The following is a 216,671-nucleotide window of genomic DNA, read 5'->3' as shown; positions in this document are numbered from 1 at the left end:
CCTACCGAGGGCTCCGCGTCCCTTTCCAGCACTGCCCGATCTCACCGCCTTCGCCCGTGTCGCACCAATCAACACATACGCGTCGCTGAGATCAGCTCAATGGCCTTCACCCGCCTTCTCGACATAATCACAAGCGAGGACGAAGCTGCGGACAGCCAGCTAGCAGCCGCCGTAGCACAAATGGCGTCGGAGCTTGGCATAGGCGACCGCAATGCGTCAATTACGTTAATCGACAGCACGTCACTAATATCTGGCCAACCACGTCGAGCCAAGATAGACGCGGTAGTTCGAGAACGAATGCAGAGAATCAGTGAACGCCGCCCCGACATCCGTGACGAGACCCTCGTTGGAGTTCTATTCGAAGCGGACTTCGAGGGAAATACCGCGAAACTACGACTCGCCAGCGGAGGAGTAGTAACAGTTAGCTTCGAGACAGACCTAGCGGATGAGATTCAAGAGGCCCTTAGATCACAAACAGGAATTGAGGGCCTTGTTCACTACGACGGCCGGACTGCACAGGCCCGCACCGTAGAGCTGCGAGCAGTAGTCCGCAACGTCCAACTAGAATTGAATGCCGATGCGTTCTGGCAACCAATGAGCTTCGAAGCACTCAAGAGCGAACAGAGCACCACTGGCTTGGTCGATCCTGCCGAGCTTGCAATTGGCGACCTAACCGACGACGAGCGCGCCGCATTCCTAGCGGCATTCGCCGAATGAGGCCCGAAGACGTCCCCGCCGGGCCAGTTCTCGTCGACACGGATGTCATTAGCTACTGGATCGCCGAGCATCCCGACGGTAACGCATTTAAGGATTTAACTAGAGGCCACGAAATGGCTATTAGCTTCGCGACTTGGGGCGAGCTGCTAGCTAACGTTCACAGACTCCGTTGGGGACAAAAGCGCATAACACAGCTTCAGAATCAACTGAGAGCCTTCGTGGTCGTGCCCTACTCGATCCAAGTAGTTGAACTATGGGCACAAATGCATGCCAAACTTCAGGACATCTGCACAAAGGGGGAACCAACGACCTCTGGACGGCAGCTTGCGCACTCTCGATAGATCCCAAACTCCCAGTAGTGACCAACAATCTGGCGGACTTTCGCGCAATCGCCCGGCATTTTCCGGACCTCAAGATCATTCATCCGAGCACCTAAGCCCGCGAGCCCCAAATTTCGTGCCCGATGCGTGCCCGATCACGCGGACACCAACGGTCAACTAGAGGCTCGTCCGAAAGATCAGCCCTTCGGCATTGCAGCGCCTTCACCTGGACCTAGAGTCTTCCCAGCTAAAGATCAACGCGATTCCCAAGCTGACAGTGCGGGTTCGATTCCCGTCACCCGCTCAGGTGCAGGGGCTCTGTGTCCGCAAAAGGCGCGGACCGGGGCCCCTTCGCATTCCACCCTGGGGGGCGACCCCCCAGACCCCCACGGTGACTGTTGGTTGCGGTGGGTGCGTGGCTTGGCTAAGAGCTTGCGGGCAGGCCAGGACGGCGAGCCCACCATGGGTGGCCTCCCTTCCGCGGACCGGGGCCCCTTCGCATTCCACCCTGGGGGCGACCCCCCAGACCCCACAGTGACTGTTGGTTGCGGTGGGTGCGTGGCTTGGCTAAGGGCTTGCCTGTAAGCCATGGCGGCGAGCGCACCATGGGTGGCCTCCCTTCCATGGAGTGCAGTTCTCCTTGACTTTGACGGGCCGGTTTGCCGGGTCTTTGCCGGGTACCCGGCGCGTGATGTGGCGGGCGAGTTGGTGGAGCTGCTGGGCCGGCGCGGCGTGGACGGGGCGGCGCAGTTGGAGGGCGAAGCCGATCCGCTGGAAGTGCTGCGCTGGGCCGGATCGACCGGCGAGCAGGCGGTTGCGCGCCTGGTTGAAGATGCGCTCGGCGCGGCGGAGGGCCGCGCCGTGACGACGGCCGCGCCTACCCAGTACGGGCGGGAAGTCATCGTGGCTGCCCGACGAGCCGGGCTTCCGGTCGCGGTGGTCAGCAACAACTCGGCCGGCGCGGTGAACGCCTACCTCGGGGCGCACCGCCTGATCGGGCACGTGGCGCCGGTGATCGGACGCGCCTACGCCGAACCCGGACTCATGAAACCCCACCCCGCCCCGATCCTGCGGGCCGTCCAGGCGGTCGGCAGTTCGCCGGGTCGAACTGTCCTGGTGGGCGACTCGCTGTCGGACATCGCGGGTGCGAGGGCGGCCGGCGTCCGCATCTTCGCGGTACGCCAACCGGCCGCCCAAGGTCGATGCCTTCCGCGACGCCGGAGCCGACCTTGTCGTCACCAGCATGGGGCCGATCGCCGAAGTGCTGGTCGGGAGGTGCGAACAGCCAAAGGCCCAGACATGAGTGCGCGCGCTGACCTTCCACCGTCTTGCGGGCGGGGTGGCTGGGAGTGGTGGGGGTGCATATTCTCTGCGGCTGTCTGGTCTGGGATCGGTTGGTTAGGAGATGGCGTGCGGAGAGTTGTTCCGGCGTTGGTAGGGGCGGCCGTGTTGGTCGGCGGGGTTGCGGCGCCGGCCTCGGCTGCGGCGGCCGGCGGGCCGACGATCGCGTGGGCGCAGAGTGTCGATGGTGACCTGGGGCGGATCCAGGTCAGGGCTACGTCGGACGTTGGCGTGGCCGGGCTCGCCGCGCATGTCGTCGCCGCCGGTGGTGGGGGCGAGGTCGCGGTGGTGACGTCGTTCCGGCTGGTCAGCGGGACGAGCACGGACGGCGTCTGGCAGTCCGATGAGGTGCAGTTGGCGAAGCTCGGCTACTACTCGCTGAACGTCGAGGCGACCGACACCGACGGCGGGCGCAGCGAGGCCGACGGGGTCGGCAACCTCGTCTATGCCGTGCAGATGTACATCGCCGACCTGAAGACCACGCCGACCGTTACCTACAGCCGGCGGACCTATCAGGTCTCCGGCCAGCTCATGGGGCGGTGGCCGGGCACCCGCGCGACCGCGCCGGTGAGCGGCCAGTCGATCTACGCCTGGATTCCGGGTGGCGACTTCACCGACACCGTGGCGACCGGGGCGAGGGGGCAATTCCGCTTCTCCGGACAGGTCAGCTCGGCGGGCACCGGGTCGGGTTACGTCAGCACCGTTCAGGAGCAGCCCTACTACCTGCAGGGATACGCCGACCTTCCGGAAGCCACCGTGAAGGCGTCGCCGACCAAGGTCACCATCCAACTGGACCGTAACTCGATCATGAGCGGCGACCCGGTGACGGTCGCCGGCGACGCGTCGTGGAAGTCGCCGGACGGCTGGGCGCCGATGGCCAACGCGCGCATCTCGATCGGCCAGTGCCCGCGGGGCGAGGACACGCCGGACCGCTGCTTCGACGGCCCGACGACCACGACGGACGCGAACGGGCACTACAGCTACGTCGTCAACCCGTCCAACACCGACCGGATCATGGTCGCCGTCGGCTCGGACGACATGTACGTCCAATCGGTCGCGTACGCGTCGGCGAAGATCACCGTGCTGATGCCGTCGTCGATCAACGACTTCTTCGCCGTCCGTGACGCCGACACGGGCCTGGTCCGGGTCGGTTCGAGCGGGCTCTCGCTGTACTACGTAGGGGTCGACAACGCGGTGAACATCCAGTTCTCCTCGAACGGCGTCACCGGCTGGCGCACGGTCGGCACCGTCCACCTGAGTTCGAGCCTGGGATCCTTCGACCAGACATTCGATCACGCAGGCGCGGGTTACTGGCGCATGACGTACGCCGGCACGAAGGGTCTGCAAGCACCGGCCCAGACCCAGGCCGTCTACGTAGCCTGACGACGCGGCTCGGCCCCGGCTCGCGACGGCGGGCCGGGGCTGTGCGAACTCCTCACGGCCCGATGGTGAGGAAGACGTTGTCTATTTCGCCGGCATATTGGTCGTTGCCCTGGGCCGGCCCCTTGCCGCCGACCCGCAGCGGTTCCGCGTTGGCGATCGACAAGCGGGGCGGCACCGGGACCCACGCTCGCGCTACCCCGTCCGCCACCAGCGTCAGGCGGCCGTCCGCTCGGGTGCAGGTCAGGTCGTGCCAGTGGCCGTCGGCGACGTCCAGCCGGGGTTCGGCTCGGTAGATGACGCCGGTGCGGCCGGTGATGACGCAGCTGGGGTGGCCCAGGCGGTGGTCGACCTGCAGTTTGAACTGGCTGCCGCCGCCGACCGAGTAGCCCTTCTGGAGCACGTTGGCGCCGTCGGACAGGTCGTCGTGGGTCATGAGCACGGATGCCCCGTACGACAAAGGTCTGGTTCCTGGATTGAGGCTGTCGTCGCGCGTGCCTTCGAGGATCGCGCGGGGGCAGTCGCTCTGTTTGGGCAGCGTGCACCGGTCGGGGTAGGCAACGGCAAGACCAAGACCCGGACCTTGCGGTACGAGTCGGAGCAGCCCGCCGTTCTGCCCGAGCGGACGCAGTTCGTGGCCGCCGGTGAGGTCGGTGATCGGCTTGCTCACCCCGCCGTCGAAGGTGTAGCGCAGGGTCACGGGAGCGGTGGCGACGCCGACGCGCCGGGGTAGCAGAGGCGCCTCCGGGGCGGGAAGACTGGGCAGCACACCGGCCGACGGTGTCGGGGGCGGCAGCGCGTCCGCGGTCAGCGGGCGGTAGGCGACGGCGAGCCCGGCGGCGAGGAGGAGCACTCCCGTCAGGGCGAGACGACGAGACATGCGGCAATTGTCCAGATTTTGAGCCAAAACAGCAATAACTACCCCACAGGCGAACAAATGCATCGCCAACCCGCCATAAGTGGTAAAGAGCCGACCATCCGATAGCGACCAATATTGTCAATAATATTCAAGAGGCCCTGCGCGAGCAGCGAAAACCCCGAGAATCCTGTCGGCGCGATTGTTGACAATCTGTGGCCGCCACCTAGGCTCTAGCTGGTGACAACCCGCCGGGATTCGGGAGGCTTGGGCATGAGGACCGTCGTGGTAACCGATCCGCCCCGCGCGGACATCGACGACGCCGAGACCCTGGGCGGGTACGGCGTGGCCACCGTGCACGAGGCCCTCGGCCGGGTCGGCTATCTTGGCCCCGAGTTCCGCCCCGTGTGGCCGGGCGCGAAGACCGGCGGCACCGCGGTCACCGTCCTCTGCTGGCCCGGCGACAACCTGATGATCCACGTCGCGGTCGAGCAGTGCCGGCCCGGCGACGTGCTGGTCGTCGCGACCAACTCGCCCTCCACCGACGGGCTGTTCGGCGAGCTGTTCGCGGGCGTCCTGCGGCACCGCGGCGTGCGGGGCGCGGTGCTGGCCAGCGGCGTACGGGATGTTGCGGATCTTCGGGAGATGCGGTTCCCGGTGTGGTCCCGCGCGATCAGCGCGCAGGGGTCGGTGAAGGCGACCGCCGGCGCGGTGAACGTGCCGATCGTGCTCGGCGGCCAGACCATCCACCCGGGTGACGTGATCCTCGGCGACGACGACGGCGTCACCGTGGTGCCCCGGCTCGACGTGCCGCGCGCGCTGAGCTCCGCCAAGGCCCGTCTCGACAAGGAGGCCGCGACCCGGGCGGCGTTCGCCGAGGGCGAGCTCGGCCTGGACCGGTACGGCCTGCGCGACAAGCTGCCCAGCCTCGGCATCGAGTACGTCTCCTACGGGGAGTACGTCAAAGGTGACTGACTACGACGGCACCGGGGTCCGATGCATGATGCTGCGCGGCGGCACGTCCCGCGGCCTCTTCTTCGAGCCCGGTGACCTGCCCGCCGACCCGGCCGAGCGGGACGATCTGCTGCTGCGCCTGATGGGTACGCCCGACCCGCGGCAGATCGACGGCCTCGGTGGCTCCACCTCGCTGACCAGCAAGGTCGCCATCGTGAGCCGCTCCGCAACAGCCGTGGCCGACATCGACTACCTGTTCCTGCAGCTCGGCGTCGACCGGCCGACGGTCAGCACCCAGCAGAACTGCGGCAACATCCTGGCCGGCGTCGGGCCGTTCGCGGTGGAGCGCGGCCTCTTCCCGGCCGGCGCGGAGGAGACGAGCGTACGCATCCGGATGGTCAACTCGGACAGCGTCGCGGTCGCCACCTTCGCCACCCCCGACGGCCGGGTCGAGTACCGCGGCGACACCATGATCTCGGGCGTGCCCGGTGGCGCGGCGCCGGTGGTGCTCGCGTTCGCCGGCACCGAGGGTTCCGCCACCGGCAGCCTGCTGCCCACCGGCCGGGTCCGCGACCGGATCGACGGCGTCGAGGCGACCTGCGTCGACAACGGCATGCCGGTGGTGCTCGCGATGGCCGAGTCGTTCGGCCTGACCGGGCACGAGACGCACGAGCGCCTCGCCGCCGACCAGCCGCTGCTCGGCCAGATCGACGAGTTCCGGCGCTCGGCCGGCCGGCTGATGGGCCTGGGCGACCCGGCCGGGTCGGTACCGAAGACCGTGCTGCTCGCCCCGCCCCGGGACGGCGGCCGGGTCAGCACCCGCTCGTTCATCCCGGTGCAGCCGCACACCTCGATCGGCGTGCTGGCCGCGATCAGCACGGTCACCGGCATGCTGCTGCCCGGCGCGGTCGGCCACGAGCTGACCCGCGGCTGGCCGGCCGACCGGTCCCAGGTCGACGTCGAGCACCCGACGGGCCACCTGCTGGTCGACGTGATCGTCGACGGGGACGCCGACCCGCCGCGCGTCGTGCGCTCGGGCGTGGTGCGTACCGCTCGCAAGCTCTTCGACGGCATCGCGTTCCCGCGCGGATAAGGAGAAACCGTGCACCAGATCGCGCATCTCGCGCACATCGAGCTCCGCACGCCGGTCCTCGACGAGAGCGTCGCGTTCTTCACCGACTACCTCGGCCTGACCGTGAACGGCGACGCCGGCGACTCGGTCTTCCTGCGCGCGTGGGACGACTACGAGAACATCACGATCAAGCTCACCGGCCACGCGACCTCCGGCGTCGGCCGGACGTTCCTGCGCGCGTCCTCTTCCGAGGCGCTGGCGAGCCTGGTCAAGGAGATCGAGGCGACCGGCCGCGGCATCGGCTGGCAGGACGGCGACCCGGGTTACGGCCCGACCTACGTCTTCACCGATCCGGACGGGCACGAGCTCGGCCTCTACTACGAGAGCTCGTGGTTCCGGCCGAGCGACGAGCTGCGTCCGGCGCTGAAGAACCAGGCCCAGGCGTACCCGGCCCGCGGGGTCAGCGTTCGCCGGCTCGACCACATCAACTACCTGGGCGTCGACGTCGAGGCGAACCGGGACTACCTGCGCGACAACCTCGGCGCGCTGGTCACCGAGCAGATCGTGCTCGACGACGGCAGCATCGCCGGCAGCTGGACGACCTTCACGAACAAGGGCTACGACGCCGTCTACACGCGGGACCGCACCGGCACCAGCGGGCGCCTGCACCACATCGCGTTCGCCACGGACACTCGCGAGGACATCCTCAAGGCCGCCGACATCGCCCTCGAGCAGGGCGTCTTCATCGAGACCGGGCCGCACAAACACGCCATTCAACAGACCTTCTTCCTGTACGTCTACGAGCCCGGCGGCAACCGCATCGAGCTCTGCAACGCCGGCGCCCGCCTGGTGTTCGCGCCCGACTGGCAACCGGTCAACTGGACCGAGGCGGAGCGGGCCAAGGGCCAGGCGTGGGGCCTGAAGACGATCGACTCGTTCCACACCCACGGCACACCCCCGGTCTCGTCGAGGGAGGACGTCAAGTGATCATCGACTGCCACGGGCACTACACGACGGTGCCCGCCGCACATACGAACTGGCGCAAAGCGCAACTGGCCGACCCGATCCCCCCGAGATATCCGGATATATCCGACGACGAGATCCGCGACTCCATCGAGGGCAGCCAGCTGCGGCTGATGCGCGAGCGCGGCGTCGACCTGACGATCTTCTCGCCGCGCGCCTCGGCGATGGCCCACCACGAGGGCGACGAGACCGTGAGCCGGCCGTGGGCCGAGGCCTGCAACGACCTGATCTACCGGGTCACGCAGCTCTACCCGGACAACTTCGCCGGCGTGTGCCAGCTGCCCCAGTCGCCCGGCGTGCCGATCGCCAACTCGATCGCCGAGCTGCGCCGCTGCGTCGAGGAACTGGGCTTCGTCGGCTGCAACCTCAACCCCGACCCGAGCGGCGGCCACTGGACCTCGGCGCCGCTGACCGACCGCTCCTGGTACCCGTTCTACGAGGCGATGGTCGAGCTGGACGTGCCGGCCATGGTGCACGTCTCCGCGGTGACCAATCCGAACCTCCACGCCACCGGCTCCGCCTACCTGAACGCCGACACCACCGCGTTCATGCAGTTCCTGCAGGCCGACCTGTTCCGGGACCTCCCCGGGCTGCGCATCGTGATCCCGCACGGCGGCGGCGCGGTGCCGTACCACTGGGGCCGGTTCCGCGGCCTGGCCGACATGCTCGAGCGCCCGCCGCTGGCCGAGAGCGTCATGCGCAACGTCTTCTTCGACACCTGCGTGTACCACCAGCCCGGGATCAACCTGCTGTTCGAGGTGATCGACATCGACAACCTGCTGTTCGGCTCGGAGATGGTCGGCGCCGTGCGCGGCATCGACCCGCAGACGGGCCACTACTTCGACGACACCCGCCGGTACGTCGAGGCGTTGGATCTGGCGGCGGACGATCGGGAGAAGGTCTTCGAGCGCAACGCCCGGCGCGTCTACCCGCGACTGGAACAGCTGATCAAAGCCTGAGGAGAGCGGGATCTTGCCTGCCGACGACAAAGACGCCCGGGACGCGCTGCGCGACGCGATCCTGGCCGGCGAGTACCTGCCCGGCGAGCGGCTGGTCGAGGCGCAGCTGTGCGAGCGCTTCGGGATCAGCCGGTTCACCGTGCGGGCCGCCCTGCAGGACCTCGCCGCCGACGGCCTGGTCAAGGTCGAGCGGAACAAGGGCGCGCACGTCCGGAAGGTGACGCTGGACGAAGCCGTCGAGATCACCGAGGTACGCATGGTGCTCGAGGGACTGGTCGCCGCCCGCGCCGCGACGCAGGTCACCGACGCGCAGGCCAGCGAGCTCGACGAGATCGGCCTGCTGATGCGGCGCGCGATCAGCGCCGGCGAGTTCCGCCGCTACGGCGATCTCAACCAGCGGCTGCACGGACTGATCCGCGCCATCGCCGGCCACCGCACGGCCGACTCCATCATCGAGACGCTGCGCGGCCAACTCGTCCGGCACCAGTTCATGATCTCGCTGCATCCGGGCCGCCCGGCGATCTCGCTGCCCCAGCACGAGCGGATCATCGAGGCGATCCGGCAGCGCGATCCCAAGGCCGCGGAGTCCGCGATGCGCGAGCACATCGCGAGCGTGATCGAGGCGCTCCGCGACATCGACGCCGGGGAGTTGCGATGATCATCGCGGTGCTGGGCCTCGGCGAGGCGGGCGGGCTCATCTCGGCCGGCCTGGTGGCGGCGGGTGCGGAGGTGCGGGGGTACGACCCGAGAGTAGAACCGCCGCCCGGTGTCCGGCGATGCGGCGGCGATGCCGAGGCCTGCGCCGGCGCCGAACTCGTGCTCAGCGTCAACAGCGCCGCCGATGCCCCGGACGCCCTGGCCGAGGGGCTGCCCGGCTGCGCGCCCGGCACGCTGTGGGCCGATCTCAACACCGCCTCGCCGGGCGAGAAGGTGGCGCTGGAAAAGGCCGCCGCCGGTCGCGTACGGGTCGTCGACGTGGCCCTGATGTCCCCGGTCCCGGGCCACGGCCTGTCCACCCCGATGACCGTGAGCGGGCCGGCCTCGGGCGACTATGCCGAGGTGATGCGCCCGCTCGGCGCCCGGGTCGACGTGCTCGACGGGCCGGTCGGCTCGGCCGCCACGCACAAGCTTCTTCGCAGTGTGTTCTACAAGGGACTGGCGGCGGCGGTGCTCGAGGCGACCGCCGCGGCCCGGGCCGCGGGCCTGTCCGACTGGCTGCTCGGCAACATCACCGAGGAGCTGATCCGCGCCGACGGGGAGACGCTCCAGCGCCTGCTCACCGGCTCGAAGACGCACGCCGTACGGCGCATACACGAGATGGAGGCCGCCGGGCGCCTGCTCGACGACCTCGGGGTGCCGGCCCGGGTCACCCGCGCGAGCCGGGACTGGCTGACCGACCTGGCCGACGGAGCCGAGCCATAGAAGACCGATGTTGTCTTGATTGTTAACAATCTCCGCGAGGCCACACCGGCGTTTCGCCAGCTATTTTGCATCAGCTCGGCTACGGCATTGGCGAATCGTTGACAATCTTGTAACCCGACCTCTAGCGTTCTGGCCAGTGGCGTGGGACACACCGAATGGTATATCGACCATCCTCGACATATCCGGTCCGGCTTCGCAGACGTGAAGGTGCTGAGAACGATGCTGAGAACACGGCTCATCGCATTGCTGACGGTGACTGCCCTGGCGGCGACCACCGCCGCCTGCTCGGACGACTCCTCGAAGAACAACTCGTCGTCGGGTTCGCCCGACAAGGTCAAGGTCGGCGTCATCCCGATCGTCGACGTCGCCCCGATCTACCTCGGCAAGGCCAAGGGCTTCTTCCAGAAACAGAACATCGACCTCACCCTGGAGCAGGCGCAGGGTGGCGCGGCGATCGTGCCGGCCGTGATCAGCGGGCAGTACCAGTTCGGCTTCAGCAACGTGGTCTCGCTGCTGCTCGGCGCGTCCAAGAACGTGCCGATCAAGGTGGTCGCCAACGGCAACAACGCCACGGCCGACGCCACCAAGGACTTCAGCGGCCTGATCGTCAAGGACCCGGCCATCACCCGCCCGAAGGACCTCGAGGGCAAGACCGTCGCCGCGAACACGTTGAAGAACATCGTGGCCACCTCGGTGAACGAGCTGGTCCGCAAGGACGGCGGCGACCCGTCGAAGGTGAAGTACGTCGAGGTCGCCTTCCCCGACCAGGCGGCCGCGCTCGACGCCGGCCGGGTGCAGGGCGTCTTCCTGGTCGAGCCGTTCGTCTCCTCGGTGCGGTCGAAGGGCTGGAAGCAGATCGGCTCGTTCGCCGCGGTCAGCCCGAACATGATGGTCGCGGACTACTTCACCTCGACGCAGTTGCTGAGCGAGAAGCCCGACCTGGCCAAGCGCTTCACCGCGGCGCTGAAGGAGTCGCTGGCCTACGCCGACGCCCACCCCGACGAGGTGCGACAGGTCGTCACCACCTACACGACGATCAAGGCAGACGCGGCCGCCGCCATGACCCTGCCGCAGTACAAGGCGGACGTCGACAAGGCGTCGCTGGATCTCATGAACAGCCTGATGGTCAAGGACGGCCTGCTCACCGCCCCGGTCGACACGTCGAAGCTGCTGCAGTGACGACTTCGCAAGGCACCCGGCGCAGGGTCGGAGACTCTCCGGCCCTGCTCGGGCTGATCGGGCTCGTCTGCTTCGGCGGCCTCCTGGAGGTCCTCCCACGCGCGGGCGTGCTGCCGGCCGAGTACTTCCCGCCCACCAGCACGATCGTCCGCGCGCTGATCGACGAGCTCGACCGCGGCGGCTTCTGGCGCGCGGTCGCCGGCACGGTGACGACCTGGCTGATCGGGCTCGCGATCGCCGTAGTGGCGGGGATCGTACTGGGCATCGTGATCGGCTCGATTCCGGCGCTGCGGCTGGCCACCGCGTCCACCGTCGAGTTCCTCCGGCCGATCCCCTCGGTGGCCCTGCTGCCGTTGGCGATCGTGCTGTTCAGCGCCCCGGTCCGGTCGATCCTGCTGCTGGTCGTCTACGCGTCCTTCTGGCAGGTACTGATCCAGGTGCTGCACGGGGTCGCCGACGTCGACCCGGTCGCCCGGGAGACCGCGGCGTCCTACCGGCTCGGCCGCTGGCGCCAGGCGCGCTACCTGGTCTGGCCGACCACCCTCCCGTACGCGATGACCGGCATCCGCCTCGCCGCCGCGGTCGCCCTGGTCCTGACCATCACCGGCGAGCTGCTGATCGGCGGCACCAAAGGCATCGGTGAGGAGATCGCGGTCGCACAGAGCAGCATCGCGGTGCCCTCGATGTACGCGCTGATCATCGTCGCCGGTCTCATCGGCCTGATCGCCAACCTGGCGACCCGCCGCGCCGAGCGGCTCGTGCTGGCCTGGCACCCCTCGGTCCGAAGGGAGCTCCCGCTGTGACCCGCACCCTCGGCCGGATCGGCCTGGCCCTCGCGCTGCCGGTGATCCTGCTGGTCACCTGGTGGTTCGCGAGCGCCGACAGCACGAGTTTCTACCAGCCGCCGCTGGAGACGATCATCAAGGTCTTCCCGCACACCTGGACGGCGGCCACCTTCAAGAGCGACGTGCTGCCCAGCCTGATCCGGTTGTTCATCGGCTACGGCCTCGCGCTTCTGCTCGGGATCGGGCTCGGCGTCCTGATCGGCGCCAACCGCCGGCTGCGCGCCCTGCTCGAGCCGATCCTGGAGTTCCTCCGGGCGATCCCGCCGCCGGTGCTGGTACCGGTCCTGATTCTCATCGCCGGCCTCGGCGACCCCACCAAGGTGCTGGTCATCGTGGTCGGCGGCGTCTGGCCGATCCTGCTGAACACTGTGGAGGGTGTGCGCGGCGTCGACGAGGTGCTCGCCGACACCTGCCGCAGCTACCAGATCCGCGGCTGGCTGCGGATCCGCACGTTCATCCTGCGGGCGGCCAGCCCGCAGATCGTCGTCGGCGCCCGTCAGGCGCTGTCCATCTGCATCATCATGATGGTCATCGGCGAACTGCTCGGGGCCACCGACGGCCTGGGCTACACCGTCGTCGAGTTCCAGCGCGGCTTCCAGATCCCGGAGATGTGGAGCGGCGTGTTCGTGCTCGGTCTGCTCGGCGTGCTGCTCTCGCTGGCGTTCACGCTGGTCGAGCGGCGAGTCTTGAACTGGTACCACGGGGCGCGCGCCGCCGAGCGCAGCGGACATTAGTTCGTCGAAACGAGGAGCAAGGTCATGCTGGAGATCCGGTCGCTGCGCAAGACGTACGGCGGTCAGGGCCGCACCGTGGAGGCGTTGGGCGACATCACCCTGACCGTCGACGACGGACAGTTCGTCTGCGTCGTCGGCCCGTCCGGCTGCGGCAAGACCACCCTGCTGCGCTGCCTCGGCGGCCTGCTCGAGCCCACCGCGGGCGAGGTGCGGGTGAGCGGCCAGGTGGTGACCGGCCCGCCCGACGGCCTGGCGATCGTCTTCCAGGAGTACGGGCGCAGCCTGTTCCCTTGGCTGCGCGTCGCCGAGAACATCGAGCTGCCGCTGAAGTCCAAGGGCCTCGGCAAGGCGGAGCGGCGGACGCTGGTCGACGAGTCGCTCGGCGCGGTGGGTCTGGCCGACGCCGGCAAGGCGTACCCGTGGCAGCTCTCCGGCGGCATGCAGCAGCGGGTCGCGATCGCCCGGGCGATCGCCTTCCAGCCCAAGGTCATGCTGATGGACGAGCCGTTCGCGGCGGTCGACGCGCAGACCCGGGCGGACCTGGAAGACCTGGTCCGTACGGTGTGGAAGCGGTTCGGCATGACCATGCTGTTCGTCACGCACGACATCGACGAGGCGGTCTACCTGGGCGAGCGGGTCGTGATGCTCTCCTCCTCGCCGACCCACGTGCTGGAGAACCTCGACATCGACCTGCCGAGCGAGCGCGACCAGCTCAAGACCCGCTCGGACGCCCGGTTCGTCGAGCTCCGCTCGCATGTGTACGCGCGGATTCAGGAGGCGAAGGGCGCCGGCGTCCTCCGCGAAACCGCCCCCTAGGAGGCCGATCGGACCGGCGCCAGACCGTGCGCCGGCTCGCCGACCACGGCGTGGATCACGTCGTCCAGGGTGATCACGCCGAGCGGCCGCCGGCCGTCGCTGACCAGCACGATGTGCAGCCGGTCGCGGCGCATGGTGAGCAGCAGGTCGGCCAGGGTGCGCTCGGGCGGGACCACGGCGAGCGGGCGGATGATCTCGGCCGGGATCGGGAGGCGGCGCTGGCCCGCGGCGTACCCCAGGATGTCCTTGACGTGCACGAAGCCCAGCACCCGCCGGGTCTCCCGCTGCACCACGGGGAACCGCGAGCGGCCGGTCCGGGTGGAGATCGCCTCGATCGTCGCCGGCGACACGTCGTCGGCCACCGTGGTCACCCCCGACCAGGCGCGCAAGGTGTCGGCGGCGGTCCGGTCGTTGAGCCCGAGCGCCGCGTGGATCCGGGCGTACTGCTCCGAGCCGAGCAGGCCCTCGCTGCGCGCCTGGGTGACCATCCCGGCCAGTTCCTCGGCGGTGAAGACGGTCTTGACCGCGTCGGTCGCCTCGATCTTCCAGAGCTTCAGTACGGTGCGCGAGGCCCAGCGCATCGCGTTGAGGATCGGCTTGGTGGCGGTGCAGAAGGCCAGCATGAACGGGCCGAGGATCAGCGCGGTGCGCTCCGGGCCGGCCAGCGTGATGTTCTTGGGGACCATCTCGCCGATCACCGTGTGCATGAAGACCACGATGATCAGGGCCAGCACGAACGAGACCGGGTGCAGCATGTCGTCGGGCAGGCCGAGCGCCCCGAACGGGCCCTCCAGCACGTGCGCCAGGGCCGGCTCGGCCAGCGCGCCGAGACCGAGCGAGCAGATCGTGATGCCGAGCTGAGCGCCGGCGATCATCAGCGGGATCTGGTTCATCGCCGAGAGGGCCCAGCGGGCGGGCTTCGAGGTGGCGGCGAGCGGTTCCAATGCCGTACGCCGCGACGCGATCAGCGCGAACTCGCCGCCGACGAACACCCCGTTGCCGATCAGCAGCAGGATCGTGACCAGGACCTTAGTCATCGGCCGGCTCCTGCGGCGCGACCACCCGGACCTGCTCGATCCGGTGCCGGTCGACCTCCATCACGGTGAACTCCCAGCCGTTCTCCTCCAGCGACTCGCCCACCAGCGGGATGTGGCCGAGCCGGGCCAGCAGGAAACCGGCCAGGGTCTCGTACGGGCCCTCGGGCAGCTCGAACCCGGTCTGCTCCATCAGCTCGTCCTCGCGCAGCAGCCCGTCCACCAGGTACGTCTTGTCCCCGCCCGGCGCGGTCAGCTCCTGGGCGCCGGCCTCGTCCACATCGTCGTCGTACTCGTCGGTGATCTCGCCGACCAGCTCCTCGATCAGGTCCTCGATCGTCACCACGCCGTCGGTGCCGCCGTACTCGTCCACGACGATCGCCAGGTCGGCCTGCGCCGCCCGCAACGCCGCGAGCACCTTGTCGAGGCCGAGGCTCTCCGGCACGTACACCGGCTCCTTGGCGATCGTCGCGACGCGGGTCGCGGCCCGCCGGTCGAGCGGCACCCCGAGCGCGTCCGGCACCCCGGCCACCCCGGTGACCACGTCGATGGTGTTCTCGTAGACCGGGAAGCGGGTGTGCCCGGACTCGCGGGCAATGGCGAGCAGGTCGGCGACGCTGGCCGTGATGGCGAGCCCGACGACGTCGACCCGCGGGGTCATCGCCTTGGCCGCCCTCTTCTCCCCGAAGCGGATCGTCCGGCGCATCAGGGTCGCGGTCTCGGTGGGCAGCGCGCCGGCCCGGGCGCTGATCGCGGCGAGCAGGCCCAGCTCCTCCGGGGACCGGGCGCTCGCCAGCTCCTCCTGCGGCTCGATGCCGATCCGGCGGACCAGCCAGTTGGCCGAGCCGTTCAGCGCCGCGATCATCCACTTGAAGAGCCGGGAGAAGGTACGCAGCGGGCCCGCCGTCCGCAGCGCCACGCCCAGCGGCCGGGCCAGCGCCGCGTTCTTGGGCACCAGCTCGCCGAAGAGCATCGACAGCAGCGTGGCGACGATCAGCGCCAGCGCGTGCGTGATGCCGTCGGTCGCGTCCCCGGCGATCGGCTCGACCAGCGGGTCGAACAGCTTGGAGAGGGCCGGCTCGGCCAGGTAACCGGTCAGCACCGTGGCCAGGGTGATGCCGAGCTGGGTGCCGGAGAGCTGGAACGACAGGTTGTGCAGGACCCGCTGCACCGTCCGGGCCCGGCGGTCGCCCTCGTTCGCGCGCCGCCCGATCTCGGCCCGGTCGACCGTGACAAGCCCGAACTCGGCCGCCACAAAGAACGCGTTCGCCGCCGTGAGCAGCGCGAACGCCACCAACGGAAGCACCGCGGTCAGGAGCACGCCGTCCATGATCGGTTCCACCTCGGTCCCCATTGTGCCGGACCGGCCATTCGCGTGCGTGAACACGGGTGCGTGAAGTACGTGTGCCGTGCCACCCGCTACCGTCAAATCATGAGCATTGCCGAGGAGTTCCTGCTGCTCGCCTACGACGAGGACGGCACGCCGCTCACCGACGGCACCCGGCTGGACAACGGTCTGGGCGGGGCGATCCTGCTCGAGCTCGCGCTGGGTCGCCGGGTGGATATCGAGGACAAACGGGTCGTGGTGGTCGATCGCGCGCCGATCGGTGACGCCCTCGCCGACGAGGCTCTGGGCCGGATCGCCGACGACAAGCCGCGCAAACCGGGGCACTGGGTGACGAAGCTGTCCAAGCAGGCACGGCCGCGGATTCTCGAAAAGCTGGTGGCCGACGGCGTGCTCACCGTCGAGAAGGACAAGGTGCTCTGGGTTTTCCCCCGGACGAAGTACCCGTCGGCGAACGGCGAGCCGCCGGCCGTCGAGGCGGAGGCCCGGGAGCGGATCCGGGCGGCGGTGCTCGGCGACGGCCCGGTCGAGCTATGTCGCTACCCAAGCCTGGACTATCAGTCGGCGGAGCGGACGGCCGCCCTGTGCGCGCTGATCGCCGCCACCGAGCTGGACCGCAAGATCCTCGCCGACCTGGACCGGAAGGTGATCAAGACCCGGCTCAAGGAGATCAGCGAGGGCGCCTGGGCCGCCGAGGCGGTCCGCAAGACGATCGAGGAGATCCAGGCCGCCGTGATGGTCGCGATCATCGCGTCGACCACGGCGGCCACGGCCGGATCGAGCGCCTAGACCTCCTGCTTGAGCGAGCGCAGTAGGACGGTGGCGACGTCGACGACCTCGACGTTGTCCTGTTGGGCCTTCGCGGTGACGCCGTCGCCGATCATCGTGTAGCAGAACGGGCAGCCGACCGCGATCGTCTTGGCGCCGGTGGACAGGGCTTCCTCCGTACGCTCGATGTTGATCCGCTTGCCGATCTTCTCCTCCATCCACATGCGGGCGCCGCCGGCGCCGCAGCAGAAGGAGCGTTCCCGGTTGCGGGGCATCTCTTTGACGTCGCCCAGCAGCTCGCGCGGCGCGTCGAACACCCGGTTGTGCCGGCCGAGGTAGCAGGGGTCGTGGTAGGTGATGTCCCCGTCGATCTTTTCCACCGGCGTCAGCTTCCCGGTGGCGACCAGGTGGGCCAGCAGCTGGCTGTGGTGCACCACCTCGACCTCGAGGCCGAGCTGCTGGTACTCGTTGCCCAGGGTGTTGAAGCAGTGCGGGCAGGTCGCGACGATCTTCTTGACCTTGGCCTCTTGCAGGGTCTCGACGTTCTGCTGGGCGAGCATTTGGAAGACGAACTCGTTGCCGATCCGCCGGGCCGGGTCGCCGGTGCAGGTCTCGCCCTCGCCGAGGATCGCGTAGTCGACGCCGGCCTCGTGCAGCAGCTTCGCCACCGCCCGGGTGGTCTTCTTCGCCCGGTCCTCGAACGCGCCGGCGCAGCCCACCCAGAACAGGTACTCGAAGTCGTCCTTCTCGCCGACCCGGGGCACCTGGAAGTCCAAGCCCTTGGTCCAGTCCTCGCGGGTGTTCTGCGGGGCGCCCCACGGGTTGCCCTTGTTCTCCAGGTTACGCAGCATCACGCCGGCCTCGGACGGGAAGCTCGACTCGATCAAAACCTGGTAGCGGCGCATGTCGACGATGTGGTCGACGTGCTCGATGTCCACCGGGCACTGCTCGACACAGGCACCGCAGGTGGTGCACGACCACAGCACGTCCGGGTCGATCACCCCGTTCTCCTCGACGCCGCCGATCAGCGGCCGGTTCCCTTCGGCGAGCGCGAGCACGTCCAGGTGCGCCAGCTCGGCCTCGGTGGCTTTCTCGCCGCCGGCGAGAAGATAGGGCGCTTTCGCGTACGCGTGGTCCCGCAGCGACAGCACGAGCAGCTTCGGCGACAGCGGCTTGGCGGTGTTCCAGGCCGGGCACTGCGACTGGCAACGGCCGCACTCCGTACACGTGGAGAAATCCAGCAGGCCCTTCCACGAGAACTGCTCGACCTGGGCGACGCCGAACTGGTCCTTCTCCGGATCGGCCTCTTCGAAGTCGAGCGGTTTGCCCTCGCTCATCATGGGCCGCAGTGCGCCCAGGCCGGAACCGGCCGGCTTCTCCGGGCTGCGCTTGAAGAAGATGTTGAAGAACGCCAGGAACCGGTGCCAGGCCACGCCCATCGTCGGGTTGAGCGCGATGGTGATCAGCCAGCCCATCGAGATGAACAGCTTGACCAGCGCGACCCAGGTCGGCCCGTCCTTCGCGGCCGGCAGAACCGACCCGACCGCGTGCGACAGCGGGGTCGCCCACGCCGGGAACTCGAAGGTGCCGTTGGCGACCTTGAAACCCCGGATCAAGAACCCGCACACGAGTACGCCGAGGATCACGCCCTCGACGAAGTACGCCTGCCACATCGTCGAACCCAGGAACCGAGAGCGCTTTTTTCGCAGGTCGCTCTGCCGCCGGTAGATCAGGTAGAGAATCCCGGCCAGGCCGAGGATGCCGATCCACTCGGTGACCAGGCCGTAAGGCGTCCAGCCACCGATGATCGGCAGCCCACCCGCGGGGTCGACGACCTCGAAGTACGCCTCGACCACCAGCAGGAACAGGATCATGAAGGAGACCATCACGAACCAGTGCGCCGCGCCGACCGCCGACCACTTCAGCATCCGGGTGTGACCGAACACCTCGGTCAGCATCTTCTTCGTCCGGGCGCCCTTGTCGGCGAACCGCTCCGGGGCCGGCTGACCCTGACGGATCACCGCGGTGATGGTCAGGACGGCACGCACCGCCAGCACGACGGCCGTGATCGTGACGGCGCCGGCCAGGACGGTGGCGACTATCTGCGCGATCCCCATCTGCGCTCCTTCTCGATCGGCTGCCCTATGTTACCCATGAGTAATAGACGGCCGCACGCGGCCGGTGAAGCCGCGTCTTTCCTGGGCGTCACCGGGCGCGCGAAAGCGCACCCCGCTGCGACCGCGGGGTGCGCTTAAACAGACGAAGCTGATTTTACCCGCTAAAAGCGGGCATCGCGGGCTTAACGCCAGCGGGACAGGATGCCCAGCGAGGCGACCATGCAGCCGAAACCGACCGCAAGGTTCCAATACGACCACGACTCCACCGGCCAGCGCTGCGAGGACAGGTAGTAGACGACCAGCCAGGCGATGCCCACGACGATGAGCGTCACGGCAGTGATCGGCAACCAGGTCGGGCTCGGCTTCTTGGACGCCGCAGCCACCGCGGGACGGACATCCGTCGGCGGGGTGTAGACCTTCTTCTTACGAACCTGAGACTTCGGCACGGTGCTCTCCTGAAGGGCAACAAGTGGTGAACAACCCACCGCTGAGCGGCTCGGAAGGTGCCCAATGCTGCCCGTGGCGAATACTGTTCGACAGCTAGCGTAGTCAAGTCGGCGCGCAGACCGGCACCCGCCGGGCGAGGAAAATGTCCGGCGCGGCATTTCGGGAGGCTATTGCCTCCTTTTGGAGGGATGGGGACGTGGAGTACGCGACCGGCGCGCCGTCCTGGCGGCTCGTGCTGCGGCGTGCGCTCGGTGGGCTACGGCCGCGCCGGGGCGCCCGGCGCAACCGGTGGACGGTCGGCGTGCCGCTGATCGCTCTCGCCGCGGGTCTGCTCTTCACCACCTCCGCCCGCACCGCCGACGGCACCCAGCTGCGCGACGACCGGCGGCCGCAGCTCGCCCAGCTCATCGCGGACAAGCGGGTCCGGCTGGACGACCGGGAGAAGCAGGCCGCCAAGCTGCGCGCCGAGGTCGACCAGGACACCGCCCGGCTCGCCGAGGTCGACCAGCCGGTCAAGGAGGCCCGGCAGCGGGCGGATGCGATGCGGGCCGCGGCCGGCTTCACGGCGCTGAAGGGGCCAGGTCTCACCGTCACGCTCAACGACTCGTCGCGGCGCGGCGCCGACCTCGGCCCGAACGCGCCGGACAACGACGACCTGGTCGTCCATCAGGGTGATGTTCAGGCGGTCGTGAACGCTCTCTGGGCCGGTGGGGCCGAGGCAATGTCGATCATGGATGTCCGCGTGATCTCCACCAGCGCGGTACGCTGTGTCGGCAACACGCTGCTGCTGCATGGCCAGGTCTTCTCACCACCTTTCAAGATCACGGCGATTGGCGAACCCACACGGATGCATCAGGCGTTGGATTCCGCGGAGGGAGTCCAGCAATTCAAGGATGCGGTCGCTGACTTCGGCCTCGGCTACTCGGAGACTGTGGAGAGGAACGTGACGGTGCGGGCGTACGACGGGTCGAGCGACCTCCGATCCGCTCGGGTTGCCGAGTAATGGCAGATCCGGAAAACCCGGCGGCAGGCACGAACTCGGGACGGCACCGCGCCCCCGACGGCGAGGCCCAGACGGCGTACATCCCGCGGATCACCGACGCCTCCCCGGACGGCGTTCCCGGCGGCCCGCTCGCGCCCCCGATCGGCCTCGGCACCCCGGCAACGGCCCCACCAGCCCGCCCGGTCTCCCCGCCCCAGGCCACGCCAGCACCACCCCAGGCCACGCCGCCGCTGGGCGCGCCACCACCACCCCAGGCCACGCCGCCGCTGGGCGCGCCGCACCCGTCCCAGGTCGCGCCGTTGTCGCCGCAGGCCACGCCTTCGCCTGAGGCCACGCAGCGCTTGCCCCAGCCCGCGCCGCAGCCACCCCAGGCCCCTCTAATGCCGGCCCAGACCGCGCCCCCGCCCTCCGCAAGGCCGGCGCCCACGACCATGCCGCAATCCCCGGTCGCGCAGCCCGCCCAGCTCCCAGCCGCGCAGGCCGCTCAGTTCCCGGTCGCGCAGGCCGCCCAGTTCCCGGCCGCGCAGCCCGCCCAGCTCCCAGCCGCGCAGGCCGCTCAATTCCCGGTCGCGCAGGCCGCCCAGTTCCCGGCCGCGCAGCCCGCCCAGCTCCCAGCCGCGCAGGCCGCCCAGTTCCCGGCCGCGCAGCCCGCCCAGCTCCCAGCCGCGCCGCCCGCCCAGCCCTCGGCCGCCGAGACCGCCGTGATCGGCACCGACGCGGAGGCCGAGCGGCGCATCGCGGCCGCCCGTGACCGGCTCGCCCAGCCGCCGGCCGACGACGTCCATGCCGCCGCCGCGGCCGCCCGTCGCCGCAACGGTGTCGAGCAGCCCGAGATCCCGGCGGCCAACGGCTCCTTCAACTTCTTCGCCGCGGCCGCCACCCACGCCGAGCCGGCCGCCATCCCGCCCGCTGAGTCCCATCCGTTCCCGCCGCTCGAGCCCGCCCGCCGGGAGAGCACCGCCGCGCCGGTCCAGGCCACCCAACGCCTGCCGCAGGCACCGCCACCACCGCCCGCGCCCAGCTCACAGCCGCCGGCCGCCGTGACCGGTCCGGCCGGTCCGGCCGGTCCGGTCACCAACGGCTACCCAGCGTCCGGCTATCTCGCACCCGAGCCACCCACCAGCCCCGCCGGCCCGCCCGCAAACGGCTACCAGGCGCCCCAGCCGCCAGCCGGCCCGACCGCAAACGGCTACTCGCCGCCGCAGCCACCAGCCGGCCCGACCACAAACGGCTACTCGCCGCCGCAGCCACCAGCCGGCCCGACCACAATCGGCTACCAGGCGCTCCAGCCACCATCCGGCGCGGCCACCAATGGCTACCGTGCAGCACAGCCGCCGGTCAGCCCGGCCCCCGCGACCCTGCCGACCGGCCCCTACCAGTCGGTCAGCCCGGCCCCCGCAGCGGCGAGCCCAGCCTTCCCCGCCGCCCGGCAGGACCCGAACGAGACGGCCATCATCCGCACTCCGGACACCCCCACCGGCGTACTCCCGGCTCTGTCACCGCAAGCCACCACCCAGCCGCCGGCGGCCCTCAGAGCCCCCACCGCCCTGATGAGCGCCGTCCCCGGCCTGGCGGCGAAGGCCGCGAAGGCCGACGCCGACCCGGACGCCGCCCTCGGCGCGGCGGCCGCGCCCCCGGTCCGGCCGGGCGGCCCCGAGCACACCCCTCCCCCATCGGAGGAGGGCGACGACCTGCAACCGAAGCGCGGCGAACGGGTGGTCAAGCTCCGCCCCGAGCAGACCGACGAGGGCTACAAGAGCGTCTACTCCGAGCTCACCCGGCCGAGCGTGGGCTCGCGAATCCGGGCCGGCATCCGCGTCTCCGGCGAGCTGATGATCACCTTCGGGTTGATCGTGCTGCTGTTCGCGGCCTACGAGGTGTTCGGCAACGCGGCCGAGGTGCAGGACGAGCAGAACGCCCTGACCAACAAGCTCACCCAGGAGTGGAACGACCCGACCGTGGGTCCGTCGGCTCCCCAAGGCCCGGCGGCGCCCGGCGAGAGCCTGGTCGGCCGCCTCTACATCCCCAAGCTGAACAAGGAGTGGGTGGTCGTCAACGGCGTCCGCCCGCAGGACATCAAGTACGCGCCGGGCCACTACCCGGACACCGCGTTGCCGGGCCAGATCGGCAACTTCTCGGTCGCCGGCCACCGGATCCAGAAGATCTTCTGGCGGATCGACGAGCTGAAGCCGGGCGACGTGATCGGCGTGGAGACCCGCGACTACTGGTACGTCTACAAGGTCTACGGCGACGAGGTCGTGCTGCCGAACGCCGTGCAGGTGGTCGCCCCGGTGCCGGACAAGCCGGGCGTGCAGCCGACCAAGGCGCTGCTCACGCTGACCACCTGCAACCCGAAGTTCAACAACTACCAGCGGCTCATCGTGCACGCCGAACTGGCCTCGAAGGTGCCGCGCAACCAGTCCCTGCCCGACGCCGGCATGCCGGCCGAGATGAAGACGAAGGCGTAGGCGATGTACGCCTGGATCTGGCGCAAGCTCCCGTTCGGTTTCTGGGGCAAGCTGACCGGCTCGCTCGGCCTGGCCGCGGCCACCACCGCGCTGCTCTGGTACGTGGTCTTCCCGTGGGCCACCCCGCTGCTCCCGTTCGACGACGTGCAGGTCGGCGCGGACACCCAGCAGGGCCCGGCCCAGGAGGATCCGAACGCGGTCGACCCGTCCGCGCCCAACGGCCCGGATGCGATCCCGTACAGCACGGCGTCGAACGCTCCACACCCCTCGACCTCAGCGACGCCGAAGAAGTCCAAGTCCTCCTCCGTCGTGATCCCAGGTGACTGACGTGCGCATTCTCGTGATCGACAACTACGACTCGTTCGTCTTCAACCTGGTGCAGTACCTCGGCCAGCTCGGCGCCGAGTGCGAGGTGCGCCGGAACGACGAGATCAGCGTGGCCGAGGTGGGCACCTTCGGCGCCGCCGGTCTTCTGCTTTCGCCCGGGCCGGGTTCGCCCGACCGCGCGGGCATCATGATGGAGACCATTCGGGCGTACGCCGGAAAGCTCCCGATGTTTGGGGTTTGTCTCGGTCATCAGGCGATCGGGGCCGCCTTCGGGGCCACCGTGACGCGCGCGCCCGAGCTGCTCCACGGCAAGACGTCCGAGGTCCACCACACCGGTGCCGGAGTCCTCGCGGGCCTGCCCGACCCGTTCACCGCGACCCGCTACCACTCGCTGGCCGTGCTGCCCGAGACGCTGCCCGACGAGATCGAGGTGACCGGCCGCACGGAGTCGGGCGTGGTGATGGCGATGCGCCACCGCTCGCTGCCGATCGAGGGCGTCCAGTTCCACCCCGAGTCGGTGCTCACCGAGGGCGGCCACACCATGCTGGCGAACTGGCTGGCCTCCTGCGGCCTGCCCTCGGCCCTGGAAAAGGCGCCGCCGCTGGCCGCCGAGGTGGAAACCCGGCGGCGAGCGGCGTTCGCGACTGCCTGAGGGTTCTAGTCTTCCGACCGGATGATGGCGGTGGCCTGGTTGAGCGCCTGACCGGTGCCGCCACCGCCGCCGCCGTTGCCCGGCGTCGAGGTGTCGCTCGGCGACGGGTCGCCGCTCGGGTTGTTGGCGTCGACCGCGATCGTGATGCTGACGATGTCGCCCTTCTCGACCTTGGCACCCGGCTTCGGGTTCTGCGCGACGACCGTGCCCACCTGGGCCGGGTCGGTGGCCGGCGTGGTCTTCTGATCGACGTTGAACGGGCCGGAGTTGTTCAGCACGGCCAGGGCGGCGTCCAGCGACTCGCCGAGCACCCTCGGCATCTTGAGCTGATTGCCCTTGGAGATGTTCACGACGACATCGGAGCCGGGGTCGACCTTGTTGCCGGCATCCGGCACGCTGAGGACGATGTCCGCCGGCTGGTCGCTCGTCACTTCCTTGAACACCGGGTTCAGGCCCATGCCCCGCAACGTCGAATCGGCGTTCGCTTTCGTGCTGCCCTTCAGGTTGCTCGGCACCGTGACCTGATCCGGCGGCAGGCACAGCTTGTACGTCACGGCCTGGGTAGTCGGGATCTTGGTGTTCGGCTGCGGGTTCTGATCGACGACCGTGCTGTTGCAATTGTCGCCGTGCGTCGGCGCCTCGGCGGTGAAGTTCGTCAGCTTCTGCGCGTTGAGGGCCGCCTGCGCTTGCTGGTCGGTCTTGCCCTTGAGGTTGGGCATCGCGACCGTGGCGGTCTGCTGGTTGTTGTCGCCGGTGTTGTTGTGGTTGCGCGACATCGCCAGCGCGACCCCGAGCACCACCACGACCAGCACGCCGAGCCCGGCCAGCACGGCCATCACCCAGGAGGACGAGCGCCGCTCCGGCGGCCGGGGCGGCATCCCGCCGACGGCCGGGCGCTGCAAGGTGGTCGCGGCCTGCGGCTGCATGTACCGGGTGGCCTGCTGATTCTGCATGGCCATCGTCTCGGCCTGGCTCATCACCGGGGTGGCCAGCACCGGGCGGCCGGAGACGGCGCGCAGCGCGTCGGCGCGCATCTCCTGGGCGCTCTGGTAGCGGTTCATCGGGTTCTTGGCCAGGGCCTTGAGCACGATCGCGTCGACGTCCCGGGGAGTCTCGGGGGCGAGCTCGCTCGGCGCCCGCGGGTCCTCCCGTACGTGCTGGTACGCCACGCTCACCGGGCTGTCCCCGACGAACGGCGGGTGGCCCACGAGCAGCTCGAACAGCACACAGCCGGCCGCGTACACATCGGAGCGGGCGTCGACGGCCTCGCCGCGCGCCTGCTCGGGCGACAGGTACTGCGCGGTGCCGATCACGGCGCTGGTCTGCGTCATCGTGGTCGCGCCGCTGGCCAGGGCCCGGGCGATACCGAAGTCCATGACCTTGACCTGGCCGTTCTGCGTGATCATCACGTTGCCGGGCTTGATGTCCCGGTGGATGATCCCGTGCCGGTGGCTGAACTCGAGGGCCGCGCAGATGTCCGCGATGATCTCGAGCGCCCGGCGCGGCTGGAGCCGCTGCTCCTGGGCGAGCACCTCCTTGAGGGTCCGCCCGTTCACGAATTCCATCACGATGAACGGCAGCCGCTCACCGGTCGCGGACATCTCCTCGCCGGTGTCGTAGACCGCCACGATCGCCGGGTGGTTGAGGGCCGCCGAGTTCTGCGCCTCGCGGCGGAACCGCTCCTGGAAGGTCGCGTCCCGGGCCAGGTCGGTACGCAGCATCTTGATGGCCACGTCACGGCCCAGCCGGAGGTCACGTCCGCGGTGCACCTCGGCCATGCCGCCGTAGCCCAATAGCTCGCCGACCTGATACCTGCCACCGAGCAGGCGGGCCTGCGCCGTCATAGCGTCTGTCGTCCTTCGCATCGGTTCCAGCCGGGGATGACGCCCGCCTGTCTGGTTAGACGGTACGACGCCGCCAACGGTTCACCGTCGGCGGTGCCCATGTGAAGGACCGACGCGGGAACGAGTCGGCCGCTCGATGAGCTGCTGTTGCCGTTCTGCTTGCCCTGCTTCACCAGGAACGAGATGACGCCCGCACACAGCAGGACCAGCAGGGCGAGGACGACCGCCAGCACGATCAGCACCTGGCGGCCGGCCGAGCTTTCCGGCTTGGCCGTCGACGCCGGCTGCGCGGGCGGCGGGTAGGTCGGCCGGTATTGCTGGACCGGCGGGCTTCCGGGCGGACCGGACGGCACCGAGGCGGCTCCGCGGGCGCCCGAGACGGGCCGGGGGACTGGCGGGTACGGCGGGCGGGCGCTGCCGGTCACCGGCGAGCCGGGCACCGCCGCCGAGGCGGCCGTCGGCGGTCGGGCGGCCGGGCTGACCGGGCCGGCGGCGCGCGCGGCCTGGGCGGCCGGCTGGTGCTGTTGGGTCGTGGCCAGGGCGGACGCGGCCTGGCGGGCCACCGCGGCCATCGCCGAGGCGGACGGCCAGCGGTCGCCCGGGTTCTTCGCGAGGGCGCGGTCCACGATGGCGCGCACCGGCGGCGGGATGTCGGCGGGCAGCGGCCGCGGCGTCTCCCGGACGTGCTTCATGGCGATCTCGATCGGCGTGGCGCCGTCGAACGGGCGGTGGCCGGAGAGGCACTGATAGGCGACCACGCCCAGCGCATACACGTCGGACGCGGCCGTGGCCACCTCGCCCGAGGCCTGCTCGGGCGAGATGTAGGAGGCGGTGCCGAGCACCGAGCCGGCCACGGTGAGCTGGCCGACCAGCGCCGAGCGGGCGATCCCGAAGTCGGTCAGCACCAGCGTGCCGTTCGGGCGTACCAGAAGGTTTCCGGGCTTGACGTCCCGGTGCACGATCCCGTTCGCGTGGGCCGCCTGCAGCGCGTCGGCCGCCTGCGCGACCAGCGCCATGGTGCGCGCCGGGGTCAGCCGGCCGACCCGGCTCAGCGTGCGGGACAGGGCGTCGCCCTCGACGTACTCCATGACCAGGAACGCGAGCTGCTGGTCGCTGCCGTAGTCGTAGACGTCGACGACCCCGGGGTGGTTGATCGTGGCCATGGTGCGCGCCTCGCCGCGGAACCGCTCGGCGAAGCCGGGCTCGTCCAGCAGCGCCGGGAGCAGGATCTTGACAGCGACCGTCCGGCCCAGCACCTCGTCGGTGCCGCGCCACACGTCGCCCATCCCGCCGCCGGCGATCCGCTCGTCGAGCCGGTACCGGCCGCCGAGGGTCACCCCAGGGCTGATCATTCAGTCCCCTTCCCCGGCCGCTGCCTTCATGATGAGCCCGGCGATCCGGGCCGCCTCGGCGCTGGCGTGCCCGCCGGGGACGTTCTCCAGCATGACGCAGACCGCCGAGACGGCCTGACCCTTGCTGTCGTAGGCGAAGCCGATGAACCACCCGTGCGGGTCGGCGCCGGCCGCGTTCTGCGCGGTACCGGTCTTGCCGCCGACCGTGAAGCCCTTGATCCGGGCCTTCTTGCCGGTGCCGTTCTCCACCACGCTGACCATCATGTCGCTGAGGTCGCTCGCGACGCTCCCCGAGACCGGCGTACGCAGGACCTGCGGGTCGGCCGTGTAGATGGTCCGGCGGTCCGGGCCGAGCAGCTTCTGCACCAGGTACGGGCGCATCTGCTTGCCGCCGTTGGCGACCGTGGCGGCCATCAACGCGCCCTGCACCGGGGTCATCCGCACTTCCCGCTGGCCGATCGACGACTGAGCCAGCGCGGCCTTGTCGACGCTGCCGTCCGGGTTCGACATGTCACCCGTACGGCTGGCCGCGACCGGCAGGCCCTTGTTCTCCTTGAGGTTGCCGAGGGTCAGCTTGTCGTCCTCGAAGCCCCACGCCTTCGCCATGTTGACGATCGTGTCCCGGCCGAGCTTCACGCCCAGCCGCGCGAAGCCGGTGTTGCAGCTCTGGGTCAGCGCGTCCTTGATCGTGACCGTGTCGCCACCCGGGCAGGCCTCGTCCTCGGCGTTGTGGATGACCGCGCCGCTCTCCTTGTACGTGCTGCCGGCCGGGATCTGGCTGTCCGGCTTGTACCCGTTGGCGAGGGCCGCCGCGGAGTCGATCACCTTGAACGTCGAGCCGGGCGGCTCGGTCTCCTGCGTGGCCCGGTTGAGCAGCGGCTGGCTGTCGTCCTTGAGCAGCTTCTGGTACGCCGCCGCGGCCGCCTTGGTGTCGTGGCTGACCAGCGGGTTCGGGTTGTAGCTCGGCATCGAGACCAGGGCCTGGATCGCGCCGGTCCGCGGGTCGATCGCCACGGCCGCGCCCTTGGTCACGCCGCGCTCGTTGTTGGTGAGCTCCTTCCAGGCCGTCTCCTGGGCCTTGGTACTCAGCGACAGCACGACGTTCCCGCCGCCGGTGTTGTTGCCGGTGAACATGTCCTTCACCCGGTCGGCGAAGAGCGTGTCGCTCTCCCCGGAGAGGAAGTCGTTCTCCGCATTCTCGATGCCGACCGCGCCCAGGTTGACCGGGCGGTACCCGACCACCGGCGCGTAGATCTCGTTCTTCGGGTAGACCCGCAGGTACTTCAGCGTGTCGTCGGTGAGGGTGTTCTTGGCCAGGGCGATGCCGCCCGCCTCGATCCCGCCGCGCGGGCGGTCGTACTGGGCGACGATCACGCGGCCGTTGTAGCTGCTGTTCCGATATTTGTCGGCCTTGTACGCCTGGACCCAGTTCAGGTTCGCGAAGAGGAGGCCGAACAGGACGAGGATGACCACGCCGGCCCGCCGCAGGGGAGCGTTCACGGCTTGAACACCTCCGTCGGAGCGCCGTGCAGTTGGGTGGGTTGCTTCTTCGGCCCGCCACCCGGCCGATCCGAGGACCCGCCGCTGTTGGCCGGGCCGCGCGCCGCGTTGGAGATCCGCAACAGCATCGCGACCAGGAGCCAGTTGGCCATCAGCGACGAACCACCCGCCGAGAGGAACGGCGTGGTCTGGCCGGTGAGCGGAATGAGTCCGGTGATGCCACCCAGGATGACGAAGACCTGCAAACCCAGCGTGAACGCGAGGCCGCCGGCGACGAGCTTGCCGAACGAGTCGCGGACGTTCAGCGCCGCGCGCAGCCCGCGCTCGACGATCAGCAGGTAGCAGACCAGCAGCGCGGACAGGCCGAACAGGCCGATCTCCTCGCCCATGCCGGCGAAGATGAAGTCGGTACGCACTGCCGGCACCAGACCCGGCGAGCCGGCGCCCGGCCCGGAGCCGAACAGCCCGCCCGTGCCCAGCGCCAGCAGCCCCTGCACCAGCTGGTAGCTGCCGCCGATGGGCTTGTTGTAATTGGCCTGCGCGAACGGGTCCAGCCAGATCGAGGCACGGTCGTAGAAGTTCTGGAACGGGCCGCCGACCGCCGCACCCAGCAGGTAGGCGACGTAGACACCGCCGAAGAACAGCACCAGACCGATGATCAGCCAGCTGGCCCGCTCGGTCGCCACGTACAGCGTCACCACGAAGAGGCCGAAATACAGCAGCGCGGTGCCCAGGTCCTTCTCGAAGACCAGGACCAGGAGGCTGAGCAGCCAGACCGTGACGACCGGGCCGAGGTCGCGGCCGCGCGGGAAGTCGATGCCGAGGAAGCGGCGGCTGGCCAGCGAGAGCACCTCGCGCTTGCGCACCAGGTAGTAGGCGAAGAAGGAGACCAGCGCCAGCTTCGCGAACTCACCGGGCTGGATCGAGAACGCGCCCAGCTTGATCCACAGCTTCGCGCCGTTGACCTCGGAGAGGCTGCTCGGCAGCACGGCCGGCACCATCACCAGCACGATGCCGACCAGGCCGAGGGTGTACGCGTACCGGGAGACCACCTTGTGATCCCGGACGACCAGTAGCAGCACCGCGGCCAGGATCAGCGCGGCGAGCGTCCACTCCAACTGGTGGCCGCTGGTGCCCTCGAACCACCCCGGGGTCGGCTTCTTGTTCGCGATCGCACGGGCGATGTCCAACCGGCGCAGGAAGCTCACGCCCAGCCCGTTGATCAGGGCCACCGCCGGCAGGAGCACCGGGTCCGCGTACGGCGCGGTGAAGCGCACCACGAAGTGCAGCCCGATGAACAGCGTGAGCAGCAGCGCCGCGGGGATCCAGAAGGTGGGGTGGATCGTGTTGAACTGGTTCGCCTCGACCGTGGCGGCGTAGATCGCCACCAGGATCATGGCGAACGCGAGCAGACCCAGCTCGGCGTTGCGGTGGGTCTTCATTCCCGGGATACGCGACATCTCACCCGTGGAGGCGGGCGAAGGGGCCGGTACGGCGGGCGCGGTCAAGACATCCCCAGACGTTGTCGAGCGACGGTCAGTTGACGGTCCGGCACCCGTCCGCATCGTCCGCGGATGGGGCGCTCCCGGACGCCTGAACGGACGGCGTCCCGGCCAGTGTGGCGGGCGCCGACGAGGTGTGCACGGTGGGCGCGCTGCCGGCCGGCGCGGTCGGCGTCGCGGACGGTGCCGTGCACAGCGGCTTGAGGTTCGGGTTGGACGGGTTGTCGGCGGTCAGCTCGGAGAGCGTCTGCGCCGCCTCGGACCGGCTCTCCGCGTGGATGCCCTGCTTGACCCGCTCCTGCGCGACGGCGGTGAGGTCCTGCAGGCGCGCCGGACTGGTCTCGTTGACCTTGGACAGGTCGAGCCCGGCGATCTGCCCGGGCACGCCCCGGAAGATCGCGATCTGGCCGGCGTCGGTGGCACCCACGTAGTACTGGTCCTGCGTGTAGCGGTAGCCCAGCCACAGGCCGCCGCCGAGCACCGCCAGCAGCAACACCACGAGCAGGCTGGTCCGGACCGGGTGACCGGTCGGTTCCGGCTCCGGCTCGTAGCCGTCGTTCTCCGGCTGGGCCGGCTGCGCCGGGCGCGGGGCCTGCAGCGCCGCCGCGCGGGCGGCCGAGGTCGAGGAATCCGCCACCGTGGTGTTGCCCCGGTCGATGGCGGCCGCGCCACCCACGATCGGCGCCTGCTCCATGATGTCGGTGTCGATGGCGTCCGCGATCACCACCGTGATGTTGTCGGGGCCGCCACCGCGCAGCGCCAGCTGCACCAGCCGCTCGACGCACGCCTGCGGGTCGGCCAGCTCGCGCATGCTCTGCGCGATCGTGTCCGCGCTGACCACGCCGGAGAGGCCGTCGCTGCAGATCAGGTAGCGGTCGCCGGCGAGCACCTGGCGAACCGAGTACTCCGGGTCGATGTCGCGGCCGTCCAGCGCGCGGGTCAGCAGGGACCGCTGCGGATGGCTGCTCGCCTCCTCCGGGCTCACCCGGCCCTCGTCGACCAGCATCTGGACGTACGTGTCGTCCTTGGTGATCTGGGCGAACTCGTTCCGGCGCAGCAGGTACGCCCGGCTGTCGCCGATGTGCACCATGCCGAACTTGCTGCCCGAGAAGAGCACCGCGGTGAGCGTGGTGCCCATGCCTTCCAGCTGCGGGTTCGCGTCGACGGTGTCGCGCAGATGCTGGTTGGCCTGGCCGACGGCGTGGCGCAGCGCGTCGACCAGGGCGTCCCCCGGGACGTCCTCGTCGAGCGGCGCCATCGCGGCGATGACGATATTGGAAGCGACGTCGCCGGCTGCCATCCCGCCCATGCCGTCGGCGACAGCAAGAAGCCGCGGCCCGGCGTAGACGGAGTCCTGGTTCAGGTCCCGGATCAGACCGCGGTCGCTCTGAGCGGCATAGCGCAGGGTCAGGGTCATGGCCGTAACTCAAGAGATGTGCGCCCGATGCGGATCGGAACGCCAAGGGGGACGGGAGTCGGTCCGGAGACCTTACCGCGATCGAGGTAAGTGCCGTTCGTCGAGCCGAGATCCTCGACGAACCACTGACCGTCACGCGGCACGATCCGGGCATGCCGGGCCGAGGCGAAGTCGTCGGTGATGACGAGCGTGGAATCCTCCGCCCGGCCGATAGTGATCGGGAGATCACCCAGCGTGATGCGGGTGCCGGCCAACTGGCCGGCCGTCACCACGAGTTGTCGTGCGGCCTTACCGCGCTTCACCTTCGCCGGCCGGCCCTGAGTCACCGCGCCACCCACCCCCCGAGGGCTGGCGACGATGTTCTTGGACCGGACCCCCGCGAAGAGATCCCGTCGGATCACTCCCACCACCGTGAACACGAAGATCCACAGGAGGATGAGGAAGCCGAACCGGGCGACGGTGAGGACGAATTCGGGCAAGGTGCCTAGCCGTCCACTCGGAACGTCAGCGTCGTGGTGCCCAGCTGGATCATGTCGCCCGGGTTGAGCGCCACGGCGGAGACCCGCTGGCCGTTCACCATCGTGCCGTTCGTCGAGCCCAGATCGGTCAGCACCACCTGGTTGCCGTCGTAGTCCAGACGGGCGTGTCGCCGCGAGATGCCGACGTCGGGCAGGCGGAGATTCGCCTGATCGCCACGGCCGATCACGGTCGAGCCCATCTGCAACGGATACGTCCGGCCGTCCCCGGACACCAGGCCCACACTGCGGCCGTTCGGCCCGCCGTGCTGCTGGTAACCACCGTGATGCTGCTGGTCGTACGGCGGGTACTGCGGACCCGCGTCGTACGCCGGCTGCTGCACCGGGGCGACCTCGCCGCCGGTGTAGACCTCGGCGGTCACCCGGAACATGCCCGTATCCAGGCCCTCGCCCCGCTCGATCTCGACGATCACATCGCCGTAGACCGTCCACGCCTGCTCGCCGATGAACTCGGCCTGCGACTGGGCCAGCTCCTGGGCGAGCGCGGCCGCGTACGGCGCCAGCCGGCTGTGGTCATAGGGCGAGAGATCGATCACGTAGCGGTTGGGCACCAGCGTGCGGCCACCGGCGAGGATGGCCTTGTGTGCCTCGGCCTCCCGCTGCATGGCATTCAGAATCTCCACAGGGTGCACGACACCCTTGAACACCTTGGCGAAGGCCCCTTCGACCAGGCCTTCCAATCGCTTCTCAAAGCGCTGCAGCACGCTCACCGGCTCCTCCTCGGCTTCCGAGGACATGATGGTATCCGGCAGCCGCTCGCGCATCTGTAGCTCGCAGCCGCCGGCACTTCTCGACCCTCGTATGACCCCCGCTAACGCCGTGCTAGTCTTCCCTGGCGTCGCGGGCGTTAACAACTCGCTTGGTGACGTGCGACAGCGTAGTCTGTCGCAGCCAGTAACAAGAAGTTGGCCCAGCAGCCAACTTTGCCACGGGGATGTGGCGGAATGGCAGACGCGCACGGTTGGACCGGGGCCCTCGGTCATATCTGCTCAGGGGGCCGAGCCCCCTGAAACCCCCACGGTGCGTCACGTCACGCTGAGTGGGTGGACCGGGGGCCCTTGTCCGCAGTGCCGGGGGCCCTTGTCCGCAAAAAGCGCGGACCGGGGCCCTCGGTCATATCTGCTCAGGGGGCCGAGCCCCCTGAAACCCCCACGGTGCGTCACGTCACGCTGAGTGGGTGGCTGGGCGGGGTTGGGCTTCGCTTCGCTCGCCAAAGTGCCCGTGTGGCATTGCGTTGTGGTCACTCTTTCGTTGTTGGTCACGCTTGTCTAACAGTACGGGTGACCCCGGCCCGATGTGTACGCAAATCGGGCGACAGCGTGATGCAGCGGGCGTTGGGTGATTTTTGTTACTTAGGGGGTTTGGGGTTGTGTTTGGGGTGGGGGATCCGGGAGGCTGACGTGGCTCGGGGGTACCGGTGAAATTGCTGGTGGGTTGAGGTGGCGGGCTAGGCTCGCTGCTGGCTTCTGGTCTCGGATCCTTGGAGTGTTGTCGTTGTGACGGTCGCGCGTGCCGGTGTTGGGCAGGGAAAGCGCAGTGTTCTGGGTGTTCTGGTCGACGTCACCGACTATCGGGATGCGACCGAGCGGATCATGCAGGCTGCCCGGGAGCGGCGCGGGTTCGCGGTGACGGCTCTGGCGGTGCACGGAGTCATGACCGGCGTGCAGGACAGGGCGCATAACGGTCGGCTCAACTCCTTCGATCTGGTGACCCCGGATGGGCAGCCGGTGCGGTGGGCGCTCAACCTGGTGCACGGCGCGGGCCTGACCGATCGCGTCTACGGGCCCACGCTGACGCTGAAGGTGGTCGAGCGGGCTGCCGCCGAGGGCCTTCCGATTTATCTGTACGGGTCGACCGAGCCCACCCTGGAACGGCTCGTGCCGAACCTGGAGGGAATGTTCCCCGGTCTGAAGATCGCCGGCGTCGAGGCGTCCAAGTTCCGCGCCTCGAACAGCGGCGAGCCGATCGAGATCGCCGAGCGGATCAAGGCGTCCGGCGCCCGCATCGTCCTGGTCGGACTCGGCTGCCCGCGACAGGAAGTCTTCACGTACGCGATGCGCCCGCACCTCGACATGCCGTTGCTCGCGGTCGGCGCCGCCTTCGACTACCACGCCGGCCTGCTGAAGAACCCGCCGCCGTGGATGCAGAAGTACGCGCTCGAGTGGCTGTGGCGGCTCGGCCTCGAGCCCAAGCGCCTCTGGCGGCGCTACGTCCTGCTGAACCCGGCGTATCTGGCCCGGCTGGCCGCGCAGAAGAGCGGGCTGTGGAAGGCCACGCCCCCGCCGCCCGCCACCGAGCCGGTCGACAAGTTCGCCGTATGAACAGCCACCTAGGGGGACACCCCCGCATGCGGCTCCGGTGATAACCCGGTTTCGATAAACCGGCCATCGGAGAAGGCTGTCGATGTGGACATCGCAGCGGACCTCATCCTCGTCGCCGCGCTCGCCGTGGCCTGGCTCGCCGCCGGCCTGGTCGCCGACGCCCTGCCGCGCGCGCGGACGGCGCGCGAGCTGCGCCGCCGGGCCGGCACGCTGACCGCGCTGGTCGCGGCCGGCGCCGCCGTGTTCGTCGCGGTGCCGCTGGTCACCTGGATACTGCCCGGTTCCTCCGCGGCGCCGGCCGCCGCGCTGCTCCCGGCCGTGCCCGGCCTGATCGTGTTGACCCTCGGCGTACGCCGTCTCGGTCAGGTTCGTCGCGGCGCCGGAGCCTTCGCGACCGCGCCGCAGACGCCGGTGCCACCGGCCCTGCGCGCGGCGGCCGCGCACCCGCTCATTCTGGTGCCGATGCAGGTCACCGCCCTGGCGGCGCTGCTCGGGCTGCCGATCGCGGCGCGGCTGGTCGCGGTTCCGGCGACCGGCGTGGCCGGCATCGCGATCACCGTGGTGGGCGCGGCCGTGGTGGTGATCGGCGTGCGCGCCGCGGTGCGCCACAGCCGGCTGAGCCTGCTGGCGCTGGCCCCGATCGGCCGCAACCGCCCCCGGGTCCCCGTCTCCCGGTGAAGCGGTGACTCAGTTCTTCTTGGCTTCCTGCACGTAGAGCAGCTCGAGAATGGAGCGGGCCGCCTCGAACCACCGGTCCAGCCAGTCCGACGGCGGGAGCTGCCCGCGCGCCGGCAGCTCCATGAGCAGCCCGCGCAGCAGCGGGTGATCGGCCATCGACTGCGAGCCCGAGTCCGGCCAGCCGGAGGACGGGAAGACCGGCTCGGTCAGTCCGTGCAGGTCGAGGGAGGGCAGCTTGGCCGCCCGGTCGAGCGCGCTGGTCGGCTCGATGCTGTGCGACCGGCCGGGCGACCGGGTCGGCAGCCCGGAACTGCCGGCCCGCGACATCAGCTCGGTCTCGCCGGATTCGCTGGACAGCCCGGCCTCGCGCCGGTTCTGCCGGTACGCGCTCACCCCGCCGCTGAACCGGTCCTGCGCCGTCGCGGAGCCGTTGCTGAGGTTGTCGGAACCAATGGTCATATGTCTGCCTTGCCTCGCTCGGAGATGTCCCGGCCGTCGGCGCGGACCGGTCCGCGCTTGTGCCGTTCAACGACGCGAGAACAGAAATGACTACGGCCGGCCCGTCCGCGCCTCGCGGGCAGGCCGGCCGTCGTCCGGCGTCTGGCGAGGTCAGAGGTCGAACTCGCCGTCCTTGGCACCGCCCACGAACGCGTCCCACTCGTCGGCCGTGAAGATCAGTACAGGGCCGTCCTGGTCCTTGGAATCCCGGACCACGATCGCCTCGTCGACGAATGCCACCTCGACGCAGTTGTCGGAGTTGGGACCGCTACGTGTGCTCTTGAACCACTGTGCCTGGGTCAGGTCGACCCGGAAACCCTTCGCTTCGACTTCCACAATGGCTCCTCTACCAGAGTTTCAATCATCTCGATGGACTCCTCCGGGGGGAGGGCCGACGCTCGGACGATGTCGAAGATCGAGACGTATTTGCTGAGCTCCTCAGCCTTCTCCAGGAACAGGCCGCCGGTCGCGTTGTCGATGAACACCACATCCGCGTCTCCCTCCTCCTCGAACTCGAGAATCACGAACGAGCCATCCATGCCGGCATGGGCGCCGGCCGCAAACGGCAAGATCTGCAACGTGACGTTCGGCAGGCGAGCCACCTCGATCAATTTCTTCAATTGATCAAGCATGACCAACTCGCCGCCGACCGGCCGACTCAGCACCGCCTCATCGAGCACCACCCGAAGATCGATCGGATCGTCCTGAATCAATAACGCTTGTCTTTGCATCCGGACACGGACCCGTTGCTCGATTTCCCGCTCGTCATCCAGTTGGGCACCACGAATCAGGGCAATTGCATACTCTTCACTCTGCAGCAACCCCGGAACGACATGCTGCTCGTAAGCCCGGATCGACCGCGCCGCCGTCTCCAGACCGACATACGCGCTGGCCAGGACCGTGGAATACGGGTGCCACCAACCCTTTTGACGCGCCTCGCGAGCGATTTGAACGAGCTCCGCCTTAATCGACTCGTCTACGCCGTAAATGTCCAATATGTGCTGAACATCGCTGGGCGAAGCACTGGTATGTCCCGTCTCAATCCTGGACACTTTGGACGTCGAGCAGCCGAGCCGTTCCGCCACCACATCGATCGTCACGCCCGCCTCTTCGCGGTGCCGGCGCAACTCGACGCCAAGGCGCCGCCGACGAATGGTGGGACTCCGGTGCTGATTCACTTCTTCAGTCTCTCTGTCGATCATTTAATCGTTCAAGACAACGGGTCCGACAAGACCGACAATCACGGAAGACGTACATGCAACTTGCATCGACACGACTCGTGGTGCAATCTTTTCGGTATGGCCCGCGTCACTCCCCACCTTCGGGTGATGCGGCCGAGTCCGGCTCAGCGCGCCGTTACGGCGCCGTTCGCGGGGGTCCGGTCATCAGACCGTCCAGGGTGGACTGATCCACTTTACGACGTTCGGCAGATCGGCGGCGGTGACGTTCCGCAACGCTTTTGGCGATTGGCATTGCCATGGGCTTGCAATGGAGTCGCGACCGGGCACACTAAGTGCTTTCGTGTCAAGGGCAGGAGATGACGTGCTTCCTCGGTCCGGTGATGTCATACACGTGACGAAGGCAGCGAGCGTCCAATTCGCGGCGCCGATGCTCTTCCGGGTCATCCGGGTCCACGACTGGCCGACGTACGAGGGCTGGATCTGGCTTGACGGCTACGAGCTCAACACCGCCGGCGACGCGGTCGAGCGGCGCTCCATCTTCGTGCAGGTGAGCGGCCTGCGCGCGGTCGGCAAGGCGCCCGACCCGCGCGCCCGCAACGCCCGTCAGCCCGGCCTGGCCACCGGCACCGTCCCGGCCCGGGCCCGGACGAACCGCTAGCGGGTCGCCGTCGCGGTGGCCGTCCCGGTCGGCGTGGTGGTCGCGTTTCCCTGCTGCGCGACCACGATGGTGACTCTCGTGTCCGGTGGTACCTCCTGCCCCTCCGCCGGATCACTGTCGATCACCGTCCCGGGCGCCGCCGTGCTGTTCAGGTAGAGCACGCGGTACGGCAGCCCGGTCCGATTCAGCGCCGCCCGCGCCTCGGCCAGCGGCAAGCCGCGCAGCGCCGGCACCGTCACCGCGGCCGTCGGCTCCTGCGTGGTGGCCGTCGTGGTCGGAACCGTCGACGGCTCGGTCGAGGGCGGCGAGCTGGGCGCCGTGCTGGGCGCGGCCGTCGGCGTGTCGGTCGTCACCACGGCCGTCGGCTGCGTCGTCGGGACCGGCCCGGGCTGCTGGCCCGAGTTCTGCACGATCACGTAGATCGCCCAGGCCAGGACGCCGAGCAGCAGCAACACGACGATCCCGACGATGATCGGCATCCACCACCGGTCGCGCTGCCCCGGCGGGGGTGGCGTCGGCCCGTCCCAGTCGGTGTCGTAGATCGACCGCCCCGGTCGCGGGGGGCGCACCTCGGCCCGGCCGGCCCAGACCGACCAGTCGTCGCCCGCGGCGGCCGGCGCGACCTTGGTCGCGTCGGTCCCCCCCGGGGAAACGGGCTCGGCGATCGTGTCGTCCAGCCGCTTTCCGGGCAGAGTGGCGTCGTCCGCGGGCGGGACCCGCCGCGTCTCGTCGCTCTCCTCGGACATTTGCCGGTCTCCTCCGCGTCGTCACCCGCCCGGGTCAACGTATCCAATCTTGCGGGACGCGTGTTACCTACGCTCCCCGTTGTGACCACCGCCGATGAATAGCAGGGGAAGACAGTGACCGCTACAGTGCCCGGCATGGCCGACAAGGGCTGGACAGGACGGGTCGCGACCGCGGCCGGCGTCGCCGCGGGAACCGGCGCCGCTCAACTCGGCCTGGGCTACGGCCTGGGCGTCATCGTCTGGCCGGTCACCGTGGCCGAGGATCGCAGCGAGTGGCTGGGCAGCCTCGGCTGGGCGACCTGGATCACCGCGAGCGCGACCGTCTTCGGCGCGGTCATCGCGAGCCGGCTGGCCGGGGCGCGGGCCACGCGGCCGAGCTGGCCTTGGCGATTGGCTTTCGCGATCTCCGCGGGGGTCGGTGCGCTGGTGGGCGTCGCGCTGATCGCGCTTCCGGCCCGGGCGGCCGTACGCCTGGACACGCACTCGCCACAGATGGTCGCGGCGAGCTACGCGCTGCTCGGCGTCGCCCTGGGGGTGATAGTCGCGTTCTGGGCGGTCTGGTCGCGCCCGGTGGCCGCCAATCTGATCGCCACCGCGGCCTGGCTGTGGGCCCTGGCGATCACCGCGATCGTCGTCGAGCTGGTCCTCGGCCGAGCGACAGCCACGTACCTGACCAGCTGGCAGTTCGTCGAGACGTCGGCCACCCGCTACGGCGTCATCTACTGGCCGAGCGCCCTGTTGACCATCGCGGCCGCCTTCGGGCTCGGCATCATCGCGGTGGTCCCGGCGGTTCGCCGCGGCGACCTCGGCGTGGGCGCCGCCGCCTCGGGCGCGGTCGGCCCGCTGCTGGTGGCGGTCTCGTTCCTCGCCCTCTCGCCGCGCCTGACCGGCTCGCCCGGCCCGATCGAGTCGGCGTATCTGATCGCCCCGTACGCCGTGCTCTCCGGCCTGGCCGGCTCGGCGCTGGCGGTCGCCATCGCGAAGTCCCTCGCCACCCCGGCCGAGGCCCGAACCGTTCGGCAAGACGAACCGGCCACCGAGGAGCAAGACGAGGACGACGAGCCGACCGAGCGCCTCCCCGCCGCCGGGACCAGGAACGAACCGGCCCCGAAGCCCGTCGCCGCCGGCCGCGCGGCGCCCCAGTCGGCCCCGCGCCCGGAGCCGACGCCGTCGAGCACGCCGAAACCCAGCCCGGTCGGCACGCCCGCCACCCGCAGCCCCAACGCGCTCACCGAGCCGCCCAAAGCCCCCAAACCGGTCACCGAGCCGCCCAAGGCACCCCCGCCGATCTCGGGTCACCCGGGTGCGCGGCCCGCTCCGCCGTCCAACGGCAAGTCCGATCCGGAGATCGCCGCCGCCGCACGCCCCGGCCGCTTCCGTGGCCGGAAGGCGGCCCCCAAGCAGGCCGAACCCGAGTCACCGAAGTCGACGGTCACGCCCCCGCCCACGACCCCGACCATCGCGCAGATCAACCCCAAGCCCCCGGCCGACTGAGTCAGTCGACCGGCCAGGTGTGCACCGGCTCGTTGCTCTGCTGCAAAGCCCAGTACCGCATGAGCATGTCGTGCAGCGCCGCCGGCCGGGAGAGCCCCCGCCGCAGTTGGGCCGAGCACACCGCCTCGGTCTGCCAGCTCGCGCCGTTGCGCCCCACCCGGCACCGCTCGTCGATCACGCCCAGCAGCCGGTCCCGGTGCGCGGAATCGACGCCGAGGCGGTCCAGCCCCCGATGCGCCTTGGGCAGCAGGACCGTACGCACCAGCTCGGTGACCGGCACCTCGCCGAGCGACGGCCAGTTCAGCACCGCCGCGATCCCGTCCCGGGCGCCGCGGTGGAAGTTGTCCTCGGCGTTGGCGAAGCTCAGCCGCGACCAGATCGGCCGCTCCTCCTCGGCCAGCTGGCGCACCAGCCCGAAGTAGAACGCCGCGTTGGCCAGCAGGTCGATCACCGTCGGCCCGGACGGCAGCACCCGGTTCTCCACGCGCAGGTGCGGACGGCCGTTCATCACGTCGTACACCGGCCGGTTCCACCGGTAGACCGTCCCGTTGTGCAACCGCAGCTCACCGAGGTGCGGGATACCGCCGCCGGACAGCACCAGCTCCGGGTTCTCGTCCGTCATGATGGGCAGCAACGGGGGAAAATAGCGGACGTTCTCCTCGAAGAGGTCGAACACCGTGGTTATCCAGCGCTCGCCGAACCAGACCCGCGGGCGTACACCCTGAGCTTTCAGTTCGTCCGGACGCACGTCGGTGGCCTGTTCGAAGAGCGCTATCCGGGTCTCCGCCCACAGCCGCCGGCCGTGGAAGTACGGCGAGTTCGCCCCGATCGCGACCTGTACGCCGGCGACCGCCTGCGACGCGTTCCAGCACCGGGCGAACCGGTCCGGCGGCACCTGCAGATGGAACTGCACGCTGGTGCACGCGGCCTCGGGGGCGATCGAGTCGCTGGTGCTCTGCAGCCGCTCGACACCCCGGATGTCCAGCCGGAACTGCTCGCCCCGGGCGCCCGCCATCTCGTCGTTGAGCAGGCGATATCGGTGGTTCGCGGAGAGGTTGGCGAGCACCAGGTCGTCCGGCGTCAGGGTGGGCAGCATGCCGATCAGGACAATGCCGCTGTCCGCCTTCGCGGCGCGGTCGGCGGCCCGGCGCAGCGAGTCGAGGATCTCCCGCTCGTACGAGCCGAAGCCGTCCCCGGCGATGATCCGCGGTGGCGCGTTGAGCTCGAGGTTGAACTGCCCCAGCTCGGTCTGGAAGGTCGGGTCGGCGAGGTAGCCCAGCACCTCAGCGTTGCGCATCGCCGGGCGGCCGCCGTCGTCGACGAGGTTGAGCTCGATCTCCAGCCCGGTCCGGCCCTCGGTGGTCTCGAACGCGGCGGCGTCGAGCAGCTGCGCGAGCACGTCGAGACATCGGCGCACTTTGTGCCGGTAAGTCACCCGGTCCTCGGGTGCAAAGGCGATGGTTGAGAGATCCTTGCCCACGTACCCCTCCGGCACCGCCAGGAACAAAACGGACTTTCGATCACCACCCCGTGAGCGAACATGTGCGTTCGGTCCACCTTGCCATCCCGGAGGGCAGGTACGCCAGACGCCATCGAGCCGCCGTCCAGCATGCGGACGGCGGCTCGAATGTGGACGATCGGCCCGGGTCAGTCCTGGCGGATGGCCTCGCCCTCAATCTCGATCTTGACCTTCTTGCCCACCATGACGCCACCGGACTCGAGGGCCATGTTCCAGGTCAGGCCCCAGTCCTCGCGGTCGATCTCGGTGTGCGCACTGAAGCCGAAGACACCCTTGCCGTACGGGCTGACGGTGGCGCCCTCGAACTCGACGACCAGCTCGACCGGCTTGGTGACACCCTTGATGGTGAGCTCGCCGTCGAGGACGAACTCGGCGCCGGCGTGCGACTTGATGCCGGTGCTGCGGAACTCGAGCGTCGGGTACTTCTCCGCCTCGAAGAAGTCGCCGCTGCGCAGGTGGTTGTCCCGGTCGACCTGGCCGGTCTCGATGCTGGCCGCGACGATCGACGCGGTCACCGAGGAGGTCAGCGGGTCCTCACCGATCGTGATGGTGGCGGTCGCCTCGGCGAACTGGCCGCGGACCTTGCTGACCATCAGGTGTCGCGCCACGAAACCCACCCGCTTGTGCGCGGCATCAAGCACGTAGGTGCCAGCGGCGGGGATCTGCAGCCCCTCGAACGGACGGGTGCCGGCGACGGACTCGGTCATGACTAGTTCCTTCTTTCGAGCGCTGTGTGGTCGTGTTTGCCTGACGTAACAACTATAGTCTGAGCAACATTCCGCCTGTCAAGAGACTGAGCTAGCATCGAACCTGTGAGCAACCTGGATGACCCCCGCTTCACCGCGTTCGGTCTTTTCGCCGAGGCCTACGCGGGCCTGACCGCGCGGTTCGCCGCGCAGCTCGAAGAGCACCGCCTTTCCGCCGTCGAGTTCGAGGTGCTGCTGCGCCTCGCCCGCTCGCCCGGCCGCCGGCTGCGGATGACCGACCTGGCCGGCCAGACCTCCCTCTCCACCAGCGGCGTCACCCGCGTGGTCGACCGGATGGACCGCGACGGCCTGGTCCGGCGCGAGGCCTGCGCCAGCGACCGCCGCAGCTCGTACGCGGTGATCACCGACGACGGCACGGCGCGCCTCGAGGCGGCTGTTCCCGGTCATCTCGCCCTCGTCCAGGAGTGGTTCATCGGCCAGCTCACCCCCGAGCAGCTGACGGGGCTGCTGGAGTCGATGCGGAAGATCCGTGACGCGGTGAACCCGTGCGCCACCGCCGGCAGCAATGAGGCGTCCCGGGTCGAGGCGGCCTGATCTCCCGTACACCGAACCACATCCCCGTCCGGCGGACCGGCAAACCGGCAGAAGTACCGGCAGAACCGCCCCAGCCTGGCCGCTAAAGGGACATATCACCCGAACGCTGTGCGCGCCGCGGCTACTGTGATCAGCGCAAGGGGGATGCGGCGCGATCGAGGCGACGTACGGGGCTGACGGGGGAGCCTTGTTTTCGCCGCGTTACTGGTGGGGCGTTGCGACGGCCGGCGCGTGGGGGGCACGAACGCCGGCCGTCCGCGCCGCACCGCATCGGCCCCGCACCACATCAGCCCACGGTCGCCAGTCGCTCCCGTTCCCGGGGCAGCAGCGTGATCCCGCCCGCCTCGCAGAGCGCCGTGAGCCGCCGCCGCGCCGCCGCTCGTTCCTCCTGGTCCGGCGTGCTGACGATGAGCCCGACCAGCGCCTCGACCACGTCCCGCCGGTCGTGTGCCCCGTCGTACGCCTCGGCCGCCCGCGCGAAGCACTCGGCCGCGTGTTTCTGCTCGCCCTGACTCAGCGCGATCGCCCCCTCGACCACCGCGGCCGGCCCGTCTGGCGGCAAGTCCTCCGGCGGCCGCAGCCGCTCGAGGATGGCCAGCGCCTCGTCGGTCCGGCCCAGCTCGGCCAGGGCCAGCCCGATCGTCGCCCGCAGCCGGCGCCGCTGGTTCGGGTCGCCGACCCGTTCGAGCTCGGGCATCGCGCCGCGCCCGAGCCGCTCGGCCTCCTCCGGCTTGCCGTCCAGCCGGGCCACCTCGGCGAGGTTGGCCATCGCCAGTGCGCGCAGCCGCTCCTCGCCGCACTGGCTGGCCAGCTCGTCGACCGCGGCGAGCCGGCGCCGCGCCGCCGCCAGGTCACCCTCGCGGATCTCGTGCCAGGTCAGGTTGTTCTCGGCGACGGCGATGTCCCGGATCTTGTTGTTCCGGCGGGCCAGGGCCAACGCCGCCGTCCCGTGCCGGCGGGCGTCGTCGTACCCGCCGATGCTCATGAACAGGCCGGCCAGTTGGGTGTGCGCCGCGAGCTGGCCGACGACCGAGCCGAGCCGCTCGAACTCGGCCACCGCCGCGGTCGCCGCCCCGACCTCCTCGGCGCCGGCGCCGTGTTCGAGGGCCAACTGGGCCAGCCCGATCTTGGCCCAGGCCCGGGTGGCCGGGTCGGCGTCGGCGGTGCGCGGATCGTCGAGCAGGCGGCGCAGCCACTGCCGGCCGCTCACGTCCCGCCCGCGGAACCGCCACCAGCGCGGCAACGCGGCGGCGATGCGCAGCGCGGTGTGCGGGTCCTCCCCGGCCGCGAAGGCCAGTGCCGCGCCGAGGTCGCCGGAGACGTCGTCGAGCCGGCCGGCCGCCTCGGCCAGCCGGGTGCCGATCAGGTCCGGCGCGATCTGCTGGGCCAGGTCGGCCAGCACCCGCGCGTGCCGCCGGCGGGCCTCGGTCAGCTCGCCCTCAGCGGCCGCCCGCTCGAACGCGTAGTCGCGGACGAACTCGAGCAGCCGGAACCGGACGGTCCGGCTGCCGCGCACGCTGAGCAGTCCCAGCTCGAGCAGCCGGTCGAGCAGGTGGACGATGTCGGCGCCGTCGGTCTGCGCACCGTCGGTGAGCTGCTCGGCGAGCGTCAGCGACCAGCGGTAGCGGAACATCGCCAGCAACCGCAGGGCCCGTTGCTCGCCCGGGTTGAGCAGGCGGTAGCTGGCCGCGACGGCGTCCCGCAGCGAGACGGCCGCGGTGCCCGGCCGGTCGAGGTCGAGGACGCGGTCGCCGTACCGGTCGAGGATCTCCGGAATGGTCAGCACCCGGCCGCGCGCGGCGGCCAGCTCGATCGCGAGCGGGAGCCCACCCAGGCGCCGCACCAAACCGGCCAGGGGCGCGATCTCGTCGGGCTCGAGCGGGGTGCGGCGGACCCGGCTCAGCCGTTCCAGGAAAAGACCCACCGCCGGGTACGCCGAGACCGCCGCCAGCGTGTTCGGCGTCTCGAACGGCGGCGACACCAGCGGCGCAAGCGGCCAGACCCGCTCGGCCGGCAGGCCCACCGGGTGCCGCCCGGTGGCCAGGAACCGCAGCGACGGGATCCGTTCGAGCAGCCGGGCGAGCATCTCGGCGGTCGCGTCCGGCGAGCGCTCGACGGCGTCGACGAACAGCAGGCCGGCCCGCCCGGCGAACCGGCCGGCCAGGTCGTCGGGGTGCCCCACGCCGAACCCGGCGGCGATGCTGCCGAGGAGCTCGCCGATCGACGCGCCGTCGGTGATCACGATGCCGGCGACGCCGCCCGGGTACGCCTCGGCGACGCGATGCGACACCACGATGCCGAGGCTGGTCTTGCCCACCCCGGCCATGCCGACCAGGGTGACGCCGCGCGGCCCGTCCGCCGCGGTGAGCCGGGCGGACAACTCGGCGACGTCGTCGTCCCGGCCGATCAGCTCGGCGCTCGGCGGGATCTGCAGGAAGTAGGTGGGCGGCAGCGGCTCGTCGGCCGCCTGGCCGCGGGCGGCGGCGAGGAACGCGTCGCGGTCGGCGCCGGAGAGCCCCAGCGCAGCGGCGAGCAACTCGACGGTGGTGCGCTGGGGACGGGAGGCGCGGCCGCGCTCCAGGTCGCGGACCGTCCGGACGCCGATCGCCGCGCGGGCGGCCAGCTCCTCCTGGGTCAGCTTCGCTCGCAGCCGGTTCCGGCGCAGCACGGTATCGAAGCCTGAGCCGCCCGGGCCCGCTTCGTCTGCCGCCATGGTGCGAACCTATGCACGTATTTCCGTACCGGCGAGCCGACATCCAACCCTGTCGGAAAACGGACCAAAGGCTTGGCAGCAAATACGGAATATGTCCTGGTTAGAGGCCCAGGCCCCGGGCGATCAACATGCGCTGGACCTCGGAGGTTCCCTCGCCGACCTCGAGGATCTTGGCGTCCCGGTAGAAGCGGCCGACCGCCGACTCGTTCATGAAGCCGTAGCCGCCGTGCACCTGGGTGGCGTAGCGGCTGTTCTCCATCGCGGCGTTGCTGGCGTTCAGCTTGGCGATCGCCGCGTACCGCTTGAAGTCCTCGCCGGCGAGCATCCGGGACGCGGCGTCGTAGTAGCCGAGCCGGGCGGTGTGCGCCCGCAGCTCCATGTCGGCGATCATGAACTGGACCGCCTGGTAGTTGCCGATCGGGCGGCCGAAGGCCTGCCGCTCGTTGGCGTACCGGACCGACTCGTCGACGCAGCCCTGGGCGAGGCCGACGGCGAGCGCCGCGATCGCTATCCGGCCCTCGTCGAGGATCTGCAGGAACTGGGCGAAGCCGCGGCCGCGCGGGCCGAGCAGATTGCCGGCCGGGACGCGTACGTCGTCGAAGGACAGTTCGTGGGTGTCCGAGGCGCACCAGCCGACCTTGGAGTAGCCGGGCGCCACGGTGAAGCCGGGCGTGCCCGCCGGGACGATGATCGTGGAAAGCTCCTTGGAGCCGTCCGGGTTCGTCCCGGTCACCGCCATCACGGTGACCAGCAGGGTGATGTCGGTGCCCGAGTTGGTGATGAACGCCTTGCTGCCGTTGATCACCCACTCGCCGGTCGACTCGTCGAGCACCGCGCGGGTGGTGATCGCCGCGGCGTCGGTGCCCGAGCCCGGCTCGGTGAGGCCGAACGCGGCCAGCCCCTCGCCGGTGGCCAGCCGGGGCAGCCACTGCTCCCTCTGCTCGGCGGTGCCGAACCGGTAGATCGGGGTGGCGCCCAGCGAGACCCCCGCCTCCAGGGTGACCGCGAGCGAACTGTCCACTCTGGCCAGTTCCTCGAGGGCGATGCAGAGCGTGAAGTAGTCGCCGCCCATGCCGCCGTACTCCTCCGGGAACGGCAGGCCGAACAGCCCCATCTTGCCCATCTGGCGCACCAGGTCGTACGGGAAGGTCTTGTGCTCGTAGTGCTCGGCGATGACCGGCGCCACCTGCTCGCGGGCGAAGTCCCGGACGGTTTCGCGCAGCGCCTCCTGCTCCTCGTCGAGCCGGAAGTTCACCATGTTCGCACTCCTGTCAGACGGGGGTGACGCCGTGCCGGCGCCGGGAGAAGCCGCGGTCCTTGCCGCGCGCGGCGGCGAGGCGGCGGATGATTTCGGTACGCAGGTCGCCCGGCTCGACGACGGCGTCGACGACCAACTCGCTGGCCAGCCGCATGATGTCGATGTCGCGCTCGTACTCGGCGCGGCGCTCGGCGACGAACGCGGCGCGCTCATCAAGGTCTTCTATCGCCGCGATCTTGTTGGCGTAGACGGCGTTGACCGCGGCCTCGGCGCCCATCACCGCGATCTTGGCGGTGGGCAGGGCGATCGTGGCGTCCGGGTCGAAACCGGGGCCGGCCATCGCATACAGGCCGGCGCCGTACGCCTTGCGGACCACCACGCAGATCTTGGGGACCGTGGCCTCGGAGACCGCGGTGATCATCTTGGCGCCGTGCCGGATGATGCCCTGTTTCTCCACCGCCGAGCCGACCATGAAACCGGGCACGTCGGAGAGGAACAGCAGCGGCACGTTGAAGGCGTCGCAGAGCTGGATGAAGCGGGTCGCCTTGTCGGCCGAGTCGACGAACAGCACGCCGCCCTTGAACATCGAGTTGTTGCCGAGGACCCCGACGACCTCGCCGTTCAGCCGGGCGAACCCGACCGTGAGCTCGCGCGCCCAGAGGGCCTGGATCTCCACGAACGAACCGGCGTCGACCAGGCCCTTGACGTACCGCCGCATGTCGAAAGCCTGCCGCTCGCTCGCCGGAACCAAGGCAGCCAGATCGACCCCGGTCGGCTCCTTGGCTTCCGCCCTGGGCGGCTGCTCCTGCCAGTTGGACGGCAGGTAGGACAGGTAGGTGCGGACCGTGTCGAGCGCCTCCTGCTCGGTCTTGCAGAGGAAGTGGCCGACGCCGGACTCGGCGCAGTGCACCCGCGCGCCGCCCATCGCCTCGAGTGTCGTCTTCTCCCCGGTGACCATCTCGACCATGCGGTCGGAGCCCAGATACATGCTCGCGTTGCCCTCGACCATGGCGACCACGTCACAGAACGCCGGGATGTACGCGCCGCCGGCGGCGGACGGCCCGAACAGGGCGCACACCTGCGGGATCGAGCCGGAGGCCCGCACCTGGGTGTGGAAGATCTTGCCGGCACCGCGGCGGCCGGGGAACAGGTCGACCTGGTCGGTGATCCGCGCGCCGGCCGAATCGACCAGGTAGACCATCGGGACGCCTGTCGCGTACGCCCGCTCGATGATTCTGATGATCTTTTCAACCGTACGGGCGCCCCAGGAGCCGGCCTTGACCGTGGAATCGTTGGCCATCAGGCAGACGTCCCGCCCGTCGATCCGGGCAGCCCCGGTGATCACACCATCCGCGGGCAGGCCGTCGGCGAGACTGTTGGCATAGAGGCCGTCCTCGACGAAGGAGCCCTCGTCGACCAGCAGCGCTATCCGCTCGCGGGCGAACAGCTTGCCCTTCGCCGCGTTCGCCGCGTGGTAGCGCTCGGCGCCGCCGGCCAGCACGCGCTTGCGTACCTGGGCGAGCGCCTCCTCGTCGATGGTCAACGGATTTCTCCTTAACGACCGTTAGAACCTTAACGAGCGTTAGGGTAGCGCACCGGAACAAGGATCTACAACGCGGGACGGGAGCCTCCGCCGGCTGCGGAGACTCCCGTCCGTTTCCTTACGCCCGGTGCCGTGGAGGGGCACCGGTTCCTTGCTCGACGCCTCCTGGCGTCGTGCGGGTCGCGCCCGGGACGGCGCTACCCGGTTCTTCCGTGCTGTCGCCTCAGCGCAGCGAGTCCAGCAGGCTCAGGCCGCTGACGGAGTCGGTCAGGTTGCTGACCGGCAGGCTCTCCCGGCCACCCTTCGCGTCGCTGTCCGAACCGGTGGCCGGCTTGGTCGCGCCGCCGCCGTGGCTGTAGCCACCGTTGCCGCCGCCGTTGTCGTGGCCGTAGCCGCTGTTGCCGCCGCCGTTGTCGTGGCCGTAGCCGCTGTTGCCGCCGCCGTTGCCGTAGCCGCCGTTGCCCGGCTTGCTGCCGTTGTCGCCCAGGTAGCTGCCGTCGCCGTTGTCGCCGTTGTCACCAGCGTTCTGGCCGCCGCCGTTGCCGTGGCCGCCGTGGCCGTGACCGTGGCCACCGTGGCCGTGGCCGCCGCCCCAGCCCCACGCGTCGTCGCTGACGTCGTTGGCGCAGAGCGCGGCCGAGTTGGCCTCACCCAGGACGCCCAGCGAGTTGCCGCACACGTTGATCGGGATGTTGATCGGCACGCCGATCTGGGTGCCGTTCAGGATCCCGTTGTTGGCGCCGGTGGCCTGCACGAAGCCGGGGCCGCCCTGGGCGCCCTCGGTGGTGTGGCCGCTCTCCCGCATCCAGCCGTTGCCGCGGTGCCCGGCGAACACGTCATTGCCGCAGATCGCGCGGGAGTCGGCCGCGCCGAGCAGGGCCAGCGAGTTGCCGCACACGTTGATCGGGATGTTGATCGGCACGCCGATCTGGGTGCCGTTCAGGATCCCGTTGTTGGCCCCGGTCACCTGGGCGAAGCCCGGCCCGAAGCCCTCGGTGGTGTGCGCGCTCTCCGCCTTGCGGCCGCGGGCGCCGTTGACGCCGACGCCGGTCGAGTTGGCCGCGCCGAGCACCGCCGCCGAGTTGCCGACCGCGTTCACCGGCACGTTGATCGGCACCAGCACCTGGGTGCCGTTGAGGATGCCGTTGTTGACCCCGGTCGCCTGGACGTCCCGCGCACCCTCGGTGCGGTTGGCGCAGATCGCGGTCGCGTTGGCCTCGCCGAGGATGCCCAGCGAGTTGCCGCAGACGTTGATCGGCACGTTGATCGGCACGCCGATCTGAGTGCCGTTCAGGATCCCGTTGTTGGCGCCGGTGACCTGCGCGAACCCGCTCCCGCCCCCGTTACCGTGCCCACCGGCGTGGGCGGCGCCCGGGGCGAACAGCAGCGCGCCGGCGGCCAGGATACCGACGCTCAGCGTCTTGCGAACCCAAGTCTTCATGCGAAGAATTGCCTTTCAGAAATGTTTCGGCGAATGGTGTGTCGTATTCAGTTGAGCGATTGTTCCGGAACTGCATTCGGGCGCAGCGGTGCCCTGGCTTCTTTTTCTTCTGCCCTGACTCCGCTTGTCGACATGCGCCCCTGTGTGGCGCTTCGGTGCGGTGCGTGTGATTCAGGCGTCGCGATTCGCCGCTTGTTCGCAAGCGGGTGGGGAATCGACCCGGTACGCGGACACCGAAGCGGTGCCGGCCGGTCTGCCGACGGTCGGGCGGACCGCCGGACGCCTTCACTCAGTCAGGTGAGACGGTCGGTGCCTCGGCGTCGTGACGCCGGACCTGGTCGCCGGCAGCGATCGGCAGCAGGCGGCAGGCCACCGTGCTGTTCGCGATCGCATCCGGCAGGAAGGCCGCGGAGGCGCCCTCCGTCCGCGTCCCCGACCCGCTGGTCGGAGTGCCGCTGACGTCCCCGAGGTGCAGCTGCGGTGTGGTGGAACCGTCACCGCCGGGTGAGTTCCCGCCCGCCGTCGCCCGCTCGGCAGCCGCCGGACGGGCGGTCCGGTGCCGGTGGACGATCCGGTGCGGGACGGGCTTGGTCTGCCGGGCCACGGCGACGGCGCGAACCGCGCCGGCGGTCGGGACCGGCAAGGCCTTGCTGATCTTCACGGACGTCGCCCGCGCCGGTGCGATCACTTCCGGCGCGACCGCTGGGGCCGGGCTGACGACCTGGTCGGAGACCGGATCGGCGGCCACGGCGAGCATCCGTTGCGGGGCGGGCTCGGGTCCGCCGGTGAGGCGGAGTGGTTCGGCCACCCCGTGCAGGACCGTGTCGACCCCGCCCTTGGCGGTGTCCACTGTGGTCCCGGTGGGGTCGTGCGCGATCAGGCGCACGGTCTCCGCCGGGCGGGCGAGAACCCGCTGCGGAACCGCGAGAATGTCGGACACGATGTGGTGCTGCTGACGATGGGCCGGCTCGGCCTCCAGCGGCTGGGCGGCCGCTGCCAGGAGTCCGGATACCGGCGCGGTGGCGTCGCCGCCGACGACCGCGCTGAGCAACGAGCCGTCGGGCTCGCCGGTTCGGTCCGCGGCGTGCGCGGCGGCGCCGGTGAGCAGCCAGGCCGCACCGGCCAGGCCACCGACGACGAGCAGGCGCAGACCCCACCGGCTCCGGCGCCGCTCCGCCCCCTGGATGTGAGGCGGCAAGGGCGTGGAGACCTCGGCGGGGGAAGGCGACGACGGCGACGCGGCGCGCCACAAGCGTTCCACCGCCAGCCCCGTCATTGATCCGCCCCTCGTCGTCGACCGACATCGGCCACTCGTTATTGGTAACGAAGCGACCGAGCGGGGGTCACGCGAGCAAATGGGAAAAATGATCGCAGCGCGGCGCCGGGGAAATCACACCAATCTCGTCCGCGGGCCGGCCCGGAGAACGCCCGACGGAAGCGTACGGCCGAGCAGTTTCTCGGCCAGCTCGGCGGTTTCGATCAGCCGGTCCAGGTCGATTCCGGTGTCGATGCCCATGTCGTGCAGCATATGGACGACCTCTTCGGTCGCGACGTTGCCGGAGGCGCCCGGAGCGTACGGGCAACCGCCGATCCCGCCGACGCTGGCGTCGAACTCGGTCACCCCCAGATCGAGGGCGGTCAGGATGTTCGCCAGCCCGGTGCCCCTGGTGTTGTGGAAGTGCAGCAGGTCCGGGCGTACGGCGGAAAGCAGGTCACGCACCCGGCGGGGAGTCGCCATGCCGGTGGTGTCGCCGAACGCGATCCGGTCGGCGCCGTCGGCCCGGACCCGGGCCACGATGCCGGCCACCCGATCGGGGTCGATGTCACCCTCGAAGGGACAGCCGAAGCTGGTCGCCACGACCACTTCCAGGGTGGCGCCGGCCTCGTGCACGAGCGGGATCAGCCCGGCGATGTCGTCCAGCGACTCCTCGGTGAACCGGTTGAGATTGCGGCGGTTGTGCGTGTCGCTCGCCGAGACCACGACCTCGATCTCGCGAAAGCCGGCGGCCAGGGCCCGTTGCGCGCCCCGGGTGTTCGGAATGAGCGACGAATACCTGACGTCCGGATTTTTCGTGATTGATGACCAAACGGCGTCCGCGTCGGCCATCTGCGGAATCGCCTTCGGATGCACGAACGAGACCGCCTCGATTCGCCGGACGCCGGTCTGGCTCAGCGCGTCGATCAGCCGGACCTTGGAGTCGGTCGGGATCGGCTCCTCGTTCTGCAGGCCGTCCCGCGGCGCGACCTCACGAATGCTCACCGAAGTCATGGGCGGTTCACCTCATCCGGGAGACGATGCCGGTGTCGTAGTCACCGGCCAGGAACTCGTCGTTCGTCAGCAACTCGGCGAAGAACGGCAGGTTGTTCTTGGGGCCGACGATCTCGAAGCCGGCCACCGCGGCGCGGGCCTTGGCGATCGCGTCGTCCCGGTCGGCGCCGAAGACGATCAGCTTGGCCATCAGCGAGTCGTACGACGGGGTGACCATGGTGCCGGCGGTGTAACCGGAATCGACGCGGACGCCCTCGCCGGTCGGCTCGACCCAGGTCGTGACCTTGCCGGGGCCGGGCAGGAAGCGCTTCGGGTCCTCGGCGTTGATCCGCAGCTCGATCGCGTGGCCGCTCGTCGGTTTTATCTGGAAATTTGTGTCCAAACCGGACGCAATCCGCAGCTGCTCCTCGACCAGGTCGATGCCGTGGATCAGCTCCGTAATCGGATGCTCGACCTGCAGCCGGGTGTTCATCTCCAGGAAGAAGAACTCGCCGGTCGTGGGGTCGAGCAGGCACTCGACCGTGCCGGCGTTGCGATAGCCCACCGCCTCGCCGGCCTGGACCGCGGCAGTGAGGAGGCGTTCCCGCAGTTGGGGGCCGACCGCGGGGGACGGCGCCTCCTCGACCAGTTTCTGGTTGCGGCGCTGCACCGAGCACTCGCGCTCGCTCAGCGCGATCACCCGGCCGTCGGCGAGACCAAGGATCTGCACCTCGACGTGGCGCACCCGGGGGAAGTACCGCTCGATCAGCACCGAGCCGTCGCCGAACATCCGCTCGGCGAACGCGCGGACCTTGTCGTACTCGACGCGCAGCCCGGCCTCGTCGGCGGCGACCGCCATGCCCATGCCACCGCCGCCCGCCGCGGCCTTGACCATCACCGGGTAGCCGATGCTTGCGGCCGCCTCGATCGCCGCCTCGACGGTGGCGGCCGGGTCGTGCGTGCCCGGCGCGACCGGCACGCCGGCCTCGGCCATCAGGTTACGGGCGTTGATCTTGTCGCCCATCGCGGCGATCGCGTCGGCCGGCGGGCCGACCCAGATCAGGCCGTGCGCCTCGACCGCGCGGGCGAAGTCGGCGTTCTCGCTGAGGAAGCCGTAGCCGGGGTGGATGGCCCGGGCGCCGGTCGACTTGGCGGCGGCCAGGATCGCCTCGGCGTTGCGGTAGCTCTGCGCCGGGTTGGCCGGCCCGATCGCCACCGCGTCGTCGGCCTCGGCGACGAACGGCAGGTCGGCGTCGACATCCGAGTGGACGGCGATGGTCCGGATGCCCAGGCGCTTGGCGGTACGGATGATCCGGCGGGCGATCTCGCCACGGTTGGCGACCAGCAGCGACTCGATCATCGTCACTGGCCCAGCAGGGCGTGGCCGGTCGCGTCCCGCAGCAGGGCGGCCCGGCGGCGCCGGTCGACCTCGCCGCCCAGGAACGGCGTCGAGTTCATCAGGCCGAACGCCGAGTGGGCCAGCACCCGCGCCTCGGCCGGGTCGAGCTCGGGCCGCAGCTTGCCGAGCACGACCACCCACTCCTCGACGTAGAGGCGCTGCAGGCGGCGGATCTGCCGGCGCGGCTCGTCCGGCAGGCGGTCGAGCTCGTGCAGGTGCAGGGCGATGACCGCGGGGTTGGCCAGGGCGAACTCGACATGGAAGTCGATCAGGTCGGCCAGCGCGGCGCGGGGATCGTCGGGGTGCTCGGCGACCCGGGCCTGGCCGCCGTGCAGCAGGCCCTCACTCACCGGGATCAGCGCGGCCACCAACATCGCCTCCTTGCCGGCGAAGTGGTGGTAGAGCGCCGGGCCGGTCACGCCGGCGGCCGAGCCGATGTCGTCCATCGAGACGCCGTGATAGCCGCGGGCCGCGAACAGGCCCACGGCGATCTCGAGGATCTCGTCCCGCCGCGACCGCCGCCGGGGAGCGGGCGGCCCGGGGCGCTGCTGCTGATCAACCGTCGTCACAGGGTCACTCTAGCCTGATGTCAAGCGATCGCCTTAACGGGCGTTCAGGATGTGCCGAGCGCCGCACGGATCTCGGCGTACACCTTCTCCGCAGTCTCCCGCCCCGGTGCGTCCGGCGCCATACCGTCGAGTAACTTTCGCACGACCGGTTCGGCGTCGGCCGGCGAACCCGAGCGCAGCAGCGCCTCGCCGTACATCCGGGCCAGATGGTCGGCGTCGTCGGTCGCGCCGATCGCCCGCAGCGGGGCGTCGGCGCCGTGCAGGTGTGGCAGCGCGTCGGCGTACCGCCCGCGGGACATCAGCACCCGGCCCGCCTCCCACATCGTCATGCCGTGATGCCAGATCGCCTCCGGCTCGGCGGCCAGCTCGGCCGGCAGCTCGCTCCACCGCTCGTCGGCCAGCCGGATCGCCTCCTCGGCCGCCTCGACCTCGTCGGCGAAGTGCAGCGCGGCCACCCGCCGGCGCCGCAGCCGCAGCTCGGCGACCAGGTCACCGGCGTCGTGCAGGCAGGTGGCGGCGGCACCGAACGCCTCGGCCGCGTCGGCGTCCCGGTCGAGGTCGAACAGCAACGCGCCGGCCTCCTCGCCCATCTGGGCGCGGCCGTGCGGGTTGTCGGTGAGCCGCTCGATCAGTTCGCGGTACCGGGCCAGCGCGGCGTCGGCGTCGCCGAGCCGGCGATACTGCTGGGCCAGCAGGTAGCGGGTGTTGTCGGCGGCCCGGCGCTCGTCGGCGCGGTCGAAGAAGAGCAGCGCCTCCTCGGCCACCTCGACCGCCTCGACCGGGCGCTCGTCCTGCGCGTACGCCTCGGCCAGCTCGTACCGCGCGAACGCCCCGCCCGGCTCCAGCCGGTGCTCGGCGCAGAGCGCGACCGCCTCGGCCAGGTCGACCACCGCCTCCCCGGGGCGGCCCAGCCGCTTGAGCGCGTGGCCACGCCCGACCCGGGCGGGCAGCGCCTGGTCCGGATCCCCGGTGTCGATCACGACGCCGAACAGCTCGACCCGCTCGGCCGGGTCGTCCACCGCGTGCCCGAGGAGGTTCGCCGCCTCGGCCAGTCCGCGTGCCGGGCCGTGTGCACGGTAGAACTCGTAGCCCTGCCGAGCCGCGGCGACCGCCTCGTCGTCGCGGTCGGCCGCGGCGCGGTTGCGGGCTTGCAGCATCGCCTGCATCGCGACCAACCGCTGGTCACCGGCCTCCTCGGCGTAGGCGTAGGCGCGGTCGCCGGCCTCATTGGCCTCCGCCACCTCGCCGCGCAACAGGTGCAGAATCGACAGCCGCCCGTGCGCGATGGCCCGCTCCCGCGGGCCGCCGTGCTCCTCCTGGTAGGCCAGGTCGGCGTGGATCGGCGCTTCGTCGATCTCACCGAGGTGGGCGTTTTCCAGCGCGATGCGCGAACGCACCTGCGAGAGTTGCGCGGTGGCGCCGGCTTCGGCGAACCGCTCGGCCGCCCCGGCCCACAGCTCCATTGCGCGGCCGCGGTCGGCCGGCCGGGCCCGGAAGCCGGCCAGCTCGAGCCGCCGCGCCTCCTGCAGCGGATCGTCCAATGTGGCGGGTAGGGCGTCGAGCACCGCCGCGAGCGCCTCGGCCCGGTCGGCTCGGTTGTGCTGCCGGGCCAGGTCGAGCAGCTGCTCGACGGTCCATTCGGCTGGGATCTCCGGTGCCGGCTCCGGCTTGGGTGTCTGGCTCACCGCCGGGCGGGTCTGGCGGGCCGCCGGGTCGAGGATCAGATCGACCCCGTACGGCTCGGCCACCAACTGCTCGGCCACCCAACGGCCCTGCGTGCCGGTGCCGTTGCGGGCGTCGAAGCGCGCGGCTATCCCGGTCGCCGTCGCGGCCAGCTCCTCGGCCAGCTCGGCGGCCGTGCTGTCCGCCCGGCCCTTGCGGCGGACCGTCACGTCGCCGTGGCCGAGGGCGGTGACCCGGCGCAGCACGTACGACCCGTACGTCGCGAAGGTCATCGCGGTGAACGGCGACGGCGCCCGGTCGAGCCACTCCAGGTGGCGCTGCAGGATCTCCAGCCCGCGGTGCTCGTTCCCGGTACGCGCGCAGAACGCCATCTGCCATCCGACGTCGCCGAGGTCGGCCAGCCGCGACCGATGCACCCGGTAGGCCCGGCGGTGCGCATCGACCGCCTCGGCGAGCCGGCCGGTCATCAGGTACGGCTCCATCAGCTCGGTGAGGATGCTCTGCGGCTGCTCGTTGCAGGTCAGCTCGCCGGCCAGCACCGGCTCGGCCAGCGCGACCGCCTCCTCGTACCGGCCGCGGGTGCCGAGGTAGACCACCACCGACCGCGGGTCGCAGCCGGCGCAGTCGGAGAGGTCGTCACGCTCGGCGGCCTGCCACCGCTCGAACCACTCGTCCTCCTGCTCGGTCTCGCCGAGATGCCGCGCGACCAGCTGCCGCCGCTTGTACACCGCCTGCAGGCTGTGCCCGCCCTCGCGATACCGCCGCTCCATGTCGTCGAGCACGCCGTACGTCCGGTCCAGCGGGATCTCCGGGAACCGGGTCAGGCCGGAGACCATCGCCTTGAAATCCCAGAGCAGGGTGTGCGCCCAGCGCTGGTGATGCGGGCCCGGTTTGTTGTCGAAATCGGCCACGCACCAGGAGAAGGTCGGGAACGCCTTGATCGGCTCGCCGCCGTAGATGTACGCCGACGTCGCCAGCATCCGGGTGGTGAAGGCCAGATCCGGATCGCCGACCGCCTCGACGTGCCGCAGCACCTCCTCGATCAGCGCGATCTTCGCAGCGCCGTACGGCAGGCTGCCGGATTGCTGCAGTAGCTCCCACAGCTCGCCGGTCGTCTTCATACCTCACCTCCAGGCAGCGCGCGGTCCAGCAGGCCGAGCATCGACGTGGTCAGCAGCGCCGCGTCGGCCGGGCGGATCGGGTGGTGGCCGAGCATCAGCGCCTGGCCGTAGAGCGACTCGACGGCGAGACCGGCCAGCTCGGGATCGGCGATCGCGGTGACCCGGCGGACCAGCGGATTCCGCGCATTCAGCACGAGCTGCGGGCGGTCGGCCGGCGCGGTGGTGGCCAGCGCGTCGAGCACGCCGCCCCAGATGTCGTCGGCCCGGTCGCGGCTCGCGGTCAACTCGTCGTGGAACGCCGCCGCCCGGCTCACCAGATAGAGAGCCGGCAGCGTGACCGGGTCGTACGCGCGGATCACCACCTCGCAGCCGAGCCGGTCGAGCCGGCGCTGCGCGGCCGCGAGGAACGGGCGCAGCCGCAGCTCGGCCTCGGCATCCAGCCCGGTGAAGCGGGTGGCCAGGTCGGTCGGCTCGAGCCGCTCGGCGCGGACCTCGGGGTCCACTGTGGCCAGCCGCTCGATGATCTCGGTGTCGTAGACGTAGCCGCCGTTGACCAGGCCGACATCCTGCGCGGCGGCGACGGAGGCGAGCTGGCGGAACTCGTCGGCGGTCGCCGCGTACCGGATCAGGCCGTGCCGCTCGCGGAACTCGGCGAGCGTGACGTGGCCCATGTTGGTCTCCATCGGGTACCACTGCTCGACGATGCGCAGCATCTCGTCGTCGTGCAGGGCGAGCGCCTTGACCCCGAGATGATGGATGCCGAGGAACCGGGCCAGCCGCCGCGGTTCGGAGGTGGCCAGCCGCACCAGCCACCCGCGCAGCTGGTCGGCGATCGCCTCGCGGGCGGCGTTGAGCAGGCCGTCGTCGTACAGCGCCTCGCGGCTCGCGGTCGGGCGCAGCTCGGTGCTGTCGACCACGCATCGGGCGAAGAACGCCCACTCGGGCAGCAGCCCCTCCACGCTCTCGGCCAGCAGCATGCGCTTGAGATAGACCCGGTGACCGCCGCGGGTCGCCGGGTTGACCGGGGCGGGCAGCACGAACGCGGCCCCGGTCAGGCCCGCCTCGGGCACGTCCAGCTCGATCACGTCGAACGGAGCAAAACCGAAGATCTTTTCGCCGTACGCGTAGAGCTCCGCACGCCCGGCCTCCCACGGCACCACGCCCGCGGTCGTCGGCTGCCCGTCCACCTCGACGGCGACCGGCAACATCGACCCGTACATCTCGGCGAGCTCGCGGACGGTCGTACCGGAAAGAAGGTGCTCGGCGCCGCGGCGCGGCAGCAGGGTGACCGTGGTCCCCGGCTCGCGCTCCTCGCCCGGACCCACCTCGTAGCGGCCGTCGGAGTAACCCGTCCAGCGCACCGGCTCGGCGCCGGCCCGCCGGGTGTGCACCCGGATCTCGTCGGCCACCAGGAAGCAGGAGAGCAGGCCGATGCCGAACTGGCCGAGGAACTCGTGCCGGGCGAAGCCGAGCTCGTCGCGTTTCGAGCTGCGCCCGATCGTGGCCAGCAACTCGTGCACCTGGGCGTCGGTCAGCCCGATGCCGTTGTCGCTGATCCGCAGGCCGTCGGCGCCGGTGCTGATCCGGCCCGTGCTGATTTGAATGGCGCCGGCCGCCGGCGAGCCGGTCGCGACGATCGCATCCACCGCGTTCTGCAGCAGCTCGCGGACGTAGACGCGTGGGCTCGCGTAGAGGTGGTGACTCAGCAGATCGACGATGCCCCGTAGATCGACCTGGAACGTGTTGCTCACGGGCGAGAAAACTACCGGTTACCCCTGACAGTTTTCTCGCCCGCACCGCAAACTCAGTGCATGCCCCCGGGCTCGGGGCCCTTGGCGATCGGCGCGCGCACCAGGTTGCCCCACTCCGTCCAGGAGCCGTCGTAGTTGCGGACCTGCGGGTAGCCGAGCAGGTGGTGCAGCACGAACCAGGTGTGGCTCGACCGCTCCCCGATCCGGCAGTAGGCGATGATGTCGTCGCCCGATTCCAGCCCGAGCTCGTCGTGGTAGATCGTGGTGAGCTCGTCGGCCGGCTTGAACGTGCCGTCGTCGTTCGCCGCCGACTTCCACGGCTTGCTCAGCGCGCCCGGGATGTGCCCGCCGCGCAGCGCGCCCTCCTGCGGGTACGCCGCCATGTGCGTGAGCTCGCCGGTGTACTCCTGCGGCGAGCGCACGTCGACCAGCGGCCGGCCGCTCGCGATGTGCCCCATGACCTGGTCGCGGAAGGCGCGGATCTCGACGTCGCTGCGGACCGGCACCGGATACTCCGCCGCCGGGCGCTCGGTCTTCTCCCGGGTGACCGGGCGGCCTTCGGCCACCCACTTCTGCCGGCCGCCGTCCAGCAGCCGGACGTCACGGTGGCCGAAGAGACTGAAGACCCAGAGGGCGTACGCCGCCCACCAGTTGAAGTTGTCCCCGTAGAAGACGATCGTGTCGTCCCGGCCGATGCCCTTCGCCTCACACATGGCGGCGAACGCGGCGGGATCGAGGTAGTCGCGGGTGACCTGGTCGTTGAGCTCGAGGTGCCAGTCGACCTTGACCGCGCCCGGGATGTGCCCGGTGTCGTAGAGCAGCACGTCCTCGTCCGACTCCACGACCACGAGGCCGGGCGTGTCGAGGTTGGCGGCCAGCCACTCGGTGGTGACGAGCTTGTCGGGGTGCGCGTAGGCCTGCAGGGAAGGCGCCGGATCGTTCGCAACGGACATGCCTGTCACGCTAGCGCTTCGATAGCCGCTCTATGGGGGCCAACGCGGGACGCTTGGCTGTGACGCGATCGCCACTGGAGTGGCCGCGCACGTGCCGGGTCACCCACGGCACCAGGTGCTCGCGGGCCCAGCGCAGGTCGGCGCCGCGGGCCAGCAGCCACGGGGTCGGCTCGGGCATCGGCGGCACCAGCATCCACTCGTCCTCCGCGCCGACGCCGAGCGCGCTGAGCACGTGCGCGGCGACCCGGCGGTGACCGGCGGCGGACAGGTGCAGGCGGTCGGGCGCCCACATCTGCGGGTGGTGGAACTTGTCGTCGCCGAACAGATCGATCACGTACGCGCCGTACTTCTCGCCGAGCATGGCGGCGCCGTCGTTGAGGATCGCCGCGCGCGGGCTCATGATGCGCTGCCCCGGCAGGTGCGCGGTGACGTCGGCGAACCGGAACAGGATCACGTCGGTGCCCTGCTCGCGCAGCTGGGCCACCATCGGTTCCATCCGGGCGACCAGCCGGTGCGCGTCGACCCGGGGGCGCAGCACGTCGTTGCCGCCGCCGGCGAAGCTGACCAGGCCCGGGCTCATCGCCAGGGTCGGTTCCAGCTGCTCATCGATGATCTGGTCGAGCAGCTTGCCGCGAATCGCCAGGTTCGCGTAGCCGAAGTCGGGTCCGTACTCCACCGCCAGCCGCGCGGCGACCAGATCGGCCCAGCCGCGGTAGGTTCCGTCGGGATATGCGTCGCTGAGGCCCTCGGTGAAGCTGTCCCCCATGGCCACGAAGCTGCGCCAGATCATCCGCGCCCCCTTAACGTGCCTTCACCTGTATCTGGCAGTGAGTTTTCCACCGGTTGGACCAACATCGCAGCGTGACGATGGCGACACAAGCGATATCCGGTGGTTTCCCCGATGCGCCCTCAATACGCTGCTCGGCATGCTGTTACGAATGTCCACCTTGCTGCTCAAGACCCTGCGTGAGGAGCCGGCGGACGCGGAGGTGCCGAGCCATCGGCTGCTGCTGCGCGCCGGGTACATCCGTCGCGCCGCCCCGGGCGGGTATACCTGGCTCCCGCTCGGCAAGCTCGTCCTCGACCGGGTGACCGCCGTGGTGCGCGAGGAGATGACCGCCATCGGCGGCCAGGAGGTCTCCTTCCCGGCGCTGCTCCCGCGCGAGCCGTACGAGCTGAGCAACCGCTGGACGGAGTACGGCGACGACATCTTCCGGCTGCGCGACAGGCGCGGCGGCGAATACCTGCTGGCGCCCACCCACGAGGAGATGTTCACCCTGCTCGTGCAGGACATGACCAGCTCCTACCGGGACTTCCCCCGGCTGCTGTTCCAGGTGCAGACCAAGTATCGCGACGAGGCGCGCCCCCGGGCCGGGCTGCTGCGCGGCCGCGAGTTCCTGATGAAGGACGCGTACTCGTTCACGCTCACCGACCTCGAACTGGTCACCGTCTATGCCACGGTCCGCGCCTCCTACCAGCGGATCTTCGACCGGCTCGGCCTCGACCACACGATCGTCGCCGCGGTGTCCGGCGCCATGGGCGGCTCGGCCTCCGAGGAGTTCCTGGCCGCCTCCGAGGTGGGCGAGGACACGTTTGTCGGTTGCACGACGTGCTCGTACGCGGCGAACACCGAGGCGGTGATCACACCGGCGCCGGTGGTCGTCTCCGCCGCCGCGGCGCCGCTGGCCGTGCACGACACCCCGGCGACGCCGACGATCGCCGCGCTGGTCGACCTGGCGAACGAGCGCTCCCTGGACGGCCGCACCGACTGGACCGCCGCCGACACCCTGAAGAACGTGGTGGTCACCGTCCAGCAGCCCGGCGGCGAGGAAGAGCTGCTGGTCATCGGCGTACCGGGTGATCGTGAAGTTGATCTGAAGCGCCTCGACGCCGCGCTCGCTCCCGCCACCGCCACCCTCTTCGACGACTTCGCGTCCCGCCCCGACCTGGTCAAGGGCTACATCGGCCCGCAAGGACTCAAGGCGCGCTACCTGGCCGACCCGCGGGTCGCCCCCGGCACCGCCTGGCTGACCGGCGCGAACGAGGCCGGCAAGCACGCGACGAACGTGGTGGCCGGCCGCGACTTCACCCCGGACGGCACGATCGAGGCGGCCGAGGTGCGGGCCGGCGATCCCTGCCCGTCGTGTGGCGAGGGCACGCTCACCATCCGGCGGGGCATCGAGATCGCGCACGTCTTCCAGCTCGGTCGCAAGTACACCGACGCGTTCAAGGTCGATGTGCTCGGCGTCGACGGCAAGCCGGTGCGCCCGACCATGGGTTCGTACGGGATCGGCGTGTCCCGCGCGGTCGCGGCGATCGCCGAGCAGCACCACGACGAGCGCGGCCTGCTCTGGCCGGACGAGGTCGCGCCGGCCGATGTGCACGTGGTCGCCGCCGGCAAGGACGGCCAGGTCGAGGCGGCGCTGGAGCTCGCCCGGCAGCTGGTCGCGGCCGGCCTGCGGGTGCTGGTCGACGACCGGCCGCAGCTGTCCGCGGGTGTGAAGTTCACCGATGCCGAGCTGATCGGCGTCGCGCGCTCGGTGGTGGTAGGCCGGCGCCTCGCCGAGGGCCTGGTCGAATTCCGCGACCGGCGCACCGGCGAGCGATCCGAGCTGCCAATCACGGACGTACTACGTGTAATCACGGGTGCACTCGGGTAACCGGACATTTCAACGGGAGGTAACCACCATGGCCAAGGTGTCGGTCGGCGAGGTGATGACTCGGCGGGTCGTCTACCTGCCCGAGGCCACGATGCTCGACGAGGCCGCGCAGGCGATGCGGGACAAGGGCATCGGCGACGTGGTGGTCACCAGCGGCCCCACCATGGTGGGCCTGGTCACCGACCGGGACATCGTGATCCGCGCGATCGCCGAGAACCTGCCACCCAAGAAGACCACGCTCGGCTCGATCACCGCGCACGAGCTGATCATGGTTGAGCAGTCGGCGACCGTGGAGGAGGCGCTGCAGGCGATGCGCGAGCGCGGCGTCCGGCGGCTGCTGGTCTGTGACGCCGATCGCAAGGTCGTCGGCATCATCAGCCTGAGTGATCTGGCCCTCCTTCCGACGTCGGCATCCGCCTGAGGTTGCCGACGTAGGGTTCGGGGTGTGACCGACATGCCCCCGAAGCTGGCCGAGATCGTCGAGGAGTTCGCCTCGGCCCCGCGCGACGTCGTGCTCGAGATGCTGATCGAGTTCGCCGACGCGATGCCGCCGCTGCCGGCCGAATTGGCCGGGCACGACGGCATGGAGCAGGTGCCCGAGTGCCAGACGGCGTTCTTCCTCAAGGCCGTGGTCCAGCCGGACGACACCGTGCGGACGTGGTTCGACTGCCCGCCCGAGGCGCCGACGACCCGGGCGTTCGCGGGCGTGCTCGCCGAGGGGCTCGAGGGAGCGTCGACGGCCGAGATCCTCGCCGTACCGGATGATCTCTACGCTCGGATGGGGCTGGGGCAGGCGATCAGCCCGCTGCGCATCCGCGGCGGGTCGGCGATCCTCGCCCGGCTCAAGCGGCAGGTCGCCGCGCAACTCGCCCCCCGCTGACCCTCGCCCCCGATCGGAGTTCTCGTGGATATTCAGGTCTGGTCCGATGTCGTGTGCCCGTGGTGCTACATCGGCAAGAAGCGGCTCGAGAAGGCGATCGCCGAGTTCCCGGGGGACGTGACGGTGACGTTCCGGGCGTACCAGCTCGATCCCTCCCCGGTGCCCACTCCCGTGCGGACCAAGGACGCGATGGCCGCGAAGTTCGGCGGGCGGGAGCGGGCCGAGCAGATGTTCACGCACGTCGCCGGGATCGCCGCGGGCGACGGTCTGCACCTCGACTTCGCCCGGGCGATCGCGGCCAATACGTTCGAGGCGCACCGGCTGATCGCGTGGGCGGCCGGTCAGGGCCGGCAGGCCGAGATGCTGGACGCGCTGCAGCAGGCGCACTTCGTCAAGGGCATCGACATCGGCTCCCGGCCGGCGCTCGCCGAGGTGGCCGGCTCGATCGGGCTCGACCCGGCGGCGGCGCTGGCGTACCTGGAGTCGCCGGCCGGGACCGAGGCGGTCAACACCGACCTGCGCGAGGCGCAGGAGCTCGGCATCACCAGCGTCCCGACGTTCGTCATCGACGGGAAGTACGCGATCCAGGGCGCCCAGGAGTCGGCGACGATCCTGTCCGCCTTCGAGGAGATCGCCCGCCGGGAGTCGGTCGACATTGATCAATGACGTTTCACGTGGAACGACATTGATAGATCTAGACGTCTTTCGCCAGGCCCTCGATGACCTGGGCGCCGGGAAGCGAACCTAGCGCCGGGCCGGCGATCGCGATCTTGCTGTGCCGGACGCCGGAGCCGACGATCACCTGCGGGGTGGCGGCGACCCGGGCATCGACCAGGATCGGCCAGTCGGCGGGCAGGCCGATCGGGGTGATGCCGCCGTACTCCATCCCGGTCAGCGCGACCGCTTCGTCCATCGGGGCGAAGCTGCACTTACGCACGTCCAGGTGCCGGCGGATCACGCCGTTCACGTCGGCCCGGGTGGTGGCGAGGATGACGCAGGCGGCGTATTTGGTCACGCCGTCGCGCTTGCCGGCCACCACCACGCAGTTCGCCGAGACGTCCAGCCCCACGCCGTACGCGTCGCAGAACGCGGCGGTGTCGGCCAGGCCGGGATCGATCGGCGCGACCAGCACCTGATCGACGTCGACCAGCGCCTTGGCCACCGGCGCGGCGAGCAGGTCGGGGCGGGATTGGGCGGGTTCGAGTTGGAGGCTTCCCATCACGCCCGCCATCCTCGCCCAATCCCGGCCCAGGAGACAGTCCCGCCTGGGCGCGTCTCCGCCGGGCGGGGCGGCCACATGCGATCGGTGCACCCGGAGCCGCCACCTCGCCGCCCACACCACTCGCCGCAAGACGATGGCCGGGCGAGATACTAGCCCGGCGAGATACTAGCCGGGCAAGATACTAGCCGGGCAAGATACTAGCCGGGCAAGATACTAGCCGGGCAAGATACTAGCCGGGCAAGATGCCGCCGCCTCGTGGCCCAGGAAGTTGGAGCGGCTGCCTCGCAGCCCACGTCGGCCTGTCGAGCAGGTGCCGCTCCGCCGCCGGTGCGCCACGCCGCCGTGTGCTCCGGTCTGCGACGGCCACGGTCAGTACTTGGCGGCCAGGTACTCCTGCCACGTCCCGGTTCCGGTCGGGGTGGCCGTGGTGGTTTGGGCGCCGGCCCGGATCGCCTTGGCCATGCCGCCCGGGAAGCGCAGCCGCCAGATCGGCCGCTTCGAGCCGCGGGCCACCAGCCAGGAGCGGGCCACCTCGTCGAAGCTGAGCACCTGCGGCCCGGCGTATTCGATCGTCTCACCGGTCGGCGGCAGCGCGATCAGGTTGACGATCCGGTCCGCAACGTCGTCCAGCGCCACCGGCTGGACCTGCCACTTCGGGTCGATGATCACCGGCCCGGCCTTGCTGACCGTTGCCAGCAGCATCTCGACGAACGGGTGGAACTGGGCCGCCCGCAGGATCGTGTAGGGGACGCCGCTCGCCTTCACGACCGCCTCGGTGTCGAGCTTGGCCTGGTAGTAGCGGTACGGGACCCGGTCGATGCCGTTGATCGACACGTACAGGACGTGCCGGACGCCCGCCTTCCGCGCCTCGGTCAGCAGCAACCGGGTGCCCTCGACGTCGGTCTGCTGCGGGCGCCCAGGCGCCGAGGCCAGGTGCACGATCACGTCCACCCCGGCCACCGCCTCGGCCAGCCCTTCGCCGGTTCGCAGGTCGGCGGCGACCCACCCCGGTCGCCCTCGCCGGCTCATCGGGCGTACCCGGTAGCCGTCCTTCTCCAATCGCGGAACCACGACGGTCCCCAGCGTTCCACTCGCCCCGGTCACCAGCACGTTTACGTTTTCGCTCATGCCGTGGGGACGACCGACCCCGCGGCAACGTGACGTGTCTCGGGTCACTCCGCTCAGTGTTGGGATCTTGCCAACTCTCCGGGGGTTGTGGAGGAGCATCGCGGCTCGTGCATGCGAATCCATCGAGTGTCCGACCGGGTCCCGGCCGGGCCGGGATTTTGATCTACTGTCGCGGTGCGACGTCGATCACTCGCCCTCCTGATGAGCGCGGCCGCGCTCGCGGCCTGCGGCCGCCGCCGCGCCGGCACCCCGGCGGCGGCCGCCACGCCGCGCGCCGCGGTCGCCAACGACTACCGATGGTTCGCGCTGGAGCCCGACCTGGCCCGGGGCTTCTGCTTCACCTGGGTCAAGGAGCTCACCCCGCAGCAGGTGCTCAAGCGGCTGCACGGCCGGGAGCTCGAGCGAGTCAGCTGGCAGCAGCTGGTCGGCTCCGGTGACGGCGAGTCCGGCCCGCGCTCCCGCTACTTCATCGGCGTCGCCCGGGTCGAGGGCTGGTCGCTGATCGTCGAGGACGCCGGCGACCTCGGGGTCACCGACAGTCTGGTCCGGCCGCTGTCGGCCGGCACGACGGTGGTGGCGCACCAGCGCGGCCCGGACGGGCACGGCCGGTTCCTGCTGCTGCACGACTCCGCGATCCAGCTCGACTTCGACCCGCTGGCCCCGGCGCGGGTGTCCGGGGCCCGCGCCGCCGAACTGGCTCCGATGATCTCCTCGGCCGGCTTCGGCACCGCCGGCGACCCGAAGCAGAACACCGCGGCGGCCTTCGCCGTGACCGAGCGGCTCACCGGCACCGAGATGACGCAGGACCTGCTGTACAGCCACACCTACCTGCTCACGGAGGTCCTCCGGACCCAGGGGTGAAAGAATCAATAGCCATTCGGTTGTTGCAGCGGACACCCCGCGGCGCGAACATTCAGCCGTGACGATGCGTCCCGGTGAGTTGCTGAGCGTCGGCGAGGCGGCGATCACGCTGCGCGTCTCGCGGGAGCAGGTCGTCGATCTCTGCGCCCGCGGCCTGCTGCCGTACGTCACCGACGGCGCCCACCGGCGACTGCGTCGCGCCGACGTGGAGGCCCTGGTCCGGCCGGTGCTGACCCGGGAGCAGCTGGAACAGCTCTGGCTGCACCGGGCGATCGCCGGCAAGTTCGTCGCGAACCCGATGGCGCTGCTCGCGGCGGCCGCGATCACGCTGCGTCGGCTGCGCCGGCTGCACCCCGAGGGGCATTCCTGGGAATGGCTCGACCGGTGGGAGGCGGTCATCGACAGCGGCGCCGAGGCGGTGCTCGACGCGTTGACCTCGTCCGCCCCGTACGCGATCGAATTGCGTAGCACATCGCCGTTCGCCGGCATACTGTCCGAAGTGGAGCGCCGTACGGTACTGGCGGCGCTGGCCGACAGCCGCCGCGATCGCGCACGTCAGGTGCCCGCCGAGAAGGTCGAACGGGTGCTGCGGACGGTGTGAGGCGTCGATCACAAGCTATAGAAGCACCTTATGAAAGTCACCGTGTTGAGCGGATAGTTGATCGGGTATTCCCCGGCCGCGTCGATGCGATCACGCAGCGCGACTGGTTGCGCCCCCGGGAGGTTCCATGGCTACCATTGCTCCCCATTCGACTGTCGCCACGAGGCTGAGCAGCCTTCTCGAGACGGTCCTGCAGACGCCGATGCCGGTGCGGATCAGAGCCTGGGACGGCTCCTCCGCCGGGCCGGCCGACGCCCCCACCCTGGTCATCCGGCACAAGCGGGCGATGCGCCGGATCATGTGGCAGCCCAACGAGCTGGGCCTCGCCCGCGCCTACGTGGCCGGCGAGCTGGACCTCGAGGGCGACATCTACGACGCCCTCAACCGCCTCGCCGCCCTGGTCTGGCGATCGCCGGAGATCAAGGACATGCCGCTCCACACCGTCGCCGCCGATCTCGTACGCCTGGGCATCCTCGGCACCCAGCCCAAGCCGCCGCCGGAGGAAATGCACGTCAGCGGCGACCGGCACAGCAGGCGCCGGGACCGGCAGGCGGTCAGCCAGCACTACGACGTGGGCAACGAGTTCTACCGGATCGTGCTCGGCGAGAGCATGGTCTACTCCTGCGCCTACTGGACGTCGGACGCTCCCGGCTACGGCCTGGCCGACGCCCAGCGCGACAAGCTCGACCTGATCTGCCGCAAGCTCGGGCTCCGGCCCGGCGAGCGCCTGCTCGACGTCGGCTGCGGCTGGGGCAGTCTCGCCATCCACGCGGCCCGCGAGTACGGCGTCTCGGTGCTCGGCATCACGCTCTCCGGCGAGCAGGCCGAGTTCGCCCGCAAGCAGGTCGCCGAGGCCGGCCTGGCGGACCAGATCGAGATCCGCATCCAGGACTACCGCGACCTCGACGACAGCCCGTTCGACGCGATCTCCAGCGTCGGCATGGCCGAGCACGTCGGCACCGGCCCCTACCGGGAGTACGCCGAGATCCTGCACGGCCAGCTGAAGCCCGGCGGCCGGCTGCTCAACCACCAGATCGGCCGTCTCCGCCTGCCGGAGAAGTCACCGGACCAGCCGCAATCCTTCATCGACTCGTACGTGTTCCCCGACGGCGAGCTGGCCCCGATCGGCACCACGGTCACGCTGCTGGAGCAGGCCGGTTTCGAGGTACGCGACGTGCACGCGCTGCGTGAGCACTACGCCCGTACGCTGCGCGCCTGGGTGGCGAACCTGGACTCCGACTGGTCGGCGGCGGTGAGCCTGACCAGTCCCGGACGAGCCCGGGTGTGGCGCCTGTACATGGCCGCGTCGGCGCTCGCCTTCGAGCAGGCCCGGATCGGCGTGAACCAGGTGCTGGCGGTCAAGACCCACCGCAACGGCGCGAGCGACATGCCCGCGACCCGATCGGCCTTCGTCGCCTGACGGCCGTTCCCCGGACCGCCGTGGTGCCCGGTCACCTGCCCCGACGGGGCACCACGGCTCACCAACCGTCCAAATCGGTCACTCGCCTGCCGGTTACCGCCCGATTAGACCCCAAGTTATCCACAGCCGTGAGCGCAATCCCCGCCCGCCGGTTAGCCTGCGCACGTGGATGAACGAAAACGGGCCGCCGCCGTGATCGTGCGCGACGGCCGTGTCCTGATGGTGCACGAGCGAAGCCGACGATCCGGCGGCGGCGAGTGGTGGACCCTCCCCGGCGGCGGCCTGGAGCCCGGCGAGACCCCCGAGGAAGCCGTACGCCGTGAGGTCTTCGAGGAAACCGGCCTGGTAGTAGCGGCAGCCCGCCACATCCTGGAGATGCCCTACCCCTCCGGCATGACCTCAGTCTTCGCCGTAACCGTCGCAGACGGCGAACCCCGCCTGGGCCTGGACGACGGCACCGGCCCCGAGCCCCTAGGCCTCGACTGGCTACCCGCCCCCGAGCTCCCCACCGAGTCCCCCCACGGCGTCCCCATCCCACCCATAATCGTCGTAGTCCCCGCCTGACACGCCAAAGCCCCGCGACCCAAGGATCGCGGGGCTTCCGGCACCCACAGCTCGCGCCGGTTGACCACCCACCGCAACCACAAGGATCGCGGGGCTTCCGGCACCCACAGCTCGCGCCGGTTGACCACCCACCGCAACCACAAGGATCGCGGGGCTTCCGGGGGCTCGGCCCCCGGAGCAGAAATAACAAATCCCCCTGGCCCGCGCTTTCCGCGGACAGGGGGATCGTAGGGATTTGTGGAGCCCAGGGGACTTGAACCCCTATTGGCTGATCATGGCATTTCGGGCCGGAAACACCCTCTGACCTGGCGCTTTAAGTCGGCGACTGTCGTCGTTTGTCATCCGTTGCCGTTGGTCATCTGGGCCGGATTTGGGCCCAGCGATCTTGAGACACGGCCCGGCCACCGCGCCGAGCAGCCGGGGCCGGACCGTCAGACCAAGTGCTCTTGGTGCTCCAGCGCGAGGTACAGGCAAGCGGCCCCGCTCGGCGCGACCGGCTGTGTGTCCAGCACGCGGCGGATCGTGTCTGCCGTGAAGCTGAACTCTTCGCTATCGACGTCGCCCTCGTCGTTCTGGTCCACCATTTCGCCGAATAGCGAGTCGAATACATCGGCGTCGAATACCGCCACAGTGAGCACGTCGCCGACGTAGTTCAAGGCGTCCACTCCCACGCCTACGCAATAGACTCGTATACGGCCCTCACGGCGCGCAGCATCGAGCGACCTGAACGGCTCTTCCGTCGCGTAGTCGATAGGCGGCCCGTCGCCGTCATGTTCCGGATTACCGAGGAATTCTTCACTGTATTCGCGCATCACGTTCCGCCACAGATCGAAATCCGGGGAGTCGGGCGCTGGAACGACCGAGGCTGGTTGGAATACGCCGGTCGGGAAGACACTCAGCATGCCACCTGCAATTGCGACCTTGGCAGGATTCCGCCGGAGCATAAAGAACGTTGAACCCGCCTTACTCGCTCTCACGGTCAGCGTGCTGACCGAAATCATGAGCGGATAAGATCCGAGGTCAAACGGATCGCGGATCAGGCGTCGGAACGGCAAGCGGTCCCACGAAACGCCTGCCGGGTTCATGTGGCCAGCGTCGTATGCGGCTAGAGCGGCTTCATGTGCCAACGCCTCACCGACGTCGATCATGTCGAAATAGCACATCTCGCCGAGGGTTAGATCCAGGCTCAGTCTGGACGAGCCCTGATCGGCGTCGCCGTCGGGCGCCACGTCCAGCAGCCGATAACACAAGCGGTTCTCGAACAGTCTCGGCCGGGCCAGATCCCGCATCGCGCGGTGATAACGGTTGTAATCCCGGCTGGCCGTGAACAGCGGGCGGACGGGCCTCGTCTCCCGCTCGCTACCGTTAACGGCCGGCCGCGGGGTGTGCTCGTGCCATCGAAGTTCGACGGCCGCGAGATCGATGGGCTTTTCCAGCCTCCACTGTGGCGGAATAAGAATCCCGGTCTTTCCGAGCCTGGATTCCTCCGGATAGATCTCATACACCGCTTTGGTGAGGTCCGACCGGTGCGCGCCAAGGAATTTTCTACCGTCGAGCCATGCTCTCTGGCTCTCCGCGACGGGCCCTGATCCCGACTCTGCTCCGGAGTCTTCAAGCTCCGCCAGTCCAAGCATTTTCCGAGGCACGCTCAATCCGTCCGCGACGCGCTCGATAAGTTCGATAGTGGTGACTTTTCGGGTTCCACGCTCGATCTCGCTGACGTGCGGCTGCGGAATGCCGATCGCCATTCCGACGTCGGTCTGGCTGGCACCGGTCCAGCGACGGTAGATGCGTATTACCTCACCGATGTCTCGATTCGCGAGCGCGTGAGCCATGTCCGGCCGCTCCCACAGGTCGCGAGGCGGCGTCGGCGCTTCCTTGTGTCGCGATGTCATAGATCGGGCTCCCTATCGAGATTTCCCATACGGTCGGTGTATACCGCCATCGGCTGTGAAACGGCGCACACATGCGGTTGTCTCAATGCATGACAGCCGATGGCAACGCCCAACACAGAGCACTACTTACCCAATCATTGCCGGAGTCCACGGACAACCGTCTTGACAGTGGCTTGCGAGACGCCAGCCGCCTCGGCGATCTCCGGGACGGTGTGCTTGGTGGTGCGGCGCACGTCGCGGATCAAGTCGTCGCGATCCAGCCGGGCAGCCTCCAGCTCCTGCTCAGCGGCTTTCACCCGGAGGCTCGACTTCCGCAGGTCATCGAGAGTCGTCATGAGTGTGGAGAGTACAGGGTGACCGGCTAGCCGCACTACGGGTAGACAGCTAGCCGGTAGCCGGTTAGCCTGTGTCCAATGCAAGCGACCCCGGCGGGGAGGCACCCCCACCGAGGCCATTGCATCCCCTAACCGATCTCTGTATGGGAGAACGAAGATGCAGCTCAAGCCTACCGCCGACGCCCCGGTTCCGGCCCTGTCGGTTCCGTGCGGACCGATGGACTTCGATGGGACCGGCACGGCCGTGATCCGCATTGCCCCGGTCGTCTCGCTGTCGCGGTACGACCTGGTCGCGGCGCTGCTGATGGCCGACGTTCCTGCGGACGAGCTGGTGGTGATGTCGGTCGAGCAGATCCGGCACGAGGTCGCGTTCATCCTGGCCGGTTACGGCCTGCTGGCGGTGCACGAGACGGTGTTCCGCGAGCGTGACCGGTGGTTCGTCGAGGCCGAGGACGCCGCGTACACGGCGCTGTGCGAGTCCCGGATCAACGAGGCGTTCGGGCTGACCCCGGCGTCCCGGCCGCGGGCGGCGGCCCGCTCGATCGGCGCCCGGCCCGAGCTGGCGACGGTGGCCGCCTGATGGCCGCGTGCACGAAGCGCCGGAGGCAGCTGCGCCGCTCCCTGGCGATCCGCGATGGCAAGCGGTGCTTCTACTGCGAGGCACCGTTCGCCGACCTGGCGGACGCCACGATCGACCACCTGATCCCCCAGAGCGTGCTGCCCGGCTGGCGTCAGTTCAACCTCGTGCTGGCGTGCGAGCCGTGCAACAACCGTAAGGGCGACACCCTGCCGCAGGTCTTCCTGCGCCAGGCGGCCCAGCTCGCCGACCGGCGGGCGGCCGTGCGGCGCCGGACCGGCCGCCCGGCGGTTGCTCGGCCGCGTGCGGCCCGGCCTGCGCTGGTCGCGGCGTGAGCGGCCCGCGCGACAGCCGGCCGGGTGGCCGGCGGGCGTCGCGGCCGAACTCGACGGGATCGGCCGGACGGCTGGCCGGGCTGTACGGCTACGAGCACTACGAGGTGACCGGCAACGACGGGACGGTGTGGTCGGTCAGCCGACGCTCACCGGTGCGGTTCGAGGGCACCTACGAGCCGACCGGCGAGCTCTCGGAGCAGGACTGGCGCCAAGCCCGCGAGGAGTACCAGCGGCAGCAGGCCCAGCGCCTCGACCGCAAGGCCGAGCAGCTGTTCCAGACCCACCCGGACCTGATCGAGCACGACGACCCGGACGACACGTCGGGCGACACCGAGCACGACAGCTGACCCGGACAGGCGAGCACGACAAGCGGCGGGCGTTCGCGCCCTGCACACGTACCCCTGATAACTCCACAGGGCACCACGATGCCGCGTCGTCCGGCGCGTCATCGATGCGTCACGACCTGGCCCGCACGCTGCGCAAACGGCGGCGTGTGTGCCGCATTCCCTGCTTCTCCGATCGATCTAGTCAGGAGAGCTGATGACAACCCCCATCAACCCCATAAAGGACCGCCTGACGGCGGCCTCACCCCCCGTGCGCGAGCACGGTGGGACTCACCCCGAGGCGCCGCGCTTACGCCGGGCGGCTGCCGCCCTGGCGTACGCGAGCAACGGGGTACCGGTACTTCCGCTGTACGAGATCCGCCCCGATGGCGGGTGTGCGTGCGGGCGGCCCGGCTGTGACCGGCCTGGCAAGCACCCGCGCCTGCCCCGGGGTGTGCACGGCGCCAGCGCCGAACCTGCTCAGGTCGTGCGGTGGTGGCGCTGGTGGCCGACCGCGAACGTCGGCGCCGCGACCGGGCACCTGTTCGACGTGTGGGACATCGACCTCCCACCGTCCGAGGCGTGCGCTCTGCTGGAGACCTACCTTGGTGACCTGGCCGCGTGCTGGCCGAGCGTGCGGACCGGATCCGGCGGGACGCACGTGTTCGTGCACCCGACCGGGCACGGGAACCGGGCGAAGTTCCTGCCCGGCTGTGACTGGCGCGGACGCGGCGGATACGTGGTGCTGCCGCCGTCCGGACACGCGTCCGGCGACACCTACCAGTGGTTGACGTCGCCGCAGTTCAACCCACCCTCGTGCCCGGGCACGAGGGTGGCGTTCCCACCCGTTCCGGTGGGGCTGCGTGAGGCGCTGCAACCGCAACCTTCGCGTGCCACCCCCGCGCGGGTGTGGCACGCGAACCGGACCGCCCCGTACGCCGAGGCCGCCCTACGAGCCGAGTGCGACACCCTGGCCGCGATGGGTCCGGACTCCGGCCGCAACAACTCCCTGAACCGGGCCGCGTTCAACCTCGGCCAGCTCGTCGCGGCCGGCCACCTCGCCGAGCACGACGTGGCCGAGGCGCTGGCCGCCGCTGCGGCAGCGTGCGGCCTCGGCGAGCGGGAGGCCGAACGGACCATCGCGTCCGGGTTGGCCGCCGGGCAGCGGCACCCGCGCACCGGACGGAGGTCGGCATGAACGCGTCGGGCCAGGCCGCACATGACGCGTCGCGTGTCGACGAGCCGCTGCAGACGCGACGCGTCGCACCCGCCGGCGAGCACGACCTGTCGCGTCACGCCGGCGGGACGCGACAGGTCGCTGAGCCGTCGCGCGCAGCTGCGGACGACGGCTCGCGGCGGCTGCTGCTCACCCCGGCATCGGCGATCAAGATGCGGCCGGTGCGCTGGACGTGGACCGACCGGATCCCGGCTGGCGCATTGACCGTGATCCCGGGCCGCGAGGGCATCGGCAAGTCGCTCACGCTGGCCTGGCTGACCGCGCAGATCACCCGGGGCACCCTGCCCGGCATCCACCACGGCACACCCCGCGCCGTGATCTACGCGGCCACCGAGGATTCCTGGGCGCACACTATCGGCCCGCGACTCCTCGCGGCCGGTGCCGACCTGGATCTCGTCTACCGCGTGGATGTGGCCGACGACGGCGGCATGGACATGCTCACCCTGCCCCGCGACTGCCGCGCCCTGGCCGTCGAGATCCGCCGGTTGGGGGTGGTCCTGCTGGCGGCTGATCCGCTGCTCTCGCTGATCCACGCCAGCATCGACACCCACCGCGACCGTGACCTACGGACCGCGCTGGAACCGCTGGTGGACATGGCCGACCGGACCGGCTGCGCCGTGGTCGGGCTGGCGCACTTCAACAAGTCCACCTCGGACGACGCGCTGAACCTGATCACCGGATCCCGGGCGTTCTCGGCCGTCGCCCGCGCCGTGATCGCGATCGCCCGCGACAGCGACGATCCGGCCGGCGCGTGCGTGATGAGCCAGGCGAAGAACAACCTCGGCCGCCTCGATCTACCCAGCCTGCGGTACGTCGTCGAGTCGGTCGAGATCGCCACCGAGGAAGGCCCGGCCTACGTCGGCAAGCTGGTCATCACCGGCGAGTCCGAGCGGTCGGTGTCCGAGATCCTCGGCGACGCCAGCGGCGACCGGGAAGACCGGGCCGAACGCAACGAGGCCGCCGAGTGGCTGACCGACTACCTGATCAGTCAGGGCGGCGAGGCCGCCAGCGACGACGTACGCAAGGCCGCCCAAGCGGCCGGGATCAGCCTCGCCACGCTCAAGCGGGCGCGCACCAAGGCGCACGTGATCGCGGCCCGCAGCGGGTTCCCGTCCCGGTCGGTCTGGCGGATCAACACAGGTAACCCTGGGTCATTGGCCGGCTCAGTCGGCTCACAGTCGGCTCAGTCGGCTCAGCTCACGGAACCTGAGCCAACTGAGCCAACTGGCCCGATCGGTGAGCCGACTGGCCGCCGCGCCTACACACCGTCACCGCCCGAACAGCCGCAACTGACCCTGATCCGCACCGCCGGAGGGACCGCCGCATGACCACCCACCCGACCGCGCTCGCCGATCAACTGGCCGCCGCGAGCGCCGACGCTCACTCCCGCGTGCTGCGGGCCTCCCAGCTCCCGCAGCTGCGCCTGACCGCCACACCCGACACCCCGCCGTGGCTCGCCGAGCTGTTCCAGCGGCACGCGCTCGCGCTGCTGTCCGGACAGGGCCGCGTCTGCCCACACGTCGGCCCCGCCCCGCGCGTCGTGTGCGCGTTCGCGTGGACACCCGGGCTGCTGACTTGCCCGGCCTGCCGTCACCTGGCCGCCCCCGACGCGGTGGAGGACGGCACCTGCGACCGGTGCCGACGGCACTGCCGCCGGGTGTGGGCCGGTATCGCCCAGATCGGCCCGATCCTGTTCGGCTACGGCCTCTGCGACACCTGCCACGCGACAGCCTGAAAGCCCATCTCTCCCATCGGCCCTACCCCATCCATCGGGATAGCCGAGATCTTGGCTCAGCGTGGCTCTCAGCGGGCCGCAGCAGCTACAGCGGCCGATCCGTACGGCTCCTAGGTCTAGGGGCGGCAACTCCTAGACCTAGGAGCATCCCTAGGCCCCCGCCGCAGCGCTGACCAGCGATCTAGGACCTAGGAGCAACACGCGGAGCGCCGGCCGGACGCCCGCAAAACCGTTGTCCCGCAACGACTTTCCGACCCCTAGCCGATCACCCCCGCAATCTTGGAGGCACCCAAGTGAGCACCGCCACGATCCACACCCTCACCCCGCGCACCCCGGCGGCCGAGGCCCCCGACCGCGACCGGGCCGCCCCGCTCGGCTCGCTGACCTACACCGTCGCCGAGGTCGCCCAGATGCTCTCGCTCAACCTCGGCGGCACCTACCGCATGGTCCGCTCCGGCGACATCCCCAGCCGCAAACTAGGCGGCCGGTGGGTCATCCCCCGCCGCGCGTTCCACGACTGGCTCAACTCCTGCACCGAGGTCACCCCCGAAGAAGCCGCCGCCAACCGCCGCGCCTCGATCGGCGAGCTGACCGACGAAGAGAAAGATCTCATCTGGGCACACCGCGTCCGCAAGGAGCGCGACGGCCCCGGAAATCACGGAGCGTAGTCACCCCGGGCGGCCGGATTTGCCGCTAGCGCTAGCACCCCACCCCGCTAGCGCTAGCGGCTCCGCTAGCGGCTGATCGCCACCCCGGCCAGGACGCTAGCGGGCTAGCGGCTCAGCAGCCGACCGCCCGAAAACCGCCCGATGCGGCACTCTCGGACAGCCCGCGCGCCCGCTAGCTAACCGCCGGCCAACCCGCCCCGACGAACACGCAGCGTAGACACCGGACCGGCCGCAACAGCCGCAAGGCCTTGCGGCCTGACCCGCTAGGCCTAGCGGGTCCGCAAGGCCACACCCTTGCGCCCCTCGCCAGCGACCTAGCGCCCCTCGCGGACCAACTCGCCGACAGCCCGGAAAACCCGCCCAGGTGCCATATCCGCACACCCCACCGCCGACCGCGAGGCCGCCGCCGGCCAACCCCCGACGCGCACCCACCGTCACCAACCGAGCAGGTTCGCCAAGGTCGCGTCCCGCCCGCGACCGGTCGCGCCGACGCGACCTCAGCCGCGACCGCCCCGGCCAGCACGATCAACCGCCGGTCGCGCGTCGCGGCCCCACGGCCAACCGTCGCGTACGGCCGGAAACGACGGTTGGGGCCCCCCGCGACCGGCGCGACCGCGACCGCCCACCAACCCACGCGGACATCAACCCAGCGTCACCGATCAAGCGGTAACGGCAGAGGTAACGCCCGACAGCGAGGTAACGCCAGCGTCACCCCTGCCGTTACCTCCCAGCCGGCCCGCCACCTGCCCGCACGCCGAGAGGTAACGGGTAACGCCACCCGGGCACCCGACCGGCCAACCCCCGGAATCCGCACCCCCAGAGCGGCAACGACCGCGTTACCCGTTACCGCCGACCCTCGCTGCGACATCGACGCAGCGTCACATTTCTGCCGTCCTCGCCGAGGTAGCGGCGGAGGTAGCGGACCGGCGAAAGGTAGCGGCAACGCTGCCTCAGCCGCTACCGGTCCGGCAAGCCAAAACGGCCTCGGGTAGCGGTAGCAGCGCACACCGCCCACACGGCGAAAACCCCGGCAAACCAGCGGTAGAGACCCCTTCGCGGGCCGCTACCGCTACCCCAACACGACCGAAAGGCAGTAACTCACAGTGGGCGTACATGACGTCTGGTACAAGACCAAGAAGGGCCCGAACGGCGAGCGCATCAAGACGGCCAAGTACGGCCGGGGCAAGCGCTGGCGGGTGACCTACACCGACGCTGCCGGGGAGCCCCGGGAGCAGATGTTCTCCCGCGAGGAGGACGCCAAGAACTTCGATGCCGCGTGCCGGACCGGTGCGGCCCCGGAAGTGCGGCTCGACCACGGTGAGCGCAACGTCACCTTCCCGTCCTATGCGGACAGGTGGCGCGAGGCTCGCAACATCACGTGGGGGCTGGAGACCCGGCAGCGCATCGAGCGGGACGTCCGTCTGCACCTCAAGCCCGCGTTCCCGGGCGTCGCCCGCTCGATCAGGCAGACCGACGTGCTGTTGTGGCTCACGCGGTGCCTGGCGGACGGGATCCCGCCGTCGAGCCTGCGGCTGTACTTCGAGCTGCTCGACGCGGTCCTCGCGGCGGCGGTCCGGGACAAGGCGATCGACGAGAACCCGTGCGACGGGATCAAGCTGTCCCAGGTGTTCCGGGGTTTGACCCGGGCGCCGAAGTGGGTGCCGAACGACCGGGAGGTGATGCGGCTGTTCGAGGTGGTTCCCGAGCGGTACCACATCGCGCTGCTGTTCGGTGCTGGCGCTGGTCTGCGGATCGGTGAGGCGCTCGGCCTGGAGGCCGGTCGGCGCTGTGTCGAGCCGGAGCACGAGGAGCTGCACGTGGTGCAACAGCTCGGCTACGAGCCGAGCGAGTACGAGGGCGGCTTCCACCTGCGGCTCCCGAAGGGAGTGCGGACCTTCGACCCGGCCACCTGCACAGTCGATCTCGATCCGATGCTGGTCGGAGCGCTGGCCTGGCACCGCCGGGAGTACCCGCCGGTCGAGGTGGAGATGCTCGATCTCACGTCGGGCCGACCGGTCCGGCGGCGGGTACCGCTGCTGGTCACCACGACGTTCGGGAACCCGTTCACCGATCGCACCTGGTCGGGAGAGTGGGTGAAGTGGCGGCGGGCGGCCGGCTGGCCGGAGGACCGCAAGCACAGCGGTTTTCATGCGCTGCGGCACTACTTCGCGACCAAGCTGATCGCCGAGCGTGTCGACCCGAAGGACGTCCAGCGGGCGCTACGGCACGCGTCGTTGCAGCTCACGCTGGAGGTCTATGTGCACTTCTGGCCGCGTGCCGAGCGGCGGCGGGGGATTGTCGGCGAGGCGCTCAGGCCGGTCGCGGCCGGCCGCTGGTGATGGGCCCATCTGGGCCGAGAACTGGGCCCGACGATCTTGATTTTACGTTTGGCCTGGTCACAGGCTTAAAAAGTGGAGCCCAGGGGACTTGAACCCCTAACCCCCGCCTTGCAAAGGCGGTGCTCTGCCAGTTGAGCTAGGGCCCCCAGAAACCAAGCAGGCCAGAGCTATCGCAGGTCGGGCGCAGTGGTCGCCTCGTGCCACAGCGCGCGCTCGTCGCTGGATGCCTTGACCTTCTTGACCACGAGAGCAGCGACACCCACGATGCCAGCCACAATCAGGAGCTTCTTCAACACGTCAGGTCCCCCAAGCTCGCGCGAGTTGACCACCCACCACCGCGACCCACCACCGCGACCAAAAGTCCTGCCGCAACCACCGTTTCGCGGGGTTTCCGGGGGCTCGGCCCCCGGAATAAATATGACGAGTGGCCTGCGCCAACGCTTTTTGTTGGCACAGGCCTCCGCCACTCGTGGGGCTAGCTGGAATCGAACCAGCGACCTCAGAGTTATCAGCTCTGCGCTCTAACCGACTGAGCTATAGCCCCGCGCGATTGCGACACCGAAGGTTACCGCACCGGGTCGCGGGCCACCAAAACGGGGTGGCCCGCGCCGGCTCCAGGGTCAGTCGCGTTCGGCGAGCGTCAGTTCGACGCCGCCGACGAGGTCGGCGCAGACGTTGTAGATGAACGCGCCGAGGGTGGCCAGGGCCGTGAACAGGACGACGTTGACCGCGCCGATGAGCATCGAGGTGCCGATGACGCCCCACGCGGTGATCCGGAGGCCGCCGCTGGACGACGCGTCGGCGCCGCCGCTGGCGCTCACCAGTTCCTTGAGGCTGTTGTTGACCTCACTCCAGACACCCATGGCGTCGAGGGCGAGGTAGAGCACCGAGGTCGCGACGACCACGACGATGAACAGCACGACGGAGACGGCGAACGAGAACTTCATCACGGACCAGGGGTCGATCCGCTTGAGGTTCAGCCGGGCGCGCCGGGGGCCGCGGGCGGCCGCGCCGGCGACCGTGGACCGCGCCGAGCGGGCCGCCTCGGTGACCCGGGCCGCGCCGACGGCCGCGGCCCCACCGGCGGCGGCCGGGCCGCTGGCGCTGCCGCCGCCCGGGCGCTGCTGGGGCTTGGCGCCGCCGGTCACGTTGCCAGGCTGGTTCGTGGCCGCGCCGACCGGCCGCTGCGGGGCGGCCGGCGGGGGCGTGACGGTCGGCCGGGACGGCGCGGCGCCCTTGCCCTTGGTCACGATCGGCACCGTCGCCGAGCCCTTGGCCACGCCCTGGCCCCCGGGGCGTTTCGCGTCGGACGAACCGTCGCTGTCGGCGGGCGGCTCACCCGGCGGCGGGGCCATGCCCGGCGCCCGGGTGAACTTCGGCGGGGACGGGGCATCGGCGGGGTTCGCGGCACGAGCCGCACCATCGCGCCCCGCCGCGGCGGCGTCCTTCTTGGCCGCCTCGTCCGGAGTCGCTGAGGCCCCCGCGGCCCCCGACTTCGCCTGTGTCTCCGGCATCAACTAGTCCTGTTCGTCAGGCTCGTCGGCATTGCGAGCAAGCGCCACGATGGTTACACCTTCTGGGAGGTCCATCAGCTTGACCCCCATTGTGTTCCGATCCCGCGTGCGCCGTACAGGCTTCACGGGAGTCCGGATGACACCACCATTGCTGGTGATGGCAAATAGTTCATCCTCGGGACTGATCACGAGCGCGCCCACCAGGCCACCGCGACGTTCGGTGATTTTCGCGGTGAGCACCCCCTTGCCGCCCCTGCCCTGTACCGGATACTCCTCGATCGGCGTCCGCTTTGCATACCCACCGTCGGTGGCGACCAACACATCCATGCCCTCGCGAACCACTTCCATGGCGAGGAGCTCGTCGTTGTCGCCGAAGCGCATGCCGATCACACCCGACGTGGCCCGGCCCATCGGCCGCAGCGCCTCGTCGGTGGCGTTGAAGCGGATGGCCTGGGCGTGCTTGGAGACGAGCAGAAGATCGTTCTCCGATGCCGCCAGCGCCGCGCCCACCAACTCGTCATCCTCCCGAAGGTTGATGGCGATGATGCCACCGCTCCGGTTGGAGTCAAATTCTTCGAGCCGGGTCTTCTTCACGAGACCATTCTTAGTGGCGAGCACAAGGTAGGGCGCGACCTGGTAATTCGGGATCTGGATCACCTGCGCGATGTGCTCGTCGGGCTGGAAGGCGAGCAGGTTGGCTACGTGCTGTCCCTTCGCCACGCGGGCGGCCTCGGGCAGTTCGTACGCCTTCGCCCGATACACCCGGCCCTTGTTCGTGAAGAACAGGATCCAGTCGTGGGTCGAGATGACGAAGAAGTGCGACACGATGTCGTCCTGCCGCAGTGTGGCGCCGCTCACACCCTTGCCGCCGCGCTTCTGCGACCGGTACATATCGACCTTCGTACGCTTCGCGTAACCGGTCCGTGTGATCGTTACCACAACATCCTCGCGCGCGATGAGGTCCTCCATGGAGACCTCGCCGTCGAACGGGATGATCTGCGTCAGCCGGTCGTCGCCGTACTTCTGCACGATCTCCCGGAGCTCCTCGGCGACGATTGCCCGCTGCCGCTCCGGCTTGGCGAGGATGTCCTTGAGGTCGGCGATCTCGACCTCGATCTTCGCGAGCTCGTCGATGATCCGCTGGCGCTCGAGGGCGGCCAGACGGCGCAGCTGCATGTCGAGGATGGCGCCGGCCTGCACCTCGTCGATGTCGAGCAGTTGGATCAGGCCGGTCCGCGCGTCCTCCACCGTCGGCGAGCGCCGGATCAGGGCGATCACCTCGTCCAGCATGTCGAGCGCCTTGACCAGACCGCGCAGGATGTGCGCGCGCTCCTCGGCCTTGCGCAGGCGGAATGCGGTGCGCCTGCGGATGACCTCGATCTGGTGATCGACGTAGTACCGGATGAACTGGGCCAGGTTCAGCGTGCGCGGCACGCCGTCCACCAGCGCCAGCATGTTCGCGCCGAACGTCTCCTGCAGCTGGGTGTGCTTGTACAGGTTGTTCAACACGACCTTGGCGACCGCGTCGCGCTTCAAGACGATGATCAACCGCATGCCCGTACGGCCGGAGGACTCGTCCTTGATGTCGGCGATGCCGGTGAGCTTGCCCTCCTTGACCAGCTCGGCCACCCGCTCCGCGAGGTTGTCCGGGTTGACCTGGTACGGCAGCTCGGTGACGACCAGGCAGGGCCGGCCGCGCGGGTCCTCCTCGACCTCGACCACGGCGCGCATCCGGATCGAGCCACGGCCCGTGCGGTACGCGTCCTGGATCGCCTGCTGACCGACGATCAGGCCCTTGGTCGGGAAGTCCGGACCCTTGACCAGCCCGAGAACCGCCTCGAGGGTCTCCGCCTCGTCCGCCTCCGGGTTGTCCAGCGCCCACTGCACGGCCGCCGCGATCTCACGCAGGTTGTGCGGCGGGATCTTCGTGGCCATCCCGACCGCGATGCCCTCGGAGCCGTTGACCAGCAGGTTGGGAAAGCGCGCCGGCAGGATCGTCGGCTCGTGCGTACGCCCGTCGTAGTTGTCCTGCATATCGACGGTGTCCTCGTCGATGTCCCGCAGCATCTCCATAGCCAGCGGCGACAACTTCGACTCGGTGTTGTGACTGACGAAGCCGTTCGTGATGAAGGCGTGGTCGTCGGTGTCCACCCGGATACTGAAAACCGGCTGAACCCCAGCCGACGTGACGCTCGTCACCTCGGCGTAGTAGAAGCGTCCGTCGACGAGCGGCTCGACGACGTCGAGGACACCCAGCTCGGTGATGCGCGCGGCGATCTCGGCGCCGTCGCGTTCCCACCGCTCGACGCGGTCGACGTTGTGCTTGACCAGCCAGTCACGCTCGGTCCACCGGCTCGCGCCGTGCGTCCGGATGAACTCTCCGACGAACGGCACGTGGTCGCTGGAGAGGGCGCTGCTGGCGGCCGGGACCGCACCCAGCTCGGACTCCAGCTTCGCCTGCTTGCGGCCGAGGAAGCCGACGTGAGCCGCGAAGATCCGGGCGTCCCGGCGGTTGGTCACGACGACCTTGATCTCGCCGTTCTCGTAGCGGCACAGACGGCTGACGACGCCGAACTCGAGAAGCAACTGCTGCACCTCGCGGGCCAGGCGGTCGCTGCGCGTCGAGTACGAGATCTGGATGGTGTGGCGCGGCAGCAGCGACGAGGACCCGTCGCCCTCGAAGAGCGCCTGGAGGAAGGCCCGCTTGACTGCGGGTGCCGCGCCCCAGACGAATGCGGGGACGAACTTCTGCGCGCTGCGCGCACCGATGAGTTCGCCGATCAGGCTGCTGCGCAGGTGCGTGGTGTCCTGGACGTCGAACTCGTGGATCTCACTGCCGGAGGCGATCGTCCGCCGGCTGACGTAACGCCGGCCGCCGACGGCGATGTCGTACGCGCTGAGCACCCGCGCGAAGAAGGCGCCGTCGACGTTGTTGAAGCCGGCGCGGTTACCCGATGCCCAGCCCTCGCTCACGAACGCGCCGGCCAGGACGGCGGCCTCGAGGTGGTCGAGGGGCGGTGCGCCGATCTCGTCGGGCACCACGCGCTGCATCACGACGCGGTCGCCCGGCTGGATCTCGTCGAGGAGCTTCCACAGCAGCGTCGGGACGCCGGCCACGCTCACCAGGCAGAGCACCGGGTGGTTGTGAGTGCCGGTCAGCTCGTAGCCCTCGCGGGTGCGCAGCTTGAGCGTCGGGTGCTCGCCGGAGTGGAAGAACTTGCTCGCCCGGACCAGGTCGCCGTTGCGGTCGTAGACCTTCAGGTCGATGTCGGTCTCGGAATCGGGGGCCGCATCGGGCACGATCTCGCCGATCGGCATGGTGCCGAAAGGAGTTCTGACCAGGGCGTCGGCAGTCAGACAGTAGCGCATGGCGGCCGGCGGATCGTTGCCCGGCGAGCCGAAGTTGCCGTTGCCGTCGATCAAGGGGTAGCGCAGCGACCAGGGCTGACCCATGCGGACCAGGGCGTCGTAGATCGACGAGTCGCCGTGGGGGTGGTAGTTGCCCATCACGTCGCCGACGACGCGGGCGCACTTCACGTAGCCGCGGTCCGGGCGGAAGCCGGAGTCGTACATCGCGTAGAGGATCTTGCGGTGTACGGGCTTGAGACCGTCCCGGACGTCGGGCAGCGCCCGGCCCACGATCACGCTCATCGCGTAGTCGAGGTACGAGCGCTGCATCTCGACCTCGAGGCCGACCGGCTCGACTCGCTGGGTCACGCCACCGCCGGTCTCCTCGGGGGATTCGTCGCCGGCGGGGGGTTCGGGAGTGTCAGTCACTGTTAACCCTTACTCAAGGTGAAACCAGACAAGTACGGCTAAAGCACGCATCTCGCTGTGGATAACGTTGTGGAAACCGGGCAGGCGCTGTGGATATCCCCATCCTCAGATGTCGAGGAATCGCACGTCCTTGGCGTTGCGCTGGATGAACGAGCGGCGTGCCTCGACGTCCTCACCCATCAAGACGCTGAAGAGCTCGTCCGCCGTTGCAGCGTCATCGAGAGTCACCTGACGCAGGGTCCGGGTCGCCGGGTCCATCGTCGTGTCCCACAGCTCGTGGAAGTTCATCTCGCCGAGACCCTTGAACCGCTGGATGTCGTCCGGCTTGGCGTTCGGCTTCTTCTGCTGGCGCAGCGCGATCAGGCCGTCCCGCTCCCGGTCGGAGTAGGCGTACTGGGCGTCGTCGCCCCGCTTGTTCCACTTGATCTTGTATAGCGGCGGCGCCGCCAGGTAGACGTGGCCCTGCTCGACCAGCGGGCGCATGAAGCGGAACAGCAGCGTGAGCAGCAGCGTCTGGATGTGCTGGCCGTCGACGTCGGCGTCGGCCATCAGCACGATCTTGTGGTACCGCAGCTTGGCGATGTCGAAGTCGTCGTGGATGCCGGTGCCCAGCGCGGTGATCAGCGACTGGACCTCGTTGTTCTTCAGCACCCGGTCGATCCGGGCCTTCTCCACGTTCAGGATCTTGCCGCGGATCGGCAGGATGGCCTGGATCTGGCTGTTGCGGCCCTGCTTGGCGGAGCCGCCGGCCGAGTCGCCCTCGACGATGAACAGCTCGCTGACCCGCGGGTCGGTGGACTGGCAGTCGGCCAGCTTGCCGGGCATCGAGCCGGACTCCAGCAGCGACTTGCGCCGGGCGAGCTTGCGGGCCTGCTGGGCGGCGATCCGCGCCCGGGCGGCCTGGGACGCCTTGGTGATGATGGTCTTGGCGTCGGCGGGGTTGCGGTCGAACCAGTCGGCCAGCTGCTCGTTGGTGACCCGCTGCACGAAGCTCTTCATGTCGGTGTTGCCGAGCTTCGTCTTGGTCTGGCCCTCGAACTGCGGGTTCTGCAGCTTCACCGAGATGATCGCGGCGAGCCCCTCGCGGATGTCCTCGCCGGAGAGCTTCTCGTCGCTCTTGAGGAACTTCTTCTCGGCGCCGTAGCGGTTGACGATGCCGGTCAGCGCGGCGCGGAAGCCCTCCTCGTGGGTGCCGCCCTCGTGCGTGTTGATCGAGTTGGCGAAGGTGTAGACCGACTCGCCGTACGACTCGTTCCACTGCATCGCGATCTCGACCGCCATGCCCTCCTCCTTCGACTCCGTGCCGAAGTCGATGACGGTCTTGTGGATCGGGTTCTTGGTCATGTTCAGGTGGCGGACGAAGTCCGAGATGCCGTCCTCGTACATGAACGTGACGTGGCGGTGGTTGCCCTCCTCGTCGACCGAGCGCTGGTCGGTGAAGTTGATCGTCAGCGCCTTGTTGAGGAACGCGTACTCCTGCAGCCGGCGGTAGATGGTCTGGAAGTCGTAGTCGGTGGTCTCGAAGATCGTCGGGTCCGCCCAGAACTGCACGGTCGAGCCGCTCGTCGTGGTGGGCTCGCCCTTCTGCAGGGGGCCGGGCTTGGAGGCGGTGTAGTCCTGCCGCCAGACGAAGCCGTCCTTGTGGATTTCCACGTGCATGCGCGTGGAGAGCGCGTTCACGACCGAAACGCCGACGCCGTGCAGACCGCCGGAGACCTTGTACGCCGTGCCCTCGAACTTGCCGCCGGCGTGCAGGATCGTCAGCGCGACCTCGACGCCCGGCTTCTTCAGCTTCGGGTGCAGGTCGACCGGGAAACCGCGGCCGTTGTCGGTGACCGAGACGCCACCGTCGGCCATCAGCACCACGTCGACGGTGTCGCAGTAGCCGGCCATGGCCTCGTCCACGGCGTTGTCCACAACCTCCCAGACCAGGTGGTGGAGGCCGCGCTCACCGGTGGAACCGATGTACATGCCGGGACGCTTGCGGACTGCCTCGAGGCCTTCGAGCACGGTGATCTGACCTGCACCGTACTCCTGCTCTTTCTCTGCCACCCTCGGCCACTTTCTCGTGCCGAGCCCCTGGTGAAGGGCCCCGCAACGGGGTCGGCGGGCCGCCTCGGGCGCCGGTGGGCATGACGGGCCACAGGCAGAAGCCGCGGGGAGGAGCGGACCACCGGTGAAACCCGTACGCGCCGGTCGCCGCGGCTGGCCCGCGGATCGTGATCGGCTGGAAAAACCGCGTAGCGTGACGACCGTCAACACGGCGTCACCACTCAGCAAAGCTTTCCCGGTCACTATCGATTCTACCTCGCCGAGGCGCGTTCATGAGGGTGCGGCACCCCGTGGGGTGGCCTCAGATCGCCGTAGCGCGATCGGGGCCGCCACCTACGTCTCCCCCTACACGGAAGAGCCGCTTCGCGCAATGACAAGTCGTCCGGCTGTCGATCGTCACCGCGCGCCTGCCGGGCCGAGCGGCCACGCGCTGCGACACTGCCTCACAACACCGGCCCGTCGTGTCGTAACCTCGCCCCGCGCGGACGGTGTGCGAACGGGACTCACATCGCGAAGTTGCTTCGGTTTTCCGCCGCGGGCAAGCTCAGCGTGGCAGGTCGAGGAGGGGTGGCCCCCAACATGGCGCATGACAAGGGGCTGGAGAACGTCGCGGTGCACTGGCCGCGGACCAACCAGTATTACGACCCGGTGGCTCCCGCCGAGTTCGTGGACTTCGGGGCGATCGCGGACGCGCCCGAGATCGCCGCACCCACCGGCGCGCTGGCCTTGCACATCGCGAAGACCGGCACGGTGCGCGCCACCGCGTACACCGAGCTGGTCGACCTGCTGCTGGGCCTGGACGGCGTGCTCTACGCGACCGACGCGGCCGCCGAGGACGAGGACCCGGTGATCGACCCGGACGGCTGCGCGTGGATCGCCGGTGGGCTGGAGCGGTTCGTCGAGGGCCACGAGAAGCACGGCGATCTGGTCACCTTCGACACGGTGGCCGAGGTGATGCGGGCCGCGGTCACCCAGGGCCGCCTCGCCGACCAGCAGCTGCGCTGGCTGGACAACCGGCTGTCGGCCCTGCGCGACGACGCGGGGAACGCGCCGCACTGGACGTTCGCGCGCTCCGAGCTCGCGATCCTGGCCGGTTTCTACCGTCGCTGCGCGGAGCGGGGCTTCGCCGTTTTCGCCGATTACTGAACAAATTCGCAATCCCCTGCGAAGGCCGCGGCGGCGCTACTCTCCGTTTCCGATCAGCCGTACGTGTCCCGCGGGCCCCGGCCCTGCACCCGGCGCGGCCCGCGGCTCCACGACGGCGCCGCCGGGCCGTGGATGTTCAGCTTGGTCACCACGTTGTGGCCGACCTCGGTCGCGATGCTGCGCAGCAGGGTGGCGGCGAGCATGCGCAGCTGGGTCGCCCAGGCCGTGGACTCGGCCTCGACCGTCAGCACGCCGCCGTCGAGCTTGACCGGGCGGCTGTGCTTGGCGATCTCCGGGCCGACCACCCGCTCCCAGGCGCCGAAGACGGTCGCCTCGGCCTTCGGCTTCTCCCAGCCCCGGGCCTTCATCAGCCGGCCCAGCACGTCGCCGAACAGCTGCGGGTCGCGCGGGTCGGGACCCGGGCCGGAATAGCCGCGCGGCCGCTTGCCGGTGCTCCCGCCCTCGCCGCCGCGCCGCCGCGGGTTGGCCTGGGCGGCCCGGCGTCTGGCGAGCGCGGCGTCGAGCACGGCCCGCGCGAGCTCCGGCCCGGCGGCGGCATCCGCGGCCCCGGCCGCCCCGGCCGCGGCCTCCGGCACGCCCTCAGCGCCCCGCTGCGGTCCGGAATCCCCCGAGCCCTGATCCACTCCTGGCCCGGCGCCCGACTTCGGCGCAGCGGGCCGCTCCGGCCCTTCGCCGCCCGGCCGGGAGTGGTACCACTCGCCGGCGGGCGGGGGATCGAACCGGTCGCTCGGTGGCGGCGGGTCGTACTGCCTGTCGGTGGGCGGGGTGTCGTACCAGGAGTCGCCCCCGGTCAGGTGCGGGTCGGCCGGGGAGAAGTCACCCTTGGGGAAGAAGCGCTCGGCTGTGTGGTCGTAGCGGCGGTCGTCAGTCATGGGTCACCGAACCGAGGGTCACGTCGAAGCGGGCGCCCCGCAGGGCCGGTGGCACATCCTCCGGGACCGCGCAGGTCACCAGCAGCTGGCCGGCATCGGAGACCAGGGCGGCGAGGCGGTCCCGGCGGCCGGCGTCCAGCTCGGCGAACACGTCGTCGAGGACCAGGACCGGTTCGATGCCGTCGGAGCGCAACAGATCGTACGCCGCCAGACGCAGCGCCAGCGCGAACGACCAGGACTCGCCGTGGCTGGCGTAACCCTTCGCGGGCAGGTCGCCCAGGGCCAGGGTGAGGTCGTCGCGGTGCGGGCCGACCAGGGTGACGCCGCGCTCGATCTCGGCGGCGCGCCGCTCCTGAAGGGCGTCGAGCAGCAGTTGTTCGAGGGCGGGCCGATCGGGCACCAGCGAGTCGCCGAGGCCCGACGCATACCCGATCGCGGCGGCGGCCCGGCCGGCGGCGACCGCGTCGTAGGCCTTGGTCAGATGCGGGCCGAGGGCGGCGACCAGCTCGAGGCGGCCGGCCAGCAGCTCGGCGCCGTGGTGGGCGAGGTGCTGGTCCCACACCATCAGCGTGGAGAGGTCCTGCCCGCGGGTGCCGCCGACCTTGCGGGTCAGGTACGCCGTCCGGAGCAGGGCGTTGCGCTGCTTGATCACCCGGTCGTAGTCGGACCGGACGCCAGCGAACCGGGGCTGCCGGGCGACGAGCAGGTCGTCGAGATAGCGGCGGCGGGCGGCCGGGTCGCCGCGGACCAGCTCGAGGTCTTCCGGGGCGAACAGCACCATCCGCAACGCGCCGAGCACCTCGCGGGGGCGGCGCACCGGGGAGCGATTGAGCCGGGCGCGGTTGGCCTTGCCGGGCACGATCTCCAGCTCGACCAGCAGCTCGCGTCCATCGTGGACGATCGCGCACCGGACGACGGCGGAGGCGGCACCGGCCCGCACGAGCGGGGCGTCGGTGGCGACCCGGTGACTGTCCAGTGTGGCCACGTAGCCGAGCGCCTCGACGAGGTTGGTCTTGCCCATGCCGTTCTGCCCGACCAGCACGGACACGCCCGGGTCGAGGTCGACCGCCACCCGCTCGTACGAACGGAAGTCGGTCAGCTCGACCCGGCGGACGTACATCCCGTAACTATCCCTGATCAGCCGACGACGGCGTGGCCACCGAACTGCTGGCGCAGGGCGGCGACGGCCTTCATGGCCGGGGAGTCGACCTGGCGCGACTCGAACCGGGTGAACAGCGAGGCGGCGATCACGTGGGCGGGCACGGCGAGGCGCACGGCCTCGTCGACCGTCCAGCGACCCTCACCGGTGTCCTCGGCGTAGCCCTTGAGCTTGACCAGGTCGGGGTCGCCGTCAAGGGCGCGGTCGAGCAGGTCGAGCAGCCACGACTTGACGACGCTGCCCTCGCGCCAGCTCTTGATCGCGCCGGGGACGTTGTCCACGTACTCGGAGGCCTCGAGCAGCTCCCAGCCCTCGGCGAGGGCCTGCATCATGCCGTACTCGATGCCGTTGTGGACCATCTTGGTGTAGTGGCCGGCGCCGACCGGGCCGGCGTGAACGAAGCCGTACGGGCCGGCCGGCTTGAGCGCCTCGAAGATCGGCATGGCCTTGGCCACGTCTTCCTCGCTGCCGCCGACCATCAGGGCATAGCCGTTCTGGTTGCCCCAGATGCCGCCGGAGACGCCGCAGTCCATGTAGCCGATGCCCTTGGCGCCGAGCCGCTCGGCGCGCGGCTTGTCGTCGGTGAACTTGGAGTTGCCGCCGTCGATGATCAGATCGCCCGCGGACAGCAACTCGCCCAGCTGGTCGATCGTGCTCTCGGTGATCTCGCCGGCCGGAACCATGGTCCATACCACCCGCGGAGCGGCGAGCTTCTCGACCAGTTCGGAGAGCGAGGCGACGTCCCGCTTGTCCGGGCTGTGGTCGAATCCGACCACTTCATGCCCGGCTTTGCGGATGCGGTCGGCCATGTTGCCGCCCATCCGCCCGAGACCGATAAGGCCAAGCTGCATGGTGTTCCCCCTAGATGTGCGGTTCTTCCTCGCTCAGTATCAGCGCGTTACCCGGATCGGCATGATCAGATAGCGGTAACCCGGCACGATTTCGCCGTTTTCGCCTGCGGGGGAGATCACAGCCGGCTTGAACGCGTCGACGAACGACAGGACCGCGGTGGGAGCGCCCAGGTTCTGCAGGCCGTCGATCAGGTACTGCGGGTTGAAGCCGATCGTGAGTGCCTCGCCGGTGAACGTCGCCTCCATTGCCTCGCTGGCCCGTGCCTCCTCCGTCGCACCGGCCTCGACGACCAACCCGTCCTCGCTGAAGCTCAGCAGCACCGGGGTGGTCCGCTCGGCGACCAATGCCACCCGGCGCACCACCTCGACCAGAGCGGCCACGCCGACCCGGGCCTCAGCATTGTGGCTCGCGGGGAACAGCGAGCGCACCGGCGGATAATTCGCGCCGTCGAGCAGGCGGCTGGTGGTACGCCGGGTGCCACCGGCGAAACCGATCATGCCTTCGCCCGCGTTGCCCTGGGCCAGCGCGAGCGTCACCGAGCCGCCGAGCGGGCCGAGGGTCTTGGCCGTGTCGTTCAGCGTCTTCGCCGGGACCAGTGCGTTGAGGCTGATCTCGGGGTCGTCCGGGCTCCACTCCATCTCGCGCATGGCCAGCCTGTACCGGTCGGTCGCGAGCATGGCCATCGACGAGCCGTTCAGCTCGATGCGGACGCCGGTCATCATCGGCAGCGTCTCGTCGCGACCCGCGGCGATGGCCACCTGGGCGACCGCGGCGGCGAACGCGGCCGCGTCGACGGTGCCGGCGCTGGACGGCATCTCCGGCAGGGTCGGGTAATCCTCCACCGGCATCGTCGGCAGTGTGAACCGGGCGCTGCCGCAGACCAGTTCGAGATGCGCGCCGACCGCGGCGATGTCCACCGGCTTGTTCGGCAACGCCTTGGTGATCTCGGCGAGCAGGCGGCCGGAGACCAGGGCGGCCCCGTCGGCGTCGGCCTGCACCTCGACGCTCACCTGGCTGGAGACCTCGTAGTCGAAACCGGAGACGTGCAGCCGGCCGTCGGTGACTCGCAGCATGACGCCGGCGAGCACCGGCACCGACGGCCGGCTCGGCAGGCTTTTCGCCGTCCAGGCCACGGCGTCGGCGAGTGCGTCTCGCTCCACCCGGAACTTCATGCTGTCCTCCGCGTCGCTTCCTCAGGTCGGGGGCGTGGGAACCCCCACGAACTTTATTGCGCCGGGCAAGCCCGCGCGTGCCCGGGCCGGTCGGTGCTTGTCGGTGCGAGGAGGCGGGAGCCGTGGGCGGCTCCATCCACACCTTCCCCAACGCCGTTGATTGCTTTTTGTTGTCTTAGAAAAATCTCTAGTCGTCTTCATCGGGGCTGTGCAAAGTGTGGAGAACTCAAGTTGGTGCAGGTCAACGGCTTATCCACCGGTGATTCACAGGTGGACAACCAGGGTACAAACCCCGGTCTGCGTCCACAGTCCTTGACCGGACTGCGGTTGTCCACCGTTGTCCACCGGCTATCCACCGGATATCCACCGGGTTTGTCCCCCGGCCTGTGCATAGCGTCGGGACGCTACCGCCTCGTCGTCCCCAGAACCTTCAACAGGAAATCCACACTCTTCCACAGGCGGTGGACAGAGATGTCACGGAGAGTGTCTGTCCACATCGATTTCCCCAGGGCTTGTCCACATCTGTGGGCTTGGCGCCCGAGAGTTGTCCACCGCTGGGGATAAAGGCCTGTGAACGCCTGTGAATTAGTGTGGATAACGTTGGCACGGAACAGTTGCGTTCTGACGTTGACAACGTCCGCTGAGCGTGAGTTGGGACCGTTCGAGCGACGGCGGACGATCGGCCGGAGTTATACACAGGCTGTGGGAAAAGGTATGGATAACGGGCAAATGACACACTTTCGGGTGTACGCCGCTGTGGATGACCGAGGGGTGGGCCCGTGCGGTTGTGGACACGGGAGCGGCAGCTCAGCCCGGATGCGCCCGGCAAAGGCTGTGAATGCAGCCAGCCGGGGTTGCACAGGCGGGGGCGGACGCCGTGCGGTTGGGGACGGCGTCTACGCGTACGGCTGAATGGTCTTAGGTGTTCTGCTTGATGCGGTTGGTCAGCTCGGCGATCTGGTTGTACAGCGAGCGGCGCTCGGCCATGTGCTGACGGATCTTGCGGTCGGCGTGCATCACCGTGGTGTGGTCGCGGCCGCCGAAGGCCTGGCCGATGCGCGGCAGCGACAGGTCGGTGAGCTCGCGGCAGAGGTACATCGCGACCTGGCGGGCGTTGACCAGGACCCGGCTGCGGGAATGGCCGCGCAGGTCCTCGAGGCTCACGCCGAAGTAGTCCGCGGTCGACACCATGATCTGGTCGGCGGTGATCTCGGGGCCGGCGCCGTCCGGCATGAAATCGCGCAGGACCTCTTCGGCCAGGGAGAGCTGGACGGCCGAGCGGGTGAGGCTGGCGAACGCGGTCACCCGGATGAGGGCGCCCTCGAGCTCGCGGATCGAGTTGGAGACCCGCGACGCGATGAACTCCAGCACGTCGTCGGGCGCATACATCCGCTCCTGGGCGGCCTTCTTCTGGAGGATCGCGATACGCGTCTCCAGGTCGGGCGGCTGGATGTCGGCGAGCAGGCCCCACTCGAACCGGGTGCGCATGCGGTCTTCCAGCGTGGCCAGCTGGCGCGGCGAGCGGTCCGAGCTGATCACGATCTGCTTGTTGGCGTTGTGCAGCGTGTTGAAGGTGTGGAAGAACTCTTCCTGGGTGCGCTCGCGGTTCTCCAGGAACTGGATGTCGTCGATCAGCAGGATGTCGACGTCGCGGTAGCGCCGCTGGAACGCCTGGGTCTTGTCGTCCCGGAGGCTGTTGATGAAGTCGTTGGTGAACTCCTCGGTCGACACGTAACGCACCGCGCGCGCGTGCCCGAGGGTGGTGGCGTAATGGCCGATCGCGTGCAGCAGGTGGGTCTTGCCCAGCCCGGAACTGCCATAGATGAACAGCGGGTTGTACGCCTTCGCGGGGGACTCGGCGACGGCGACGGCGGCGGCGTGCGCGAAGCGGTTGGACGAGCCGATGACGAACGTCTCGAACATGTACTTCGGGTTGAGCCGGTTGCCGTCGTTGGTGCCGCGCGGGTTGCTCGACGGGCGGATGTCCATCGGGGCGCGGCCGGGGCCGTTGTCGCCGCGGGTGGGCAGCGCGTCCTCGATCAGGGTCGGCCGGTCGTCCGGGCGGCGCTGGTTGTCGCGCAGCTGGGCCGGGTCGGCGGCCATCCGGTGCGGGGGTGCCTCGTTCGGCTCGGGCGGCGGCTCGGGGGCGCGGCTCATCGGGCTGATCTGGGCCGGCGGCATCTGCGGCGGCGGCTGTAGCGTCGCCGGGGCGGCCGGCTCGGCGAACAGGGCTTCCTGCCCACCCCGGGCCGCGGGAACGTTGCGGTAGGAGGGCCGGCTTTCCGGGTACGCGTCGCGCGCGTACGCAGGGACCTCCGGCTGCCGCATCGGCTCCGGCATGGGCTCGGCGTAGTGCCGGGGCTGCGGCTCCTCGGCGACGGTCGACTCGACCGGGGTGCCGTAGACGGTGCCGGGCAGGCCGGTGCCGTCCTCCGGGGGTTTCACGGTGACGGCGACCTGGATCGGCCGGTTGAGCCGCCGGCTGAGCGCCTCGGTGATCGCCGGGCGCAGCCGAGACTCGATCACGTCACGGGTGAAGGCATCCGGCACGGCCAGCAGCGCGGTGTCCTCGACGATGGCGCGCAGCTTGGTCAGCTGCAGGTAGGCGCGCTGCTGAGGAGACGAGATCTCGTCGGCAAGCTCCTCCAGCGTCGCCTTCCACACATCCGCCAGGTCGACCTGATCGGCCACCGCCGCGCCACCCCCATCGCCACCGACCCCCGGTGGACCTTGTCCGGCTTACCGTCTCTGCCTCGCCGTCGCCCAGCACCACATTTAACGTGCTGAACACGCTTGGCGCCACCGGTTGTCCACAGGTTATCCACAACCTGTGCACTTGCCGATGGTGGCTCCCCGGCCGGACGGTCGGCAGACTTACCGGAGCCTGAAACGGCGCGGTTTCGACAGGCTCACCGTGCCGAACGATTCACCTGCTTGTCCGGTTTTGGTCCGGTGCGTCGTGGTATGCACAGAGCAGTGATGACCAGCAAACGGGCACGCTAACAGCGAGGTCGCCGAAGCTACAACTGTCCCACCGGTCGACAAGCACGGAAGAGCGCGAAAAGATTCACTACCCGCGCAGAAAGACCTGTGACCCGCCTACGTTATAGTTGACCTGCATCGCTGCCCTGCGTAGGGTCGAGCGGTTGCTCCGCCGCGTTCTGATAAAGTGGCGTCTTGCAGCCTGATGCCCCTGGACGTTGTCCTCCGACGTTGCCCCCGCAGACGTCGTATTGAAGACGGAGTTTTGACGTGAGCAAGCGCACCTACCAGCCGAACAACCGCCGGCGTGCCAAGACCCACGGCTTCCGGCTGCGGATGCGCACCCGTGCCGGCCGTGCCATCCTCGCCGGCCGCCGTTCCAAGGGCCGCGCCAAGCTGTCGGCCTGAGCCGACCGCTTGCGGGCCGGAATGCCCAGGTAGTCGTGCTGGCCGCGGCGCAGCGCATGCGGCGTAGCGCCGACTTCGCCGCCACGATTCGTGGTGGCCGGCGAGCCGGCCGGGGCACGATGGTCGTTCATCTGCTTCTCGACGAGCCGGCGCCTGCCTCCACGGCACGCGCCGGCTTCGTCGTGTCCAAGGCCGTGGGCAACGCCGTGGTGCGCAACAAGGTCCGCCGCCGGCTCCGTCACCTGGTCAGGCCGCTGCTCGGCGACCTGCCGGACGGGTCGTCGCTGGTGGTCAGGGCCCTGCCGGCGGCCGCGTCAGCTTCGTTCGCCGGGCTGGCTGCTGATCTTGAAGCGGCCCTGGCGGCGGCCCGGCGACCCCGGCGGCAGCGATGAGGGTGGTCGCCCGGATGCTGATCGCGATGGTCGTCGCGTACCGTCGTTATGTGAGCCCGGTGCTGCCGGCCCGCTGTCGGTTCTACCCATCGTGCAGCGCGTACTCCCTGGAGGCGTTGCAGAAACACGGTGCGATCCGAGGGACGGGACTGACGATCTGGCGGCTCCTGCGCTGCCACCCCTTCCACCCTGGCGGGTACGACCCGGTGCCTGACTCGATCCGTCACCGCCCTGCCGATGTGACTGGAGCCTGAATTGAGCCTCGACTGGATCTACTACGCCATTTCGTGGATCCTCCTGCGCTGGCACGCCTTGTGGAGCGCCATCGGGTTGGACGGCAAGTTCCTCGGGACCAACTGGTCCTGGGTGCTCGCGATCGTCTTCCTGGTGGTTACGGTCCGGGTCATCCTCTTCCCGGTCTTCGTCAAGCAGATCAAGAGCCAGCGGGCCATGCAGGCGCTGCAGCCGAAGGTCAAGGCCCTCCAGGAGAAGCACAAGGGTGACCGCGAGACGCTCCAGAAAGAGATGATGGAGCTCTACAAGACGGAGAAGGCGAACCCGCTCATGGGCTGCCTTCCGATGTTCTTGCAGATCCCGGTCTTCCTCGGCCTGTTCCACACGCTGCGCCGGCTCAACCCGCACAACCAGCTGACCACGCTGTACGGGTGGACCGCCCAGCAGTTCTCCGACGCCACCCACGCCACGCTGTTCACCGCGCCGCTGGCCTCGAAGTTCGGCTCGACCGCGGTCGAGGTCCAGGAGCTGGGCGCCAACAGCACGACGGTGAAGGTCGTCGCCGGCATCCTGGTCCTGGTCATGATGGCCACCACGTACGCGACCAGCCGGCAGATGATCCTCAAGACCGGCTGGGCGGAGGACCCGCAGCAGAAGATGATCCAGCGCCTGATGCTCTACGGCATCCCGCTGTCGCTGCTCGTCTCCGGCTCGCTGTTCCCGATCGGTGTGATCATCTACTGGGTCACGAACAACGGCTTCACGCTGGCGCAGCAGCAGTGGGTGCTCCGCAAGTTCCCGCCGCCGCAGATGGCCGGCAAGAAGAGTGCCGCTTCGTCGGCCAAGCCGGCCGCCAGCACCCCGGCCAAGAAGTCCGGCGACGCGCCGAAGAACCCGGTGCAGCCCGGCCGCACCGGTGGGCTGTTCGGCCGCAACAAGGCCCAGGCCGAGCCGGAGACCCCGGTCGCCGACACCTCGAAGAAGCTGGCCCCGCGGCCCGGTGTCAAACCGGTGAATCCGAAGAAGGGCGCCCGACCGGCGAGCAAACCCAAGGGATGATCGCGGCTCGGGCGTCGTACGACGCCCGAGCGCTCCCCTTGCACAACGACCTGCCCGCGGGTGCCGCCGCGGGGAACCTTTGAGTACGGAGATGAGACCGTGACCGACACCAGCACGCCCGACTCCACGGTCTCCGCCGCGACGTCGACCGAGGCTCCGGCCCCGGACGAGACGGCCGAGGAGACCAAGAAGTCGGAGACTGTCACCTCCGAGAGTGACCTGTTCCGGCAGAGTGAGATAGCCGCCGACTACGTCGAGGGTCTGCTGGACATCCTCGACTACGACGGCGACATCGACGAACTCGTGTCGGCCGGGCGCCCGATGGTCGAGGTGGTCGGCGGCCGGCTGCAGCCGCTCGTCGGCCAGCGCGGCGCCACGCTGGAGGCGCTGCAGGAACTCACCCGACTGGCGATCTTCCGCGCCACCGGGTCGCCGAGCCGGCTGCTGCTGGACATCGGCGGGTACCGCGCGGCGCGCCGTAAGGAACTGGCCGCGGTGGCCCGCAACGCCGTGGAGAAGGTGAAGGAGCACGGCGACCCGGTGCGCCTGGAGCCGATGTCGGCGTTCGAGCGCAAGTGCGTGCACGACGTGGTCAACGCGATCCCGGGCGTGCAGAGCGAGTCGGAGGGCGTGGAGCCCAACCGGCGGATCGTGGTGCGGGCGGCGGACTGAGGATGGGTGAGCCGCGCTTCGGCGCGGGTGAGAGCGGCCCGGGCGAGTCGTCGTCCGGGCCGTCGTCTTTCCCGGGCCGGTCTTCTGGTGGGCGGGGGCCTCGGCGGCCTATCGCGTTTCCTGGTCGGTCGTCGGCTGTGCCGTTGGGTCGGCCTTCTGGGCCGGTTGATGCTTCTGGGCCGGTTGATGCTACGGGGCCGGTTGATGCTACGGGGCCGGTTGGTGCTTCGGGACCGGTTGGTGGGGAGCCTCCGGCCGACATCGCGGCGGTGGCTGCGCGGGTCTTCGGGGAGCGGCTGGAGTTGGCTGTCTCGTACGCGCGGCTGCTGATCACCGAGGGAGTGGTGCGCGGATTGATCGGGCCGCGGGAGGCGCCGCGGATCTGGGAGCGGCACCTGGTGAATTGTGCCGTTATGTCCGAGATCATCCATATCGGCGCTTCGGTGGTTGACGTGGGGTCTGGAGCCGGTTTGCCCGGTATCGTGCTGGCAGTGGCCCGGCCGGATCTCAGCATCACCCTGGTCGAGCCGCTGGCACGACGAACCGCATTCCTGTCGGAGGCGGTGACCGCCCTCGGCCTCGAGTCGACCGTCACGGTCGTCCGGGGTCGCGCCGAGGACGTCGTCGACGGGCCCCCCGCCGGCGCCGACGTCGTCACGGCTCGGGCCGTCGCTCCGCTCGACCGGCTGGCCGGGTGGTGCCTGCCGCTTGCTCGTACGGGTGGGCGGCTGCTCGCGCTCAAGGGCAGCTCGGCCGCCGAGGAGGTCGATGCGCACCGGGACGTGATCGCCTCGCTCGGCGGTGGTGCACCGGTGATCCGGCTCTGCGGGGCCGGGATCATCGACCCGCCGACGACGGTGGTGGAGATCGTCAAGGAGCGGGACGTCGTGCCGCAGGGGCCGAAGCCGTCGGGGAAGGCGGCGGCTCGGGGGCGCGGCGGTGCGGGCGGTAGGGCCGGCGGGCGCGACTCCGGGCGAGGGAGATCGCGGAGGGGATAGATGGCCAAGCGGGGCGTCCGGAAACGAAACGTCAAGAACCGACGTCCCGACAAGGCCAGGGTGGTTCCGCCCGATGGAGTCGCGGCGGCCCCTGGTGCTGGTGTCCCGGCCGTCCCGGCGCAGGGCGGGTCGGCCGCCATTGCTGTGGACAATGCCGAGGCTGTGGACAGCCGGGCTCACCGTAGTTCCCCGGTCGAGAGAGTGGAGCTCCTGGATCCGGAGCAGGCCGGGGTCGGCGGGCTTGCGGGCGGGGAGGCTTCATTGCGTACGGCGGAAAAGGTCGCCAAGAGTGAGTCGCGGCACCCTGCGGGCCGCGTCGGTGAAGCTACGGGGTTTTTGGGGTCGTTTGACGGGGAATCGTGGTCGGGAGGACCGGGTGCCACGGCGGCGGCATTGAGGCTGGTGCCGGGCGTGATGGTCTTTGCGGCGGCCGAGGTGGATGATCTGTCTACGTTGCACTCGCCTCAACAGGCGGACGGCCGTGGCGAGGCTCGCCCGACGGCCGTAGGCTGGCCGGGCGTCGATAGTGTGGACCGGTCTTCTTCCTCCGGAACGCACGTGTCGCCTACCGACCCGTTCCTCACCAACAGGGATAAAACGGTGCATGAGTTCGGTGTTTCACGTGAAACCGAGTCGCCTCTCGGCCCGATAGGGTCCTCGGGAATCGGCGTCGGCGGCCCCATTGGCGCGTACACCCTGGATCAGGGCGTGCCATCGCCTCGCGCGGGCAGCGGCTACGCGCCGCGCGCGGCCTCCGGGCAGGTCTACGGGACGCCGACGCCGCCACCCGGGCCCGAGGAGCCGCGCCTTCCCGCGCCGCGCTCCGGACCGCCCGCTGTAGCCTCCTCGCCGGTGCCGGTTTCGTCATCGCCCGCCCCCAGCTCGGGAACTCCGGTGGTGCCGGTGGAGTCGGTGGAGCCGTCTTTTGGGCCGGCGAGCACCTCGTTCGGTGCTGACGAGCATGTTTCACGTGAAACGCCGAGCCAGGATGAAGAAGATCCCCCGCTAGCCATGGAAGCGTTGCGAGCTGTGCAGATCCTCAACCCGAGCGGCGAAATCACCATGCCGCGTCCGGATCACCCGAGGGTGCTCTGCGTCGCGAACCAGAAGGGCGGAGTCGGTAAGACGACCACGACGGTGAACCTTGCGGTCGCCCTAGCGCTGCATGGCAACCGTGTGCTCGTTGTCGACCTTGACCCGCAGGGCAACGCCTCCACCGGCCTCAACGTGCCCCATCACGCCGGCGTACCGGACGTCTACGACTGCCTGATCGACAACGTGCCGTTGTCCGAGGTTGCGCAGCCGGTGGAGGGCATTCCGAACCTGTTCTGCGTGCCGGCCACGATCGACCTGGCCGGTGCCGAGATCGAGCTCGTCTCCGTGGTGGCGCGTGAGTCCCGGCTGGCCCGGGCGATCGCCGCGCACCCGGAGAAGTTCGACTACGTCTTCATCGACTGTCCGCCGTCGCTTGGCCTGCTCACGGTCAACGCGCTGTGCGCGGCGCAGGAGGTGCTGATCCCGATTCAGTGCGAGTACTACGCGCTGGAGGGACTCAACCAGCTGATCAACAACATCAACCTGGTACGGCAGCACCTCAACCCGACGCTGGACGTCTCCACGATCCTGTTGACCATGTACGACCGGCGTACGCGACTGGCCGACGCGGTCGAGCAGGACGTGCGCAACCACTTCGGGAACAAGGTGCTGAACGCCGTCATCCCGCGGAACGTGCGGGTGTCGGAGGCTCCGAGCTACGGACAATCCGTGATGACCTACGATCCGGGTTCGAGAGGCGCGACCAGCTACTTCGAGGCCGCCCTGGAGATCGCGATGCGTGGCGTCAACACGGGAGGCACGGCATGAAGAACCGTCCACGGGGCGGCCTGGGCCGCGGCCTGGGCGCGCTGATCCCGACGGCTCCCGCCGTTGACCCTTCTCCCCCGGTGGCGCCGATGCCGACGCCCCCGCCTCTCGAGACGCCGGTTCCGCCGGTCGCCGACGATCAGCTTGCGCCGGTTCCGGGTGCGCGCTTTGCCGAGCTGCCGGTCACCTCGATCGTGCCGAACGCGAAGCAGCCGCGGCACGTCTTCGACGAGGAGGCGCTCGAGGAGCTGAAGACCTCGATCCAGGAGGTCGGCTTTCTCCAGCCCATCGTCGTACGCGACATCGGCGACGGGCATTACGAACTCGTCATGGGCGAGCGGCGGTGGCGGGCCGCGCAGGCGGTCGGCAAGGAGTCGATTCCCGCGATCGTCCGGGACACCCGCGACGACGCGATGCTCCGGGACGCGCTGCTCGAGAACATCCACCGTGCCAACCTGAACCCGCTCGAAGAGGCGGCCGCCTATCAGCAGCTGCTCGAGGAGTTCGGGGCTACGCACGAGGAGCTCGCCAAGCGGATCGGGCGAAGCCGGCCCCAGATTTCCAATACGATCCGGTTGCTGAACTTGCCGCCGCAGGTGCAGCAGAGGGTCGCGGCGGGGGTGCTGTCTGCCGGGCATGCTCGGGCGTTGTTGGGGCTCGAGGACGGCGACGCGCAGATCGACCTCGCCAAGCGGATCGTGGCCGAAGGGCTGTCGGTTCGGTCGACCGAGGAGATCGTGTCGTTGGCCTTCGCGGACGGGTCGCCGGCGAAGAAGGCGGCGCCTGCCCGGCGGGCGAAGGTGCACGCGCCGGCTCTCAACGAGCTGGCCGACCGGTTGTCCGATCGGTTCGACACCCGAGTGAAGGTCGACATCGGCCGGAACAAGGGCAAGATCACCATCGAGTTCGCGACGGTGGATGATCTCGAGCGGATCGTCGGGATGATTGGGGTGGAGGACGAAGGGTCGTCTTCCGCAGGGTCTTCGGAGTGAGTTTGGCTCGCTAGGGGTTAGTCGAAGGCACGTGATTCGTCACGTGCCTTTCTTGTTGCCTCTGGGTTGGGTGGCGGGGGGTTTTGTGGGGGTTTGGTTTGTCGCAAACGGCAGAATCTGGCCATCCTGAAATCCCAGGAGAATGGCTCTGACAGAACCAAGACGGACACCAGTCCCCGGTTCACCTTGATCTTCATTTTTGCCTCGTCGTCTCGACGAAGATTTGTTGGAACGCAGGTACCATAAGTGGCTTGGCTAGGCGCGCTTTTCTCCGACGGTCTCGCGTCCCCCTGGCCCCTTGGGCAATGCGGCGACCAAGCGGAACGGCGTCTTGGACGTCGAGTCGCGCGGTCCGGGTGTGTCCCGGTGCCCTTGAGGCTGACAGTGCGCCCGGCTTGGTTGGGCGCTGGCGAGCCGAGCGCCGTTGGTTCAGATGTGCTCGCTGTACGGAGCTCGACCAGGTTGGTGCGCCGTTTGCATGTTGGCAAGTGCAGCACGGAAGGTGCTCCGCTTTCTCATCGGCCGATTCGGCGGATCCGATCTCGATACTGCCGCCCTCGTCGGATGGACTCACGCCGCGTCCCGCGGTTGCCGCACTGGTCCGTAGAGAGCAATGGGTTACTAGCGTCTTTGTTTGACTGCCTCGTGCAGGGGTGTCCCGTACGCGTTGTTCGGCACTCACGCCGCGCCGGCCTGACACTCCTCGGCGGGGCTGAATGACTTGAGCGTCGTTGGCCGGTCGCCGCCTCAACTCGGTGGCGCCCGATCTGATGTGCGTGGCGAGCTCGGTGTTTCACGTGAAACATCAGGCCTCCCGACGTTCCCCCGCCGGGCATCCTCAGGCGCGAGCCTAACGGCACAGCGGTACCTCCTCGCAGATCTTTCTCCCGTGTCCGTTCGACGAGTCCCGGTGCCACACCCGCCGTCTCTGCCGCCAGCCCACCGTGCCGCCGGGCGGGCAGCCGCTCTGCTTGCTGCTGGCCGCCTTGCCTGCCCTGCCCGCCCTGCCATTACGCCCCGCCTGGCCTGCCGCCGCCCTCTAGCTGCCACTGGGCCGCCGCACTGCCGTCCTTGCTGCTGCTGCGCCGCCGTGCTGCGGTGCGTGTCGCCGTGCCGTGCCGCCCTGCTGCGGTGCGTGTCGCCGTGCCGTGCCGCCCTGCTGCGGTGCGTGTCGCCGTGCCGTGTCGCAGCTGGACCCACCGCGCCGTTGCTGTCGCCAGCCTGCCGTTCCGCCCAACGGCCAGACCACCGTGTTGCCACTGTCCGCCTCTACTGACGCCAGTCTGCCGCACTCCCCGCCACCCCTGTCGCACTGCCCGCACTGCTGCAGCCGTGCCGCCCTCCTGCCTGGCGGCCGGCCGCTGTCGCCGACATGCTGCGATGCCCGCCCTTGCTGCTGACATGCTGGCCCCGCCTTGTCCCGCCGTGCTGCCCTGCCGCGCACTGTCCTGCTGCTGCGGACACCCATCCCAGGTGCTGCCCGGGACTGTGCCGCCTAGCGCACTACGCTGCGGGGAGCAACACGCCAGCTCGCCGCCGCATCGCGCCGCCAGGCAAGCGCCAGGCGGCGGGTTGGGCACGGCCACTGCATGGCAGGCGGCTCGACGGTGGGGCGGCAAGGTGACGTGTCCCGGGTGTAGCCGGCGCATGGCCTGTGGCCAGCCCGTGCAGCGGCCCACGGACTCTCATTCTCGCCGCTCATCATCGCTCTCCATGGCTGGGCAGAGCTGAGCCCGTCGTTGCCCCGTTTGGCCCCCGAGCCTGTCGCAGTCCGGCGAGGTGCCAAGCGAACCGTTTCACGTGAAACCTCGTCCTCGGCTAGCGAATCCCAAAATCATCTGCAGCCTTCGCGGCCAACTGACGACGCCGCTCGCTCCCGGGTCGCCGCGTGCCTCTCAGGTCGCCGTGTGCCTCTCAAGAGTCGCGACTCCGGCCACTCGACCGAGGCTCCTTTAGCCGGCGGGCGGCCCTGCCTCCGAAACAGGTGCGCTGGACGTTTGGAGTCCTGGTCCTCACTTGAGGCTCCTGTTTCACGTGAAACATCGTGAAGCCCAACCAAAGCGACCGGCCGCACGGGGCTCTCCGAGCACGAGCTCAGTTGAGCCCTTGCCGACGGCGTCCTGTGGGAGGAATCGGCGAGCCGTCCGCCAGCATCGAGGCGACGTGCCTTGCCACAGACTTCATTCCGTCGGTCCAGGGGGCTTGGCCCGATGCTGAGGCCCAAGCCGCAGCAACACTTCAGCGGATCGAGAGGACTGCTATGACAGCCAGCTACAACTGCGGCGCCGGCGGGACCCGGTTAGCGGAGGCGGCGGATCGGGTCGAGATGCCAACCGTGCATGGGCGGCCCATCGCAGCCCACCAAGCACCGCTGTGAAAGTCGGGATGGCGGCACCTTCCGCCGGAGGGAGCCGGGAGCCGGGAGCCGGGAGCCGGGAGCCGGGAGCCGGGAGCCGGGAGCCGGGAGCCGGGAGCCGGTTTCACGTGAAACAAGGGCGCCTTCGCCGTGTCGTGTTCAGCTTGGCGGCAGCCTTCGCATGGCGAGGTACCGGTCGCTGGATCTGACGGCGGCGGGGGTGAGGCCGGTCGTTGGGCGTCGGTTGCGGCCGGTGTTGCAGCCACGGACTGTCGTTCGAAGAGTCGGGATGGCTCGAGCGCGGGACATGACCGGCCGGCCGTAGATCGGGATGTCAAGAGGGCGGTTGCGCACCTGTCGAGGGGTCGGCGCCGACTGGACGGGCAGCGGTGCCTTGGATGTCGTTGGCGGGAGGAGGCTGCGCGGTCGGTTGCAGCAAGCAGTAGGGATGCGGGTAGTGAAGCACGCTGCGGCAGGAAGACCGTGGGCGGCCGGAGGGAGGGCGCCGTGCGTGGACCCGGGCGGCGCTGTGGCTCAGCCACGCGGCGGCGCGGTCGGGCGGCTCGGCTGTGCGGCTGGGGTGGCCTGTTCCAGCCGACAACCTTCGGGGAGCTGTGGCGGGGATATCCGCTCACGCTCAAATTCCGCCTCGCGATGTTGAGGCAGGCACAAGTAGCAACCGGGAGGTGGAGGGCGCCACGTGGCAACAGGCCGGAGAGCCGTAGCGGTGCACCCGGCCGCTGCGGGCGAGGGGTCTGACGCGGCGGGGGCGGGAGCTGCACGCCCGCGGTGCACCCGGCTGCTGGGGGCGAGGGTCTGACGCGGCGGTGGGCCGGCAGCTGCACGCCCGCGGTGCACCCGGCTGCTGGGGGGCGAGGGTCTGACGCGGCGGTGGCCGGGAACTGCACGCCCGGTGCCCCGCCACCGTCCCGGCGTGCGGGGTGCTAGCCGGACGGGGGCGGCGACCGACGGCACCCGGTATCGAGGCGGTGGAACGTGAATGTGAGGGAGCCTCCGGGGCCGGGCAAGGAGTGCTGGCTGCGGGTCGGGCGAGTTATCCACAGGGTGTGGGTAACGGCTGTTGAGAAACGGCGGCGGGCGGTTTCACGTGAAACGTGGTTGATGTGGGGGCGGGGTTCCACGGCTTCATCCACAGGGGGTGCAACGCTGCGACGTCGTGTTTCACGTGAAACGGGGCGGGCTGTGGATAACTTCTGTGGATAACTATGGGGGTCGCGGGGTGCCGACGGAGGGTGAGGGGTATTGATGGCGATCTCGGTGATCGGACGGCTGACGCTCGGTTACCGCGCCGGCCGAAAATTGACCCAGGACAGGCGCACTGGCCTGGGCTAAAGTCACGCCGTGCCCGACAACACCGCGCCCCTGCCCGACTTCACGCGCTGGCCCTCTTTCCCGTTCGAGGGCGAGATGCGGGTCAAACCGCTGGCCGCCCCCGTGGAGCTCGAGCCGCCGCGGAACGGTGAGGATGCGGCGGACTGCGTGGCATGCAATACCCCTGATGACGCGTACATCTGGATCAGCGAGCGATGGCGCGTCCGGGCCATGGACCGGCCCACGGGGCTACCGATGGTCCTCATCCTCGAGTGCCGATCGCACCTCGATCTCGGCGATCTGCCCAACCTGCTCGCCGCCGAGCTCGGTGTCATGACGGTCCGGCTCGAGCGCGCCATCCGGTCGCTCGACGGCGTCGCGCGGGTTCATGTCAACCGATGGGGTGACGGCTCCGCGCATTTGCATCTGTGGTTCCTGGCCCGGCCGTACGGCCGGCTCCAGCTGCGCGGCACGTTCCTCTCGCTCTGGGACGACATCCTCCCGGTGATCCCTGAGCCTCAGTGGCGCGAGAACCTGGCACTCGTCGCCGCGTGGCTCGCCGAGTTCGGCGGCGAGGCGATCGCCGAGCCGCCGCACATCCAGTGGGAAGCGCCCTCCACGATCACCTACAGCCCGTCCGCGACGAACGACACCGACGACCGCCGCCCCGCGACCCTGGGCGACGTTCAGGCCCAGGCCGAAGCCAAAGACGTTCAGGCCCAGACCGAAGCCAAAGACGCTCAGGCCCAGACCGAAGCCAAGATCGAAACCAAGACGGAGCCGGCGCCGACGGTCGCATCCGAGAACGGAATGCTGGACGACGTCCCCACCGCACCCACGCGGGCGACCACGTAGGTCAGCGCAACGCACCCACAGCGAAGCAAGGATCAAAACCACGCGGCGCGGTGCCGGATCTGACCGACCGCGGAGTGGCGGCCAGCGCGAGACGCCGTCGACAGTCGAGGCCGAGCACCGACCTAACCCCGCGCGGCCGCCCGCTCGATCAATGTAGCCAGGACGCGCCCCAGCGAAAGCCCAGCCGCCTGCACCGCGAGCGGCAGCAACGACGTCTCGGTCAGCCCCGGTGACACGTTCGTCCCGAGCACCTGCGGTGACCCGTCCTCCGTGACGATCAAGTCCACTCGAGACATATCCCGCAGCCCGAGGGTCTTGTGGGCGGCGAGCGACACCTCTATCACCCGTGCGGTCGTCTTCTCGTCGAGCCGGGCTGGCGCATGCCACGTCGTCAACCCGGCGGTGTAGCGGGCCGCGTAGTCGTAGACCCCGTCCCGGGGCACGATCTCGACGGGCGGCAGCGCCTGCGGGCCGGAGCCGAGATCCACAATCGACACGGCGATGTTCTTGCCGGGCACGTACTTCTCGACCAGCGCGGTCGTGTAGTACGCGAAACAGCCCACCATCGCGGCCGGCAGGTCGGCCTCCTCGCGGACCACCGCGGCGCCCAGGCCGGAACCGCCCTGCGCCGGCTTGATCATCAGCGGCAGGCCGAGCCGGTCGACGATCCGGTCCAGCACCGCGACCGCGCCCAGTTCGGAGAACCGGTCGTGCGGCAGCGCCACCCACTCCGGCGTCGGGATGCCGGCCTCGCTCAGCATCGCTTTCGCCGACGGCTTGTCCCAGGCCACCCGGGACGCGTGCGCGTCAGGACCCACGTACGGCACGCCGCACAGATCGAGGACGCCCCGCAGCGAGCCGTCCTCACCGGTGGCACCGTGCAGCGCGATCAACACCGCGTCGGGCGGATCCTCCTGCAGGGCCGGCAGCAGCGCGACGTCCGAGTCGTGCAGTTCGGCCTGCACGCCCACGTCGCGGAGCGCGTCGAGCACCCGACGGCCGGAACGCAGCGAGACATCCCTCTCGTAGGAGAGGCCACCGGCCAGAACCATCACGCGCACATCGTCACCTGAAGCCATAGAACGGATCATGCCAAGTCGGGGCCAGGGGCGTCGGCGGTGGCCGCGCCGCGCCGGCGGTGGTGGTGGATCGCCGAGCCCGGGCCGAACACGGCTCGCATCGCGAGCTCCTGCTCCATCACGCCGGAGAGCCGGCGCACGCCCTCTCGCAGGCGCTCGGGCGCCGCGTACGCAAAATTGAGTCGCATGTTGCTCGTGCCGGTGCCGTCGGCGTAGAAGCCGGTGCCGGGCACATACGCCACCCGCGCCGCGATCGCGCGCGGCATCATCGCCTTGGAGTCGAGGCCCTCCGGGATGGTCACCCAGGTGAACAGGCCGCCGGTCGGGTTGGTCCAGGTCGTGCCGGCAGGCATCAGGTCGCGCAGGGCGGCGAGCAGCACGTCCCGGCGCTCGCGGTAGATCTCGCGGTACGACTTGATCTGCTCGCGCCACGGCATCGTCGTCAGGTACTGCGTCACCGCGCCCTGCGCGAACGTGCTCGGACACAGCACGTTCGCCTCGCTCATCATCACGAGTTTCTCCCGCACCGCGTGTGGCGCGAGAATCCAGCCGACCCGCAGCCCCGGCGCGAAAGTCTTGGAGAAGGTGCTGACGTAGAAGACCCCATCGCGCCGGCGCGCACGCAACGGCACCGGGACATCGCCTTCAAAAGACAGCATGCCGTACGGGTCGTCCTCCACCACCAGCAACCCGGCGCGCTCACAGATCTCGAGCACCTGTTCCCGCCGCTCCTCGGTCAGCGTCACGCCGGCCGGGTTCTGGAAGGTGGGGATGGTGTACAGGAATTTCGCCCGGCGGCCGGAGCGCGCCACCGCGGCGATCGCCTCCTCGAGCGCGGCCGGGATCAGCCCCTCGTCGTCCATCGGGACGTGGTGGACCTGGGCCTGGGCGGCCTGGAAGACGCCGAGCGCGCCGACGTAGCTGGGGCCCTCGGCGAGCACCACGTCGCCCGGGTCGAGGAAGAGGCGGGCGAGCAGGTCGAGCGCCTGCTGGCCGCCGACGGTGACCACCACGTCGTCGGGGGAGGCGCCGCGGATGCCGGAGAGCGCCATCACCTCGCAGATGCGCTCGCGCAGCTCGACCGTGCCCTGGCCGATGCCGTACTGCAGGCTCACCGTGCCCTGCTCGGCGGCGAGGCTGCCGAGCATCTCGCCGACGGCGTCCAGCGGGAGGGCGGCAATGTACGGGGAGCCGCCGGCAAGCGACACCACCTCGGGACGGCTGGCGACGGAGAACAGGGCGCGGATCTCGGAGGTGGACATCCCGCGCACGCGTCTCGCGTACACATCGGTGTAGTCGTCCTGGGTGGTGCCGGTCATCTGTGCCCTCCTTAGGCAGGCCGGGACCCCAAATGTTAGTCGGCGCCCACGCCGTAGGCCCTCGGTTAACCGGGTGGATGCCCGACCTGGTCCCGTTCATGGATTTTGCGGCGTAGGATCCTGCCCGGGTGGTGGGGGCCTGGCGCATCCACGCGGCCGTGGCCCAGGAGGGGGATGGCAGTGTCGCGACGCCTGGTCAATCTCACGCTGGACACCCTCGAGGACCTGCCTCGCCCGTGCCGGCAGTGCGTCTACTGGGAGCTCGACCCGGTCGCCGCCGAGCGGGCCTGCGCCTCCGGCGACCCGGGCCTGGAAAAAGAGGCGTGGGTGTCGCAGACGCTGCTGGAGTGGGGCTCCTGCGGCAAGCTCGCGTACGTGGACGGCATGCCCGCCGGTTTCGTCATGTACGCGCCGCCCGCCTACGTCCCCCGGTCGATGGCCTTTCCCACGTCCCCGGTGAGCGCCGACGCCGCGCTGCTGATGACCGCGCACGTGGTGGCCTCGTTCGCCGGCGGCGGCCTGGGCCGCATGCTGGTGCAGGGCGTGGCCCGCGACCTGACCAAGCGTGGAGTGAAGGCGATCGAGGCGTTCGGCGACGCCAAGTTCGGCGAGGCCGACGACGACAAGCAGAGGGGCTGCGTCGCGCCGGTCGATTTCTTCCTCTCCGTCGGCTTTAAGACCGTGCGTCCGCATCCGCGCTATCCGCGACTGCGGCTGGAGCTGCGGACGGCCCTGTCCTGGAAGTCCGACGTCGAGTATGCGCTGGAGAAGCTCCTCGGCTCGATGAGCCCGGAGACGCTGCTGCGACCGGTGCGACCCGCGACGGCTACGCGGAGCGTGGAGAACTGAGCGCCACCCTCAGCTGCCGTACGTCGATCGAGCCGGTCGGCACGTCGATCTCGACCGGGTAGTACATGCGCTGCACCGCGGCCAGGATCGCCTCGACGATCTGCTCCCGGAAGAGCGGGTTCACCAGGCGGTCCCGGTCGGTGGGCGACGTCAGGTAACCCAGGTCGACGCGTACGGCCGGCATCTGGGTCAACCGCAGCAGCTCCCAGGTCTTGGCGTGGATGCGGCAGTCCCGCATCCCGGTGCGCACGACGATCTCGCGCTGTACCAGGTTGGCCAGCCGCTCGCCGACCGTGGAGCTCAGCCCGTTCCCGGTGCCGTAGTGGTACGTCGCGACGCCGTGCGCGTCCTCGTTCTCGTGGCCGTCCAGGTGCAGCGAGATCAGCAGGTCGGCGCCCAGGCTGTTGGCCAGCGTGGCCCGCTCGGCGCCGCTCATCGGCTGGGCCGGCTGCGGCCCTCGGGTCAGGTGCACCCGCATGCCGGCCGCGGCGAGCCGGCCCTCGAGCCGGGCGGCAAGATCGAAGACCAGGTCGGCCTCGGTCCAGCGGAGCGGGCCCTCGGGCACCACCACGCCCAGGTCGTCGCCGCCGCCGTGACCCGGGTCGATCACGATGGTCTTGCCCATCAGGTTGGTGCCGGCCTGGCGGAACGCCTCGGCCTCGCGCAGCCACTGCGGGCGGCCGCCGACGACCTTGCGGCCGAGCCGGCGCAGCGCCTTCATGGTGTTGGGCCCGCACGTCCCGTCGGGGGTCAGGCCGACCTCGCGCTGGAACTGGGCGACCGCGCGGGCGGTGCGCTGGCCGTAGATCGAGTCGGCGCGGCCGGTGTCGTACCCCATCTCCAGCAGGCGTTCCTGCAGCGCCCGGACGTCCTCGCCGACCAGCGGGTTGGTCACCGAGTGGTACAGCGTGCGGGCGCCGAGCCGCCAGCGGGCCGCGTCCAGCGCGCTCCAGGTCTCGTCGCCGACCAGCCCGTCCACGCCGATGCCACGGCTCTGCTGGAACGCTCGGACCGCCGTGTCGGTGGCATCGTCGAAGACGTCCGAGGGGGTGTCCAGCAGGTCCAGGCCGACCAGGATGGATCTGATCTCGGCCACGGCCGGGCCGCTGTCTCCACGTCGGATGGAACGCACGCCGGAACTCCCTTGCATGGGTCCGAGGGAAATGAGAACGACTTCGCAGCGTACTCCCCAACCGCCGGGCCCACCCGGCGGCGCAATCCGCCCGGGGGACGGCGACGCCCCGCATCCGACGGGATGCGGGGCGTGACTAACGGATCAGAGAGCCGACTCGATGAAGTTGACCAGGGCGCTCTTCGGCTTGGCGCCGGTGACCGAATTGACCGGTTCGCCGCCCTTGAAGATGGTCAGCGTGGGGACCGACATCACCCGGTACGCGCGGGTCGTCTCGGGGTTCTCGTCGATGTTGATGCTGACGATCTCCACCTTGTCGCCCATCTCCTTGGCGATCTCGCTGAGCAGCGGGTCGACCTTCTTGCAGGGCATGCACCACTCCGCCCAGAAGTCCACCAGCACCGGCTTGTCCGACTGCAGCACGTCACTGGTGAACGTGGCGTCGGTGACAGGCTTGCCTGCTCCCACGACGACCTCCCTTACAGCTCTACGAATGAGGCGATGAAACGCTCGGCGTCGAGCGCCGCGGCACAACCCGTGCCGGAGGCCGTGATGGCCTGACGATAGGTGTGGTCGACGAGGTCGCCGGCCGCGAACACGCCCGCGATGTTGGTGCGGGTCGACGGCGAGTCGACCTTCACGTAGCCCTCGTCGTCGAGCTCGACCTGGCCCTTGAACAGCTCGCTGCGCGGGTCGTGGCCGATCGCCACGAACACGCCGGTCACGTCGAGCACCTTGGTCGCGCCGGTCTTGACGTTCTTCAGCCGGACGCCGACGACCTTGCCGTCCTCACCGAGGATCTCCTCGACGACCGAGTCCCACTCGACCTTGATCTTCGGGTTGTTCAGCGCGCGGACCTGCATGACCTTGCTGGCCCGGAACGCGTCGCGGCGATGCACGATCGTGACGGTCTCGGCGAAGCGGGTGAGGAAGGTCGCCTCCTCCATCGCGGAGTCGCCGCCGCCGACCACCACGATGTGCTGGTTACGGAAGAAGAAGCCGTCACAGGTCGCACAGGAGGAGACACCGTGGCCGAGCAGCTCCTGCTCGCCGGGCACGCCGATCGGGCGCCACGCGGAACCGGTGGCGAGGATCACGGCGCGGGCGAAGTACTCCTGGTCGCCGACCCAGACGGTCTTGAGGCCCTCGGTGCCCGCCTCGGTGGGCTTGTCGGTCAGCTCGACGCGCGTGACGTCGTCGGTCAGGAATTCCGCGCCGAACTTCTCGGCCTGCGCGCGCATGGTGTCCATGAGCTCCGGGCCCATGATTCCGTCGCGGTGACCGGGGAAATTCTCCACCTCGGTGGTGGTCATCAGCGCGCCGCCGGACTGGACGCCCTCGATCACGAGCGGCTTGAGATTGGCCCGGGCCGCGTACAACGCCGCGGTGTAGCCGGACGGCCCCGAACCGATGATGATCAGATTGCGGACCTCGTCCACTGCCGACTCCCTGTCGTCAAATTCCGCCGGGTCAAGGCCCGGCGACACTGCACGCTAGAACGTCATGCTAGGCACACGCCATTCCCTCCGGGGCCGGGTCGTGGCCGACCTCACCGGGGGTGTCGCTCAGCGTACCGGCACCTTGTCCAGCGTGTCCGCGCCACCGTCGGGCGTGCCGCAGGCCGGGCCGCTCGCCCAGGCCCAGCTGCCGTTCGCGGCGGTGAAACGCACCACGATCGCGGGCTTTCCGTCGAACTTGGCGTAATCCACCGTCTCGGCCCTGAATTGACCGGCACCGTTCGCCTTGTCGATCTGGTCGAGGCACTGCTCAAGGGTGGCCGTCATGTTCAGCCACCGCGGCGCGCTGGCGGCCGCTGGCGCTGGCGCGGTCGCAGTCGAGGCGGCCATCGGCCGCGGGGCCAGCTCGGCCAGCGTCGCCCTCGTGTAGTTCGTGCCGCTGGTGAGCTGTTGCGGCGGCGCCGCGGCCTTTCCTTCGGCGGTATCGGACTGGCCGGCGTAGGCATCGCTGCGTGCCGAGCCGCTGAGCATGGGCTCCTGCCCTAGGTCCCGCTGCGCCCGCGCCGCACTGTCGGCGCTGCCCGACGAGCTGCTCGAGACGCCCTTCTCCTGTCCGGCGAGATAGTCAAGGCCAAATCCGACAAATGCCACCGTGCCCGCGGCGATGGCGATCGGAGTGACCCATCGCAACTTCCTCTTTTCCTGTACGGGTGGGGCATCGTTCCCGCGAACGAGGGTCAGCTGCGGCCTCGCGGCCGCCTCGGTCAACGCGGCCTCGAGCCGGTCCGCCACCTCCGCCGGCATCGGCTCGGGCTCGAACCGGCCCAGCTCGGCCACGACCGACGCCACGTCGCCGCTCAGCGACTCGTAGGCGGACCGCCACGCCGGGTCGTCGGCGATCAGGGTGGCGACCACGGACTCGTCGGGCGTGCCGTCCAGCGCGCCGCCGATGTAGTCGGCGAGCAGGTCGACGTCGACCCCGTGGAACTCGGCCCCGGTCACCTCTCGTCCCTCCCCTCGGCCGGCGCGGGTAGCGGCTGGCTCGCGCCTGGTCCGGATGGGACGGTCTGCGCGGCCTGCTGGTTCCCGCCGGCGGCGTGACCGGCATCTCCCGGCTTCGGCCCGGCACCGTTTCCCGGCTCGCCACGCAGGCCGGCCAGCGCCAGCGCCATCCGGGCACGGCCGCGCGCGCAGCGGCTCTTGATCGTGCCCTCGGCGACACCAAGGATCTCGGCGGCCTCGGCCACCGGGTAGCCCTGCACGTCGACGAGCACGATCGCGGCGCGCTGCTCGGCTGGCAGGTCGGCCAACGCCTGGCGTACGACCAGCTTGGTCTCGTGGTCCTCGGGCGGGGCGGCCGGCTCGGGCGCGGACGGGCGGTCGCTGTCGCGGTTGCCGTCCGGCAGCGGCACGGTCGGGTGCGCCTGCCGGCGGCGAATCCTGTCCAGGCAGGCATTCACCACGATGCGGTGCAGCCAGGTGGTCACCGCCGAGTCGCCGCGGAACTTGGCGGCATTGCGGTGCGCCGACAGCAGCGCGTCCTGCACCGCGTCGGCCGCCTCCTCGCGGTCGCCGATCGTGCGCAGCGCGACCGCCCACAGCCTGTCCCGGTGCCGGCGGAACAGCACGGCGAACGCCTGCGTGTCACCGTCGAGGTGCGCGCGCAGGAGGTCGGCGTCGGTCGGCCCCTCGGTCACGGGTGCAATCTAACCCCACGGGCGCCAGCCCTCGAGAATCAGTAGCCCTCTACCAAGATCTCGTTGACGCTGACCTTGTAGCCGCTGCCGTCGTCGTTCGGCGGCAGCTCGGTCAACCAGACCAGGATGTACTGGTACTTGGTGTTCGGATCGAAGACCGAGAAGACGCGGTTGGTGCCGCCGGCCTTCGGGTCCGCGTCCGGCTCGCCCAGCTTCTTGTACGAGTCGACGATCTTCTGGTCGCCCTGGCTGTTGTCGCCCGGGTCGGTGGTGCCGGCCCGGATGTCCATGCCCACGCCGGACGACGAGGTCTCGACCCGCACGTCGGCGAGGTTCCGCGGGGTGCCCAGATTGATCAGGACACCCATGCCGGCCTTCAGGTTGCCGAACTTCGGCTGATTGAAGGTGTGCGTGGTCCACGCCGTGTCCGGGTCGCCGTCGACGACGTTTTTCGCCTGGTTGGATTGGTCGCGGTCACCCTTCGGCGGGTCGACGATGCGGACCATGTCGGGGGTGAGCTTGATCTGCTGCGGATTTTTGGACGGGGCCTGCGAGTCGGTGCCCGCGCTGGCCGGGGCGCCGCCGGCGTTCGCCTCGGTAGTCTTGCTCGTGCTCGGGTTGCCTTGACTGGTGATCGCGCGGATGCCGAAGACCAGGCCGACGATCGCGATGACGACCAGCGCCGCCACCCCGATGATGATCTTCGAATTGTTCCGCGGCGGCTCGGCCGTGGCGTTGCCCTGGGTGAATCGCAGCGGACCGACGTCGTCGTAGTCGTCGTCGGCGGCGTCCAGCCGGGCCAGCTCGGCGGCGAGCGCGTCGGCCTCGGGGGCCGCGACCCGCTTGTCGAGCAGATCCATCGTCAGATCGTCGAGATAGGCCGGGACGCCCGCGCGGATCTGCCGCGGGGCGGCCGGGTTGCCCGAGCCGTCGCGGTTCGCGTCGGGGATCGCCGACCGGCCGACCTCGGCATGCGGCCAGTGGGCAGTCAGCGCGTAGTAAAGAAGGCCGCCGACGGCGCGAACGTCTTTCTCCGCGCTGTCGGCCGCGTCGGCCCGCGCGTCGGCGAGCACCACCCGGCCGTCGTCGGCGATCAGGGTGGTGCCGGGGTGCACGTTGCCGTGCACCATGCCGGTGGCGTGCACGGCAGCCAGCGCGTCGGCGATGGCGTGCGCGATCGTCGTGGACCGGGCCGGGTCGAGCGGACCATCCTGGGTGATCAGCTCGCGCAGCGACTCGCCGTCGACCCACTCGCGCACCACGTAGGCGCGGGTGCCCTCGTCGATCGCGTCGTAGACGCCGACCAGGTTGGGGTGGATCACGCGGCTCGCGTCGACCGCGGCCTGCAGCATCTCGGTGGCGGGGTCGCCGCCGGGATAGCGCAGCACCACCGCGACCGGACGACGGAGAACCACGTCGATGCCGCGCCAGACCTGACGGCCCGCGCTGTCGTCGTTGACGTGTTCCTCGAGCTGATAGCGCTCGGCCAGGATCTCACCGACGGCGGGGTTACCGCGGGTCATGACCGGCCCGTCCGCATCGGCCGCGGTCTCGTGGCCTTCGCCGACCTGGGTCACCCGTCCTCCCTCGGTGCTCCGCGCACGCTGGTGGCGCGCTGGGTGCAACTGACGACGTGCGCTGAGCACATGCCGACACTGACCATACCCGCCCACGCCAACCCTATGGCAGGTCGTCCCCCCGGCGCGGCACTCGGACATGCCCGTCCGAACGGACATTTCACCTTCCCGGAATGGGGGAGAAGCACCTGACCAGGGTCAGCGCCCGACTTTCCGGCGCACCATTCCGATCACTTGGTTGATCTCGGGGAGCCGGACGACGGCAGCCACCACGAGAAACGCGCCGAATCCGAGCACGCACTGCGCCGCCAACAGGAGTGCCGAGAGCACGAAGCTGTCGCTCACGTGCGGGCCGACGACCAGGTGGCCGATCTCGGCGACGGCGAGCGCGGCCAGGCTGCAGATCGCGGCCTTCGAGAAGAGGGTGAGAATTTCGCGCCCGCCGAGGCGCCCGATCCGGCGGCGCAGCAGCACGATCGACACCAGGCACCCGAACGTCCAGGAGATGCCCTGGGCGCCGGCGATGCCCAACACCACATGCTCGGTCTTCAGAATCTGGGCGAACACGACGGCGGCCAGGGCCCCGATGCCGGTCGAGAAAATCGCGATCAAGGCGGGCGTACGGGTGTCCTGCTGGGCGTAGAAGCCGCGCTGGAGCAATTGGAGCACCGCGAACGGGGTCAGGCCGACGGCGAAGACCCGCAGCACGTTCGCCATCACCGCCGCGTCGGCCGGAGTGGCGTGGCCATGCGCGAACAGCACGTAACAGATCTCGCTGGCCGCGCCGAACAGCAGCGCCACCGCGGGCAGCATCAGCGCCAGCGACAGCCGAAGTCCCTCGCGAAGTTCACCGGCGAGCCGGCTCAGCTTCCCCTCGGCGGCGCTCTGCGTCATCCGGGGCAGGATCGCCGTGATGATCGAGATCGCGACCACGGCGTACGGGAGCTGGAAGAAGGCGTACGCGTTCGTCCAGGGGGTGAGGCCGACGCCGGTCTTGCTGCCGGTCTCGGTCGCGTAGCGCGCGCCGGCCGCGTTGGCGAGGTTGGTGTAGACGACCAGCGCGATCTGCTGGGCCACCACGTAGAGCAGGGTCCAGCTGGCCATGCCCCACATCTGGGTCAGCTCGGCGCGCCGGAAGTCGAAGCGCGGCCGGAAGTTGAAGCCGAGCGCCCGCATCGACGGGATCAGGCCGAACGCCTGCGCGGCCACGCCGGCCGTCACGCCGATCGCGAGGAAACGGAGCTCCCCGTTGCTGATCGTCTCCGGCGTCAGCTTGTCACCGCGGGTGATGAACATGAAGACGCCGAGGATGGCGATCACGACGAAGTTGTTGAGGACCGGTGTCCACATCGGTGCGGCGAACCGGCCCCGCGAGTTCAGCGAGGCGCCGGCCACCGCGGCGAATCCGTAGAAGAAGACCTGCGGCAGGAAGAACAGCAGGAACAGCACCGCGATCCGGTGCTGCGCCGGGGTGAACTTGCTGCCGTACAGGTCGATGAGCGCCGGCGCGATCGACATCGCGGCCACGGTGATCAGGCCGAGCGCGCACAGCAGGATCGTGAAGAGCCGCTGCTCGAACTCCTCGCCGTACTTCTCCGACTTGTTGCGCGCGCGGATCAGCAGCGGGACGTGGGCCGCGGTCAGCACGCCGCCGAGCAGGATGTCGTACACGATGTTGGGGATCGTGTTGGCGGTGTTGAACGGGTCGGCCAGCAAGCCGGTGCCCAGGGCCGCGACCAGCAGGGCCGACCGGAAGAAGCCGGTGACCCGGGACGCGAGCGTGCCGACCGCCATGATGGCGCTGGACCGCAGCAGTCCGCCGCCGGCGGCCGGCTTCTGGCTCTCGGCGGGTACCTCCTCGGGCGGCAGGTTGTCCTGCTCGAGGGGCACACCGGGCATGGAGTTGGTGATCGGGCCGAGCACTGCTTCTTCGTGGGCTGGCCGCCCGTACACACCGGGTGGGTTTTGTCTTGTTTGTTCGAAGTTTCCCGGGACGTCGTCCGCGGACGGCGGCAAGCCACGCGAGTTGGCACTGTTATAGAGGCCGCCGGTCACGCCGACTCCACCGGGGATGAGAACACAGAGTCACCATAAAGGGGTACGTCACACATGGCGTCGCAGGAGGGTGCCAGGCCGCGCGCCGGCGAGCGTCTCGACCATCCAGCAGGCCTCGGCGGGCACCAGGGGCTCACTCAACGCGTCCAGCACCGTCGGATGATCGCAGCCCGCCTCGGTCAGCGCACCCAGCAGCGCGGGAATGGGGGCCAGGTCACCGGTGTCGAGGATGTGCCGGGCCAGCGGGACGGTCGTCGAATACCAGGACTGTCGCGGCAGGCGGTCGAGGTGCGCCGAGGCCAGGCGTACGAGATCGGCCAGGCTCTCGCGCGGGAAGCGCGACCCATGTCGCACCTCCGGATATCGGGTCACCGGACGGGTGAGCTCGGCGATCGCGGCCTCGTCGAGCACCTGCGGTGACGGCGCCGGCGGCGACGGCCACCAGTCGTCGCTCGCGAACAGCGGCAGCGGAGCCTGCTCGGGACCGTGCGGCTCGACCGGCGGCACGTCCCGGCGCAGCGAGCGGTAGGCCACCTCGCGAAGAGCGGCGATCATGGTCTCGTCGTCTTCCGGGGTGGCCGGGGCGAACGGGGACAGCAGCGCGACGACCAGGCCCGGATGCGGCAGCGTCGGGTCCTCGAGGGCGATGACCCGGGCGCAGAGATCGAGCTCCCACCAGCGCAGCGACGCGGGATAGGGGCCGGCGGGCTCGGCCCAGCCCAGCTGGATCGGCTCGGAGGTGGCCGGCACGCGCAGGCCCAGGGTGCGCTCGCCGGTGGCCAGGTCGACCTCGAGCACGAGCGCATAGCCGCCGGTGACCGGAAAGGTCACCCGCAGCTCCTTCGGGTCGTCGGGGATCGCGCTTCCGCCCGTCCAGAAGCCGGGGTCCTCGGCCAGGCGACGCAGCGCCTCGGAAACGGGCACGCGTTCATACTGCCCGCTGCAATTGGTTGCCGCCACGCCCCCATCCGACCGCCCCGCCCACCACCCAAGACTCGACTAAAGGCCCGGTAGGCTTGTCATCCCATGTCTGTGTTGAATGCTGCCCAGCGCAAAGCCGTCGCCGAGCTGCTTCGAGTGTCGCCGGTCGCGGACGAGCTCGGGCGCCGGTTCGAAACGGCCGGCCACGAGTTGCACCTGGTCGGCGGCTCCGTACGGGATGCGCTGCTGGGCGAGCTCGGCGACGATCTCGACTTCTGCACCGATGCGACGCCCGAGCAGACCCTCGCGGTCGTGCAGGGCTGGGCGGACGCGATCTGGGAGACCGGTCGCGAGTTCGGCACGATCGGGCTGCAGAAGAACGGTCTCCGGCTGGAGATCACGACGTTCCGGGCGGAGGCGTACGACGGGGTCACCCGCAATCCGGTCGTCCGGTACGGCAAGTCGCTCCTCGAAGATCTCGAGCGGCGCGACTTCACGATCAACGCGATGGCCGTGTCGCTGCCCGGGCACGTCTTCACCGATCCGTTCGGCGGCCTGGCCGATCTGGCCGCGAAGATGATCCGCACGCCGGCCGCCCCGTCACTGTCGTTCGGTGATGATCCACTTCGGATGCTGCGGGCCGCCCGGTTTGCGGCGAAGCTGCGTTTTACAGTGGACGAATCGGTTGTTTCGGCCATGTCAGCCATGTCAGCCGATCTTGACCGGATCACGGCCGAGCGGATCCGCGACGAGTTCACCAAGCTGATGACCGGGGCCGACCCGATCGCCGGGTTGCGGCTGCTCGTCGACACCGGGCTGGCCGACCGCTTCCTGCCGGAGATCTCCGGGCTCAAGCTCGAGATCGACGAGCACGCCCAGCACAAGGACGTGTACGAGCACACGCTGATCGTCGTGCAGAACGCGATCCGTCTCGAGGGCGCCGACGGTCCCGACTTCGTGCTGCGGATGGCCGCGCTCATGCACGACGTCGGCAAGCCGGCCACCAAGGCGGTCGGCCGCGACGGCCGGGTCAGCTTCCATCACCACGAGATCGTCGGGGCTCGGCTCACCAAGCAGCGGATGAAGGCGCTCCGCTACCCCAAGGACGTCATCTCGGACGTGGTCGAGCTGGTCGCCCTGCACCTTCGTTTCTACGGGTACGGCCGGGGCGAGTGGACCGACTCGGCGGTGCGCCGGTACGTGACCGACGCCGGGCCGCTGCTCACCCGGCTGCACCGGCTCACCCGCTCGGACGTGACGACCCGCAACCGCCGCAAGGCGGCCAACCTGGCGGCCGACTACGACGCGCTCGAGGAGCGGATCGCCCGCCTGCAGGCCGAGGAGGATCTCGCCCGGGTCCGCCCCGACCTCGACGGCAACGCCATCATGGAGCTGCTCGGCCTGCCGCCTGGGCCGGTCGTCGGGCAGGCGTGGCGCTTTCTGAAGGAGCTCCGGCTCGACCGCGGGCCGCTGAGCCGCGACGAGGCCGAGGCCGAGCTCTTCAAGTGGGCCCGGGACAACGGCCACCTGCCGTCCTGATCGACTTTCTTGTCGTACCCCCGGGGCAGAATCGGGGGCATGTTCGTCGTCGATTCGCCCATCGGGCCGCTGGGCGTGACCGTGGTTGGTGACACCGTGGTCAACGTGCGCTTCGGCGCGCGGCCCGGGCCGTCCGCTTCGCACCCGGCTGCCGCGCAGCTTACGTCGTATTTCGCGGGCGAGCTCACCGACTTCACCGTGCCGTTCGAGCTGCGCGGCGGGTCCGAGTTCGAGCGGGCAGTCTGGGCCGAGATCGCCAAAATCCCCTACGGCGAGATGACTACGTACGGCGCGATCGCCACCGCCCTCGGCGACCCGGGTGCCGCCCGCGCGGTCGGCACCGCCTGCAACCACAACCCCGTCCCGGTCATCGTCCCGTGCCACCGCGTCGTCGGCGCCGGCGGCAAGATGGTCGGCTTCGGCGGCGGCCTCGACCGCAAGCGGAAGCTGTTGGAGCTGGAGGCGAGGGTCGCGCTGGCCCGCGCCTGGGGTTGACCAGCGGGATAGACGGCAAAGGCCGGGTCGCCTGGGCGGCCCGGCCTTGCTCGTTGGGTGCGGGTGTCAGCGCTCGATGTCGCCGCGGATGAAGGCCTCGACGGATTCCTTCGCGTCGTGGTCGTTGTACTGGACCGGCGGGGACTTCATGAAGTAGGAGGAGGCCGAGAGGATCGGGCCGCCGATGCCGCGGTCCTTGGCGATCTTCGCGGCGCGGACGGCGTCGATGATGACGCCGGCCGAGTTCGGGGAGTCCCACACCTCGAGCTTGAGCTCGGCGTTCAGCGGGGTGTCACCGAAGGAACGGCCCTCCAGGCGGATGTAGGCCCACTTGCGGTCGTCGAGCCACGGCACGTGGTCGGACGGGCCGATGTGCACGTCGCTCTTGACCATCTCGTGCGGGATCTGGCTGGTCACCGACTGGGTCTTCGAGATCTTCTTGGAGACCAGGCGGTTGCGTTCCAGCATGTTCATGAAGTCCATGTTGCCGCCGAAGTTGAGCTGGTACGTGCGCAGCAACTCGACGCCACGGTCCTCGAACAGCTTGGCGAGCGCGCGGTGCACGATCGTCGCGCCGACCTGGCTCTTGATGTCGTCGCCGACGATCGGGAGGCCGGCGTCGGTGAATTTCTGCGCCCACTCCGGGTTCGACGCGATGAAGACGGGCAGCGCGTTGACGAAGGCGCAGCCGGCGTCGATTGCTGCCTGGGCGTAGAACTTGTCCGCCTGCTCCGAACCCACCGGCAGGTAGGAGACGACCACGTCGACCCGCGCGTCGCGCAGCGCCTGCGCCACGTCGACCGCGTCGGCCGGCGACTCCTCGATGATCTCGCGGTAGTACGTGCCCAGACCGTCGAAGGTCGGTCCACGCTGGACGGTGACGCCGGTCGGCGGCACGTCGGTCAGCTTGATCGTGTTGTTCTCGCTGGCCACGATCGCCTCGGACAGGTCCATGCCGACCTTCTTGGCGTCCACATCGAACGCCGCGACGAACTGCACGTCGGATACGTGGTAGTCGCCGAAGGTCACGTGCATGAGACCCGGGACGCGGTCGTTGGGGTCGGCGTTCTTGTAGTACTCCACGCCCTGGACCAGGGACGAGGCGCAGTTACCCACACCGACGATGGCGACGCGGACGGAACCCATCGCGTTTGCCTCCTTGTTGTTCATCACGGCCGGTCCTCGTGCGGACGCGGGGATTGGGGGGAAGTGTCCCCAGCCACCCGATGTGGTGACTCGGTGGTGGGGAGCTCGAAGGAACCGGGGGTGGCCGGCGCGCGGCCGGAGCGCTCGTTGGTGATGAGCTCCTCCAGCCACCGGACCTCGCGCTCGCAGGCGTCGAGACCATGGCGTTGCAATTCCAGGGTGTACGCGTCGAGCCGCTCGCCGGCGCGGGCGAGCACGTCGCGCAGGCCCTCGCGGCGCTCCTCGATGCGCCTCCGGCGGCCCTCGAGAATCCGCAGGCGGGTGGCCTGGTCGGTGCGGGCGAAGAAGGCGAAGTGCACCCCGAAGCCGGCGTCGTCGTACGTCTCCGGGCCGGCCTGGGCGAGCAGGTCGGCGAAGCGTTCCTTGCCCTCTGCGGTGATCTTGTAGACAACCCGGCCGCGTTTGCTGGTCATCGGAGGGACCGTGGAGGGGTCCGAGGCCGACTCGGTGATCCAGCCGGCGGTGTGCAGCCGCTTGAGAGTCGGGTACAGGGTGCCGTAGCTGATCGCCGCGCGGATGGTGCCCAGCTTGGTGGCCAACTCCTTGCGGAGCTCGTAACCGTGCATCGGGGTTTCCTGCAGCAGACCGAGGATCGCCAGCTCCAACATTGGCCATCCCCTCCTCGCATCCCGATGTATCGGCCCGATACATCGCAACGGTAGATCTACTCTCGGATGGACGCAAGGAGAACAGAAAGTGGTGCCGGTTACGCAACGACAACGCCACGCTGCGTGATGGCTGTCGCCGCGCCGCCGTGGACCGCGTACTCTCTTCGCCATGCGCACGCAGCGGCAGGTCGTCGACTACTCGCTACAGAAGCGGGCAGTGCTGCGTGACGTGCACAACGGTCGGGTCGGGACTCTTGAGGTCTGCGATGCGTCCCCGTACTTGAAAAACGCAGCTAGGTTCCACGGCGAGCCGACCGACGACCGCTGTCCGGTCTGCCGCCGCGACAATCTCACCCTGGTGCATTACATCTACGGCGATGAACTCAAGCAGTCCGCCGGGCAGGCCCGGAAGTTGGCCGAGCTACCCGTCCTGGCGATGACTCTGCGTGAGTTTCAAGTATTCGTCGTGGAGGTGTGCCGTTCCTGCGCGTGGAATCACCTGACCCAGCAGTACGTGCTGGGCCGGGACGCGCTGACCGCCGACGAGCTTGATCAGGTCGAGGCCGCCGCCTTGGCCCTCGCGGGCCGCCACCGCGAAGCAGGGTCGTCATCGCAACGCCGGGAGGGCCGCCGATGAGGTGGTCCGAAATCGGTACCGTGTTTACGACCCCGACCGACTCGGGCATCCAGCGCCGCAATCGGTCATTGACGACATCCGACAGGGCGGCTGCCGGAATGCAGCCCAAATCTGCCGCGTGCGGCGTCGTCGGCGGGGCCCGTCCAGGGCTCTGTCGATGTGCGCTGCCGTGACCGAGGTGTGACCGCATGACTTCGTACGGCGAATCGCAGTCCCCGCGTGCCCGGGCCAGCGTGCCCGGGGCCGGTGCCGCCGCGCCTGACGACTCCAGCAGGGCTTCGGGCTCGGCTCGTCCCGCCCCGGACGCATACCGCCGTGGGGCCGGCGGGCGTGCCTCCGTCGGCAGCGCCTCGGTCGGCGCGGCCCAGGTGGGCGCGTCCGCGGGAGTCGCTTCGGTCGGTAGGGCACCCGGTGCCGCCGGCAGTGCGTCGGTCGGCAGCGCCTCCGTGGGCGGCGCCGCGGGCTCGGCCCGCGTGGGCGCGCGCGCCGCGGTCGGCGCCGGCGCCAGTTCCGTCGGCGGCCGGGCCTCGGTGGCCCGCGCCGCGGTCCGGCCCGGGTTGGACGCGCCGGGCACGCCGGCCGGTCCGGCCGGCAAGGACAAGTCGAAGGCGGCCAAGCGTCGCCGGCGCACCAACATCCTGACCGCCGCGGCCGCCGTCATCGTCATCATGCTCGGCGCCGGCGTCGTGGGCGGTACCTACTTCTTCGACGACGTCGCCCTGCCGCCGCCGGTCACCGAGGACCAGTCCAACGTGATCAAGTATGCGGACGGCACGGTGCTCGCCCGGATGGGCGCGGCGGCGCGACGCAGGGCGCGTCCACGATCACCCAGCAGTACGCCCGGCACGCGGCCGATCTCAAGGCGATCAGCATCAACCGCAAGCTGCGCGAGGCGGTCATCGCCCGCAAGCTGGAGTCGCAGTACAACAAAGACCAGATCATGGGCATGTACCTGAACTACATCCCCCTCGGTGAGGGCAGGTACGGCATCGAGGCCGCGGCCCAGGGCTACTTCGGCAAGTCGGTGACCACGCCGGCCGGGCAGAAGAACGCCATCACGCCGTCCGAGGCGGCGGTGCTCGCCTCGATCATCAAGCAGCCCTACCCGACGAAGGCCTACGGCGGCTACGACCCGAACTACAACCCCTCCGGCGCCAAGGAGCGCTGGGAGTACACGATGAAGAACATGCTGGACATGAACTGGATCAGTCCAGCGGAGTACGCGGCGCGCAAGTACCCGACCGTCAAGAAGCCCACGGCGAGCTCCTGCAAGACCTGCGCCGCGGACAAGCCGGTCGGCATGATCCTGCGGCACGTGAAGGCCGAGCTCGCGAAGATGGGCATCGACGACGACAAGTTCAACCAGGGCGGTCTGACGGTCACCACGACGATCGACCCGGCGGTGCAGAAGGCGGCTGAGGACGCGGGCTCCGCCGCCCGTACGTCCTCGCCGATGCACGGACTGCCGAGCACCTATCAGGCCGCGGTCATCGGCATCGATCCCACGAACGGCCGGGTACTGGGCTACTACGGCGGCGACAAACCGACCGGCACCGACTATGCCGGCTACATGGCCGGCGACGGCTCCGGGATCGTCGGCGGCCAGTCACCCGGCTCGAGTTTCAAGATCTACACGCTCGCGGCCGGCCTGCAGGAGGACCTGTCCTTCGACAGCATCTGGGACAGCACGCTGCCCAGGCGCAACGGCACGCCGATCAACAACGCCGGCGCCGACCCGGGCACGATCTGCAAGGGGCACGCCAAGGACTGTGACCTCGAGACGGCGACGATCAAGTCGTACAACTTCCCGTTCTACTGGATCGCCGACAAGCTGGGCCGGGACAAGGTGATCGCCGCGGCCAAGGCCGCCGGCATCCAGCACCTGTACACCGACGGCAACAAGCAGTTCCCGAACGGTAAGCAGGTCGACCTCGACACGACCGACAAGAACACCTGGCTGAAGTCCGGCTACTTCGACGACGAGGTCGGCTTCGGCCAGTACCGGGTCGTCCCGCTCGAGCACGCCGAGGGTGTCGCCACCATCGTCAACAACGGTGTGCACCACGACGCGCACTTCATCACCACGGTGAAGCGGGTCAACCCGGACGACGGCACGGTCGAGAACATCAACGCCGAGAAGGGCGCGGGCAAGCAGGTCTTCCGCGAAGACACGATGTCCAACCTGCAGGGCGTCATGGCGAAGATCGTGAAGGCCGACGGCCGGAACCTCGCCGGGGGCCGGCAGGGCATCGCCAAGTCCGGCACCTGGGAGTACAACGACGGCAAGGACAAGCACACCGGCTCCGGTGACTGTTGGTTCGTCGGTGGCATCCCGCAGCTGGCCGTGACCGTCTGGGTCGGCGGCAAGAACAACAAGGTCGAGCTGCACGATCCGAACAGCAGCAGCCGGTTCAAGGACATGTTCGGCGCCGGCGTGCCGTCGAAGATCTGGCGGCAGTTCATCAACGATTCCGCCGAGGCGAAGAACTGGGACAACAAGGACTTCCCGGACCGCCAGATCACCGGTGACCCGAACAAGTTCGGCAACGGCGTCAAGCCGGTCGTCGTGACCCAGCCGGACAACCAGAACTGCGCGGCCGCCCTGCTCGGCCTGCCCTGCCCCGGCAACAACAACAACGGCAACAACAACAACGGCGGCAACGGGAACGGCAATGGCAACGGCAACGGGAACGGCGGCAACGGTGGCAACGGCAACGGGGCCAACGGCGGCACCGGGGACACCACCGGCAATACCGATCCCACGACGCAAGTCACCCAAGGCACCAATTAGCGCCTGAACTCTGCACCGGCGGCTGGCGTGCACCCTTCGGGGCGCACGGCGGCCGTCGTCGTTCCGGCGCGGCATGCCGTTTCATCAGGCTTTCTCACGTACGCCGGAAGTTGTGTCCGACTATGGCGTCCCGATGCGGCATGATGCGTTGTCATGAGTACGCAACCGTCCGAGGACATCGACCGCCCCGAGGGCCCGCCCGCCGCCGCGGCGACCGGTGATCCGTTCGTGCGTGGCCTCTCCGAGGCGATCGGTGGACCGCTGGGCGGGCACGCCGTGCGACCCGACGCGCGTCGCGGGCGGTTCTGGACGGCGGCACGGATCATCCTCGCGCTGACCTGCATCACGCTGGCGTTCTCCTGGGTGCAGAAGTCGCCGTGCCAGACCGGGGACTGGCAGAAGAACATCCAGTACACCCGGTTCTGCTACACCGACGTGCTGGCGCTCTACTACGCCGAGGGGCTCAACGAGGGCAAGGTTCCGTACAAGGACCATGCGGTGGAGTATCCGGTGGTCACCGGCTACTTCATGGGCGCGCTCGGGCTGCCGGTGCACGCGTACGGCGTGAAGCATCCGGAGATCAACCAGGGCCAGTGGTTCTACAACGCCAACGCGCTGGTGCTCTCCGCGCTCGCCGTGATGACCGCGGCCGTGATCCTCGCGCTGCGCCGGAGACGACCATGGGACGCGGCGATCTTCGCGCTCTCCCCGATCATCTTCTTCACCGCCACGGTCAACTGGGACTTCCTGGCGATCGGGCTGGCCGCGATCGGCCTCTACCTCTGGGCCAAGCGACATCCGGCCTGGGCGGGCGTGTTCTTCGGGCTCGGCGCGGCGGCCAAACTGTGGCCGCTGTTCATCCTCGGCCCGCTGCTCGTGCTGGCGTTGCGGTCGCGCACGATCGACAAATGGCTCTGGGCGTTCCTGACCACCGCAGGCTCGTGGATCGTGGTCAACTTCCCGGTCTGGTACCTCTACCACGACAGCTGGCTGCGGTTCTTCCAGCTCAACAGCGAGCGGCCGATCGACTGGGGCACGTTCTGGTATGTCGGCCGCTACCTGGACGGCAAGTGGCACACCGGCAGCGGGACCGACCAGGGCCCGTTCCAGTGGCTCAGCAACCACATTCCAACCCTCAACATCCTGACGTACGGGTTGTTCGGGCTCGCCTGCGTGGGGATAGCGTTCCTGGCCTTCCTGGCGCCGCGTCGCCCGCGTCTGGCCCAGCTGGTCTTCCTGGTCGTGGCGGCGTTCCTGCTGTTCAGCAAGGTCTGGTCGCAGCAGTACGTGCTCTGGCTGCTCCCCCTGATCGTGCTCGCCCGGCCGCGCTGGGGAGCGATCATCGCCTGGACGGTCGCCGAGTTCGGCTACTTCACCGCGTTCTACGCCGAGTTGCTCGGCGCCGGCGGCAAGCCGGTGATCCCGGAGGGCACGTTCGTGCTGGCCGCGGCCCTGCGCATCATCACCGTCGCGGTGCTGTGCGGCCTGGTGATCCGCGAGATCTGGCGGCCGGAACTCGACGTGGTCCGCCACACCTACTCCGACGATCCGGACGGCGGCCTGCTCAACCTTCCCGACGCGGGCTGGGTCGAGAACTTCCGCCGAGCCTTCGTCCGCAACCGCCCGAATCCGGCCGAGGCGCTCGAGCCCCCACCCACTCCCGAGCCCGCCGCCCTGGCCGGCTGACACCGACACGAACGACGCCCGGACCCGCCAACCCACGGCGGGCCCGGGCGTCGCTCTTCCGCAGGCGGGCCCGGCATCGTTGATTCGCAGGCGGGCCGGGCGTCACTTTGTCGCGCTATGCGCCTGAAATGCCCACCGCTCAGCAGCAGCGCGCCACCGACCCTGCGCGCCACCGGCCCTGCGCGCCACGGGCCCTGCGCGCCACGGGCCCTGCGCGCCACGGGCCCTGCGCGGTCAAGGCCCTGCGCGCCAGCCATGCCACCGGCCCTGCGTGCCGCCACTCCGGGCGTGCGACTGGCGTAGCGCTCCCGTCGGCCGGTGCCCGACGGCATTACGTCCCCGCTTGACCGGCCGCGCTCATTGTGTCCGTGCTCTCGGCCGGATCCGTCCGTGCTCGGTGGTGTCGGCCGCGCTGGGTCAGCCGACGGCGGCCAGGCCTGGTTGGGCGTTGAGCGTCGGGCGGGCGCCGGTGCCGAACTGGGGCTGGGTTCCCCCGCCGGGAGGAGGGTTGCCGGCCTGGTTGCCCTGGGTGGAGGACAGGCCGCCGGGCTGGGTGGTCGTGCCGACGCCGGGCTGGGTGGTCGTGCCCGGGAGCGTGCCCGTGCCCGTGCCTGTACCCGTGCCTGTGCCTGTGCCCGTGCCCGTGCCCGTGCCCGTGCCCGTGCCCGTGCCCGGGAGCGTGCCTGTGCCGGGCTGGGTCCCGCCCGGCTGCGTGCCGGTGCCGGGTTGGCTGGATGTGGGCGGCTGGTTCAGGCGGAACAGGACGGCGTCGTCGAGGTCCTCGCGGCTGATGCCGAGCGAGTCGACCGGGATGTCGCCGGCGCGTTCCCACGGGGTGCCGGCCACGTATTTGCGCAGCAGGACGACCGTGTTGATGCCCTGTGACTTCAAGTACTGGATGCTCGTCGCGTCGGGGAAGGTGGCGACGTTTCTGCGCATCTCGGCCTGGTGGGCGGACGCGGGGCCGCCGGAGCCGTTGGCGATCCGCTGGAACCGCGTGGTCGACCAGAACATGATCATTTGATCGGTGAGCTCGGCGGTCGGCAGGACCAGCATCGGGCCGGTCACGGTGCGCATGGCCGCGGGCTGATCCGGCACCACCGGATGGGCGGTCGACGGCCAGCCCTCCAGCAGCACCAGGGCGAGCGGGATCAGCGTCGCCAGCCGCAGCCACGGGCCGGGCCACGGCGGGATACGCTGCTCGGCCCAGTTCTCGGCTCGCCGGACGAACTCGGCGACCGCCCCGGCGGCGAGGATGGCCAGCAGCAGCGTCGTCCACAGCATCAGACGGCCGGGGATGCGGGCGCCGACCGAGGCCGGGAGGTGACCGAACAGCGGCAGGTACGTCCAGCGACCGTCGAAGAAATTCGTCCCCAGGGTGAGGATGATCGTGATGGCCAGCCCGGCCAACAGCACCAGGCGCTGCCACAGCGTCCAGATGGAGAAGGCCAGGCCGGCCAGCGCCAAGGCGTACAGCACGAAGCCCGGCAGCAGCGACATCTCGGCCGGCCAGCTCAGCGACGAGCGGGGCACCTGATGCGGCCCGCCCCACAGGCGTGACTCGGCCGGGCCGATCAGTAGGCTGCGCAGCGGCGGCGAGAAGAACTTGATCTCGGCGGTGGCGGTGCTCGTGCCCCGGCCGCGGAAGTACGGGATGGCGATCAGGGCCGCCACGCAGGCCACGATCAGCGAGCCGACGATGTCGGTGGCCAGGAGGCGCCAGCCGAGCACCGGGCGCTCGGCGGGCCGGCGCAGCCACCGGATCGGCACCCGGACCAGCAGCACCAGCAGGATCAGCGCGAGCACGCCGAGGAACGGCAGGCCGAGCGAGAACCCGAGGCTGACCTGCCAGGCGGCGACCAACCAGCCGGCCGCGGCCCAGCCGACGCTGCGGTGGGTACGCCGGAAGCCGCGCCGCATCGACCAGCCGTGCCCGCGGGCGAGCATGGCGAGGGCGAGCGGGATGCCGCCGGCGGAGATGATGTCGAGGTGGCCCTCCTGGGCGAGCCGCCACGGGGCGTATGCGAACGCGAACGCGGCCACGGTGGCGCCGGTGCGGCCCGCGCCGAGTTGGCGGACCAGGGCGTAAGCGCCGATCAGCAGCAGCGCGTGGGCCAGCACGAAGAGAATGTTGTAACGCAGCGCGGCGGCGAGCGGACCATGGCCGAGCATGCCGGCCGGGGCATAGCCGAGCAGGCTGTCGCCGAACGCGAAGCTGTCCGACTGGGGGAAGAACGCGTTCGCCTGCCACAGCTTGACCGGGTCGGTGAGCAGGATGTGCCCGCTCCAGGCGATCTGCCAGGCCTGGCGGGCCGGATCGCCGAGGTCCTGCGGGAGGGTGTGCAGCGGGTACTGCAGGGTTGGCCAGCTCATCGCCACTGCGATGGCGATCGCGATGTACGCGACCAGGGCGTACTCGTGGATCAGGCCGCGGCCTAGGGCGCGGGTGGCCCGGCGGATGCGGCCGGGCGGGCGCTCCTTGATGGTCGCGAAGACGGTCCAGGGGTCGGGCGGGGCGGTCGCGGGGCGCTCGCTCGACAACGGTTCCTTGAGGTGGACGGCCGGAGCGGTTTCTTGTGGATGATCTGCTACATCTGGCGCGGAAACGGACACATCGGACGGAGGCGATGCGGCGCCGACCGCGACGAGTTCACGCGCCGGGATCGCTGAACGTCGTCGACCGGTGACCCGGAGGAATCGTCGCCAGCCCGAGTCGGCGTCGGGCTCCTTCGGCTCGCTCTCCAGGGAGGCCGTGAGGCGCGCGGCCCGGTCGGCCTCGCTCATCGGCGGCGCGGCGGCGGCCGGCTTGGGGGCGGTGTCGGCCGGAGTGGCGGTCGTGCCGGCCGGGGTGGCCGCGCCGTCGGCCGCGGCAGAAGACCCGCCACTCGGCGGCGGGGGCGAGCCGGTCGCTCCCGAGGGCGTGCTGGCGGGAGTTGCCGAGCTGCCGGTCGGGGCAGGAGGCGCGCCGGTTGGGGCCTGGGGCGAGCCGGTCGCGCCCGAGGGCGTGCTGGCGGGAGTTGCCGAGCTGCCGGTCGGGGCGGGAGGCGCGCCGGTTGGGGCCTGGGGCGAGCCGGTCGCGCCCGAGGGCGTGCTGGCGGGAGTTGAACTGCCGGCCGCGGCGGGAGGCGCGCCGGTCGGGGCCGGGGGCACGCTGGTCGCGCCCGAGGACGTGCTGGCGGGAGTTGCCGACGCGCCAGTCGGGTTTGGGGGCGAGCCGGCCTTGGCGGAGGGCTTGCCCGTCCGAGAAGGCGACGTGTCAGCCGGGCCGGGAGGCGCGCCTGATGGGCCGGAGGGTGTGCTGGCCGTGGCGGGGCCCGCGCCCGCTGGGCTGGGGGGTGCGCTGGCTGCGGGGGGTGCGCTGGCTGCTGACGCGGGGGCCGCGCCGGCCTGGGTCGGGGGCGTGCTCGGTGGGGTGGGGCGTGCCTCGGCCAGAGTGGGCGGTCCGCTGGGTGCCCGGGGTGCCTTGGGCGCTGTTGTGGCGGCGACGGGGGACGGGTGGGGAGGTGTGCTCACCGGGTCGGGTGCGGTGGGCGCCGGCCGGGCGGGTTTGGGCTCGGCCTGGCGCTGGGCGGGAACCGGCGCGGCGGGGCGCAGGATTTCGGCGGCCGCCGGGACGCGGGGCGGCGGCGGAGTCGCCTGCTGCTCCTGCGGCTGGTCGGTGGTCATGGTCTTCTCTCCCCCAGTAACCGGCTGGCTCGGCCCGGCTGGCTCGGATCGAGCCGTCAGCGGCCCGCCCGCTCCCGCAGGAGCGCGATGTCGGCGGCCTGGCCCTCGACGCCGCCGGGCGTCTCGACGACGGCCGGAGCGCCGGCGGCCCGGAGCGCGGCCACCACCAACTCCGGGTCGATCTTGCCATTCCCTAGGTTGTCGTGCCTGTCCTGACCCGAGTCGAAGCCGCCTTTCGAGTCGTTCGCGTGAATCAGGTCGATCCGGCCGGTGATCGCCTTGACCCGATCGACGATGCCGACCAGGTCTTCGCCGCCCGCGAAGGCGTGACAGGTATCCAGGCAGAAGCCGGCGCCGAAGCCGGCCACGGCGTCCCACAGCCGGGCCAGATCGTCGAAGCGGCGGGCACACGCGTTGTCGCCGCCGGCCGTGTTCTCGATCAGGATGGGCAGCGGCAGCCCGCCGTCGGCCTCCGCATACTCGAACGCCTTGCGCCAATTCTCGAAGCCGGCGGCGAGGTCGGCGTCCTTGCCGACGTGGCCGCCGTGCACGATCAGGCCTTTCGCGCCCAGCTCGGCCGCCGCCCTGGCGTGCGCCATCAGCAGCTTGCGGCTGGGGATGCGAATCCGGTTGTTCGGTGAGGCGACATTCACGATGTACGGCGCGTGGATGTAGATGTCCACCTCGGACTCGCGCAGGGCGGCGGCATCCTCCCGTGGTTTGGGCGTTTTGTAACCCTGCGGGTCGGTCAGGAAGAACTGCACGGCGTCGGCCCCGCGGTCACGTGCCGCGTCCAGGGGGTCGGTGGGATCGACATGGGCTCCGATGCGCATGGGTCGAGCCTACGACGAGGGTCCGACGCTTTCCGCGCGCGTCACCGTGCCCCGGCGGACCTCGTTAGCCCCAATCGAGGCTTGTTCACGGACTGGGAGATGGTGCATGTCGCGGCAGTTCCGCTACCGGATCACGGCGTTCGTGCTCGGCGGTCTGATATTCGGCGCGCCGCTGCTCACAAACGGGTCGGCGAGTGCCGAACAGCTGAGCCCGTCGAACGAGGGCGGCCGGCAAGTGACCTTCTCCGGCGGCGGTGTGCTGGGACTTTCCTGCCACTCCACGCCGGATATCGAGAGCATGGTGGTGCCGGCCGACAGTACGGTCCGGCTGATCAACCAGACCGGGTACAGCGCGCAGCTGCGGCTCGGCCGGGACACCAAGGGCACGGTGCCGGACGACTCGGCGACCGAGGTGGTGTTCCGCCGGGGCACGACGTCGGTGCTGCTCAAACCGAACTGCCCGCTCGGCGACGACGCGACGCCGGTGCTGGTCACGGCCACCCCCTCGGCGCCGGCCCAGATGCCCGACCCGATGCCGGCGCCCTCCGGGGGCGGGGCGAGCGGGTCGGCCATGGCGGCCGCGGGGACGAGCTCGCCGTCCGGTACCGCGCCGGGCAGTGCCCTGCCGGACTCGGCGTCGGCGGTGGCCCGGCCGTCCCGGCTCGCGCCGGCGACGAGCCAGGCGGGGGTGCGGGCGCCGGCTACGCTGCGCGGTTCGGCCGCGACGCAGGCGGCGGCTTCCGCCGCCCAGGGGATGCCGCAGGGTGGCGGCGCGACACGGGTCCGGGTCAAATCATCCGGTACGCCGGACGGCCGGGTTCCCGCGTACGCGGGCATGCCACCGGGCGACCGCAAGGCACTTATCCCCGGCGTACGCACGCTGGATCTGAGCCAGGCCATGCAGACGACCTCGCCCGCGGCACCGGCGGCACCACCCGCCGAGATCGCGGCGGCGGAGCCGGTGGCCTCGATGGAACCGATCCGGGCGAGCGGGCCGATCGGACTGCTGGCGCTGATCGCAGCGGTGTGCGTGATGGGAGTGGGCGCCGCGGCAATTCGGGCTATCGTGTCGCAACGTGCAAATCGGGCAAAAGTGGCGTAAGCTAGCTGTCATCAAGCTCCGCGGGGCGGCCGCGTCCAACCTCATCGGTGTGGTCGTTCCTCCCCAGGTCCCACCCAGCGAAAGCGGAACGGACGCCCCGCGGCTCCCGAATGAAAGAGGACCTCGTCCGCCGACGGGGTCCTCTTTCGTGTTGCCGGCCGGATTTGGGCAGGTCGAGACGGGTGGGTATGCTTGCTCGGTTCGCAGTGTGACGACCGTGGGCGTATACCCACGGTCTTTGTCTGCGATCGACACAAGACCTCCTGCCACGGAGAGACCGTGGCCGCTCAGCCCACAGGAGGTGAGAACGTCTTGCGTCATTACGAACTCATGGTGATCCTCGACCCTTCGCTCGAGGAGCGCACCGTCGCCCCGTCGCTCGACCAGTACCTGAACGTGATCAGGACCGCGGGTGGCTCGGTGGAGAAGCTCGATGTGTGGGGCCGTCGCCGGCTCTCGTTCGAGATCAAGAAGAAGGCCGAGGGTATCTACGCCGTCGTCGACCTTCAGGCGACCCCCGAGGCCGTCGCCGAGTTGGACCGTCAGCTGCGGCTCAACGAGTCCATCCTGCGTACCAAGGTCATCCGGCCCGAGACCCGCTGATCCCTCGTTTTTGTCAGGGGGTTCTGCGACCCTCCTACGAACGAGAACAGCGGCGAGGAGTAGATCATGGCAGGAGAAACCGTTATCACGGTCGTCGGTAACCTCACCGACGATCCCGAGCTGCGCTTCACCCCGTCGGGTGCGGCGGTTGCCAAGTTCCGCATCGCGTCCACGCCGCGCACTCTGGACCGGCAGTCGGGCGAGTGGAAAGACGGCGAGCCACTGTTCCTTGCGTGCAACATCTGGCGTGACGCCGCCGAGCACGTCGCCGAGTCGCTGCAGCGTGGCGCCCGGGTGATCGTGCAGGGCCGGCTGCGCCAGCGGTCTTACGAGACCCGCGAGGGAGAGAAGCGCACCGTCTACGAGCTCGAGGTCGACGAGATCGGCCCGTCGCTGCGGTACGCCACGGCAAAGGTGCAGCGGATGAGCCGCTCCGGCGGTGGCGGTGGGGGCGGCGGTTTCGGCGCCTCCAACGGTGGTGGCGGCGGCAACCGGCAGCCCAGCGGCGGTGGCGGCGGAGGCAACTTCGACGACCCGTGGGCGACGGCGGCTCCGGCCCAGGGCGGCCGCTCCGGCGGCGGCAACAGCTCCTCGTTCGACGACGAGCCTCCCTTCTAGCTTTTAGCCGCCGGTGGTGCGCCGCCGGCGAGGATCACAACAGGAGTAAGAGCAATGGCTAAGGCTGCGGCACTGCGCAAGCCGAAGAAGAAGGTGAACCCGCTCGACAAGGACGGGATCACCTACATCGACTACAAGGACACCGCCCTGCTGCGGAAGTTCATCTCCGACCGCGGCAAGATCCGCGCTCGCCGGGTGACCGGGGTGACCTCGCAGCAGCAGCGGCAGATCGCCCGCGCGGTCAAGAACGCCCGCGAGATGGCGCTCCTGCCGTACACGGCGACGGCGCGCTGAGGAGGATCCGGGACATGAAGATCATCCTCACCCAGGAGGTGTCGGGTCTCGGCACCCCCGGCGATGTCGTCGAGGTCAAGGACGGCTACGGCCGTAACTACCTGCTGCCGCAGGGCTTCGCGATCCAGTGGAGCAAGGGCGCCGAGAAGCAGGTCGTCGTGATCAAGCGGGCCCGCGAGGCGCGCGAGATCCGTGACCTGGGCCAGGCCAACGAGGTCAAGGCGCAGCTGTCCGGCCTCAAGGTGACGCTGTCCGCGCGTTCCGGCAACGGCGGGCGGCTGTTCGGCTCGATCACCCCGGCCGAGATCGTCGACGCGGTCAAGGCCGCCGGCGGCCCGTCGCTCGACCGTCGCCGGCTCGAGCTCCCGGGGCACATCAAGACCACGGGCGCCTACAACGTCCAGGTCAAGCTGCACCCCGAGGTCACCGCAACGTTCCCGGTGAACGTGGTAGCCGCCAAGTAACGCCGCGTCTTCAGACGCGTCAACGGCGCGCTGGGCTCCGGCCCGGCGCGCCGTTTACTTTTCGAGAACTCGCCTGCCGTCGACCACAGCGATCGCGTCGTTTGTCTTCCGGGGACTCGGGTGCTGTTGACCACGGCGGTCGTGTCGTTTGTCGTCCCCAGCTAACTCAAGCTGTTGCCGGTGATTGCGGAACTGAGCACTGTGGCCAGTCCGCCGCCGACCACCGCGGCGGCGAGGCCGACGCTGATCGCCTTCCACGAGCTGCTGAATTTGCGCAGGCCCACGGCGACCCCGACGCTCAGCACGAGCGAGATCAGGAACTGCGGCGCCGCCTTGGCGAGAGTGCCGAGAGCGTGCGACTGCGAGCCGGTGTTGACCACCAGCATGTAGACGACGAACAGGACGAGCGGCACTCCGTACCAGATGACGGTGTAACCGATCGCGGCGAGCGGGCCGCCCGAGTCCTGATCACCCTCCTCGTCGTCCGGATCAAGCAGGTCGCTCCTCCGGCTCGTGGGGAAGGCGCCGGTGACCGGGCGGCGCTCGTAGGAGCCGGTCTGACCCTGTTGGAACCCATTGCCGGAACGCTGCGGGCGAACCATCGGATCGCGGAGATCTCGCTGCTCGCGGGGCACCGGCGAGATCAGCGAGGTGGAGGTCATCGATAGGTTCGAGGATCGCGGGACGGCTGCGGCCCCGCCGGACCGAAAGGGCACGTAATCCGAGGTGCCGAAGCGCCGGGACTCACCCTCGGCGAGACTGCCGCCACCCGGTGACAGGTCGCGCCGCCAATCGTCGCCGCCGCCCTCGCGATAGGAGGCCGAGCCGCGGCCGTTCTCGGCGGGTTCGGAGAACTCGCTACGCCAGTCGTTGGCGGGACGCTGGGCCGGTTCGGCGAGGTCGCTGCGCCAGTCGGCGGGGGCCGGTCGCTGGCCCGGTTCGGCGAGTTCCCGGCGCCAGTCGTCGGCGGGGGGACGCTGCGCCGGATCGCCGCCGCGGGACCACGACGGGGCCTCGGGTGCGGCGCCAAGGGCGCGGCTCTGCCAGGAAGGACCGGTTTCGGGGGTACGGCGCCAGGTTTCCTGGCTCGGCGCCTCGTCATAGCCGGCCGAGCGGCGGCCACCGCCGGGCGGTGGTGCGTCGTCATCGTCGCGTCGACGGCCGCCGGACCGATAGTCGGCCGAGCCGCCGTAGGTCGTTCCGCCGGCCGGGGAGTCGGCGTAGGGCAGGCCGCTGCGCGGGGCGTTGCCGGGGCCGTCGTAGTCGCGGCCGCTGGGCAGCTCGCGGCGGGCGCTGCCGTAGACGGGGCCGCTCGTCGGGGCACTGGCCGAGCCGCTTCCGTAGGCCGGCCCGCCGCCCGCGGCGCTGCCATAGGCCGGCCCGCTGCGTGGGGCGCTGCCGTAAGTGCCGCCGCCGTAGCTGGGGCCGCTTGTCGGGGCGCTGCCGTAGGTCGGGCTGCTCGTCGGGGCGCTGCCGGAGACGCGGCGGCTGCCGTAGGAGGGGCCGCTGACCGGGGCGGCGCCATAGCCGGTGTCGTCGGGCCGGCGTCCGCCCTGGAGCTCGCGACGCGGGCTGCCGTAGGTGCCGCCGCCGTTGGCCGGGCCGCCGCCGTAGGAGGGGCCGCCGGCTGGGGCGGCGCCGTAGCCGGCGTCGTCGGGCCGGCGGCCGCTGGGCAGCTCGCGACGGGGGCTGCCGTAGGAGCCGCCGCCTCGGACGCCGTTCGGGTACGTGGGCTCGTCGTCGGGCGGATTACCGTACGGCGTGGCGCTGCGCGGGGCGCTCGACGGCATGCTGCTGCGGGGCGCGGCCGGCATGGCGCTCCGCGGGGAACTGGCCGGGCCGGCATCGTCGCGCGGGCTACGCCAGTCGTCGACCGGCGGCTCGGGCCGGGCCGGGCCGGCGGGCAGCTCGCGGCGCTGCGGCGGTTTGCCGTCGCTCATCGACTCGCGGCGGGCCGCCTCCTCGCGCCAGGCCAGCACGCGCGGGTCGTCCTCGGAGCGGCTCCACTGGCCGGTGTCGGGATCGCGAACCCAACTGCTGGTGTCCGGCTCGGCCACCCACGAGCCGGTCTGCTCGCGCCAGTCGTCGCTGTGCGTCTCGTTGTACCTGGCCTTGCCGCCGCGGGCGGGCGGAGCCGGCGGCTGCTCGGCGCGGGACCGCCGGCCGCCGGGCGCGCTGCGGGCACCACCCTCGGCGTCGGCCGCGCCGCGCCGGCGACCGCCGCCGGCCGGTCGCTGATCGGCCGGATAGTCCGGGCCCGCGCCACGCCCATAACCGGTGGTCGGGGCGGCGGAGGGGGGCTCGGCCAGGCCGGCGCCGCGACCGTAACTGCCGGACGGCGGCTCGGCCGGGCCGGGACCGTAATTGTCGGATGGGGGCTCGGCGGTGCCGGCGCCGCGGCCGAAGCTGCCAGGCGGCGGCTCGGCCAAGCCGGCACCGCGGCCGTAGCTCGAGGTGGGGGCGGCCGGGGGCGGCTCGGTGCCGTAGGCGGGGGCCGCGCCACGGCCGAAGCTGCTGGTCGGAGCCGCGGGCGGCGGCTCGGCCACGCCCGACCCACGCCCGAAGCCGCCGCTCGGCTGCGGGTCGACCGGGTAAGCGGCCGCGCCACGGCCGAAACCGGTGGTCGGCGCGGCGGGTGGCGGCTCGGCCAGGCCGGCGCCGCGGCCGTAGCTGGAGGTCGGCGCGGCGGGCGGGGGCTCGGCTAGGCCGGCGCCGCGGCCGTAGCTGGAGGTGGGGGCGGCCGGTGGCGGCTCGGTGCCGTAGCCGGGGCTCGCGCCGCGACCGAAGCCGGAACCGGGCGGGGTGTCGCCCGGGTAGCCGCGCGGGACCTCGACCGGCGGGGCCTCGTCGGCATAGCGGCCTCGGCGCGGGCCGGGGGCGGACTCGGCCGCGTGGCTGCCACCCGGCCGGGCGTCGTAGCCGCCACCGAGGCGGGTGTCCTGGCTGCCACCGGGGCGGGTGTCGTAGCTGAGCGGCATCGGGGCCGACGCGGCGCCACCGACCGGGCGACCGGGCTGATCAGCGTCGGAATCCGCGTGCCGGCTGCGTCGGGTGGGCTCGCCGTAGGTCGACCGCCGGCCCGGATCGTCGTAGCCCGCGCCACGGCCGGGGTCGTAGCCTGCGCCACGGCCAGGATCGTAGCCCGCGCCACGGCTGGGTTCATAGCCGGCGCCGCTGGCGGGGGCGTCGTAGCCCGCGCTGCGGGTCGGGTCGTAACCCCGGCCGCGGGTCGGGTCGTCGTAGGCCGTTCCGGCGCCCTCGAACGAGCTGGTCGGCAGCACACGGCGGCCGGTGGACGCGTCGGGGCGGCTCGCCGGGTCGGCGCCGGCCCACGTGGGGGTGCTCGGGGTGGCCGGGTCGGGGTAGAGCGGGATGTTGCCCGTGTCGGTGTGCCCGGCCCAATTGTCGGAGTCGGAACGGGTGGCCCAACCCGTACCCCCGGAAGGTTTTGAACTGCCCCCCTCGGGAGCCCGGCGGCGGCCGACGGGCGGTGACCCAGCACCCAGCTCCGCATCGCGGCGCCAGGCGGCGCGGTCGTCCTCGCGCACGAGATGACGGCCGTCGTCGCGCGGGGTCTGCCAGCTCGGCGTCTCGGCCGGATCCTCCATACGCAGCCAGCTGGACATGGAGGACGGGTCCTTGGTGGCGCCGGACGAACCCGAATCGTTCCAGGTGGCGGTGCCGTCGATCGCGTCTCGCTGCCAGGACGGGCGCTCGGCCGGGGTGTCGCCGACCAGCTGCTGCCAGGACGAGGGGCTTTCCGCGGGCGTACGCGGCGAAGGCTGCTGCCAGCTGGGCGTGGACTGCTGTTGCGGCTGCTCCCAGGGCCGCGCCTGGCTGGTGAACTGCTGCCAGGCCGGGCGCGCCTCCTCGGCGGGCGGGTCGGCGGACCACGCGGTGCTCGAGATCGCCGGCTGCGAGCTGGGCGTCTCGGCGGGCTCGTTGTACTGGTTGGCGCCGCCGGACTGCCAGGCCTCGGTGGTGGAGCGCCAGCCGTGCGAGCCGGTCGTCGAGCGCCACTCGGTGGTCTGCCGCCAGCGCGCGCCGGTCGCCCGCCACTCGGCCGTCTCGGTGCGCCAGCCCATGCCGTCGGCCGGGAAGGTCGTGCGGCCGGTCGAAGCCACCTCGGACCAGCGGTTGGCCGGCTCGACCGCCTGCTCGCCGGGCTCGGACTGCTGCGCCCAGGCGTCGGCGCGGCGCTGCCAGGCGAGGGCCTCGGGGCTGGGCTCCATGCTGCCCGTGTCGGTCAACGACTGCCATTTCGGCTCGGGCTCGGCGAAATCGGCACGCTCCGGACTCGGGGAAGGCCACGGCTGCGCAGCGCGACGATCGCGCGGCATGCGGGCGCCGTAGTCCCATTCCCGTTGGTCCACCCAGAAAGCGTGACGTGCAAGCGTCCGAACCGCAACGCCTCCGGGCGATGGCTTGCTCACGCGCGGCAGCTTTTTCTCCCCCACAAGCTGTTGACGACGTATTTCCTGCTGAGCAAGGGGCAGGCAGAGAGACTGCCAAAAGTTGTGCACAAGCTGTACACAGGGCTGCCCACAAGCTGGGGCCGGATGTCCACAAGTTGTCCAGAGGCTCGTCCACCGGCTCGCTTGGGCAGCCGACGGCGTCTTCGTAGAGTGATGCGACCTCGTGCCGCGGGGGTTCAGCCGAAAGTGTCATACCCGGGCTGTTGGATCACGGGAGAACGGCACAGCGAACGAGGGAGGTCCGGGTGTCGATCACCGACGACGCGCGGCCGGAGTCGCGGCCACCAGCCCAGTCATCGGCCGGTGGGCCGCCGCGCGGGGGCGGCGGCGACGGGCCGGCGGCCGGCGGCTTCGACCGGTCCCCGCCGCAGGACGTGGCGGCCGAGCAGGGCGTGCTCGGCGGCATGCTGCTCTCCAAGGATGCGATCGCCGACGTGGTCGAGATCCTCAAGGTGCAGGATTTCTACCGTCCGGTGCACGCGACGATCTTCGATGTCGTTCTCGACCTGTACGGGCGGGGGGAGCCCGCCGACGCGCTGACCGTGGCCGCGGCCCTCTCCGACTCCGGTGACCTGCAGCGGATCGGTGGCGTGCCGTATCTGCACACGCTGATCGAGAGCGTGCCCACCGCGGCCAACGCCTCCTACTACGCGCGCATCGTCTCGGAGCGCGCGATCCTGCGCCGGCTGGTCGAGGCCGGGACGAAGATCGTGCAGCTGGGCTACGGCACCGGCGGCAACGGCGGCCGGGATGTGGACGACATCGTCGACCTCGCCCAGCAGGCGATCTACGACGTCACCGAGAAACGGGTGAGCGAGGATTTCGCGGCCCTCGGCGACATGCTGCAGCCGACGCTCGACGAGATCGAGGCGGTCGGCGCGCAGGGCGGCGTGATGACCGGCGTGCCGACCGGCTTCTCCGATCTGGACCGTCTCCTCAACGGCCTGCACCCGGGCCAGCTGATCATCGTGGCCGGGCGACCCGGTCTCGGTAAGTCCACGGTGAGCATGGACTTTGCCCGTAATGCCGCGATTCGCAGTAACTGTGCCAGTGCCATCTTCTCGCTCGAAATGAGCAAGATCGAGATGGTCATGCGGCTTTTGTCGGCCGAGGCCCGGGTGCCGCTGCACGTGCTGCGCTCCGGCCAGCTGACCGACGACGACTGGAGCAAGCTGGCCCGGCGGATGGGGGAGATCAGCGAGGCCCCCATCTTCGTGGACGACACCCCGAGCATGAACCTGATGGAGATCCGCGCGAAGGCCCGCCGGCTCAAGCAGCGGCACGACCTGAAACTGCTGGTGGTCGACTATCTCCAGCTGATGACCTCGCCGAAACGCACGGAGAGCCGGCAGCAGGAGGTCGCGGATCTCTCCCGTGGCCTGAAGCTGCTGGCGAAGGAGATCGAGTGCCCGGTGATCGCGGTGTCGCAGCTGAACCGCGGTCCCGAGCAGCGCACCGACAAGCGACCACAGCTGTCTGACCTGCGTGAGTCGGGCTGCTTGACGGCTGCGACGAGGGTGATGCGGGCCGACGACAACAGCGAGACCACGCTCGGCGAGCTGCTTGCTGCGGGCGCCCGCAATGTGCCCGTGTGGTCGCTCAACGAGCGGCTGCAGTACACGCCGCAGACCCTGACTCATGTGTTTCCCAGCGGGCATCGACCGGTCTACCGGCTCACCCTCACGTCGGGTAAGCAGATCGAGGCCACGGCGAACCACCCCTTCCTCACTTATGCGGGATGGAAGTCGCTGGGAGACCTGTCAGAGGGTGACAGGCTGGCCACGCCCCGGCACGTTCCGCCGCCCTTCATGGTGATGCCATGGGACGATTCCGAGGCCATCCTGCTTGCGCATCTGCTCGGTGACGGTTCGTTCGTGCGTCGCCAGCCGATCCGCTACGCGAGCGTCGACGAGGAAAATCTCAAGGCTGTCGCCGACGCTGCCAAGCACTTCGGCATCACCGCCATTCGTGACGAGTCCGCGGCCGCGCGAGTCACCACGCTCCGGCTGCCGGCGCCCTACCGGCTGGCACGCGGTCGGCGTAACCCGATCGCCGAGTGGCTCGACGGCCTTGGCCTGTTCGGGTTGCGGTCGCACGAGAAGTTCATTCCGGAAACGGTGTTCCGCTTCCCCAAGGGGCAGGTCAAGCTCTTCCTCAGCCACCTGTGGGCCACCGATGGCTCGGTGACGGTCAACAAGGCGGGCACTGGCGGTCGCATCTACTTCTCGTCCACCAGCCGGCCGTTGCTCGACGGTGTGTCTCGCCTGCTGCTTCGTTTCGGGATCACGGCGCGGCTGAACGTGGTGTGTCCGGCGGCTCACCGAGACCAGTTCACCCTCGACATCTCGGGCCGGGACGATCAGTTGCGCTTCCTCCGCGAGATCGGTGTCTTCGGCGCACGGGCCGAGCGGTGCACCGAGCTCCTCGAGGTGCTCGAGCAGTCACGCAGCAACACCAACGTGGATACCGTGCCGCGGGAGGTGTGGGATGACGTGCGCCGGATCCTGCTCGACAGCGGCATGACCCACCGGGAGTTCGCGGCCGCCATCGGCACGCAGTTCTGTGGCAGCGCGCTGTGGAAGCATGCGCCCAGCCGGGAGCGACTAGGCCGCATCGCCAAGGTTCTGGACGATGCCGACCTGGAGTTGCACGCCACCAACGACGTCTTCTGGGACGAGATCAAGTCCATCGAATACATCGGTGACCACGACGTTTACGACGCGACGGTCGCCGGAAAGCACAACTTCATCGCGAACGGCATCGCGACGCACAACTCGATTGAGCAAGATGCTGACGTGGTCATCCTGCTGCACCGTGATGACTACTACGACAAGGAGTCGCCGCGGGCCGGTGAGGCGGACTTCATCGTGGCCAAGCACCGAAATGGACCTACCGACACGGTGACGGTGGCGGCTCAGCTGCATTTGTCCCGCTTTGTCGACATGGCCATCGTCTAATCAGGACGGGTCGGCGGGTCCTGGAAAAACGCGCCGGCCGGCCCGATGGGCGGGGCCGGCCGGTAGCCGTGGTCGCCTCGCGAAAAAGCCGCTGTCGGTCAGTCGAAGAGGTCGTGCAGGAAGCCCTTGCGCTTGCGCCGGTAGTGGCCGTGGTAGCCGCCCTGCTGGCGGTAGTGCCCGTGGTGCCGGTAGTGGCCGTGGTGGCCATAGCCGGGCGCCGGATAGCCGTGCGCGGCCGGTGCGCCATACGCCGCAGGCGCCGCATACCCGCCGTGAGCCGGAGGCGGCGGGGCCGCGTAGCCGCCGGGGGCCGGCGGGGGCGGCGGCGGAGTGTAGGGGCCCGGCGGCGGCGTAGGAGCCGCGGAACTGGGCGCGGCCTGTCGACTGTTCCAGGTCGCCTCGGCCTCGAAGAGTTTCTCCAGCTCACCGCGATCGAGGAAGATGCCGCGGCACTCGGTGCACTGATCCACCGTTACGCCGCTGCGCTCGTACACCCGCATCTCGCCGTGACACTTCGGACAGGTCATCTGCATCTCACCGACGGTACAAGCCAAAGCCACGGTTTCCGGCCCGGTCAGGCTGTGTGCTTGCTGAATGCTCGTTGAGAAACATCGGACGTCAGGGCGGGCGCCCAGACGAGGAAAGCGATCGGGTAGAGCAGATACCCGAAGCGGGTGGTGGGCAGCAGCAAGATCGCCGCAAGCATGCCCCAGCCGCTGATCAGGGCCGCGGTCGTCGCCGTGCGTGGGGGCCGGCGCAGCAGCCGTACGCCGATCACCACGGCGACGGCGGCCAGCAGCCCGATGGCGATGAACCGGCCGGCCGGCAGGTGCCGCGCGATCAGGTAACCGGGGAACGGCGACTGCGCCGGGCTGGCGACCACGCCGTGGCCGAGCGGGAAGCGGAGCACGTTCTCGATCACCGCGTCGGCGTCGACGAGCAGCGGCGGAATCAGCACCAGGATCGGCAGGCCGAGCGCGCCGGGCAGGAACGAGCGCCGGCGGCCGTTCGCCACCGCCAGGGCCGCGAGCACCACGAGCACCGGGAAGGCGAACAGTTTGCAGGCCGCGCCCGCACCGATCGCGACGCCCGCCCAGGCCCATCGACCGGCCGCCGTGAGCGCGAGGGCGAGCAGGCAGAGCGCTAGCACCGGCAGGTCATCGCCGCCGGTGGCCAGGGTGAGCGCACAGATCGGGAACACCGCCACGGACTGGATCGCCCGGATCAAGGAAGGACCAGACCCAAGCAGGCGTACGGCGAGGACCAGCGCCGCCACAGTCACCACGGCGAACCACACCCGCGCGTCGGTCCACCAGTAGTCCCCGAAGACCGCCCGGGGCAGGCCGAAGACCGCCATGCCCGGTTGGTAGGGGCTGTATCCCATCAGCCGCTCGTCCGCGGGCAGCGCCGCGATCGCGTCCCGGGCCAGGTAGGGCGTCCCGTGGTGCAGCAGGCGGTCGCCCATCCGCTCGACGACCAGCACCTCCTCCTGCGCCCGGTCGGTACGCCCACCGGCCCGCTGCACCGCCTCGACCACCAGCGGCAGCAACGTCGCGAACACCCCGGTGGCCCAGGCGAGCGCGGCCCGCCCGGCGGTCGAGCGGGTCACCAGCCGGACGACGACGACCACGGTCGCCGCGGCGTAGGCCCAGACCGCGATCGCGCCCCATCCCCGGTGCGGCAGGAGCGTCGAGGTGAGTGCGGTGAGCAACGCGAAGGCGGCGGAGATCCCGTACAGGAAGAGGTCGGTTTTGACTCCGTCGCCGGCCCGATCGATGCGCTGGAGCAGGTGGACGGCGCGGTTGGTCACGCGGGCAAGTGTGACAGAGCAGGTCAGCCCGGCCAGGCCTGGAGGAGCGCGTGAGGCCGGCTAGGTCTGGGAGGAGCGCGTGAGGCCGGCCAGGGCCAGGTCTGGAGGAGAGGTCAGGCCGGCTGGTGCGGCGACGTGGCGCGGGACGAGCCTGGCGGGCGCCGGCGCGGCAGGCGGACGACGGAGCCGCCGTCGTGCAGCGCGGCGGCCAGCGTGCCCGGGCGACCGCCCGAACCCCGCTGCAGCGCGCCGAGCAGCCGGACCGCCGACATGGGCCGGGCGAACAGGTGGCCCTGACCGGCGACGCAGCCCAGCTCCCACAGGGCATGCCGTTGCGGCTCGCTCTCCACACCCTCGGCCACCACCGTCAGATGCAGGCTGCGGGCCAGGTCGACGGTCGAGCGGATCACCGCGGACGCCTCCGAGGAGGTCTCGACGGCGGTGACGAACTCGCGGTCGATCTTGAGCTGGTTGACCGGGAGGTGCGACAGCACCGAGAGCGGCGAGACACCTGTCCCGAAGTCGTCGAGGGCCAGGCCGACCCCGGCCTCGCGCAGCTCGGCGAGGGCGCGGCCGACCGTGTCGAGCTGGCTGATCGTGAGCGTCTCGGCCAGCTCCAGGACGAGCCGGTCGGACGGCACGCCGTGCCGGGACAGCTGGGCCAGCACGGTGGCCGGGAAGCGCGGGTCGAGCAGGCTGCGCGGCGACACGTTCACCGCGACCGGCAGATCGAAGCCGGCTTCCCGCCAGACGCCCGAGGCGGCCAGCGCCTGGTCGAGCACGGCCTCGGCGAAGGCGGGCAGCTGACCGGAGCGCTCGACGGTCTCGAGGAACTGCATGGGCGTGAGATAACCGTGCTCGGGGTGTTGCCAGCGGGCCAGCGCCTCGGTCGAGATGATCTCGCCGCTACCCAGGTCGACGATCGGCTGGAAGTCGACCACGAACTCCTGCTCGGCGACCGCGCGCTGCAGCTCGCCACCGAGCATCAGGCGGCTGACGTCGGCGGTGTCCTGCGAGTGCGCGTACGTCGCGGTGCGCTGGCCGGCCCGCTTCGCCTGGTACATAGCCACGTCGGCGCGCCGCATCAGCTCGTTGATGCCGCCGCTGCCCAGGGCCAGCGCGATGCCGCCGGCCGCCTCGACGGTGATCTGCATACCCTCGACCTCGAGCGTGGCCTCGAGCGCGCTGAGCATCTGCTCGGCCCGATGCGTGGCCAGCGCCGGGGTGGCCAGGTTGAGCAGCAGCACCGCGAACTCGTCGCCGCCGAGCCGGGCGACCAGATCGCCGGGGGCGGCCGCGTCGTCGAGCCGCCGGGCCACCTCACGAAGCACCGCGTCGCCGGCGCCGTGGCCGAGCGTGTCGTTGACCTCCTTGAAGTGGTTGAGGTCGATCAGCAGCAGGGCGACCACGCCGTCCTCGGTGCGGCCGGCGAAGTACTCCTCGGCCCGTTCGTACAGCTCGCGGCGGTTGGCCAGGCCGGTCAGCGGGTCGTGCGCGGCGTCGAACGCGTTCTGCTCGTTGAGCCGCTGCAGTTCGGCGTACGCGGCAGCGTTGCGGATCGCGGTGCAGAGAGCGGAGGCGAACGTCTTGAGCTTGTACCGCTCGAACTCGGTGAACTTGATCTTTCCGTGGAAGTCCAGCACCAGTGCGCCGGCCTGGTAGCTCCGGTCGCGGGTCTCGAGATCAGTGGTGATCGAGGAATCGCCGCCGAACTTCCGCGGGCCGGGGCCGTCGTAGATCACACCCTGAGCACGCGCCCGCACGACCCGATCCACTCCGCTGGCGACCAGGTCGATCTCGACCTCGTCGGCCGAGAAGAGCAGCGCGCTCTTGGTCGCCGCGACGTAGAGCACCTCGTTGAGGTCGACCGAGCTGAGCTCATCGGTGGTCTCCGCGAGCTGGCGCCACGCGTCCCTCTCCTGCCGCGTCCCTTGCCGGAGGGACTGCCACAGGTAGATGCAGCCGACGATCGACGGGACGAACAGGAGCAGCAGCGGGTTCGCGCCGGTGACCAGCACGTCGACGACGAACGTCACGGTGACGAGTCGGGCGGCGTGGCTGATGACCCGTTCGGTCAGGCCGCGCCGGAAGGCCTTGAGGATCGTCGTATGTGAGGCGACCGCGATGACCGGATAGAACACGAGCTCATCAACGAACCAGAAGACCAAATAGGCCGCTGCGGCGGCACCCAGCGGCGCTCGCGGATCGGTGACGCTCGGATGGGTGCCGAGGAGCATCAACGTGGTGCCGGCGGCGCTGACGACGAGCACCTGCTTGGCGACCGTGAAGACCGTCCGGTGCGGGACGCCCTTGGCAATGATGCGTGCCGTGGCGACGCCGGCACAGGCGCACAAGGTCACCCACGGGACCGGCATCAGGACGAGGCCCACCATGACCGGAATCTCGCCCCAGTCCCCGCCGATCGAGCTGGAACCAACGCGAACGACGATCTTGATGCGGTCGGCAACCGCTGTCAGCAGGTAGAACGCAATCAACAGGACCGGGTTGGGCACGGCGGCGACCGAGCCGCCGGCTTGCCAGACGGTCAGCGAAAAGGTCCCGAACGCCAGAACGACGACGAGACCGATGAGCAGCATCAGCTGCCGATCGGTCGCGTCGTCGTTGAAGCTTCGAATGCGCAACGGAGTCATCCTGTCGCTGAGCGCTACGGAACCCGTCCGGGCTCAAGCGTATTCACCGGCGCGTTGTCGCGCACCTATCCCTATTCCCAGTGAGCAGTACGCATGGCTCTCTCCTTGCGTGGGTGGCCCCCCAGTAGCCGGGCCCGTGATCAAGTGCGTCGCGACGAGAGAGACGTTATATAGGCATGAGTCGTGATCGGAACCGATTTGTGTCGGTATGCGCAGAACACGATAATCGATCGGCGACCCGTTACTGGCAGTCCCGAATGCAAAACTCTGAGCTACTTGAATTGACGTTTTGGTCGCAGTGTCCGAATAGCTGAGAGTGCCGCTCGACTAACGCTATGGATTGACGGATCTACCTGTTATCCGTAACCTCGGAAGGCTCCTGACCTGCGCGTAGATCATGAATATTTGTCTACCGGAAATTGTGGGCCGCACGCTGCGATTGAGCTAACGGAGTGATCCACCGAACGTTCTATAAACTCCCGGTATGCCCGACCGATCCCCGCTCACTCACGTTGACGAGACCGGCGCCGCGCGCATGGTCGACGTTTCCGCAAAAGACATCTCCGCTCGGCGCGCGACAGCGGCCGGCCGCGTGGCCACCACCCCGGAGGTCATCGCTCTGCTACGCGCGGATGGCCTGCCCAAGGGTGATGCGCTCGCCGTCGCCCGGCTCGCTGGGATCATGGGTGCGAAGCGAACTCCCGATCTGATTCCTCTCTGCCACCCGATTGGCCTGCATGGCGTCGTGATCGACCTCGAGCTCACCGACAGTGCCGTCGAGATCACCGCGATCACCAAGACCGCCGACCGTACCGGTGTGGAGATGGAGGCGTTGACTGCCGTCGCGACCGCCGGCCTCGCCATGATTGACATGATCAAGGCGGTGGACCCGGCGGCGAGCATCGAGAACGTCCGGGTCCTTCGTAAGGAGGGCGGGAAGACCGGCGATTGGGTACGCCCGGAGGACCGTCGATGAGGGCCCGAGTGATCGTCGCCAGCAACCGGGCGGCGAGCGGGGTATATGCCGATACGAGCGGTCCGCGCCTGGTCATCGGCCTGCGGGAGCTCGGCTGCGAGGTCGCTGACCCGGTCGTGGTCCCGGACGGCGAGCCGGTCGCCGAGGCCCTGCGCGCGGCCGTCGCCGAGGGGATCGACGTGGTCCTGACCAGCGGCGGAACGGGGGTGACCCCGACCGACCGGACCCCGGAGGCGACCCGTGGCGTGCTCGACTTCGAGATCCCGGGCATCGCCGAGGCGATCAGGGCATACAGCCGCGACAGGGTGCCGGCGGCCGCCCTCTCCCGAGGGCTCGCGGGAGTCGCCGGGCGTACGCTAATTGTGAATTTGCCCGGTTCGTCCGGTGGGGCCAAGGATGGCCTGGCGGTGCTGAAACCCCTGCTCAAGCACACGGTCGACCAGATCAACGGCGGTGACCACCCGCGGACGGGCTAGCCCGCGAGGACTGTACTCGGAGGATTAGGCACCGAGTCCTAGACGGATGGTGCAAAACTCGACAACGGCGATCTTCCACATGGTGGGACGCTGCCTAGCCGGGCACCTAGCGGCGGCCGCCGGGGGTGACGCCGGATACGCTCCAACGGTGAGTGTTGACGCGACTCCGGTCGACTGGGAACAAGCGCGCGCCCTCGCGTACGAGGCGGGCCGCCAAGCCGCCGGGCCGGCCGAGCTGATCTCGCTGCCCGAGGCGGACGGCCGCACGCTCGCCGAGCCGTTGCGCGCGCTCACCGACCTGCCTGCCTTCGCCACCTCGAGCATCGACGGCTGGGCGGTGCGCGGCCCACAGCCATGGCGCGTCGTCGGCCGTGTCCTCGCCGGCGGCATCGCCCCCGCGCTCGACGAGGAGGGCGCCTGCGTCGAGATCGCGACCGGCGCGATGGTGCCGGCCGGTGCGACCGCGCTGGTCCGCGTCGAGGAATCGACCCGCGACGGCGCCGGCCTGGTCCGCGGCGAGCCCCGGGCGCTGCCCGACTGGCGGCTGCCCGGCGAGGAGGCGGCCAAGGACGAGGAGCTGCTGCCGGCCGGCACCGCGGTCGACCCGGCGGTGATCGGCGTCGCCGCGACGTGCGGCTACGAGACGCTGAGCGTGCTACCGCGGCCGCGCGCCGGGGTGCTGGTCTTCGGCGACGAGCTGCTCACCGCGGGCACGCCGGGCGCCGGCCGGGTGCGTGACTCGCTCGGCCCGCAGGTGCCGGGCTGGCTGCGCCGGTGCGGCGCCACCGTCGAGCCGGCCGCGGTGGCCGGGCCGGTCCGCGACACGCTGCCCGCCCACCTCGAGGCGGTACACGGCGCCCTCGCCGCCGCCGATCTGGTCTGCACCACCGGCGGCACCATGCACGGCCCGGTCGACCACCTGCACCCCACGCTGGCCGAGCTCGGCGCCGAGTATGTGGTGAACACCGTCGCCGTCCGCCCCGGCTTCCCGATGCTGCTCGCCCGCGTCCCGGGCCCGGAGGGTCGTCCCCGGTTCCTGGCCGGCCTGCCCGGGAACCCGCAGTCCGCCGTGATCGCCCTGATCACCCTGGTCGCCCCGCTGCTGGCCGGCCTGCAGGGCCGGCCAGCGCCGAGCCTGACCCGGGTCGAGGCCGGCGCGGCGGTGCCCGGGCGCGGCGGGTTCACGCATCTGGCTCTGGCCCGCCTCGACCGCGACGGCCGGATCGCGACGCCGGTCGGCCACGTCGGCTCGGCGATGCTGCGCGGTCTGTCCAATGCGCACGGTTTCGTGGTCGTTCGCCCGGGTAGCACGGCCGCGGCGGGCGACCTGGTGCCGTTCCTGCCGTTGCCGTTGCTCGCCGGGGAGCGGCCATGATCGCGCCAGCCGCGTCAGTCGCCGGAGAGCGAGCCGCACGTCGGGCCGGAGAACGGCCCGACGTGCGAGCCGTGGAGCGACCGAACCTAGCCGAGGGGCGCCGATGACCGGGATCGTTGTCACCGCGCAGGTGCTGGACGTGCCGCTCGACCTGGCGGCCCACGAGAAGGCGGTCGTCGAGACGCGCGCCGGGGCGGTCGTTTCCTTCCAGGGCGTCGTGCGCGATCACGACGGCGGCCGGGGGGTGACGCTGCTCGAGTACGAGGGCCACCCCACCGCCGAGAAGATCCTGCGCGAGGTGGCGGCCGAGATTGCCGCCGACCCAGAGGTGTACGCGGTCGCCGTGTCCCACCGGATCGGCACGCTGGCGATCGGCGACGTCGCCCTGGTGGCGTCGGTGAGCACGGCGCATCGGGCGGCGGCGTTCGCGGCGTGCGCCCGGCTGGTCGACGAGGTGAAGGCCCGCCTGCCGATCTGGAAGCGTCAGGTCTTCACCGACGGCACCGAAGAGTGGGTCAACTGCCCGTAGACGTGGCGGCCCGCTCGTCATCGACCGCGCGGGCCGGGAATGGCCGGCACCCGCTGGATCGGGGGCACCCGCCGAGCCGGCACCGCCGGTGCCACCCCCGGCCGCCACGGCAGGGCGTTGAGCAGCAGGATCAGGGCGAACGCATAGCCGTTCCACCCGGTCGTCCACCGTGGATCGACCACCACCAGCAGGTAGACCAGGCCGGCGGCGAGGGCGAACCCGATCCCCGGAAAGCGCCGCGCCCGCGGCCGCCGAGCGGTGACCTTCCGCCGGGCCGCCGCGTCCACGAGGATCAGGACCGCAGGCAGGATCCACATCATCTCGTGGATCCGGGTCACCGGCCCGACCGCCGCGCCCGCCAGCCCCACCAGCGTGAACGCGGCGATCTCGTCTCCGTCGGCGTGGGCCGACCGGGCCCGGATCATCCCGACCGCCACCAGCAGCCCGGCGAACGACAGCCAGATCAGCACCGGCGTGCTCGCCGAGTTGTAGAGCCGGGCCAGCACCCCGGCCAGCGACTGGTTGAGCGGATCGGCCAGCGACGCCGATCGGCGCAGGAACCGGCCGGGCGCGATCACCGCCGCCGCGCCGAGCAGGGTGACCGCGGTGCCGAGTGCGGTCAGCGCGGCCCGCCACTGCCGGGTCACCGCGTAGTAGACGATGAACAGGCACGGGCCGAAGGCGAGCGCGGTGGCGATCCCGGTGCCTACGCCGGCCCACGCGCCGGTGGCCCAGCCCCGGCGCAGCAGGGCCAGCAGCCGGCCGCCGGGGGCGGGGCGCGGCAGATCCGGCAGCCGGCCACCGGGGGTGCGGCGCGGCAGGCCCAGCAGCTGGCCCCCGGGGGTGCGGCGCGGCAGGCCCAGCAACTGGCCGCGAGGGCCGCGGCCGCCGGGGCCACGGGAGGCAGGGGCGCGGGAGGCGGGCGGCCCGGCCCACCACGCCGCTCGGCTGCGCGCCCACGCCGAGCGGCGCAGCGCCACCACGTCGGCGCTGATCAGGCCGAAGAGGAGGAGATCCAGGCAGCCGAGGCCGAGCGTGGCCCGCACCGGCGCGACCGGGAGGGCCAGGCCGGCCGCGGCGAGGACGGCCCAGAAGCGGGACTTGCCGTACCGGCGGGCGATCGGGCCGACCAGGGCGATCAGGGCCAGGCCCAGCGCGGTCACGCCGGTCAGCGCGAGCAGCAGTCCGGCGAACGGGACGGGCAGCCGGGCCAGGGGAGCGAGCAGCAGCGCGGCCGGGCCGGAGGCGTGCCAATTGGCGGCGACGGTGCTCATCCCGTACGCCTGCTGCAGTCTGATGATCGCTAGGCCGGCGGCGATGCCGCCCAGAACGACCACCACGGACCTTGTGTGCTTCGCCGGCATGGCGCGACCCCCGTCGCTCTCGAAGGCGCAGACCAGCCCGCGCGGCCCTCGATCGCTTTAACGCAGGGATCGCTTCAAGGTCACCCAGGAAGCTTTCGAGCTATTGCGGCGGACCTGGTGGCGATCTTGGCCTCGCGCTTAGCCGCCTTCGCCGCACGCTTCACGGCCCGCTGCGAGCGGCCGACCGCGTGCGTCGTGCGGTAGTGCAGGCTCGGCCGGCCCTCGGTGTCGGCCGCGGCGATCAGCAGGCCGCCGAGCAGGCCGAGGTTCTTGAGCAGCGAGGTCGGCATGTCGCCGCGCTCGACCATGGTGGTCGGCACCAGGCCGGCGGCGAGCAGCGCGGCGGCCGGGCGGGTGAAATGCCCGGTGGCGAGCGCGAGACCGGCCGCCACGTCGGTCGCCGCCTTGGCCCGCACGATCGTGCGCGGGTCGGTCGGGATGCGCGGGTCCAGCTTCTCCAGCATCGGGCCGACCTTGTCGAGCACCGCGCGCGCCGTCTCGACCTTGGCCTCCGGACTGATCAGATGGCGGACGCCGTCGACCACGAAGATCGAGGCGAGCATGGCACGGGCCGCGGTGCGTACGGGTCTCATGAAATTGGTTATACCCGCCGAGCGGGCCTCATACCGGCTGGGTACGCAGGTATCGGCCGAAGTGCGGCACCGTGAACGCGACCGTGCCCCGCTCGCCCGAATAGATCAGACCCTTCTTGATCAGGGCGTCCCGGGCTGGGGAGAGGCTGGCCGGCTTGCGGCCGAGCGCGGTGGCGATGTCGGCGGTGGGCACCGCGGCGTCCATGTCGTTGTCCGGATCGCCGGAGAGCGTGGCCATCGCCCGCATGTACTCGCGCTCGGCCGGGGTGGCCCGCTCGAAGCGCGAGCCGAAGAAGCCGACCGCGAGCTCGGCCTCCGCCTCGGGCGCGGCGACCCGCACGTCGGCGTCGGTGACCGGGGACTGCGGGGCGTGATCCCAGGTGGCTTTCCCGTACGCCTGGACGAAGTACGGATAGCCGCCCGACTTCTCGTAGAGCAGGTCCAGCGCCTTCGCCTCGTACTCCACCTCCTCGCGGGCGGCCGGCGCGCTGAGCGCCAGATCGGCCGAGACCCGGTCGAGGCGGTCGATCCGCTGGTAGCGGAAGAGCCGCTCGGAATAGGACTTGGCCGCGGACAGCACGGCCGGCAGGTGCGGCAGGCCCGCGCCCACCACGATCAGCGGCGCGCCGAGCTGGGACAGCTCGTGGCAGGCGGCGCACAGCGCGGAGACGTCGGCCGGCCCCAGATCCTGCATCTCGTCGATGAACAGGGCGATGCCGGTGCCGACGTCGGTGGCGATCGAGGCCGCGTCGGTGAACAGCTCGACCAGGTCGATCTCGATGTCGCCGGAGTCGGCCCGGCCGCGGGCCGGCGGCACGTCGATGCCGGGGGACCAGCGGTCGCGAATCTTACCGTTCGGGTCGTTGACCCGCAGCGCGAACGCCTTGAGCACGGCGAGCACCTCGTCCACCCGATCGGGGTCGCGGTGGTGCGGCGCGAGCTCGCGGATGGCCATGTGCAGGGCGGCCGAGACCGGGCGGCGCAGCGACTGGTCGGGGCGGGCCTCGATCTTGCCGGTGCCCCAGAGCCGGCCGATCGCGGCCGAGCGCAGCGTGTTGAGCAGCACCGTCTTGCCGACGCCGCGCAGGCCGGTGAGGACCAGGCTGCGCTCGGGGCGGCCGCGGGCGACCCGCTCGAGCACCACGTCGAAGGCGTCCAGCTCGCGGCCTCGCCCGGCCAGCTCGGGCGGGCGCTGCCCGGCGCCGGGCGCGTACGGATTCCTCACCGGATCCACGATTGCACCGTATCGGGTCGTCTAGCGAAATAGCTAGAGTCCGCTAGCGAAACCTCGCGAGTGTCTTCTACCGGAATCTAGCCTCTGAGCAAGAAAGCGCTAGAGCGTCTTATGCTCCTTGAGGCAGAGCACGAAGTCCAGGTCGTCGAGCGGGCTGTCGTAGAAGTACCACTTCGTGTAGCCCGGCACCTTCGAGCACTTGGCCTCGGCGTCCTTCTCCCCCGTGGTCTTGCCGTCGATGCGCTTGAGCACCTCGTACGTGCCCGACGTGCAGGCGGTCGCGCGCATCTCGGGCTGGTCGTCGGTGCCCTGGTTGACCACGCAGTCGCCCTGTTTCACGTAGAACCGGGCGTCCTCGCTGCCCAGCGGCGCCGGGCCGGGGTTGGTGGCCGCGTCCGACGGGCTCGGCGAGGCCTTCGGCTTGTCGGCGCGCTCCTTCAGCAGCCAGGCGGTGGTGCCGAGGCCGACGCAGATCAGCACGCCGAGGGTGATCACGAGCGCGATGATCGGGGTGTTCCGCTTCGGGGGCGCCGGCACCGGCTGGCCCCACATCGACTCGGACGAATGCCCTAGGGGCTGCTGCGGAATGGATGACGACTGGCCGCCCCACGACGGTTCCGGCGGCACGGCCGCGCCCTGGTCACTCCAGGGGTCGGCGGGCTCGGTATACGGCTCGTCGGAGTTCCCGTGCGACCATGGCGGGCCGGAATGGGGGCCATTTTGCGACATGGAAGGTTTCCTCCGGGTGCGGTCAGACGCTGTCTGCCACGTTAGCGTGCGGGGGTGTGGCAAACCCGCACGGAATCGCCGCTGCTGTCGGCAACACGACGCCCGCCGGGCGGGTTCGGCGGCTACGGTCCACGGTCGTGTCGCCACTCCTCGTGATCTTCGCGGCCGGCTTCGGCGCGTCGTCCGCCGCGTTCCTGCCCCGGCTCGCCCACCGTCTCGCGGTCGGCTACGCCGACCAGCCTCGCCGACACTGCGCGGATTGCTTGCGGCCGTTTCCCCCGGGCTTGCCAGGGTGGGTACGGGCGGGGCCGGCGTGCCCGTGCTCCGGGAGTGCGGCCGGTGCCGTTCTCGCCGGCGGGGCGGTGGCCGCGGTGCTGGCGGTCGCGATCGGGCCGTCGCCGCTGCTGCCGGTCTATCTGGTGGCGGCCGTTCCGGGAGTGCTGCTCGCGGTGATCGACCTGCGCTGCCTGCGGCTGCCCGATCGACTGGTCGGTGCGGTGGCGCTGCTGGCCGGTGTGCCGTTGGCCCTGCTGCGCCCGGAGCGGGTCGGGCCCGCGGTCCTGGCTGCGGGGACGGTGCTCACGGCGTACGCAATCCTGGTTCTGCTCGGTGGTCTTGGGCTCGGTGACCTGAAGCTGGCCGCCGTGCTCGCGTTGATCCTGGGATTCGCCGGCTGGCCGGCGGTGGTCGTCGGCGTGCTCACACCCCACCTGATCAATGGGCCGATCGCGCTGTTCCTGCTGGTCAGCGGCCGGCGAAAGGAGCTGCCGTTCGGTCCGGCGCTGCTGATCGGGGCGCTGCTCGCGCTCACAGCAGCCTGAGCTGGCGATCCTTCGGACGGGCCGGGACGGTGTCGCCGAGGCGCTCGAACAAGCCCGAGTCGATCGCGTCGAGGAACGGTGTCGGGCTCTGCTCGCGCTCGCTGCCGTGCCGGAACCGGCGCGCGGCATGGCTGAGGTAGAGGCGATCCTGGGCGCGGGTGAGGCCGACGAAGAAGAGGCGGCGCTCCTCGGCGATCTCGTCGTCCGCCGGCGCCGAACCCGGCCAGCGCATCGGCAGCAGGCCGTCCTCGCAGCCGACCAGGAAGACCACCGGGAACTCGAGGCCCTTGGCGGCGTGCAGGGTGAGCAGGTTGACCGCCTCGGCCCGCGGGTCGAGCGCGTCCACCTCGGCGCCGGTCTCGATCTCCTGCAGCAGGCGGGGGAGGTCGTCGCTCGGATCTTCGCTGCTCAGGCGCTGGGCCAGCGGCGTGAGCAGGTCGGCGGCGGTCCAGATGTCCTCGGGGGCCAGCTGCTCGGCGTCCAGGGTCGGCGCGGCGAAGCGCTGGGCGAGCACCTGCGCGGTCAACTTCACCCGGGCGGCGAGCGAGCCGCCCAGGCCGCCGGCGTGCCGCAGCTCGCGGGCGATGACCCGCACGCCGGCCCGGTCGCGCAGCCGGTTGTGCGAGCGCTTCTGCACCGGCACGCCGGCCCGGGAGAGCGCCTCGACGATCGGGCCGGACTGGGCGTCGGTGCGGTAGAGGACCGCGATGTCCGAGAAGGACAGATTGCCGGCGGTGGCCGAGCGGGAGTCGATCCGGCCCGAATCCAGCGAGCGGTGGGACAGGCCGCCGACCAGCTCGTCGATCGTGCGGACCACGAAGTCGGCCTCGTCGGCGACGCTCGCGGCCGGATAGCGGCCGACCAGCGCGGCCTCGGGGTCGAGCCGGGCCGGGTCCAGCCGGCGGCCACTGACCAGTGAGGACGGTGCGATGGCCTGTACGGCGGCGGCCAGGATCGGGGCGCTCGACCGGTAGTTGCGGGTCAGGCGGACCAGGCGGGCGTCGACGAAGTCCTCGTTGAAGCGCAGGAAGTACTTCACGTCGGCGCCACGGAACGAGTAGATGGCCTGGTCGGGGTCGCCGATCGCGCACAGGTTGCCGTCCGCCGGGCTGAGCAGCCGCAGCAGCTCGTACTGGACCTCGTCGACGTCCTGATACTCGTCCACGAAGATCCACTGCCACTGCTTGCGGTACCTCTCGACCAGCGCGGGCTCGTCGCGCAGCAGCTCGACCGGCATCTTGATCAAATCGTCGAGGTCGACGAGATCCTGCTGCCTCAGGAGCTTGCGGTACGCGAAGTCGTCGTCCCCGGCCTGGTCGCGGGCTTCCTTCTGCTCGTGCTCCTCGGCGATGCGCCAGTTCGGCCCCAGGCCGGCCGCCTTGGCGTTCTCCTTGAGGATGGTCAGGCCAACCGAGTGGAAGGTGCCGACGGTGATGTCCTCGGCGCCGTCGCCGAGCAGGGCGTCCAGGCGTTCGCGCAGTTCGGCGGCGGCCCGGCGGGTGAAGGTGATCGCCAGGCAGCGGTGCGGGAAGACGCCCAGTTCGGCGCAGAGGTAGGCGATACGGTGGGTCAGGGTGCGGGTCTTGCCGGTGCCGGGGCCGGCGACGATCAGCAGGGGGCCGCCGGGGGCGCTTGCCGCCACCCGTTGCATGGCGTCCAGGCGGTCGAGCAGGCCCGTTCCTACTTCTTCCATTCCGGCGAGCATCGGCTCGAATGGTTCGTGCGGGCTTGCCGGGGGCGCGATCGGCGGGGCCTTCTTCGGCTCCCTGACCGGTTTGACCACCTTTTTCGCGATATTTGCTGGTTTCTCTGGCTGGCGCTGCTGGGGGACCTCGAACAAGGCCACGTCGAACAGCGTCTCGGTCTGGGCCGGGCCCGATTTGTGCTTGAGCTCGCTGGGGTCGAACAGGGAGATAACGCCATATTCGCCGTCATAGCCGGGGACCCGGCGGACATCGCCGCGGCGAAGCCGAGTGATCGCCTCCTGGAGGTCGTCCCCGCCGGCCTGCCCGATCTCGGCGAGCGTCACCTTCCGCAGGATGTCCAGCTCCGAGCCGAGCGTGGCGACCAGGTGGTTGATCTGGGCCTCGACCGTCTTCGACTTCGGCCCGACGCCGTTGATCTCGCCGAGCACCTCGTGCAGCTGGATCAGGTGCTCGACGTGACCGTCCCGGTGGTAGCCGACCGGCCGGTCCGCGAGGTCCTCGACCCGGCTCAACACGCCCACGGTCAGCGGCTTGCCGCACTCGGGGCAGCGGCCGCCGGCCTCCCGGGTGCGCTCCGGCTCCCAGTTGACCCCGCAGACCCGGTGCCCGTCGGCGTGGTACTTGCCCTCCTCCGGGAAGAACTCGAGCGTGCCCTTGAGCGTCGTGCCGTTCTTGACGGCCTCGTAGTCGGGCACGCCGGTGAAGAGCGTCGCCTCCCGGGCCAGCGCGGCCGGCGAGTGTGCGTCCGAGTTCGAGACCAGCCGGTAACGGTCCAGGCTGGACACTCGCCAGTTCATCTCCGGGTCCGAGGAGAGACCGGTCTCCACGGCGGTGATGTGCTCGGCGAGATCGGCGTAGCAGTCGGCGATCGCGTCGAAGCCGGACTTCGAGCCGAGCGCCGAGAACCAAGGTGTCCAGATGTGCGCGGGGACCAGGTAACCGCCCGCCTCGAGGGTGATCTCCAGCAGGTCGCGGGAGTCGAGCCCGAGGATCGGGCGGCCGTCGGCGGTCAGGTTGCCGATGCGGCCCAGCGCGGTGTTGAAGCGGGCCGCCGCCGCGAAATCCGGCATGTAGATGAGGTGGTGCACCTTGCGGGTGCGGTCGTCTCGCTTGTAGATCGTCGAGATCTCGACGCTCAGCATGAACTTCACTTTTTCCGCCGCCTGCAGCGATCCCGGCAGACGGTTGGTCACCTCGTCCTCGTCCCGGTACCGGAACAGGCCCGCGGCGTCCTCGACCAGGCTCTCCTTGAGATGGTCGAACCACGCGGGATGGGTGAAGTCGCCGGTGCCGAGCAGGGCGATGCCCTTGCGGCGGGCCCACCAGGCCAGGTTGGGGAGCGTCAGATCACGGCTGCAGGCGCGGGAGAACCGGGAGTGGATGTGCAGATCCGCGACGTATGTGTCCGCGGCGACCGAGGACCCTGCGTTCTCCGAGGGCACGCGCTGCATCCTGTCATGCCCTCCGGTTCCGCTACCAATCGCCACGCGCCGTTTTTCACACCGCCCGCAATTCGATGACCGTGACCTGCGGGGGCGCGCCGACCCGTACCGGCGGGCCCCAGGTGCCGGCGCCGTTGGTCACGAAGACCGGGACGCCGTCCACGTCGCCGTAGCCGGAGACGACGGGTTGTTGCAGCCCGACCACCAGGTTGAAGGGTGCCATCTGGCCGCCGTGGGTGTGCCCGGAAACCTGGAGATCGACTCCGAACGGGGCGGCCTGGCGGGCGGCGACGGGCTGGTGGGCCATCAGCACGACGGGCCGGGTGGTGTCCCGATCGCCCAACGCCTTGGCGAAGTCGGGGGCATCGCCGTACTGCGTGCCGCCGAGGTCGTTGACGCCGGCGAGATCCAGTCCGTTGATCTCGACGCGTTCGTTTCGCAGGGGCCGGACGCCCAGTTGCGCGACCTCCTCCACCCAGGGCGCATAGCCCGAGTAGTACTCGTGATTCCCGGTCACGAAATACGCCCCATACCGCGACTCGATGTCGGCCAGCGGTGTCGCGAACCGCCCCAGCTCCGCCACCGTCCCGTCAACCAGATCACCGACGACGCACACCATGTCCGCCTTCACCGAATTGATCAGGTCAACGATCCGCCCGACGTGATGCGTCCCCGCCAGCGGCCCCAGGTGGATATCGGAGACGACGACCAGCCGCGTCCCGTCCATGCCGCGCGGCAGCTTCCGCATGGGCATGGCCCACCGGTTGATCTGCGGCGGCCCCAGAGCGGTCTTCACCCCGTACCCCGTGACGCCGGCGGCGGTCAGCCCGGCAAAGATCGCGATCCCCCGCGCCAGCACGAGCCGGCGCTCAACCCCGCCGTCCGCCTCGCTCTGGTCGTTGCCGACCTTTTCGGCCGTACGTCTCCGCGTGCGCCACAAGAGCAGGATGGCCGCCCGTGGGATCTCCAGCGGAATCAGCGTCACCAGCAGGTAGAACATCAGGGCCAGCCACAGGTAGCCCGGCCAAGCCAGCCACTCCGCGTACCCTCGGGCCCCGATCAGCGTGGCCGGCACCAGCACGGCCAGCCCGACCGCCACGACACCGCCGACCCGCCGGGCCCACCCGGGGCGCAGCGGGTCTCGCACGAGTCGCTTCCACAGATAGAAATGGACGAGCCCGACCACGACAAGGATCAGCCCAAGGAGCGCGAGCAACACCGCCGGGCTCAGCCGCCCGCGAACGGCGGCAGCACGTCCACCGTCACGTCGGCCGGCAGCGGCGCCTCGCGGTCGTGGCAGGCCAGCCCGTCCACGAGGAAGCTGGCCGACTTCAACACCAGCCCCAACCGCTCCCCGTGCCGATCGGTCAGCAGTTGCACCAGTTCCACGAGCGACCCGGCCTCCGCCCCCTCGGTGGACACCCCGCCCGCGGCGGCCCGCGCCCCCGCGAAGAGCCGCACGGTGATCACATCAGCCTCCGATCGCCGACATCGGTCGAGCCGGCTGCAAGAAGCTTGGATCATCGATGCCGTGCCCCGCCCGCTTACCCCGCATCGCCACCCGCCAGGCCTCCGCGATCTCCGCATCCGACGCCCCGGCGCGCAGCAGTTTGCGCAGGTCGCTCTCCTCGGTGGCGAACAGGCAGTTGCGGATCTGGCCGTCCGCCGTGAGCCTGGTGCGGTCGCAGTCGCCGCAGAAAGGCCTGGTCACGCTGGCGATGACGCCCACTCGGGCCGGCTCACCGGCCGCGTCCACGTGCCCGGGCACGAGCCAGGTCTCGGCCGGCGCGGTTCCACGTGAAACAGGATCGGCCTCCAGACCGAACGGCTCCAACGCCGCCAGAATCTCGTCGGCCGTGACCATCGTGTGCCGGTCCCACTGGTGCTGGGCGTCGAGCGGCATCTGCTCGATGAACCGCAGCTGGTAGCCGTAGGTCAACGCGTACTTCAGCAGCTCGGGCGCCTCGTCCTCGTTGATGCCGCGCATCAGCACCGTGTTGACTTTGACCGGCGTCAGCCCCGCCGAGGCCGCCGCCTCCAGGCCCCGCAACACGTCATCCAGCCGATCGCGCCTGGTGAGCGCCCGGAACCGCTCCGGATCCAGCGTGTCCAGCGACACGTTGATCCGGTCGAGCCCGGCATCGCGAAGCTCCTCGGCGATCCGCTCCAGCCCGATGCCATTGGTGGTCAGCATCAACCGGGGCCGCGGCTCTAACCGGGCGGCCGCCGCAACGATCTCGAGCAGCCCGCGCCGCAGCAGCGGCTCGCCGCCGGTGAACCGCACCTCCTGGATGCCCAGCCGCTCCACCCCGATGCGGATGAGCCGGCCCACCTCGTCGTCGGTGAGCTGCTCCTCCCGGGGCAGCCAGGCCAGCCCCTCCGCCGGCATGCAATAGGTGCAGCGCAGATTGCATTTATCGGTCAGCGACACCCGCAGATCGGTAGCGATCCGCCCAAATCGATCAACGAGCCCAGTCACGAGCGCCTCCTCACGCCCGGGGCCGATCTCGCCATCTCGTTCATGCTCCGAATCTAGTCGTTTCCGCCCGGCAGTGCCCGCGCCGATATCGCCCTGTGGACAACGCGTGGGGCCGAGATGATCGCGTGAAACTGGTTGGCCAGAATCCTGCGTGGGCGGGAGGGTGATGTCATGGCGACGTTCGACGAGCTGGTGGCCGAGGGGTCGACGGTCCCGGTCGAGGGGTGGGACTTCTCGTGGTTCGCCGGGCGGGCCACCGAGGAACGGCCGTCCTGGGGTTATGCGCGACTATTGGGCGAGCGGATGGCCACCGCCCGACGCGCGCTGGACCTGCAGACCGGCGGCGGCGAGGTGCTCGCCACCATCCCGCGGGCGCCCGAGGTGCTGGTCGCCACCGAGGGTTGGCCGGCCAACGCCGCGCTGGCCCGCGAGCGGCTGGCCCCACTCGGCGGTCGAGTGGTCGAGCTGGGTGAGGACGACCCCCTGCCCTTCCCGGACGGCGACTTCGACCTGGTGACCAGCCGCCACCCGGTCACGGTCCACTGGGACGAGGTGGCCCGCGTCCTCGCTCCCGGCGGCACCTATCTCGCGCAGCACGTCGGCGCCGGGTCCCTGCGCGAGCTGATCGACTTCATGATGGGCCCGCAGAAGGTCGGCCGCGCCCGCGACCCCGAGCTCGCCCGCGAAGCCGCAACCGCCGCCGGCCTCGACGTGACGGATCTGCGCAGCGAAGCCCTACGCATCGAGTTCTTCGACGTGGCGGCCGTCATCGTCTTCCTGCGCAAGGTCATCTGGACCGTCCCGGGCTTCACCGTCGCGGCCTACCGTGACCGCCTCCAGGCCCTGCACGACCAGATCGAGCGCAAGGGACCGTTCGTAGCCCACTCCCAGCGCTTCCTCATCAGTGGTCGACGGCTGCTTAGGTGATCGCTCGGAGTGCTGATTTGGCGGCCGTTGTCACCTCGCTTCGGTAGGCGGCGCCGAACGCCGCGGCGTGCACTAGTAAGAGGTGTAGCTGGTGCAGGGGGACGCGGGCGCACCAGCCGTCGGTCAGCGGGTGCACCTCTTGGTAGGCGGCCAGGATGCGATCCAGGTAGGGGGCGCCGCCGAACAGGGCCAGCTCCGCCAGGTCGGTCTCCCGGTGGGCGCCCTGCGCTGCCGGGTCGATCAGGTAGGCCCTCGTCGTCGACCACAGGATGTTGCCGGGCCAGAGGTCACCGTGGGTGCGGCTCGGCGGCTCCGGATCGGGATGGGTGTCGAGCGCGGCCACCAGCCGCTCCAGCAGCGCCACGTCATCCGAGGTCAGCACGCCCCGGTCGGCGGAGAGCCGGACGAACGGCAGCAGCCGCCGCGCGGCGAACCACCGGCCCCACGGCCCCGGATCTGGCGTGTTGTCCATCGGGAGCGGGCCGATGTAGCCGGGCCACGGCGCCCCGAAGCTCTCCGCGCCGGACCGATGCAGGGCGGCCAGGTCGCGGCCCAGGCGCTCCGCGGACTCGGGGGTGGGAGACGCCTCGTCCAGCCATTCGGTGGCCAGCATCTGGGGCAGGCCGACGATCAGCTCGGGGACCGGGGCACCCGCCTCGGCCAGCCAGCGCAGGCCGGCAGCCTCGGCCTCGTAGAAATCCGCAGGTGGATCGCCCTGTGGCCAGGTTTTCGCGAAGACCGAGGTGCCGTCGTCCAGGGTCAGGCGGCTCGCGGCGGAGACGCTGCCGCCGCCCACCGGGGTTTCGCGGATCCGCTGGTGCGTGAGAAATGTCGGGAGATGCTCGGGGTGCGCGCGTAAGTACGCCTGGTCCACGGGGTTATCTTCCACTTCGGCTTACGGAGGTCCGGAAAGGGAGTCAAAATGTCGGCATGAGCCCTGTCACAGTGCGTTCGTACCGTCCGAGTGACCACTCCGCGGGTAGGCGACTGTGGTCCGAGCTGACCAACCAGCACAACCGCATGTATGGCGACCCCGCCGACGACGCGGGCGAGGGCTTCGAGGAATACCTGACCCGGCTCGATCTGTGCGGTCTCTGGGTGGCCGACCACGCCGACGACGGAGTCATCGGGCTGGTCGGGCTGATCATCCGGGGTCGGGCCGGGGTGGTCGAGCCGGTCGTGGTGACGATCTCGCACCGCCACAAGGGTGTCGGGCGCAAGCTGCTGCGCCACGTCGCGAACGAGGCGCGTAAGAGGAACATGACCGCGCTGACGATCTCGCCGGAGTCGCGCAACGTGGACGCTATCCGGAGCCTGCACGCGGCCGGGTATGACGTGGTGTCGTCCATCGAGCTCACCCTCGATCTGGAGCGGAACCCGCATGAATGGCTGGAAGACGGGCTTGAGCTGCACGATATGCAGTTCCGTTCGTAGCCGGCCGAACTTTTTTCTGGGCTGTGGATAACCGCGGTTGTCCACAGGCGGGGCGATTTGGCACTCGCGCGGCGCGGCCGCTGCGGCACCATGCCGGGCATGAACCCGGACTGCACGATCACCGCCTGTTCCTCGGCCGAGGCCGTCGCCGTTGCTCCCTACCTGCTGGGGTTCCATCCCAACGACAGCCTGGTCGTGCTCGGCATGATCGGCCATGCCGTCGACTTCGCCGTTCGTTACGACCTGCCGGCAGAGGTCTCCGACTTCACCGAGGCGGCCGAGGTGATCGCGCGGCAGGGCGCCGATCGGGTCATCCTCATCGGTTATGGGCCGCCTTGGCGGGTGACACCGATGGTCCTGGAGGTCGGGCGCGCCCTGCGGGTCGCCGACGTGCCGATCGAGGATGTGCTCCGGGTCGCCGACGGCCGCTGGTGGTCCTACCTCGGCGGGCCCGCGGGCGGCACCCCGTTCGCGCCCGGGCTCGCCGCCCAGGCGGTCTATCAGGGCATGGTGGCGCTGCCCGACCGGATGGCGCTGGTCGCCAAGGTGTCGCCGGTCGAGGGCCGGCAGCGGGAGGAGATGCGAGAGGCCACCGGGCGCGCCCGCGCGCGCGCCACCGACCTGGTCGCGAGTGACGTCGAGGCGGCGCGCGGCGGCCAGTGGATGCGTCGGGCCGGCCGGCAGGCGGTGCGCGAGGCCGAGCGGGCGGCCCGGGCCGGGCGCCCGCTGAGTCCGGATGAGATCGCCTGGCTGGGCGTGCTGCTGGCCAAGTCGGTGGTGCTCGACTACGCGATCGATCGTTCCGGGCCGGAGGAGTGGCGGATGCGGTTGTGGACCGAGGTGGTTCGCAAGGTCCAGCCCGAGCTTTCGCCGGCGCCCGCCTGTCTGCTGGCCTATGCGGCCTGGCAGGCCGGGGAGGGGTCGCTGGCTCGGGTGGCGGTGGATCGGGCGCTGCTGGAGGAGCCCACCCATCGACTCGCCGGCGTGCTGGATCGGCTGCTCTCGGCAGGGATCCGGTCGCGTTCGGTCGTGGCGTTCATGCCCCTGCGCCGGCCGGATCAGCCGCGCCGGGGCGAGGTGCGGCGACGAGAGCCCCGACGCGGCGGCGCGCGCCGCGAGCAAAGGGCTCCGCGAGGGGCGGGCGGCGCCCGCCCCAAACGCCGCCCCTCCCGCCGGTCGCTGTAGCCGGAATCGCTATTACATGGAGAAGCCGCTCTTCGCTGCACGCAGAGCCGCTAGCGCTTCGCGCAGCACGCGGGCAGAAGCAGTTGCACGGCTGAATGAGGGGTGGTTGTGCGTGGCCGGTCAGGGGCGGTCCGTTTCCTGGTGGACGGTGTCGAGTGGTGGGGTGGGCGTGCGGGGCGCACCCGGTGGCGTGGCGGTGGGGGTCGGGGTGTCGGTCGTCCGGTGCAGGCCTGGCGACCGGTCCTCGATGACGAACGTGGCTCGGGTGTGGGCGGCCGCGCCGGGCGAGGTTACGTAGGGGAGGACGCGGAAGTTGGCGGTCATCAGGGCGGGCTGGATTCGGGTTCGGACGTAGCCGCGCTGGTTGTTGTAGAAGCGGAGGTGCGGGTTCCAGGGCATCCACGGGTGGGTGGCCGGCACGCTGTCGGCGCCGTTGCCGCCTGAGGTGATCGAGGAGCAGACCAGTTCGGTGCCGACGGTGCGCGAGGTCGGGTCGGCGTAGTCGAGCTTGAGCCTCGCGGCGCTGGATGACCCAAAGATCCCGGTTAGCGGTAAGTGTCGCGGAGCTTCGAGTGTTCAGACGGTGATGCGCTGTGCGGACGTGTAGACGTTCATGGTCTCGCCCCGGAGAAACCCGACGAGGGTCATGCCCGCCTCCTCGGCCAGCTCCGCGGCGAGCGTGCTGGGCGCCGACACCGCCGCCAGCAGCGGAATCCCGGCCATCCACGCCTTCTGGGTGAGCTCGAAGCTGGCCCGCCCCGACACCAGCAGCAGATGGCCGGCCAGTGGCAGCCGGCCCTCGCGCACGGCCCAGCCGATCACCTTGTCCACCGCGTTGTGCCGGCCCACGTCCTCGCGCAGCACGACCAACTCGCCCGCCGGCGTGAACAGGGCCGCCGCGTGCAGCCCGCCGGTCCGGTCGAAGGTGCGCTGCGCCGCCCGCAACCGGTCCGGCAGCTCCGCCAGCGTGCGGGCCGGCACCGCCAGCGGGTCACCGGACACGTCGTACGGCGATCTGGTCCGCACCGCGTCGATGCTCGCCTTGCCGCACACGCCGCACGAACTGGTCGTGTAGAAGTTCCGGCTCGGATCGGTCACGGGGGGCGGCACCTCCGCGCCGAGCACCACATCGACCACGTTGTACGTATTCGGCGTGTCCGTCCCCGCGCACAACTGGGCGGTCACCACATCGGCCGCCGAGCCGATGACGCCCTCGCTGAGCAGGAACCCCATTGCCAGGTCGATGTCGTGTCCCGGCGTGCGCATGGTCACCGCCAGCGGCTGCTTGCGCACCCGGATCTCCAGCGGCTCCTCGGCCGCCAGCTCGTCCGGGCGGCGGCGGGGCTCGCCGGTCGCCAGGTTGATCCGAACGACCGGTCGCCGGGTGGTGGTGCGCGCCATGACGAAAGCCTATGCCGGGCCGGAGAGCGACCCACGACCGTAGAAGCGGCCCGGCGAAAGCGGCCCGCCGGAAAGTGATCCACGACCGTAAGGTGAGCGCCCGGTCACGCTCGACACGCGCGCGGGATACGGTACGTACGTGGGAGGGTTTGCGGCGGTGGTGCTGGCCGGTGGTGCGGCACGGCGGATGGGCGGCGCGGACAAACCGACGCTGCCCGTCGGAGGTCAGTCCATGCTGACCCGCGTGCTGGCCGCTGTGCATGACGCCGATCCGCGGATTGTGGTCGGCCCGGTCCCGCCCGACCTCCCGGTCCCGGTCCACTCCACCCGGGAGGATCCGCCCGGCGGCGGCCCGGTCGCCGCCACCTCGGCCGGTCTCGCGCTGGTCCCGCCGGAGGTCACCTTCACCGCGCTGCTCGCCGCCGACCTGCCGTTGCTCACCGGCGAGGCGATCGATGTGCTGCGGCTGACCGCCGAGTCCGCGCCGATGCAGGGCGCCGTCTACCGGGATGCCGAGGGCCGCCGGCAGATGCTCTGCGGCGTGTGGCGGACCTCCGCGCTTCGGGACGCGCTCGGCCGGCTCGAGGAGGAGCGCGGCAACCTGCGCGGCGCTTCGGTCCGCGAGCTGATGGAGCATCTGCGAGTGGCCGAGGTGTCCTGGCGCCGGCCCGGCCCGCCGCCCTGGTTCGACTGCGACACCGACGACGACCTGCGGACCGCCGAGGAGTGGGCCCGATGAGCAACGAGCTCGACGACTGGATCGCGCGGGCCGGGCGGGAGCTCGGCCTCGACCCGGCGGACGTGCCCACCGAGGCGGTGCTCGGCCTGGCCAAGGACGTCGCGCATGGTGTCGTTCGCCCCGGGGCCCCCGTCACGGCGTACCTCATGGGTCTTGCCGTGGGCCGCGGAGCGGAAGCCGCGGACGTCGCCGAACGTCTCAGCGAGCTTGCGCTTTCCTGGCGGACGCCCGCCCCCTGAGGGCGCTCGATAGGGTGGCGGAAACGGAGGTGCGCGATCATGACGGCAGACAGCGCCGCGGGCGAGTCTAACGACAACATCCTGCTCGACGAGCCGACCACGGCTGACCTACGGGCGAAGGTGACCGAGGCCTGGCGGGACTTCGCCGGTGCCCTCTCCTCGCTGCTGTCTTCGCTGGTCCCGGGCTCGCATATCGACCTGACGCTCGACCCGACCGCGTCCGGCACCGGCATGGCGGTCTATTCGGTGAGCATCCGGGTGCTGCCCGACAAGGTGGTCGAGGCGCTCGCGGTCGGCAACGCCGGCCTGCCCGAGGGGTACCGGATGGATCGCTCCGCGGTCGCCGACCTGGTCGCGCTCGGCTGGTCGCCGCCGGGCGTGCTGGCCGGCTCGGGCGACTCCTTCGGCCTGCGCTCCGACCAGGGCAAGGCCGCCCAGCTCGCGGCCGTGGTCTCGCGCACCCTGCGCGACGTCTACGGCGCGCCGCACCCCGCCTTCCTGGTCTACCTCGTGCACGACGAGGAGGACGAGCCGATCGAGACCGCGCCGCTGGCCACGGCCCGTAACGAGCCGAACATCGGCGAGGTGCTCGACCTCGACGACCTGGACGACGACGGCGAGTTGTCCGCGGCGCTGGCCACCGCCGCCGACGAGGTCGTGCCGCTGGAGGAGCGGGTGCGCACGGTCGTCGCGACCATGTCGAAGACGCCGGTCGACCAGCTGCAGGTGGACACCGACGGTGACATCGGCATCCGGGCCGGCTCGGCCATGGTGTTCGTCCGGGTTCGCGACAATCCACCGCTGGTGGATGTCTTCTCGCCGATCCTGACCGAGGTCGAGCCGACCGAGCAGCTCTACGTGAAGCTCTCCGAGCTGACCAACCGCATGCCGATCGGCCGCCTCTACTGCGCGCAGGACACGGTCTGGGCCTCGATCCCAGTCTTCGGCCGCAACTTCCAGGCCACCCACCTCATGCTCGCCGTGCAGGTGATGACCGGCCTGGCCGATGAGCTCGATGACCGGCTGCACGGCGAGTTCGGCGGCAAGCGCTTCTTCGGCGAGGGCGACAAGCCCGGCCCGCAGAAGCAGAGCGGCGAGGACCACCGCACCGGCATGTATCTCTAGTTCAAGGACACGTAGCCGATCTTGTGCATAGTGGACAGATCGGCTACGCCCATTCCGGCGTCGTCGAGCAGCCACAGCTGGTCCCCGATCACCAGGGACCGGCGGACCGGCGCGCCCGTCAGGTTGCCGGCCGGCTGAATTGTCCCATTGCGCACGTGCACCGCGACCGCGCCGCTGATGCGTCCGTTGACCGGCACGACGAGCAGTTGGGTCGCCGGCCACCACAGCACCGCGTGCGGGTCGAACTCGGCCTCCGACGAGGAATCCGCCGCCACCTTTTGCGCGAGCCGTCGCGGGTGTGCCGGGTCGGCAACATCGAAAAGCGAAATTCCGAGACCTTGCCGTACGCCTCGAGCACTGGCCTCCTGACCGATCCCGACCAGCAGACTGTCCCCGACCGGTTGCAGATGGGCCGAATAGCCGGTGATCTTGAGTGATCCGGTGAGCCGGGGGTGCGCCGGGTCGCTGAGGTCGAGGCTGTACAGCGGATCGGTCTGCCGGAAGGTCACCACGTAGCCGCGCGGGCCGATGAACCGTACGGCATAGATCCGTTCACCCTGGCCGAGCCCGTCCACGACCCCTACCTGGGCCAGCGTGGCGCCGCGCACGGCCAGCACGCGCACCGCCGAGGACGAGGACCGGAAGGCCTGGTCGGTCGTCGCGACCCGCAGGTTGCCGTCCCATTCGGACAGTGCGTACTGGTTGAGCAGCGTCCCCGGCACCGACCCGCTCGCCACGAACCGCGGCTTCTCCGCCCCGGACAGCGCGAACTTGTAGATCTCGGTGCCCGGCGTCGCCTTCGCGGCCAGGGCGTCGATCTGCCAGCGCTGGTCGTTGGCGATGTAGAGGCTGGCCGGCGTCCCGTACACGATGTCGCCGTCGGCCACGACCGAGACCGGGCTGCCGTCGCCCAGCGCGGGCTGGGCCAGGTCGAAGGTGGCCACGGTGAGCATCTCCGCGCCGGAGAACGAGGCCGGCCGGCTGACCGCGTCGCAGTCGACGTGTCCGCTGGTCGTGGTACCGCCGGTGGTGACCTGCCACCGCGGCAGCCAGACGTCCACCTTGGCCCGGCCGACCACCTGCCGGTTCTGCCGCAGGCTCTGCTCGTCATCGGCCGTGCCGAATTCGCCCGCCGGCCGGAGAGGGAACGTGATCCGCGGCGCGCTGCTCAGCACGACCCGGGCCACACCGCCGGTCTGCCGCGCGTCGACGATCTGGCCGTCGGCCTGGTACTGGCTGACGATGCGCGGCGAGCCGGTCAGGTCGACCAGAAGCACCTCGGATCCCGCGCCGCCGCCCTCGCGATCGATGCCCAGATCGCCGTAGCCCAGCACCAGCGCCCGGTCGCCGGCGAGCAGCAGCTGTGCGCCGCCGCCGAAGGGCAGCGCCAGTCGTCCGGTCTCGCGCCGGGTGGCCGGGTCGATCACATGCAGCGCATCGCCCGTGACCGTCACGATCCGGCGGCCGTCGGTCTTCACGACGTCCGGCTCGTCGGCGCCCTGCTCGTGCACGTTGGTGCCGGAGAAGGCGGGCGCCGGGGCCGGCGCGGGCGCGGCGCCGGCGACCGCGTCGGCCCGCATCGCCACGCCCGGGTGCATGTAGGGCTCCGGCCGGTTGGTGTAGAAGCCGTACGCGGTGATCGAGCGCTGGGCGGCGGCCCGCAGCTCGGTGAGCAGCCGGGCGCAGGAGTCGAAGGCGACCAGCTTGAACGGCGGCGGCTGCGGACTGACGTGGTCGCGGGCGGGCGCGGTGCAACCGGCCAGCGGCAGCAGCAGAACGGCGCAGATCCAGAGTCGACGGCGCATGGCGGTGAGACGCGGCCCGCCCGGCGCCGGTTCCCCGTCACCCGGCCGGGGCGGGCACCACCATCGGGGTCTCGACCAGCCGGGACAGCACGATCATGCTGCGCGTCGAGGTGATGAACGGCTCGGCGCGCAGCCGCTCGAGGGCCTGTTCGAGGTGCGCGATGTCGGCCGCACGCAGGTGCACGAGCGCGTCCGCTTCGCCCGACACCGTGTACGCCCCGATCACCTCCGGGTGGCGCCGGGTGGCCACCGTGATCTGCGCCGGGGTGGTCCGTCCCGTACAGAAGAGCTCGACGAACGCCTCGGTGGTCCAGCCCACGGCGGCCGGCTCGATCACCGCGGTGAAGCCCTTGATCACCCCGCCGGATCGAAGCCGGTCGACGCGTCGCTTCACGGCGGGCGCGGAGAGAGCGACCCTCGACCCGATCTCCGCGTAGGAGGCCCGCGCGTCGGCCACCAGCAGCGCAATGATTCGCTGGTCAACCGCGTCCATCTGCAACGATTCGCCTCCAAGACACAAGATTTCTCGCTGTTTCGTGCACCCCAGCGTACTTACGCTCTACCTCATGAGCCACACGGAGCGCTTGCCGCGAGTCAGGACATATCTGATGTGTCCGCCTAAGCACTTCACGGTCGAGTACGCGATCAACCCGTGGATGGACACCACCGTCCCGGTCGACGCGGCGCTCGCGGTCAAGCAGTGGGACCTGCTGCGCACCACCCTGGTCGATCTCGGCCACACGGTGCACCTGCTCGACCCGGTGGCCGGCCTGCCCGACATGGTCTACGCGGCCAACGGCGCCTTTTCGGTCGACGGCCGGGTCTACGGCGCCCGGTTCCGCCATCCGCAGCGGGCCGCCGAGGCCGACGCGCACCGGGCCTTCTACGAGAAGACCTTGGGCCAGGACAACTGGCACCTCGTACGCCCGGAGCACGTCAACGAGGGCGAGGGCGACTTCGCCTACCTCCCGCGCGCGTACGGTGGCCTGATCCTGGCCGGCCACGGCTTCCGCACCGAGCCGGCCGCGCACGCCGAGGCGCAGGAGGTGCTCGGCCGGCCGGTGGTCTCGCTGCGCCTGGTCGACCCCGCCTTCTACCACCTCGACACCGCGCTGGCCGCCCTCGACGACCACAACGTCACGTACTACCCCGAGGCGTTCTCGCCCTCGTCGCAGCGGGTGTTGCGGCAGCTCTTCCCGGAGGCGGTCATCGCCGACCGGGCCGACGCCGAGGCCTTCGGGCTGAACCTGGTGAGCGACGGCCGGCACGTGATTCTCAACACGGAGGCCACCGCGATGGCGGACAAAGTACGCGCCGCCGGGTATGCGCCGGTGCACGTGGAGCTCACCGAGCTCAAGCGGGGCGGCGGCAGTGTCAAGTGCGCGGTGGCCGAGCTTCGCCCGTAGTGACGCGTGCGAGAAGATGGTTCGTATGACCGACGACAACCGCACCGCGGAAAATCAGCAGGACGGCTCGGTAATCGTGGTCGGGCCCGACGGCCGTCCGATGGGCACGGTCGAGCCCGACGGCACGCTCAGCCCGGAGGAGCCCGGCAACCTGATCGAGCAGCCGGCCAAGGTCATGCGGATCGGCAGCATGATCAAGCAGCTGCTGGAGGAGGTGCGCGCCGCTCCCCTCGACGAGGCGAGCCGGGGACGGCTGCGTGAGATCCACAAACGGTCGATCGTCGAGCTCGAGGACGGCCTCGCCCCCGAGCTGCGCGAGGAGCTCGAGCGCCTGTCGCTGCCGTTCGAGGGCGACACCCCGCCGAGCGAGTCCGAGCTGCGGATCGCCCAGGCTCAGCTGGTCGGCTGGCTCGAGGGCCTGTTCCACGGCATCCAGGCGGCGCTGGTCGCCCAGCAGATGGCGGCCCGGCTGCAGCTCGAGCAGATGCGCGGCGGCGGCCGGCCGGCCCTGCCGATGGGCAGCGGCGGCCTCGTCCCCGGCATGCCCGGCCAGTCGGGTCCGGGCGCGCCCGAGGCCCGCTCCGGGCAATACCTCTAGAGGTTGAAGACCTTCCGCAGGTAACTGGCCACCCCGTCCTCGTTGTTCGTCCGGCCGATCTCGTCGGCCACCGCGCGAACGGCGGGGTGGGCGTTGCCCATCGCGACCGAGTGCCCGGCCCAGGTCAGCAGCGGGATGTCGTTCGGCATGTCGCCGAAGGCGATCACCTCGCTCGCCTCGATGCCCCGCCGTTCGCAGAGCCAGGCCAGCCCGGCCGCCTTGGTCACCCCGGCCGCCGAGATCTCGACGAGCGAACTCTTCGACGAGTGCGTGGTCTCGGCGAAGCCGGCCAGCGTCCGGCTCACCAGCTCGGCGAACTCGTCCGGCCCGTACTGCGCCGAGCGGGCCAGCAGTTTCACGGCCGGCACGGAGGTCAACTCCTCCGGGCCGGCGAGCACGCGTACGAGATCGGTGTCCGACTCCCAGCGGACCGGCCACGCCTCCTCGTACCAGAACTTCCGGCCCTCATCGACCTCCACCGCGAGCGCGACGTCCGGCACCGCGTCGCGCAGCCGCTTGGTCACCTCGAGCAGCAGGTCGACCGAGAGCGGGTCGGCGCGCAGCACCTCGTCGGTGTGCGGGTCGTAGACGACCGCGCCGTTGGCACAGACCGCGGGCACCGGTTCCGGCATCTGGTCGTAGAGCTGCCGGAGCCAGCGCACCGGCCGGCCGGTCACCAGCACGAGGGGTACCGGCAGGGCGCGGATGACGTCGATGGTTTGCCGGCCGAGCGTCCCGTCGTCGTGGATCAGGGTGCCGTCGATGTCGGAGGCGACAAGCCGAAAGGGGAGCATCACCTCGACAGTAACTTGTCCAGGTAGACCGCCACCCCGTCGTCATCGTTGGACAGCGTCACCTCGTCGGCCACCGCCAGCAGCGACGGGTGCGCGTTCGCCACGGCCACCCGTCCCCATCCGGCCCAGGCGAACATCGGCAGGTCATTGGGCATGTCGCCGAAGACCAGCACGTCCTGCGGGTCGACCCCGACCGACTCGGCGACCACCGCGAGGCCGGTGCCTTTGTTCACATTCGCCGGGCAGATCTCCACGTAGTCGAGGCCGGCCTGGGTGACCGACGCCACCTCCGGCGGGACGATCCGGCGGGCGATCTCCAGCAGTTCGTCGACGTGCAGGTCGAACGAGCGGGCGAACGCCTTGATCACGTCGCCGGTGAGGCACTCGGCGCGCGGGCGCTGCTCGAGCCGTACCGGGTAGCGCCAGGTCGGGTCGTAATCGCCCCAGAGCGGCGAGTTGTCGTGCTCGAGCGCCTCCACCATCACCGACAGCGGGCCCACCTCGGCCTCCAGCCGGGCCAGCGCGTCGGCGAGCGCCGGGCCGGACAGCCGGGAACACAGCAGATACGACGACTCGGCCTGGTCGAGCACCCAGCCACCCTGGGCCAGCACGAGGAAATCGGCGACCCGGATGTCGTTGCGGGTGAGCGACGTCAGGCGCGGCCCGCGCCCGGTGGCGCCCACGATCCGGATGCCGGCCGCCCGGACCCGATCAAGGACCTCATGGGTGTACGTGGACACGGTGTCGTCGCTGTGCACGAGCGTGCCATCGAGATCCGTCGCGATCAGCTTGGGGAGTCCAGGCTTGACCATCGAAAACCTCCGAGGGTGGGGCTGACCCCCGCGGAGGGCGGAAGGAAAACGGTACACCCGGCCAGCTAGCTGCGGCTATGACTTCTGGTAGCGGCCGGGTTATAACCCGTTAGCGAACCGGTTTCAGGATGTCCCGGCCGCCCAGGTACGGCTGGAGGGCCTTGGGCACCCGTACCGAGCCGTCGGGCTGCTGGTGGTTCTCCAGGATCGGAATCAGCCAGCGGGTGGTGGCGAGCGTGCCGTTCAGCGTCGCCGCGGTCTGCGGCTTGCCGTCGGCGTCCCGGTACCGGATGTTCAGCCGGCGGGCCTGGAACGTGGTGCAGTTCGACGTCGAGGTGACCTCGCGGTACCTGTTCTGCGACGGGACCCACGCCTCGCAGTCGTACTTGCGCGAGGCGCTCGAGCCCAGGTCGCCGGCCGCCACGTCGATCACCCGGTACGGGATCTCGACCTTGGCGAGCATCTCCTCCTCCATGGCCAGCAGCCGCAGGTGCTCCTCTGCGGCGTCCTCGGGCCGGCAGAACGAGAACATCTCGACCTTGTCGAACTGGTGTACCCGCAGGATGCCGCGCACGTCCTTGCCGTACGACCCGGCCTCCCGGCGGTAGCACGACGACCAGCCGGCGAAGCGTTCCGGCCCGGCCTCCAGATCCAGGATCTCGTTGGTGTGGTACGCCGCGAGCGCGACCTCCGAGGTGCCCACCAGGTAGAGGTCGTCGGCCTCGAGCCGGTAGACCTCGCTGGCGTGCGACCCGAGGAAGCCGGTGCCCTCCATCGACTCCGGCTTGACCAGGCTCGGCGTGATCGACGGGACGAACCCGTGCTCGACCGCCTGGGCGACCGCCATCTGCAGCAGGCCGAGCTGGAGCAGCGCGCCGACGCCGGTGAGGAAGTAGAAGCGCGAGCCCGACACCTTCGCGCCGCGCTCCATGTCGATCGCCTTGAGCCCCTCGCCGATGTCGACGTGGTCCTTGGGGTTGTCGATCGCGGGGAGGTCGCCGACCTCGCGCAGCACGACGAAGTCGTCCTCGCCGCCGGGCGGCACGCCGTCCTGCACGACGTTGGGCACCGCGAGGTGGGCGGCGCGCAGCGCCTCGTTGGCCGCGCTCGCCTCCGCGTCGGCCGCCTTGACCTCGGCGGCCAGCTCCTTCGTGCGGGCCAGCAGGCCGGCGCGCTCGTCGGGGGAGGCCTTGGGGATCCGCTTGCTCAACGAGTTCTGCTCGGACCGGAGCGTCTCGAAACGCTGGGTCGCGGCCCGGCGCGCCTCGTCGGCGTGCAGCAGGTCGTCGACCAGCTCGGTGGGCTCGCCGCGCAGTCGCTGGCTGGCGCGGATCAGCTCGGGGTCCTCGCGGAGCAGACGCAGGTCAATCACGATTGACGAGCCTACCGGCGACCCCGCCCGGTCCTCACCCGGATATCCCCTCGCGTCACGATCTAGAAGGTCCGTCCCGGTCGTCGCCGTACGAGGTGAACGGTTTGGCCGGGCCGACGGTCAGCTCCAGCGGCTGGTCGGGGGCCGACTCCTCGCGGGCCGCGGGCGGCCGCCGCCAGCCCCAGGCCGACTCCTCGGCGGTCGGCGGCGGGTCACCGGCCTCGCCCGCCGGTGCCGGGACGCTCGGCTGGTGGCGGTCGGTGAGGTGGAGCGCGAGCATGGCCAGCACCACGCCGGCGGCCGCGCACCACAGGCCCCGCCCGTACGCAACCTGAATTTGACTTTTGTCGAATTGCGTCCGGGCGAGGTTGGACACCACCCGGCTTTCGCTGCCCAGCGACGCCGCGGTCGCGAAGAGCACGGCGAGCAGGGTGCCGCCGGCGCTCAGACCGGCCAGGCGAGCCCATCGGCGGCCGGCCGCCGGCCCGAACATGGCGAACACCACGGCAGCGACCAGCGGGAAGAGACCGATGAGGTACGCGGCGCCCAGCCCACCCAGGTCGATGAGGTCGGTGGGCACGGGGTGCGGTCCGGCCGAGCCGAGGAACTCCTGGGAGTCCACCGTGGTGACCTGCCACTCGGAGACCAGCGAGGCGAGCACCGCCGCCGCGCCGAGCAGTGCGGTCAGCGGCACCACCCGGCGATCGGCGGCCAGGGCGCGAAGAAACCCGCTCGGCTGCCACCGCCGGCGGGACACGGGCGCGTCGCCGCCGAACTCGACGACCGGTGCGGGCGGATTGTCCAGATCAATCGACCGATGCTCGGAGGGCATGTGACCCATGATGACCCGTGCCCTGGTCAAGGGGCCAGCGGCCGTCCCATGGACTAGCGTCTCGGATATGCCTATTCGCACTGCTACGGCCCGCTGGGAAGGGAACCTCACCGAGGGTTCCGGCACGATCAAGACCGGCAAGGGTGGCTACCAGGGGAACTACTCGTTCAAGTCGCGCTTCGAGGAGGGCGAGGGGACGAACCCCGAGGAGCTCATCGCCGCCGCGCACTCCGGCTGCTTCTCGATGGCGTTCTCGAAGGGCCTCGCGGACGCCGGATTCACCCCGACCTCCGTGGAGACCACCGCGAAGGTCCACCTCGACAAGGGCGACGCCGGCTTCGGCGTGACCCGGATCGACCTCGAGACCGTGGGCAACGTCCCCGGCATCGACGAGGGCACGTTCCAGAAGATCGCCGAGGGCGCCAAGGAGAACTGCCCGATCTCCCGGCTGCTGTCCCCCGGCGCCGAGATCACGCTGAAGGCCACGCTCGCCTGAGTTCCCCCGCCGGTGCGGTCGGGGATTCCGGCCGCACCGGCGCACAATGTTCCGTGTGTCCGTCGAGATGAGTCGGGAACGGTTCGAGGAACTGGTCGGCGAAGCGCTCGACGAGGTCCCCGCCGAACTGCTGTCGATGATGAACAACGTGGTCGTCCTGGTCGAGGACAAGCCCCCGGACGGCAGTTACGACCTGCTCGGGCTGTACGAGGGAACGGCGCTGACCGACCGCGGCTGGGACTACGCCGGGGTGCTGCCCGACCGGATCACCATCTACCGGCTGCCGACGCTACGGGTGTGCGAGACCGAGACGGATGTGATCGACGAGGTCGCGATCACGGTGGTGCACGAGATCGCCCACCACTTCGGGATCGACGATCACCGCCTGCATGAGCTGGGTTGGGGCTGAGTTTTACTCTGGTCTAAATAACAACTCGGGAGGACCTCTTCATGCGCAGCGATCTCTTTTCGGCCGACCACCTCGAGAAGGAGTCGGCCCAGCCCGGCCTGCGGTTGCAGAACTCCAAGCTGCTCAAGGCGGAGCTGAGGGGTGAGTTCATGGCCCGGGTCGGCTCGATGGTCGCCTACCAGGGTCAGGTGCAGTTCGAGGCGCTGGGCTCCGGCGGCATCGGCAAGTTCATCAAGCAGAAGCTCACCGGCGAGGGCGTGCCGCTGATGCGGGTCCGCGGCCAGGGCGACGTCTTCCTCGCCGACCGGGCGGCCGACATCCACCTCATCGACCTCGATCCGGGCGACGCCCTGTCGATCAACGGCGGGAACGTGCTGGCCTTCGACTCCAGCCTGTCGTACGACATCAAGATGGTCGGCGGCGCCGGGATGATGTCGAACGCGGGCCTGTTCAACTGCGTCTTCAGCGGGCAGGGCCGGATCGCGGTCACCACCAAGGGCAGCCCGGTCGTGCTGAACGTCGACCAGCCCACCTACGTCGACCCGCAGGCCGCGATCTGCTGGTCGGCCGGCCTGCAGACCGGCTACCACCGCGCCGAGCAGCTCGGCCTCGGCACGCTGCTGGGCCGCACCACCGGCGAGCGCTTCACGATGAGCTTCGCGGGGCAGGGCTTCGTGGTCGTGCAGCCGTCCGAGGAGCCGCCGGGCGGCTTCCTGGCCGGCACGGGCGGCGGCCAGCAGAGCGGCCAGGGCGGCCTGCTCGGCAACCTCCTGGGGAACTGAGAAGGCTAGGCGATCTCGCCGGCTCGGAGGCGGGTCAACCACGCAGCCGAGTCGGCGAAATCCGCGTCGGAGAGGCCTGGCACGGAGGGCTGCGGCTCCTCGCGGACCAGCCGGTGCCGCGGGTAGCTGCCCAGGAAGCGCACCTCGGCGCAGATCCGGCGCAGGCCCTGCAGCGCCTCGCCCATCCGGGTCTCGGCCACGTGCCCGGTGCAGTCGAGGAAGAAGAAATACGTCCCGAGCTGCTCGCCGGTCGGGCGCGACTCGATGCGGGACAGGTTGATCCCGCGGACCGAGAGCTCGGTGAGCACCGCGAGCAGGGCGCCCACCTGGTCGTGCCGGATCGACACGGCCAGCGAGGTCACGTCGTCGCCGGTCGGCTCGCCGACCGGCCCGGGACGGGTGAGCAGGGCGAAGCGGGTCACCGCGTCGGCGTGGTCGGCCACCTTCTCGGCCAGCACGGTCAACCTGTTCCGCGGTACGCCGATCGGCGCGCACAGGGCCGCATCGCACTCCCCGGCGGCGGCGCTGATCGCCGACGCCGCGTTGGAGAGCATGTCCACCACCACCGCGTCGGGCAAGTGGGCCAGCAGCCAGTTGCGGCACTGGGCGGAGGCCTGCGGGTGGGCCGCCACCGTACGGATGCGGGCGAGCGGGGTCAGCTCGCGGGCGGCCAGCACGAACTCGACCGGGATGACCACCTCGCGGGTGATCACCAGCGGGCTGCCGGTGACCAGCTCGTCGAGGGTGACCGGGACGGCGCCGCCCACCGAGTTTTCCACCGGGACCAGGGCGGCATCGGCCTCGCCGGCGCGCACCGCCTCCAGCGCCTCGGGCACGCTGCGGGCCGGGGTGCGGACCCCGTGCTCGGCGGCGGGCAGGGTACGAAGGGCGGCCTCGGTGAAGGTGCCCTCTGGACCGAGGTAGACGAAGCGCGTCGGCGGCGTTCCCGGCATGTCGTGAGTCTAGGCGGTCAGAAGCCGCAGGCCAGCACTCGGATCCCGGGCGGCGCGGTGGTCTGCACCTGATCGACGCACACCTCGGAGCCGGCCGCGATCAGCTTGAGCGTGGTGTTCTTGCCCGTCGCCACCACCATCAGCGGCTCCAGTTGGTCCGCGTCCGCGCCCGCCTTCTGCACCGTGGTGAAGGACCAGTCGCCCGAGCAGTACGGCCCCGAGGCGACCTGCAGCGTGGTATTCGGGATGCCGGGCTTGCCCTTGATCAGCGTGAGGATCTGGGCGCCGGTCGGGGCGCCGGTGCAGCGCGGGGCGTGCGACGGGGTCGGCGTCGGCGAGATCGTGGTCGGCGGCGTCGTGGTGGCGGTCGGCGCGGCATACGTGGGGTACGTACCGCCGGCGAAGGTCGGGGTCGCCGCGAGGGTGGGCGCGGTGGCGACCGGCAGGCCGGGAATCTGGGAGGGCCCCAGCGAGATGGGCGCGTCGCTCGAAGTCGCGTACGGCGGCGAGGTGGGCAGCGGCTGCGGCGGCTCGCCACAGGCGCCCACCAGCGCCAGGACGCCGAGGGCAAGGGCGCCCAGGGGGATGAAACGTGTGTGGGGGGACACGCCGCACATGGTAGGCGCGTCGGGGTCAGGAGGCGATGCGGTGGCCCGCGGCGTGCAGGGTGTCGACCGCCTCGGAGAGGCGTACCGACGGCACCAGCAGGTAGTCCGTCGAGTACGTCGAAAATGTCACGATATTGACCCGGGCGTCGGCGAGCGGCCCGATCAGCGAGGCGATCACCCCGCTCAGCGCCAGCTCGACCTGGCTGGCCACCCGCAGACATCGCCAGGCCGTGTCGACCACCGCCCCGTCCGGCACCCGGTCGGCCGGGCAGATGATCGAGAGCTCGTCGGGGGCCCAGCTCAGCGAGATGACACTCTTCTCATCCGGACCCGCGGCCAGCGAGGCGGGAATCGGCGAACCGGCCGGCAGCCGGCACACCGCGTACTCCTCCGGTAGCAGATCTAGATCGAGCATGAGGGCAGACTACGGTTCCGGGCCGACCCTTGCCCAACCCAAACGGGTGCGGCAAACGCCACACCAGCGAGAACTAGCGAATCGGCGCGAAGAACGTCAATGAGCCGGCCACCCGGTCGCCGCTCAGCAGCGGGGTGGTGATCGCGTCGACCGTCACCGGCGGCTGCCCCGGGCTCGGGACCACCCGCAGCAGGCCGCGGGCCAGCCGCTCGCTGCGGATCGCCAGCAGCGGCGGGATCTTCTCGGCGTCGCTCTCGTCCAGCTCGCGGCCGTCGGCCGTGAAGTCGACCAGATGGAGCGCCGACCCGAGCGGCTGCCCGATCGACTCCGCCGGTTTACCCAGGCCGAACAGCTCGCAGCACGAGACCGACACGGCCAGGATCGTGGTGGAGGCGTCGATCACCAGGCACGGCTCGGCGGCAGCTGCCACCGTGGCCGTCCACCGCTCGACGCTGGGGACGAACTCCGACTCGGCCGGTGTCCGTGCCTGGGGCACGAACGGTGTCGAGAGGGAAAGCTCGACGTGGGCCACCCGGTCCTCCTCGCTCCTCCGCCCGACGACGTCGCCGCCGCGGGGGATGGCGGCGACCCGTCGAGTACACCGGAAGGAACGTTACCGGCGTGCTGTCCGCTTGTCAGCGGGCGTTTGTCCGTCGGCGTGCCAGCGGTAGTCGCCGGCCGGGCGATAGGGCGCGTTCGCCCAGGTCCCGGGGTGGTTGGCGACCGCTGAGAGCTTGCTCGCGGTGGCCGGCGAGATGCGGGCGCCGCCCGCGATCAGCAGCCGGTCGAGCTCCTTGTCGGTCGCGACCAGGACCTCCTTCGGCAGGCCGTGCACGCTGATCACGCCGGAGCCGACGAACGTCAGCACGGGGGTGACCGGCACGCTCAGGCCGACCGCGGCGGAGAGCGCCTTGCTGGCGCGGCGCGCCTCGCGACGGGCCTCGGCCACGTACTGCGGGCGCTTGCCATTGATCTGCACGACATCGCCGGCGATCAGCACGCGGGCGCGGCCGTGGTCGGCCACGGTCACGGCGTACACACCGCCGGGGCCGATGGCGAGGAATCCGGCCCGGTCATCGGCGAGGTCGGGCTCGTAGTAGCCCTGGGCGTCGGTGCGGGGCCAGTCGACGATGTGCCAGTTGGGGCCGAGCCGGTCGAGCCGGGTCAGCGCGCGGGCGCCAGCGGCCTCGAGACGGCGGGCGTCGCGCTCGGCGCGGCGGCGGCGGGCCCAGTCAACGGGCGAGGGGCGGGTGGCGTCGAGATCGGTCGACGCCGTGGGGCGGCGCTCGATAGTGGGAGGCGCCTTGACAGGTACGGGTAGAGCGGCAGGGCGCGGGAAGACAGTCACTTCGACCTCCGGCAAAAGGTCTCTTCGGGCTCTCTAGTCACTACCGTACGTGCTCGACCCCACACGGAAGCAAGACACTGTGGTGAAAGAGAGGCGAGTGAGTGGGGATGAATGCCACATTCATGCACGACTTCTTCTTGCGGATGGTGCATGGTGAGCCTTTGTCTCCCCGATTCGGCAGCTTCACCGACAAAGTTAGCCTCACCTACGGCTCGCGCGCACCGATGTCTCATGATCTAGTCAGAACGTCATCGGTCGACTGCGAGGAGTGCCATCATGGTTCACTACGTCGACAGCGAAGTGAGCCCGCTGCGGACAGTTCTGCTGCACCGCCCGGGTTCGGAGCTCGCCCGGCTGACCCCGCGCAACAACGACTCCCTTCTCTTCGACGGCATTCCCTGGGTGGGCCGGGCGCAGGAGGAGCACGACCGGTTCGCCGCGGCGCTGCGCGAGCGCGGGGTCGAGGTGCTGTACCTCGGTGACCTGCTCGCCGAGACGCTGGCCGTCCCGGCGGCGCGGGCCGAGCTCACCGAGGCCGTGCTCGACGACCGGCGGCTCGGTGACGCCCTGCGCGACAGCGTCGGCCGCTACCTGGCCGACCAGGACCCGCGCCGGCTCGCCGAGGTGCTGATGGCCGGCCTCGCGCACGGCGAGCTCAAACCGGGCTCCCGCGGCCTGGTGTACGAGTTGATGCAGCCCAACGACTTCGTCATCGACCCGCTGCCCAACCTGCTGTTCACCCGGGACTCCTCGGTCTGGATCCGGGACCGGGTCGCGGTGACCAGCCTCGCCATGCCGGCCCGCAACCGGGAGACCACGCTGACCCGGGCGATCTACCGCTACCACCCGCGCTTCGCCGGGGTCGAGCTGCTCTACGACCCGGGGCTGGAGCACGTCGAGGGCGGGGACGTGCTGGTGCTCGCGCCCGAGGTGCTGGCCATCGGGGTCGGCGAGCGGACCACCCCGGCCGGCGCCGAGCGGCTGGCCCGGCGGGTCTTCGGGGAGGGGCTGGCCCGGACGATCCTGGTGGTGCCGATCGCGCAGGAACGGGCGACCATGCACCTCGACACCGTGTGCACCATGGTCGACGTGGACGCGGTGGTCATGTATCCGAACGCGGCCGACTCGCTCCGGGCGTACACGGTCACCGCCGACGCGGACGGCGAGCCGCACGCCGGACCGCCCCGCCCGTTCCTCGAGGCCGCCGCCGCGGCCATGGGCATCGAGCGGCTGCGGACCATCGAGACCGGGCTCGACCCGGTGACGGCCGAGCGCGAGCAGTGGGACGACGGCAACAACACGCTGGCCATCGCCCCGCGGCTCTGCGTCGCGTACGAACGCAATGTCGAAACCAACGCCCAGCTGGAGCGCGCCGGGATCGAGGTGGTCCGGATCAGCGGCTCCGAGCTGGGCAGCGGACGGGGCGGACCCCGATGCATGAGCTGCCCGATCGAGCGGGCCCCACTTGCCGGATAAGGCTCAGCGCAGGGTGAGCTGGCGGCCGATCAGGCCCTGCTTGGCGCGGCGCGCGGCGGCGTCCAGCGGGCCGGTCTCGGCCAGCGTGTCGGCGTAGCGCTTCGCGAAGTCGGCCAGCGGGGCCTCCCAGTCGGGCGACTCCGGCTCACCCGGGATGTCCCAGACCGGGACCAGCAGGCCGTGCGCCCGGAACATGCCGGCGAACTTCGTGTTCTCGCCGAGCAGCAGCTCGCCGGCGGCGCTCAGCCGGGACAGCGCGTCCAGCGCCTGGTCCTCCGGCTCGGCCAGGACCCAGCGCACGTGGCCCTTGTCCGGCGCGACGCGGCACCAGTACGCGGCCCGGGCCGCCGACATCCGGACGGTCGGGTAGATCGACGCGTTCGCCCGTTCGAGCGAGGCCTTCACGTTCGGGTCGTCGGCCTGCTCGGCGTCCAGCCAGTACTCGAAGCCGTCCTGCATGGTCACCTCGAGCGGGCCGTCGACCAGGATGTCCTGCAGGCGCGGGCCCTCGCCGGGCAGGGCCGGCACCGACACGGTGTCGCCGGGCTCGGTGCGCAGCGCGCTGAGGATCGCCACCGCCAGGTCGCGGGACACGTCGCCGGACTGCACGTGCCGCTGGAGGCCGATGAAGACCCGGCCGTCCGAGCGGGTCATCGCCGGCCACGCCATCGGCAGCACGGTCGACAGCGTGACCGGGCGGTCGCCGTACTCCTCGATGATCTCGGGCCGGAGGGTCAGTGGCGCCGAGGCGGCCGGGACCAGCTCCCGCAGGGCGATCCACTCCGGCTCGTCGGTCAGTCCCTCGAACGGCCGGGCGACGAAGATGTCACGCACCTTTTCGCGCTTCGGTGCGGTTTGGCGTTGGCTGCGACGCTTGCTCACGGCGAGACAGCCTAGGCGGTACGCCTGGGAAGGAACACTCAGGCGCGCGGCAGTCGAACCTCGGCCGTTGTGCCGCCGCCCTCGCGGGGGCGCAGCGACACCCAGCCCTGCTGCCGCTCGACCAGCCGGCGCACCAGGTAGAGCCCCAGGCCGGCCCCCGGGTGCCGGCGCCGGTCGTCCACGTCGGCCTGCCAGTATCGCTCGAAGGCCCGCTCGACGTGCTCGGGACGGATGCCGATGCCCCGGTCGGAGACCCGGAAGCGCAGCGTCTCGCCGTCGGCGGCGGCGCACAGCTCGATCGGCGAGTCGGCCGGGGAGTTCTTCTCCGCGTTGGTGGCCAGCTCGGTGAGGATCGTGGCGATCGACTCGCGTTCGCCGTACGCCTTGGGCAGCTCGGCCGGCAGGTTGCCGCGCACAATCCGGCGGCGCAGGTCTTCGGGCAGCTCCTCGACCGCGCCGCGGAGGGTCTCGGGCAGGTCGAACGGCCCGGGCTCGGCCACGCCGATCTCGCCGTCCTCGCTGGTCGCGGTCAGCAGCCGGTCGACCAGCCGGGCGAGCTCGCCGGCCCGGGCGCCGACCACCCGGACGGCCTCCCGCCGGCCGTGCTCGCCGAGCGTCTCCCAGTGGTTGGTGAGGGTGTCCGCGTACCCCTTGATCACGGTGACCGGGGTGCGCAGCTCGTGGCTGGTCACGGCCAGCCAGAGGTCGCGATTTTCCTGGCGGCGGATCTGGTCGGGATCGCGGGGCTCGATGAAGTAGAGCTGCCCGATAATTCCGGCAAGAACCTCCAAGACCGATTTATCCGAATCAGCGGAGACGTGCAGTGAGCCGATCACCGTCTCCCCGGCGCGGCTCAACGCGCAGAATCCGCCGGGAAAGAAGTCGTCGACGCGCCGCCCGATCGCCGGAACCCAGTCGCCCGACGCCGCGACGACCCGTTTTTCGCCATTCGGGCCATACTCCACAAAACTGGCGGCGGACGTGCCCAGCACCTCCTGGGCGAGGCGGACGATCTGCTCCACGACCGGCAGCCCCGTCTCGCCGGCGTTGAGCCGATCCAGGACGGCGAGCTGACCCCGGGTCAGCGCGGCGTAATCGGGTCGCTCCGGCATGACTGCGAGTCTGCCTCGCTTCCGCCGTTTTGGGCAGACGGTTGCACGCTGATCTTGAAATCTTTCACCGTGACGTGTGAGACGTCACATGTCGGCCAGTCGATCCAACACGAACTTCGGCCGGTCGGTGATCACGCCGTCCACCTGGTGGTCGAGCACCATCTCGAGATCGTCCGGCTCGTTGACGGTCCACACGTACACCTGATGCCCGGCCTGCTTGATGCTCGGCACCAGGCCGGGCCGCGCGCGCACCAGCCCGACCCCCGGCCCGGCGATCCGGGCGCCGAACGGCAACCGGCCGCGGCCCACCCCGGGCGGCAGGATCTCCAGCAGGTAGACGGTCGGCACGGCGGTGGCCTGCGCGCGGATCCGGCGCAGCGCGAGCGCCGCGAACGACATCACCGTGACCTGCACGTTGTCGTCCGGCAGGCGGTGCCGCCGCAGCGTCTCGACCAGCTTGCGCTCGACCTCGGCGCCGTAGCGGGACGGGTGCTTGGTCTCGATCAGCAGGCGGACCGGGCGGCCGTGGTCGCGCAGCGCCTCCAGCAGCCGGTCGAGGGTGAGCAGCCGGCTGAGATCGGGCAGCTCCTCCTCGGCCGGGTAGCCGGGGTGCCAGGAGCCGAAGTTCAGCTCGTCCAGCTCCGCCAGCGTCTTGCTACTGACCAGGCCGCGGCCGTTGCTGGTGCGGTTGAGGTTGCGGTCGTGCACGCAGACGAGGTGGCCGTCCCGGGTGAGCCGAACGTCACACTCGAGACCGTCGGCGCCCTCCTCGAGGGCGCGCAGGTAGGCCCCGAGCGTGTGCTCGGGCAGGGCGTCCGCGCCGCCGCGGTGCGCGAAGACCAGCGGGCGATAGTCGCTCACTCCGTCACAGCACCTGAGCCGGTTGCCCGTTCTCGCTGACGACCTCGCGGCCCGAGGCGGCCCAGCGCTGCATGCCGCCGTCGAGGTTGCGCACGTTGTCCCAGCCGTTGCCCATCAGGTACGACACCACCTGGCCGGAGCGGCCGCCGGAGCGGCAGACCACGACGACCTCCGCGTCGGTCGGCACCTCGGCCATCCGCGCCGGGATCTCCATCATCGGCAGGTGGTGGGCGCCCGGCGCGTGGCCGGCCGCCCACTCGTCGGGCTCTCGCACATCCAGCAGATAGGTGCCCTCCGCGACATCGCCGGGAGTCACGCCGGGAACTTGGGGTCCGAACACGGCTCCCAGCTTACGAGGTCGGTTTCTTGAGGTTCGCGGCCATCCAGTCACTCATCTTGTCGTTGGCCACGGCCTGGTAGAGCGCGAGCGCCTTCTCCTTGTCGGCGACCACCACGGACTGGCCGGCGATCGTCTCGCTGCCCTTGTTCGGGCTGGTGATGAAGGTGAGGTTGCCGCCGCGCAGGTCGCGGAACTGGACCGCCATGTCGCTGAGCGAGAAGTCCTGGTCGACCCGGACCGCCGCGGTCGCCGACTTGAGGAAGGCGTCGAGCTTGCCCGGGTCGGTCAGCGTGCCGCTGCTCGCCGCCTTGTCCAGCACCGCCTTGAGGAACTGCTGCTGGTGCTGCATGCGGGCGAAGTCGCCGCGGGCGAACTGCTTGCGCTGGCGCACCCAGTCCAGGGCCTGCTCGCCGTTCATGTGCATCATGCCCTTGGTGAACACCCGGTGCGGCTTGTGGATCGACGTGATGGTCTGGTCCACGTACAGGTCGACGCCGCCGAGCGCGTCGGTGACCTCCTTGAAGCCGCCGAAGTCGATCGCCATGACATGATCGATCTTCACGTCGGTGAGGCACTCCACCGTGTGTACGGCCCGGGGCAGCCCGCCGAACGCGAACGACGCGTTGATCTTGGCGCGGCTGCCGTCGCCGCATGCCGCGGTGTTGCTCTTCGGGATGACCACCCACAGGTCCCGCGGGATCGAGATCAGCTGCGCCGTCTTGTGGTCGGCCGGGACGTGCATGAGGATCAGCGTGTCCGCCCGCCAGGCGTTGGCCTGGTCGTCCTTGGTGTCCGGGTCGCGCGAGTCGCTGCCCACCAGCAGGATGTTCAGCGCGCCCTGCACCTGCTTGGCCGGGCGGTCGCCGGTGAGCTTGGAGAAGGCGTCGACGCGCTTGAGGTTGCTGTCGAGGTTGCTCGCGTAGCCGTACAGCGAAATGCCGGCGATCACCGCGATGATCAGCACGGCCAGGCCCCCGAGCAGGGCGATGCGGCCCCAGCGTGGTTTCAACCGGGGCCGCCTCGCCGGCGGTTGGTCAAAGGAGGGCGGCTGAACCGAGGCTCGTCCGACGGTCGTAGACATGGAACCCAGGTTACGGAGGGTCCGCCGTCGTGCCTGGTGATCGACACTCCTTCGGCACTAAGGGGGGAGTCAGTGCGCTCCGTAACCGGTGAGCGAGCGCACCTCCAGTTCGGCGTACTTCGCCGAGTCGTCCTCCTTCGAGAGCACCGTGCCGATCCAGCCGCAGAGGAAGCCGAGCGGGATCGAGATGATGCCGGGGTTGTTGAGCGGGAACCAGTGCCAGTCGCTGTCCGGGAACATGGCCGTCGCCGAGCCGGACACGACCGGGGAGAAGAAGACCAGCACCACCGCGGAGATCAGGCCGCCGTAGATGGCCCACAACGCCCCGGCGGTGTTGAACCGCCGCCAGAACAGGCTGTACAGGATCGCCGGCAGGTTGCCCGACGCCGCCACCGCGAACGCGAGCGCCACCAGGAACGCCACGTTCTGCTTCTGCGCCAGGATGGACAGGAAGATCGCCACGGCGCCGATGACCAGGGCCGAGATCCGGGCGACCCGCACCTCGTCCCGCTCGCTGGCGGTGCCCCGCTTGATCACGTTGGCGTAGAAGTCGTGCGCCACGCTGGACGACGAAGCCAGGGTCAGGCCGGCCACCACGGCGAGGATCGTGGCGAACGCGACCGCCGCGATGATCGCCAGCAGGATCGCGCCGCCGGTGTCCCCGCCGAAGTACTTGATGCCCAGCGCCTGGGCCAGCTGCGGGGCGGCGGTGTTGCCCGCCTTGTCCTGCGCGGTGATCGCCTTACCGCCCACCAGGGCCGCCGCGCCGAAGCCGAGGGCCAGGGTGAACAGGTAGAAGACGCCGATGATGCCGATCGCCCAGACCACGCTCTTGCGGGCCGTCTTGCTGTTCGGGACCGTGTAGAAGCGGGTCAGGATGTGCGGCAGGCCGGCCGTGCCGAGCACCAGCGCGATGCCGAGCGAGACCAGGTCCATCTTGCTGTAGAAGGTCTCCGTGGCGGTCGCCTTCTCCACGCCGTACCGCAGGCCCGGCTCGAGGAAGGCCGAGCCCTTGCCGGACTGCGCCGCGGCGTCGCCGAGCAGGGTGGACAGGTTGAACTTGTAGTGCGCGAGCACCAGCACGGTCATCACTAGCGCGCCGATCATCAGCATGAAGGCCTTGACGATCTGCACGTACGTGGTGCCCTTCATGCCGCCGACCGTCACGTAGACGATCATCAGCGCGCCGACCAGGATGATCGTGGCGACCTTGGCGGTGTCCGCGTCCATGCCCAGGAACGTGGTGCCCGGCTTGATCCCGAGCAGCAGCGAGACCAGCGCGCCGGCGCCGACCATCTGCGCGATCAGGTAGAAGATCGAGACCACGATCGTGGAGATGCTCGCTGCCGAGCGGACCGGCCGCTGGCGCATCCGGAACGCCAGCACGTCGGCCATCGTGTACCGGCCCGAGTTGCGCAGGAACTCGGCGACCAGCAGCAACGCCACCAGCCAGGCGACCAGGAAGCCGATCGAGTACAGGAAGCCGTCGTAGCCGTACAGCGCGATCAGGCCGGCGATGCCCAGGAAGGACGCGGCCGACATGTAGTCACCGCTGATCGCCATGCCGTTCTGGAAACCGGAGAACTGCCGGCCGCCGGCGTAGAAGTCGGTGGCCGTCTTGGTCTGCCGGCTCGCCCAGATGGTGATGCCCAGGGTGATCGCCACGAAGATCAGGAACAGCGTGATGGTCAGTCCACGGGTGGTGGACGCGGAGGCCTCCGCCAGCAGGTGCGATTCCATCACTCAGCACCCTCTTCCATCTTGTTGCGGATGCTGTCGGCGATCGGGTCGAGCTCACGGCTCGAGTAGCGGGAGTAGTACCAGGCGATCAGGAACGTCGACGCGAACTGCAGCAGCCCGAAGATCAGCGCCACGTTGATGTTGCCGACGATCTTGGCGCTCATGAAACCGCGGGCGTACGCGGACAGCAGCACGTACAGCAGGTACCAGGCGAAGAACGCCACGGTGGTGGGGAAGACGAAGCTGCGCAGCTTGTGGCGCAGCCGCTGGAAATCCTCGGACTTCTGGACGTTCTGGTATCTCTCGGTGGAGGACTCGGACGGTACTTGTGTCGTCACCGGGATTCACCACCTTCGGTGGGGACGGGCGGACTTTCGGGCAACGTACGAAGCCCTCCGCCCCGGTGACCGCCGCCGGTCGGCCTCTGCGCCGAGTGGTGGTCTGACTGCGCCGAGTAGGTCAGCGGTAGCGGCCGCGGTAGTGGATCAGGGGTTCCGTCGCGGCACCGAGGGAGACCGTTTCGATCACCCCTTCGACCAGCAGCGCCCAGCCGCACTCGCGGGCGCTCGCCAGGCGGCAGCCCGCCCAGGCGCCGAGGTGCGCCGGCACCGGGCCGTGCTCCGTGGTGGACCACTCGCCGGTCGCGAACAATCCGCCCGGGGCCGGCATCAAGCCGGCGAACCGGTCGGCGAGTTGCCGGTCGTCCGGGCCGAGTGGCGTCACCGCGAAGCGGCCGGTCTCCTCGAGCGTCGCCCAGAGCTCGCTCTCCTCGTCGATCAGGCCGAGCACCCGGCCGGGATCGCCGTCGGCGACGAGCATCGAGGACACGGTGAGTCCCCGCGGGCCGGGGGTGGTCCAGAGCGTGACGGGGGCCGCCAGTCGGCCGCGTAGCCGCCGGACCGGGGACCGCTGCTCGTCGGGCGTGGCGAAGGGGTCGTCCGAGTGGATCCGGCCGCCGGGCTCGTCAGGTGTCACGGGGATCATTCTGGCGCGCTCCTCGGGGTGGTTGTTCGGTGCGAGGTAATCCGCTCCGTAGTCGCGTACGTACCCGGCGGCGTGGATAGGGACGAGCCGTGGCCGCAGCCGGGCGACGTGCTCTACGTCGGCGCCGCGGCCAGCGTCCAGTTCCAGGGCGACCGCGCGCTGACGTTCCGGGTCATCCGCGTCGACCCCCGGCGAACCTACGACGGTTGGTTATGGATCGACGGTTACGTGCTCGGCCCGAACGGCGACGCGATTGAACGCCGCGTCATCTTCGTCCGCCGCGACGGCCTGCGAAAAAAGCCCTGAACCACGTCACTCGGGCGGGTTGACGATCATCTGGGGGCCCGTGCCGCGGGCGGCGAGGCGGTCGGCCGGGTTGATCAGGTTGCAGCGTTGCAGGGAGAGGCAGCCGCAGCCGATGCAGCCGGTGAGCTGGTCGCGCAGCCGCTGCATGAGCAGGATGCGTTCCTCCAGCTTGCCGCGCCAGTGGGCGGAGAGCCGTGCCCAGTCCGCCTTCGTCGGGGTGCGCTCCTCGGGCAGTTCGGCCAGCGCCTCGCGGATCTCGTCGAGCGACACCCCGACCTGCTGGGCAATCTTGATGAAGGCCACCCGGCGCAGCTCGGAGCGGTGGTATCGCCGCTGGTTGCCGCCCGTGCGGGTGGAGCGGATCAGACCCTCGCGCTCGTAGTAGCGCAGGGCCGACGGCGCCACCCCGCTGCGGGCCGCCAGGTCACCGATCGCGAGGGTCTCCATCACACTGCCCTTGAGTTGAAGTTCACTTCAAGTTGCAGCCTATCGGTATGACAGTCACAGCACTCCCCAGCGAGGAGATCCGGCGGATCACCGGGGACGAGAAGCACGCACCCAGCTCGTACTCGACGCTCGACGTGCTCTGGGTGCTCTACGACCGCGTGCTGCGGATCGACCCGCGAAGACCGGACGAGCCGGACCGCGACCGGTTCCTGCTCTCCAAGGGCCACGGCCCGGCCGCCTACTACGCCGTGCTCGCCGCGAAGGGCTTCTTCCCGGCCGACTGGCTCGACGACATGGGCGGCTGGGACAGCCCGCTCGGCAACCACCCGGACCGCCTGCGGGTGCCCGGCGTCGAGATCGGCACCGGCTCGCTCGGCCATGGTCTGGGCCTCGGCGTCGGCGTGGCGCTCGGCCTGCGCGCGCAGGGGCTGCTCGAGCCGCGCGTCTTCGTGCTGCTCGGCGATGCCGAACTGGACGAAGGATCAAACCACGAAGCGATTGCGTACGCGGCGGCCACCCGGCTCCCGCTCACCGCCATCGTGATCGACAACCAGTCGGCCACGCACGGCTGGCCCGGCGGGATCTCGGCCCGCTTCCCCGGCTGGATCACCTCGGTGATCGACGGCCGGGATCACGACATGATCGAGCACGCCCTGACCCGGCGCCACCATGACCGGCCCAACCTGGTCGTGGCCACTGTGGAACCGAAGCGAGGCTGAACCATGATGCGGGAGACGTTCGTCGAAACCACCACGGCGCTGCTGGACGAGGATCCGCGGACCGCGCTCGTGCTCGCCGACATCTCGGCCGACGCGTTCGAGCCGGCCCGGCGCCGGCACCCCGACCGGGTGCTCAACGTCGGCATCCGCGAGCAACTGATGACCGGCGTGGCCGGCGGGCTCGCGCTGACCGGGCTGCGGCCGTACGTGCACTCGTACGCCCCGTTCGTGATCGACCGCGCGTACGAGCAGATCAAGCTGGACCTCGGGCATCAGGACGCCGGCGCCGTGCTGGTCAGCATCGGCGCCTCGTACGACGGCTCGGCCGAGGGCTACACGCACCAGTCGCCGGGCGACGTCGAGCTGCTCGACACGCTCGGGGGCTGGACCGTGCACGTGCCGGGCCACCGCGACGAGGTGGCGGCCCTGCTGCGGGACGCGGCCCGGCACGACGACCGGGTCTACATCCGGCTAGCGCTGCAGGAGAACTCGCGGGCGTACCCGGACAGCGGGCGCCTCCGGGTGATCAGGCGCGGCGGCCCGCTGGTGGTCGCGGTCGGCCCGATGCTCGACCCGGTGCTCGAGGCGACCCGGGACCTGGAGGTGACCGTGGCGTACACGAACACGCCGCGCCCGCTCGACGCCGAGGGGCTGCGGGCGCTGGCCGAGGGCGAGGTCGTCATGGTCGAGCCGTACCTGTCCGGCACCTCGGCCCGGCAGGTCGCCGAGGCGCTCGGCGGCCGCCCGCACCGGGTGCTGCACCTGGGCGTCGGCCGCGACGAGGTCCGCCGTTACGGCAGCTGGCAGGACCACGCGCGGGCGCACGGCCTCGACGCGGCGGGCCTCCGCGCGCCGATCAAGGAGTTCCTATGGTGACTTTTAGGCGACCGCGGCTCGGGGTGCACGGAACACGTGCTCCAGGAGCGAGTCGAAGTGCCAGACCGCCTCGGGCTCGCCGAGCCGTAGCCGGAAACGCTCACGTACCCCGTCCACCGCCGTGGCCGCCAGTTCGACGGCCGAGCGGCCGTGGTCCGGCGTCCAGGTCACGTTGTTGAGGTGCCGCAGGTTGGCGTTGAGATGCAGCCGCAGCCGGTGGAAGACCTTGGTCTCCTGGGTGACCACCAGCCGGCGGTAGGTGAGCAGCAGCAGGTATTCGCCGGCCAGCGGGGTGTCGGGCCGGTAGCAGCGGCTGACCAGCACGGTGGTGTCGTCCGGCTCTACGCAGCGGCGGAAGACCGGCATGTGGCGGCTCACGGTCGGGATGGCCACACCGGCTTCGGCGGCGGCGGGCAAGAACGTACGGGAGAACACGTCCATGTGGCATTCAACGCGCGCCCCGGCGGAGGGGCATCGGGCAACACCGGATGAATGTCGAATTACAGCCGAGCGACAATCGTTACGTCGCCATTCCGCTGCCATAGTGGGTGCATGCAGTGGCGCGTCAGGCCGGTTCTGCCGGTCACCAAGCTGATGGGCGCGGTCGCGATCGTGGTGCTGGCGGCCGCCTTCGCCGGGCCCGACCCGATCCGCTGGGCGATCGGCCTGATCGTGGCCGTCGCGCTGGCCGTCTGGGGGCTGCGCGACCTGTTCGCGCCGGTCCGTCTGGCGGCGGACGCGTCCGGCGTCACGGTGGTCGCGGGTTTCGCGCGCCGCCGGCATCTGCCCTGGTCGGCCGTCGAGCGCGTACGCGTGGACCGCCGCACCCACCGCGGCCTGCGCTCGGAGACGCTGGAGCTGGACGCCGGCGACGCGATCTACCTGTTCAGCGCGAACGACCTCGGCGCGCTCCCGGAGGACGTCGTCGCCACCCTCGCCGACCTGCGCCCTAACGCAGCGCCGGCCTGAGCACGTCGGCGCACCACTCGCGGAACCCGGTCGGCGAGCTCGTCGCCGGGGTCCGCTGCGCGGCGTTGTCCAGCCCTCGGTCCTTCGCGTTCATCATGTCGAGCATGGCCTGCGCCATCGGCTCGGACATCCCGCGGCCGACCAGCCCGGCCTTGAACTCGTCGCCCGGCTGCCGCTCGTAGCGCACCGGCCGGCCGAGCACCTCGGTCAGGATCGCGGCCAGGTCCTCGAAGGACAGATCCTCCGGTCCGAGCACCGGGACCTCCTCGACCCCGGTCCACGAGTCGTCCAGCAGCCAGCGGGCGGCGACCGCGGCGATGTCCCGGGTGGCACAGAGCGGCGCCTTCAGATCCCCGGCGATCGGCCAGCTCAGCACGCCCTGCCCGATCCCGTGGACCTGGCGCAGCAGGTTGTCCATGAAGGACGGCAGGGCCAGCGCCCGGTACGCGACGCCGGTGCTCGCGATCAGGTCGTCCATCGCCAGCGAGGCCGTCACCAGCCCGGCCTCGCCGGCTACCGGGGTGCCCCGGCCCAGCGCGGTGATGCCGACGACCCGCTCGACGCGGTACCTCCGGAAGGCCTCGGCGGCCGGGCGGGTGAAGTCGACGTAGGCGGCCAGCGCGCTCGCCGCACGCGGGTCGGCCGGAGTCAGCCAGAAGACGGCGTCGGCGCCGGCGAACGCCCGGTCGGCCACCGCCGGGTCGCCGTGCGAGCCGGCCACGACCTCGGCGTGCTCGCGGGTCCGATCGGTGAGCTTGGCCGGGTCGCGAGCGACGACGCGCAGCGGGACCTCCGCGTCGAGCAGGCGTTCCAGCAGCTGGCGGCCGATATTGCCGGTGGGTGCGGTAACAACGATCATGCAATCCATTTCAGGCCGGGCCGGCCCGAACCTGAAGGACCGATCCGATCGGCATTGATACCGTGGCGATATGAGTGACCTGGAGGTGCGCCAGCTTCGCTACTTCGTCGCGGTGGCCGAGGAGCTGCACTTCGGCCGGGCCGCCGAGCGGCTCGCGATGGCCCAGCCGCCGCTCTCCCGGGCGATCCGCGACCTGGAACGCCAGCTCGGCGTGCGACTCTTCGAGCGGACCACCCGGCAGGTGAGCCTGACCCCGGCCGGGGAGGTGCTGCTGCGGGACGCCCGGACCGCCCTCGACGCGATCAGCGCGGCCGGCCGCCGCGCGCAGCAGGCCGGCCGGGTCACGCCGGCGCTGCGGCTCGCGCTCAAGGCCGACTACGACGCCGGCCTGCTGCCCGAGATCCTGTCGGCCTATCAGTCGGAGGCGGCGGCGCTGCCGGTCGAGGTGCGGCTGGGCGGGCGCGGCGAGCAGATCCCGCCGTTGCACGACGGGCGGGCGGACATCGCGATGCTGCCGCTGCCGTTCGAGACGCAGGGGCTGGACGTCGAGACGATGCTCACCGAGCCGCGGGTGGTCGCGCTCGCGGCCAACGACCCACTGGCCGCGTACACCTCGTTGCGCCTCGCCGACCTGCGCGGGCGGCGCCTGCCCGACGGGACGGCGGCCGAGCGGGGCGGCCTCGTCCCGCCGCCGCCGGGGTGGAAGCCGAGCGGCATGGACATCGCGCAGATCTTCACGCTGATCGCGCTGGGCAGCATCGTCTTCTACGTGCCGGCCTCGCTGGCGAGCCGCCAGCCGCGGCCGGACATCGCCTACCGGCCGGTCGCCGAGTTGGCGCCGTCGACGCTGATGCTGGCCTGGCCGCAGGCGACCCGTTCGCCGGCGGTGGCCGCGTTCGTGCGGGTGGCGACCGCGGTGGCCGCGGCGCGCTACCCGGCGCCGGCCACCGAAACGATCGACGCCTAACCTTCGGCCGGCGCCCGGCCGGTCGAGGGGTCGCCTTCGGCGGCCGCTGCCCGGGCCGCTCGCACGAACGCCGCGACGGGCCGGGAGCGGCTGCCCTCCGGCCAGGCCACCACCAGCGTGGCCGGCTCGGCGTCCGGCACCGGGCGGTAGACCACCCCGGCGTACGGTCGCCCGGCCGCCGAGTCGCTGACCAGCGCGACCATCCGGCCCAGCGCGACCAGTTGCATGACCTCGCCGGCGTCCCGGATCACCGGGCCCGGGCCGAGGTCGGCCGCCTCCGGCCACTGCGGCATCGTCTCGCCGGCCAGGTCGGCCAGGCCGATGCTGTCCTTGGCGGCGAGCGGGTGGTCCTCGGCGAGCGCGACCATCCGGCCCTCCACCCCGAGCGGCTCGCTGGCCAGGCCACGCAGGTCGTTCTGCGGGTGGTGCAGCAGGCCCACGTCGGCCTGCCCGCCGCGCAGCATCGCCGCCCGCTCGCGGATCGAGAAGGCGAACTCGACCGGCAGCGCGTCCGGATCCGCCTCGTATCGGGCCAGGATCCGGCGCAGCAGGCCGCCGTCGCCGCCGGGCTTCATCGCCAGCACCAGCGACCGCTGCGGCTGGCCGGCCCGCCGGGTGCGGCGGACCGCCGCGGCGACCGCCTCCAGCGCCGGCCGGGCCTCGCCGAGGAGCACCTCGCCGGCCGCGGTGAGGCGGGTGCCTTTGCCCGTACGGTCGAAAAGCTCGACGTGCAGGCGATGCTCGAGCCGCCGGATCGCCCGGGACAACGGCGGCTGCGCGATGCCGAGCCGGTCGGCGGCCCGGCCGAAGTGCAGTTCCTCCGCGACCGCCACGAAATACCGCAGCTCACGGGTCTCGACGTCGTCCGTCATACCGCAAAGGTATCGCCGCACACCCGATCTATCTTGGACGCCGGCCGGTCGCCGCTGGTCCGATGGAGTCATGCAGACGACGAAAATCGCCCTGGTCACCGGGGGCAATCGGGGAATCGGCGCGGCGATCGCGCACGGGCTGGCCGAGCACGGCATGACGGTGGTGATCGGGGCGCGCGACCCGCTCGCGGGCGAGGAGGCGGCCCGGCGGATCGGCGGCCGCTCGGTGCCGCTGGACGTGACCGACGACGTCTCGGTACGGGACGCGGCCGCCCGGATCGAGGAGTGGTACGGGAAACTGGACGTGCTGGTCAACAACGCCGGTGTCTCCGGCGGCCTGGACGGCCAGCAGGTCGGCGAGGTGGACCTGGCGGTGGTGCGCGCGGTCTACGAGACCAACCTCTTCGGGGTGTTCCGGGTCACCGAGACCTTTCTGCCCTTGCTGCGGACGGCCGGCGCGGCCCGGATCGTCAATGTCTCCAGCGGCACCGGCTCGCTGGCCTGGCAGTCCGATCCGGCGCACAAGTACGCCACGTCGCGGATCGCAGTCGCCTACCCGTCGTCGAAGGCCGCGCTCAACATGCTCACCGTGATGTACGCGAAGGGCCTGGCCGCCGACGGCATCTCGGTCAACGCCATCGCGCCGGGCGCCTGCGCCACCGACTTCGCGGCCGGGCTGGGGCTGTCGCTCGAACGGACGGCCGAGCAGGGCGCGGCGATCGCCGTTCGGCTGGCGACGGTGCCGGAGAGCCCGACCGGGTCCTTCCTCGAGGACGCCGGGACCGTCCCCTGGTGAGGGCGGGGACGGTCCCGGCGTACGCAAGCAGAGGTTTTAGTGGTGCGTGACGTGGATGACGTGCGCGACGCTGGGCACGCCCTTCGCGTTGAGCGCGAAGAGCATCCAGTAACCCGGCACCGCGACGCCCGGGTCCGACGGGATGGTCAGCTTGTACGTGCCGTCCGCGCCGACCGACAGCGGCAGCGAGAGCCGGCGCTGGTCAGTGTCGACCGAGTGGGTCGCCGACCCCATCCGGACGATGGCGAACGACGTGACCGCGCTGTCGGTCGTCACGTTGAAGCTGTCGCCGTTCTGCAGGGTCTCCGGCGCGTCGGTGATGGCCGGGCGCTGGGCGGCCGAGCCGTCCGCGTTGAGCAGGTACGGCGGGGTGAAGATCTGCGAGTCGGGGTGGTTCGTGGCGCAACTGCCGCAGAGGCCGCCGCCGCCGCTGAACACCCGGCCGTCCGGCAGCAGCAGCGCGACGCTGTGGTAGGTGCGCGGCACTGCCATCGTGTCCATCGTGCTGAACTGACCGGAGGTCGGGTCCCACAGCTCGGCGTTGAGCACCGCGGTGTTGTCCGAGAACGGCACCGCGTAGTTCTCGCCGCCGATCACCAGCACCTTGCCGTCCGGTAGCGCCACGCTGTTCTGGAACGCGCGGGTGTTCGCCATCGACCCGACCGCCCGGCTGGTCACCGTGCCGTCGTCGTTGATGGTGACCACGTGCGCGTCGGCGGTGGCGTCCGAATTGTTGTAGTTCGGCGAGCCGCCCAGCGTGAGGATCTTGCCGGTGTCGTACATGACGGCGCTGCCGTTCATCTCGTCCGCGTCGCTACGGGTGCCGGCCGGCGAGACCGAACCGTCGCCGTCCACCGAGTACCAGTTCATCGCCTTGCTCGGACCGGCCTGCAGGATCTTGTCGCCCTTCCAGGCGAACAGCCACGCGTGGTTGTCCTTGCGGTAGTCGCCGAGCGCGTTGCTGTCGTTGGTCAGCATCGGCACGACGTCGGCGCCGGGCAGCGCGTGCCAGCCGACGCCGGGCGTCCAGACCTCGCCGGCCTTGTGCGGGTTGGTGCCGGTGCCGCCCACCGGGCCGCTCCACGAGCCGCCGATGGTGAACACCTTGCCGCTGCCGAGGGTGACGCTGGCCTGGTAGCCCCGGCCGGTGGTCAGGTTGCCGCCGTCGGTCCAGGCGTCCGTGGCCGGGTCGTAGATGCTGGTCTTCTGGTTGTTGTTGCCGCCGGTGACGATCACCCGGCCGTCCGCCAGCACCGAGATGCCGGGGCAGAACATGTCGTGCCCGGTCTCGGTGACCGTCCGCTGGGTCACCACGCCGGTCTTCGGGTCGTACGTGGCGGTGATCGTGCTGAGGCCGTCGCTGCCGTTGTAGGCGTTCGGCAGGTAGGCCGCCCAGGTCAGCACCTTGCCGTTGGGCAGCAGCGCCGCGGCGACCGGGACCAGCGGGAAGCCGACCGGCGCGCCCCAGGTGCCGCGGTTGGGGGTGACCGAGCCGCTCGCGCCGAGCAGGTTGAGCTCGGCGATCGAGGTCCACGGGCCACGGTTGCCGGCCTCGGTGGTGGCGGTCAGCCGCACGTATTTCGCGTCGACGGGCGGGAACACCACCGTCTGGCCGGCCGGGCTGTCGCCGAACTTCCCGGCGCTGATCCGGGTCGTCCAGGTCTTGTTGTCCGTCGACGTCTCGATCTTGTACGAGCCGATCCGCCCGTGGTTGCTCGCGGCCGGACGGGGCAGATAGGAGAGGCCGCCGACCGCCTGGACCTTGCCCATGTTGACGGTGATCCAGTGCGGCAGCGGCTTGGCCGGCGCCGGCGAGTACTGGCTGTGCCAGTACGTGGCGTTGCTGCCGTCGATCGCGCGGGTGGCCGGAGCGGTCTCCGACTTCGTCTCCTGCGAGTCGGCGGTGACCGTCCAGCCGGTCCGGGCCAGCGTCGGGTTGTCCCGGCCCAGCACGTTGATCTCGGCGGCGCTGCTCCACGGCCCGCGGCCGCCGGCCTCGGAGATCGCGGTGAGGCGGACGTAGCGCGCGATCTGCGACGGGAACGTGATCGTCTGCGCGAGCTTCTTGTCGGCGAACTTGCCGCTGACCGACTGCGGCGCCCAGGACACGCCGTCGACGCTGGTCTGGACCGTGTAGCTGCCGATGTCGCCGTTGTTGGACGCATCCTGGCGCGGCAGGTAGCTCAGGCCGGACACCAGGTTGTTCTTGTGCATGTCGATGGTGAAGGTGTGCGGCAGCGGCGTCGGCGGGGTCGAGCTCCACGCCGAATGCCACATCGTCGCGGTGTTGCCGTCGATGGCGTTGATCGCCGCGCCGGACTGCTTCGCGGTCTCCTGGCTGTCGGCCGCGACCGTCCAGCCGGTCCGCGGCAGCGCCGGGTCCGTCCCGCCGAGCAGGTTGATCTCCGCGGCCGAGGTCCAGGTGACCCGGTCGCCGGCCTCGCTGAGCACGGTCAGCCGCACGTACCGGGTCACCGTGGTGCCGATCGTGATGGTCTTGACCGTGTCGTCGTCGGCGAACGTGCCGGTGGCGACGTTCGCGCCCCAGGTCGTGCCGTTGTCGCTGATCTGCACCTGGTACCGGCCGATGCGGCCGTTCGCGCCGTCGGAGGGCATGTAGGTGAGGCCGCTCAGCGCGATCCGGTTGTGCGTGTCGATCGTGATCGAGTGCGGCAGGGCGCCGCTGCCGCTCTTCCACGAGGTCTGCGCGTCACCGTCGAGCACCCGGGAGGCGGCGGCGTCCGCGCTGTCGGCGGTGGCTGTCCAGCCGGTGCGCGGCAGGGGCGCGGCGGTCGTCACGGCGACCGGCACCGCCTCGGGCATGATGTGCCCGGCGTGCGGATCGGCGGTGACCGGCTCGGCGGCCGTCGCGCTGTCGTTGCCGGCCTGGTGGTGCAGGATCACGGCGGTGCCGGTGAGCACGCAGAGAACAGCGGTGGCCGCGGCCCGGGTCCAGTGGTGGCCACGCATGTGCATGCTTGGGTTCCCCCGTGAGCGGAAAATGAGCTGAGCTCAAACACTCAACGTCGATCCCTCGCGCGCGTACATCGGCGGAACGCCAGGAGAAGACGGCCGAACGGACTAGTGACGCCAGCCGGTTGACCGTCTGATGTGGTCGGGGTGCCAGTTCGCCGGCGATATATCGGGCGAAGGCGGATTTTCCGCTACGTGGATCTGTGTGGATCTGAAGCTTTTGGCCAGTCTTGCCGCAAATGCGAGTGCTTCAGAACCAATTTCATTACGCCGCCTGGTCAGCCGAGCAGGGACATGGTCCGGAGAACGGACGCGACAACGAGCAGGACCAGGACTATGGCGCAGCCCGCCACCTGGAACTGTGTTCGCCGGGCCGATGGGGCGTACGCCAGGATGAGGCCCACCACGCCGCCCACCACCAAGCCGCCCAGATGGCCTGCCACGGAGATGTTCGGCACCGTGAAGGTGAAGAGCAGGTTGACCACCAGGAGCGGGATCAGGGCGCTGATGTCCAGCTTGAGGCGCCGGTTCACGATGATGATCGCGGCGAACAGGCCGAAGATCGCGGTCGAGGCGCCGGCCGCGCCCTGGTTGGCCGGGGTGAAGAGGTAGGCCGCCACGTTGCCGCCCAGGCCGGCCAGCAGATAGAGCGCCACGAAGCGCGCCGGGCCGAGCCGGGCCTCCAGATAGCGGCCCAGCTGCCAGAGCACCCACATGTTGAGCAGGATGTGCAGCACGCCGTAGTGCAGGAACATCGCGGTGCCGAGCCGGTACCACTCGCCGGCGGCGATGCCGTGCACCGGGCCGCCCAGGGTGTACGGCGCGTAGCCGAGCACCTCGCCCCACTGGGTGACCGGCGTGGCGGAGCCCAGCATGCCGAACCACCCGCCGGAACCGCCCAGTGCCTTGGCGCCGCCGGAGATCGCCGAGATGACGAACACGATGACGTTGAGGGCGATCAGCGAGCGGGTCGCCAGGCCGGACTGACCGGCGCGGCTCCCCCCGAAGGCGGTCCGCGCCGGCCGCTGGCTGCGCCGGCCCTCCGCGACACATTCCGGGCATTGGTGGCCGACCGCCGCCTCGTTCATGCAGTCGGGGCAGATCGGCCGCTCGCACCGGGTGCAGCGGATGTAGGTCTCCCGCGACGGATGCCGATAGCAGACCGGTGCCGTCGAGGGAGCCTCACTCATGCATTAACCGTACGTCGGTGAGGATTGTTCGCGACGGTGGAGACCACTTGCATGACTTACGCCGTGCGTTTGTCCGGGTAGGTCGCGAACAACCCTCAGTCGTTCACCCGCTCGATTTCCACGCGCTCGACCACCACGTCCTCGACCGGGCGGTCGCCGGGGCCGGTCTTGGTGGTCGCGATCGAGTCGACGACCTTGGCCGACGCCTCGTCGGCGACCTGGCCGAAGATGGTGTGCCGCCGGTTGAGGTGGGGGGTCGGGGCGACCGTGATGAAGAACTGCGAGCCGTTCGTACCCGGGCCGGCGTTCGCCATGGCGAGCAGGTACGGCCGGTCGAACTGCAGCGCCGGGTGGAACTCGTCGCCGAACTTGAAGCCCGGGCCGCCGCGGCCGGTGCCGGTCGGGTCGCCCAGCTGGATCATGAAGCCGGCGATGACCCGGTGCGAGATGGTGCCGTCGTAGTAGGGCGTGCCCTTGCCCTGCTGCCCGGTGCGCGGGTCGACGTAGTCCTTGCTGCCCTCCGCGAGCTCCACGAAGTTGCGCACGGTCGCCGGGGCGTGATCCGGGAAGAGCTGCAGCCGGATCGGGCCGTGGTTGGTGTGCAGGGTGGCGAAAAGCTTCTCGGCCACGGGTACTCCTGTCTGTGTCGCGTTCGCCCCTGGCGTACCTCGTAGGGGCGATGGGACAGTTCGGTTTGTAGTTCGGATCCTCCCCTATGTGTCTGATACCCCCACGACGGGGTACCAGTTAAGGGCACCATGACGTGGGAGAGAACCACAGGAGGTGGGCACTGGTGTTCGCAACGATGCGCCGCAGGAGCCGAAGCCGGCGGATGAAGAACGAGCTCGGCCAGAGCGTTGACCACTTCAAGCGCGCGGCGTCGATCGCGGCTCAGGAGACCAGCGCGACGGTCGGGCCGAAGCTGCAGACCGCGGTCGACAAGGTGCAGCCGGCCGCGGCGAAGGCCAAGGACGCCGCGTCCAGCGGCTGGGACAGCGCCCTCGCGACGCTGACTCCGCTGGTCAACGCCGCGACGGACAACGTCCGGCACGCGGGCAAGATGAGCAAGCGGCAGGCGAAAAAAGCCGCGAAGCAGAACAAGAAGTACGCGAATCAGCTGCGCAAGAAGGCCGAGCGCCGGGCCGACAAGCGCCGTGGTTCGCGGCTGATGGGTTATGCGCTGATCGGCACGGCAGTCGGTGTCGGCGCGGCGTACCTGGCCCGGCGCCGCAAGGCCGGCCAGTGGGACGAGTACGACCCGGCCACCCCGATCGGGTCGTCGCAGGTCGGCGGCGCGGACGACGCGGCCTTCGAGCCGGCCGAGCCCTCCTCGTACACCACGCCGAACGGCACGTTGCCGGACGCGGCTCAGCAAACCCCTCGGTAGCAGGCCCCATACCGTTCAGGGCGGGCGCCGGCAACGGCGACCCGCCCGGCGGTGTGCCTACGGTGCGACGGCCTGGCGGGCGGCGGCCGGGTCGAGCGACGGGCCGCGCGGCACCATCGAGACCAGCTGGGACGGGATCTGCGGGAGCTTGGCTCCGGCATACCCGAGCTTGGTGATCAACGATCGGTTCGCCAGCGGATAGCCGCGGCCGGTGTCGGTGATCAGCACGACCGTGCTGCTGTCGGCCGGCGCGTTCGGCGAGGGGGAGAGCGACGCGAGGACGCCCTTTCCTCGCGCGATGTGTACGAAATCGGCGATCTCGACACTCGCCGGGGTGTCCGGGCCCGCCGGGACCTGGGTGCCGTTCGGCACAGTCGGGTCGATCCGCAGGCCGTCCCGGCCGTTCGGGTCGATCGGGAGCGTCATGCAGGCCCGGGACGGGGTGCCGTCGTGCAGCTTGGGCACGTTGTACGGCAATGCGTTCGGCTTGTTCTCGTCGCTGAGGGCATTCTTGGACTGGTTGATCTGGGCGAACTTGTTGCCGATCGTCTTCGGCTGGTTGACGTCGGGCAAGGCCTGCAGCAGCTTGGCCTGCATCGGGGTGATGATGGCCATGTCATCGGTACGGATCATCCCGAACTGCTGGCCCGAGTCGGTCACGATGTCACCGACCTTGAAGCCGTTGATGTTCGAGTCGGCGCCCCTGTTCGGCGGCAGGGCCGGCCCGACCAGCTCCTTGCCGACCGGGATCGTGTTCTCGAACGCGGTCGCGATCGGCCATGGCTCCTTGCCGGCCCAGCCGAGCACGCTCAGCGTCGCGTTCAGACGGTCGTCGGGGATCATGTGTCGCTGGTTGTCGTAGACCAGCCAGGCGTGGTCCGGGTCGCGGATCAGCAGGGCCTCGCCGGCCTTGGCGGCCACCGTGCCGTCGGTGAGCTTGTCGCCGATCAGCAGGGTGCTGCGCGGCGCGCCCGCGTCGCCGCCGGTGCACACCGACCAGCGCTCGGTGAGCAGCGAGCCCTTGGCCGGCAGCGAGTCGGGCGCGTTCGGGATGCCCAGGGTGGCGCCGAGCTCGACGGCGGCCAGCTTGTCCGACGAGATGCTTTCCAACTCGGGGGCATCCGCGGTGGCCAACAGCAGGCCGGAGGTGTAATTCAGCACCGGGTGCAACTTGCCGTCGAGGTAGACGAACCGGGCGCCGGTGCCCTTCTCCTGGAACACGACCGACGGGTCGGTGGCGTTGGCGCTGCTCTGCCCGGTCAGGACGCCGTAGATCGTGGCGCCGAGCACGGCGAGGCTGGCGATCAGCAGGCTGACCAGGGCCGTCATGCCGGCCCGGCGCAGCGGCGACTTCGACGGGTCGGGGTCGTGCGTGACCAGCGCGGCCACTACCCGCTGCAGCGAGTACTGGTACGAGTGGAGCTGGTCCTGACGCGACGGCACGCTGTCACTCTAGGGGTCCGCGTCGATGGCTGGGGGGACCCCCTAAAGCCAGCCGTTCCGGCGGAACGCCCGGTACAGCAGGTAGGACGCCAGCAGGCTGATTGCCCACCAGGCCGGATAGCTATACAGCCATTTCAATTCCGGCATATGCTTAAAATTCATACCGTACACACCGGCCGCCGCGGTCCAGACCGTGGCGATACCGGCCCAGGCGGCGATCTTGCGCATGTCGTTGTTCTGGTCGACCGACACCTGGGCCAGCCGCGCCTGCAGGATCGAGTTGAGCAGGTCGTCGAAGGAGGAGACCTGCTCGACCGTGCGCGTCAAATGGTCCTGAACGTCGCGGAAGTACTTGCCGATCCGCTTGGGCACCAGCGCGACGAGCGTCGCCAGCGGGCGTTGCAGCGGCACTACCGCCCGGCGGAACTCCACCAGTTCCCGCTTCATCTGATAGATGGCCTGAATCGGGCTGCCCGCGCCGCGAGAGAAGACGCCCTCCTCGATGATGTCGAGATCGGCCTCGACCTGGTCGGCGACCGTGATGTAGTGGTCGACCACTCGGTCGGTCACCGCGTACGCCACCGCCCACGGCCCCTGCTCGAGCAGCGCGGCCCGGGCGGTCTCCAGGTCGGCGCGCACCGAACCGAGCTCGGAGGCGTCGCCGTGCCGGACCGTGATCACGAACTGCTCGCCCACGAAGATCATCATTTGCCCGGTCTCGACCACCTGGGACGTCTCGGTGATCTCGTGGTGCGGCACGTACCGGGCGGTGCGCATGACCAGGAAGTGCACGGTGCCGAAATTCTCCAGCTTGGGGCGCTGCTCGGCCTTGACCGCGTCCTCGACGGCGAGTTCGTGCAGCCCGTACGTCTGCGCGATCTCGGTCATCTCCTCCTCGCCGGGCTCGTGCAGGCCGAGCCAGACGAAGCCGTCCTCGTGCGAGCAGGCCTCCCGCAGCGCCTCGTCCGGCGTGAAGTAGCCGGCCAGGCGCTTGCCGGCCACATACACCCCGCAGTCGACCACCGCACTCGCGGTGCGCCGGCGGTTGGCGCCGTCGGGCACCTCGCCGGTCGTCCCGCGGAAGCGGTTCATGGCCCGCACCGGAACGGCAAAGGCACGCTGCAGCGGCTTCGGCCGGCTCGTGCCGGGCTCACGCTCGCTCATCTTGACCTCCCCAAACCGCATGACCGGGCCCGCAGAGGCTAGCTCACCGTCAGGCGCGAGCCGGGCGGGATCACCCGATCCCGCCCGGCCGGCCGGACAACCTAGGCCCGGACCTCGTCGATGGCCGCGGCCAGGCGCCGGACACCCTCGTCGATCTGGTCCACCGTGACCGCCGAGAACGCCAGGCGAACTGAGCTCTTCCCGCCGTCGAGCAGGAAGTCCGTCCCCTTGACGATAGCGACGCCCTTCTTCATCGCGGCCGGGAAGAGCTTGTCCACGTCCACCTCCTCGGGCAGGTCGACCCAGAGGAAGTAGCCGCCGTCCGGCTCGGTGAAGGTCGCGCCGGGGATGTGCTTGCGCAGCGAGTCGGCGAGAACCGAGGCGCGCTCGGCGAGGGCGGTGCTGACCGTACGGACGGACCGCTCGATGTCGCCCGAGACGCAGAACTGGTGCACGATCGCCTCGGACACCATGCCGGGCGAGATGTATAGGTTGGTGGCCTTCTTGGCGATCGCGTCGATCAGCGCGGCCGGGCCGACCAGGTAGCCGACGCGGACGCCGGGGCACACCGTCTTGGTGAAGCTCGACGCGTGCACCACCGCGTTCTTCACCTCGTCTGACGATGCAGCCATCGACAGCATCGAGGGCAGGGCGTCGCCGCGGAACCGGATGTCCACATACGGGTCGTCCTCGAAGATGGTGAAGCCGTACTCGACCGCGAGGGCGAGCAGGTCGCGCCGCTTCTGCTCGGAGAGCGTGATGCCGGCCGGGTTCTGATAGTTCGGGATGATGTGCGCGAGCTTGGGGCGTACGCCGGACTCCAGCAGCGCGCGCAGCTCGTCGGTGTCGATACCGTCCTCACGGAGCGTCACCTGGTGCACCTTGGCGCCGAGGTTCTGCAGGCTGAGCAGCGTACGATCGTAGGTCGGCTTCTCGACGATCACCGTGTCGCCCGGCTGGACCAGGTGGTTGAACAGGAAGGCGTCGGCCTGCAGCGACCCGTTCGTCACGATGACCTGGTCGGCCGAGACGCCGTGCTTCTCCGCGATCCACTTGCGCAGCGGGACATACCCGACGGACGTGCCATAGGCGGTCATGCCGGCGGGGTCGGCGTCGAAGGCTCGCGCGGCGGCGGCCTTGAGGCCCTCGACGTCGATGATGTCCAGCGACGGAGCGCCACGGGCGAAGGAGATCAGCTGCTCAGCGGTCATGCCCAACAGCTTACGAGCAGTCTCCAGCGCATTTTCCGCTGCCTCGGCCGGATCCGGACGTTGAGATACCGATGGTTATCCTCGCAGTCACAGCTTCGCGTAACCCGTCGTTAAGGAGTTGTTTCATGATCGGACTCGTTCTCGCGGCCGGCGCCGGCCGCAGGCTGCGTCCCTACACGGACGCCCTGCCCAAGGCGCTCGTCACGGTGGACGGTGACGCCACGATCATGGACATTTCGCTGCGCAACCTCGCCGCGGCCGGACTCTCCGAGGTGACGATCGTGGTGGGCTATCGCGCCGACGCGGTCGAGGAGCGTGTCCCGGCCTTCCAGGAGAAATACGGCGTAAAGATCAGCCTGGTGCACAACGACAAGGCCGAGGAATGGAACAACGCCTACTCCCTCTGGCTCGCCCGTGACCACTTCGCGCGGGGCGCATTGATGGTCAATGGCGACACGGTGCATCCCGTGAGCGTGGAGCACACCCTCCTGGCGAATCGTGGTCCGGCCGTCCTGCTCGCCATCGACGACCGGAAGAAGTTGGCCGACGAGGAGATGAAGACTGTCTTCAACGCCGAAGGACAGCTGACCAGGATCACGAAGCTGATGGACCCGTCGGCGGCGTCCGGCGAGTACATCGGGGCCACCATCATCGAGCCGTCGACGGCCGGCGGGCTGGCCGACGCCCTCAAGGCCACCTGGGAGCTCGACCCGAACCGCTACTACGAGGACGGCTTCCAGGAGTACGCGGACCGCGGTGGCGAGGTCCGCGGGGTCACGATCGGCGAGGTCAGCTGGGTCGAGGTCGACAACCACGAGGACCTGGCAAGGGCGCGGGACATCGCATGCCGCTACTAGCCCGCACCATCCAGACGCCGCTGCACTTGGAGGTCCGCCGCGGCGCGGTCGCCGACCTCGCGCGGATCCTCTCCGACGGCCGGATCTCCGCGGGTGGCGACGTCGCGGTCGTGGTCGGCCCGGGCCTGGGTGAACGGGTGGTCAACCTCATCCGTCCGAATCTCGGCTCGGCCGACATCTACACCACCGCCGGCGGCACCCTCGACGCGGCGCTCGAACTCGCCGCGAAGCTGCGCGCCCGCAACTACGACGCGGTCGTCGGCATCGGCGGCGGCACCACGATCGACACGGCGAAGTACGCGGCCAACCGCTGGGGCCTGCCGATGATCTCGGTGGCCACCAGCCTCGCCAACGACGGCATCGGCTCCCCGGTGGCCAGCCTGGTCAACGACGGGATCAAGGGCTCGTACGGCGTCCACATCCCGTTCGGCGTCATCGTCGACCTGGACTTCGTGGAGACCGGGCCGGACCGGGTCAACCGCGGCGGCGTCGGCGACGTGATCAGCAACATCAGCGCGCTCGCCGACTGGGAACTGGCCCGCGAGATGCGCGGCGAGCCGGTCGACGGCCTGGCCGCGTCGCTGGCCCGGATGGGCGCCGAGGCGATTCTGACCATGCCGGGCGACATGAGCGACGACGCGTTCGTCACCGTGCTCGCCGAGGCGCTGATCTCCAGCGGCCTGGCCATGGCGGTCTGCGGCAGCAGCCGGCCGGCCAGCGGCGGCTGCCACGAGATCATGCACGCCGTCGACGCGCTCTTCCCGGGCACCGGCTCGCACGGTGAGCTGGCCGGGCTGGGCGCCCTGTTCTGCACGTTCCTGCGCGGCGACGAGCGCCGCTTCACCCAGATGTCCGACTGCCTGGGCCGGCACCAGTTGCCGCGCCTCCCCCAGGACGTCGGGCTGAACGACGAGCAGTTCGTCGAGGCCGTCGCGTTCGCCCCGCGCACGCGCCCCGACCGCTACACGATCCTCGAACACCTCGCGATGACGCACGACGAGATCAGCCGGAAGCTGGCCGAGTATGCCCAAGCCCTCGAAGACCACTGACCCTGGCCAAGGCCAGGCAAAACCCGCGCCCGAGCAGGGTCGTGGGCCCGATCCGTCGGCGTCCGCCGGCATTCCGAATGGTTCCGCAGACCTTGCGGGTACGCCGACCGCGGCCGACTATTACGCCGTGAATCGCGGGGGCGGTCTGTACAGCGAGGCGATCAGCCAGCGGATTGGTGCCCGGATAGCGGTGCAGGCGCACAAAAGGGGGTTGGCGCCCTCGGTGCTGACGGTGTTCAACCTGGGCCTCGGTTGCCTGGTCTCGTTCGTGGTGATCGCGACGGCCGCTCCGGTGGCGGGCGGCCACGTCTGGGCCTGGCCGATCGGACTGCTCGCGCTGATCGGCTGGCAGTTGGCGTACGCGTTCGACTGCTCCGACGGGCAGCTGGCCCGGGTCACCCACCAGGCGAGCGCGGCCGGCGGCCGCCTCGATGTGCTGTGCGACGTGGCGGTGCAGATCTCGCTGGTCTCGGCGCTGGCCGCAACGGCGAAGGCACAGGTGTCGGACACCCCGGCGTGGCTGCTGGCGGCGTTCGCCGGCACCTGGATGGTCAACCTGGTGACTTCAGTCATGCAGGGCGGCGAGCAGGCGGCCAGCATGGTGAGCAGCCGCTCCCTGCCCGTCCGCCTGGTCAAGCTCGTCCGCGACTACGGCGCCGTGATCGCCCTGGCCGGAGTCGTGCTGACCGTCGCCCCACAGTGGACAATCTGGTTTGTGGGCCTGTTCACCCTGGTGAACGCCGCCTTCCTCGCCGCCAGCGTGGTGTTCTCGGCCCGCCAGGCCCTGCGGGGTTAGACCCGGACCGGGATGGCGGAGGAGACGCCCAGGACGGTGCCGGTCGGGTCGAGGGCCTCGGCGACCACGTACTCGGGGGTGCCCTGGATGGTCAGCGTGGTTTCGAAGCCGGAGCGCGGGGCCTCGATCGTGCCGGCCAGAGCGCCGGGCTGGGTGCCGGAGCGGGCTCGCCACTTGGTCACCTTCGTGGTGCCGTTCCAGCTGGCGCTGACGATGACGTTGCCGTTCTCCACGCGCAGGCCGAGGGCCGGCTGGTCGAGCGGCAGGCCGGTCCAGTCGACCTTGTAGGCGCGGTACGACTGGTTGTCCAGCGGCAGGTGGCCGGCGAGGCGGACGGTGCCGTCCGCGTTGTGCTCGGTGAAGTAGGGCATCTGTCCCCAGCCGATGAACGCGCCGCCGTCGGCCAGTTCCCGGAAGCAGCCCTGGGTCGGCGCCGACAGCTTGTCCGGGTGGACGTACTCGGCCACGAACTTCGCCGTGCGGGCCGCCTCGTCCAGCTTCATCACCAGGCCGCGCGAGTAGTCGTGCACCTTGGTGACGCCGTTGCCGTTGTCGAAGACGCTGTACGTGCCGTCCCGCCGCTGCCGGAAGTCGTGCTGCCAGGCGAACTTCGCCTTGTCCTCGATGGTGAAGTCGGATTTCTTGCCGCCCAGCCGCCACATGACCTTGCCGGTGCTGTGATTGATCTTGTACGTGGTCCAGGTGTGCCGGGACGAGGCGATCACGTTGCCGTCCGCGGCGAGCCCGACCGAGTTGGCGTGGAAGAAGTCGTACGGCAGGTGGGCCGAGTCGCCCTGGGGCAGCGGAGCGTACGACTCGTCGAGGCCGACATGCTCGTGCGCGCGCCACTGGAACAGCAGCTTGCCGGTGGCGATGTCGACCTCCTGGATCACGCCGTCGTGCAGCACGCCGTCCTTCGGGCCGCCCAGGGCGGTCAGGTCCCACGGCAGCGGCTCGTACACCCAGAACAGCGCCGTGTTCCGCGGCGTGATCACGAAGTCGTGCTGGTCGGCCTGGTCGGTGCCGGCCGCCCGTACCCGAGTGATCTCCCGGTACGACTGGTCGGCGATCACGAACTCGCCCTGGCCCACGCCCTGCCCGCCGGTGCCCCCGATGGTCCCCTCCCACCAGGTCAGCACGGGCTTGTTCCGGTACTGCTGGACCTTGAAGTCGATCGCCACGGTGGCCGGGTCGGGCACCTTTTTGAACCAGACCGGCGAGCCCTTCTCGTCGACCATGAGCGGCCCCCACAGCCCGCTGCCCGCGGCCGGGGTCAGGCAGATGTAGCCGGGCACCGTTCCGTTCGCCGCCGTCGTGATCGTGACGTCCGGCAGGGTGCGCAGGTCGGGGCGGGAGCGGTATTTCGGCGGGCCGGCCTGGGCGGCCTCGGTCGCCCCGACTGACTTATCGGTTTTGTCGGTCTGGTCGGTGTCCTGGTGGCCGAGCGCGTAGCCAAGCCCACCGCCGGCCACCCCGATCGCGGCGGCGCCACCCACGCCGAGCAGCAGTTTTCGTCGGGAGACGCGGGTTGATTCGGTCACGGGCCCCACCATTCCCCACGCCGCTCAAGATCTACCTGGGCGTATGATCAGAGTTCGCTGTGATTCCCCGGTAAATCTCAAGTAACCGCTCGGTGAGCACGTCGGGGTGGAAATCGCGTAAATAGCGCCTTCGGGCGGACGGGGCACGCGCCGCGGCCTCGTCCCGGGCGACCGGCAGCGCCGCGGCCAGGGCCGCCGGCTCCGGTTCGACCAGCCAGCCCGCCTCGTCCCCGACCAAATACGGGATCCCGCCGACCGCGGTACCCAGCACGGGCCGGCCGTTCGCCATCGCCTCGAGGATCACCGTGGGCAGCACGTCGTTCCAGGTCGAGGTGGCCAGCACGACCGCCGACGCGCGCCGTGCCTCGTCCACCCCGGCGCGATCGAGCACGCCGAGATAGGTGACATCCGAGCGGTCGGCCGCGGCCCTCTCGGCGAGCGGCCGCAACTCGCCGTCGCCGGCGATCCGGAGCGGGCCGAGCGAGCCGTCCGGGTGCCGTTGCCAGGCGTCGAGCAGCAGGGCCAGCCCCTTCTCCGGGGAGAGCCGGGCGGCGTACAGGAAACCCTCGCCGATCGCCGTGGGCTCGCCCGGATCGGGCAGGCCGTTCGGCTTCACCACGATCCGGTCCTCCGGGATGCCGTAGTCGCGCAGGTGCGCCGCTATCCGGTCGGTCAGCGCCACGAACCGGTCGACCGAGTGCCAGGTCGGCCGGTGCACCGCCAGCGTGGTGGCCATCAGCGCGCTCTGCGCCGCCGACCCGCGATAGCACTTGTGCTGAACGGCCGGCCAGCCGAGCAGCCTGCCGCGGCAGTCCTGGCAGTTGTGCCCGTCCCGGAAGTACAGCCCGGAGGAGCAGACCTGCCGGTAGTTGTGCACGGTCTGGATCACCGGGACGCCGTGCGCGTGCGCCGTCCGGATCACCCAGGGTGACAGCAGCGGGTACGGGTTGTGCAGGTGCACCACGTCCGGGCGCTCGGCGGCGAGCAGCCGGGCCAGGTCCTGCTGGGCGGCCCGGCCGTAGATCGGCGAGAGCGGCAGCAGCACCTTCTGCGCGGCCGGGAGTTGCCCGATCGAATCCGAGCTGCGCTGGAACGGCAGCACCTCGACACCGGCCGCGCGTAGCTGCGCGATCTCGGTGTCCACGATGACGTTCTCCCCGGAGGGGATCGCCTCTCGATAGCGGTTGTGCGCGACGACCACCTTCACGCCGGGAAACGCTACCGTTGAGGGCGTGCCCGAACTCCCCGAGGTCGAGGCGCTCGCGGCCTATCTGCGTGAGCGCGCGGTCGGCCACACCGTGGAGCGCCTGGAGGTCTCCTCCTTCAGCGCGCTGAAGACGTTTGACCCGCCCGCCTCCGCCGTCGCCGGGATGAAGGTCCGCGACGCCGGCCGGCATGGCAAATTCCTGGACATCGGCCTCGGCGACGACCTGCACCTGGTCGTTCACCTGGCCCGGGCCGGGTGGTTGCACTACCGCGACTCGTTCAAGTCGCCGGCGCCGCTCAAGCCCGGCAGCGGCCCGATCGCCCTGCGGATGCGGCTCGACGACGGCTCCGGTTTCGACCTGACCGAGGCCGGTACGCAGAAGTCGCTGGCCGCCTACCTGGTCCGTGACCCGGCCGAGGTGCCCGGCGTGTCCCGGCTTGGGCCGGATGCGCTGGCCGTCACCGAGGCCGAGTTCGCCGAGCGCATCCGCTCCCGCAACGGCCAGATCAAGGGCGTGCTCACCGATCAGGAGGTGCTCGCCGGCATCGGCAACGCGTACTCCGACGAGATCCTGCATGTGGCCAAGATGTCGCCCTTCGCGCTCACCGGGAAGATCACGGATGAGCAGATGAACGCGCTGTACACGGCGATGCGCGAGGTGGAGACCGACGCGGTGGCCCGCTCGGTGGGGCAGAAGGCGGCCGAGCTCAAGGGCGAGAAGAGGGCGGGCATGCGGGTGCACGCGCGTACCGGTTTGCCTTGCCCGGTCTGCGGAGACACCGTGCGTGAGGTGTCCTTCGCCGACAAGTCACTGCAGTATTGCGCTACGTGTCAGACGGGTGGCAAACCCCTGGCAGACCGCCGTCTCTCCAAGCTGATTCGATAGCCTCATTTGTCACGGTGTGTGTGCGGACGACTCGGAGTGGTGTAGCCCGCACGACGTACGCTCGCTAACCGGGTTTCCATCGGTATAGTGGCCCGGTCCCAGGGCAACCTGAACGGCACAGGAGGGGTCGGCCACGGTGGCCGGGACCCGAAAGGTCGTGGCGGTGCGTAATCTTTTCCGGATGCGGGAGGACGTAGGCGACGTGACGACAAGCCTGCATCGCCCGGTTACCGACAGCAGCCGGAGCAAACCCGTGCCGTACGACAGCTTCGAGTGGCAGCAGGAGCAGCCGCCGAGCAACGGCGTACCCCGCTCAGCCTGGAACCGGACGCACAAGCGCCTGTCGCGCTGGCACCGGCCGTACACCATGATCCTGGTCGTTTTGGATCTGCTGGCCGTCCTCGCGGCGAGCTGGCTCACCGCGGCGGTGCTGGAGAAGGCGAAGACCGGGTTCCAGCACAAGGACTGGGGCTTCCTGCACGACGCCGGGCTGTTCTCCTTCTTCGCGTACGTGGTGCTCCCGGTCGGCTGGCTGATCCTGCTGTGGGCCAACGGCACCTACGACCGCCGCTACCTGGGCCTGGGCAGCGAGGAGTTCAAGCGGATCGTGCGCTGCTCGGTCACCGTCGTGGCCTGCGTGTCGCTGCTCGCGTTCGCCACCCAGACCACGCTGTCGCGTGGCACGGTCGCCATGGTGTCGCTGAGCGCCCTGATCTTCCTGCTGGCCGATCGGGTGATCGCCCGGCAGGTGCTGCACATCGCGCGCCGCCGCACCGGCCACGGCGCGCACCGGATGATCCTGGTCGGCACGCTGCCCGAGGCGCTCGAGGTCTACACCGCGGTCACCCGCAGCCCGGCGGCCGGCCTGATCCCCGTCGCCATCCACCTGACCGACGGCTTCGCCGCCGCGAGAGGCATCGAAACCCCGGTTCCGGTGTACGCGGCCCGCGACGTCCTTTCGCTCGTTCGTGAGGTCGGAGCCGACACGATCGCGGTGTGCGGCTCGGCCAGCGCCGAGCCCGGTGAGCTGCGCCGGCTGGCCTGGCAGCTCGAGGGCACCGGCGTCGACCTGGTGGTCGCGCCGCAGCTCACCGACATCGCCGGCCCGCGGGTGCACATCCGCCCGATCGAGGGCCTGCCGCTGCTGCACGTCGAGGAGCCGACCCTCTCCGGCCCCGGCTGGCTGGCGAAAAACCTGCTCGACCGGGTGGCGGCCGGCCTCGGCCTGCTGATCCTCAGCCCGCTCCTGCTGATCATCGCGATCGGCATCCGGATCTCCGACCCCGGCCCGGTCTTCTTCCGCCAGCCCCGGGTCGGCCACGAGGGCCGCACCTTCCGGGTGTGGAAATTCCGGACCATGTACGTCGATGCCGAGGAGCGCAAGGCCACGCTCGAGGAGCTCAACGAGTCCGACGGCATGATGTTCAAGATGAAGGAGGATCCCCGGATCTTCTCCTTCGGCAGCAAGCTGCGCGCCACCTCGATGGACGAACTGCCCCAGCTGATCAACGTGTTGCTGGGCGAGATGTCGCTGGTCGGCCCCCGCCCGCTGCCCGCCGACGACGGCGACTACCTGGGCGACGTCCGGCGGCGACTGCTCGTGCGGCCCGGCATGACGGGATTGTGGCAGGTCTCCGGGCGCTCCGACCTGTCCTGGGACGAGGCGGTCCGGCTGGACCTGTACTACGTCGACAACTGGTCCCTGACGTACGACCTCGGGATCTTGTGGCGGACGATCTGGGTGGTCCTCAAGCGCAAGGGCGCTTACTAGTATCTGCTGAGCTGGCTGGCTCCGCTTCGCTCCGCGGGCGATCGCCCCTTCGGGGCTGACTCCTCATCAGCGGGGCGATCGCGGGCCGCCCCGTGATACCGCGCCCCCAGTAATACGGGGCCCTAGTATCTGCGCATGGCGGGTCAAGTGGGGAGCGCGCTGGCGGTTCTCGCCGTGCTTGCTGCTCTCGCCGCCGCGGTGATGGCTGTTGTGCGGCTGCGGGCTCGCCGAGGTATCGCCACCGCCATGCAGCGGGCCACCTACGACGTCTTGCACACGGCGGCGCTCGCGGCCGAGCCGCTGCGTGGGGGCCTCACCGCCGCGACCGCGGGCAAGGCCATCCGGCACCTGCGGGCTCTGGTCGGCGCGGTCGGCATGACCATCGACGACGGCAACAAGAGCCTCGCCTTCGACGGGCACGGCACCCACCACGGCGACCAGTTCACCGCGGCCAGCCGGCGCGCGCTCACCAGCCATCGGTCGATCGTGCTCGCGGCCGCCGACCTGCCCTGCGACCGGGTCGACTGCATGGTGCGCGGCGCGGTGGTGGTCCCGCTCGCCGGCCCGGACGGCCGGGCCACCGCGGCGCTGGTCGCGATCGCCGACGACCAGCCGGCCCCCGGGCTCGTCCAGGCCACCGCCGAGGCCGCCCGCTGGGCCGGGTCGCAGATCGCGCTGGCCGAGCTCGACTCCTCCCGGGAACGGCTGGCCCGGGCCGAGGTGCGGGCGCTGCGGGCGCAGATCAGCCCGCACTTCATCTACAACGCGCTGACCGCGATCGCGTCCTTCGTGCGGACCGACCCCGAGCGGGCCCGCGAGCTGATCCTCGAGTTCGCCGAGTTCACCCGCTACTCGTTCCGGGCGCACGGCGAGTTCACCACGCTCGCCGAGGAACTGCGCTCGATCGACCGCTACCTGACCATCGAGCGGGCCCGGTTCGGCGACCGCCTGCAGGTGCGGCTGCAGATCGCCCCCGAGGTGCTGCCGGTGGGCCTGCCGTTCCTGTGCCTCCAACCGCTGGTCGAGAACGCCGTACGGCATGGTCTTTCCCGAAAGCCCGGCGTCGGTATGGTGAGCATCGAGGCCCGTGATGCGGGCGCCGAGTGCCACATCACGGTGGAGGACGACGGCGTCGGGATGGACCCGGCCGTCTTCGCCCCCGGCCGGCCGGAGACCGACGACGGGCAGCATGTGGGCCTCACCAACGTGGACGAGCGGCTGCGTTCGGTCTTCGGCGATCACTTCGGCCTGGTGGTGGAGACCGCGCCCGGCGCGGGAACGAAGGTGAGCATGCGAGTGCCCAAATTCCATCCGGGCGTACGGGCGTGAGCCTGGTCGTGCTGGCGGTCGACGACGAGCCGCCGGCCCTGGACGAGCTGGCCTATCTGCTGAACGCGGACGGGCGGGTGGCCCACGTGCACCGCGCCGGCGATGCCACCGAGGCCCTGCGCGTCCTGCGGGACACCGAGGTGGACGCGGTCTTCCTGGACATCCGGATGCCCGGCCTGGACGGCATGGAACTGGCCCGCATCCTGCGGCGTTTCGCCCGGCCGCCGGCGATCGTCTTCGTCACCGCGTACGACGACGGCGCGGTCGACGCGTTCGACCTGGGGGTGACCGACTACGTCCGCAAGCCGGTCCGGGCCGAGCGGCTGGGCGAGTCCCTGCGGCGGGTGGCCGGCGCGCGGCTCTCCCCGGTCGCGGCACCGGCGGGCGGCCCGGCCGACGAGCCGGCGATCCCGGTCGAGCTGGCCGGAACGACCCGGATGCTGCCCCGCTCGTCGGTGCGCTGGGTGGAGGCGCAGGGGGATTACGCCCGGCTGCACACGGCCGATGCCTCCCACCTCGTACGAGTGTCGCTGGCGACGCTGGCGGATCGGTGGGCGGATGCGGGTTTTGTTCGCATTCACCGGTCGTACCTGGTGCAGATCAGGCTGATCGCCGAGTTGCGGCTGACGGGCTCGGGCTACGTGGTGGCGGTGGACGGGGTGGAGCTGCCGGTCAGCCGGCGGCACACCCGGGAGCTCAAGGACAAGCTGATCAGGGCGGCCAAGCACGGCTGGACCCGCTGAATCCACACGGTTGTCCACAGCCTCACCAGGTTCTCCACAGAGTTATCCACAGGCTCAGGCGGGCCGAACGTACGGTATCGGCGATCTTGACTTCATCACTACACTGCCTTGGCTCACCTCTTTCGATCATTTAGTCACGGGGCCTGATTGATGTCGTTTCGTCGCTATGCGGTTGCAGCGCTCGCCATTGTCGCGCTCGTTCCCGCCACTCAAGTCGCGTTCGCCGACACCCAGCCGCAGCCGAAGCGGCTCACCTTCAAGAAGTTCACCGGGTCGGCCCACGGGCTCTCGGCCGCGAAGTACGACCCGCACACCGTGCTGGTGCGGTTCAAGGCCGGTCTCTCCACCACCACGACCAACCGGACGCTGAGCAAGCGGAACGCCCATAGCCTCGGCCTCGTCGCGGGCAGCAGGTTCGTCAAGGTCCACACGACCGGCGACGCGGCCGAGGCGCTGCGCCAGCTGCGCAAGGACCCCACGGTCAGCTCGGCGACGCTGGACTACCAGCGGCACATCACCGCCGTGCCCAACGACCCCGGCTACGCCAGCGGCGACCAGGACTACCTCAAGAAGATCAATTTGCCGCAGGCGTGGGACCGCACCAAGGGCTCCACCACGCAGCTGATCGCGGTGCTCGACACCGGCGTCAACGGCGCCCACGAGGACCTCAAGGGCCGTACGGTCGCCGGCTACAACGTCATCACCAACGCGGCGATCGCCGCCGGCGCAGCCAGCGACGACAACGGCCACGGCTCGATGGTCGCCGGCATCGCGGCCGCCAACACCAACAACGGCCTCGGGGTCGCCGGCGTGGCCTGGACCGGGCGGGTCATGCCGGTCAAGGTGCTGGACTCGACCGGCAGCGGCTACGACTCGGACATCGCCAAGGGCATCACCTGGGCCGCCGACCACGGCGCGAAGGTCATCAACCTGTCCCTCGGCGGCCCGGACGACGACACCGTCCTGCACGACGCGGTCAAGTACGCCGTCGGCAAGGGCGCGGTGGTCGTGGTCGCGGCCGGCAACGGGGGCAACAACACGCCGGAGTATCCGGCCGCTTACCCGGAGGCGCTGGCGGTCGGCGCCACCGACGTCGCCGGGAACATCGCCGACTTCAGCACCTGGGGCGACTGGGTCGACGTGGCCGCCCCCGGCGTCAGCATCGTCTCCTCCGGCGCGGACGGGAACTACTGGATCGGGGACGGTACGTCGTTCGCCGCGCCGATCGTCTCCGGCGTGGCCGCGCTGGTGCGTACGGAGTACCCGACGTTGACGCCGGCGCAGGTGGCCAGCCGGTTGGAGTCCACCGCGCGCGACGAGGGTGCGCGCGGCGTCGACCCCTACTACGGCAACGGCTTCCTGGACGCGTTCGCCGCGGTCGGCGGCACCTGGAGCCACCACGGGCACGCTCCCGCCGGAGGGTGACGGCGACCGGTACCGCTTCGACTCGACCGGCGTGACCTCGATCGTCCAGGTCGCGCCGGCCCGGTACGACGAGAACTGGCCGCAGAACGCCATCCGCAACTTCAAGGTCTACTGGCCCCTCGTCCGGCACGACCGGCTGCACTTGCGCCTCGGAGGATCTACATGTCTCGCTTGACCTGGCCGGCCCGGGTCGGTGTCATCCTGCTCGCCGCCAGCGCGGTCGGCTGGCAGGCCGCGCCGTCGTCGGCGGCCGGCACCACCGGCGTCGCGTCGGTCTACGACGTCACCAAGGTGCGGTATGACGGTGGCAACGGCCAGGTCAACAACGTCGTGATCAGTCGCTCGGGCAACACCGTCACCGTCGACGACCGCGTGGCGATCAAGGCCGGTCCGGGGTGCGCCGCGGTCAAGGGCGACCGGACCAAGGTCCGCTGCACCACCAGGAAGGCGCCCACGGCGGTCTTCGCCTACCTCAACGACGGCAATGACTACCTCCGGAACGACTCCGGCCTCGCCATGTACGCCGCGGGTGGCATGGGCAACGACACCCTGGTCGGCGGCAGCGGGCCCGATCACCTGCTGGGCGAGAACGGCAACGACACCCTGCTCGGCATGGCCGGCAACGACAACCTCGACGGCTACCTCGGCGATGACACGCTCTGGGGCGGCGACGACAACGACTCTCTCGTCGGCTCGTGGGGCAACGACACCCTGCACGGCGGCAACGGCGACGACGGCCTGCAAGGTATGGACGGCAACGACAAGCTGTACGGCGACGCCGGCGCGGACGTCCTGAAGGGCGGCAACGGCAGCGACCGCCTCGAGGGTGGCGCCGGCGACGACTACCTCGAGGGCGACGACCCCCGCGACACCGGCACCGTCTCGGCGGACGTCATGCTCGGCGGTCCTGGCCGGGACGGGGTCAGCTACGGCTTCTACAGCAAGCCCGTCACGGTCGACCTCGACGGCGCCGCCGGCGACGACGGGCAGGCCGGAGAGCACGACACCGTCGGCGCGGACGTCGAGGACATCGTGGGCGGCAGCGGCGCCGACCACCTCACCGGCAACGCCGCGGCCAACGGCATCAACGGCGGCAACGGCAACGACGTCATCCACGGCCTCGGCGGCGACGACGTCCTCAGCGGGGACGAGGGCCGCGACTCGGTGTACGGAGACGACGGAGACGACCTGATCTTCGGCCAGGACACGGTCGAGGTCGCCGACCGGCTCGACGGCGGCGCCAACGGAACGGCCGGCGACGAATGCCAGCCGGGCGCCGCCGACACAACGGTCAACTGCGAACGCTAGGCCGGCTGCCGGCCAACCACCGGGCCGAACGACGTTGCGGGGAAACTCATCGTGGGTTCGAATCCCACGCCCTCCGCCCATCGATGAACAGCGAAAACCGCCGCTGACCTCGACAAACGAAGGCCAGCGGCGGTCATCGTCAATCACCGGTCAGTCTCACTGAGTCTCACAGCGGCCCACTCGATCTCACTCGCCGCGGCAAATACGCGGCAACGAGCTTCCGCGAAGTTAGCCCCGCTCGTCGAGGGCGTCGGCGATGCGGCGCCGTGCCGCTTCGTCCTGCCCCTCGATGCACTTGGCGTAGACCTTGAGCAGCACGTTGACGCTGTTACCGGCCCACTCGGCGACCTGGGTTGCTGGCAATGCCGGGACTTTGGTAGTCGTCGGTGAAATCAGTCATAGCCGCATGGTGCGTGCGGTCCCTGCGGCGGTCACCCCAGGAGCGGTAGGCCCGGCCGCCGCTGGTGCGTGTCGCTGATGACGCGCGCTCCGGACGGGCCGCCCGGGCGGGGATGCCACAGTGTCACTTCAAAGGCACTGCATTATCTGATGAGATCAGCTAGAGCCTGCGTCATGGCTTCCAGCGACGGGTGCGTTTCTCTCTGAGTGACTTTCTTGGTCTTGGTTAGGCCGCGAGGTCGTATTGGTGCTGGTAGCGGCTGGTGTGGGTACGTTGGTGTTCTTGC

197 protein-coding genes, 2 tRNA genes and 2 pseudogenes are annotated in these 216,671 nt (G+C 70.3%); 95 read left to right on the top strand and 106 right to left on the bottom strand.

Annotated features, from left to right (window positions below; genetic code table 11):
• Positions 1 to 99 precede the first annotated feature (99 nt).
• The 4 genes and pseudogenes from IH26_RS60315 to IH26_RS0137055 all read left to right on the top strand — a co-directional run bounded on the left by IH26_RS60315 (position 100) and on the right by IH26_RS0137055 (position 3,761).
• Complete coding sequence (locus tag IH26_RS60315) at positions 100 to 717, top strand: hypothetical protein (RefSeq protein ID WP_157437569.1); 618 nt, start codon at positions 100 to 102, stop codon at positions 715 to 717.
• The gene (locus tag IH26_RS64745) at positions 714 to 1,058 is read left to right on the top strand and encodes a PIN domain-containing protein (RefSeq protein ID WP_084599394.1); all 345 of its coding nucleotides are present in this window, start codon (positions 714 to 716) and stop codon (positions 1,056 to 1,058) included. The genes IH26_RS60315 and IH26_RS64745 overlap by 4 nt, the downstream gene beginning before the upstream one ends.
• A gap of 567 nt (positions 1,059 to 1,625) precedes the next feature.
• Positions 1,626 to 2,340, top strand: a pseudogene (locus tag IH26_RS58720) (HAD family hydrolase).
• A 107-nt stretch (positions 2,341 to 2,447) separates the two neighbouring features.
• A complete protein-coding gene (locus IH26_RS0137055) occupies positions 2,448 to 3,761 on the top strand; it encodes a hypothetical protein (RefSeq protein ID WP_157437568.1) in 1,314 nt (437 codons plus the stop codon).
• 52 nt (positions 3,762 to 3,813) lie between these two features.
• Here the strand turns inward: IH26_RS0137055 and IH26_RS0137050 are convergent, their stop codons facing one another.
• Entirely contained in the window at positions 3,814 to 4,638 is an 825-nt protein-coding gene (locus IH26_RS0137050; RefSeq protein ID WP_034216720.1) for a LamG-like jellyroll fold domain-containing protein, read from the bottom strand.
• A gap of 249 nt (positions 4,639 to 4,887) precedes the next feature.
• On the opposite strand from IH26_RS0137050, the gene IH26_RS0137045 reads away from it, so the two are divergent.
• The 10 genes from IH26_RS0137045 to IH26_RS0137000 all read left to right on the top strand — a co-directional run bounded on the left by IH26_RS0137045 (position 4,888) and on the right by IH26_RS0137000 (position 13,618).
• Positions 4,888 to 5,589: a 4-carboxy-4-hydroxy-2-oxoadipate aldolase/oxaloacetate decarboxylase gene (locus tag IH26_RS0137045; RefSeq protein ID WP_030440946.1), complete on the top strand. Its 702-nt coding sequence runs from the start codon at positions 4,888 to 4,890 to the stop codon at positions 5,587 to 5,589.
• Complete coding sequence (locus tag IH26_RS0137040; RefSeq protein WP_245665831.1) at positions 5,582 to 6,661, top strand: 4-oxalomesaconate tautomerase; 1,080 nt, start codon at positions 5,582 to 5,584, stop codon at positions 6,659 to 6,661. Before IH26_RS0137045 ends, IH26_RS0137040 begins: the two co-directional genes overlap by 8 nt.
• A 9-nt stretch (positions 6,662 to 6,670) precedes the next feature.
• Positions 6,671 to 7,627, top strand: a complete 957-nt coding sequence (locus IH26_RS0137035) for a VOC family protein (RefSeq protein ID WP_030440944.1) — start codon at positions 6,671 to 6,673, stop codon at positions 7,625 to 7,627.
• A complete protein-coding gene (locus IH26_RS0137030) occupies positions 7,624 to 8,622 on the top strand; it encodes an amidohydrolase family protein (RefSeq protein ID WP_030440943.1) in 999 nt (332 codons plus the stop codon). Before IH26_RS0137035 ends, IH26_RS0137030 begins: the two co-directional genes overlap by 4 nt.
• A 13-nt stretch (positions 8,623 to 8,635) precedes the next feature.
• Positions 8,636 to 9,280 carry a GntR family transcriptional regulator gene (locus tag IH26_RS0137025; protein ID WP_030440942.1) on the top strand — a complete coding sequence of 215 codons (645 nt, stop codon included), beginning with the start codon at positions 8,636 to 8,638 and terminating at the stop codon, positions 9,278 to 9,280.
• Positions 9,277 to 10,044, top strand: coding sequence for an NAD(P)-dependent oxidoreductase (locus tag IH26_RS0137020; RefSeq protein WP_030440941.1), 768 nt, complete (start codon positions 9,277 to 9,279; stop codon positions 10,042 to 10,044). The genes IH26_RS0137025 and IH26_RS0137020 overlap by 4 nt, the downstream gene beginning before the upstream one ends.
• A gap of 219 nt (positions 10,045 to 10,263) precedes the next feature.
• A complete protein-coding gene (locus IH26_RS0137015; protein ID WP_051809187.1) occupies positions 10,264 to 11,223 on the top strand; it encodes an ABC transporter substrate-binding protein in 960 nt (319 codons plus the stop codon).
• Entirely contained in the window at positions 11,220 to 12,026 is an 807-nt protein-coding gene (locus tag IH26_RS0137010) for an ABC transporter permease (RefSeq protein ID WP_211268822.1), read from the top strand. The genes IH26_RS0137015 and IH26_RS0137010 overlap by 4 nt, the downstream gene beginning before the upstream one ends.
• On the top strand, positions 12,023 to 12,802 hold the full coding sequence (locus tag IH26_RS0137005; RefSeq protein ID WP_030440938.1) for an ABC transporter permease: 780 nt from the start codon (positions 12,023 to 12,025) through the stop codon (positions 12,800 to 12,802). Before IH26_RS0137010 ends, IH26_RS0137005 begins: the two co-directional genes overlap by 4 nt.
• Before the next feature lie 24 nt (positions 12,803 to 12,826).
• On the top strand, positions 12,827 to 13,618 hold the full coding sequence (locus tag IH26_RS0137000; RefSeq protein ID WP_030440937.1) for an ABC transporter ATP-binding protein: 792 nt from the start codon (positions 12,827 to 12,829) through the stop codon (positions 13,616 to 13,618).
• On the opposite strand, the gene IH26_RS0136995 is transcribed toward IH26_RS0137000, so the two are convergent.
• On the bottom strand, positions 13,615 to 14,655 hold the full coding sequence (locus IH26_RS0136995; protein WP_030440936.1) for a hemolysin family protein: 1,041 nt from the start codon (positions 14,653 to 14,655) through the stop codon (positions 13,615 to 13,617). The two genes, IH26_RS0137000 and IH26_RS0136995, sit on opposite strands and share 4 nt — an antisense overlap.
• On the bottom strand, positions 14,648 to 15,982 hold the full coding sequence (locus tag IH26_RS0136990) for a hemolysin family protein (protein ID WP_030440935.1): 1,335 nt from the start codon (positions 15,980 to 15,982) through the stop codon (positions 14,648 to 14,650). Before IH26_RS0136990 ends, IH26_RS0136995 begins: the two co-directional genes overlap by 8 nt.
• Before the next feature lie 102 nt (positions 15,983 to 16,084).
• On the opposite strand from IH26_RS0136990, the gene IH26_RS0136985 reads away from it, so the two are divergent.
• The gene (locus IH26_RS0136985) at positions 16,085 to 16,786 is read left to right on the top strand and encodes a GOLPH3/VPS74 family protein (protein ID WP_030440934.1); all 702 of its coding nucleotides are present in this window, start codon (positions 16,085 to 16,087) and stop codon (positions 16,784 to 16,786) included.
• On the opposite strand, the gene IH26_RS0136980 is transcribed toward IH26_RS0136985, so the two are convergent.
• Complete coding sequence (locus IH26_RS0136980; RefSeq protein ID WP_030440933.1) at positions 16,783 to 18,882, bottom strand: (Fe-S)-binding protein; 2,100 nt, start codon at positions 18,880 to 18,882, stop codon at positions 16,783 to 16,785. The two genes, IH26_RS0136985 and IH26_RS0136980, sit on opposite strands and share 4 nt — an antisense overlap.
• A gap of 182 nt (positions 18,883 to 19,064) precedes the next feature.
• Positions 19,065 to 19,328: a cell division protein CrgA gene (locus IH26_RS0136975; RefSeq protein ID WP_030440932.1), complete on the bottom strand. Its 264-nt coding sequence runs from the start codon at positions 19,326 to 19,328 to the stop codon at positions 19,065 to 19,067.
• Between the two features lie 197 nt (positions 19,329 to 19,525).
• Between IH26_RS0136975 and IH26_RS0136970 the strand changes: the two genes are divergently transcribed.
• The 4 genes from IH26_RS0136970 to IH26_RS0136955 are packed head-to-tail and all read left to right on the top strand — an operon-like array spanning position 19,526 to position 23,779.
• Positions 19,526 to 20,332, top strand: a complete 807-nt coding sequence (locus IH26_RS0136970; protein WP_030440931.1) for a DUF881 domain-containing protein — start codon at positions 19,526 to 19,528, stop codon at positions 20,330 to 20,332.
• Positions 20,332 to 22,800, top strand: coding sequence for a class E sortase (locus tag IH26_RS64070; RefSeq protein ID WP_281179826.1), 2,469 nt, complete (start codon positions 20,332 to 20,334; stop codon positions 22,798 to 22,800). The genes IH26_RS0136970 and IH26_RS64070 overlap by 1 nt, the downstream gene beginning before the upstream one ends.
• A gap of 3 nt (positions 22,801 to 22,803) precedes the next feature.
• A complete protein-coding gene (locus IH26_RS0136960; protein ID WP_030440929.1) occupies positions 22,804 to 23,127 on the top strand; it encodes a hypothetical protein in 324 nt (107 codons plus the stop codon).
• A 1-nt stretch (position 23,128) separates the two neighbouring features.
• Positions 23,129 to 23,779 carry an aminodeoxychorismate/anthranilate synthase component II gene (locus tag IH26_RS0136955; RefSeq protein ID WP_030440928.1) on the top strand — a complete coding sequence of 217 codons (651 nt, stop codon included), beginning with the start codon at positions 23,129 to 23,131 and terminating at the stop codon, positions 23,777 to 23,779.
• A 5-nt stretch (positions 23,780 to 23,784) separates the two neighbouring features.
• Here IH26_RS0136955 and pknB read toward each other — a convergent pair whose 3' ends face one another.
• From pknB to IH26_RS0136920, 7 genes are all read right to left on the bottom strand, one after another.
• Positions 23,785 to 25,623 carry a Stk1 family PASTA domain-containing Ser/Thr kinase gene (pknB, locus tag IH26_RS0136950; protein ID WP_030440927.1) on the bottom strand — a complete coding sequence of 613 codons (1,839 nt, stop codon included), beginning with the start codon at positions 25,621 to 25,623 and terminating at the stop codon, positions 23,785 to 23,787.
• A complete protein-coding gene (locus IH26_RS0136945; RefSeq protein ID WP_030440926.1) occupies positions 25,620 to 26,975 on the bottom strand; it encodes a serine/threonine-protein kinase in 1,356 nt (451 codons plus the stop codon). Before IH26_RS0136945 ends, pknB begins: the two co-directional genes overlap by 4 nt.
• The gene (locus IH26_RS0136940) at positions 26,976 to 28,475 is read right to left on the bottom strand and encodes a peptidoglycan D,D-transpeptidase FtsI family protein (RefSeq protein ID WP_030440925.1); all 1,500 of its coding nucleotides are present in this window, start codon (positions 28,473 to 28,475) and stop codon (positions 26,976 to 26,978) included.
• Entirely contained in the window at positions 28,472 to 29,935 is a 1,464-nt protein-coding gene (locus IH26_RS0136935) for an FtsW/RodA/SpoVE family cell cycle protein (RefSeq protein WP_211268821.1), read from the bottom strand. The genes IH26_RS0136940 and IH26_RS0136935 overlap by 4 nt, the downstream gene beginning before the upstream one ends.
• Before the next feature lie 76 nt (positions 29,936 to 30,011).
• Positions 30,012 to 31,394: a PP2C family protein-serine/threonine phosphatase gene (locus IH26_RS0136930; RefSeq protein WP_030440923.1), complete on the bottom strand. Its 1,383-nt coding sequence runs from the start codon at positions 31,392 to 31,394 to the stop codon at positions 30,012 to 30,014.
• Complete coding sequence (locus IH26_RS0136925) at positions 31,391 to 31,873, bottom strand: FHA domain-containing protein FhaB/FipA (RefSeq protein WP_030440922.1); 483 nt, start codon at positions 31,871 to 31,873, stop codon at positions 31,391 to 31,393. The genes IH26_RS0136930 and IH26_RS0136925 overlap by 4 nt, the downstream gene beginning before the upstream one ends.
• 5 nt (positions 31,874 to 31,878) lie before the next feature.
• Complete coding sequence (locus IH26_RS0136920; protein ID WP_030440921.1) at positions 31,879 to 32,667, bottom strand: FHA domain-containing protein; 789 nt, start codon at positions 32,665 to 32,667, stop codon at positions 31,879 to 31,881.
• Positions 32,668 to 33,426: 759 nt separating this feature from the next.
• Between IH26_RS0136920 and IH26_RS0136915 the strand changes: the two genes are divergently transcribed.
• Both IH26_RS0136915 and IH26_RS0136910 read left to right on the top strand, forming a co-directional pair.
• Positions 33,427 to 34,251 carry a WecB/TagA/CpsF family glycosyltransferase gene (locus IH26_RS0136915; RefSeq protein WP_030440920.1) on the top strand — a complete coding sequence of 275 codons (825 nt, stop codon included), beginning with the start codon at positions 33,427 to 33,429 and terminating at the stop codon, positions 34,249 to 34,251.
• Between the two features lie 84 nt (positions 34,252 to 34,335).
• Positions 34,336 to 34,929 (top strand): hypothetical protein, encoded by a 594-nt coding sequence (locus tag IH26_RS0136910; protein ID WP_030440919.1) that lies wholly within the window; start codon positions 34,336 to 34,338, stop codon positions 34,927 to 34,929.
• Between the two features lie 9 nt (positions 34,930 to 34,938).
• Here IH26_RS0136910 and IH26_RS0136905 read toward each other — a convergent pair whose 3' ends face one another.
• The 3 genes from IH26_RS0136905 to IH26_RS0136895 form a co-directional block, all read right to left on the bottom strand.
• Positions 34,939 to 35,388 carry a hypothetical protein gene (locus tag IH26_RS0136905; RefSeq protein ID WP_030440918.1) on the bottom strand — a complete coding sequence of 150 codons (450 nt, stop codon included), beginning with the start codon at positions 35,386 to 35,388 and terminating at the stop codon, positions 34,939 to 34,941.
• 150 nt (positions 35,389 to 35,538) lie between these two features.
• Positions 35,539 to 35,763, bottom strand: coding sequence for a DUF397 domain-containing protein (locus tag IH26_RS0136900; protein WP_030440917.1), 225 nt, complete (start codon positions 35,761 to 35,763; stop codon positions 35,539 to 35,541).
• Positions 35,727 to 36,605 carry a helix-turn-helix domain-containing protein gene (locus IH26_RS0136895; protein WP_030440916.1) on the bottom strand — a complete coding sequence of 293 codons (879 nt, stop codon included), beginning with the start codon at positions 36,603 to 36,605 and terminating at the stop codon, positions 35,727 to 35,729. Before IH26_RS0136895 ends, IH26_RS0136900 begins: the two co-directional genes overlap by 37 nt.
• Before the next feature lie 364 nt (positions 36,606 to 36,969).
• On the opposite strand from IH26_RS0136895, the gene IH26_RS54440 reads away from it, so the two are divergent.
• On the top strand, positions 36,970 to 37,266 hold the full coding sequence (locus tag IH26_RS54440) for a hypothetical protein (RefSeq protein WP_034216718.1): 297 nt from the start codon (positions 36,970 to 36,972) through the stop codon (positions 37,264 to 37,266).
• On the opposite strand, the gene IH26_RS0136885 is transcribed toward IH26_RS54440, so the two are convergent.
• Complete coding sequence (locus IH26_RS0136885; RefSeq protein WP_030440914.1) at positions 37,263 to 38,012, bottom strand: PASTA domain-containing protein; 750 nt, start codon at positions 38,010 to 38,012, stop codon at positions 37,263 to 37,265. The two genes, IH26_RS54440 and IH26_RS0136885, sit on opposite strands and share 4 nt — an antisense overlap.
• A 135-nt stretch (positions 38,013 to 38,147) precedes the next feature.
• On the opposite strand from IH26_RS0136885, the gene IH26_RS0136880 reads away from it, so the two are divergent.
• Entirely contained in the window at positions 38,148 to 39,506 is a 1,359-nt protein-coding gene (locus tag IH26_RS0136880) for an MFS transporter (RefSeq protein WP_030440913.1), read from the top strand.
• A gap of 1 nt (position 39,507) precedes the next feature.
• Here IH26_RS0136880 and IH26_RS0136875 read toward each other — a convergent pair whose 3' ends face one another.
• Positions 39,508 to 40,986 (bottom strand): glutamate-cysteine ligase family protein, encoded by a 1,479-nt coding sequence (locus tag IH26_RS0136875; protein ID WP_030440912.1) that lies wholly within the window; start codon positions 40,984 to 40,986, stop codon positions 39,508 to 39,510.
• A 167-nt stretch (positions 40,987 to 41,153) separates the two neighbouring features.
• Positions 41,154 to 41,732 carry a YceI family protein gene (locus IH26_RS0136870; protein ID WP_030440911.1) on the bottom strand — a complete coding sequence of 193 codons (579 nt, stop codon included), beginning with the start codon at positions 41,730 to 41,732 and terminating at the stop codon, positions 41,154 to 41,156.
• 105 nt (positions 41,733 to 41,837) lie between these two features.
• Between IH26_RS0136870 and IH26_RS0136865 the strand changes: the two genes are divergently transcribed.
• The gene (locus IH26_RS0136865) at positions 41,838 to 42,326 is read left to right on the top strand and encodes a MarR family winged helix-turn-helix transcriptional regulator (RefSeq protein ID WP_034216717.1); all 489 of its coding nucleotides are present in this window, start codon (positions 41,838 to 41,840) and stop codon (positions 42,324 to 42,326) included.
• A gap of 286 nt (positions 42,327 to 42,612) precedes the next feature.
• On the opposite strand, the gene IH26_RS0136860 is transcribed toward IH26_RS0136865, so the two are convergent.
• The 12 genes from IH26_RS0136860 to IH26_RS0136805 all read right to left on the bottom strand — a co-directional run bounded on the left by IH26_RS0136860 (position 42,613) and on the right by IH26_RS0136805 (position 59,795).
• Positions 42,613 to 45,039: an ATP-binding protein gene (locus IH26_RS0136860; protein ID WP_030440909.1), complete on the bottom strand. Its 2,427-nt coding sequence runs from the start codon at positions 45,037 to 45,039 to the stop codon at positions 42,613 to 42,615.
• A 100-nt stretch (positions 45,040 to 45,139) separates the two neighbouring features.
• Positions 45,140 to 46,294 (bottom strand): acyl-CoA dehydrogenase family protein, encoded by a 1,155-nt coding sequence (locus IH26_RS0136855; protein WP_030440908.1) that lies wholly within the window; start codon positions 46,292 to 46,294, stop codon positions 45,140 to 45,142.
• Positions 46,295 to 46,310: 16 nt separating this feature from the next.
• Positions 46,311 to 47,840: an acyl-CoA carboxylase subunit beta gene (locus IH26_RS0136850; protein ID WP_030440907.1), complete on the bottom strand. Its 1,530-nt coding sequence runs from the start codon at positions 47,838 to 47,840 to the stop codon at positions 46,311 to 46,313.
• Between the two features lie 223 nt (positions 47,841 to 48,063).
• Positions 48,064 to 49,281 carry a chaplin family protein gene (locus tag IH26_RS0136845; protein WP_030440906.1) on the bottom strand — a complete coding sequence of 406 codons (1,218 nt, stop codon included), beginning with the start codon at positions 49,279 to 49,281 and terminating at the stop codon, positions 48,064 to 48,066.
• A 289-nt stretch (positions 49,282 to 49,570) separates the two neighbouring features.
• Positions 49,571 to 50,557: a hypothetical protein gene (locus IH26_RS0136840; RefSeq protein WP_030440905.1), complete on the bottom strand. Its 987-nt coding sequence runs from the start codon at positions 50,555 to 50,557 to the stop codon at positions 49,571 to 49,573.
• Between the two features lie 114 nt (positions 50,558 to 50,671).
• Complete coding sequence (locus tag IH26_RS0136835) at positions 50,672 to 51,550, bottom strand: hydroxymethylglutaryl-CoA lyase (RefSeq protein WP_030440904.1); 879 nt, start codon at positions 51,548 to 51,550, stop codon at positions 50,672 to 50,674.
• 7 nt (positions 51,551 to 51,557) lie between these two features.
• Complete coding sequence (locus IH26_RS0136830) at positions 51,558 to 52,889, bottom strand: acetyl-CoA carboxylase biotin carboxylase subunit (RefSeq protein WP_030440903.1); 1,332 nt, start codon at positions 52,887 to 52,889, stop codon at positions 51,558 to 51,560.
• Positions 52,890 to 52,891: 2 nt separating this feature from the next.
• The gene (locus IH26_RS0136825) at positions 52,892 to 53,497 is read right to left on the bottom strand and encodes a TetR/AcrR family transcriptional regulator (RefSeq protein WP_030440902.1); all 606 of its coding nucleotides are present in this window, start codon (positions 53,495 to 53,497) and stop codon (positions 52,892 to 52,894) included.
• 44 nt (positions 53,498 to 53,541) lie between these two features.
• Positions 53,542 to 56,301: a hypothetical protein gene (locus IH26_RS0136820; RefSeq protein WP_030440901.1), complete on the bottom strand. Its 2,760-nt coding sequence runs from the start codon at positions 56,299 to 56,301 to the stop codon at positions 53,542 to 53,544.
• Positions 56,298 to 58,052 (bottom strand): HSP90 family protein, encoded by a 1,755-nt coding sequence (locus IH26_RS0136815; RefSeq protein ID WP_030440900.1) that lies wholly within the window; start codon positions 58,050 to 58,052, stop codon positions 56,298 to 56,300. Before IH26_RS0136815 ends, IH26_RS0136820 begins: the two co-directional genes overlap by 4 nt.
• 53 nt (positions 58,053 to 58,105) lie before the next feature.
• Entirely contained in the window at positions 58,106 to 59,005 is a 900-nt protein-coding gene (locus tag IH26_RS0136810; protein ID WP_030440899.1) for a sulfurtransferase, read from the bottom strand.
• A gap of 10 nt (positions 59,006 to 59,015) precedes the next feature.
• Positions 59,016 to 59,795: an SGNH/GDSL hydrolase family protein gene (locus tag IH26_RS0136805; RefSeq protein WP_030440898.1), complete on the bottom strand. Its 780-nt coding sequence runs from the start codon at positions 59,793 to 59,795 to the stop codon at positions 59,016 to 59,018.
• Between the two features lie 136 nt (positions 59,796 to 59,931).
• Here IH26_RS0136805 and IH26_RS0136800 point away from each other — a divergent pair, with 136 nt between their 5' ends.
• Genes IH26_RS0136800 through IH26_RS0136785 form a run of 4 tightly spaced genes read left to right on the top strand, consistent with a single transcriptional unit; the run spans position 59,932 to position 63,211 of the window.
• Positions 59,932 to 61,665 (top strand): proline--tRNA ligase, encoded by a 1,734-nt coding sequence (locus tag IH26_RS0136800; protein WP_030440897.1) that lies wholly within the window; start codon positions 59,932 to 59,934, stop codon positions 61,663 to 61,665.
• 28 nt (positions 61,666 to 61,693) lie between these two features.
• Positions 61,694 to 62,086 carry a CBS domain-containing protein gene (locus IH26_RS0136795; protein ID WP_030440896.1) on the top strand — a complete coding sequence of 131 codons (393 nt, stop codon included), beginning with the start codon at positions 61,694 to 61,696 and terminating at the stop codon, positions 62,084 to 62,086.
• A 24-nt stretch (positions 62,087 to 62,110) separates the two neighbouring features.
• Positions 62,111 to 62,545 (top strand): SufE family protein, encoded by a 435-nt coding sequence (locus IH26_RS0136790; protein ID WP_030440895.1) that lies wholly within the window; start codon positions 62,111 to 62,113, stop codon positions 62,543 to 62,545.
• 24 nt (positions 62,546 to 62,569) lie between these two features.
• A complete protein-coding gene (locus IH26_RS0136785; protein WP_030440894.1) occupies positions 62,570 to 63,211 on the top strand; it encodes a DsbA family oxidoreductase in 642 nt (213 codons plus the stop codon).
• Between the two features lie 28 nt (positions 63,212 to 63,239).
• On the opposite strand, the gene IH26_RS0136780 is transcribed toward IH26_RS0136785, so the two are convergent.
• Positions 63,240 to 63,764: a YbaK/EbsC family protein gene (locus IH26_RS0136780; protein WP_030440893.1), complete on the bottom strand. Its 525-nt coding sequence runs from the start codon at positions 63,762 to 63,764 to the stop codon at positions 63,240 to 63,242.
• A gap of 372 nt (positions 63,765 to 64,136) precedes the next feature.
• On the bottom strand, positions 64,137 to 64,895 hold the full coding sequence (locus tag IH26_RS0136775) for an SDR family oxidoreductase (protein WP_030440892.1): 759 nt from the start codon (positions 64,893 to 64,895) through the stop codon (positions 64,137 to 64,139).
• Positions 64,896 to 65,069: 174 nt separating this feature from the next.
• Between IH26_RS0136775 and IH26_RS0136770 the strand changes: the two genes are divergently transcribed.
• The 4 genes from IH26_RS0136770 to IH26_RS0136755 all read left to right on the top strand — a co-directional run bounded on the left by IH26_RS0136770 (position 65,070) and on the right by IH26_RS0136755 (position 68,341).
• The gene (locus tag IH26_RS0136770) at positions 65,070 to 65,756 is read left to right on the top strand and encodes a DUF6461 domain-containing protein (RefSeq protein WP_157437567.1); all 687 of its coding nucleotides are present in this window, start codon (positions 65,070 to 65,072) and stop codon (positions 65,754 to 65,756) included.
• A gap of 64 nt (positions 65,757 to 65,820) precedes the next feature.
• A complete protein-coding gene (locus tag IH26_RS0136765; RefSeq protein ID WP_030440890.1) occupies positions 65,821 to 66,357 on the top strand; it encodes a helix-turn-helix domain-containing protein in 537 nt (178 codons plus the stop codon).
• A 127-nt stretch (positions 66,358 to 66,484) separates the two neighbouring features.
• Positions 66,485 to 67,777 (top strand): SAM-dependent methyltransferase, encoded by a 1,293-nt coding sequence (locus IH26_RS0136760; RefSeq protein ID WP_030440889.1) that lies wholly within the window; start codon positions 66,485 to 66,487, stop codon positions 67,775 to 67,777.
• Positions 67,778 to 67,942: 165 nt separating this feature from the next.
• On the top strand, positions 67,943 to 68,341 hold the full coding sequence (locus IH26_RS0136755) for an NUDIX domain-containing protein (protein WP_030440888.1): 399 nt from the start codon (positions 67,943 to 67,945) through the stop codon (positions 68,339 to 68,341).
• A 431-nt stretch (positions 68,342 to 68,772) separates the two neighbouring features.
• Here the strand turns inward: IH26_RS0136755 and IH26_RS0136750 are convergent, their stop codons facing one another.
• A complete protein-coding gene (locus IH26_RS0136750; protein ID WP_084599392.1) occupies positions 68,773 to 70,236 on the bottom strand; it encodes a helix-turn-helix domain-containing protein in 1,464 nt (487 codons plus the stop codon).
• Between the two features lie 134 nt (positions 70,237 to 70,370).
• Positions 70,371 to 70,571 carry a hypothetical protein gene (locus tag IH26_RS0136745; protein ID WP_030440886.1) on the bottom strand — a complete coding sequence of 67 codons (201 nt, stop codon included), beginning with the start codon at positions 70,569 to 70,571 and terminating at the stop codon, positions 70,371 to 70,373.
• 217 nt (positions 70,572 to 70,788) lie between these two features.
• Between IH26_RS0136745 and IH26_RS0136740 the strand changes: the two genes are divergently transcribed.
• From IH26_RS0136740 to IH26_RS0136705, 8 genes are all read left to right on the top strand, one after another.
• Positions 70,789 to 71,151, top strand: coding sequence for a hypothetical protein (locus IH26_RS0136740; protein ID WP_157437566.1), 363 nt, complete (start codon positions 70,789 to 70,791; stop codon positions 71,149 to 71,151).
• Entirely contained in the window at positions 71,151 to 71,483 is a 333-nt protein-coding gene (locus IH26_RS57260; protein WP_063763793.1) for an HNH endonuclease, read from the top strand. The genes IH26_RS0136740 and IH26_RS57260 overlap by 1 nt, the downstream gene beginning before the upstream one ends.
• The gene (locus IH26_RS0136730; RefSeq protein WP_030440883.1) at positions 71,480 to 71,830 is read left to right on the top strand and encodes a hypothetical protein; all 351 of its coding nucleotides are present in this window, start codon (positions 71,480 to 71,482) and stop codon (positions 71,828 to 71,830) included. Before IH26_RS57260 ends, IH26_RS0136730 begins: the two co-directional genes overlap by 4 nt.
• A gap of 247 nt (positions 71,831 to 72,077) precedes the next feature.
• Positions 72,078 to 73,004 carry a bifunctional DNA primase/polymerase gene (locus IH26_RS0136725; RefSeq protein ID WP_063763792.1) on the top strand — a complete coding sequence of 309 codons (927 nt, stop codon included), beginning with the start codon at positions 72,078 to 72,080 and terminating at the stop codon, positions 73,002 to 73,004.
• Positions 73,001 to 74,371, top strand: coding sequence for an AAA family ATPase (locus IH26_RS0136720; RefSeq protein WP_084599388.1), 1,371 nt, complete (start codon positions 73,001 to 73,003; stop codon positions 74,369 to 74,371). Before IH26_RS0136725 ends, IH26_RS0136720 begins: the two co-directional genes overlap by 4 nt.
• The gene (locus tag IH26_RS0136715; protein ID WP_030440880.1) at positions 74,368 to 74,778 is read left to right on the top strand and encodes a hypothetical protein; all 411 of its coding nucleotides are present in this window, start codon (positions 74,368 to 74,370) and stop codon (positions 74,776 to 74,778) included. The genes IH26_RS0136720 and IH26_RS0136715 overlap by 4 nt, the downstream gene beginning before the upstream one ends.
• Before the next feature lie 293 nt (positions 74,779 to 75,071).
• Positions 75,072 to 75,446, top strand: coding sequence for a helix-turn-helix domain-containing protein (locus IH26_RS57255; protein ID WP_063763791.1), 375 nt, complete (start codon positions 75,072 to 75,074; stop codon positions 75,444 to 75,446).
• 1,103 nt (positions 75,447 to 76,549) lie between these two features.
• A complete protein-coding gene (locus IH26_RS0136705; RefSeq protein ID WP_030440878.1) occupies positions 76,550 to 77,785 on the top strand; it encodes a tyrosine-type recombinase/integrase in 1,236 nt (411 codons plus the stop codon).
• Between the two features lie 73 nt (positions 77,786 to 77,858).
• On the opposite strand, the gene IH26_RS0136700 is transcribed toward IH26_RS0136705, so the two are convergent.
• The 6 genes from IH26_RS0136700 to gyrB form a co-directional block, all read right to left on the bottom strand.
• Positions 77,859 to 77,931 (bottom strand) — tRNA-Ala (locus tag IH26_RS0136700).
• A gap of 21 nt (positions 77,932 to 77,952) precedes the next feature.
• Positions 77,953 to 78,081: a DLW-39 family protein gene (locus IH26_RS62370; RefSeq protein WP_211268820.1), complete on the bottom strand. Its 129-nt coding sequence runs from the start codon at positions 78,079 to 78,081 to the stop codon at positions 77,953 to 77,955.
• A 174-nt stretch (positions 78,082 to 78,255) separates the two neighbouring features.
• Positions 78,256 to 78,329: transfer RNA gene (locus IH26_RS0136690), tRNA-Ile, on the bottom strand.
• Positions 78,330 to 78,405: 76 nt separating this feature from the next.
• Entirely contained in the window at positions 78,406 to 79,299 is an 894-nt protein-coding gene (locus IH26_RS0136685) for a DUF3566 domain-containing protein (protein ID WP_030440877.1), read from the bottom strand.
• Positions 79,300 to 79,302: 3 nt separating this feature from the next.
• Positions 79,303 to 83,076 (bottom strand): intein-containing DNA gyrase subunit A, encoded by a 3,774-nt coding sequence (gene gyrA, locus IH26_RS0136680; protein ID WP_030440876.1) that lies wholly within the window; start codon positions 83,074 to 83,076, stop codon positions 79,303 to 79,305.
• A gap of 105 nt (positions 83,077 to 83,181) precedes the next feature.
• Complete coding sequence (gene gyrB, locus IH26_RS0136675; RefSeq protein WP_030440875.1) at positions 83,182 to 85,128, bottom strand: DNA topoisomerase (ATP-hydrolyzing) subunit B; 1,947 nt, start codon at positions 85,126 to 85,128, stop codon at positions 83,182 to 83,184.
• A gap of 579 nt (positions 85,129 to 85,707) precedes the next feature.
• Between gyrB and IH26_RS0136670 the strand changes: the two genes are divergently transcribed.
• Positions 85,708 to 86,274 carry a hypothetical protein gene (locus IH26_RS0136670; protein WP_030440874.1) on the top strand — a complete coding sequence of 189 codons (567 nt, stop codon included), beginning with the start codon at positions 85,708 to 85,710 and terminating at the stop codon, positions 86,272 to 86,274.
• Between the two features lie 53 nt (positions 86,275 to 86,327).
• Here the strand turns inward: IH26_RS0136670 and IH26_RS0136665 are convergent, their stop codons facing one another.
• The 5 genes from IH26_RS0136665 to dnaA form a co-directional block, all read right to left on the bottom strand.
• The gene (locus tag IH26_RS0136665; protein WP_030440873.1) at positions 86,328 to 86,870 is read right to left on the bottom strand and encodes a DciA family protein; all 543 of its coding nucleotides are present in this window, start codon (positions 86,868 to 86,870) and stop codon (positions 86,328 to 86,330) included.
• A gap of 289 nt (positions 86,871 to 87,159) precedes the next feature.
• Positions 87,160 to 88,287 (bottom strand): DNA replication/repair protein RecF, encoded by a 1,128-nt coding sequence (recF, locus tag IH26_RS0136660; RefSeq protein WP_030440872.1) that lies wholly within the window; start codon positions 88,285 to 88,287, stop codon positions 87,160 to 87,162.
• 17 nt (positions 88,288 to 88,304) lie between these two features.
• Positions 88,305 to 89,177 carry a phosphogluconate dehydrogenase (NAD(+)-dependent, decarboxylating) gene (gnd, locus tag IH26_RS0136655; RefSeq protein ID WP_030440871.1) on the bottom strand — a complete coding sequence of 291 codons (873 nt, stop codon included), beginning with the start codon at positions 89,175 to 89,177 and terminating at the stop codon, positions 88,305 to 88,307.
• Positions 89,178 to 89,216: 39 nt separating this feature from the next.
• Positions 89,217 to 90,350, bottom strand: a complete 1,134-nt coding sequence (gene dnaN / locus IH26_RS0136650; RefSeq protein ID WP_030440870.1) for a DNA polymerase III subunit beta — start codon at positions 90,348 to 90,350, stop codon at positions 89,217 to 89,219.
• 918 nt (positions 90,351 to 91,268) lie between these two features.
• A complete protein-coding gene (gene dnaA / locus IH26_RS0136645; protein WP_030440869.1) occupies positions 91,269 to 93,041 on the bottom strand; it encodes a chromosomal replication initiator protein DnaA in 1,773 nt (590 codons plus the stop codon).
• Between the two features lie 561 nt (positions 93,042 to 93,602).
• Here dnaA and rpmH point away from each other — a divergent pair.
• The 9 genes from rpmH to IH26_RS0136600 all read left to right on the top strand — a co-directional run bounded on the left by rpmH (position 93,603) and on the right by IH26_RS0136600 (position 104,493).
• Entirely contained in the window at positions 93,603 to 93,740 is a 138-nt protein-coding gene (gene rpmH, locus IH26_RS0136640; RefSeq protein WP_030440868.1) for a 50S ribosomal protein L34, read from the top strand.
• Between the two features lie 35 nt (positions 93,741 to 93,775).
• Positions 93,776 to 94,132, top strand: coding sequence for a ribonuclease P protein component (rnpA, locus tag IH26_RS0136635; RefSeq protein WP_030440867.1), 357 nt, complete (start codon positions 93,776 to 93,778; stop codon positions 94,130 to 94,132).
• Positions 94,129 to 94,386, top strand: a complete 258-nt coding sequence (gene yidD / locus IH26_RS0136630) for a membrane protein insertion efficiency factor YidD (RefSeq protein WP_030440866.1) — start codon at positions 94,129 to 94,131, stop codon at positions 94,384 to 94,386. The genes rnpA and yidD overlap by 4 nt, the downstream gene beginning before the upstream one ends.
• 1 nt (position 94,387) lies before the next feature.
• The gene (gene yidC, locus IH26_RS0136625; RefSeq protein WP_030440865.1) at positions 94,388 to 95,425 is read left to right on the top strand and encodes a membrane protein insertase YidC; all 1,038 of its coding nucleotides are present in this window, start codon (positions 94,388 to 94,390) and stop codon (positions 95,423 to 95,425) included.
• A 99-nt stretch (positions 95,426 to 95,524) separates the two neighbouring features.
• Positions 95,525 to 96,097: a Jag family protein gene (locus tag IH26_RS0136620; RefSeq protein WP_030440864.1), complete on the top strand. Its 573-nt coding sequence runs from the start codon at positions 95,525 to 95,527 to the stop codon at positions 96,095 to 96,097.
• Between the two features lie 260 nt (positions 96,098 to 96,357).
• On the top strand, positions 96,358 to 97,095 hold the full coding sequence (rsmG, locus tag IH26_RS0136615) for a 16S rRNA (guanine(527)-N(7))-methyltransferase RsmG (RefSeq protein ID WP_051809191.1): 738 nt from the start codon (positions 96,358 to 96,360) through the stop codon (positions 97,093 to 97,095).
• An 894-nt stretch (positions 97,096 to 97,989) separates the two neighbouring features.
• Positions 97,990 to 98,958 (top strand): ParA family protein, encoded by a 969-nt coding sequence (locus IH26_RS0136610; RefSeq protein WP_342668332.1) that lies wholly within the window; start codon positions 97,990 to 97,992, stop codon positions 98,956 to 98,958.
• Positions 98,955 to 99,950 carry a ParB/RepB/Spo0J family partition protein gene (locus tag IH26_RS0136605; RefSeq protein ID WP_030440861.1) on the top strand — a complete coding sequence of 332 codons (996 nt, stop codon included), beginning with the start codon at positions 98,955 to 98,957 and terminating at the stop codon, positions 99,948 to 99,950. The genes IH26_RS0136610 and IH26_RS0136605 overlap by 4 nt, the downstream gene beginning before the upstream one ends.
• 3,718 nt (positions 99,951 to 103,668) lie before the next feature.
• Positions 103,669 to 104,493, top strand: coding sequence for a hypothetical protein (locus IH26_RS0136600; protein WP_030440860.1), 825 nt, complete (start codon positions 103,669 to 103,671; stop codon positions 104,491 to 104,493).
• Between the two features lie 122 nt (positions 104,494 to 104,615).
• Here IH26_RS0136600 and IH26_RS0136595 read toward each other — a convergent pair whose 3' ends face one another.
• Both IH26_RS0136595 and IH26_RS0136590 read right to left on the bottom strand, forming a co-directional pair.
• Positions 104,616 to 105,584 carry a D-alanine--D-alanine ligase family protein gene (locus tag IH26_RS0136595; protein WP_030440859.1) on the bottom strand — a complete coding sequence of 323 codons (969 nt, stop codon included), beginning with the start codon at positions 105,582 to 105,584 and terminating at the stop codon, positions 104,616 to 104,618.
• Positions 105,581 to 106,891, bottom strand: a complete 1,311-nt coding sequence (locus tag IH26_RS0136590; RefSeq protein ID WP_030440858.1) for an aminotransferase-like domain-containing protein — start codon at positions 106,889 to 106,891, stop codon at positions 105,581 to 105,583. The genes IH26_RS0136595 and IH26_RS0136590 overlap by 4 nt, the downstream gene beginning before the upstream one ends.
• 180 nt (positions 106,892 to 107,071) lie before the next feature.
• Between IH26_RS0136590 and IH26_RS0136585 the strand changes: the two genes are divergently transcribed.
• Positions 107,072 to 107,740 (top strand): GCN5 family acetyltransferase, encoded by a 669-nt coding sequence (locus IH26_RS0136585; RefSeq protein WP_030440857.1) that lies wholly within the window; start codon positions 107,072 to 107,074, stop codon positions 107,738 to 107,740.
• Here IH26_RS0136585 and IH26_RS0136580 read toward each other — a convergent pair.
• The 8 genes from IH26_RS0136580 to IH26_RS0136545 all read right to left on the bottom strand — a co-directional run bounded on the left by IH26_RS0136580 (position 107,718) and on the right by IH26_RS0136545 (position 116,582).
• Complete coding sequence (locus IH26_RS0136580) at positions 107,718 to 108,872, bottom strand: N-acetylmuramoyl-L-alanine amidase (RefSeq protein WP_030440856.1); 1,155 nt, start codon at positions 108,870 to 108,872, stop codon at positions 107,718 to 107,720. The two genes, IH26_RS0136585 and IH26_RS0136580, sit on opposite strands and share 23 nt — an antisense overlap.
• 144 nt (positions 108,873 to 109,016) lie before the next feature.
• Positions 109,017 to 109,340: a thioredoxin gene (gene trxA / locus IH26_RS0136575; protein ID WP_030440855.1), complete on the bottom strand. Its 324-nt coding sequence runs from the start codon at positions 109,338 to 109,340 to the stop codon at positions 109,017 to 109,019.
• 11 nt (positions 109,341 to 109,351) lie between these two features.
• A complete protein-coding gene (gene trxB / locus IH26_RS0136570) occupies positions 109,352 to 110,311 on the bottom strand; it encodes a thioredoxin-disulfide reductase (RefSeq protein WP_030440854.1) in 960 nt (319 codons plus the stop codon).
• Positions 110,312 to 110,437: 126 nt separating this feature from the next.
• Positions 110,438 to 111,331, bottom strand: coding sequence for a hypothetical protein (locus IH26_RS0136565; RefSeq protein WP_030440853.1), 894 nt, complete (start codon positions 111,329 to 111,331; stop codon positions 110,438 to 110,440).
• Positions 111,328 to 112,035, bottom strand: coding sequence for an RNA polymerase sigma factor SigM (gene sigM / locus IH26_RS0136560; RefSeq protein WP_030440852.1), 708 nt, complete (start codon positions 112,033 to 112,035; stop codon positions 111,328 to 111,330). Before sigM ends, IH26_RS0136565 begins: the two co-directional genes overlap by 4 nt.
• A gap of 29 nt (positions 112,036 to 112,064) precedes the next feature.
• Positions 112,065 to 113,603, bottom strand: coding sequence for a protein kinase family protein (locus tag IH26_RS0136555; RefSeq protein ID WP_034216711.1), 1,539 nt, complete (start codon positions 113,601 to 113,603; stop codon positions 112,065 to 112,067).
• A gap of 198 nt (positions 113,604 to 113,801) precedes the next feature.
• Positions 113,802 to 115,526: a murein biosynthesis integral membrane protein MurJ gene (gene murJ / locus IH26_RS0136550; RefSeq protein WP_245665827.1), complete on the bottom strand. Its 1,725-nt coding sequence runs from the start codon at positions 115,524 to 115,526 to the stop codon at positions 113,802 to 113,804.
• A gap of 180 nt (positions 115,527 to 115,706) precedes the next feature.
• On the bottom strand, positions 115,707 to 116,582 hold the full coding sequence (locus tag IH26_RS0136545; protein WP_030440849.1) for a hypothetical protein: 876 nt from the start codon (positions 116,580 to 116,582) through the stop codon (positions 115,707 to 115,709).
• 102 nt (positions 116,583 to 116,684) lie between these two features.
• On the opposite strand from IH26_RS0136545, the gene IH26_RS0136540 reads away from it, so the two are divergent.
• Entirely contained in the window at positions 116,685 to 118,118 is a 1,434-nt protein-coding gene (locus IH26_RS0136540; RefSeq protein WP_030440848.1) for a CCA tRNA nucleotidyltransferase, read from the top strand.
• A gap of 39 nt (positions 118,119 to 118,157) precedes the next feature.
• Positions 118,158 to 118,613: a methylated-DNA--[protein]-cysteine S-methyltransferase gene (locus tag IH26_RS0136535; RefSeq protein WP_030440847.1), complete on the top strand. Its 456-nt coding sequence runs from the start codon at positions 118,158 to 118,160 to the stop codon at positions 118,611 to 118,613.
• Positions 118,614 to 118,679: 66 nt separating this feature from the next.
• Here the strand turns inward: IH26_RS0136535 and IH26_RS0136530 are convergent, their stop codons facing one another.
• Together IH26_RS0136530 and IH26_RS0136525 are read right to left on the bottom strand one after the other, a co-directional pair.
• Positions 118,680 to 119,759 (bottom strand): inositol-3-phosphate synthase, encoded by a 1,080-nt coding sequence (locus tag IH26_RS0136530; protein ID WP_030440846.1) that lies wholly within the window; start codon positions 119,757 to 119,759, stop codon positions 118,680 to 118,682.
• A 23-nt stretch (positions 119,760 to 119,782) separates the two neighbouring features.
• A complete protein-coding gene (locus tag IH26_RS0136525; protein WP_030440845.1) occupies positions 119,783 to 120,427 on the bottom strand; it encodes a PadR family transcriptional regulator in 645 nt (214 codons plus the stop codon).
• A gap of 169 nt (positions 120,428 to 120,596) precedes the next feature.
• On the opposite strand from IH26_RS0136525, the gene IH26_RS0136520 reads away from it, so the two are divergent.
• The 3 genes from IH26_RS0136520 (at position 120,597) to IH26_RS0136510 (ending at position 125,541) form a co-directional block, all read left to right on the top strand.
• Complete coding sequence (locus tag IH26_RS0136520) at positions 120,597 to 121,064, top strand: DUF5318 domain-containing protein (RefSeq protein WP_030440844.1); 468 nt, start codon at positions 120,597 to 120,599, stop codon at positions 121,062 to 121,064.
• Positions 121,065 to 121,887: 823 nt separating this feature from the next.
• Positions 121,888 to 123,855 carry a transglycosylase domain-containing protein gene (locus IH26_RS54425; RefSeq protein ID WP_245665834.1) on the top strand — a complete coding sequence of 656 codons (1,968 nt, stop codon included), beginning with the start codon at positions 121,888 to 121,890 and terminating at the stop codon, positions 123,853 to 123,855.
• A 153-nt stretch (positions 123,856 to 124,008) separates the two neighbouring features.
• Positions 124,009 to 125,541 carry a glycosyltransferase family 87 protein gene (locus tag IH26_RS0136510; protein WP_030440843.1) on the top strand — a complete coding sequence of 511 codons (1,533 nt, stop codon included), beginning with the start codon at positions 124,009 to 124,011 and terminating at the stop codon, positions 125,539 to 125,541.
• A 417-nt stretch (positions 125,542 to 125,958) separates the two neighbouring features.
• On the opposite strand, the gene IH26_RS0136505 is transcribed toward IH26_RS0136510, so the two are convergent.
• Together IH26_RS0136505 and IH26_RS0136500 are read right to left on the bottom strand one after the other, a co-directional pair.
• Positions 125,959 to 128,325 carry a hypothetical protein gene (locus IH26_RS0136505; protein ID WP_425394427.1) on the bottom strand — a complete coding sequence of 789 codons (2,367 nt, stop codon included), beginning with the start codon at positions 128,323 to 128,325 and terminating at the stop codon, positions 125,959 to 125,961.
• 938 nt (positions 128,326 to 129,263) lie between these two features.
• Positions 129,264 to 130,040, bottom strand: coding sequence for a deoxyribonuclease IV (locus IH26_RS0136500; RefSeq protein ID WP_030440841.1), 777 nt, complete (start codon positions 130,038 to 130,040; stop codon positions 129,264 to 129,266).
• Between the two features lie 106 nt (positions 130,041 to 130,146).
• Here IH26_RS0136500 and IH26_RS0136495 point away from each other — a divergent pair, with 106 nt between their 5' ends.
• The 5 genes from IH26_RS0136495 to rplI all read left to right on the top strand — a co-directional run bounded on the left by IH26_RS0136495 (position 130,147) and on the right by rplI (position 133,121).
• The gene (locus IH26_RS0136495) at positions 130,147 to 131,142 is read left to right on the top strand and encodes a hypothetical protein (protein WP_030440840.1); all 996 of its coding nucleotides are present in this window, start codon (positions 130,147 to 130,149) and stop codon (positions 131,140 to 131,142) included.
• Positions 131,143 to 131,454: 312 nt separating this feature from the next.
• Positions 131,455 to 131,745: a 30S ribosomal protein S6 gene (gene rpsF / locus IH26_RS0136490; RefSeq protein ID WP_034216710.1), complete on the top strand. Its 291-nt coding sequence runs from the start codon at positions 131,455 to 131,457 to the stop codon at positions 131,743 to 131,745.
• A gap of 66 nt (positions 131,746 to 131,811) precedes the next feature.
• Positions 131,812 to 132,363, top strand: coding sequence for a single-stranded DNA-binding protein (locus tag IH26_RS0136485; protein ID WP_030440838.1), 552 nt, complete (start codon positions 131,812 to 131,814; stop codon positions 132,361 to 132,363).
• Between the two features lie 54 nt (positions 132,364 to 132,417).
• On the top strand, positions 132,418 to 132,657 hold the full coding sequence (gene rpsR, locus IH26_RS0136480; protein WP_007073789.1) for a 30S ribosomal protein S18: 240 nt from the start codon (positions 132,418 to 132,420) through the stop codon (positions 132,655 to 132,657).
• A gap of 14 nt (positions 132,658 to 132,671) precedes the next feature.
• The gene (gene rplI / locus IH26_RS0136475; RefSeq protein ID WP_030440837.1) at positions 132,672 to 133,121 is read left to right on the top strand and encodes a 50S ribosomal protein L9; all 450 of its coding nucleotides are present in this window, start codon (positions 132,672 to 132,674) and stop codon (positions 133,119 to 133,121) included.
• 161 nt (positions 133,122 to 133,282) lie between these two features.
• On the opposite strand, the gene IH26_RS0136470 is transcribed toward rplI, so the two are convergent.
• Positions 133,283 to 137,494, bottom strand: a complete 4,212-nt coding sequence (locus tag IH26_RS0136470; protein WP_157437565.1) for a hypothetical protein — start codon at positions 137,492 to 137,494, stop codon at positions 133,283 to 133,285.
• Between the two features lie 347 nt (positions 137,495 to 137,841).
• On the opposite strand from IH26_RS0136470, the gene IH26_RS0136465 reads away from it, so the two are divergent.
• Entirely contained in the window at positions 137,842 to 140,553 is a 2,712-nt protein-coding gene (locus IH26_RS0136465; protein ID WP_034216709.1) for a replicative DNA helicase, read from the top strand.
• 98 nt (positions 140,554 to 140,651) lie between these two features.
• Here the strand turns inward: IH26_RS0136465 and IH26_RS0136460 are convergent, their stop codons facing one another.
• The 3 genes from IH26_RS0136460 to IH26_RS0136450 form a co-directional block, all read right to left on the bottom strand.
• Positions 140,652 to 141,086, bottom strand: coding sequence for a TFIIB-type zinc ribbon-containing protein (locus IH26_RS0136460; RefSeq protein WP_030440834.1), 435 nt, complete (start codon positions 141,084 to 141,086; stop codon positions 140,652 to 140,654).
• Positions 141,087 to 141,127: 41 nt separating this feature from the next.
• Positions 141,128 to 142,363, bottom strand: coding sequence for a glycosyltransferase 87 family protein (locus IH26_RS0136455; protein WP_034216708.1), 1,236 nt, complete (start codon positions 142,361 to 142,363; stop codon positions 141,128 to 141,130).
• A 113-nt stretch (positions 142,364 to 142,476) separates the two neighbouring features.
• A complete protein-coding gene (locus IH26_RS0136450) occupies positions 142,477 to 145,014 on the bottom strand; it encodes a putative bifunctional diguanylate cyclase/phosphodiesterase (protein ID WP_034216707.1) in 2,538 nt (845 codons plus the stop codon).
• A gap of 484 nt (positions 145,015 to 145,498) precedes the next feature.
• Here IH26_RS0136450 and moaC point away from each other — a divergent pair, with 484 nt between their 5' ends.
• The 4 genes from moaC to IH26_RS0136430 all read left to right on the top strand — a co-directional run bounded on the left by moaC (position 145,499) and on the right by IH26_RS0136430 (position 148,370).
• Positions 145,499 to 145,990 (top strand): cyclic pyranopterin monophosphate synthase MoaC, encoded by a 492-nt coding sequence (moaC, locus tag IH26_RS0136445; RefSeq protein WP_030440831.1) that lies wholly within the window; start codon positions 145,499 to 145,501, stop codon positions 145,988 to 145,990.
• Entirely contained in the window at positions 145,987 to 146,466 is a 480-nt protein-coding gene (locus IH26_RS0136440) for a MogA/MoaB family molybdenum cofactor biosynthesis protein (RefSeq protein WP_030440830.1), read from the top strand. The genes moaC and IH26_RS0136440 overlap by 4 nt, the downstream gene beginning before the upstream one ends.
• A 148-nt stretch (positions 146,467 to 146,614) precedes the next feature.
• On the top strand, positions 146,615 to 147,841 hold the full coding sequence (locus IH26_RS0136435) for a molybdopterin molybdotransferase MoeA (RefSeq protein WP_030440829.1): 1,227 nt from the start codon (positions 146,615 to 146,617) through the stop codon (positions 147,839 to 147,841).
• Between the two features lie 103 nt (positions 147,842 to 147,944).
• Positions 147,945 to 148,370: a molybdenum cofactor biosynthesis protein MoaE gene (locus IH26_RS0136430; protein ID WP_030440828.1), complete on the top strand. Its 426-nt coding sequence runs from the start codon at positions 147,945 to 147,947 to the stop codon at positions 148,368 to 148,370.
• Between the two features lie 17 nt (positions 148,371 to 148,387).
• Here IH26_RS0136430 and IH26_RS0136425 read toward each other — a convergent pair whose 3' ends face one another.
• The 4 genes from IH26_RS0136425 to IH26_RS0136410 form a co-directional block, all read right to left on the bottom strand.
• A complete protein-coding gene (locus tag IH26_RS0136425; RefSeq protein WP_051809181.1) occupies positions 148,388 to 149,710 on the bottom strand; it encodes a glycosyltransferase 87 family protein in 1,323 nt (440 codons plus the stop codon).
• Positions 149,711 to 149,814: 104 nt separating this feature from the next.
• Positions 149,815 to 150,327, bottom strand: a complete 513-nt coding sequence (locus IH26_RS0136420; protein ID WP_030440826.1) for a DoxX family membrane protein — start codon at positions 150,325 to 150,327, stop codon at positions 149,815 to 149,817.
• 28 nt (positions 150,328 to 150,355) lie between these two features.
• Positions 150,356 to 151,561, bottom strand: coding sequence for an ATP-binding protein (locus tag IH26_RS0136415; RefSeq protein WP_030440825.1), 1,206 nt, complete (start codon positions 151,559 to 151,561; stop codon positions 150,356 to 150,358).
• 99 nt (positions 151,562 to 151,660) lie between these two features.
• On the bottom strand, positions 151,661 to 152,290 hold the full coding sequence (locus IH26_RS0136410) for an LppU/SCO3897 family protein (protein WP_245665823.1): 630 nt from the start codon (positions 152,288 to 152,290) through the stop codon (positions 151,661 to 151,663).
• Between the two features lie 137 nt (positions 152,291 to 152,427).
• On the opposite strand from IH26_RS0136410, the gene IH26_RS54420 reads away from it, so the two are divergent.
• On the top strand, positions 152,428 to 153,111 hold the full coding sequence (locus IH26_RS54420; protein WP_034216706.1) for a prepilin peptidase: 684 nt from the start codon (positions 152,428 to 152,430) through the stop codon (positions 153,109 to 153,111).
• On the opposite strand, the gene IH26_RS0136400 is transcribed toward IH26_RS54420, so the two are convergent.
• The 4 genes from IH26_RS0136400 to moaA are packed head-to-tail and all read right to left on the bottom strand — an operon-like array spanning position 153,098 to position 158,738.
• Complete coding sequence (locus IH26_RS0136400) at positions 153,098 to 156,268, bottom strand: UvrD-helicase domain-containing protein (RefSeq protein ID WP_030440822.1); 3,171 nt, start codon at positions 156,266 to 156,268, stop codon at positions 153,098 to 153,100. The two genes, IH26_RS54420 and IH26_RS0136400, sit on opposite strands and share 14 nt — an antisense overlap.
• Positions 156,269 to 156,314: 46 nt before the next feature.
• Positions 156,315 to 157,475, bottom strand: a complete 1,161-nt coding sequence (locus IH26_RS0136395; RefSeq protein ID WP_030440821.1) for a metallophosphoesterase — start codon at positions 157,473 to 157,475, stop codon at positions 156,315 to 156,317.
• A gap of 11 nt (positions 157,476 to 157,486) precedes the next feature.
• Positions 157,487 to 157,783 (bottom strand): MoaD/ThiS family protein, encoded by a 297-nt coding sequence (locus IH26_RS0136390; RefSeq protein WP_051809179.1) that lies wholly within the window; start codon positions 157,781 to 157,783, stop codon positions 157,487 to 157,489.
• A complete protein-coding gene (gene moaA / locus IH26_RS0136385; protein WP_030440819.1) occupies positions 157,731 to 158,738 on the bottom strand; it encodes a GTP 3',8-cyclase MoaA in 1,008 nt (335 codons plus the stop codon). Before moaA ends, IH26_RS0136390 begins: the two co-directional genes overlap by 53 nt.
• A 171-nt stretch (positions 158,739 to 158,909) precedes the next feature.
• Between moaA and IH26_RS0136380 the strand changes: the two genes are divergently transcribed.
• Entirely contained in the window at positions 158,910 to 159,665 is a 756-nt protein-coding gene (locus tag IH26_RS0136380) for a class I SAM-dependent methyltransferase (RefSeq protein ID WP_030440818.1), read from the top strand.
• Here the strand turns inward: IH26_RS0136380 and IH26_RS0136375 are convergent.
• Positions 159,658 to 160,539, bottom strand: a complete 882-nt coding sequence (locus tag IH26_RS0136375) for a fructosamine kinase family protein (protein WP_030440817.1) — start codon at positions 160,537 to 160,539, stop codon at positions 159,658 to 159,660. The two genes, IH26_RS0136380 and IH26_RS0136375, sit on opposite strands and share 8 nt — an antisense overlap.
• 56 nt (positions 160,540 to 160,595) lie before the next feature.
• Between IH26_RS0136375 and IH26_RS0136370 the strand changes: the two genes are divergently transcribed.
• Positions 160,596 to 161,099, top strand: coding sequence for a GNAT family N-acetyltransferase (locus IH26_RS0136370; protein WP_030440816.1), 504 nt, complete (start codon positions 160,596 to 160,598; stop codon positions 161,097 to 161,099).
• A gap of 99 nt (positions 161,100 to 161,198) precedes the next feature.
• The gene (locus IH26_RS0136365; protein ID WP_169789874.1) at positions 161,199 to 162,284 is read left to right on the top strand and encodes a DUF4192 domain-containing protein; all 1,086 of its coding nucleotides are present in this window, start codon (positions 161,199 to 161,201) and stop codon (positions 162,282 to 162,284) included.
• Positions 162,285 to 162,404: 120 nt separating this feature from the next.
• On the opposite strand, the gene IH26_RS0136360 is transcribed toward IH26_RS0136365, so the two are convergent.
• Both IH26_RS0136360 and fdhD read right to left on the bottom strand, forming a co-directional pair.
• Positions 162,405 to 162,824: an alkaline phosphatase D family protein gene (locus IH26_RS0136360; protein WP_157437563.1), complete on the bottom strand. Its 420-nt coding sequence runs from the start codon at positions 162,822 to 162,824 to the stop codon at positions 162,405 to 162,407.
• 36 nt (positions 162,825 to 162,860) lie between these two features.
• A complete protein-coding gene (gene fdhD / locus IH26_RS0136350) occupies positions 162,861 to 163,685 on the bottom strand; it encodes a formate dehydrogenase accessory sulfurtransferase FdhD (protein ID WP_030440813.1) in 825 nt (274 codons plus the stop codon).
• Between the two features lie 187 nt (positions 163,686 to 163,872).
• On the opposite strand from fdhD, the gene mobA reads away from it, so the two are divergent.
• The 3 genes from mobA to IH26_RS0136335 are packed head-to-tail and all read left to right on the top strand — an operon-like array spanning position 163,873 to position 165,788.
• Positions 163,873 to 164,424 carry a molybdenum cofactor guanylyltransferase gene (mobA, locus tag IH26_RS0136345; protein WP_425394428.1) on the top strand — a complete coding sequence of 184 codons (552 nt, stop codon included), beginning with the start codon at positions 163,873 to 163,875 and terminating at the stop codon, positions 164,422 to 164,424.
• Entirely contained in the window at positions 164,421 to 164,663 is a 243-nt protein-coding gene (locus IH26_RS0136340; RefSeq protein ID WP_030440811.1) for a DUF6457 domain-containing protein, read from the top strand. The genes mobA and IH26_RS0136340 overlap by 4 nt, the downstream gene beginning before the upstream one ends.
• A 39-nt stretch (positions 164,664 to 164,702) precedes the next feature.
• A complete protein-coding gene (locus IH26_RS0136335; protein ID WP_030440810.1) occupies positions 164,703 to 165,788 on the top strand; it encodes a T3SS (YopN, CesT) and YbjN peptide-binding chaperone 1 in 1,086 nt (361 codons plus the stop codon).
• On the opposite strand, the gene IH26_RS0136330 is transcribed toward IH26_RS0136335, so the two are convergent.
• Entirely contained in the window at positions 165,785 to 167,593 is a 1,809-nt protein-coding gene (locus IH26_RS0136330; protein ID WP_030440809.1) for a beta-propeller domain-containing protein, read from the bottom strand. The genes IH26_RS0136335 and IH26_RS0136330 overlap by 4 nt on opposite strands.
• A gap of 37 nt (positions 167,594 to 167,630) precedes the next feature.
• Entirely contained in the window at positions 167,631 to 168,092 is a 462-nt protein-coding gene (locus tag IH26_RS0136325; protein ID WP_030440808.1) for an Lrp/AsnC family transcriptional regulator, read from the bottom strand.
• Between the two features lie 67 nt (positions 168,093 to 168,159).
• Here IH26_RS0136325 and ddaH point away from each other — a divergent pair, with 67 nt between their 5' ends.
• Together ddaH and IH26_RS0136315 are read left to right on the top strand one after the other, a co-directional pair.
• A complete protein-coding gene (gene ddaH, locus IH26_RS0136320; protein ID WP_084599396.1) occupies positions 168,160 to 168,999 on the top strand; it encodes a dimethylargininase in 840 nt (279 codons plus the stop codon).
• 25 nt (positions 169,000 to 169,024) lie between these two features.
• The gene (locus IH26_RS0136315; protein ID WP_157437562.1) at positions 169,025 to 169,597 is read left to right on the top strand and encodes a bacterial proteasome activator family protein; all 573 of its coding nucleotides are present in this window, start codon (positions 169,025 to 169,027) and stop codon (positions 169,595 to 169,597) included.
• Here the strand turns inward: IH26_RS0136315 and IH26_RS0136310 are convergent.
• The 4 genes from IH26_RS0136310 to IH26_RS56440 form a co-directional block, all read right to left on the bottom strand.
• On the bottom strand, positions 169,594 to 170,391 hold the full coding sequence (locus IH26_RS0136310; RefSeq protein WP_030440805.1) for an HAD family hydrolase: 798 nt from the start codon (positions 170,389 to 170,391) through the stop codon (positions 169,594 to 169,596). The genes IH26_RS0136315 and IH26_RS0136310 overlap by 4 nt on opposite strands.
• A complete protein-coding gene (locus tag IH26_RS0136305; protein WP_030440804.1) occupies positions 170,391 to 171,203 on the bottom strand; it encodes an HAD family hydrolase in 813 nt (270 codons plus the stop codon). Before IH26_RS0136305 ends, IH26_RS0136310 begins: the two co-directional genes overlap by 1 nt.
• A 109-nt stretch (positions 171,204 to 171,312) precedes the next feature.
• Positions 171,313 to 172,575 carry a serine--tRNA ligase gene (serS, locus tag IH26_RS0136300; protein ID WP_030440803.1) on the bottom strand — a complete coding sequence of 421 codons (1,263 nt, stop codon included), beginning with the start codon at positions 172,573 to 172,575 and terminating at the stop codon, positions 171,313 to 171,315.
• Positions 172,576 to 172,630: 55 nt separating this feature from the next.
• Positions 172,631 to 173,407 (bottom strand): hypothetical protein, encoded by a 777-nt coding sequence (locus tag IH26_RS56440; RefSeq protein WP_051809173.1) that lies wholly within the window; start codon positions 173,405 to 173,407, stop codon positions 172,631 to 172,633.
• Positions 173,408 to 173,474: 67 nt separating this feature from the next.
• Here IH26_RS56440 and IH26_RS0136290 point away from each other — a divergent pair, with 67 nt between their 5' ends.
• From IH26_RS0136290 to IH26_RS0136280, 3 genes are read left to right on the top strand one after another with little or no spacing between them, the layout of a single operon-like run.
• Positions 173,475 to 173,903, top strand: coding sequence for an OsmC family protein (locus IH26_RS0136290; protein WP_030440801.1), 429 nt, complete (start codon positions 173,475 to 173,477; stop codon positions 173,901 to 173,903).
• A 46-nt stretch (positions 173,904 to 173,949) separates the two neighbouring features.
• Positions 173,950 to 174,312, top strand: a complete 363-nt coding sequence (locus IH26_RS0136285) for a metallopeptidase family protein (RefSeq protein WP_030440800.1) — start codon at positions 173,950 to 173,952, stop codon at positions 174,310 to 174,312.
• Between the two features lie 41 nt (positions 174,313 to 174,353).
• Positions 174,354 to 175,094: an AIM24 family protein gene (locus IH26_RS0136280; RefSeq protein ID WP_030440799.1), complete on the top strand. Its 741-nt coding sequence runs from the start codon at positions 174,354 to 174,356 to the stop codon at positions 175,092 to 175,094.
• A gap of 5 nt (positions 175,095 to 175,099) precedes the next feature.
• On the opposite strand, the gene pheA is transcribed toward IH26_RS0136280, so the two are convergent.
• The 5 genes from pheA to IH26_RS0136255 form a co-directional block, all read right to left on the bottom strand.
• Positions 175,100 to 176,047, bottom strand: coding sequence for a prephenate dehydratase (gene pheA / locus IH26_RS0136275; RefSeq protein WP_030440798.1), 948 nt, complete (start codon positions 176,045 to 176,047; stop codon positions 175,100 to 175,102).
• Positions 176,048 to 176,064: 17 nt separating this feature from the next.
• Entirely contained in the window at positions 176,065 to 176,655 is a 591-nt protein-coding gene (locus IH26_RS0136270) for a hypothetical protein (RefSeq protein ID WP_157437560.1), read from the bottom strand.
• A 25-nt stretch (positions 176,656 to 176,680) separates the two neighbouring features.
• On the bottom strand, positions 176,681 to 177,070 hold the full coding sequence (locus IH26_RS0136265; RefSeq protein WP_030440796.1) for an ACT domain-containing protein: 390 nt from the start codon (positions 177,068 to 177,070) through the stop codon (positions 176,681 to 176,683).
• A gap of 73 nt (positions 177,071 to 177,143) precedes the next feature.
• Entirely contained in the window at positions 177,144 to 177,602 is a 459-nt protein-coding gene (locus tag IH26_RS0136260) for a PAS domain-containing protein (protein ID WP_030440795.1), read from the bottom strand.
• A gap of 81 nt (positions 177,603 to 177,683) precedes the next feature.
• On the bottom strand, positions 177,684 to 178,361 hold the full coding sequence (locus IH26_RS0136255; protein ID WP_157437570.1) for a hypothetical protein: 678 nt from the start codon (positions 178,359 to 178,361) through the stop codon (positions 177,684 to 177,686).
• Positions 178,362 to 178,694: 333 nt separating this feature from the next.
• On the opposite strand from IH26_RS0136255, the gene IH26_RS0136250 reads away from it, so the two are divergent.
• Entirely contained in the window at positions 178,695 to 179,894 is a 1,200-nt protein-coding gene (locus IH26_RS0136250) for an arginine deiminase (protein ID WP_030440793.1), read from the top strand.
• A gap of 3 nt (positions 179,895 to 179,897) precedes the next feature.
• On the opposite strand, the gene IH26_RS0136245 is transcribed toward IH26_RS0136250, so the two are convergent.
• The 8 genes from IH26_RS0136245 to IH26_RS0136210 form a co-directional block, all read right to left on the bottom strand.
• A complete protein-coding gene (locus IH26_RS0136245; protein WP_030440792.1) occupies positions 179,898 to 180,776 on the bottom strand; it encodes a DUF5926 family protein in 879 nt (292 codons plus the stop codon).
• Positions 180,777 to 180,814: 38 nt separating this feature from the next.
• Positions 180,815 to 181,888, bottom strand: a complete 1,074-nt coding sequence (locus tag IH26_RS0136240; RefSeq protein ID WP_030440791.1) for a sensor histidine kinase — start codon at positions 181,886 to 181,888, stop codon at positions 180,815 to 180,817.
• A gap of 84 nt (positions 181,889 to 181,972) precedes the next feature.
• Positions 181,973 to 182,749 (bottom strand): glycerophosphodiester phosphodiesterase, encoded by a 777-nt coding sequence (locus IH26_RS0136235; protein ID WP_030440790.1) that lies wholly within the window; start codon positions 182,747 to 182,749, stop codon positions 181,973 to 181,975.
• A gap of 4 nt (positions 182,750 to 182,753) precedes the next feature.
• On the bottom strand, positions 182,754 to 183,089 hold the full coding sequence (locus IH26_RS0136230) for a rhodanese-like domain-containing protein (protein WP_030440789.1): 336 nt from the start codon (positions 183,087 to 183,089) through the stop codon (positions 182,754 to 182,756).
• A gap of 10 nt (positions 183,090 to 183,099) precedes the next feature.
• Positions 183,100 to 184,170, bottom strand: coding sequence for an LCP family protein (locus tag IH26_RS0136225; protein ID WP_030440788.1), 1,071 nt, complete (start codon positions 184,168 to 184,170; stop codon positions 183,100 to 183,102).
• Between the two features lie 69 nt (positions 184,171 to 184,239).
• Complete coding sequence (locus tag IH26_RS0136220; RefSeq protein ID WP_030440787.1) at positions 184,240 to 185,910, bottom strand: solute symporter family protein; 1,671 nt, start codon at positions 185,908 to 185,910, stop codon at positions 184,240 to 184,242.
• Positions 185,910 to 186,248: a DUF485 domain-containing protein gene (locus tag IH26_RS0136215; RefSeq protein ID WP_030440786.1), complete on the bottom strand. Its 339-nt coding sequence runs from the start codon at positions 186,246 to 186,248 to the stop codon at positions 185,910 to 185,912. The genes IH26_RS0136220 and IH26_RS0136215 overlap by 1 nt, the downstream gene beginning before the upstream one ends.
• 121 nt (positions 186,249 to 186,369) lie before the next feature.
• Complete coding sequence (locus IH26_RS0136210; protein ID WP_030440785.1) at positions 186,370 to 186,894, bottom strand: flavin reductase family protein; 525 nt, start codon at positions 186,892 to 186,894, stop codon at positions 186,370 to 186,372.
• Positions 186,895 to 187,002: 108 nt separating this feature from the next.
• Here IH26_RS0136210 and IH26_RS0136205 point away from each other — a divergent pair, with 108 nt between their 5' ends.
• The gene (locus IH26_RS0136205; protein WP_245665820.1) at positions 187,003 to 187,200 is read left to right on the top strand and encodes a hypothetical protein; all 198 of its coding nucleotides are present in this window, start codon (positions 187,003 to 187,005) and stop codon (positions 187,198 to 187,200) included.
• A gap of 6 nt (positions 187,201 to 187,206) precedes the next feature.
• On the opposite strand, the gene soxR is transcribed toward IH26_RS0136205, so the two are convergent.
• Complete coding sequence (gene soxR, locus IH26_RS0136200; protein WP_030440783.1) at positions 187,207 to 187,650, bottom strand: redox-sensitive transcriptional activator SoxR; 444 nt, start codon at positions 187,648 to 187,650, stop codon at positions 187,207 to 187,209.
• A 44-nt stretch (positions 187,651 to 187,694) separates the two neighbouring features.
• Here soxR and IH26_RS0136195 point away from each other — a divergent pair, with 44 nt between their 5' ends.
• Both IH26_RS0136195 and IH26_RS0136190 read left to right on the top strand, forming a co-directional pair.
• Positions 187,695 to 188,366, top strand: a complete 672-nt coding sequence (locus IH26_RS0136195; protein WP_034216703.1) for a thiamine pyrophosphate-dependent enzyme — start codon at positions 187,695 to 187,697, stop codon at positions 188,364 to 188,366.
• A gap of 6 nt (positions 188,367 to 188,372) precedes the next feature.
• A complete protein-coding gene (locus IH26_RS0136190; RefSeq protein ID WP_030440781.1) occupies positions 188,373 to 189,242 on the top strand; it encodes a transketolase family protein in 870 nt (289 codons plus the stop codon).
• 3 nt (positions 189,243 to 189,245) lie between these two features.
• Here IH26_RS0136190 and IH26_RS0136185 read toward each other — a convergent pair whose 3' ends face one another.
• On the bottom strand, positions 189,246 to 189,683 hold the full coding sequence (locus tag IH26_RS0136185) for a hypothetical protein (protein ID WP_030440780.1): 438 nt from the start codon (positions 189,681 to 189,683) through the stop codon (positions 189,246 to 189,248).
• Between the two features lie 111 nt (positions 189,684 to 189,794).
• Between IH26_RS0136185 and IH26_RS0136180 the strand changes: the two genes are divergently transcribed.
• Complete coding sequence (locus IH26_RS0136180) at positions 189,795 to 190,211, top strand: PH domain-containing protein (RefSeq protein WP_030440779.1); 417 nt, start codon at positions 189,795 to 189,797, stop codon at positions 190,209 to 190,211.
• On the opposite strand, the gene IH26_RS0136175 is transcribed toward IH26_RS0136180, so the two are convergent.
• Positions 190,192 to 191,070: an NmrA family NAD(P)-binding protein gene (locus IH26_RS0136175; protein WP_030440778.1), complete on the bottom strand. Its 879-nt coding sequence runs from the start codon at positions 191,068 to 191,070 to the stop codon at positions 190,192 to 190,194. The two genes, IH26_RS0136180 and IH26_RS0136175, sit on opposite strands and share 20 nt — an antisense overlap.
• A gap of 70 nt (positions 191,071 to 191,140) precedes the next feature.
• On the opposite strand from IH26_RS0136175, the gene IH26_RS0136170 reads away from it, so the two are divergent.
• Positions 191,141 to 192,037, top strand: coding sequence for a LysR family transcriptional regulator (locus IH26_RS0136170; RefSeq protein WP_030440777.1), 897 nt, complete (start codon positions 191,141 to 191,143; stop codon positions 192,035 to 192,037).
• Here IH26_RS0136170 and IH26_RS0136165 read toward each other — a convergent pair.
• Positions 192,034 to 192,909 carry a LysR family transcriptional regulator gene (locus IH26_RS0136165; RefSeq protein ID WP_030440776.1) on the bottom strand — a complete coding sequence of 292 codons (876 nt, stop codon included), beginning with the start codon at positions 192,907 to 192,909 and terminating at the stop codon, positions 192,034 to 192,036. The genes IH26_RS0136170 and IH26_RS0136165 overlap by 4 nt on opposite strands.
• 70 nt (positions 192,910 to 192,979) lie before the next feature.
• Between IH26_RS0136165 and IH26_RS0136160 the strand changes: the two genes are divergently transcribed.
• Positions 192,980 to 193,705, top strand: a complete 726-nt coding sequence (locus IH26_RS0136160) for an SDR family NAD(P)-dependent oxidoreductase (protein WP_030440775.1) — start codon at positions 192,980 to 192,982, stop codon at positions 193,703 to 193,705.
• A gap of 36 nt (positions 193,706 to 193,741) precedes the next feature.
• On the opposite strand, the gene IH26_RS0136155 is transcribed toward IH26_RS0136160, so the two are convergent.
• The 3 genes from IH26_RS0136155 to IH26_RS0136145 all read right to left on the bottom strand — a co-directional run bounded on the left by IH26_RS0136155 (position 193,742) and on the right by IH26_RS0136145 (position 198,497).
• A complete protein-coding gene (locus IH26_RS0136155; protein ID WP_030440774.1) occupies positions 193,742 to 196,681 on the bottom strand; it encodes a galactose oxidase family protein in 2,940 nt (979 codons plus the stop codon).
• 275 nt (positions 196,682 to 196,956) lie between these two features.
• On the bottom strand, positions 196,957 to 197,868 hold the full coding sequence (locus IH26_RS0136150) for a rhomboid family intramembrane serine protease (protein ID WP_030440773.1): 912 nt from the start codon (positions 197,866 to 197,868) through the stop codon (positions 196,957 to 196,959).
• A 95-nt stretch (positions 197,869 to 197,963) separates the two neighbouring features.
• Positions 197,964 to 198,497 (bottom strand): peptidylprolyl isomerase, encoded by a 534-nt coding sequence (locus IH26_RS0136145; RefSeq protein ID WP_030440772.1) that lies wholly within the window; start codon positions 198,495 to 198,497, stop codon positions 197,964 to 197,966.
• A gap of 203 nt (positions 198,498 to 198,700) precedes the next feature.
• On the opposite strand from IH26_RS0136145, the gene IH26_RS0136140 reads away from it, so the two are divergent.
• Entirely contained in the window at positions 198,701 to 199,255 is a 555-nt protein-coding gene (locus IH26_RS0136140) for a hypothetical protein (protein WP_030440771.1), read from the top strand.
• Between the two features lie 57 nt (positions 199,256 to 199,312).
• Here the strand turns inward: IH26_RS0136140 and eccB are convergent, their stop codons facing one another.
• The 3 genes from eccB to IH26_RS0136125 all read right to left on the bottom strand — a co-directional run bounded on the left by eccB (position 199,313) and on the right by IH26_RS0136125 (position 203,073).
• Positions 199,313 to 200,698, bottom strand: coding sequence for a type VII secretion protein EccB (gene eccB / locus IH26_RS0136135; RefSeq protein WP_030440770.1), 1,386 nt, complete (start codon positions 200,696 to 200,698; stop codon positions 199,313 to 199,315).
• A 42-nt stretch (positions 200,699 to 200,740) separates the two neighbouring features.
• A complete protein-coding gene (locus IH26_RS0136130) occupies positions 200,741 to 201,862 on the bottom strand; it encodes a magnesium and cobalt transport protein CorA (protein ID WP_030440769.1) in 1,122 nt (373 codons plus the stop codon).
• A gap of 101 nt (positions 201,863 to 201,963) precedes the next feature.
• On the bottom strand, positions 201,964 to 203,073 hold the full coding sequence (locus IH26_RS0136125) for an aminotransferase-like domain-containing protein (protein WP_030440768.1): 1,110 nt from the start codon (positions 203,071 to 203,073) through the stop codon (positions 201,964 to 201,966).
• A 125-nt stretch (positions 203,074 to 203,198) separates the two neighbouring features.
• Here IH26_RS0136125 and IH26_RS0136120 point away from each other — a divergent pair, with 125 nt between their 5' ends.
• From IH26_RS0136120 to IH26_RS0136110, 3 genes are all read left to right on the top strand, one after another.
• A complete protein-coding gene (locus IH26_RS0136120; RefSeq protein WP_030440767.1) occupies positions 203,199 to 203,930 on the top strand; it encodes a phosphocholine cytidylyltransferase family protein in 732 nt (243 codons plus the stop codon).
• Positions 203,918 to 204,979, top strand: a complete 1,062-nt coding sequence (locus tag IH26_RS0136115; RefSeq protein WP_030440766.1) for an iron-containing alcohol dehydrogenase family protein — start codon at positions 203,918 to 203,920, stop codon at positions 204,977 to 204,979. Before IH26_RS0136120 ends, IH26_RS0136115 begins: the two co-directional genes overlap by 13 nt.
• A 70-nt stretch (positions 204,980 to 205,049) precedes the next feature.
• Positions 205,050 to 205,775 (top strand): CDP-alcohol phosphatidyltransferase family protein, encoded by a 726-nt coding sequence (locus IH26_RS0136110; protein WP_030440765.1) that lies wholly within the window; start codon positions 205,050 to 205,052, stop codon positions 205,773 to 205,775.
• On the opposite strand, the gene IH26_RS0136105 is transcribed toward IH26_RS0136110, so the two are convergent.
• A complete protein-coding gene (locus tag IH26_RS0136105) occupies positions 205,772 to 207,316 on the bottom strand; it encodes an arylsulfotransferase family protein (RefSeq protein ID WP_245665818.1) in 1,545 nt (514 codons plus the stop codon). The two genes, IH26_RS0136110 and IH26_RS0136105, sit on opposite strands and share 4 nt — an antisense overlap.
• 31 nt (positions 207,317 to 207,347) lie before the next feature.
• Positions 207,348 to 208,523, bottom strand: coding sequence for a glycosyltransferase family 4 protein (locus IH26_RS0136100; RefSeq protein WP_030440763.1), 1,176 nt, complete (start codon positions 208,521 to 208,523; stop codon positions 207,348 to 207,350).
• A 25-nt stretch (positions 208,524 to 208,548) separates the two neighbouring features.
• Between IH26_RS0136100 and IH26_RS0136095 the strand changes: the two genes are divergently transcribed.
• The 6 genes from IH26_RS0136095 to IH26_RS56435 all read left to right on the top strand — a co-directional run bounded on the left by IH26_RS0136095 (position 208,549) and on the right by IH26_RS56435 (position 215,985).
• Positions 208,549 to 209,409, top strand: a complete 861-nt coding sequence (locus tag IH26_RS0136095) for an Fpg/Nei family DNA glycosylase (RefSeq protein WP_030440762.1) — start codon at positions 208,549 to 208,551, stop codon at positions 209,407 to 209,409.
• 181 nt (positions 209,410 to 209,590) lie between these two features.
• Positions 209,591 to 211,180 carry a sugar transferase gene (locus tag IH26_RS0136090; RefSeq protein WP_030440761.1) on the top strand — a complete coding sequence of 530 codons (1,590 nt, stop codon included), beginning with the start codon at positions 209,591 to 209,593 and terminating at the stop codon, positions 211,178 to 211,180.
• Positions 211,181 to 211,315: 135 nt separating this feature from the next.
• Positions 211,316 to 212,509, top strand: a complete 1,194-nt coding sequence (locus tag IH26_RS0136085; protein WP_030440760.1) for a sensor histidine kinase — start codon at positions 211,316 to 211,318, stop codon at positions 212,507 to 212,509.
• On the top strand, positions 212,506 to 213,252 hold the full coding sequence (locus IH26_RS0136080; RefSeq protein WP_030440759.1) for a LytR/AlgR family response regulator transcription factor: 747 nt from the start codon (positions 212,506 to 212,508) through the stop codon (positions 213,250 to 213,252). The genes IH26_RS0136085 and IH26_RS0136080 overlap by 4 nt, the downstream gene beginning before the upstream one ends.
• A gap of 150 nt (positions 213,253 to 213,402) precedes the next feature.
• Positions 213,403 to 214,677 carry a S8 family serine peptidase gene (locus tag IH26_RS0136075; protein ID WP_051809170.1) on the top strand — a complete coding sequence of 425 codons (1,275 nt, stop codon included), beginning with the start codon at positions 213,403 to 213,405 and terminating at the stop codon, positions 214,675 to 214,677.
• A gap of 162 nt (positions 214,678 to 214,839) precedes the next feature.
• Positions 214,840 to 215,985, top strand: coding sequence for a calcium-binding protein (locus IH26_RS56435; RefSeq protein WP_084599374.1), 1,146 nt, complete (start codon positions 214,840 to 214,842; stop codon positions 215,983 to 215,985).
• A 228-nt stretch (positions 215,986 to 216,213) separates the two neighbouring features.
• Here IH26_RS56435 and IH26_RS64065 read toward each other — a convergent pair.
• Positions 216,214 to 216,348: pseudogene (locus IH26_RS64065) on the bottom strand (hypothetical protein); the annotation flags it as partial.
• Positions 216,349 to 216,671 lie beyond the last annotated feature (323 nt).

Source organism: Actinoplanes subtropicus (assembly GCF_000721705.1).
In the GTDB taxonomy this organism is placed as follows: domain Bacteria; phylum Actinomycetota; class Actinomycetes; order Mycobacteriales; family Micromonosporaceae; genus Actinoplanes; species Actinoplanes subtropicus.
This window is presented reverse-complemented; position numbering and strand designations above follow the sequence as displayed.

What these genes read in the sequence shown, in the direction of transcription:
- IH26_RS64070 (WP_281179826.1), top strand. Translation starts at nt 20,332, where the DNA reads ATGGCAGATCCGGAAAACCCGGCGGCAGGCACGAACTCGGGACGGCAC.
- IH26_RS0136365 (WP_169789874.1), top strand. Translation starts at nt 161,199, where the DNA reads ATGAACCCGGACTGCACGATCACCGCCTGTTCCTCGGCCGAGGCCGTC.
- IH26_RS0136945 (WP_030440926.1), bottom strand. Translation starts at nt 26,975, where the DNA reads ATGATCAGCCCTGGGGTGACCCTCGGCGGCCGGTACCGGCTCGACGAG.
- IH26_RS0136180 (WP_030440779.1), top strand. Translation starts at nt 189,795, where the DNA reads ATGCAGTGGCGCGTCAGGCCGGTTCTGCCGGTCACCAAGCTGATGGGC.
- IH26_RS0136520 (WP_030440844.1), top strand. Translation starts at nt 120,597, where the DNA reads ATGCGCACGCAGCGGCAGGTCGTCGACTACTCGCTACAGAAGCGGGCA.
- IH26_RS0136185 (WP_030440780.1), bottom strand. Translation starts at nt 189,683, where the DNA reads ATGGACGTGTTCTCCCGTACGTTCTTGCCCGCCGCCGCCGAAGCCGGT.
- IH26_RS0136485 (WP_030440838.1), top strand. Translation starts at nt 131,812, where the DNA reads ATGGCAGGAGAAACCGTTATCACGGTCGTCGGTAACCTCACCGACGAT.
- IH26_RS0137020 (WP_030440941.1), top strand. Translation starts at nt 9,277, where the DNA reads ATGATCATCGCGGTGCTGGGCCTCGGCGAGGCGGGCGGGCTCATCTCG.
- gnd (WP_030440871.1), bottom strand. Translation starts at nt 89,177, where the DNA reads ATGCAGCTTGGCCTTATCGGTCTCGGGCGGATGGGCGGCAACATGGCC.
- IH26_RS0136720 (WP_084599388.1), top strand. Translation starts at nt 73,001, where the DNA reads ATGAACGCGTCGGGCCAGGCCGCACATGACGCGTCGCGTGTCGACGAG.
- IH26_RS0136995 (WP_030440936.1), bottom strand. Translation starts at nt 14,655, where the DNA reads ATGACTAAGGTCCTGGTCACGATCCTGCTGCTGATCGGCAACGGGGTG.
- IH26_RS0136195 (WP_034216703.1), top strand. Translation starts at nt 187,695, where the DNA reads ATGACAGTCACAGCACTCCCCAGCGAGGAGATCCGGCGGATCACCGGG.
- IH26_RS0136335 (WP_030440810.1), top strand. Translation starts at nt 164,703, where the DNA reads ATGACGGCAGACAGCGCCGCGGGCGAGTCTAACGACAACATCCTGCTC.
- IH26_RS0136870 (WP_030440911.1), bottom strand. Translation starts at nt 41,732, where the DNA reads ATGACCGAGTCCGTCGCCGGCACCCGTCCGTTCGAGGGGCTGCAGATC.
- IH26_RS0136740 (WP_157437566.1), top strand. Translation starts at nt 70,789, where the DNA reads ATGGACTTCGATGGGACCGGCACGGCCGTGATCCGCATTGCCCCGGTC.
- IH26_RS0136605 (WP_030440861.1), top strand. Translation starts at nt 98,955, where the DNA reads ATGAAGAACCGTCCACGGGGCGGCCTGGGCCGCGGCCTGGGCGCGCTG.
- IH26_RS0136960 (WP_030440929.1), top strand. Translation starts at nt 22,804, where the DNA reads ATGTACGCCTGGATCTGGCGCAAGCTCCCGTTCGGTTTCTGGGGCAAG.
- pknB (WP_030440927.1), bottom strand. Translation starts at nt 25,623, where the DNA reads ATGACGGCGCAGGCCCGCCTGCTCGGTGGCAGGTATCAGGTCGGCGAG.
- IH26_RS0136165 (WP_030440776.1), bottom strand. Translation starts at nt 192,909, where the DNA reads ATGACGGACGACGTCGAGACCCGTGAGCTGCGGTATTTCGTGGCGGTC.
- IH26_RS0136430 (WP_030440828.1), top strand. Translation starts at nt 147,945, where the DNA reads ATGACCGGGATCGTTGTCACCGCGCAGGTGCTGGACGTGCCGCTCGAC.
- IH26_RS0136220 (WP_030440787.1), bottom strand. Translation starts at nt 185,910, where the DNA reads ATGGAATCGCACCTGCTGGCGGAGGCCTCCGCGTCCACCACCCGTGGA.
- pheA (WP_030440798.1), bottom strand. Translation starts at nt 176,047, where the DNA reads ATGCCGGGAACGCCGCCGACGCGCTTCGTCTACCTCGGTCCAGAGGGC.
- IH26_RS0136125 (WP_030440768.1), bottom strand. Translation starts at nt 203,073, where the DNA reads ATGACCGCTGAGCAGCTGATCTCCTTCGCCCGTGGCGCTCCGTCGCTG.
- IH26_RS0136920 (WP_030440921.1), bottom strand. Translation starts at nt 32,667, where the DNA reads ATGTCCTCGGAAGCCGAGGAGGAGCCGGTGAGCGTGCTGCAGCGCTTT.
- yidD (WP_030440866.1), top strand. Translation starts at nt 94,129, where the DNA reads ATGAGGGTGGTCGCCCGGATGCTGATCGCGATGGTCGTCGCGTACCGT.
- IH26_RS0136780 (WP_030440893.1), bottom strand. Translation starts at nt 63,764, where the DNA reads ATGGGAAGCCTCCAACTCGAACCCGCCCAATCCCGCCCCGACCTGCTC.
- IH26_RS60315 (WP_157437569.1), top strand. Translation starts at nt 100, where the DNA reads ATGGCCTTCACCCGCCTTCTCGACATAATCACAAGCGAGGACGAAGCT.
- IH26_RS0136820 (WP_030440901.1), bottom strand. Translation starts at nt 56,301, where the DNA reads ATGAAGACGACCGGCGAGCTGTGGGAGCTACTGCAGCAATCCGGCAGC.
- moaC (WP_030440831.1), top strand. Translation starts at nt 145,499, where the DNA reads ATGCCCGACCGATCCCCGCTCACTCACGTTGACGAGACCGGCGCCGCG.
- IH26_RS0136795 (WP_030440896.1), top strand. Translation starts at nt 61,694, where the DNA reads ATGGCCAAGGTGTCGGTCGGCGAGGTGATGACTCGGCGGGTCGTCTAC.
- IH26_RS0136420 (WP_030440826.1), bottom strand. Translation starts at nt 150,327, where the DNA reads ATGAGACCCGTACGCACCGCGGCCCGTGCCATGCTCGCCTCGATCTTC.
- IH26_RS0136290 (WP_030440801.1), top strand. Translation starts at nt 173,475, where the DNA reads ATGCCTATTCGCACTGCTACGGCCCGCTGGGAAGGGAACCTCACCGAG.
- IH26_RS0136765 (WP_030440890.1), top strand. Translation starts at nt 65,821, where the DNA reads ATGCGTCCCGGTGAGTTGCTGAGCGTCGGCGAGGCGGCGATCACGCTG.
- IH26_RS0137045 (WP_030440946.1), top strand. Translation starts at nt 4,888, where the DNA reads ATGAGGACCGTCGTGGTAACCGATCCGCCCCGCGCGGACATCGACGAC.
- IH26_RS0136330 (WP_030440809.1), bottom strand. Translation starts at nt 167,593, where the DNA reads ATGCGCCGTCGACTCTGGATCTGCGCCGTTCTGCTGCTGCCGCTGGCC.
- IH26_RS0136525 (WP_030440845.1), bottom strand. Translation starts at nt 120,427, where the DNA reads ATGTTGGAGCTGGCGATCCTCGGTCTGCTGCAGGAAACCCCGATGCAC.
- ddaH (WP_084599396.1), top strand. Translation starts at nt 168,160, where the DNA reads ATGAGCCACACGGAGCGCTTGCCGCGAGTCAGGACATATCTGATGTGT.
- IH26_RS0136115 (WP_030440766.1), top strand. Translation starts at nt 203,918, where the DNA reads ATGCCGCTACTAGCCCGCACCATCCAGACGCCGCTGCACTTGGAGGTC.
- IH26_RS0136390 (WP_051809179.1), bottom strand. Translation starts at nt 157,783, where the DNA reads ATGATCCAAGCTTCTTGCAGCCGGCTCGACCGATGTCGGCGATCGGAG.
- IH26_RS0136775 (WP_030440892.1), bottom strand. Translation starts at nt 64,895, where the DNA reads ATGAGCGAAAACGTAAACGTGCTGGTGACCGGGGCGAGTGGAACGCTG.
- IH26_RS0136175 (WP_030440778.1), bottom strand. Translation starts at nt 191,070, where the DNA reads ATGATCGTTGTTACCGCACCCACCGGCAATATCGGCCGCCAGCTGCTG.
- IH26_RS64745 (WP_084599394.1), top strand. Translation starts at nt 714, where the DNA reads ATGAGGCCCGAAGACGTCCCCGCCGGGCCAGTTCTCGTCGACACGGAT.
- IH26_RS0136380 (WP_030440818.1), top strand. Translation starts at nt 158,910, where the DNA reads ATGGCGACGTTCGACGAGCTGGTGGCCGAGGGGTCGACGGTCCCGGTC.
- IH26_RS0136155 (WP_030440774.1), bottom strand. Translation starts at nt 196,681, where the DNA reads ATGCACATGCGTGGCCACCACTGGACCCGGGCCGCGGCCACCGCTGTT.
- IH26_RS0136810 (WP_030440899.1), bottom strand. Translation starts at nt 59,005, where the DNA reads ATGTCCGTTGCGAACGATCCGGCGCCTTCCCTGCAGGCCTACGCGCAC.
- IH26_RS0136500 (WP_030440841.1), bottom strand. Translation starts at nt 130,040, where the DNA reads ATGCGCATCGGAGCCCATGTCGATCCCACCGACCCCCTGGACGCGGCA.
- IH26_RS0136170 (WP_030440777.1), top strand. Translation starts at nt 191,141, where the DNA reads ATGAGTGACCTGGAGGTGCGCCAGCTTCGCTACTTCGTCGCGGTGGCC.
- IH26_RS0136315 (WP_157437562.1), top strand. Translation starts at nt 169,025, where the DNA reads ATGACCGACGACAACCGCACCGCGGAAAATCAGCAGGACGGCTCGGTA.
- IH26_RS0136760 (WP_030440889.1), top strand. Translation starts at nt 66,485, where the DNA reads ATGGCTACCATTGCTCCCCATTCGACTGTCGCCACGAGGCTGAGCAGC.
- IH26_RS0136980 (WP_030440933.1), bottom strand. Translation starts at nt 18,882, where the DNA reads ATGGGGATCGCGCAGATAGTCGCCACCGTCCTGGCCGGCGCCGTCACG.
- IH26_RS0136450 (WP_034216707.1), bottom strand. Translation starts at nt 145,014, where the DNA reads ATGACTCCGTTGCGCATTCGAAGCTTCAACGACGACGCGACCGATCGG.
- fdhD (WP_030440813.1), bottom strand. Translation starts at nt 163,685, where the DNA reads ATGGCGCGCACCACCACCCGGCGACCGGTCGTTCGGATCAACCTGGCG.
- dnaN (WP_030440870.1), bottom strand. Translation starts at nt 90,350, where the DNA reads ATGAAGTTCCGGGTGGAGCGAGACGCACTCGCCGACGCCGTGGCCTGG.
- IH26_RS0136150 (WP_030440773.1), bottom strand. Translation starts at nt 197,868, where the DNA reads ATGAGTGAGGCTCCCTCGACGGCACCGGTCTGCTATCGGCATCCGTCG.
- IH26_RS0136130 (WP_030440769.1), bottom strand. Translation starts at nt 201,862, where the DNA reads ATGAGCGAGCGTGAGCCCGGCACGAGCCGGCCGAAGCCGCTGCAGCGT.
- IH26_RS0136510 (WP_030440843.1), top strand. Translation starts at nt 124,009, where the DNA reads ATGAGTACGCAACCGTCCGAGGACATCGACCGCCCCGAGGGCCCGCCC.
- IH26_RS0136265 (WP_030440796.1), bottom strand. Translation starts at nt 177,070, where the DNA reads ATGCTCGATCTAGATCTGCTACCGGAGGAGTACGCGGTGTGCCGGCTG.
- IH26_RS0136190 (WP_030440781.1), top strand. Translation starts at nt 188,373, where the DNA reads ATGCGGGAGACGTTCGTCGAAACCACCACGGCGCTGCTGGACGAGGAT.
- IH26_RS0136160 (WP_030440775.1), top strand. Translation starts at nt 192,980, where the DNA reads ATGCAGACGACGAAAATCGCCCTGGTCACCGGGGGCAATCGGGGAATC.
- recF (WP_030440872.1), bottom strand. Translation starts at nt 88,287, where the DNA reads ATGTACGTCCGCCGGGTCGAGCTGACCGACTTCCGTTCGTACGAGCGG.
- IH26_RS0136120 (WP_030440767.1), top strand. Translation starts at nt 203,199, where the DNA reads ATGATCGGACTCGTTCTCGCGGCCGGCGCCGGCCGCAGGCTGCGTCCC.
- IH26_RS0136595 (WP_030440859.1), bottom strand. Translation starts at nt 105,584, where the DNA reads ATGATCCGTTCTATGGCTTCAGGTGACGATGTGCGCGTGATGGTTCTG.
- IH26_RS0136225 (WP_030440788.1), bottom strand. Translation starts at nt 184,170, where the DNA reads ATGTCTACGACCGTCGGACGAGCCTCGGTTCAGCCGCCCTCCTTTGAC.
- IH26_RS0136985 (WP_030440934.1), top strand. Translation starts at nt 16,085, where the DNA reads ATGAGCATTGCCGAGGAGTTCCTGCTGCTCGCCTACGACGAGGACGGC.
- IH26_RS0136285 (WP_030440800.1), top strand. Translation starts at nt 173,950, where the DNA reads ATGTTCCGTGTGTCCGTCGAGATGAGTCGGGAACGGTTCGAGGAACTG.
- IH26_RS0136370 (WP_030440816.1), top strand. Translation starts at nt 160,596, where the DNA reads ATGAGCCCTGTCACAGTGCGTTCGTACCGTCCGAGTGACCACTCCGCG.
- IH26_RS56435 (WP_084599374.1), top strand. Translation starts at nt 214,840, where the DNA reads ATGTCTCGCTTGACCTGGCCGGCCCGGGTCGGTGTCATCCTGCTCGCC.
- rplI (WP_030440837.1), top strand. Translation starts at nt 132,672, where the DNA reads ATGAAGATCATCCTCACCCAGGAGGTGTCGGGTCTCGGCACCCCCGGC.
- IH26_RS0136305 (WP_030440804.1), bottom strand. Translation starts at nt 171,203, where the DNA reads ATGGTCAAGCCTGGACTCCCCAAGCTGATCGCGACGGATCTCGATGGC.
- IH26_RS0136590 (WP_030440858.1), bottom strand. Translation starts at nt 106,891, where the DNA reads ATGACCGGCACCACCCAGGACGACTACACCGATGTGTACGCGAGACGC.
- IH26_RS0136505 (WP_425394427.1), bottom strand. Translation starts at nt 128,325, where the DNA reads ATGAGCGAGGCCGACCGGGCCGCGCGCCTCACGGCCTCCCTGGAGAGC.
- IH26_RS0137000 (WP_030440937.1), top strand. Translation starts at nt 12,827, where the DNA reads ATGCTGGAGATCCGGTCGCTGCGCAAGACGTACGGCGGTCAGGGCCGC.
- IH26_RS0136845 (WP_030440906.1), bottom strand. Translation starts at nt 49,281, where the DNA reads ATGAAGACTTGGGTTCGCAAGACGCTGAGCGTCGGTATCCTGGCCGCC.
- IH26_RS0136830 (WP_030440903.1), bottom strand. Translation starts at nt 52,889, where the DNA reads ATGATCGAGTCGCTGCTGGTCGCCAACCGTGGCGAGATCGCCCGCCGG.
- IH26_RS0136210 (WP_030440785.1), bottom strand. Translation starts at nt 186,894, where the DNA reads ATGATCCCCGTGACACCTGACGAGCCCGGCGGCCGGATCCACTCGGAC.
- IH26_RS0136140 (WP_030440771.1), top strand. Translation starts at nt 198,701, where the DNA reads ATGAAGAACGAGCTCGGCCAGAGCGTTGACCACTTCAAGCGCGCGGCG.
- rpsR (WP_007073789.1), top strand. Translation starts at nt 132,418, where the DNA reads ATGGCTAAGGCTGCGGCACTGCGCAAGCCGAAGAAGAAGGTGAACCCG.
- IH26_RS0136400 (WP_030440822.1), bottom strand. Translation starts at nt 156,268, where the DNA reads ATGCAGCGCGTGCCCTCGGAGAACGCAGGGTCCTCGGTCGCCGCGGAC.
- IH26_RS0136250 (WP_030440793.1), top strand. Translation starts at nt 178,695, where the DNA reads ATGGTTCACTACGTCGACAGCGAAGTGAGCCCGCTGCGGACAGTTCTG.
- IH26_RS0136745 (WP_030440886.1), bottom strand. Translation starts at nt 70,571, where the DNA reads ATGACGACTCTCGATGACCTGCGGAAGTCGAGCCTCCGGGTGAAAGCC.
- IH26_RS0136460 (WP_030440834.1), bottom strand. Translation starts at nt 141,086, where the DNA reads ATGCAGATGACCTGTCCGAAGTGTCACGGCGAGATGCGGGTGTACGAG.
- IH26_RS56440 (WP_051809173.1), bottom strand. Translation starts at nt 173,407, where the DNA reads ATGCCCTCCGAGCATCGGTCGATTGATCTGGACAATCCGCCCGCACCG.
- IH26_RS0136310 (WP_030440805.1), bottom strand. Translation starts at nt 170,391, where the DNA reads ATGCTCCCCTTTCGGCTTGTCGCCTCCGACATCGACGGCACCCTGATC.
- IH26_RS57260 (WP_063763793.1), top strand. Translation starts at nt 71,151, where the DNA reads ATGGCCGCGTGCACGAAGCGCCGGAGGCAGCTGCGCCGCTCCCTGGCG.
- IH26_RS0136840 (WP_030440905.1), bottom strand. Translation starts at nt 50,557, where the DNA reads ATGACGGGGCTGGCGGTGGAACGCTTGTGGCGCGCCGCGTCGCCGTCG.
- IH26_RS0136440 (WP_030440830.1), top strand. Translation starts at nt 145,987, where the DNA reads ATGAGGGCCCGAGTGATCGTCGCCAGCAACCGGGCGGCGAGCGGGGTA.
- IH26_RS0136930 (WP_030440923.1), bottom strand. Translation starts at nt 31,394, where the DNA reads ATGACCCTGACCCTGCGCTATGCCGCTCAGAGCGACCGCGGTCTGATC.
- IH26_RS0136540 (WP_030440848.1), top strand. Translation starts at nt 116,685, where the DNA reads ATGTCTGTGTTGAATGCTGCCCAGCGCAAAGCCGTCGCCGAGCTGCTT.
- IH26_RS0136805 (WP_030440898.1), bottom strand. Translation starts at nt 59,795, where the DNA reads ATGATCTGGCGCAGCTTCGTGGCCATGGGGGACAGCTTCACCGAGGGC.
- IH26_RS0136905 (WP_030440918.1), bottom strand. Translation starts at nt 35,388, where the DNA reads ATGACCATTGGTTCCGACAACCTCAGCAACGGCTCCGCGACGGCGCAG.
- IH26_RS0136670 (WP_030440874.1), top strand. Translation starts at nt 85,708, where the DNA reads ATGGCGCATGACAAGGGGCTGGAGAACGTCGCGGTGCACTGGCCGCGG.
- IH26_RS0136530 (WP_030440846.1), bottom strand. Translation starts at nt 119,759, where the DNA reads ATGGGTTCCGTCCGCGTCGCCATCGTCGGTGTGGGTAACTGCGCCTCG.
- IH26_RS0136990 (WP_030440935.1), bottom strand. Translation starts at nt 15,982, where the DNA reads ATGGACGGCGTGCTCCTGACCGCGGTGCTTCCGTTGGTGGCGTTCGCG.
- IH26_RS0136280 (WP_030440799.1), top strand. Translation starts at nt 174,354, where the DNA reads ATGCGCAGCGATCTCTTTTCGGCCGACCACCTCGAGAAGGAGTCGGCC.
- IH26_RS0136835 (WP_030440904.1), bottom strand. Translation starts at nt 51,550, where the DNA reads ATGACTTCGGTGAGCATTCGTGAGGTCGCGCCGCGGGACGGCCTGCAG.
- IH26_RS0136935 (WP_211268821.1), bottom strand. Translation starts at nt 29,935, where the DNA reads ATGTCGCGTATCCCGGGAATGAAGACCCACCGCAACGCCGAGCTGGGT.
- IH26_RS0136495 (WP_030440840.1), top strand. Translation starts at nt 130,147, where the DNA reads ATGTCGCGGCAGTTCCGCTACCGGATCACGGCGTTCGTGCTCGGCGGT.
- IH26_RS0136340 (WP_030440811.1), top strand. Translation starts at nt 164,421, where the DNA reads ATGAGCAACGAGCTCGACGACTGGATCGCGCGGGCCGGGCGGGAGCTC.
- IH26_RS0136750 (WP_084599392.1), bottom strand. Translation starts at nt 70,236, where the DNA reads ATGACATCGCGACACAAGGAAGCGCCGACGCCGCCTCGCGACCTGTGG.
- IH26_RS0136800 (WP_030440897.1), top strand. Translation starts at nt 59,932, where the DNA reads ATGCTGTTACGAATGTCCACCTTGCTGCTCAAGACCCTGCGTGAGGAG.
- IH26_RS0136885 (WP_030440914.1), bottom strand. Translation starts at nt 38,012, where the DNA reads ATGTCCGAGGAGAGCGACGAGACGCGGCGGGTCCCGCCCGCGGACGAC.
- IH26_RS0137050 (WP_034216720.1), bottom strand. Translation starts at nt 4,638, where the DNA reads ATGTCTCGTCGTCTCGCCCTGACGGGAGTGCTCCTCCTCGCCGCCGGG.
- IH26_RS0136240 (WP_030440791.1), bottom strand. Translation starts at nt 181,888, where the DNA reads ATGCCGGAGCGACCCGATTACGCCGCGCTGACCCGGGGTCAGCTCGCC.
- IH26_RS0137015 (WP_051809187.1), top strand. Translation starts at nt 10,264, where the DNA reads ATGCTGAGAACACGGCTCATCGCATTGCTGACGGTGACTGCCCTGGCG.
- IH26_RS0136535 (WP_030440847.1), top strand. Translation starts at nt 118,158, where the DNA reads ATGTTCGTCGTCGATTCGCCCATCGGGCCGCTGGGCGTGACCGTGGTT.
- IH26_RS0136860 (WP_030440909.1), bottom strand. Translation starts at nt 45,039, where the DNA reads ATGGCGGCAGACGAAGCGGGCCCGGGCGGCTCAGGCTTCGATACCGTG.
- IH26_RS0136075 (WP_051809170.1), top strand. Translation starts at nt 213,403, where the DNA reads ATGTCGTTTCGTCGCTATGCGGTTGCAGCGCTCGCCATTGTCGCGCTC.
- IH26_RS0136880 (WP_030440913.1), top strand. Translation starts at nt 38,148, where the DNA reads ATGGCCGACAAGGGCTGGACAGGACGGGTCGCGACCGCGGCCGGCGTC.
- mobA (WP_425394428.1), top strand. Translation starts at nt 163,873, where the DNA reads ATGGGCGGCGCGGACAAACCGACGCTGCCCGTCGGAGGTCAGTCCATG.
- IH26_RS0136685 (WP_030440877.1), bottom strand. Translation starts at nt 79,299, where the DNA reads ATGCCGGAGACACAGGCGAAGTCGGGGGCCGCGGGGGCCTCAGCGACT.
- IH26_RS0136715 (WP_030440880.1), top strand. Translation starts at nt 74,368, where the DNA reads ATGACCACCCACCCGACCGCGCTCGCCGATCAACTGGCCGCCGCGAGC.
- IH26_RS0136085 (WP_030440760.1), top strand. Translation starts at nt 211,316, where the DNA reads ATGGCGGGTCAAGTGGGGAGCGCGCTGGCGGTTCTCGCCGTGCTTGCT.
- IH26_RS0136090 (WP_030440761.1), top strand. Translation starts at nt 209,591, where the DNA reads ATGCGGGAGGACGTAGGCGACGTGACGACAAGCCTGCATCGCCCGGTT.
- IH26_RS0136410 (WP_245665823.1), bottom strand. Translation starts at nt 152,290, where the DNA reads ATGTCGCAAAATGGCCCCCATTCCGGCCCGCCATGGTCGCACGGGAAC.